Origin of the sequence: Micromonospora sp. WMMA1996, assembly GCF_002573675.1 — a bacterium.
Lineage (GTDB): Bacteria > Actinomycetota > Actinomycetes > Mycobacteriales > Micromonosporaceae > Micromonospora > Micromonospora sediminicola.
The window spans coordinates 677,145-903,706 of sequence record NZ_PDHU01000003.1 but is presented as its reverse complement, the minus strand read 5'-3'; the positions used below and the strand labels follow the sequence as shown (position 1 = coordinate 903,706).

The following is a 226,562-nucleotide window of genomic DNA, read 5'->3' as shown; positions in this document are numbered from 1 at the left end:
GGCCGTCGTCGTCGCCGCGGTGCTCCGCCACCGGGAGTCCGGCCGCCCCGTCGGCACGGCCAACGCCGATCCCACCGGCCCGCCTACCGGCGAGCCCGGCCGACGGTCGGCCGGACGGGCCCCGATCGGGGCCGTCGTGGCCACCGCCGTCGCGGCCGTGCTCACCCTGGCCGGGCTGATGACACGTTGGTGGGTGGTCGACGTGTTCCGGCTCAGCCCGGACGGTCTGGTCGGTCCCCGCCGGGCGCGGTTCGTCGAGTCGGTGGCGTACTTCTCCCCGGTGGCCGTCGCGGTGGTCGCCGGGTTGGTCCTGCTCGGCTACGCGTGGCGCACCGGCCGGGCGACCGCCGCGCGGTGGGTGGTGCTCGGGTTCGCCACCGGACCGCTGCTCCTGCTCGGGCTGCGGCTCGGTTTCGTCGGGGAACGGGCGCAGGCGTACCTGGTCCTGCTGGCCGGAGTGGCCGCGGTCGTGGCCGGCGCCACGCTGGCCCGGCTGCGACCGGGCCTGCTGCCCTGGGACGCGGTCGGCCTGCTCCTGGCCGCGTTGGCGGTGCCGTTCGCCGTCCCGACGGTCCAGGCCGAGCTGCCCGGCACCGGCACGCTCGTGGTGTCGCTGCCCTCGGCGCTCGGGCTCGGCCTGGCGCTCGGCTTCGGCCTGGTGCTCGTCGTCACCGCCCCCGGGGCAGACGCCGACCGGGACCCGGGCCGCGCCGCGGGCGTCCTGGCACTCGGCGCCGCCGCGATCGCTCTGTCCGCACTGGCGTTGGCGCCGACGGTGATCCGGGGCCTGGGACTCGGCTCGTCCGAGGGCGTCGCCCTGACCGTGCCGATGCTTGTCGCGGTGTCCGCCCTGGTCCTGGTGCTGCTCTTCGGCTTCGGTCGGGCGGTCGACCGGATCCGGCGCGACCTGCGGGCCGAGGCCACCACCGAGGGGCCGCGTCCCTAGAGCAGCGAGTCGCGCCACTGGCGGTGCAGGGCGGCGTACCGGCCGCCGGCGGCGGCGAGCCGGGCCGGTGAACCGTCCTCCACGATCCGGCCGCCGTCGAGCACCAGCACCCGGTCGGCGGTCTCGACGGTGGAGAGCCGGTGGGCGATCACCAGCGCGGTGCGGTCGCGCAGGACGCTGTGCAACGCGCGCTGCACCAGGCGTTCCGTCGGCACGTCCAGCGACGAGGTGGCCTCGTCGAGGATCAGCACCCGGGGGTCGGCCAGGAACGCCCGGGCGAACGCGACGAGCTGCCGCTGCCCGGCCGAGAGCCGGCCGCCCCGCCGGTGCACGTCGGTGGCGTACCCGTCGGGCAGGGCGGAGATGAACTCGTGCGCGCCGATCGCGCGGGCGGCGGCGACCACGGCGTCGTCGTCGGCGTCCGGCCGGCCGAACCTGATGTTCTCGGCGACGGAACCGCTGAACAGGTGGGTCTCCTGGGTGACCAGCACCACCGCCCGGCGCAGCTCGGCGTCGGCCAGGTCACGCAGGTCCACCCCGTCCAGGCGGATCGAGCCGGCCGCCGGGTCGTGGAAGCGGGCCAGCAGTTTGGCCACCGTGGACTTGCCGGCGCCGGTCGGGCCGATCAGGGCGACGGTCTGCCCGGCCGGCACGGTCAGGTCCAGGTCGCCCAGGATCGGCGTCTCCGGCCGGTAGCCGAAGGAGACCGCCTCGAAGACCACGCCGCCGCGCGGCGGGCCGGCGGGCAGCGGCAGCGGGCGCGCCGGTTCGGCCACCGCCGGCCGTTCGTCCAGCACGCCGGCCAGCTTCTCCAGTGCCGCGGTCGCCGACTGGAGCGCGTTGTAGAACTGGCTCAGCTCCTCCATCGGCTCGAAGAACCGCCGCAGATAGAGCAGGAACGCGGCGAGCACGCCGACCTCGGTCCGGCCGCCCAGCACCCGCCAGCCGCCGTACCCGAGCACCACCGCGGCGGTGAGGTTGCCGATCAGCCGGATGCCCGGCGAGTAGACCGCGATCAGCCGGAACGCGCGCAGGCTCGCCCACCGGTAGTCGTCGTTGACCGCGGCGAAGATGCGCTGGTTGCGCGGCTCCCGGCGGAACGCCTGCACCGCCCGGATCCCGCGCAGCGACTCGACGAAGTGCACGATGACCAGCGCCACCGCCTCCCGGGTGCGCCGGTACGCCCCGGCCGAGGCGCGGGCGAACCAGCGGGACAGCCAGAACAGGAACGGGAAGGCGAGCAGGGTGACCGCCGCCAGCGGGAGGTCCAGCCAGAGCAGGATGCCCGCCACCGACAGCACCGACAGCACCGCCATGACCAGCTTGTCGATGCCGCCGTCGACCAGCTCGCCGATCGACTCCAGGTCGCTGGTCAGCCGGGACACCATCCGGCCGGACGTGTAGCGCTCGTGGAAACCGACGTCGAGGCGGAGGAAGTGCGCGTACACCCGGCGGCGGAGGTCGAGCAGGACGGCCTGGCCGATCCGGGCGGCCAGGGCGAGGAACGCGCGCCGGGTCGCGTACTCGGTGACGGTGGCGACGACGAACGCGGCGGCCACCGCGACCAGCGGCCCGGCATCGCCGGCCCGCAGCGGCCCGATGCCCCGGTCGATGCCGAGCATGACCAGGTACGGCCCGGCCATCGCGGCCGCGTTCTGCGCCAGCAGCAGCGACACGGCCAGCCCGAGCCGGCGCCGGTGCGGGCGGAGCAGGTGACGCAGCAGGAGCCGGCTGCGGGCGCGCAGGCGGGTCACCGCCGCCGGGGACGAGTCCTCGGCCCGGCTGCGGTCGGCGTCCGGGTCGGTGGCCCGGCCCCGCCACCGTGACAGGTCGGCGTCCGGATCGACGCGGACGCCGTTCGTCGGGCCGCCCCGGGGCCGGGGGACCCGCGGGGCGCGGCCGGTCACGACCGCACCAGGCCGACGCCGGGTCGTCGATCCGGCTCCGCGGAGAGCACCGCCCGGTAGGCCGGCACCCGGGCCAGCAGCTCGGAGTGGGTGCCGACGGCGACGATCCGGCCGGCCTCCAGCAGCGCCACCCGGTCGGCCAGCGCCACCGTGGACGGCCGGTGCACCACCAGCAGCGCCGTGGTGTCGCGCAGCACCCGACGCAGTGCCGCCTCGACCAGCGCCTCGGTGTGCACGTCGAGCGCGGACAGCGGGTCGTCGAGGATCAGCAGGGCGGGCCGGCCGAGCACCGCCCGGGCGAGCGCCAGCCGTTGCCGCTGCCCGCCGGAGAGCGACAGGCCCTGCTCGCCGACCCGGGTGGCCAGCCCCCACGGCAGCTCGTACGCGAACTCCGCCTGGGCCAGCGCCAGCGCGGCCCGGACCTCCTCCTCACCGGCGTCGGGTCGGCCCAGGGTCAGGTTCTCCCAGACCGACATGGAGAACAGGGTCGGCTCCTCGAAGGCCACCCCGACCAGCCGGCGCAGCGCGCCGAGTCGCAGGTCGCGCAGGTCGTGGCCGTCGAGGGTGATCCGGCCGTCGGTCACCTCGTGCAGGCGGGGGACCAGCGACAGCAGGGTGCTCTTGCCGCAGCCGGTCGCGCCGACCAGCGCGAGTGTCTCGCCCGGCTCGACGGTCAGGTCCAGCTCGTGCAGCACCGGCGCGGGTGTGCCCGGGTAGTGGAAGCTCACCCGCTCGAAGCGGAGCCGGCCGCGCACGTCGGCCCGGTCCAGCGCGCGGGCGTGCGGCCGGTCCACGATGGTCGGCGGGGTGTCGAGGACCTCCTGGATCCGGTCGGCGGCGGTAGCGGCCTCCTGCCCGTTGGCGATGATCCAGCCCAGCGACTGCACCGGCCAGATCAGCATGAGCTGGAGGCTGACGAAGGCGACCAGCTCACCGATGGTGAGCGCGCCGTCGGCGACGGCGGCGGCGCCGGCCACCAGGACCGCGCCCAGCGTCAGGTTGGGCACCAGGTCGAACAACGCGGAGGTGCGGGCCAGCAGGCGGGCCTTGCCGATGCCGGTGTCGTGCAGTCGGCGGGCGCCGACGGCGAAGCGCGCGGCCAGCTCCGGCCCCCGCCCGTACGCCCGCATGGTGCGCAGCCCCTGCGCGGTCTCCTCGACCAGGGTGGCGACGTCGCCCTGCTGGTCCTGCATCCGCCGGGACGCGGCGTGGTAGTGCCGGGCGAACCGGCGGCTGATCAGGAACAGCGGGACGGCGCTGGCCGCGACCAGCAGCCCCAGCCAGGGGTGCAGCCGGATCAGCAGCACCACCACGGCGGCGTAGGTGATCAGGTTGAGCACCAGGAAGAGCAGGCCGAAGGAGAGGAACCGGCGGATCACCGAGAGGTCGCTGGTGATCCGGGAGAGCAGCTGGCCGGACTGCCAGCGGTCGTGGAAGCTGGTCGGCAGCCGTTGCAGGTGCGCGTAGATGTCGGCCCGGATGGCCGCCTCCATGCCCACCGAGGAGGACGACTGGGTCCACCGCCGGATGAAGATCAGCACCGCTTCGGCGAGCCCGAGCAGCAACGCGAGGCCGCCCAGGCGGAGCAGCCCGGCCTCGTCGTGCCGGGCCACCGGCCCGTCGACCACGCGCTGCACCACCAGCGGGACGGCCAGGCTCGCCGCCGTCGCGGCCAGCGCCGCGACCAGCAGCCAGGCGAACTCCGGCGCATATGGGCGCAGGTAGGGCCGCAGCCGCCAGAGGTTGCGCAGCGGCTGGGACCGGGCGTCGGGATGCGCCGCGGGGCTGCCGTCGCTGGGCGCGGGCACTACCCGACGGTAGCGGCCGGGGGCGACGGTTCGGCTGTCAGCTAGCCGTCACCCGTCCCTCATGCCCGAGAAGCCACTTCTTCACGTCGAGCCCCCAGCGGTAGCCGCCGAGCGTGCCGTCGGTGCGCAGCACCCGGTGGCAGGGCACGAAGAGCGCGGCGGCGTTGCGCGCGCAGGCCGCCGCGGCGGCCCGGACGGCGGCCGGTCGCCCGGCCAGCGCGGCGAAGCCGGTGTAGGTCACCGGGTCGCCCGGCTTCACGTCGCGCAGCACCCGCCAGGCGTGCGTCAGGAAGAGGCCGTCGGTGTGCTGCTCCACCGGGATCGCGTCGATCGCGGTGAGGTCACCGTCGAGGTAGGCGCGCACGGCGGCGGTCACCGGGCCGAGGTCGCCCCGCTCCCGCAGGTCACCGCGCAGGCTCGGATGCGTCAACGGCACCAGGGCCGCCGGGTCGGCGGTGAAGCCGGCCGCGCGTACCGACCCGTCGGGGCCGGCGAGCACGCTCAGCGGGCCGGCGGGGGTGTCGATGACGGTGCTGTCCACAGTGCTCATGCCGCTCTCCAGAGTCGGATCGTCGCGTACGACCGCCAGGGGCGCCAGCGGTCGGCGTAGGCGTGCAGGGTCTTCGGGTCGTCGGGCAGGCCGAGCGCGGCCGCGCCCCGGCGGACGCCCAGGTCGGTGGCGAGCACGACGTCGGGGTCGCCGAGCGCCCGCATGGCCAGGTAGCCGGCCGTCCACGGCCCGACACCGGGCACCGCGGCAAGCTGCCGCGACGCCTCCTCGCGGTCGCCTCCGGGCTCCAGGTCCAGCTCGCCGTCGGCGACGGCCCGGGCCAGCGCCCGGATCGTCTCCCGTCGGGCCCCGGGCATCCGGAACGCCGTGTCCGGCGCGGCCAGCACCTCGGCCGGGGTCGGAAAGGCCCGCAGGCCGCCCGCCGGTTCCTCGGCCACGCCCGGGTCGGCGGGCGGGACGGCGGCGAGGAGGCGGGTGAGGGTGGTGCGGGCGGACCGGAGCGAGACCTGCTGGGTGGTGACGGCGCGCACGGCCAGCTCGAAGCCGTCGACCGCGTGCGGGAGCCGGACGCCGGGCTCGGCGGCGACCGCCGGGGCCAGGGCCGGGTCCTCGGCAAGGGTGGCGTCGACCGCGACCGGGTCCGCGTCCAGGTCGAGCAGGCGTCGGCAGCGGGCCACCGCGGGCGCCAGGTCCCGCATGTCGGCCAGCCGCAGCGTGGCGGCCACGTGGCCGTCGACCGGGGCCAGCGTCACCGTGGCGGAGCCGTGCGGCAGCCGCAGCGCGCGGTGGTAGGCGCCGTCCCGGACCTCCTCGACGCCGGGCAGCGCGCGCAGCGCGAGGAAGTCGAGCAGCGCTCCGGCGTGCAGGGGCGGCCGGTGGGCCAGCCGCAGCGTGACCGTGCCCGCCCCGCCGGCCGCGCGCCGCCCGCTCCGGCCGGCCCGCAGCTCGGACGGGGTGACGCCGTACACCTCGCGGACCGTGTCGTTGAACTGCCGGACGCTGCCGAACCCGGCGGCGAACGCCACCTCGGCGAGGCCGAGGCCGGTGGTCTCGACGAGGATCCGCGCGGTCTGGGCGCGTTGCGCCCGGGCCAGCGCGAGTGGACCGGCGCCCAGCTCGGCCCGGAGCATCCGGTGCAGGTGCCGCTCGGTGTAGCCGAGCCGGGTGGCCAGGCCGGGCACCCCGTCGCGGTCGACCACGCCGTCGGCGATCAGCCGCATCGCCCGGCCGACCACGTCGGCCCGAACGTCCCACTGCGGGGAACCCGGCGCGGCGTCCGGCCGGCACCGGCGGCAGGCCCGCAGACCGGCGCCCTGTGCCGCGGCGGCGGACGGGAAGAACCGGACGTTCTGCCGCTTCGGGGTCATCGCCGGGCAGGACGGCCGGCAGTAGATCCCGGTCGAGGTCACACCGGTGTAGAACCAGCCGTCGAACCGCGGGTCGCGGCTGTCGACGGCCCGGTAGCACCGCTCGAAGTCCAACTCCATGCACCGATCCTGCCTCGCAGGTCCGACGCTCGGCTGGCGGGTTTCGGACGTGAGTGCCGGCGGTCGCGCCAGTTCGGCGAGGTGGCGGGGTCCCCGCTTCCCGGATGCCGCCACCCCGGCGAGGTGGCGTGGATCTTGGCGATCGATGCGAGAAACTGTCGTAAGTGGTCGGTACGGTCCTCGCCACCAACTCAAGAAAAGGTGCGGGGCATGGCGAGCGTGGCCGGGCGGGGTGTCCGCTGATGCGATCGGGGCGAGCACGGCTGGACGCCGCGGTGGTGCAGGGCTTCTACGACCGGATGCGGGCGGTGGCGCCGGCCGCCTACGGTGCGATCGAACGGGACCGGGCCGACGACCCGGGGCGGCCGTTCGCCGACACCGCCTGTGGTCGGCTGGCCGGCTCGCTCGACCCGGCCGGGCTGCGCGCGCTCGGCATGTGGGCGCACCACTGGTGCATGCGTTTCTACGACGACGACACCCGGGTCGGCCTGCGTCTGGTCCGGGAGATCGCGGCCCGGCCGGGCCTGGGCTGGTCCGCCGACGAGGTGCGCTGGCTGCTCGACCGGTCGCACGCGGCCGGGCCCGCCGCCGCGCACCGTTTCACGCTGCCGTTCGCCGCGGCGGCGGAGCTGCCGCCGGGCGCCCTGCCCGAGGGGGTGGCGACCGACGACTGGCGCCGGTTGCTGGCCGGCTGACGGTGCCGCCGTCCGCCGCCGGCGCGCCCCGGGAGCTGACCGAGCACCATGGCGGCGACCGCCACCGCGAACCCGGCGAGCTGGGCCGGGCCCAGCGCCTCCCCGAGCACCAGCCAGCCGAGCGTCGCGGCGGTCAGCGGGCTCAGCGCGCCGAGCACCGACACCCGGGTGGCCGGCAACCGCGCCGCCCCCCGGAACCACAACGCGTAGGCCAGCGCGGTGCCGACCAGCCCGAGCCAGGCGTACCCGAGCAGGGCCGGGCCGTCCGGCGCGGGCGGGGCGCCCTCCACGGCGGCCGCGACCGGCAGGATCAGCAGGCCGCCGGCGACGAGCTGCCAGCTGGTCACCGTCAGCGTGCCTACCCCGGACGGCCGGCCCCAGCGGCGGGTGAGCACCAGCCCGGCCGCCATGGCCGCGGTGCCGGCCAGGCCGGCGGCGAGGCCGAGCGGGTCGAGGCCGGCGTCCGGCCGCAGCACCACGAGTCCCACGCCGGCCGGGGCGGCGACCGCCGCGAGCAGCGCCGGTCGGCCGGGCCGGTCCCGGAGCAGGGCGACGGTGAGCGCGACGACCAGCAGCGGCTGCACGGCCCCGAGCACGGCCGCGGTGCCGCCGGGCAGCCGGTACGCGGCCACGAAGAGCAGCGGGAAGAACGCCCCGATGTTGAGCGCGCCGAGCAGGGCGGCCCGGCCCCACCACACGCCGTGCGGCCGTCGGCGGGTGAGCGCCAGCAGGAGCAGGCCGGCCGGCAGGGCGCGGACGGCGCCGGACCACAGCGGCCGGTCGGCGGGCAGCAGCTCGGCGGTGACCAGGTAGGTGGTGCCCCAGGTGATCGGCGCCAGGGCGGTGAGCGCGACGTCGCTGCGCCGGTGGGTCATGGGAACTCCTTACCTCGCCACTAATTTGCTTAGCCCTAAGATAGTTAGGGCCGAGGAAAAGGGGAAGTGCGAGGTGCGGCACAATCGGCAACCGTGGCAACGGACGAGGTGGACCTGATCGTCGAGCAGTGGCGCCGGGAACGCGCCGGCATGCGACCCGAGCCGATGGCCGTCTTCGGTCGCATCTACCGGCTCGCCCGGCTGGTCGGCGACCGCCAGGAGAAGGTGTACGCCGGCTGGGGCATCGGCCGCGGCGAGTTCGACGTGCTCGCCGCGCTGCGCCGCTCCGGACCGCCGTACACCCTGGCGCCGAAGGCGCTCGCCGGCTCGCTGATGCTGACCTCCGGCGGGATGACCGGCCGGCTCGACCGGCTGGAACGGGCCGGGCTGGTCCGGCGCGCGCCCGACCCGGCGGACCGGCGGGCCCTGCGGGTCAGCCTCACCGAGACCGGTCGCCGGGTGGTCGAGGAGGCGGCCGAGGCCGGGCTGGAGGTGCAGCGGCGGATCCTCGACACGCTGCCCCCCGCCGACCGGGAGCGGCTGGCCGACCTGCTGCGTGCCCTGCTGGCAGGGGCCGAGGCGGAGCCGCCGGATCGGGCAGGATGATCTCGGACGCCAACGACCGGAAGGACGGGCATGCCTGCCACCGAACCGACCATCGTCGCCACCAGCATGGGTTTCTTCAGCCGCCGCCGCGGGCCGTGGGACGCCCGGCCGAGCCAGCTCTTCCCGCTGATGGCCGAGCTGGCCCGGGCCGGTGACGCCCCCCGGATCTGCTACCTGGGTCAGGCCGTCGGCGACCAGCCGACCGGTTACACGGTGTTCTACGGCGCGTTCGCCAACACCCCGTTCCGCCCGTCCCACCTGGCGCTCTACCCGATGCCGAACGTCGAGGACATCCGCGCCCACCTGCTCGCGCAGGACGTCGTCTGGGTGGGGGGCGGAAGCGTCGCCAACCTGTGCGCGGTGTGGCGGGTGCACGGCCTGCCGGAGATCCTGCACGAGTGCTGGCAGGCCGGTGTGGTGCTGGCCGGGGTCTCCGCCGGCTCGATCTGCTGGCACGTGGGCGGCGCCACCGACAGCTACGGACCGACCCTGCGGGCCTTCACCGAGGGGCTGGGCTGGCTCCCGTACGGCAACGGCGTGCACTACGACAGCGAGGAGCAGCGCCGGCCGCTGATGCACCGACTGGTCGCCGACGGCACGCTGCCGACCAGCCACTGCACGGACGACGGCGTCGGGCTGATCTACCGGGGCACCCGGCTGGCCGAGGCGGTGGCCGACCGTGAGGGCGTGGCGGCGTACGAGGTGAGCCGCGCCGAGGACGGCACCGCGCGGGAGACCCGGATCGAGCCGCGCCTGCTGCCCGCCGTGCCGGTCTGAGCGGGCCGCCGGACCTGCCTGCCGGTCACCGGCCGCGAGGCGCGTAAGCTGGTTCGTCGTGAGTCTCACCATCGGCATCGTCGGCCTGCCCAACGTGGGCAAGAGCACCCTGTTCAACGCGCTGACCAAGAACGACGTGCTCGCCGCGAACTACCCGTTCGCCACGATCGAGCCGAACGTCGGCGTGGTCGGGCTGCCCGACGAGCGGCTGGCCACGCTGGCCGAAATCTTCTCCTCGCAGAAGGTGCTGCCGGCGCCGGTCTCGTTCGTCGACATCGCCGGCCTGGTGCGGGGCGCCTCGAAGGGGCAGGGCCGGGGCAACGCGTTCCTGGCCAACATCCGCGACGCCTCGGCGATCTGCCAGGTGGTGCGCGCCTTCTCCGACCCGAACGTGGTGCACGTCGACGGCAAGGTCTCCCCGGCCGACGACATCGAGACGATCAACACCGAGCTGATCCTGGCCGACCTCCAGACGCTGGAGAAGGCGCTGCCCCGGTTGGAGAAGGAGGCCAAGCTCCGCAAGGACCGGGCCGCCGCCGTCGAGTCCGCCAAGAAGGCCGCCGAGGTCCTGGACAACGGCGTCACGCTGTACGCCGGCGCCGCCGCCGCCAAGGTCGAGCTGGAGCACCTGCGTGAGCTGCACCTGCTCACCACCAAGCCGTTCCTCTACGTCTTCAACGTCGACGAGGCGGAGCTGGGCAACGCCGAGTTCCTCGACGAACTGCGCGGGCTGGTCGCCCCGGCCGAGGCGGTCTTCATGGACGCCAAGATCGAGTCCGAGCTGGTGGACCTGCCCGAGGAGGAGGCCCGCGAGCTGCTGGAGTCGATCGGGCAGTCCGAGCCGGGCCTGAACCAGCTGGTCCGGGTGGGCTTCCGGACGCTCGGGCTCCAGACGTACCTGACCGCCGGCCCCAAGGAGGCGCGGGCCTGGACCGTCCCGGTCGGCGCGACCGCGCCGGAGGCCGCCGGGGTGATCCACAGCGACTTCCAGCGCGGCTTCATCAAGGCCGAGGTGGTCTCCTACGACGACCTGGTCGCGGCCGGATCGATGGCGGCGGCGAAGGCCGCCGGCAAGGTCCGGATCGAGGGCAAGGAGTACGTCATGCAGGACGGCGACGTGGTGGAGTTCCGCTTCAACGTCTGAGTCCCGCGGGGCGAACCGCCGCGACCCGGCGTAAAAGTGGATCGCTTGCAGCACATGCGCATATTGGCTGCCAAACCGATCGATTCCATCACGCAAATTCTCGTGTGGTCCTTCTTGATTCCGTCCGCCTTTCCGGCTTAAGGTTTTGACGCCGGGCAATGTATTTGAACGGCCCGGCGTCACTTCCACGGGGGAAGGAATCGCCATGCGACACGGAATCGCCATCGCCATGTCCGCCGCCTTGATCGTCGGTGCCGCGACGCCGGCGTCCGCCGCTCCGATCGGGACCGCCGCCCTGTCGACGTGCAACAACTGGCGGTCGTACAACGGAGCCGACGTGCCGTCCTACGGCACCAACATCAGCTGTGTGATGCGCCGGGGCAACACGGGCAAGGGCGTCTTCCAGCTCCAGGTCACCATGAACGTCTGCTACGACTACGTCCTCGCCATCCAGGGCGTCTACCCGCTGACCGCGGACAGCCAGTTCGGCCCGAGCACGGAGAAGGCCCTGCGGGCGGTCCAGCGGGCGGTGAGCGAGACCGACGACGGCATCTACGGCCCGGCGACGCGCAACGCGATGCTCCACCAGGGCTCGAATGGCGCCGGCTGCAAGTTCATCTGAGTTTCTCCGATGATGCGCCGTCGTCTTCTCCGGGCGGCGGCGCAGATTCGCGCCCGTGCTTTTTGCGCTCGCTCGATCCCACCGGAAGAACCGATTACCGCAATGTGGTCCGCTGTTCCTGCCAGCGACCAGAATTGACCCCCACCCGGGTTGCGCTCGACGGGTTGGGGTCGGGATGCGGCCCGACCGTGGACGTGAACTCCTCGGCCGAGCGAGCGGGTGCGGGTCCGGAGCGTCGGTGGCCCGCGGGGCGGATGACGAGGTGCCAACGGGGCGACGGCGGGTATACCCGACGATGCGGATCGACATAGACGAGCCGAGGGCCGCCGAGCAGTTCTGGGAGGGCATGCGGGAGGTGGCTGCCAGTGCCGCCCGACACCAGGACCGCGATCTCTACCGGTCTCTCGTCAAGATCGGTCGGGCGGCGCTGGCCCAGGGCGCGGAACTCGTCCCGTCCTGCGGCCTGTTCCTACCGTGTCCGGTCTGCGACTCCCTGCCCGGCGAACGGTGCATCAACGTGCCCGGTCAGCCGCTGCACGACGCCACCCTCCACCCCCAGCGCGTCCAGATGGCGGAGCGGGCGCTGCGGGGAGAGGTGCCACTGCCCTCGCCCCTCGCCTGACCGGGCGGCCCCACGCGCGCTGACCGGCTGCCGCGTCGGCTTCATGGACGGGTCCACAGTGTAGAGACTCGGCCCGTCGGGGGATGGGAGGGCGAGCCCCGGGTGCACTAGCCTGCGGCGCATGCGGACCGAGCGCGGGGTACGTCGATCTCTGCTGGCCGCCCTCGTCCTCACGGTGACCAGCATCGTCGTGAACTACTCGACGTCCCAGGTGCCCGCCTTCCTGGCCGGGAACCTGTGGATCGCGTGGACGCTGACCGTCCTGTGCGTCGTCGGCTACCTGGTGCTGGAGTTCCGGCCCGCCGCCGATCCGGCGGAACTGGGACACGTCAGCCCGCGGGTGCGGCGACGTCACCTGCGTCCCGCTCTCGAACTGGACGCGATTCCTGTCGCGTCCAACGTCCGGATCAGCGCGGTCGAATACGGCGAGGGCCCGCAGAAACGGGTACTGGTCCCGGGCCGGGACCTGTGCGTCCTACCGGCCGACTGGTCGCTGGCCGCCGCGGGGGCGGCGAACGCGGGCCGGCTCGACATGCACACCGCCCTGACCGGGACGGACCTCGCCCGCGCCACGCCGCTGCCACACCGGTTCGTGGTGCGCGGCACGTGTCGCGCGGCAGCCACCGTCGTCCTGCACATCATCACCGACCTCGCCTACCTGCAAGCTGTGTCCGGGCGGCCCCCGCAGCGACGCTTCGCCGCGGTCGGCCTGCTCGACCGCGGCGGCATACTGCCCTACGTCGACGGAGTGGCCCTGCACACCGGGCACGTCGAGGTGGCGCGATCGACAGGTACACCGGGACTGGTCGTCGCGGTGGAGTGCGTCGGTGGCCGGCCGGTGTCACGCACGCCCTACCTTCTCGTCGTCCGTGCCGGAATCCGCTACCCCGAGGACGTCTGGCTGTCACCGGCGACCGGTCGCCCGCTCCTGTCGGATCGGGACCCGGATCGCGCCCGGGTGGCGTTCGAGTCGCCGCAGCCGAACGGGCTGGCGACCGACATGTTCGCCTGCGACCTCGACGGCCGACGGATGAACAACCTGACCCGCAAGAGCGTCGACAGCTACGACGGTTTCGGGGACGGCACCCAGGTGACGTGGGTGGACCAGAAGCACCTGCGGGTGTTCTCGGAGCTGACTCCCGATCAGAGCACGCGCATCGTCCAGGACCGGGTCGAGGGGCGGAGTCGCCACGGCGACGAGGTGCGGTAGCGGTCGGGTGCGGTCAGGAGCATCACGGCCCACGGGAGTCGTCCCGCTGATCTAGCTTGGTCCGGTGGCTTCGAAACCCGTGACGACCGTCCTGTTCGACTTCGCGTGGACCCTGTTCGCCAGAGACCCGGACCGCTGGGTCGGCAGCGCCGCGGCACTGATCGGCCGGGAGGTGGCCGCCGGTGACGCTCAGCGCATCACCGCGGATTTCGCCGAGATGTTGCGGGCAACGGCTGCGGACCCCGCTCATGTTGCCCGCGACCTGGACCCGCAGGTGTGGGACCGGGCGATTCTGGCTGTCCTGCAACAGATCCGTGGGGTGGACCTGCCGTTCGCGCGAGCCCTGCACGAAACGCACGCCGAAGCACTCGAGCCGTACCCGGACACGTCCTCCACTCTCGCTGCCCTCAGCGCCCGCGGTATTCGTCTTGGCGTGGTGAGCAACACCGGCTGGGACATTCGCGAATGCTTTGCCCGGCACGGACTGGACCGCTACATCGACGCATACGTGCTTTCCTACGAGGTCGGCTTCATCAAGCCCGACGTGCAGATCTGGCGCACCGCACTCGACGCCCTGGGGGCACAGCCGGATCGGACGCTGATGGTCGGCGACCATCCCAGCGGCGACGGTGGTTCCGTGGCCGCCGGCATACCGGCCCTGGTGCTACCGATGACGAGTTCGCCGGCCCAGCTTCGCGGATTCCACCACGTGCTGACGTTGGCCGGCAGGTGAGATCGATGCGGCTCCTGATTGTCGACGTTGCCCCGCGTACTACCCGGCGGCCACCGAGTTCCGCGTCGCCTGACGCCCCGGTCAGTCGATCCGCGGGCTGCGCCGTTCGATGAGCGTGACGTCCCGCCACACGCCGTGGTGCCGGCCGATCCGCTGCCGGGTGCCGACCACCCGGAACCCGCAGCGCTCGTGCAGGGCGAGGCTCGCGGTGTTCTCCGGGAACACACCGGACTGGATGGTCCAGATGCCGGCCGCCTCGGTGGAGGCCGCCAACGCGTCCAGCAGGGCCCGGCCGACGCCCCGCCCCCGCGCCCCGGGGTGCACGTAGACGGAGTGCTCGACCACGCCGGCGTAGACGCAGCGGTCCGAGACCGCCGAGCAGGCCACCCAGCCGAGCACCTGCCCGGCCGGGTCGAGCGCCACCCACCGGTGCCCGGGCAGCCGGGTGGCGGTGAACCGGGACCAGTCGGGCGGCTCGGTCTCGAACGTGGCGTCCCCCTCGGCGATGCCGAGGCGGTAGATCTCCAGCACGGCGTCGGCGTGCGTGTCGTCCATCGCGGCGACGGTGACGGTCATCGACCCCTCCTGACCCTGTGGCGGCCGAGGCCCGGCCGCGCCAGCGTAACCGGCACGACCGAGGGCCGGGAGGAACGGTCCCGGCCCTCGGCGCGACCGCTACCGGGTCCGGTAGACCGAGATGTGCGCCCGGCTGTCGGCGTCGAACGGGGTCCGGTCCCAGTCCGCGTACCGCTCGGCGAGGCGCAGCCCGGCGCGTTCCGCCATCTCGTCGATCTGCTCCGGCCAGGCGTAGCGCATGGCGAACGGCCTGAGGTGCACACCGTCGGCGTCGAACGTGACGGTCTGCCGCACGAACGTCTGCGCCGCCCGGTCGTACCGGTGCAGTCGGATGGTGGCCGAGTCCTCGGTCACCTCCCGGACCTGGACCTGCTCGTCCCGGTCGAAGTCGGCGGGGTCGGGCACGTAGGTCTCGACCACGAACGCCCCGCCGGGGGTCAGCACCCGGGCGACGTTGCGGAAGCAGGCCGCCTGGCGCTCGGCGTCGACCAGGTTGAACAGCGTGTTGAACACCAGGAAGACCAGGCGGTACGGCCCGGCGACCGGGACGTCCGCCATGTCGCCGATGGTGACCGGCATGTGCTCGCCGCCCGGCTTGGCGCGCAGCTGCGCCACCATCTCCGGGGACGCCTCGACGCCCTCCACGGTGAGGCCGCGGGCGGCCAGCGGCAGCGCCACCCGGCCGGTGCCGACGGCCAGTTCGAGCACCGGGCCGCCGTCGGCCAGCGGGGCGAGGAAGTCGACAGCGGGAGCGGGGTCGGGATTGCCCGGGCCGTCGTAGGTGGCGGCCCAGAGCCGGCCGAACAGGCCGGGATCGTCGAAGACGGACATCACGGCAGCAGACCAGCCCTCCGCCACCCGCGACAACCGGATTACCGCGCCTCAGCCGGCCCGCAGGGCGTCGTCGACAGCGGTCTCCCGGCGACCCAGGTGCACCGGGTCGCGGCCGGAGAGCACGTCCGCCGCGGCCTTCACGGCGGCGCCGTACTCCCGGGTCGTGCTGATCCGCCACTGGTCGGCGTACCGGCGGGCGGTGTCGTCGCCGACGCCGTTGGTGTCGATGCCGAGGCGCCGGCAGAGCGTCACCGCGCGGGGCAGGTGGAACGACTGGGTGACCACGGTGGCCTGCCGCACCCCGAAGACGCGTCGGGCCCGGGCGCACGAGTCGTAGGTGTCGAACCCGGCGTGGTCCAGCACCACCCTGTCCGCCGGCACACCGCGCTCGACCAGCCAGCGCCGCATCGCGTCCGGCTCGTCGTAGTCCCAGTTCATGTGGTCGCCGGAGACCAGCACCACCCGGACCTTGCCGGCCGCGAAGAGTTGCCGCGCGATCTCCAACCGGCCGGCCAGGAACGGCGACGGCGTCCCGTCGGGCTCGACCTTCGCGCCGAGCACCAGCGCCACCGGCGCCTCCGGCACGTCGGCGGCGGTGAACACGTGGCCCTCGGCGCCGTCGCGGACCCAGACCACGCTGCCGGCGGTCACGGCGGTCGACAGCACCGCGCCGGCGGCGCCGACCAGGAGGAGCCGGCGGATCAGGCGTACGGCCCGCCGGTCGGTGGCCCACCAGGCGCGCCACCGCGCGACTCGTCCCCCCATGGCGGCGATTGTGTCACCGTCCGATCAGGAGATGTGGTGCAGGATCACGTTGTGTACGTGGTGGCTCTTCTCCGAGCCACGGAACTCGACCTCGTAGGTGTGCGTGCCGACGTGCACGGCGATCGCGCCGGTGGAGAAGAACGAGCCGCCCCAGTGCTTGTTGCTCACCACGCTCACGCTGGTGATCTTCGAGTAGGGGATGCTGGTGATGGCGTACCGCTTGCCGACGAAGGAGCGGTCCTGGATGATCACCCGCCGGTCGGTCAGGCCGATGAAGCCGGTGCCGGTGCCGATCGCGTCGTAGACGGCGATGATCTGCTCACCGGGCAGCAGGCCGCTCTGGATCTGCTGGAACTGTTCCTTGCGGTCGTACGTCGGGCCAGACATGTCCTCGACGGTAGGGCAGGCGCGCCAGCGCTCAGCGCTCGGTGACCGCCCGGACGGCGTCCTCGATGCGTGCGGCCAGCAGGACCTCACCCTCGGTGAGTGGTTCGTCGTCGCCGTGCCCCACCTTGATCTGGGTGCGGTCGGCCCGGCGGCTGATCTCGGGGCGCAGCCGCAACGCGTCGGCCACCACTGCCACCCGCTCGGTGAGCGCGGCGTGCTGGGTGTCGTCGAGGACGAGCGTGCGGCGGATCTGCTCGCCCTCCCGGGTCCATCCGGACAGCAGGGCGAGCGCGTCGCTGAGGTAGTCGTGCTTCGCCCGGCCGCTGAACAGCACGCGCATCACCGCACCTCCCAGGCGTCGTTGCCGGCTTGTGGCCAAATCGTCGCCATCCCGTGTCCCAGTCGACGCCCTCTAGTTTGTCGCCGCACAGATGGTGTGTCCACGCCCACACTTCCGTGTTCTGTTGGCCTGACGGTCGACTCAGCTACCCAAACCGCCGATTGATCTGGCACGCTGGTGGCTCGTGCGGACCGAACGGGTTACCGGGAACGGGCAGGCCGACCGGCGGGAGCCGAGGGTGGTCGTCGGGGCGGCGATCATCGTGGCCGGCCGGGTCCTCGCCTGCGAGCGTTCCGCGCCCCCCGAGGTGGCGGGGCGGTGGGAGTTCCCCGGCGGCAAGGTCGAGCCGGGGGAGACCGAGACCGAGGCGTTGGCCCGGGAGTGCGCCGAGGAACTGGGCGTCCGGGTCGCGGTCGGCGCGCGGGTGGGACGGGACGTGCGGATGGCCCACGGTCGCTCCGTCCTGCGCGTCTACGCCGCCCGTCTGCTCCACGGCGACCAGCCGGAGGCGCTGGAGCACGCCGAGCTGCGCTGGCTCTCGGCCGCCGAGCTGGACAGCGTCGACTGGCTGCCGGCCGACGTGCCGATCGTGCCCGCGCTGCGCCCGCTGCTCGCCGCGTCCGCCTGAGACCACGAACCGGACAACGGGTCGGAAACGAGACGGGGACCGGCGGCGTGTGCCGCTGGCCCCCGTCATCGTCGCGCTGCTCAGTGCTTCGGCTCGTCCTGCTGCGGGTGGGCGAAGTTGAGGTGCTCCGGCGGCAGCGGGAACTCCACGTCGTCGCCGAACGGCGACGGCGCGGCGGCCCGGTCGAAGGTCAACTCGGTCAGCGGCAGCTTGCCGCTCGAGTCGACGGCCGGGGCGGTCGGGTGCGGCACCTCGCGCTGCCAGTTGACACCCTGCTGGGCCTGGCGCTCGGCGCCGCTGTCGTGCGAGCCGCCGGCGTGGGAGTGCACCCCGCCGTGTGCCGCGCCGGCGGTCACCGCACCGCTGACATGCCCGCTGGTCGCGCTGGTCTGAGGCACCTGACCCCTCCGGAAGATCTTGTTACCGAGCCACACAAGGGGATCGTACCTGCGGTCGACGACGCGTTCCTTCATGGGGATGATCCCGTTGTCGGTGATCTTGATGTGCTCGGGGCAGACCTCGGTGCAGCACTTGGTGATGTTGCAGAAACCGAGCCCCATCTCGGACTGCGCGTACTCCTTGCGGTCGGTCTTCGCGTCAAGCGGGTGCATGTCCAGCTCGGAGGCCCGGATGAAGAACCGGGGCCCGGAGAAGGCCTGCTTGTTCTCGTCGTGGTCGCGGATCACGTGGCAGACGTTCTGGCACAGGAAGCACTCGATGCACTTGCGGAACTCCTGCGAGCGCTCGACGTCGACCTGCTGCATCCGGTAGTCACCGGGCGCCACGTCGGCCGGCGGCGCGAACGCCGGCGTCTCCCGGGCCTTCTCGTAGTTGAACGAGACGTCCGTGACCAGGTCCCGGATCACCGGGAACGTGCGCAGCGGGGTGACCGTGACGGTCTCGGTCTCCTCGAACGTCGACATCCGCGTCATGCAGCCCAGCCGCGGCTTGCCGTTGATCTCCATCGAGCAGGAGCCGCACTTGCCGGCCTTGCAGTTCCACCGGCACGCCAGGTCCGGCGCCTCGGTCGCCTGGAGCCGGTGGATCACGTCGAGGACGACCTCACCCTCGTTGACCTCGACCGAGTAGTCCTTCAGGTCGCCGCCGGTCTCGTCGCCCCGCCAGATGCGGAACTGGCGCTTACTTCCCATCAGTGTTCGCCTCCTCGGTGAGGGCGTCGAACTCGGCGAGTTCGGAGTCGGTCAGGTACTTGGACAGCTCCGCCCGGTCGAACAGCCCGATCAGCTCCGGCCGCATCTTCGGCAGCGGCTTGTGGGTCAGCCGGACCGTGTCGCCGTCGAGCGAGCAGACCAGGTTGACCCGCCGCCACTTCGGGTCCATCGCCGGGTAGTCCTCCCGGGTGTGCCCGCCGCGCGACTCCTGCCGCTCCAGCGCCGCCTTCGCGGTGCACTCCGAGACCACGAGCATGTTGCGCAGGTCGAGCGCCAGGTGCCAGCCCGGGTTGTAGCGCCGGCCGCCGACCGCGCTCACCTTCGCGACCCGCTCCCGCAGCTCGGACAGCCGGCCCAGCGCGTCGGCCAGCTCGCCCTCCCGCCGGATGATGCCGACCAGGTCGCCCATGACCACCTGGAGGTCCTGCTGGAGCTGGTACGGGCTCTCGCCGGTGTCCCGCTGCAACGGCGCCAGCGCCGTCTCCACCGCGGCCTCCACCGCCGCCACCGACACCGCCGGGCGCGCGGTGAGCTGGTCGGTGTACGTGGCGGCGTGGCCGCCCGCCCGCTTGCCGAAGACCAGCAGGTCGGACAGGGAGTTGCCGCCCAGCCGGTTGGAGCCGTGCATCCCGCCGGAGACCTCGCCGGCGGCGAAGAGCCCGCGTACGGTGCCCGCCGCCGCGCCGGAGTCGGGGTCCACCTCGACGCCGCCCATCACGTAGTGACAGGTCGGTCCGACCTCCATCGGCTCCTTGGTGATGTCGACGTCGGCCAGCTCCTTGAACTGGTGGTACATCGAGGGCAGCCGGCGACGGATCTCCTCCGCCGACTTGCGCGAGGCGATGTCCAGGTAGACGCCGCCGGCTGGCGTACCCCGACCGGCCTTGACCTCGCTGTTGATCGCGCGGGCGACCTCGTCGCGGGGGAGCAGCTCCGGCGGACGCCGGTTGTTGTCCGGGTCGGTGTACCAGCGGTCCGCCTCCTCCTCCGTCTCCGCGTACTGCTTGCGGAAGACGTCGGGGACGTAGTCGAACATGAACCGCTTGCCGTCGGAGTTCTTCAGCACGCCGCCGTCGCCGCGCACCGACTCGGTGACCAGGATGCCCTTCACCGAGGGAGGCCAGACCATGCCGGTCGGGTGGAACTGGAGGAACTCCATGTTGATCAGCGTGGCCCCGGCGCGCAGCGCGAGCGCGTGACCGTCCCCGGTGTACTCCCAGGAGTTCGAGGTGACCTTGTAGGACCGCCCGACCCCGCCGGTCGCCAGCACCACGGCCGGCGCCTCGAAGAGGACGAACTCACCGGACTCGCGGTAGTAGCCGAACGCGCCGGCCACCCGGTCGCCGTCGAGCAGAAGCTCGGTGACCGTGGTCTCGGCGAACACCCGGATCCGGGCGTCGTAGCTGCCGAACTCCCGCTTGTCCTCCTGCTGGAGCGACACGATCTTCTGCTGGAGCGTGCGGATCAGCTCCAGGCCGGTCCGGTCGCCGACGTGCGCCAGGCGCGGGTACTCGTGGCCGCCGAAGTTGCGCTGCGAGATCTTGCCGTCGGAGGTGCGGTCGAAGAGCGCGCCGTACGTCTCCAGCTCCCAGATCCGCTGCGGCGACTCCTTGGCGTGCAGCTCGGCCATCCGGAAGTTGTTGAGGAACTTGCCGCCGCGCATGGTGTCCCGGAAGTGCACCTGCCAGTTGTCGCGCGAGTTGACGTTGCCCATCGCGGCCGCCGCGCCGCCCTCGGCCATCACCGTGTGCGCCTTGCCGAACAGCGACTTCGAGATGATCGCGGTCTTCTTGCCGGCCAGCCGGGCCTCGATCGCCGCGCGCAGGCCGGCGCCGCCGGCCCCGATCACGACGACGTCGTAGTGGTGTCGTTCGATTCGCGTCTCAGTCATCTCAGGGGCCCTCAGTTGATGAACCGGAGGTCGGTGATCCACTTGGCGGCCACCGCCATCACGTAGAAGTCGGTCAGCGCCAGCGTGCCCAGGGTGATCCAGGCGAGCTGCATGTGCCGGACGTTCAACCAGGACACGCCGGTCCACGCCTTGTAGCGCACCGGGTGCTTCGAGAAGTGCTTGAGCCGGCCGCCGATGATGTGCCGGCAGGAGTGGCAGGAGATCGTGTACGCCCAGAGCATCACCACGTTGATCAGCAGGATGACGTTGCCCAGGCCGAAGCCGAAGCCCTCGGGGGAGTGGAAGGCGTAGATCGCGTCCCAGGTGTTGATCAGCGAGATGATCGCGGCGGCGTAGAAGAAGTAGCGGTGCAGGTTCTGACCGAGCAGCGGGAACCGGGTCTCACCGCTGTAGGACTGGTGCCCGTCCGGCACCGCGCACGCCGGCGGTGACAGCCAGAACGACCGGTAGTAGGCCTTGCGGTAGTAGTAGCAGGTGAGCCGGAACAGCAGCAGGAACGGCAGGGTCAGCGCCGCGTCCGGGATGATCCACCAGCCGGGCAGGAAGCTGCCGAAGTGCGAGGAACCCTCGACGCAGCGCTCGGTCACGCAGGGGGAGTAGAACGGCGTCAGGTAGTGGTACTGGTCCACCCAGTACCACTTGTGCATGAAGACCCGGACGGTCGCGTAGATGACCCACGCGCTCAGCCCGACGACGGTGATCAATGGCGCGAACCACCAGCGGTCGGTCCGCAACGTCTTCGCCGCGATGGCGGCACGTGCCCGCGCTCCCCGCGGTCTCGTTGCCGTTGATGTCATTCGAGTCATCTCCCTGACGTCACTGTCACGTCCTGCGCACGCGCGGGACCACGCCGGTGAACCGGCGCGGCTAAGTGACACACGTTACGCCGATCTTCACGGCCCGGCCGCGCAACGCAGTGTCCCGTGTGTCCCGCTGGTTGGAAAGACCCGGATCATGATCAATATCCGGACGGCGTGGCCGCGTCGGTGTTCCGGATCAGCCGGACGCGCCGCCGGTGAAGTTCCACGACGACAGCCGCAGGGCGGGTCCCTCCCACCAGGACCCGTCCATCCGGTCCGGCTGGCGGAGCGGCGACCGGCCCAGGCCGAGCACCCGGCCCGGCCCCAACGCCCGTGGGTACGACTCGGTGAACCGGAGGTCCCGCACCGCCCGCACCGGCACGCCGTCCTCGACCAGCCAGACCCCGTTGCGGGTCAGCCCGGTGACGACCAGCTGCTTCGGGTCCAGCACCCGGGTGTACCAGAAGTCGCTGACCAGCAGTCCGCGCCGCACGCCGGCCACCAGGGCCGCGGTGTCCGGGTCGCCCACCGCCCCCGTCACCCCGGCGCTCACCGGTCCGGCCGCGACCCCGGCGTCGACCGTGTCCGGCGCGCCCGCCAGCAGGCGGAGGTTGTGCGGGATCGGCCCGAACGTCGACCCGCCGGCCATGCCGTGCCCGGTGGACGCGACGCCCGCCTCCGCGCCGCTGCGCCTGTCGTACGCCACCGTCCGGGTGGTGCCGGCCTCCACCAGCGGCAGCGCCCGCCGGGGCGTGCCCTCCAGGTCGAACGGCAGCGTCGAGGCGTGCAGCGGGTCGTCCACCAGCGTCACCGCCGGGTCGAACTGGGCGGCGCCCGGCTCGGCGAAGGACTGCCGTTCGGCGTACCGCTTGCCGTTGAAGCCGAACCAGGCGAGGTTCTGCAACAGGTCGGCCACCGCCGCCGGTTCGAGCACCACCTCGTAGCGCCCGGGCGGCAGTTCCACCGGGTCGGCCGCGGCCCGTGCCTTGGCCGCCGCGCGAGCGCCGAGCGCTGCGCCGTCGAGGTCGGCGAGGCGGTCGGCGCAGTGCCGGGCCACGCCGTCGGCGCTCCCGGTGCGGGCGATGCCGTCCATGGCCGCCTCCGCCGCCCGCCCCTGCGCCGAGTGCCCGGCGGAGTTGGCGAACGCGCCGGACCGGTACGCCGTGCGGCAGTAGCCCGCCGCCTCCAGCCCTTCGACAGCGTCCACGAAGGCGCGTACCCGGGCGGCCCGCTCGTCGGGTGAGGCGTACGCGGTGGCCTCGTCGACGCCCGGGCCGGACGGCGTGGGCGTCGGCGCGGTGAGCCCGGGCCAGGCCGGGTCGGCCGGGGCGAGCCGGGCCGCGGCCCGGGTCCGCTCGACCAGCGCGGCCAGCCCGTCGGCGTCGACCCGGTTGCCGCCACCCGCGGCGGTCCGCCCGTCGACGTGCAGCCGCAGCTGGATCGCGGTGCCCGTCTCGGCGACGTTCTGGTGGATCGAGGAGTTGGCGAAGCGGGTGAGCGCGAGGTCGGTGCGGGTCACCAGCACCTCGGCCTCCGCGCCCGGCCCGGCCACGCGCCGGACCAGCTCCACCACCCGGGCGGCGAGATCCTGTTCGGCGCTCACGCGCGCACCCCCACCCGGACGCCGCGGAAGCGGGCCGGGGCGGCCGGATGGCCGGTGTGCCCGACCTGGCCGGGCTGCCCCTTGCCGCAGTTGGGCGTGCCCCACGGGACGATCTCCGAGGAGAGCATGTCCATCGACCGCCAGAAGACCGGCCCGATGCCGGTGTAGGTGGGATTGCGCAGCATCCGCCCCCGGCGGCCCTTCTTCACCTCCCAGCCGACCTCGCAGCCGAACTGGAAGTTGAGCCGCTTGTCGTCGATAGACCAGGACCGGTTGATGTCCATCAACACCCCGTCGTCGGTGGCCGCGACGATCTCGTCGAGCGTGTGCGGGCCGGGTTCCAGGCCCACGTTCGTCATCCGCACCATCGGCAGCCGGGCCCAGCCGTCAGCGCGTACGCTGCCGCCGTAGCCCAGACCGGCGACGGCGGCCGAGTCCCGGCCGGCGAGCACCCCGACCCACCGCCCCTCGCGGACCGCGTCCCGCGACACCGCCGGGGAGCCCTCGTCGTCGAAGCCGAAGCTGCCCAGCGCGCCCGGGATGGTCGGGTCGATGGTCACGTTCATCAGCTCGGAGCCGTAGCGCAGCGAGCCGAGGCGGGCCAGGTCGAGCCAGGAGGTGCCGGCGAAGGCGGCCTCCCAGCCGAGGATGCGGTCCAGCTCGATGGCGTGCCCGACCGACTCGTGGATCTGCAACGCGAGCTGCTCGCCGCCGAGGATCAGGTCGGTCTCGCCCGCCGGGCACTCCGGGGCGGTGAGCAGCTCGCGGGACTCCTCGGCGATCCGGGCGGCGTGCGCGGCCAGGTCGAGTGAGGTGACCAGCTCCCACCCCGTGGTGCCGTACTGCCCCCGGTAGCTCGGATAGGACCGGCGCTGGGTCTCGCCGTCGCCGATCGAGGTGGCCGAGATGCCCCCGCCGCACTCCCGGATGTGCTGGTCGATCCGGTGGCCCTCGCTGGAGACGAACCACTTTGTGGTGTCCCAGATCTGGTAGAGCCCCTCGGCCAGGTCGGCCCCGTGCTCCCGCATGGTCGCGGTGGCGCCGACCAGCAGGTCGCCCTTGTCGGAGAGCGGCACCCCGAGCGGATCGACCGCGCAGGTCGAGGCCCAGCTCGCCACCGCCGCCCCGACCGGCACGAGGTCGATCGGCGGGCCGGAGACCCGCGCGCTCGCGGTGGCGATCGCCGCGGCGCGCCGGCCGGCGTCGCGGGCCGAGGCGTCGGACAGCTCGGGTACGGCCTGGAAACCCCACCCGGAGCCGACGAGGGCGCGCACCCCCAGGCCGATGCTCTCGTGCTGGGTCAGCTCCTCGACGTCACCGTTGCGCGCCGACATCGACTCGTAGCGGCGGTGCATCACCCGGGCGTCGGCATAGCGGGCCCCGGCGTCGAGGGCGGCCTGCACGGCGGCGGTGGCCGCGGCGAACTCGCTCATGACGGCACTCCGCTTCGCTCCGCGCCGCCAGGAGGCACGGCCGCACTGCGGTGACGATTCGCTCGCTGGCGCTCGCTCATGGGCCGACCCTAGGCGAGCGCACCGACATCCGTCAGGGGACGAGATCCTCCGGGCGGATCGTCGCCCGGACGGGGTCCGTCAGCTCCAGCACGTCGGCGGGCTTGGTCACCGACACCTCCCGGTAGTGCCGGCCCTGGCGGCGGTAGAGGTGCAACGTGCCGGTCTCCTGCTCGACCAGCAGGTACCACTCGATGCCGGCGGCGGCGTAGTAGTGCATCTTGAGCACCTTGTCCGTCGCCGCGTTGCTCGGTGAGATGACCTCGCAGACGAGCCGGACGTCCCGCGCCTCGATCATCGGTTCGTCGAAGTCGATCGGCTCGGTGACGACCAGGTCGGGAATCGGTATCCGGCCCGGCTTGAGCCGGACGTTGACCGTCTCCAGCAGCTCCAGGCCCACGCGCCGCGCCGCGGTTTCGAGCAGGTTGCCGAGGTTCCGCTGGATCCGCTGGTGCCGCGGGGTGGGCGCTGGGGTCACGTGGAGGCTCCCGTCGAAGAGTTCGACGCGTTGCTGCGTCTCACTGAGGGCGAGGTACTCCTCTTCGGTCCACGGGCCGTCGTGGCCGAACACCGCCGCGGTCATGGTCACCTCCACCTCGTGTCGCGGGAATCTTCCCTTCGTCGCCGGGACCATGGTCGCACCTCAGGTGCGCCGACGAGACGACGATGCCCACTCGCGTCGGTGAATGTCCCTGGTGAGGGCTGTTCAGGTCGGAAACCGAGTCGTTACGCTCTGACCGCTGACAGCCCGGCCTTTGTAGCTTATTTTCGCCTCCAGAGGTTTCCTGTAGGTTCTCTTCATCAGGAGGGGGAGGCGGTCATGGGCAGGTCGGAGGCGGTGCCGTCCGGGGAGCCGGACCGCCCGGAGGTGCCGGAGCAGCGCTCCGGCGAGGGCCCCTATCTCCAGGTTCGGGACCTGCGGGTGCGGTTCGACACCGAGGACGGTGTGGTCCGGGCTGTGGACGGGGTGTCGTTCGCCGTGGAGCGGGGTCGCACGCTCGGGATCGTGGGCGAGTCCGGTTCCGGTAAGAGCGTCACGTCGTTGGCGATTCTGGGTCTGCACAACTCGAAGCGGGCGTCCATCACCGGGGAGATCTCGGTGGGTGGGCGTCAGTTGGTGGGTCTGCCGGAGGAGGAGGTGCGGCGGCTGCGGGGTCGGGACATGGCGATGATCTTCCAGGATCCGTTGTCGGCGTTGCACCCCTACTACACGGTCGGGAAGCAGATCGCCGAGGCGTACCGGGTGCACCACCCGAAGGCCGGTAGGCGGGAGGCGCGTGCGCGGGCGGTGGACATGTTGGGCCGGGTGGGGATTCCGCAGCCGGCGCGGCGGTTCGAGCAGTATCCGCACGAGTTCTCCGGTGGTATGCGGCAGCGGGCGATGATCGCGATGGCGTTGGTCAACGACCCGGATCTGGTGATCGCCGACGAGCCGACGACGGCGTTGGATGTGACGGTGCAGGCGCAGATCCTGGACCTGCTCAATGATCTTCAGGAGGAGTTCCGCTCGGCGATCATCCTGATCACCCACGACCTGGGTGTGGTCGGTCAGGTGGCCGACGACGTGCTTGTCATGTACGGCGGTCGGGCGGTGGAGCACGGCAGTGTGGAGCAGGTGTTGCGGCGGCCGCAGCACCCGTACACGTGGGGGTTGTTGTCGAGCGTGCCGTCGTTGCACGGTGACGCGGACGCGGACCTGGTGCCGATCCCCGGCAACCCGCCGTCGTTGATCAACCTGCCGCCGGGGTGCGCTTTCCATCCCCGCTGCCGCTATGCCGACGTCAACGGCGACCGCTCCCGCACCGAGGTCCCCGAACTGCGGGCGGCCGGCGAGACGGGGCACCTGGTGGCCTGTCATCTGTCGGCGGCGGAGCGGACCCGGATCTATCAGCAGGACATCGCCCAGGTGGGAGTGGCCCGATGAGCGTCGAGAGCGAGCCGCTGCTGCGGGTGCGGGGGTTGACCAAGCACTTCCCGGTGCGCGAGGGCTTCCGCGCCCGGGGCGCCGTGCGGGCGGTCGACGGTGTGGACTTCGACGTCCGCCCGGGCGAGACGTTGGGTCTGGTCGGGGAGTCGGGGTGTGGGAAGACCACGACCGGGCGGATGCTGGTGCGGCTGCTGGAACCCACCGCCGGCAGCATCACCTTCGCCGGGCGGGACATCACCCACGCCCGCCGGGGCGCGTTGCGGCCGCTGCGGCAGGACCTGCAGATCATCTTCCAGGACCCGTACGCGTCGTTGAACCCCCGCCACACCGTCGGGCGGATCGTGGCCATGCCCCTGCAGGTCAACAACATCACCCCACCCGGCGGCGTCAAGAAACGCGTGCAGGAACTGCTGGAACTGGTCGGACTCAACCCCGAGCACTACAACCGCTACCCGCACGAGTTCTCCGGCGGACAACGCCAACGCATCGGCATCGCCCGCGCCCTGGCCCTCAAACCCAAACTCATCGTCGCCGACGAACCCGTGAGCGCCCTCGACGTGTCCATCCAGGCCCAGGTCATCAACCTCCTGCGCGACCTGCAACGCGACCTCGACCTGGCGTTCGTGTTCATCGCCCACGACCTGGCCGTGGTCCGGCACTTCTGCCACCGCGTCGCCGTCATGTACCTCGGCACCATCGTCGAGATCGGCGACCGCGACACCATCTACACCCGCCCCCAACACCCCTACACCCGCGCCCTGCTCTCGGCCATCCCCGACGTCACCACCCTCGGCCCCGCCGGCCGCATCCGCCTCACCGGCGACGTCCCCACCCCCCTGGACCCACCCAGCGGCTGCCGCTTCCGCACCCGCTGCTGGAAAGCCACCGACCGCTGCGCCACCGAAACACCCGCCCTGACCACCCGCGACGGCGGCACCCAGCTCACCGCCTGCCACTACCCGGAGAGCGGACCGGTGGACGCCACCGAGCCGGCGACGGTCGGCGGCGGCACTGGCACTGCCGGACCGGCGGCGGTCGGCGGTGGCACTGTCGCGCCCGCGGCGGTCGGCGGCGGCGACGCCCCGGAACTGAAGGAGGTGGCGGAATGAGCCTGTCCCCGGTCGAGGGCGTGGCGCTCGCGGAGATCGAGTCGCCCGGTGACGGCGACGAGCGCCGGGACAAGGAGTTCGTCGGCCGCTCACCCGGCCAACTCGCGCTGGCGCGGCTCCGGCGGGACCGCACCGCCCTGGTCAGCGGCTCCCTGCTCGTCTTCTTCGTCCTGGTCGCGCTGGCCGTGCCGCTGATCGAGGCGCTGTACGGGGTGGGGCCGAAGGAGCAGTTCCAGAGCCGTCTCGACGGCTACGGCATGCCGCTGGGTTACGCCGGCGGCGTCACCGGCGACCACTGGTTCGGGCTGGAGCCCGGCCTGGGTCGGGACATCTTCATCCGCATGGTGCACGGGCTGCGGACGTCGCTGTTCATCGCGTTCGCCGCCGCCGTGCTGACCGCCGTCATCGGCGTGACGCTGGGTACGCTCGCCGGCTACCTCGGCGGCTGGCTGGACTCGGTGATCAACTGGATCACCGACCTGACCCTGGCGATGCCGTTCCTGATCATCGCGCTGGCGCTGATGCCGACCGTCGCGCTGCGCTTCTACGGCCAGCGGGAGGCCGTCCCGGCGTCCTTCCAGATCGGCGTGCTCATCTCGATCTTCGCGTTGTTCGGCTGGACCAGCACCGCCCGCCTGGTCCGGGGCCAGATCATCGCGCTGCGCGAGCGCGAGTTCGTGGAGGCGGCCCGGGCCAGCGGGGCCGGGCTCGGGCACATGCTGTTCCGCCAGCTGCTGCCGAACGTGTGGGCACCGATCCTGGTCGCCTTCTCGCTGGCGGTGCCGCAGTACATCACCAGCGAGGCGGCGCTGTCGTTCATCGGCGTCGGCCTCACCGACGCGACGCCGAGCTTCGGCCGGATGATCTACCGCAGTCTCGACTACCTGCAGACCGACCCGGCGTACGTCTTCTTCCCCGGCATCACGATCTTCGCGCTCGTGTTCGCCTTCAACCTCTTCGGCGACGCGCTGCGCGACGCGCTCGACCCGAAGTCGTCCCGGTAGGAGGCCGACCCATGACGCGTTTCCTCGTCCGCCGGCTGCTCTCGGCCGCGCTCACGCTCTTCGCGGTCAGCGTGCTGAGCTTCCTGATGTTCTTCGCGCTGCCGCGCGACCCGGTCAGCGGCATGTGCCCGAAGAACTGCAACCCCGAGCGGCTGGAACGGGTCCGCCAGGAGCTGGGCCTGAACGACCCGCTGATCAGCCAGTACGCCGGCTACATGAAGGGCATCGTCACCGGGCGGGACCTGGGCAGCGCCCAGGGCGGCCAGTGCGACGCGCCCTGCCTCGGCTGGTCGTACGTCTCCAACGAGGCGGTCTCGGACACCATCGCCCGGGTGCTGCCGGTGACGCTGAGCATCGTCATCCCGGCGGCCATCCTGTGGCTGCTGCTCGGGGTCGGCCTGGGCATGCTGTCCGCGCTGCGCCGGGGGAGCTGGCTGGACCGGGCGGCGATCGGTTTCTCGCTGACCGGCGCCTCGCTGCAGCTGTACTTCGTCGGCGCGGTGCTGCTCATCGTGTTCGTCTACAACCTGCGCCTGCTTCCGGTGCCCAGCTACACCTCGTTCTTCGACGACCCCCTGAAATGGAGCAGCGGGCTGGTGCTGGCCTGGTTGGCGCTGGCCTTCCTCTTCTCCGCCATCTATGCCCGGCTGTCCCGGGCACAGATGTTGGAGACGCTGTCGGAGGACTTCGTCCGCACCGCCCGCGCCAAGGGCCTGGCCAAACGCAAGGTGTACGGCCGACATGCGCTGCGGGCCGCGATCACGCCGGTGGTGACCATCGCCGGCCTGGACGTGGGCGGGGCGCTCGGCGGCACCGTGATCACCGAGACGACATTCGGCCTGAACGGGATGGGTCGGACCGCGGTGGACGCGGTCCGCTCCGGTGACCTGCCGACCATCATGGCGACCGTGCTGATCGCGGCGGTCTTCGTGGTGCTCGCCAACGTGGTGGTGGACCTGCTCTACGCGGTGATCGACCCCCGGGTCCGGCTCGGCTGACCAGCCGGTCCGACGAAATTTATCGAAAACTGTTACACAACTCGTAGTTTTTCTTCTTTACGATCCTCGGGACGTCGGCGGATGCGCCCGGCGTACGGGTGGAGGAGGTAGGACATGCGACCACGCGCAGCGGCCGCCGTCGGCGGCGCCATCGCACTGGTTGTGGGGCTGGGCGCCTGCTCGGAGAACACGGGCGAGGGCACCAAGGTGGACGGCAACCGGCAGCAGACCGGGGTCATCGCGACCGACCCCAAGGACTCGCAGGGGCCGGCGGCCGAGGTGGAGGGCGCGGCCAAGGGCGGCACGTTCACCATCATCCGGGAGACCCCCATCTCCCACCTGGACCCGCAGCGGACGTACTCGTTCGCCGGTCTGATGGCCAACCCGCTCTTCAGCCGCTACCTGACCACGTGGAAGGACGACGGCAAGGGCGGCCTGGTCCTGGTGGGCGACCTGGCCGAGACCCCGGGCAAGAACGTCAACAACGACTGCAAGGTCTGGGAATTCACGATCAAGGACGGGGTGAAGTTCGAGGACGGCAGCCCGATCACCTCGAAGGAGATCGCGTACGGCATCGCCCGGTCCTTCGACCCGGACCTCACCGGCGGCCCCACCTACATCCAGGAGTGGCTGGCCGACACCCCGCAGTACGACACCAAGTGGGACTTCAAGAAGAACAAGACGTCGCTGCCGCCCGGCCTGACCACGCCGGACGACAAGACGCTGCGCTTCGAGTTCGCCAAGCCCCGCTGCGACCTGCCGTTCGCGGTTTCGCTGCCCACCACGGCGCCGCTGAAGCCGGAGAAGGACACCGGGGTCAACCTGGACCAGAAGCCGTTCTCGTCCGGCCCGTACAAGATCGCCAAGAACCAGGTGGGCGTCCAGCTCACGCTGGACCGCAACCCGAACTGGGACGCGAAGACCGACCCGGTGCGCCACCAGTACCCGGACCAGTTCGTGTGGAGCTTCGGCCCGACCGCGGACGCCGCCAACAACCGGGTGATCGCCGACAACGGCGCCGACCAGAGCGCGATCGCCTTCAACGCCGTGCCGGCCTCGCTGGTCGCCAAGGTGGCCGGTGACCCGGCCCTGAAGGCCCGCACCCTGCTGTCCCCGACCCCGAGCGCCAACCAGCTCGTGATCAACACCCAGCGGGTCAAGGACCTGAAGGTCCGCCAGGCGCTCAACTACGCGATCGACCGCGAGGGCCTGGTCAAGGCGCTCGGCGGCCAGACCGTGGCCCAGCCGATCACCACCCTGATGCCGCCGTCGACCATCGGTTACAAGGCGTACGACGCCTACCCGGCGGGCGCCAACGGCAACCCGGAGAAGGCGAAGGAGCTGCTCGGCGGCCAGACCGTGGAGCTGGTCCTCGGCGTCGCGGACAACACGACCGAGCAGCAGGAGGCGGTCCAGCTCAAGGGCAACCTGGAGCGCGCCGGCTTCAAGATCACCGTCCGGAACATCCCGGACGACGCGAAGCTGGACGAGGTCAAGAAGAAGGACAACCCGTGGGACCTGTACATCGGTAACTGGGCCGCGGACTGGCCGAGCGGTGCCTCGATCCTGCCGGTGCTCTACGACGGCCGCACCATCAAGGCCGAGGGCAACAGCAACCAGTCGTACTTCAACGACGACGCGATCAACGCCGAGATGGACCGGATCCTGGCGCTGCCCCCGGCCGACCAGGGCCCGGAGTGGGGCAAGCTGGACGAGCGGATCATGAAGGAGCACGCGCCGGTGGTGCCGCTCTACGTGGACGTGGCCTACAACGTGCACGGCTCCAAGGCCGGCGGGGTCTTCATCTCCTCCGTGTTCGGCTACCCGAACTTCGTCAACGCCTTCGTCAAGCAGTAGCCGTACCTGTGGTTGAAGGAAGGGCCCCTTCTTAACGCGCGACGTTAAGAAGGGGCCCTTCCTCTACCGCAGGCGTTAACAAGGGGCCCTTCCTTACGCCAGGTAGCGGCGGAGGAAGTCCAGTTCCAGGCGGAGCAGGCGCTCGGACACCCCGCCGGCGGCCAGGTGGCTCGCGCCGGTGAGCGGCAGCACCGCGTGCGGGCGGCCGGTGGCCAGCAGCGCGGCGGAGAGCCGCAGCGTGTGCGCGGCCAGCACGTTGTCGTCCACCAGCCCGTGCACCAGCAGCATCGGCCGGGCCTGCGCCGGGTCGCCGAGCGGCTCGGCGGCCAGCTCGACCAGCGAGTGGTGCGCGTAGACGTCCATCCCGTCGTCCGGCATGCCGAGGTAGCGCTCGCTGTAGGCGGTGTCGTACAGCGCCCAGTCGGTGACCGGCGCCCCGACGATCGCGCACTTGAACAGTTCGGGGTGGCGCAGCACCGCCAGCCCGGCCAGCCAGCCGCCGAACGACCAGCCGCGCACCGCCACCCGCTCCAGGTCCAGGTCGGGGTGCTTGCCGGCGAGCGCGGTGAGCGCGTCCACCTGGTCGCTCAGGATCACGTCGGCGACCCGGCGGTGGATCGCCTTCTCGAACGACGGCGCGATGCCCGGGGTGCCCCGGTTGTCGATGGTCACCACCGCGAAGCCCTGCTCGGCCCACCACTGCCGTTCCAGCCAGGCGCCGCGGGCCGCGATCACCTCCTGGTGGCCGGGGCCGCCGTAGATGTCCAGCAGCACCGGCAACCGGGTGCCCTTGACGTGCTCGACCGGGTAGAGCACCGCGCTGGGCAGCCGCCGGTCGGTCACCCGGACCATCGTCGGCCGCGGCGCGTACGAGCAGGTGGCGGCCAGTGAGCGCAGCTCGCCCACCTCGCGGTCGCCGTGCCACACCCGCCACCGCACGCCCGGGTGCTCCAGCGAGGCGATGCCCACGACCAGCGTGGCCCCGCCGATCGCGGCGGTGTGCCAGCCCGGGTCGCTGCCCATCCGGCGGGCGTCCATCCCACCGCCGATGGTGGTCCGCACCCGGTAGAGGTGGCGTTGGCTCGGCTCGCCCTCGCTCGCCTCCACCAGCAGGTCGGCCGCCTGGTTGGCGCCGGCCGGCAACCGCCCCACCACCCGCCGCACGTACAGCGAGGGTGGGGTGAGCAGCGTCCCGTCGGCGAAGAGGCAGCGGGCGTCGTACCCGTCGTGGGCCAGCTCGCCGCCGACCAGCACCCGCCCGTCCGGCAGGTGCGCCGGGGTGCCGGGGATCGGCTCCACCCAGCGCGGGTCGGCCAGCTCCGCGTGCACCTGCGTCTCCCCGGTGCGCGGGTCCACCGCGAGCACCAGGCCGTGCTGCTGCGAGCGGCGCAGCACGGTGATCAACGGCCCGCCGTCCGCCCAGTCCACCGAGCTGAGATAGGGGTAGGTCTCGCGGTCCCAGTGCACGTCGACCCAGCCGCCGTCGAGGTCGAGCAGGTGCAGGCTGACCTCCGCGTTCGGGCCGCCGGCGACCGGGTACGCCAGCGACGTCGGCGGGCTCGCCGGCTCGGCCGGGTCGTGCAGGTACCAGCGCTCCAGGCGGGACTCGTCGACCCGCGCGGCCAGCACGCTGCGCCCGTCCGGGGCCCACCAGTAGCCCCGGTAACGGTGGAACTCCTCGGCCGCGATGTGCTCGGCCAGCCCCCAGGTCACCCCGCTGTCCTCACCGGCGAGCAGGTTGTCCGTACCGTCCGGCTCGACGACCCGCAGCTGGCCCCGGCGGACGCCCTCGGCCGCGTCGGTGACGTAGGCCAGCCGTTCGCCGGCCGGGTCGGGTCGCGGGTCGATCACCGGCCCCACGGCGGCGACCTCGACCACGTCACCGTGCACCAGGTCGGCCCGGAACAGCCGCCCGGCCAGCGCGAACGCGGCCACCCGGCCGGTCGCGTCCAGCGCGTACGAGCCGATGCCGCCGGAGCTGAGTCGCAGCCGCTCGCGCAGCGCCCGCTCTCCGGGAGCGAGCCGGGTCGGCTCGGCGTCCGTGCCCAGCAGCACCGCCGGGTCCGCGACCAGGCGTTCCTCACCGCTGTCGACGTCGAGCAGCCAGAGCGCGTCGGCCGGGTCCTCCGGTCCCGCGGACCGCAGGAAGAGCACCCGGGAGCCGTCCCCCGCGACGGAGACGGCGCGCGGCGCCCCGTGGCTGAACCGACGGGTACGGGCGGCCAGCTCGGGAAAGTCCACGCCTGCAGATCGTAGGCGGGTGCCGGGCGTGATGTGGCCGACCTGGGCGGACGCATGAGCGCCGAGCGGGCAGGACCGCCGGTTAGAGTGACGGGCGTGACGACCCTGCCCGACCGACGCCTCCTGCTGGTCCACGCGCATCCCGACGACGAGTCGATCGGCACCGGCGCGACGATGGCGCACTACGCCGCGGCCGGCGCCCACGTCACGCTGGTGACCTGCACGCTGGGCGAGGAGGGCGAGATCCACGTGCCCGAGCTGGCCCAGCTCTGCGCCGCCGAGGCGGACCAGCTCGGCGGCTACCGCATCGGCGAGCTGGCCGCGGCGTGCGCCGCGCTCGGCGTCACCGACCACCGGTTCCTCGGCGGCGCCGGCCGCTACCGCGACTCCGGGATGATGGGGCTGGCCACCAACGACCACCCGCGGGCGTTCTGGCGCGCCGACCTCGACGAGGCCGCCGGGCACCTGCTGGAGGTCATCCGCGAGGTCCGCCCGCAGGTCGTGATCACGTACGACCCGAACGGCTTCTACGGGCACCCCGACCACATCCAGGCGCACCGGGTGGCGATGCGGGGCGTGGAGCTGGCCGCCGCCGAGGGGATCGCCCCGGCCAAGGTCTACTGGACGGCCATGCCGCGCAGCGTGCTGGACGCCGGCCTGGAGGCGTTCACCGAGTCGTCGGACAATCCCTTCGCCGGCATCGACGACGTCGACGAGCTGCCCTTCGGCACGCCGGACGCGCAGATCGCGGCGCGGATCGACGCCACCGAGCAGCACGCCGCGAAGGAGGCGGCGATGCGCGCCCACGCCACCCAGATCCCGGCCAACTCGTGGCTCTACTCGATCGCCGGCAACTTCGGCGCCGAGTTCATGGGGGTCGAATACTTCACGCTCGCGGTCGGCGGCAGGGGCCCGGGCGTCGGCCCGTACGGCTGGGAGGACGACCTCTTCGCCGGGTTGGGCCTGGACGGGCCGGACCGCACCCCGGTCGCGGCGGCCGGTCTCCGGTGACGCTGCCCGCCGCACCCGTGTCGATCCTTCCCGAGCCGCAGCCACCCGCGTCGCCGTCGCGCGCCGAGCGGGCGCTCGACCGCGTGGTACGCGTGGCCGGTGGCGTGGTGACGGTCTGGGCCGGTGTCCTGGCCGCGCTGCTCGACCTGATCTTCGCGACTTGGGCGTGGGAGACGGTGCAGGGCCGCTCCGGCGGCGCCCAGGCGCTGGTCGGGATCGGTCTGGTGCTCGCCGGGATCGCGGCCGTGGTCGCGTCGACGGTGCTGCTGGGCTCGTTCGCGCACCGGTCGACCGGCACCCGGTGGGCGGTGGCGCTGGCCGCGTTGCCCTGGTTCCTGGTGATCGTCGTGGGCGGCTTCCGCACCACCGAGGGGGACCTGGCGCTGGCCGGTGACAACGTGCTCGGCCTGGCGCTGATCGTCGCCGGTGCGGTCACCTTCGCGGTGCTCGGCTTCCGGCAGATCGTGGTGCCGCCGCCGGTCTCCCGGTGAGGTGCTGACGCCGCACAGGTGGCGGTGGTAGACATTCCTGCCAGAGGCCCGCCGTGGGGGCGGGTGGTACGGCGGGAGGCGTGCGATGGCTCAGAGGTGGCGTGCGGTCGGCGTGCTGGCGGCCGCGTTGTTCGCGGTGAACGTGGTGGCCCGGCTGGTCATCCGGTTCGCGTTCCCGGACGACGACACCGCCTCCGGCCGGGTCTCCCTGGCGATGTTCCTGGTGATCGGGCTGGTCCTGGCCGTCACCTCGTTCCGCTGGGGCGCCGACCGGCCGCTCGGGCACTGGGCGGGCGACCTGGCCGTCGGCGTGGTCGTGGCGCTGGCGCTGACCGTGTTCGTCGGCCCGCTGCTGGTCGGGGAGAACCCGTTCGGCGGGGGCGCGGGTCTCTTCTTCGCCCAGATCTGGCTCTACCTCGCGGCCACCCTGGCCGGCGTGCTGGTGGGCTACCTGATCCTCACCGCGCTCGGCCGGGACCACCGGTCCCGCCAGCTCAAGCGGTACGCCGAGATGAAGGCGTCCCGGCCCCGCAAGATCGTCCGCCGCTGACCTCAGGGGGCGACCCGGGTCAGGTAGGTGTGGTGGGTGGTGAAGCCGAGCCGACGGTAGAGCGCCACCGCGCCCACGTTGCGCTGCTCCACCTGGAGAAACGCGCGGGACGCTCCCTCCGCCGCGGCCCACCCGGCCAGGGCGCGCACGACCGCCGCGGCGAACCCCTGCCGGCGGGCCTCCGGCAGCACCTCCAGCAGGCTGACGCCGAACCAGCGGCCCTCGCCGGTGACGGTGCCGCGGCCCACCGCGAGCAGCCGCCCGTCGACCCGCAGCTCGGCGAAGCGGACCCGCGCCACGGCGGTGAGCACGTGCCGCGCCTCCGCCGGCAGTCCGCCCTTGCGGTCGGCGGCGACCGCCAGCCAGTCGTCGGCGGGCGCGTCGGCCAGCGTCACCCGCCGCTCCGGCGCGGCGTCGGCGTCCGGTGCGGTCAGGGTGGCCAGCGGGACGGTCTGGACCAGCACCGGCGGGCGGGACGTCCAGCCGCGCGCGTCCAGTTCCGCGCCGACCGGGGCGGCCAGCGGCAGCGGGGTGTTCACCAGCGCCGGTTGGCCCCGGTCGGCGTACCAGCGCTGCACGGCGTCCAGCGCGGCGGGCAGCGGGCGGTCCGGGTCGCCGATCGGCAGCGCGCTGTTCGCCCGGCCGGTCCAGCCGGCGGCCGAGCGCAGGCGCCAGTCGCCGAGCCGTCCGCGTACCGGGGCGGGCCAGGCCTCGTCGGCGGCCACCTCCAGGTCGACCACGGCGGCGGCGGTGGGCCGGCGGGCCGGCGGCACCCGCTTGGCCCGGTGCACCTCGCCGACCGGTACGCGCAGCGGACCGGCGTCGGTGGCGAGCGTGATGTGCGTCTCGCTCAGCTCCACCAGCTCGCCGAGCGCGTCGGAGAACAGCGGCCGGCCTCCCCGAATCCCCACAATCCGGCGGACCACGATCCGGTGTCCCACGTCCTGCTGTCGGAGCACGATCGACCCCCTCCCCGGCGAGATACTAGGCTCTTACCGTTGCGGATGATCGCGACGAGTCTTGCGGAGGAGAAGACCGGTGACCTACATCATCGCCGAGCCGTGCGTGGACGTGCTCGACAAGGCATGCATCGAGGAGTGCCCGGTCGACTGCATCTACGAGGGCAACCGGATGCTCTACATCCACCCCGACGAGTGCGTCGACTGTGGTGCCTGTGAGCCGGTCTGCCCGGTCGAGGCGATCTTCTACGAGGACGACGTGCCGGAGCAGTGGAAGGACTACACCGGCGCGAACTACGAGTTCTTCGAGGACCTGGGCTCGCCCGGGGGCGCCTCCAAGATCGGCAAGGTGGAGAAGGACGCCACCTTCGTCGCCGCGCAGCCGCCGCGCGGCGAGGGCCACTGAGCCGGCCCACGCCGGTCTCGGCACGGCTGCCCGAGTTCACCTGGGACACGCTGGACGCCGCGGCCGCCACGGCCGCGGCGCACCCGGGTGGTCTCGTCAACCTCTCCATGGGCACGCCGGTCGACCCGGTGCCACCGTTGATCCGGCAGGCGCTGGCCGACGCGTCGGACGCGCCGGGCTACCCGTTGACGGCGGGCACGGCCACCCTGCGGGACGCGATCGCGGCCTGGGTGGCCCGGGCCTGCGGCGCGGGCGTCGACGGGCTGGGTGTGCTGCCGACGATCGGCTCCAAGGAGCTGGTGGCCTGGCTGCCCACGCTGCTCGGGCTCGGCCCCGGTGACGTGGTCGTGGTGCCGTCGGTCGCCTACCCGACCTACGAGGACGGGGCGCGGCTGGCCGGCGCGACCACGGTGCGCAGCGACTCGCTGACCGCCCTCGGCCCGGATCCCCGGGTGCGCCTGGTCTGGGTCAACTCGCCCGGCAACCCGACCGGCCGGGTGCTGCCCGCCGCCCACCTGCGCAAGGTGGTCGAGTGGGCGCGGGAGCGCGGGGCGGTGGTCGCCAGCGACGAGTGCTACCTGCCGTTGGGGTGGGACGCGCAGCCCGTCTCGATCCTCTCGCCCGAGGTCTGCGGCGGGTCGTACGCGGGCGTGCTGGCGGTGCACTCGCTCTCCAAGCGCTCCAACCTGGCCGGCTACCGGGCCGGGTTCGTCGCCGGCGACCCGGCGCTGGTGGCCGAGCTGCTCAAGATCCGTAAGCACGCCGGCATGATCGTGCCGGCCCCGGTGCAGGCCGCCATGGTGGCCGCGCTCGGCGACCAGGCCCACGCCGACGCCCAACGGGAGCGCTACCGGGCCCGGCGGGAGAAGCTGCGGGCCGCGTTCACCGGCGCCGGCTTCACCGTCGAGCACTCCGAGGCCGGGCTCTACCTGTGGCTGACCCGCGACGAGGACTGCTGGGACACGGTCGACTGGCTGGCCCGGCGGGGCATCCTGGTCGCCGCCGGGGTCTTCTACGGCCCGGCCGGTGCCCGGCACGTCCGGGTGGCGCTGACCGAGTCCGACGAGCGCGTCGACGCGGTGGCCGGCCGGCTGGCCGAGTCCTGACCACCCGGCCGCCGGCCCCGACCGGGGCCGGCGGCCGGAACGGCTCAGCCGTTGATCCGTCGGAACACCGTCAGCAGCGTGTCCCGGCTGCGCTTCTCCAGGAACTCGCTGGCCATCAGCTCCTGCATCTGCACGGTGCGGCCGTCGAACAGGGTCAGCGTGGCCTTCAACGGCACCTCCCGCCGCACCTCCACCGAGGTGATCTCCTCGTACGGCAGGTACGGGTGCCGGCCGGCCAGCTCGGCGACCGGCACCGAGCCGACCAGCGCGGTCAGCCGCTTCTCGCCCTCGCCGGCCTTGCCCGGGTCGGGGATCAGCACCAGGCCGTTGTCGAGCACCAGCACGTCGTGCTCCCGGCCGTCGATCTTGATGTTGGCCAGCCCGCCGATCAGGTCGGCGTCCCGGGCCGACGCGCGGGCCTGCACCACCGTGGCGGCGCCGACGTCGATCCCCAGCGCGGCCAGCCGGGCCAGCGCCTCGTCCAGGCTCTCCGGCGCGACCGCCAGCTTGGCCACCTCGGCCAGGTCCCACGGCTCACCCGCCGGACCGACCAGCTGCGCCGGCCCGGACCAGGAGAGCTGCCACCGGGCCCGCCCGGCGCGGACCGCCGCGTTGTCCAGCAGGGTCTCCATCGGGCCGGCGAAGGCGGCGGCGGCCTCCTCGCGGGTGGCGCCGCCGAAGAACCGCTCGGCGAACTCGCCGAGCCGACCGGCGCGGACCAGTTCCAGCACGGTCGGCAGTCCCGGCCCGGCGTTGCCGGTGAACCGGCCGGCCGCCCGGTAGATGCCGTCCGCCTGCCGCTGCACGCCGGCAGCCACCGACTCGGCGACGAACTGCGGCCAGGGCAGCAGCCGCCGGGAGCCGTGCTCGACCACCAGTGACTGGAGCGCGCGGCCGGCCCCGGCCACGTCGGCGAGCAGGATCCAGGCCGGTCGGTCGTCCGCACCCGCCGCCGTCGGCGGCACGGACGTCATCGCGGCGACGCGGACGCCGATCGGCGGGTGGGTGTCCCACCGGGACGGAGTGCCCTCCGGGGCGTTCTCCCGCAGCTCGTCGATCTCGTCACGGCGCGCCTGGAGCAGGTGCGCGAAGCCGCCGAAGAGGTCGTCCGGCGCGAGCCCGGCCGACCAGCCCGGCTCGACGTAGCGGCGCATGTAGAAGCCCCAGGCGGCGTCCAGCGCCGGCAGCGTGCGCAGCGCCGAGGTGGCCGCCTCGGTGCCGGCGAGCGCGACGGAGGCGCGGTCCGCCTCCAGCTCCTGACGGCGCGACGCGGCGTTGTCGACCATCAGGTAGAGCATCGCGTAACCCTTGAACACCCAGCCGATCGGGTTGCGCGGGCTGATCCGCTCGATGGTCTCCCCGATCGCCACCCGGCCCCGGTAGGCGACGCCGCCCAACCGGGTGTGCCGGCCGGAGTAGTGGCCCAGCTCGTGCGCCAGGACCGACCGGAGCTGGTCGATCCGCATGGCCTGGAGAAGCGGCAACCCGAGGTAGAGGGTGCGCCGTCCGGCGATCAGGCCGAGCAGCCTGCTCTGCTCGCCGACCGCCGCGTTCACCTCCGGCACCAGCCGGATCTCGTCCGGCGCCCGGGTGCCGACCGCCGTCGCCAGCTCACGCACGGTGGCCCAGAGCTGGGGCGCCGCGCGCTCGTCCAGGATCAGGCCGGGCGCCGGCTCGTTCTTCGTACGGATCGCCTTCCACATCCCCACGCCGACCGCGCCGAGCGCGACCACCAGCGGCAGCAGCAGCTTGCCGGTGATCACGCCGCTGGTGTGGCCGAACAGCCAGACCCCGAGCGCGACCACGGCGGCGAGCTGGAGCAGCGCGACGACGTAGAAACCGATCAACATGACCACCGAGGCGAGCGCCCGGTACGTCGCGGACATGCGTCTTCCTTCCCCCGTTGACGAGGGCCCGACCGGTCGATCCGGTCGAGCCGCCGGGGGACCGTACGACGCGGGTCCGACGGGGACAACCCCCGTCCGTCCGAATCGATCTCCCCCGAGGACCCGACCGTGATCCCGGGCGGGGCGGCGGGCGATATCCTCGGCGGGACTTCCCCGCGGGGCCGCCCGGCTCCGGGACGACGCGGACGCCGAGGTGGGCCGATGGTGGGCGAGGCCGGCGGGCTGGCGCGCGCGGCGGTGGTCGGCACCGGGTTGATCGGCGGCTCGGTGCTGCTCCGGCTGCGCGACGCGGGCCTCGACGTGGCCGGCTGGGATCCGGAGCCGGCGGTCCGGCGTCGGCTGCGGGATCGGGGCGTCGCGGTGTCCGACACGGTCGAGCAGGCGGTCGCCGGCCGGGACGTGGTGTTCGTCTGCGGGCCGCTGCCCACTTTGCCCGCCATGCTGGCCCGGGTGGCCGCCGCCACCGACGACCGGTGCGTGCTCACCGACGTGGGCAGCACCAAGGCGGAGGTGGCCACGGCGGCCACCGCGCAGGGGCTCGGGCGCCGGTTCGTGCCCGGGCACCCGATGGCCGGCGCCGACCGGGCCGGTCTCGGTGCGGCCGGCGCGGACCTGCTCGACGGCGCCGCCTGGGTGCTCTGCCCGGGGCCGACCGGCCTGGACGCGTTCCGTCGGCTCACCGCGCTGCTCGTCGACGTCTTCCACGCGCGGGTGGTGCCGATGTCGGCGCCGGAGCACGACGCCGCCGCCGCGCTCGCCTCGCACGTGCCGCACGTGCTGGCCGGCGCGTTGGCCGGCACGGTGCAGCGCTCGGCGCTGCGGGACGCGGTGCTGGCGCTGGCCGCCGGCAGTTTCGCCGACGGCACCCGGGTCGCCGGTGGCCCGCCCGAGCGGACCGCGAACATGCTGCTCGCCAACCGGGACCGGGTACTGGTCGAGCTGACCGCCGTCGGCGCGTTCCTGGACGAGGTGGCCGCGGCGTTGCGGGCCGGCGACGCCGACGCGCTGACCGGCCGGCTGGCCGAGGCGCGGGCGGCCCGGGCCACGCTGTGCGCGCGGGGGTTCACCGCGCACCGGCGGGAGTTCCCGGCCGGCGCGGACCACGCCGGCGAGCTGGCCTACCTGCGTGAGCTGGGCGCGGCGGGCGGTCACCTGACCGGGTGCCGGGTGACGGCCGGCGCGGTCGGCTACACGGCGCACCTGCCGGCCACCCCGCCGTTAGGCTGAGCGGCATGGCGGACGCACCGGTCGTGGCGGTACGCGGCGAGGCGTACCGGGAGGTGGCCCCCGAGCTGGCCCGGTTCACGGTGACCGCGGTCGCGCGGGACCGCGACCGGGAGACCACGCTGACCCGTCTCGCCGAACGGGCCGCCGCGGTGCGCGCGCTGCTCGACGCCGCCGGGCCGACCGTGGAACGGCGGGAGACCGGCCAGGTCCGGGTCTGGCCGGTGACGAAGCGCTCCGGCGAGCGGGTGGTGGCCTACCAGGGCAGCGTGAGCACCACGGTCACGGTCACCGACTTCACCGCGCTGGGCGAGCTGATGCTGCGCCTGGCCGACCAGGAGCAGGTCGAGGTGGCCGGTCCGGTGTGGTCCCTGCGGCCGGACAGCCCGGCCCACCGGGAGGCGCGGCACGCCGCGATCGCCGACGCGCTGGTCCGCGCCCGGGAGTACGCGGAGGCGCTCGGCGCCCGGGTGACCGCCCTGCGGGAGCTGGCCGACACCGGTCTGACCGCCGCGCCGCCGATGCTGGCGAAGGCCGCGTTCGCCCGGTCCGGCGACTCCGCTCCGGAGCTGGAGCTGGACCCGGCCCCACAGCCGGTGCAGGCGGCGGTCGAGGCGCGGTTCACCATCAGCGAGCCGGTGCTCGACTGATGCCGCCGGCCCAGGTGCTCCCGCTCCGCGAGCTGGTCGCCCGCGCCCGGGCGCTGGCCGAGGACGGCCCCCGGCAGTTGCTCGGCATCGCCGGCGCGCCCGGGGTAGGGAAGTCCACGCTGGCGGAACGGATCGTGGCCGAGGTCGGTCCGACCGCCCGACTGGTGCCGATGGACGGCTTCCACCTGGCCGGGTCGGCACTGGCCCGGCTCGGGCGCGCGGCGCGCAAGGGCGCGCCGGACACGTTCGACGTCAACGGTTTCGTGGCCACGCTGCGCCGGTTGCGCCGGCTGGAGCCGACGTCGGTGTGGGCGCCGGAGTTCCGCCGCGACCTGGAGGAGCCGGTCGCCGGTGCGATCGAGGTGCCGCCCGAGGTGCGCCTGGTGGTCACCGAGGGCAACTATCTGCTGCTGCGCGACGACCCGTGGGAGGAGGTGCGTTCGCTGCTGCACCAGGCGTGGTTCCTCGACCTGGACGCCGAGCTGCGGCTGCGCCGGCTCACCGCCCGCCACGAGGCGTACGGGAAGTCGCCGGAGCAGGCACGCGCCTGGGCGCTCGGCAGCGACGAGGAGAACGCCCGGCTGGTGGCCGGCACGGCGGGGCAGGCCGACCTGGTGGTCCGGCTAGCCGATCCGTTGCCGGGGTGACGGCACGGTCCGGCGCAGCAGCCGGGCCACCACGGCCCGCTCGCGGGCGAACTCGACCGCCTCGGGATATCCGCTGTGGCTGCGGATCGGCGGGTCGGCCACCTCGCCGCCGGAGGGGTGCAGCGCTTCCGGGTCGGTCACCGGCACGTCCCGCTGTCCGGCACTCACCGGCCAGCCGAGCGGGTCGGTGTTCCGCCAGAAGTTCGTCCAGGCGACGTGCCCGCCGGGCCAGGTGACCGCCCGGGCCAGCGTGCGCAGGCGCTCGGGCCCGAAGTAGGCCGGGAAGACACGACCGTAGAGCCGGGTGAGCTGGCAGCCGTAGGAGAAGAACCAGGTTCGTCGCCGCCACCGGCGGGGCAGTTGGAGCAGCACCGCGGCGCAGATGACGGTGCCCTGGCTGTGACCGGAGAGGATCACGCCGTCCATCCGGTCGGGGTGGTGCGGCGGCAGTGCCAGCAGCCCGGCCACCCGGGTCTGGAGTTCCGGCACGGCGCGCTCGGCGTAGCTCGGCGGGGCGAGCGGGTGCGCGGCCCGGGGCCAGAACGTGCACACGTCCCAGACCACGCCGACCGAGCGGCGCACCGAGTCGGTGCGGTAGACCAGCAGCCCGAGCGCGCCCGTGATCACCGGCAGCCAGCCGAGCAGGGCGTCGCCCCGCTCGGCGGCCCAGTGGATCGCGGTCTGCCAGCCGGCGGGGGAGAGCGGGCTGGGCCGGTGGCCGGAGAGCGCCGCGGCGCAGCAGAGGGTGACCAGCACCGCGGAGACGGTGGCGTAGCAGCCCACCAGCCGGACCGCGTGCTCGCCGACGAGCCGGTGCAGCGCCCGGTAGGTGCTGACGTCACGGCACCGGCGCAGGTCGTGGGCGGAGAGGCCGCCGGCGGCGGTCAGCCGGGCGTACTCGGCGCGGCGCAGGCGGTGCAGCAGGACCGCGACCCGCACCAGCAGCGCGAGCAGTGCGAGCAGGCCGATCACGCAGGCCAGCCCGGCCCAGAAGACGGCGAGCGGGGGCACCACCCGGCTCGGCCCGCTCGGCTCGGCCCGCCCGTCGAGCCGGTCGCTGACCCAGTAGAGCAGCCCGGCGCAGTACGCCACGGCCATCATCCAGCCGAAACCCGCGATGACCGCCGGCGCGCAGCCGCGCCAGGCGAGATCGGTGTACGCCCCGAGCGGCTGGGTCGGCACGGCGGGCCGGAGGCGGGGCAGCACCAGGCCGGCGACGGCCAGCGCGACCACCGGGCCGACGAGCATCCAGGTGCGCGCTCCGTACGGCGCGGCGGGCAGACCGGGCAGGCCGCGCTCGATCCAGGCCGTCCCGACGGGCAGCAGCACGGCGCCGAGCACCGGTCCGAGCAGCGCGCGCCGACCGGAACGGTTCGTCGCGGCGATGGCCACCAGCAGCAGCACCTGGTAGGTGACGAGCCAGGCGACCGCGGTGTCGTACCCGGGCAGCGACCGATCGGTGCGGCACCCGGTCAGGTCGGGTTGCGCGACGCACCCGAGCGGCGGGCGGTAGGTCGACAGCGGCTGACCGGCCGGACCGTCCGGGAGCAACAGCAGGGCGAACGTGCCGGCCAGACCGAGCAGGGTGAGCCCGGCCACCGCCGCGCTCCACCGGCCGAGCGGGGTCGCGCCCTGGCGTCGGCTGAGCCAGGGGCGACCCACCGCGACCACCGCGATCGCCACCACGGCGACCAGCAGCGCCACCGTCGACCAGGCGACCGCGGCCCGTACGCCGCGCGGCGGGTCCATGATCATTACGGCGGCCACCGGTACGGCGGCGGCCACCACCGCCCCGGTGCACAGGTGCAGCACGGCGGCCCGGCGCAGCTGGCCCTCCCCGTTCCAGAACGTCGGGTCCTGCAACGGGTTCTCCGGGAGTTCCGGCGGTTCCGGTCGCTCGACCGGCTGACCGCCGTCCTCCGGCGCGACCGGGCGGTGGCGGGGCTCCGCCGGCATCTGCGCCTCGTACTGGTAGGTGCGCCAGGCGACCAGCCCGATCGCGCCGACCACGAGCAGCGGCAGCAACAGCCCGAGGGCGAGCGCCCGGGTGCCCTGGCGCCACCACGGGTCGCCGAGGAACTCCCACGGCCCGGGGATCTGGCCGAGGCAGTCCCGTCCCACGCACTGCCAGCCGATGAGGTCCACCCCGACCCCGGTCACCGCGATCACCAGGGTGCAGGTCAGGCTCAGGCAGAACAGCCGGATGAGCCAGGCGGTGATGCCGGAGCGGCTGGCCCAGCGTTCCTGGTCCGGGTCCGGCGGGATGCCGGCGCGGGCGTGCAGGGCGACGTTGGCCAGCGCGAACGGCAGCAGGAGCGTCCACAGGGCCCGCTCGACGTCCCGCCGGGTCCGCGCGCCCGAGGTCAGCCGCCCCCAGCTGTACGCCTCGACCGTGACCGGGTCGTCCCGCTGGGCGGCGCTGGACCGGAAGAAGCCGGTCACCGGCCCGCCGGCGACCTGTTCCGGTTGCGGACCGTCACCGCCTGGCGTGGCCCGGAGGCCGAGCAGCTGATCGGGCGGGGTGTTGGACACCCCGTGCACCCGCAGCTCCAGCACCCGTTCCATCGCGCCTCCCCGGAGTGAACTCCTCACTACCCAGGGTGCATGCTCATTCCGGAATCCGCATCCGCAGGAGCGATTGTTTTTGCAGCTCAGGACGTTTTGTTGACGCTCCTGATCGGACGAGCGGGGTTACCTACCGCCACCACGTTCGCCGGCAGGTCCCGGGTCACCACCGCGCCGGCGCCCACCACGGTGTTCTCGCCGACGGTCACCCCGGCCAACACGATCACCCCGCCGCCTAGCCAGACGTTGTCACCGATGGTGATGGGTTCGGCGGCTTCCCACTTGGCCCGCCGGGCCTCCGGCTCCACCGGGTGGGTGGCGGTGAGCAGTTGCACGTTCGGTCCGATCTGGACGTCGGCGCCGATGGTGATCCGGGCGACGTCGAGGAAGACCGCGTTGAAGTTGACGAAGCTGCGCGGCCCGATGTGGGTCTGGAAGCCGTAGTCGCAGTGGAACGGCGGTCGCACCCAGGCGTCCTCGCCCAGCGAGCCGAGCAGGTCGCGCAGGGCGGCGAGTCGGCCCTCCGGGTCCTCCGCGGAGCTGCGGTTGAAGCGTTCGGTGAGGCGTGCGGCGCGGTCCAGGTCGGCGATGATCGCGGGGTCGTCGGCGACGTACGGCTCGCCGGCGAGCATCCGGTCCCTCATGGCGGTCATCGGTGGATCATGCCCGGTCCGCCCGGCGGTGCGGTACCGGTTCGGCCGGATTGCCGACATCGGTGCATACCCGGTATGCGGTGGGCCGGACCGTCCGGGTCCGCGGCGGTGCCGTCGCGGACCCGGACGGGGACCTCAGTCGTTGGCGTGCAGGGCGGCGTTCAGTTCGATGCCCCGGCCGGTGCGCGGCTTCGCCTCCAGCGCACCGGTCACCGAGTTGCGCCAGAACAGCAGCCCGTCGACGCCGGACAGCTCGCGGGCCTTGACCACCCGCCCGTCCGGCAGGGTGATCTTCGAGGCGGCGGTGATGTAGCAACCCGCCTCCACCACGCAGTCGTCGCCGAGCGTGATGCCGACGCCGGCGTTCGCGCCGACCAGGCTGCGCTCGCCGATGCGCACCTTCTCCGTGCCGCCGCCGGAGAGCGTCCCCATGATCGAGGCGCCACCGCCGATGTCCGAGCCGTCGCCGACCACGACGCCCTGCACGATCCGACCCTCCACCATCGAGGTGCCCAGCGTGCCGGCGTTGAAGTTGACGAAGCCCTCGTGCATGACGGTGGTGCCGGCGGCCAGGTGCGCGCCGAGCCGGACCCGGTCCGCGTCGGCGATCCGCACCCCGGCGGGCACCACGTAGTCGGTCATCCGGGGGAACTTGTCGACCCCGTGGACGGCCAGGTGGCGGCCGGCGGCGCGCTCGATCACGCGCAGCTCGTCCACCCGCTCCGGCGGGCACGGCCCCGCCGAGGTCCAGGCCACGTTGGCCAGCTTGCCGAAGATGCCGTCGAGGTTCAGCTCGTTGGGCCGCACCAGGCGGTGGGAGAGCAGGTGCAACCGCAGGTACGCGTCGGCGGCGTCCTTGATCGGGTCGTCCAGCGAGCCGATCACCGTGGTCACCTCGACCGTGCGCAGCCCGGGGAGCGCCCGCTCGCCGATCGCGCCCGGAGGCAGGTCGAGCACGTCGGCCTGGTCCTCCCCGGGCACCAGCGGAAGCTCGCCGAGGCCCAGCTTGCCGGTCGGGTACCAGGTGTCGAGCACCTGGTCGTCGGCGGTCACGGTGGCCAGGCCGATGCCCCACGCGGATGGTGCGGACGTCACGATGTCACCCTCTCGTCAAGGCGGCGGCGTCCGCCGCTGCTCGCGGCCGCGGGCGCGGAACGTGTGCCTCGCGCCCACCGAGGATGACGGTACCGTGCGAGACATGCAGAACCCGTTGACCCCCGAGGTCCTGGCCGATCCGGTGGCGCTCACCCGTGCCCTGGTCGACATCGAGTCGGTCTCCCTCAACGAGAAGGCGATCGCCGACTGCGTCGAGGAGGTGCTGCGGGGCGTACCGCACCTGACCACCTACCGGCACTCGAACACCGTCATGGCCCGCACCGACCTGGGCCGGGCCCAGCGCGTGGTGCTCGCCGGCCACCTGGACACCGTCCCGCTCAACGGCAACTTCCCGTCGACCATGCGCGGCGACCTGATGTACGGCTGCGGCACCTCCGACATGAAGTCCGGGGTGGCGTTCGCGCTGCACCTGGCGGTGACGCTGCCCGACCCGCGCTACGACGTCACCTACTTCTTCTACGAGGCCGAGGAGATCGAGTCGCGCTACAACGGCCTCACCCTGGTCGGGCAGACCCACCCCGAGTGGCTGCAGGCCGACTTCGCGGTGCTGCTGGAGCCCACGTACGGCATCGTCGAGGCGGGCTGCCAGGGCACGATGCGGGCGATCGTCACCACGCACGGCGAGCGGGCCCACGCGGCACGGTCCTGGCACGGGGTGAACGCCATCCACGGCGCCGGGGAGGTGCTGCGCCGGCTGACCGCGTACGAGGGGCGCCGGGTGACCATCGAGGGCTGCGACTACCGCGAGGGGCTCAACGCGGTGCGGATCACCGGTGGCGTGGCCGGCAACGTCATCCCCGACCACTGCGAGATCGAGATCAACTACCGGTACGCGCCGGACCGCGACCCGGCGGCGGCCGAGGCGCACCTGCGCGAGGTCTTCGTCGGCTTCGACCTGGCGGTCACCGACGCGGCGGCCGGAGCCGCCCCCGGGCTGGAGAGCCCGGCGGCGCAGGAGTTCCTGGCGGCGGTCGGCGCCGCGCCGATCGGCAAGCTGGGCTGGACGGACGTGGCCCGCTTCGCGGCCATGGGCATCCCGGCGCTGAACTTCGGTCCCGGCGACCCCAACCTGGCCCACCACAAGGACGAGCACGTCGAGCTGACCAAGATCCGGGACGGCGCGGCCACCCTGCACCGCTGGCTCGCCCCGGCCTGACGTACGCGATCCGGGGCCCGCGCGTGGGCGCGGGCCCCGGACCGTCAGACGGTCGTGGTCAGCGGCGCGTCCGCCTCGCCGGCGTCACCGGCGAGATCGGAGCGGTGGGCCTCCATCATCCGGGTGCGGCGGCGCTCGGCCACCACGTCCCGGATCCGTCGCTGCATCTGTCGGCGGATCCGGATCATCTCGCTGTTGCTGATCAACGCTGGCTCCTCCCCCGAAGTCGCGTCGCCCGGGCATACCGGGTATGTGAATAGTAAGACGTACGGGCGACCGAATTAGTTGCCCGTGATCGCAAAGAATTTCTCGGGCTCGCCGGCCTCCGCGCCGCGTCGGCGGCGCTCCACTACGGTGGCCCCATGAGCGAGAGCAGCGGGAGGCCGGCTGAGCGGGGGCCGCGAGGGGAGCGGCACCGGGGAGCGGTCACGTTGCGCAACCGGGCGATCCCGACCAGCACCGCGGACCAGCGGCTGCTCGACTCCCGGGGGCGCAGCGACTGGAAGACCAAGGACGCCTGGCGGGCGCTGCGGATCCTGTCCGAGTTCGTCGAGGGGTTCGACACCCTCGCCGACCTGCCGCCCGCGGTCAGCGTCTTCGGCTCGGCGCGGAGCAAGCCGGACAGCCCGGAGTGCCGGCTGGCCGAGGAGCTGGGCGGTGCGCTGGCCCGGGCCGGCTACGCGGTGATCACCGGCGGCGGTCCGGGCGTGATGGAGGCCGCCAACCGGGGCGCCGGCGAGGCCGGCGGTCTCTCCGTCGGGCTCGGCATCGAGCTGCCGTTCGAACAGGGCCTCAACGACTGGGTCGACCTGGCCATCGACTTCCGCTACTTCTTCGCCCGCAAGACCATGTTCGTCAAGTACGCCCAGGCGTTCGTGGTGCTGCCCGGCGGCTTCGGCACGATGGACGAGCTGTTCGAGGCGCTGACCCTGGTGCAGACCGGCAAGGTGACCCGGTTCCCGGTCGTGCTGATGGGCGCCGACTACTGGCGCGGCCTGCTCGACTGGCTGCGCGACAGCATGGCCGCCGAGGGCAAGATCGGCCCGAACGACCTGGACCTGATCTGCGTCACCGACGACGTCAACGAGGCGGTCCGACACATCGTCGAGGCCGAGGCGGTGCTCTCGGCCGAGCAGGAGGCGGTCCGCGAGGAGGCCGTGGCCCGGGTGGCCGCCGACCAGCGCGCCGCCGCCGACGCCGCCCCCGAGGGTCCGGCGGGGCAGCCCTGACATGGCCAACGTCTGCGTGTTCTGCGCGTCCTCCCGTACCCTCGACGACCGCTGGCTGGCGCTGGCCACCGAGACCGGCGCGGAGCTGGCCCGGCGGGGCCACACGCTGGTCAGTGGCGGCGGCTGCGTCGGCATGATGGGCGCCGTGACGGACGGCGCGCGCGCCGCCGGCGGTCGCACGGTCGGCGTCATCCCGCAGTCCCTGGTCGACCTGGAGGTCGCCGACCTGGCCGCCGACGAGCTGCTGGTCACCGACGGGATGGCCAGCCGCAAGACGCTGATGGTCGACAAGTCGGACGCGTTCGTCACGCTGCCCGGCGGCCTGGGCACGCTCGACGAGTTGTTCGAGGTCTGGACCACCGCCACCCTCGCCCTGCACGCCAAGCCGATGGTGCTGGTCGACGCCGACGGGTTCTACCGGCCGCTGCTCGACTGGCTCGGTTCGCTGGCCGACCGCCACTTCCTCAAGCCGGCCGGCATGGACCTGCTGATGGTCGCGGACAGCGTGCCCGCCGCCCTCGACCTGATCGACGCCCGCCTCACCTAGCGCCCTTCCCCGCGCCGTCGTGGGTGTGCGTGCCCGGCTCGCGCCGGCCTGCTCTACGCCGTCCCCGGCTCGTGCCCGTCCCGCCCTACGCCGTCCCGGGCTCGTGCCCGCACCGCCTCGTCCTCGGCGCGTGCCCCTGCCCCGCCCACGCCGCGCCGTCGCGCCCGCGCCGCCCCGCTGACACCCATACCGTTCCACTCACCTGCAGCGAAGCGGGCCGGTGGAACGTCATGGGTGTCTGCGAGCCCGTTTGACACCCATGCCGTTCCACTCGTGGCGTGCGGGCCGGGCGGGTGGAACGTCATGGGTGTCTGCGGCGGGCGGGATCCCGCTGCGGGCGGGCTTCGCGCGGGGTTCGAGGGACTGTTCGGGGTGCGGGAGGCCGGGAGCGACCGGCGCCCGGGGCACGCCGCGTCCACTGCCGGCCCGTGTGCCAACCGTTTCCGATGCCCGGGTGAGCTGCGGCGCGTGGGGTGGCGTCGGTTTCCGGGTGTCGTACCGGCGTGGTGGGATGTCGGGTGATGCAGGCGTACCGGTTGGTGCGCCGGCCCGGCGACGCGGGGGCGGGGGTCACCCACGACGCCGGGGCGGGGCAGGGGGTGAGCCGGTCCGACGGGCCGGCCGTGACGCAGCCGCGATCCGGGGGGTCGACGGGCGATGCCGCGCACCCCGCGCACGCCCGGGCCGGGGCCGACGCCGAGGTGGGGTCGGCCGGAGGTGTTCGCCGGCGGGTGGATCCGGTGCAGGCCGAGGTCGTCGCGCACACCGGCGGGCCGATGCTGGTCGTGGGCGGTCCCGGCACCGGGAAGACCGCCACCCTGGTCGAGGCGGTGGCCGCGCGGGTGGCCGAGGGCGTCGATCCGGAACGCGTCCTGGTGCTCACGTTCGGCCGGCGCGCCGCCACCGAGCTGCGCCACCGGATCGAGGCGCGGATCGCCAGCGACGGGCACCGGGTCCTGCGCGAGCCGCTGGTCCGGACCTTCCCGGCGTACGCCTTCGGGCTGCTCCGCCGGGCCGCCGCCGAGCGCGGTGAACCTTCGCCCCGGCTGCTCACCGGCCCGGAGCAGGATCTGATCATCCGGGAGCTGCTCGACGTGGTCGGCGAGGAGCCGGACGACGACCCGGTCGGCTGGCCGGAGGACCTGCGCCCGGCGCTGCGGACCCGGGCGTTCGCCCAGCAGCTCCGCGACCTGCTGATGCGGGCCGCGGAACGGGGCGTCGGCCCGGTCGAGCTGGCCCGGCTGGGCGAGAAGCTGGGCCGCGCCGACTGGCCGGCCGCCGCGCGCTTCCTGCGGGAGTACGTCGCCGTCCTCGCGCTGCGCGACGTGAGCAACCGGGGCTCGGTCGCGTACGACCCGGCGGAGCTGGTGCGGGCGGCCACCGGCATGCTGCTCGACGACCCGGAACTGCTCGCCGCCGAACGCCGCCGGCTGACCCACGTCTACGTGGACGAGCTGGCCGACACCGACCCGGCCCAGCTCGACCTGCTCGCCGTGGTGGCCGGCGGCGGCGCGCCCCTGGTCGCCTTCGCCGACCCCGACTCGTCCACCTACGCGTTCCGAGGCGCGGACCCGGCCGGGATCACCACGTTCCCGCACCGCTTCCGGACCGCCTCCGGCGCGCCGGCCGCCCAGGTCACGCTGACCACCTCCTACCGGGCCGGGCCGGAGCTGCTGGCGGCCACCGCCCGGCTGGCCCGCCGGCTGCGCGGGCCGGCGGCGCACCGGCGGCTGCGCCCGCTCCCGGACGCCCCGCCCGGCGCGGTCGAGGTACGCACGTTCCGCTCGGCCACCAGCGAGTCGGCCTGGCTGGCCCACGCGTTGCGCGAGGCGCACCTGCTCGACGGCGTGCCCTGGTCGCGGATGGCGGTGCTGGTCCGGTCGACCGGCCGGCAACTGCCGTCGCTGCGCCGGGCCCTGCACACCGCCGGCGTGCCCACCGTCGTGCACGGCGAGGACCTGCCGCTGCACCTCCAGCCGGCGGTGGCCCCGCTGCTGCTCCTGCTGCGGTGCGCGCTCGAACCCGACCGGCTGGACGAGGAGGCGGCGGTCGCGTTGCTGCACTCGCCGCTGGGCGGGGCCGACCCGTTGGCCGAGCGGCGGCTGCGCCAGGGGTTGCGGGCGCTGGCGCTGGCCGGGGGCGACCGCCGTCCCTCGGGCGAGCTGCTGGTGGAGGCGCTGCGCGACCTGGCCGAGCTGGCCGCGATCGAGCGGCGCTGGGCGGCGCCCGCGCAGGCCGTGGCCCATCTGCTGGCGACCGCCCGGGAGGCCGCCGGCACCCCCGGCGCCACCGCCGAGGACGTGCTCTGGGCGGTGTGGCGGGAGAGCGGGCTGGCCGAGCGCTGGGCCGGGCAGATCACCCGGGGGCGGGCGGCCACCGGTGAGCACGAGACCGCCCAGCGCTGGCGGGCCGAGGCGGCCGACCGCGACCTGGACGCGGTGCTGGTGCTCTTCGACGCGGCGGCCCGGTTCACCGACCGCCTGCCCGGCGCGCGCACCGAGGTCTTCCTCGACCACGTGCTCGGGCAGGAGCTGCCGGCGGACACGCTGGCCGCCTCGGCCGACCGGGGCGAGGCGGTACGCCTGCTCACCGCGCACGCCGCGAAGGGCCTGGAGTGGGACCTGGTGGCCGTCGCCGGGGTGCAGGAGGGCGTCTGGCCGGACCTGCGGCTGCGCGGCAGCCTGCTCGGCTCGGAGCGTCTGGTCGACGTGCTCGCCGGCCGCGCCGACGGGGCCGGCCTGCGGGCCAGCCTGGTCGGGCAGACGTCGGCGTTGCTGGACGAGGAGCGGCGGCTGTTCCACGTGGCGGTCAGCCGGGCCCGGCGCCGGCTGCTGGTCACCGCGGTCGCCTCCGCGGCGGTCGGCGGCGACGACCACGAGGAGCAGCCCAGCCGGTTCATGCACGAGCTGGCCGCGACCGACCCGCCCGCCACCGGCGCGGGCGGCACCACCCCGCCGGCCCCGAACACCGACGGCCCGAACGATGACGGCCCGAATGGTGACGGCCCGAACGGTGCGCGACCGGACGGCGGCCGGCCGAACGGCGACGGCCCGGACGGCGCGCGACCGGACGGTGACGGCCCGAACGGCGACGGGCCGAGGGGCGCCGGCGGGCGCGGCAGGGGACAGCAGCCGGACGGGCCGGTGCCGCACGGCGACGAGCAGCCGCAGGACGCGACGCCCGGCGTGCTCCCGGTGACGTTGCCGCCGCGCGGGCTCACCCTGTCCGCGTTGGTGGCGGAGCTGCGTACCGCGGTCACCGACCCGGCGGCGCCGATCAGCCGGCGGCACGCGGCGGCGGGCGAGCTGGCCCGGCTGGCCGCCGCCGGGGTGCCCGGCGCGCACCCGGAGGACTGGTGGGGGCTGCGCGGGCTCTCCGACGACCGGCCGCTGGTCGACGAGGGCGAGCCGGTGCGGGTCACGCCGTCGGCCATGGAGAGCGCGTTGCGGTGCAGCCTGCGCTGGCTGCTGGAGCGGCACGGCGGCAGCGGGCCGGCCAGCGCCGCGCAGGGCGTCGGCAACCTGGTCCACGCCGCCGCGATGCTGGCCGAGGACGCCAGCGTCGACCGGGAGGCTCTGCTGGAGTACGTGGCCGCCCGGTTCGACGCGATCGAGCTGGCCGCCCGGTGGATGGCCGGGCCGGAACGGCAGCGCGCCGAGGCGATGGTCGACAAGTTGCTGCGCTGGCTGGCCGGCAACCCGCGCCGGCTGCTCGCCATCGAGCACGAGTTCGCGGTCCGCCTCGACGACCCGTCCCGCCCGGTCGAGCTGACCGGCCGGGTGGACCGGCTGGAGGTCGACGCCGAGGGGCGGCTCGTGGTGATCGACCTGAAGACCGGCAAGTCGACGGCGGTCACCGAGCGGGAGGTCGCCGAGCATCCGCAGCTCGGGGCCTACCAGGCGGCCGTGGAGGCGGGCGGGTTCGCGGAGTTCGGCGGGGAGTCCGGCGGAGCCGCGCTGGTGCAGCTCGGCACCGGCGCCCGGGACGCCAAGGAGCAGGCCCAGGCCGCGGCCGGCGAAGGCCCCGAGGCCGGTTGGGCGACCGCGTTGGTCCGCCGCACCGCCGACACGATGGCCGCCTCGACATTCGCCGCCGTGGCCAACTCGAAGTGCCGGGTCTGCCCGGTACGCACCAGCTGCCCGGTCTCCGGCCAGGGCCGCCAGGTGGTCGAGCCGCCCCCGGAGAGCTCATGACGATCCAGCCGACGCTGTTCGGCGCCACCGCCACCCCGACGCCGCGCGCCGCCGACGCCGGGCCCCGCTACACACCTGTCGAGCTGGCCCGGCTGCTCCGGCTGCCGGCGCCCACCCGGGAGCAGGCGGCGATCATCGCGGCGCCGGTGGAACCGCTGCTGGTGGTCGCCGGCGCCGGTTCGGGCAAGACCGAGACGATGGCCGCCCGGGTGGTCTGGCTGGTCGCCAACTCCTACGTCCGCCCCGAGCACATCCTCGGGCTCACCTTCACCCGCAAGGCGGCCGGCGAGCTGGCGCACCGGGTGCGGACCCGGCTCGACCAGCTCGTCCGCCGGCTGGGCCGGCAGGGGCGGGACCCGCAGGACGACCCGCTCGCGGGCGAGCCGACCGTCTCCACCTACCACTCGTACGCCGGGCGGATCGTCACCGAGCACGGGCTGCGGGCCGGGTACGAGCCGACCACCCGGCTGCTCACCGAGGCGTCCCGCTGGCAGCTGGTCGACCTGCTGGTCCGCAACTACGACGGCGACATGTCCGAGGTGGACCGGATGCCGTCCACCATCACCGACGCGGTGCTCGCCCTCGCCGGCGAGCTGGACGAGCACCTGGTCGACCCGGACGAGCTGGCGGCCTGGACCGGCCGGTTCTTCGCCGAGGTGCAGTCGCGTCCCGGGCGGGTCTACGCCGACGTGCGCAGGGCGCTCCAGCTCCAGCAGACCCGGCTGAAGCTGCTGCCGCTGGTGCGCGCGTACGCCCGGCGCAAGGACGACTTCGAGGCGATGGACTTCGCCGACCAGCTCGCCCGGGCGGCCCGGGTGGCCCGCGACCACCCCGGCGTCGGCGTGATCGAGCGGGACCGGTTCCGGGTGGTGCTGCTCGACGAGTACCAGGACACCAGCCACGCCCAGGTGGTGCTGCTCAACGCGCTGTTCGGCGGCGGCCACCCGGTGACCGCGGTGGGCGACCCCTGCCAGTCCATCTACGGCTGGCGCGGGGCCAGCGCCGGCACGCTCGACCGGTTCCCCGGCGAGTTCGCCCGCGCCGACGGCACGCCCGCCGCCGTGCTCGGCCTCACCACGAGCTGGCGCAACCGGCCGGAGATCCTCGCGGTCGCCAACGCGCTCTCGGTGCCGTTGCGGGCCGCCGGCGCGCGGGTGCCGGAACTGCACGCCGCGCTCAGCGTCCGCGACCCGATCCCGCACCGCACGCCGGGCGGGCAGGCCGCCGGCACCGTGCACTGCGCGCTCCTGGAGACGTACGCCGACGAGGCCGACTGGATCGCGGACAGCGTGCTGGCGGCCTGGCGGGGCGCGGCCGCGATGCCGGGCGCGCTGCCGGAGCACATCCCGGCCGACCGCCGGCCGACCACGGCGGTGCTGGTGCGGCTGCGCAGCCAGATCCCGGCGATCGAGGCGGCGCTGCGGGCCCGTGGGCTGCCGGTCGACGTGGTTGGCCTCGGCGGCCTGCTGGACACCCCGGAGGTACGGGACGTGGTCTGCACCCTGCGGGTGCTCGCCGACCCGACCGACGGGGCGGCGCTGCTGCGCCTGCTCACCGGCGCGCGCTGGCGGATCGGCCCGCGTGACCTGGTGGCCCTGCACCGGCGCGCCCGCGCGATCGCCCGGGGTCGCCGGGAGCTGACCGGCGACGACGGGCCGGAGATCACCGTGGACGCGCTGGACGAGGCGACGCTGGTCGAGGCGCTGGCCGACCTGGGGCCCGCGCAGGCGTACTCGGCGGAGGGCTTCGCCCGGCTGCGGTCGTACGGGATGGAGCTGGCGCTGCTGCGCTACCGGCTGGACCAGTCGCTGCCGGAGCTGATCGCGGACATCGAGCGCACGATCGGGCTGGACGTCGAGGTGGCGGTCCGGGCCGGCCGGGACGGCGCCGGCGACGCCGGGCTGGCCCGGGCCCACCTGGACGCGCTGGGCGACGTCGCGGCCCGGTTCAGCGGTGAGACGCCCGGTGCCACGCTCGCCGGTTTCCTCGCCTACCTGACCGCCGCCGAGGACGAGGAGCGCGGGCTGGCGCCGGGCGAGGTCGAGGTGGTGGCGGGCGCCGTGCAGGTGCTCACCGCGCACGCGGCGAAGGGCCTGGAGTGGGACGTGGTGGCGGTCGCCGGTCTGACCCGGGGCGTCTGGCCGGGGCCGGTCCGCAACTCCGACCACTGGCTGGGCGGCCTCGGCGTGCTGCCCTTCCCGCTGCGCGGCGACGCGGACGGGCTGCCCGAGCTGGGCCTGCCGGATGCGGCGGACCAGCGCGGCGTGGCCCGGGCGGTGACCGACTTCACCGACGCCTGGCGGGCGCACGACGAGCGGGAGGAGCGCCGGCTGGCGTACGTGGCGGTGACCCGACCCCGTCGGCTGCTGCTCTGTTCCGGCTACTGGTGGGGTGAGGGGACGAAGCGGTTCCGTGGCCCGTCGGTGTTCCTCCGCGAGATCTACGACGTCGGCCTGGCCGGCGTCGACGGGCACGTGGTCGACGCCTGGGCGCCGGAGCCGGCCGGGGACGCGGTCAACCCGACCACGGAGACGGTGCTGCGCGCCGAGTGGCCGGCCGACCCGCTCGGCGCCCGGCGGCCCGCGCTCACCGACGCGGCGGCGCTGGTCCGCCGTCACCTCGCCGATCCGGAGGCGGCCCGCCGCGAGGCGGCCCTGCTGGCCACGGTCGGTCCGGTCGCGACCCCGGTGGCCCCGCCCGACCCGGCGTCGCCCCCCGCCGACCCGGCGGGCGACGATCCGGAGGTGGCCCGCTGGCGGCGCGAGGCCGACCTGCTGCTCGCCGAGCGGGCCGAGCTGGCCCGCCGGGCCGAGGCGGTCGAGGTCGAGCTGCCCGGCCAGCTCTCGGTGACCCAGCTGGTGGCGTTGCGCCGCGACCCGGAGGCGCTGGCCCGTACGCTGCGCCGGCCGATGCCGAGCGAGCCCAACCCGTACGCCCGGCGTGGCACCGCCTTCCACGCCTGGCTGGAGCAGCGCTTCGGTGCCGACCGCCTGCTGGACGTCGACGAGCTGCCCGGCGCGGCCGACGACGACGCCGCCCCGGACGAGGCGCTCGCCGAGCTGCAGGAACGCTTCCTGGCCAGCGAGTGGGCCGACCGGGTGCCGCTGGAGGTCGAGGTGCCGTTCGCCACGGTGATCGCCGGTGTGGTGGTCCGGGGTCGGATGGACGCCGTCTTCGCCCGCCCGGGCGGGCGCTACGACGTGGTCGACTGGAAGACCGGCCGGCAGCCCGTCGGCCGGGAGGCGGACGCCGCGGCGGTGCAGCTGGCGGTCTACCGGCTGGCCTGGGCCGAACTGGCCGGGGTGCCGGTCGACCGGGTCGGCGCCGCCTTCCACTACGTCCGGGACTCCGCCACGGTCCGCCCGACCGACCTGCTCGACGCCGCCGGTCTGACCGCGCTGGTCGCCGACGTCCCGGAATTTTCCCGGTGATCTCCCCACCGGCCGAGATCCGTGATACGTTGTCCGGGTTGCAGTTTTGGTTTCCAGAGACTCTGTGTGCGCCTGGCGGATTGTGGCCCCAGGCGCTCTTTGTTGTGTCCGGAGTTCTCCGGGCGGGGCGACCAGCAGCGACAGGCACGCCGTGCGACCATCGCGCGGTGGGCTCCTCTCCGGCCCGCAACACGTGCGGGCCGACCGTTCCGTCAAGGAGACGAAACACATGGCAATTGGCACCGTCAAGTGGTTCAACGCTGACAAGGGCTTCGGCTTCATCACCCCGGACGACGGCGGCGCCGACGTCTTCGCCCACTTCTCGGCGATCCAGACCTCCGGCTACCGGAGCCTGGACGAGAACCAGCGGGTCGAGTTCGAGGTGACCCAGGGCCAGAAGGGCCCGCAGGCGGAGAACATCCGTCCGCTCTGATCTTCGGATCAACCGGCACCACCACCGCGCCCCGTCGGGCGTGGTGCACGGGCCGGCCCGCCGCGCCGCCCTCCCGTACGCGGGACGTGGCGCGCCGAGGCGGGCCGGCCCGTACCCTTTTCGGTTCGTGCTTGTGACCACCGGTGACGCCGGTGACGCGCCGGCTTCCGGCGCCCTTCCTCGACACGTGCCGCCTCGAGGAAGGCTTTCCGCATGACCGTGAGCACCACTGCGCCCACCTTCGCCGACACCGGCCTGGCCCCGGCGCTCGTCGCCGAGCTGACCCGGCAGGGCATCACCGCGCCGTTCCCGATCCAGTCCGCCACGCTGCCCGACTCGCTGGCCGGCCGGGACGTGCTCGGTCGCGGTCGCACCGGCTCCGGCAAGACGCTGGCGTTCGGGCTCCCGCTGCTGCACCGCACGGCCGGTCACCGGGCCCGCCCCGGCCGCCCGCTCGCCCTGGTCCTGGTACCCACCCGGGAACTGGCCCAGCAGGTGACCGCCGCGCTCACCCCGTACGCGGGCGCGCTCAAGCTGCGGTGCGCCACCGTGGTCGGCGGGCTGTCCCTGACCCGCCAGGCGGACGCGTTGCGCGCCGGCGCCGAGGTGCTGGTGGCGACGCCCGGCCGGCTGCACGACCTGATCGACCGCGGTGACGCCCGGCTGGACCAGGTGGCCGTCACCGTGCTGGACGAGGCCGACCAGATGGCCGACATGGGCTTCCTGCCGCAGGTGACGAAGCTGCTGGAGCAGGTCGCTCCGGGCGGGCAGCGGATGCTGTTCTCGGCCACCCTGGACCGGGGCGTGGACCGGCTGGTCCGGCGCTTCCTGACCGATCCGGTGACGCACTCGGTCGACCCGGGCACCGCCACGGTGACCGCGATGACCCACCACGTGCTGCACCTGGAGGCCGAGGACAAGCAGACCGCGCTGGCGCACATCGCCGCCCGCGAGGGCCGCACCATCGTGTTCATCGCCACCAAGCACCGCGCCGACCGGGTGGCCCGGCAGTTGCTCTCCAAGGGCGTACGCGCGGCGGCGCTGCACGGCGGCAAGTCGCAGCCGCAGCGCACCCGGATCCTGGAGCAGTTCCGCACCGGACTGGTCACCGCGCTGGTGGCCACCGACGTGGCCGCCCGGGGCATCCACGTGGACGGGCTGGACCTGGTGGTCAACGCCGACCCGCCGACCGAGGCGAAGGACTACCTGCACCGGGGCGGCCGGACCGCCCGCGCGGGGGAGTCGGGCACGGTGGTCACCCTGGTCCTGCCGGAGCAGCGTCGGGACGTCGCCCGACTGATGAGCACCGCCGGGATCAACCCGCAGACCACCCGGGTACGCGCCGGGGACGCGGAGCTGGGCCGGCTGACCGGGGCGCGGGAGCCCTCCGGCGTGCCGGTGACCATCACGCCGCCCGCCGCCGCGCACCCCGCCCCGGCGACCCGGCCCCGCCGCCGCCCGCGTCGCCGCTGACCGGCCGTTTTCCGGTGGCCCTCCTCGGCGTCGCCGACCGGTAGTTCGCCGGCGTCCCGGACCGGTCGCTCCGCGCTGACCCGCTGAGTCGGGGATCAGCGGATGTTCAGTCGGGTGGCCGACTGTCCGATGCCGGCCGGGCGACGATGCTGGGTCCCGGGGCGGTCCGGGGGGACCAGCCGGATGTGGAGGGGCGGCCATGGCGGGTGACGCCGGCCCGGGCGGTGCCCGGGAGGTGCTGCTGGTGCTCGCGGTCGCGGGCGCCGGTCTGGCGCTCGCCGTGGTGGCCGCGTTCGGCCCGTGGCACCCGGCCGTGGACGGTCCCCAGGACCGTGGCGCGGCCCGCACGTTCAACCCAGGGTGATCCGCAGCGGCCAGCCAGGTCGTGGCATTGTTACGCAGTGTCACGTCCGCCGGCGACTGTTCGGTACAAACGGATATACCGCTGAGGCATAAATATGCCTCAGCGGTATATCGCCTCGGAGGGATGCCTTCTTCTGTGGGGCACTGACCACCGTCGAGCATCCCGGCCGGGCCGATCCGCGCCTGTCGACGAGATAGCGCGGCCACCGGCCACCGGTGCACCCGACCCGACCGCCCGGGGGCGTGAGCAGCCGGGCGGGGCCCCGGCACCGGGCCCCGCCCGGCGTCAGGGCGCCGGCGCGCGGTCCGCCAGCAGGTCCGCGAGCGTGGTCCGGTCCACCACCAGCGCGATCGCCCCGTCCACCGCCAGCCAGACGTCCCGCAGGCCGGTGGCCACGCCGTGGTAGCCGGTCCGGTCGGCCGGCATCCCCCGGACGCTGGTGAGCGCGCCCCCGACCGCGCGGAGCACGTCACCGACGCTGATCTCCGCCGGCGGCCGGGTCAGCGCGTATCCGCCCTCGGTGCCGCGATGGCTGTGCAGCAGCCCGGCCCGCCGCAGGTCGAGCAGGATCCCCTGGAGGAAGCTGAGCGGAATGTCCTGGCTGTCGGCCAGGCTCGCCGCCTTGACCAGCTCACCGCCGCCGGAACCCCCGTCGCCGGAACCCCCGCCGCCGGAACCCCCGTCGCCGGTGGACCCGGCGTCGGCGACGGCGAGCATGGCCCGGAGCGCGTAGTCGGCGCGCGCGGAGATGTACACGGCGTCAGTTGCCGGCCTGGTCCAGCACGCCCCAGCGGCGGCGGATCGCCTTGTCGGCCGCGCCGAACGCGGTGTCCACCAGCAGGCCCACCACCAGGATGACGATCATGATGGCCATCAGCCGGGGCGCCTCGCTCAGCTCACGGGCGTAGGTGAGCTGCGCGCCGATCGAGGTGCGGGTGGCGATGACGACCAGCAGCTCGCCGGCCATCAGGCTGCGCCAGGCGAACGCCCAACCCTGCTTGAGCCCGGCCACGATGGCGGGCAGCGCGGCCGGCGCGATCACGTACCGGTAGAGGTTGAGCCCCCGGGCGCCGAGGTTGCGACCGGCCCGGACCAGCAGCGGCGGCACGTAGTCCACGCCGTGGATGACGCCGTTGGCGACCGACGGCGCGGCGCCCAGCACCACCACGAAGAAGATCGCCTGCTCGCTGAGCTGGAACAACAGGATGGCCAAGGGGAACCAGGCGATCGACGGCATGGTCTGCAACGCGGTGATCATCGAGCCGAGCGCGGCGCGGAGCACCTTGACCCGGGCCACCCCGAGACCGAGCAGCAGACCGACCGCGACCGCCGCGGCGAACCCGACCGCCGCGCGCCGGGCGGTGGTGGCCAAGCCCTCCCAGAGCGCCGAGCTGAGCAGGTAGTCCCCGAGGTCGCCGAAGACCACCGCCGGGCCCGGTAGCGCCCACGGCTCCTTCCAGCCGCTCCAGACCACGGCCTGCCAGATGGCGATCGCCAGGGCCAGCGCGGCGAACTTGGGCCAGGTGGCCGACCACAGGCGGCGGACCCGGGACGGGCCCTTCTCCCGGCCGGCGATCTCCAGCGCGTCCAGACCGGAGATCTCCGCGTCGGTACGCGCCGAGGCGGCGAGGGTGTCACTGGCCATGGCGGCCCACCTCCTTGCGCAGCCGGTCGGTGACCTCGGCGGCGATGGCCGATACCTCCGGCGAGTCGATCCGCCGGGGCCGTGGCACGTCGACCCGGGTGGAGTAGATGATCCGGCCGGGCCGGCTGGACAGCAGCACGATCCGGTCGGCGAGCCGGGCCGCCTCGCGCACGTTGTGCGTGACGAACAGGACGGTGAGCTTGCGCTCGCCCCAGATCCGCTCCAGCTCGTCGTGCAGGATGTCCCGGGTCATCGCGTCGAGCGCGCCGAACGGCTCGTCCATCAGCAGCACCGGCGTGTCCAGCGCGAGCGTGCGGGCCAGCGCGACCCGCTGCCGCATGCCGCCGGAGAGCTGGTGCGGACGCTTGCGGCCGAAGTCGGACAGGTGGACCGTGCGCAGCAGCTCGGCCACCCGCGCCCTGCGCTGGTCGCGGGGGAGCCCGCGCAGCTTCAGCGGCACCTCGACGTTGCCCTCGACGGTCGACCACGGGAACAGCGCCGGCTCCTGGAACATCAGGCCCGGGTTGACGCCCTCGCCCAGCTCGATCGTGCCGCCGCTGATCCGGTCCAGGCCGGCGACCAGGTTGAGCAGCGTGCTCTTGCCGCAGCCGGACGCGCCGACCAGACAGACGAACTCGCCGGGCGCCACGTCCAGCGACAGCCCGTCCAGCGCCAGGACGGCCTGCTCGCCCTGGCCGTACACCTTGGTCACGCCGCGCAGCGCGACCGAGCCGGTCGCGCTGCGCGGGGTCGTCGTGGTCGACGTCACGGCTGGGTGACCTCGGGCTTGCCCTGCGCCTTGAGCACCTCGTTGAGGTACGTCAGGTCGTAGAGGCCGTTCAGGTCGACCGGCTGGGTCAGCCCGACCGCGACGGCGTGGTCCAGGCCGGCCTTCAGCGAGGACGCGATCGGGTCGTTGGTGAACTCCAGCGTCGGCCAGGCCTGCTTGATCAGCTTGGTGTCCAGCGGCTTGCCGGTGATCTTGCCGATGTGGTCGGAGATCGCCTGCTGCGCCTCGTCCGGCTTGGTGTTGACGAACTCGTTCGCCGCGACCTGTCCCTCGACCAGCTTCTTCACCACGTCCGGGTGCGCCTTGAGGAACTTCGTGCTGACCAGCAGGTTGGTGATGACGAACTTCTTGTCCGGCCAGAGGTCGCGCTCGTCGACCAGCACCTTGCCGCCGGCGTTGACCAGGCGGGAGACGAACGGCTCCGGCACCCAGGCGCCGTCGATCGCGCCGCTGCCGAACGTCTCGACGGTCTGCGCGTTCTCCTGCGGGACGACCTTGACGTCGCCGCCGCCCTCCTTGGTGGTCTCCAGGCCCTTCTCCTTGAGCCAGTAGCGCAGCGCGACGTCCTGGGTGTTGCCGAGTTGCGGGGTGGCGATCTTCTTGCCGCGCAGCTGCTCCACCGAGGTGATGCCGGGCTTGACCACCAGCGCCACGCCGCCGGACGCGGCGCCGGAAACCACCCGGACCGCCTCGCCCTTGGACTTGGAGAAGGCGTTCACGGTCGGGTTCGGACCGATGTACGTGGCGTCGAGCGCGCCGGAGAAGACCGCCTCGATGGCCGCCGGGCCGGCGTTGAACGTCTTCGTCTCCAGCGTGACGTCGCCGCCCAGCTTCTCCTTGAAGATCCCCTTCTCCACGCCGACCACGGCGGGCGCGTGGGTGATGTTGGGGAAGTAGCCCAGGCGCAGCGTCACCGGGCCGGAGTCGCCCGCGGCGTCGCTGTCGTCGCCGCAGGCGGCGGTGGCGCCGAGCGTGGCCGCGCCGACCACGGCCAGGGTGGCCAGGGTGGCCAGGCGGCGCAGGGGGAGCCGTCTCATCACATGTCCAATCCGCAGTATTCCTATTTAGTTGGTAGGAAGAGTGGGGCAAGCGGCCGCCGCCGTCAAGACCCGTCCCGCGACAGTCCACCGTTCGGCCGGGGCACACCGCCGGTGCGGTCGGTACGGAGGCGCTAGTGTCGATCTCGTGCCGACGCGCAGAGCGAAGATCCCAGCGACGAAGTACCCGGTCGAGCGGTTCGTCCTCGACAACGGCCTGCGGGTGGTGCTCACGCCGGACCGCAGCGCCCCGGTGATCGGGGTGGCGGTGGTCTACGACGTCGGCATCCGCTCCGAGCCGGAGGGGCGCACCGGCTTCGCCCACCTCTTCGAACACCTGATGTTCCAGGGCTCGGAGAACCTGGAGAAGCTGGCCCACTTCCGGCACGTGCAGGGCGCCGGCGGCACGTTCAACGGCTCCACCCACCTCGACTACACCGACTACTTCGAGACGCTGCCGAGCAACGCCCTGGAACGGGCGCTGTTCCTGGAGGCCGACCGGATGCGCGGCCCCCGGCTGACCGAGGAGAACCTGCGCAACCAGGTCGACGTGGTCAAGGAGGAGATCCGGGTCAACGTGCTCAACCGGCCGTACGGCGGCTTTCCCTGGCTCACGCTGCCCCCGGTGATGTTCGACACCTTCCCCAACGCGCACGACGGCTACGGGTCCTTCGACGACCTGGAGTCCGCCACGGTGGCCGACGCGGCCGACTTCTTCCGCCGCTACTACGCCAGCGGCAACGCCGTGCTCGCGGTCAGCGGCGACATCGACGTGGCCGAGGCGACCACCCTGATCGAGCGGCACTTCGGCGACGTGCCGGCCCGGCCCGCCCCGGAGCGACCCGACTTCGCCGAGCCGGACCTGACCGCCGAGCGGCGCAGCACGTACACCGACGCGCTGGCCCCGCTCCCGGCCGTGGCGGGCGCCTGGCGGGTGCCCGACCCGATCAGCGACTTCACCGGCTACCTGCCCTACGTGGTGCTGGCCGAGGTGCTCACCGACGGCGACGCGTCCCGGCTGGTCGAGCGGATGGTGCAGCGGGACCGCTCGGTCACCGGGCTGGGCGGCTACCTCGGCTTCATGGGCGACCCGTTCGACGTCCGCGACCCCACCGCGCTGCTGCTCCAGGCGCACCTGCCGCCCGGTGGCGACGTGGACAAGGTGCTGCGCACCGTCGACGAGGAGTTGGACCGGCTGGCCACCGACGGGCTGACCGAGGGAGAGCTGGCCCGGACCCAGGCCCGGATGGCCACCCACCTGCTGCGCGACACCGACGCGGTGCTCGGCCGGGCACTGCGGATGGCCGTCCTGGAGCAACAGCGCGGCGAGCCGGGCCTGCTCAACGAGCTGCCCCGGCTGGTCGGCGAGGTGACCGAGGAACAGGTCCGCGCCGCCGCCGCCACCCTGCGGCCCGAGCGCCGCGCGTCCGTCGAGGTCGTCGCCGGAGGTCTGAAATGAGTACGCCGACCACCGTCCGGCCGCTGCCGGCGCTCGGACCCAACCGTCGCCTGAAGGTGCCGAAGCAGGCCGAGCGCACGCTCGGCAACGGCCTCACCGTGATCGCGGTACGGCGGCCCGCCGTACCGCTCGTGGAACTGCGCCTCTGGATGCCGTTCGGGCGCGCCCACCTGGCCCGCGGCGCCATGCTGGCGCAGACCGTGCTCGCCGGCACCGAGGCGCACAGCGCCACCGAGATCGCCGCCGAGCTGCAGAAGGTCGGCGGCGGGCTTTCCGCCGGCGTGGACCCGGACCGGCTGATGCTCTCCGGCGCGGCCCTGGTCACCGGGCTGGACCGGGTGCTGGAGCTGCTCGCCGAGGTGCTCACCGGGGCCACCTACCCGGGTGACTGGGTCCAGACCGAACGGGACCGCCTGGTCGACCGGATCCAGGTCGCCCAGAGCCAGCCGTCCCACCTGGCCCGGACCGCGTTGCTCAAGCGGGTCTACGGCCGCCACCCGTACGCGGTGCAGACCCCGGAGCCCGACCAGGTCCGGGCGGTCCGCCCGGCCGCGTTGCGCCGGCTGCACGCCGAGCGGGTCCACCCGGCGGGCGCGGTGCTGGTGCTGGTCGGCGACGTCCAGCCGGAACGGGCGCTGGACGCCGCCGAGCGGGCGCTCGCCGGTTGGCGGGGGGACGGGCACACCGCCGACCTGCCGCCCGCGCCGCCGCTCGAACCCGGTCCGCTGGTGCTGGTCGACCGGCCCGGCTCCGTCCAGTCCTCGCTGCGCCTCGCGCTGCCCGCGGTGCCCCGCACCCACCCCGACCACGCCGCGTTGCAGCTGGCGAACCTGATCTTCGGCGGCTACTTCTCCTCCCGCTGGGTGGAGAACATCCGCGAGGACAAGGGCTACACCTACGGGCCGCACTCGCTGGTCGAGCACTCGGTGGCCGGGTCGGTACTGGTCGCCGGCGCCGACGTGGCCACCGAGGTGACCGCGCCGGCACTGGTGGAGACGCTGTACGAACTGGGCCGGCTGGCCACCGTGCCGCCGAAACCGGAGGAGCTGGAGCAGGCCCGCCAGTACGCGCTCGGCACACTCCAGCTCGGCATGTCCACCCAGGCCGGCCTCGCGTCGCTGACCAGCGCGTACGCCGGCAACGGGCTCCGGCTGGACTTCCTCGCCGAGCACGCCGCCCGGCTGGCCGCCGCGACCGTGGACGACGTGGCCGAGGCGGGGGCCCGTTACCTGGCCCCGGCCCGCGCGGTCACCGTGGTGCTCGGTGACGCCGCCCGGGTGGCGGACTCGCTGGCCGTGCTGGGGCCGGTGCGGACGGAAACCCCGTGACGGGCGGCGGCCGGTGACCGGCGAGTCCGCGCCGCCGCTGGCCCGGTCCACGCTGGACCGGGCCGCCCACCTGCGGACCGACCCGACCTGGCTGGCCGAGGCCTGGGAACGGGCACGGGTGCTGGTACTGGACTCGGCCGACGACGGGCGCGCGCTCGTCCGGGGTGCGGCGGCCCCGCCCGAGCTGGTCCTCGTCGGCCCCGGTGAGCTGCCCGAGGTGCCCCGCTCCGTGCCGATGTTCCTCGGCGTCGAGCCGGACGGGGTGCCGGTCTTCGCGGTGGACGGGCCGCTGCCGGAGCTGCCGGGCACCCGCCGGGCGCACCTGCGCGAGGTCGGCCACCTCATGAGCGACCGGGACGCCGGTGTGTTCACCACCGCGTTGGCCCTGCTCAACTGGCACCTCCGGCACGAATACTCGTCCCGCACCGGGCACCCGACCCGGATCGACGAGGCGGGTTGGTCGCGGATCGATCCCGACGGCGACCGGGCCTGGCCGCGTACCGATCCGGCCATGATCGTGCTGGTGCACGACGGGGTGGACGGCCCGGACGGCCGGTGCCTGCTCGGCAACAACGCGGCCTGGCCGAGCACGCCCGGGCTGCGCCGCTACTCCTGCCTGGCCGGCTACGTCGAGCCCGGCGAGTCGGCCGAGGCCGCCGTCCTGCGCGAGGTCCGCGAGGAGGTCGGCGTCGAGGTCGCGGAGATCGCGTACGTGGCCAGCCAGTCCTGGCCGTTCCCCGGCTCGCTGATGCTCGGCTTTCTCGCCCGGGCCGACGCAAACGCGCCGATCCGGGTCGACCCGGCCGAGATCGCGCACGCCCGCTGGTTCACCCGGCGGGAGATCGGCGCGGCGTTGGCCGACGAGCCGGTGACGGTGGACGGCGGGGACCGCCTGCTCCTGCCCCCGCCGTCGTCGATCGCGCTCTTCCTGGTGCACCGCTGGCTCGACGGCCACTGCTGACCCGCTCGGTCCGAGGTGCACGGTCCGTGACCGGCCCACCCGAAGAGTGGGGTTGAGTGCGATATACCGCTGGGTCATAAATATGACCGAGCGGTATATCGCACTCGTCGAGGGTGACTGGGCGGCGAGCGCGACAGGACGATCCGCCGGCCACGCGTCGCGGGGTCCGGCGCGCGCGTCGCGCAACCTCGGCGTGGTGGAGTGGTCCGCGGCGGGTTGTTGCCGCCAGTTCGGCGAGGTGGCGGGCCAGGCGGATTCCGGCGGGGCGGGGCGGGCCCGATGGTGCCGGGCCGGGCCGGGCCGGGCGGGCCGGGCGGGAGGGCCGGGCGGGCGGGCCGGGCGGGCGGGCCGGGCGGGCGGGCGGGGCGGGGGTGGGCACGGTCCCGGCCCGGACCGTCGTTGCCGCGGCGGTCGCGGGCCGGGAACACGGGCCGTCATGGCCGGGTGAGGCGTGGAGCGCGGCGGGGGAGCCGGTCCGGCCACGACGGACGTCAGCGGCCGCTCATCCGCCGTCCCAGCGGTAGGGGTGGCCGGGTGCGGTCTCCTCGACGGGCAGCACCTTGACCCGGTGCCGGCCGGCGCGTACCGCGCCGACGGCGGACAGGGCGCGGGCGAGCAGGAGGGCGGCGTCCCGGTCCTCCGCGTGTACGACCTGACGGCGGGCCTCCGGCGCGCTCGTCTCGTCCCGCAGGCGGCCCCCGCCCGCCCAGGCGGCGGCGATGTCGGCGTCGGCGGCGCTACGGATCTCGGTGCGGACGATCAGGAACCGCATGGTGTCCCCCGGAGAGCGGACGGATGCGCTGGAACTTCCACGTCACTCCCGCGTCATGTTACGCCCGCATGTCGTCCCAGCAAGTGAAACCGGCCGGCTCGACCGATCGGGGGACCCCAGGTCAGCCCGGTTGTCGGGGATGGACACGCGAGGGGCCGCCGGCGTGACGCCGACGGCCCCCGGGCACTCGCCGGATCAGTTCAGGTCGAACCGGCCGTTCTTCGCCCCGGCGATGAAGCCGAGCCAACCGGCCCGGTTGAACAGCAGCACCGGCCCGCTCGGGTCCTTGCTGTCCCGCAGCGCCACGGTGGCCGGCCCGGTGCCGAGCGGCGCGACCTCCACGCAGTTCGAGGTCTGGCTGCGGGTGCTCTTGCGCCAGGCGGCGCCGGCGAGCTGCCCCGAGAGGGAGGTCGTGCTGGTGCGGATCTCGTTCATGGTCCTGCTCCTGATGTGGTGCTCCGATGGGAACGAGCGACGCCGGAGCGCGGGCGGTGTCCGTGAGGGATCACCGTTCCGTGGTGAGGCGCCCCGAGTCCCGGCGACGCTGGGTCGGCGCCGTTGCCGGCCCGTACGCCACCGTGGACTCGACTGCCGTGCCGGTCAGCCGTCCCGTCGCCTCGATCAACCAGGAGAGGGTGTCCGATGCGGAGAGTGCCGACGCGCATAGCCACTCGAACACCACTTTATAGCGATTTAGGGTGTTTACCTCGGTCGACATGACGTCGGTGAACCCACCTTCGATGGCCAATGTCTCCGGATCGAGGGGATCGGCGAACCGGTAGACCGAGAAGGCGGTCGGCGGAAGGTACCAATCGCCCACCCGCGTGTCGCGCAGCAGCAGCCGCAGCGTCACGTTCGGCAGCAGGGCCAGCTCGCACAGGTGGACGAGCTGCTCGTGCAGCACCTCGGGCGGCCCCGCCCGCCGGCCGAGCGCGGCCTCCTCCAGCACCGCGGTGTAGCGGGGCACGTCGGGGGAGCGGGTCAGCAACGACTGGCGGGACTGCCGGGCGCGTACCTCGGTCTCCGGGTCCTCGGTCTCCGGGTCGCCGGCCTCGGCGGCCACCTGGGCCGCGGACATGATCCGGTGCCGGGCGTAGCCGGGAGTCTGCAACAGCCCCGGCACCAGCACCGGGTTGTACTCCGAGATCTCCGCGCAGCCGGCCTCCAGCTCGGCGAAGGCGCGTTGCTGCTGGGTCATCACCGGGAAGTTGCGCAGCCAGCCCCGCATGTCACCGGCCTCGTGGGTGATCCCGGTCAGCTCCGCCCGCAGCTCCTCGTCGGCGCCGTAGAGCGTCAGCAGGACGTCGACGTCGTCCGGGTCGGGCCGGCTCCGGCCGTTCTCCAGCCGGGACAACTTGGATGCGGAAGCCCAGCCGATCCGCTCGATGACCTGGTCACCGGTGAGACCGGCCTGTTCGCGGAGCCGACGCAGCTCGGTGCCGAGTCGACGACGGCGCAGAATCGGGCCTGGTGCGGCAGGAGGCACGGCGTCCTCTTTCCCGTGGACCGTCGCAGGACGCGACGGTAACTGTATGAAATTCGCCCCCCACGGTCAGTATGGACGGCGCGACCGGTGTCGGAGGTTCCGGCGAGGGCGTGTCACGAGACAAAAAGAGGACCGTGGAGAGCGCCTTCACCGGCGCCCGCCCCCGACGCGCCCGGAGTGGCGCACCCCCGCCGGAGGGAACCGATGCGCACCGTCCTGCGCCGCCCCGACTTCCGCCTCCTGTTCGCCGCGCTGGTGGCGAGCATGGCGGCGGAGTCGATCCTGCTGCTCGCACTGGCCGTCTGGGTGAAGGACCTGACCGGTTCGGACAGCATGGCCGGAGCGACCATCTTCGCCGTCATCGCGCCGATGGCGCTGGCCCCGCTGGTCGGCTGGGTGGTCGACCGCTACCGCCGGCGGCCGTTCTTCATCGCCGCCAACCTGGTCGCCGCCGTGCTGCTCGGCCCGCTGCTCACCGTGCGGGACCGGACCGACGTCTGGGTGATCTACGTGGTCGCGGCGCTCTACGGCCTGTCCTACATCACCCTGACCGCCGTGCTCAACGCGCTGATCCGGCAGCTGGTGCCGGCCGAGTTGCTGCCCGACGCGAACGGCGCGTTGCAGACGGTCCGGCAGGGGCTGCGGTTGATCGGCCCGCTCGCCGGGGCCGGCGTGTACGCCGCCGTCGGCGGCTGGCTGCTGGTCACCCTGGCGATGACCGGGTTCCTGGTCGCCGCGGCGGTGGTCGGCCGGCTTCGGGTGCAGGAGAGCGGGCCGCCGCGACCGGTCCGTCGCGGCCCCGCCGAGCTGGGCGCGGGGCTGCGCCACCTGGCCGGCGAGGCCGCGCTGCGCCGGGCGCTGCTCGGATACGGGCTGGGCTCGCTGGTGATGGGCTTCACCGAATCGCTGATCTTCGCGTACGTCGACCTGGGTCTGGGCCGCGACGCCGCGTTCGTCGGCGTGCTGGTCATGGTGCAGGGCGTGGGCGGCCTGGTCGGCGGCCTGTTCTCGGCCGCGGTGGTGCGCCGCTTCGGCGAGGTCGGCGCGCTGGCCGCCGGGGTGACCTTCTTCGGCCCGGCCGCGCTGGCGCTCGCGTACCCCCGGCTCTGGCTCGGGGTGGTGGCGTTGCTGCTGGCCGGCGTCTCGCTGCCGCTGACCATGGTGGGGTTGCACACGCTGGTCCAGCGGCGGACGCCGCCGGCGCTGCTGGGCCGGGTGACCGCCGCCTCGGAGGCGCTGGTCAGCGGGCCGCAGGCGGCCTCCATCGGCACCGGCGCGCTGCTCGTCGGCGTGTTCGACTACCGGCTGCTGTTCGCCCTGGTGGGGGCGGTCACCACGGCTGCCGGCCTCTACCTGTGGCGGGGCCGCGGCCTCACCCCGCCGGCCGTGGGCTCGGCGCGTGTCCCGACCCCGCGCCGGCCGCTCGACGACGAGATGCTGGCCACCGCCCGCCGACGCCGGGCCCCCTGAACGGCGACGAGCGGCCGTACCCGGAACCGGGTACGGCCGCTCGCGTGGCGCGGGCAGGTCAGCCGGGCAGGCTGGCCAGGTGCTGCTTGACCTGGTTGATCGAGGGGTTGGTCAGGGCGCTGCCGTCGTCGAAGCGCAGGGTCGGCACGGTCTGGTTGCCGCCGTTGACGCCCATCACGAACTCCGCGGCCGCGGTGTCCTGCTCGATGTCGACCACCTCGTACGCGATGCCCTCCCGGTCGAGCTGCGACTTCAGCCGGTGGCAGTAGCCGCACCACGGGGTGGAATACATCGTCAACATGGTCTGGTCCTCCAAGGGATGGCTCGCGCCCGGTCCGATCAGGCCAGGCTAATCGCTGCAACGTCACACGATGCTGGGATGATTCCCTGCTGTGGGCGTTCACTCAGCGGCGGAACGGGTGCTGGCCGGTCTGGATCCGGAGCAGCGGTCCGCGGTGACCGCCCCGGCCGGCCCGGTCTGCATCCTGGCCGGTGCCGGGACCGGCAAGACCCGGGCGGTGACCTCGCGGATCGCCCACCGGGCGCTGACCGGCGACATCGCCGGCCGGCACGTGCTGGCGGTCACGTTCACCGCCCGCGCCGCGGCCGAGATGCGCAGCCGTCTCACCGTGCTCGGGGTGCAGGGCGTGCAGGCGCGCACCTTCCACGCCGCGGCGCTGCGGCAGGTCCGCTACTTCGCGCCCCGGCTGCTCGCCGGCCGGGCCATGCCGGAGCTGCTGGACAGCAAGGTGCGGGTGGTCACCCTGGCCGCCGCCAAGGTGGGCCTGCGCGCCGACCGGGCCGCCGCGCGGGACCTCGCCGGCGAGATCGAGTGGGCGAAGTCGTCCCTGGTCGAGCCCGGGGAGTATGTGGTGGCCGCGGCCAAGGCGCTGCGCGAGACGCCGTACGAGCCGGCCCGGGTGGCCGAGGTGTTCGACGCGTACGAGCGGCTCAAGCGCGGCAACGGGGTGATCGACTTCGAGGACATGCTGCGCGCCGCGGTGTGGGGCATCGAGGAGCACCCGGACGTGGCCGAGCAGGTGCGCAACCAGTACCGGCACTTCGTCGTCGACGAGTACCAGGACGTCAACCCGCTCCAGCAGCGGCTGCTGGAGTCCTGGCTCGGCGGTCGCGACGACCTGACCGTGGTCGGCGACGCCAGCCAGACCATCTACTCGTTCACCGGCGCGACCTCGTCGTACCTGGTCGACTTCCCGCGCCACCACCGGGGCGCGACGGTGGTCCGGCTGGTCCGCGACTACCGCTCGACCCCGCAGGTGGTGGGGCTGGCCAACGCGGTCATCGCGCAGGCCCGGGGCGCCGAGGCGCGGCTGCGGCTGGAGCTGCACGGCCAGCGCCCGCCCGGCCCGGAACCGGAGCTGCGGATCTTCACCGACGAGCCGGCCGAGGCCAACGCGGTGGCGGCCCGCTGCCGGGCGCTCGTCGCCGGCGGCACCCCGGCCCGGGAGATCGCGGTGCTGTTCCGCACCAACGCGCAGTCCGAGGCGTACGAGAAGGCGCTCACCGAGGCCGAGGTGCCCTACGTGCTCCAGGGCGCGGAGCGGTTCTTCGAGCGGCCCGAGGTGCGCCAGGCGATGATCGCGCTGCGCGCCGCCACCCGGTCGGTCCCCGGCGAGACGCCGCTGCGGGCGGCCGTCGTGGAGGGGCTCGCCGCGGTCGGCTGGGCGCCGGACGCGCCCCCGGCCGGCGGCGCGGCGCGCGAGCGCTGGGAGGCGCTCGCCGCGCTGGTCCAGCTCGCCGAGGAGTTCGCGGCCACGCCCGACCTGCTGCCGATCGGCGAGGCCGCGGCGGTGGAACGGCAGCGTGGCCTGGCCGACTTCACCGAGGAACTCGCCCGGCGGGCCGCCCAGCAGCACGTGCCCACCGTGGAGGGGGTCACGCTGGCCTCGCTGCACTCGGCCAAGGGCCTGGAGTGGGACGCGGTGTTCCTGGTCGGGCTCGCCGAGGGCACGCTGCCCACCACCTACGCGAAGACCCCGGAGCAGGTCGAGGAGGAGCGGCGGCTGCTCTACGTGGGGATCACCCGAGCCCGGGAGTGGCTCTGGCTGTCGTACGCGACGGCGCGCTCGCCCGGCGGCCGGGCGCGGCGCCCGTCCCGCTTCCTGCCCCAGCTGGACCGCTCGGGCGGCGGCGAGCGGGCCGGCGCCGGGCCGGCCCGGCGCCCCGAACGGCGCCGGCCCCAGGTGGTCTCGTGCCGGATCTGCGGCGCCACGCTGCTCGCTGGCGCGGACCGGAAGCTGGGCCGCTGCCCCACCTGCCCGTCCGACCTGGACGAGGAGCTGTACGAGCGGTTGCGCGAGTGGCGGCAGCGGGTGGCCGGCGCGCAGAAGGTGCCGGCGTACGTGGTGTTCACCGACGCCACGCTCACCGCGTTGGCGGAGCGGAAGCCGGCCCGCACCGAGGACCTGGTCGCGATCGCCGGGATCGGGCCCCGAAAAGTGGGGCTTTACGGGGATACGGTGCTGGCCCTGGTGGCCGGCGCGGCGGTCGACGACGTCTGCCCGCAGAAAACTTTCGAAATCTAGCCGTAAATCGTTTGCCCTCGCCCGCGGGCGAGGAATAGCCTCAGGACACACCTCGCGAGCAGCGCCGTTCTGGCTGCTCAAGGGGGATGAGTCCATGGTCGGCACGAGGAAAGTCAGGGAGGTGGCACCAATGGAGATCTACACCTACGAGCGTCCGGCGGCGATGCCAGCTGCCGGCGTTCCGCTGTCGGCCGTGCGGGTGGCCCTCGCCGCCCGACCGTCGGCTCCGCAGGTGCACCAGGTCCGGGTTCAGGCCGAGCTGAACCTGACCGTCGCGCCGATCACCGGAGTCGAGGGGACCAGTGGCTTCACGGGCATGGGCATCGATGGCGGCAAGAAGCGCACGGATGTCCGCGGCGTTCCACCTCGAGGTAGACCGGTCTGATCCACAGACCACCGGCTCACCTCGAGGCCGCGGAACCCGCATACCGGGATCCGCGGCCTCAGTTTTTTGCCCGTCGAAGTACGTCGGAAATGCGATCCACGAGATCGAAGTGAGAGAGAGGTGACCGGAGGATGAGTCTGGCGTTGGCCCCACTCGACGTGAGCGTCGAGGTGGAGGCGAACCTGCCCTGCCGGAAGTTCGACCCCGACCTGTGGTTCTCCGACTCGCCCGCCGAGCTCGAGCTGGCCAAGTCGCTCTGCGGGGACTGCCCGCTGCGCGTCGAGTGCCTGGCCGGGGCGGTGGAGCGGGCCGAGCCCTGGGGCGTCTGGGGCGGCGAGATCTTCGAGCGTGGCGCGGTCGTCCCGCGCAAGCGGCCCCGTGGCCGGCCGCGCAAGGAGGACCTCGCCCGTGACGCCCAGCTCCGGGTCGAGGCGGAGGCGCGACTGGCGGCCAGTGGGCTGTCCGAGTCGCGCAGCGCCGTCCGACTGGCAGCCTGACACACCTGCGTTCCGAAACCGACCGATGCCGGTGTCCCTCCACCGGCCGACCTGAGAGAGAAAACCGATGCTGCACCTGCCGAACGGAACCGAGATGCAACTACTCCACGAAGCGTTGTCCCGGGCTCGAATGCGCCGGCCTCAGGCCGGTCGCACCACCACGAGCACTGAGGCAGCCCGTTCCGCCCGTACCGTCGCCATGCGGGGTCGTAGCCAGTCGGCACGCGACCTGGGCGTTCTCTAGTACCACCACGATGACGAAAGGGGCGGTGACCACATGGTCACCGCCCCTTCGGCGTATCCGCGTCAGGCCACCGGGGCGAAGCCGGGCAGCCAACGCTCCAGGATCGCCCGGTAGGACGCCTTCGCCTCCAACTGGCACAGCACCCCGATCGAGCCCAGCGTGACCCGGTGGATCATCAGGTACGACGGCGGCAGGTTGAGCTGCCGACTGAGCTGGTAGGCGGGGGAGCGGGGGCTGGCCAGCCGGGTCGCCTCACCGCGCAGCCAGGCGCGGGTGAAGCGGAACTCGTCGGCGGCGATCGGCTCCAGCATCGGACGGAGGAAGTCGAGCACCCCCTGGGCGTCGATCGGCTCGGTCCGACTGACGAAGCCCTCGGCGCGCAGCCCGTCCACCACGCCGTCGGCGTCGCCGCGCAGCGCGAGCGCGGCGATCCGGCCGATCGGCTCGGGCGTGCCCTCCGGCATCCGCGCCACCGCGCCGAAGTCGATCACACCGAGCCGGCCGTCCGGCAGCAGCCGGAAGTTGCCCGGGTGCGGGTCGGCGTGCAGCAGCCCGGCCCGCTCCGGCGCGGAGAGGTGCAGCTCGGCCATCAGCCGCCCGGCCTCGTCGCGCTGCTCCTCGGTGCCCTCCCGGATGATGTGGGACAGCGGGATGCCCTCGACCCACTCGGTGATCAGCACCCGGGGCGCGGCGTCGAGCACCTCCGGGATGTAGATGTCCGGGTCGTCCGCGTACGCGGCGGCGAAGGCGCGCTGCGACTCGGCCTCCAGCTCGTAGTCCAGCTCCTCGGTGATCCGCTCGCGCAGCTCGGCCAGGAGCGGCTTGACGTCCAGCCCCGGCTGGATCGCCCGGAACATCCCGCCCAGTCGGGAGAGCTGCTTGAGGTCGGCGAGCAGGGCCTCACCGGCACCCGGGTACTGGATCTTCACGGCCACGTCCCGGTGCCGGGGGCCGCCGTTCGGCCCGTACCCCGGGTCGCGCCAGACCGCGCGGTGCACCTGGCCGATGCTGGCCGCGGCGGCCGGGGTGTCGTCGAAGGAGACGAACCGGTCCCGCCAGTCCGGCCCGAGCTGCTCGGCGAGCACCTTGTGCACGGTCGCCACGGGCAGCGGCGGGGCGGCCTCCTGGAGCTTGGTGAGCGCCTGCCGGTAGGGGGCGGCGACCTCCTCGGGCAGTGCGGCCTCGAAGACCGACAGGGCCTGGCCGAACTTCATCGCCCCGCCCTTGAGCTGCCCGAGGACGCTGAACAACTGCTCGGCCGTGCGCTGCTGGATCTCGGCGGAGATGACGTCGGACGCGAGCCCGGTGACCCGCTTGCCCATGCCCAGGACGGTTCGACCGGCGAATCCGAGCGGCAGGGCGGCGAGTTTGGCGGTGCGGGACACGGCCCGGCGCGGGATGTCGGTCACCCGGCCATTGTTACCGACGCGAGGGGCTCGCTGCTGCCGTGCGGCCGGGAGCGGACGCGGCCGACCGGATCGGGCGACGCCCGGAGCAGCCGCAGGAGGGGTGCGGCGACCACCGGCGGTGTCGGAGGCGGCCGGCGGCCCGGACCTCCACCGCGCCGCCGAGCGTCTCCGGTGTGCCCCCGTCGAGCTGGGTCAGCGCCTCGGCCGCCGCCACGGCCGCCGCGGCGAGCCGGGTGGTCGCCGCGCAGGCCCGCTCGTCCCGGTCGGCCGCGAGCTGGGCGGCGAGCGCCGGCCAGTCCGGGTCGCGGTCGGCGCGGTGCAGGTCCAGGCAGCGCAGGCAGGGGCCGGCGGGCGGCCGGACCAGGGGCCCGACGACGGGTACGCCGCCGCGCAGGTCGAGCAGGAGGTGGGGTTGGCGACGGCGGGCGTACCCGGTGGCGAGCGCGTCGGCCGGGCGGTCGACTCCGAGCTGCACCACCAGGTCGGCCCGGGCCGAGCGCAACGGGTGGCAGCTGGTGCCCGGCGCGCAGCGCCCCAGCGCCGCGCGCAGCGCCGGGGCCAGCGGCCGACCCAGCTCCTCGGCGGTCAGGCCGGTCCCGACCAGGTCACCGGCGCGTACCGGGCCGGTCAGATCGGGTACGACGTGCCCGATCCCGGCCTGGGCCAGCGCGACGGCGACCGCCGCGCCGAGCCGGCCGGCGCCGGTGACCAGCACCCGGGCGGCGCGACGCCGGCGCAGCAGCGCGGCCGGCGTGCCGGGCAGGTCGGGTGTGGCCAGGGCGAGGGCGTCGGCCTCCGTGCCGAGCCGGGCCCGGACCGGCCCGGAGAGGCCCCGGGGGAGCAGGCTCTGCGCCGGTACGACGAGCCCGGCGGCCCGCAGCGCGTCGAGCAGGGCGCGCGCCTCGCCGGCCGGCACCCGGGCGGCGGTGGCCGCGACCAGCACCGCCCGCTCGCTGCGGGTGCCGTCGAGCAGGTCGAGCAGGTGCACGGTGGCCGGGGTGGTCACCTCCAGCAGCACCGCCGGGCCGGGCTCCACGCCGAGCTGGAGCGTGTGCCGGTCCCGCCAGAGGCGGGTCAGACCGGGCAGCAGGGTCGGGCGGGTGATCGGATTCGGTTCGGTCACGCCACGAACAGTGACCGCATCCACGCGCTCCGTCGCTCGTTGTCCACAGGTGCGGCGCGCCGTGGCCAGCGTTGTCCACAAGACATCGCCGTTTTTCCACAACTGGCCGGTAACCGTGTCGGATAGGCGACGGGGGAGGGGCGGCCCGACGGCCGCCCCTCCCCCGTGCGACCCGGACGGGTCAGACCTTGGCCTTGCCCAGGATGCGGTTCACTGTTGTGCCGCACACCGGGCACTTGCCCTTGGCCATGTTCATGCCGGTCTTCGAGACCTCCACGTGCCCCTCGAAGTCCCGCTTCTCCTTGCACTTCACGCAGTAACCGTTGTAGGTCTGGGCCTGGTCGGCCACGGTAGCCTCCTCGTCTCGTCCGCCGGAGGTGCCCGGCGGGTCTCCCTGCGGCGGGGCCACCTGTGGCTCCGGCGCCGGGGGTTCTCCGCGGTCAGTCACCTGACCGCTGGTTGGCGGACCCTACCCAGGTCTGGGCAGTTCCATGTCAGCTGCACGCCGACTCTGTGAGCAAGTCGACGGCAAGAGTGTGCACGCCGGGTAACGTCTGATAAGTCAGTTTCGCGGGGACACGCCGGTTAAATACGCTCAGATCCCCTTCGCGTGGCCCCACCGCCGACGACCCGTGGTAGATCACCTAACGTGGTGGACGGCCGCCAGGTGATGGTCAACTTCCCCCGCAAAGAATTTTTTCAGGACTCCTGACAATCAACCGCCATTTTCCGGGCGCGTGTCGTCGTGTTGACTCTTGCGGAGTCCTGGTCAGTACGCATTAGCTTTCCCTCGTGACAGTCAACCGAGGCTGCGCGGGTCGGTAATGGCCGGGACGCGGAAGCCCGTCGTCGAGGTGCGGCGCAGCCAGCGTCGGCGGCGCACGGTGTCCGCGTACCGGGACGGGGAGCGCGTCGTCGTGCTCATCCCGGACCAGTTCTCCCGGGCCGAGGAGAGCGAGTGGGTCGACCGGATGCTGGCCCGGCTCGCCGCCCGCGAGGGCCGGCTGGCCCGCTCGGACGCCGAACTGCTCGCCCGCGCCACCCGCCTGATCGGGCTCTACCTGCCGGAGCACATGTCGGCCGCCGCGCCGGCGAGCGTGCGGTGGGTGACCAACCAGAACGGCCGATGGGGCTCCTGCACCCCCGCCGACCGCACCATCCGGATCTCCCACCGCATCCAGGACATGCCCGACTGGGTTATCGACTACGTGCTTCTGCACGAGTTGGCGCACCTGATCGTGCCGAGCCACAACGCCGAGTTCTGGTCGCTGGTCGCCCGCTATCCGCGCTCCGAGCGCGCCCGCGGCTACCTGGAGGGCGTAGCCGCCACCGCCGCCGTCCCCTGACCCATCCCACCGCCTTTCGCGGTCGATCATGAAGTTGGCGGCACCAATCGGTCCGATTTGTCGCGGCTAACTTCATGATCGACGCTGCCGGTCGGGGGGTGGGCGGCGGGGGTGGGGGTGGGGGTGGGCGGCGGGGCGCGGGGCGGGGTGGGGTGGGGGTGGGCGCTAGGGTCGGCGGATGGTGCGACGTGTGGTGGTGGCGTTGCTCGGCCCGGTGAGCTGGTCGCCGCCGGGGATCGAGCCGGCGCGGTGGCGGACCGCCCTGGCCGAGGACGTGGTGGACCTGCTGGCCACGCTCAACGAGGTGGAGACCGCGGTGGCGGTGACCCCGGAGGACCGCTGGCTGGCCGACGCCGTGGTGTGGCCCGGCACCCCGGTGTACGAGGTGCCCGAACCGACGCCGAACGCGGTGTTCGCGGCCCTCACCGGCCACCACGACCGACCGGCCTTCGACCAGGTGGCCGTGGTGGCCGCCGACGCCCCGGACGTGCCCGGCCTGACGCTGGGCAAGCTGCTGCGGCCGCTCTCCTCCCGGCCGGTGGCGGTGGCCCCGGTGGACGGGGGTGGGCCGGGGCTGCTGGGGGTGGCGGCGCGGCTGCCCGTACCGGCGTGGTTGCCGGCGGTGCACCTCGACACGACCGCCCCGGCCGAGGTGCGGCGGGCGGCCCCGAGCCCGGGGGAGGTGGCGGTCGGTGCCGGTTGGCGCCGGCTGCGCGGACCGGCGGACCTGGCCGCGCTCGACCCGGCCGTCGAGGGCTGGGAGGCCACCCGCGCCCTGTTGTCCGCCCGCCCGGCCTGACCCACCGCCTGTGCCGTCCCGCCCGCCGAAAACGTCGATCTTGGACTTGTGGCACCTAACAAAAGGCGCCACCCGGGCATCTTGGGCGCCACAACTCCAAGATCGATAGGCCGGGGCCGGGGCGGGCTGGGCTGGGCGGCGGGGTGGGGACGCGGACGGGGCCCGCACGGTGATCCGTGCGGGCCCCGTCGCGTACGTGTCAGTGCTTGTCGTCGTCCTCGCCGGGGGGCTTCTCCTCGGGCGCGCCCGGCGCGGTGAAGTCGAAGTTTGCCAGCTCGTCGTCGAGATCGGTGCTCGTCCTGGCGAACGCCTCCGGGGCGGCGAAGTCGTCGTCCGAGGGAAGCAGGTCGGGGTGGCCCCAGACCGCGTCCCGGCCGGCGATGCCGCGGTGCTCGGTCAGCGCCGCCCAGAGCACCGTCGCCTCGCGCAGCCGGCGCGGCCGCAGTTCGAGGCCGACCAGCGCGGCGAACGTCTGCTCGGCCGGGCCACCGGCGGCGCGGCGGCGGCGGAACGCTTCGCCGAGGCGTACGACGTTGGGCAGGCGGTCACCGGCGGCGCTGTCCACGACGTGGCACACCCAACCCTCGACCAGGGCGAGCACGGTCTCCAGCCGGGCCAGCGACGCCTTCTGCGCCGGGGTGTCCTCCGGAGTGAAGATGCCCTCCAGCGCGATCGCCTGCATCGACTCCGGGTCGGTCGGGTCGACCCGGCCCATCGCCTCCTCGATCGCCTCCCGGTTGACCCGGATGCCGGCGGCGTAGTTCTCCACCGCCGTCAGCACGTGCCCGCGCAGCCACGGCACGTGCTGGAAGAGGCGCTGGTGGGCGGCCTCGCGCAGGGCCACGTAGAGGCGTACCTCGTCCTCGGGCAGCTCCAGGCCCTCGCCGTACGCCTTGATGTTGGCCGGGACGAGCGCGGCGGTGCCGGCGGGGCCCAGCGGCAGGCCGATGTCACCGGCGGAGAGCACCTCGGCGGCGAGCGAGCCGAGCGCCTGGCCGAGCTGACCGCCGAAGAGGGCGCCGCCGAGCGTGGCGACCATCGACTGCATCGGGCCGAGCTGCGCCCGCGCCTCCGGCGGCACCAGGTCGCCCATCGCGCCGACCATCCGGCTGGCCACCGGGTCGCAGAGCTTGCGCCACACGTCGAGCGTCTTGAAGATCCACTCGTTGCGGTTCCAGGCGACCGAGGTGCGGATGCCGGAGGGCCACGAGGTCGCCGGTTCCAGCCAGAGGTCGGCGATGCGCAGCGCCTCCTCCACCGCGTTGCGCTCGAACGGCGAGACCGCCGGGTCGCCGGCGGCGGCGAGCTGGCTGGCGGCCACCTGCCGGGCCAGGTCCCAGTTGACCGGCCCGCTGCCCGGCGCGGACAGCAGGTGCTGCAACTGCGACATGAACTGCTGCATCTGCGCGGGATCGTTGGGGTCTGGTGGTTGACCACCCGGGAGCGCGAAACCGAACGGAATATCAGGCACGACGTCTACGGTACGCGGGCCGCGCCGCAGGTCGTGCCCGTCGGCGTTGCGCTGAGGGCGAAGTCCACCGGTCACCGCGCCGGACGGCGCGGGACGGATCGGTACGCTCTGGCGCATGAGACGTCGCGGCGTGACCGTCCTGCTCGGTGCCCTGCTCACCGCCCTGCTCAGCGTCGGCGTGCTGAGCGTCCCCCTGCCGTACGTGGTGCTCGGCCCCGGTCCGACGGTCAACACGCTCGGCAGTGAGAACGGCAAGGAGATCATCCAGGTCAGCGGCCGCGCGACGTCGACCTCCGCCGGCCAGCTCCGGCTCACCACGGTCGGCGTGCAGCCCACCGTGCGGCTCCGGTCGGCGCTGGCCGGCTGGTTCTCCTCGGACGAGGCGGTGGTGCCGCGCGAGCTGGTCTACCCGCCGGGCGAGTCGCAGGAGGAGGTCGAGAAGCGCAACGCGGAGGACTTCCAGAACTCGCAGACCAGCGCCGAGACGGCGGCCCTGCGGGAGCTGGGCTACCCGATCAAGGTGCTGGTCAAGGCGGTCACCCCGGGCGGGCCGTCGGTCGACGTGCTCCGGCCGGACGACGTGCTGACCTCGGTCGACGGCGCGCCGGTGACCAGCGCGGCCAAGCTCACCGAGCTGATCCGGGCCAAGCCGGCCGGCACCGCGCTGACGATCGGCTACACCCGGGACGGCGCCCCGGGGACGGCCAGGGTGACCAGTCGCGAGCAGGACGGCCGCCCGCGCATCGGGGTGGAGATCGACCAGCAGCAGCCGCACCCGTTCACCCTCAAGATCGACCTCGGGGACATCGGCGGCCCGAGCGCCGGGCTGATGTTCACCCTGGGCATCATCGACAAGCTGGAGCCGGCCGACCTGACCGGCGGCCAGGTCATCGCGGGCACCGGCACCATCGACGACGAGGGCCGGGTCGGCCCGATCGGTGGCATCGCCCAGAAGCTGGTCGGCGCCAAGGACGCCGGCGCGAAGGTCTTCCTGGTGCCCGCCGACAACTGCGCCGAGGCGGTCCGCAACCCGCAGCCCGACCTGCCGCTGCTGAAGGTGGCGACGGTGGACGACGCGCTGACGGCACTGGAGAAACTGCGCGCCGGGGGTCAGCCGACCCGCTGCTGAACCGGGCCGCCGACGGCCCCGGGCGATCGTGACGTGACCTTGACCCGACGTGTACAGGAACACCCCGTACTCTGGGGTGCCTGGTCGGAGCCGATCACATCGAGCGTGCGGAGCCAACAGTGGTCATGCGTAGCAGTCCCCTGCCGAGGATGAGCCGGCGCGGACGCGTCACCATCGGGGTCCTGGTCGGGGTGTTCGTGCTGTTCACCCTGCTCGGTTGGGGGGTCAACGCCTGGACCGACTGGCTGTGGTTCGACGAGGTCCGCTACACCCAGGTCTTCACCGGCGTGCTCGCCACCCGGCTGCTGTTGTTCCTGGTGGTCGGCGTCGGCATGGCGCTGATCGTCGCCGGCAACCTCTGGTTGGCCTACCGGCTGCGGCCCCGGATGCGCCCGCACTCGGCCGAGCAGGCCACGCTGGAGCGCTACCGGATGCTGCTGAGCCCTCGGCTGGGCACCTGGATCGCGCTGGCCTCCGCCGTGATCGGGCTCTTCGCCGGGCTCTCCGCGCAGAGCCGGTGGACCCAGTGGCTGCTGTTCCGCAACGGTGGCGACTTCGGCGTGAAGGACCCGGAGTTCGGCGTCGACGTCGGCTTCTACGTCTTCCAGCTCCCGTTCTGGCGCTACCTGCTCGGCGTCGGCTTCACCGCGGTGGTGCTGGCCCTGCTCGGCGCGCTGGCCGTGCACTACGTGTTCGGCGGGGTGCGCCTGCAGGGTGTCGGCGACCGGATGACCAACGCCGCCCGCGCCCACCTCAGCTCGCTGGTCGCCGTCTTCGTCCTGCTCAAGGCCGTCGCGTACGTGCTGGACCGGCGCGCGATGCTGCTGGAGTACAACGAGGGCGCGAAGCTCTACGGCGCCGGCTACGCCGACGTGAACGCGTTGCTGCCGGCGAAGGAGATCCTCGCCTGGATCTCCGTCCTGGTGGCCGTCGCGATCATCGTGTTCTCCAACGCGGTGATGCGGAACCTGGTCTGGCCGGGCATCTCGCTGGCCCTGCTCGGGGTCTCCGCGGTGGCGATCGGCGGCATCTACCCGTGGGCGGTGCAGACGTTCGAGGTGAAGCCGAGCGCCCGTGACAAGGAGGCGCCGTACATCGAACGCAGCATCAAGGCGACCCGGTCCGCGTTCGGTCTCGAGGTCACGAAGACGACGCCGTACGCGGCGAGCAACCTCGTGCCACCCGCCAGCCTGGCCACCGACACCTCGGTCGTGCCGAACGTCCGGCTGCTCGACCCGCAGCTGGTCTCCGAGACCTACACCCAGCTCCAGCAGGTCCGCGGCTTCTACGACTTCGGCTCGAAGCTGGACATCGACCGCTACGCGGTGAAGGACAAGACCTCCGACTACGTGGTCGGCGTCCGTGAGATCAACTACGGCGAGCTGACCGACCAGCAGAACAACTGGATCAACCGGCACACCGTCTACACCCACGGGTACGGCCTGGTGGCCGCCCCGGCGAACCAGGTGGTCTGCGGCGGCCAGCCGTACTTCGTCTCCGGCTTCCTCGGGGAGAAGGCGCAGGAGGCGTGTTCCTCGCCGACCGAGGAGATCCCGGCCCAGCAGCCGCGGATCTACTACGGCGAGCGGATGGAGGGCGACGACTACGCGATCGTCGGGCAGACCGGTGACCGCAACGTCGAGTTCGACCGGCCCACCTCCACCGGTGGCGAGCAGTACTACACCTACACCGGCGAGGGCGGCGTCAAGATCGGCTCGTTCCCCCGGCGGCTGCTCTACGCGATCAAGGAGCAGGAGTCGAACTTCCTGCTCTCCGAGGCGGTCAACGAGAACTCGAAGCTGCTCTACGTGCGCAACCCGCGCGACCGGGTGGAGAAGGTCGCGCCGTTCCTCACCCTCGACGGCGACCCGTACCCGGCGGTGGTGAACGGTCGCGTCCTGTGGATCGTCGACGGCTACACCACGGCGGCGACCTACCCGTACGCCGAGCGGGTCAACCTCCAGGCGGAGACCGCCGACGAGCTGACCGGCCGGGGCACGTTCCAGCTCGCCCGGGAGAACGTCAACTACATCCGCAACTCGGTGAAGGCGACGGTCGACGCGTACGACGGCACGGTCAAGCTCTACTCGTACGACGACACCGACCCGGTGCTGAAGGCGTGGAACAAGGCGTTCGGCGGTGACCTCGTGCTGCCCAAGGGTGACATCCCGCCGGAGCTGGCCGAGCACTTCCGCTACCCGGCCGACCTGTTCAAGGTGCAGCGCAACCTGCTCACCAAGTTCCACGTCACCGACCCCGGCGACTTCTACTCCGGCCAGGACTTCTGGCAGGTGCCGAACGTGCCGGACGCGCCGGACAGCGGGCAGAAGCAGCCGCCCTACTACCTGTTCACCCAGTTCCCCGGGCAGGACGGGCCCCGCTTCCAGTTGACCTCCGCGGTCACGCCGAACGGGCGGCAGAACCTCGCCGCGCTGGTCTCCGGCTCGTACGTCGACGGCAAGCCCCAGCTGGAGGTGCTGGAGTTGCCGGACCAGACCCGGGTCTCCGGGCCGACCCAGGTGCATCAGCAGATGACCAACAACGGCGACATCCGCCAGCAGCTCAACCTGCTCTCCTCCAACCAGGCCCAGGTGCAGTACGGCAACCTGCTGTCGCTGCCGTTCGCCGACGGGATGCTCTACGTCGAGCCGGTCTATGTGAAGAGCAGCAGCCAGGACGCGTACCCGCTGTTGCAGAAGGTGCTGCTCTCCTACGGCGACGGCGGCTCGTACGTGGTGCTCGCCAACAACCTCAGCGACGGCATCAAACAGCTCGTCGAACAGGGCAAACGCGCCCAGAACGGCACCCCGCCGCCGCCGAGCGACGACGAGAACACGCCGCCGCCGACCGGGGGCACGAACACCCCGCCGCCGCTCACCGGTGAGCTGGCCCAGGCCGCCGGCCAGGTGCAGGCCGCGATCGCCGAGGTCAAGGCCGCGCAGACGTCCGGCGACTTCGAGCGGTACGGGCGGGCGCTCAAGGCGCTCGACGAGGCGATGGCCGCCTTCCAGCAGGCCCAGGCGGCGGCCAACGGGTCGGCCGGCCCGGCGCCCTCGGGCAGCGCCTCGCCGTCGGCGCCAGCCTCACCCTCACCCTCACCGAACGGCTGACGCCGAGCGACACCACGAGCCCGTGCTCCGGGACCCGCAGCGGTCACCGGAGCACGGGCTCGTGTCGTGTACCGGACTTCCCGGCCGCAACCCGGCACCCCGCTCCACCGTCAACAGAGCAGGTGGACGTGAGGGGAGGCGGGAGGGCAGATGCGTGACGCGAACAGCTTCGACGACTTCTACCGCAGCACGTCGGGGCGGGCGCTCCGGTACGGCCACGCGGTGGCCGACGACCCCGCCGAGGCCCAGGACCTGGTGCAGGAGGCGTACGCCCGGGCCTGGCGGCAGTGGGCGAAGCTCGCCGGCCATCCCGCGCCGGAGGCGTGGCTGCGGCTGGTGATCAGCCGGCTCGCGACCGACCGGTTCCGGCGGCTGCGCGGTTGGCGACTGGCGGTCAGCCGCACCGGCCCGCCCGACGACGTCGGACCACCGGGCGAGGACACCGTCCTGCTGGTGGCGGCGCTGCGGCGGCTGCCCGCCCGGCACCGGCAGGCGCTCGCCCTGCACTACCTGTTCGACCTGCCGGTGGAGGAGATCGCCCGGGAGGCGGGCGTCCCCGCCGGCACCGTGAAGTCCTGGCTGTCCCGCGGACGGGCCCGGCTGGCCGAGTTGCTGCCCGATGTCGCCGCCGAGGAGCTGGAGGTCAACGATGTCGCGTGAACTGCACCGCTACTACCACGCCCTGGCCGACGACACCGACGAGCGGGTGCTGCCGTCGCCGGACCGGCTGCGTCACGGCGCGGACCGTCGGGCCCGGCACCGGGCCGCGCTCGCGTCGCTGGCGGTCGCCGGTCTGGTCGCCGCCACGGTGGCCGGCAGCCAACTGGTACTCGCCGCCGGGCCGGAACCGGTCGCGCCGCCGCCCGCGGGTACGCCGGCGCCCGCCCCGCCGCCCACCACCGCCGGGTTGGCCGAGAAGCCCTCGCCCGCCCCGTCCACACCCTCCGGCACCCGTACCCCGGGGGGCCGGAGCCCGGCCGCGCCGTCGAGTGCCGGACGTCCGACGGCGGGGGCTCCGACCGCGATCCCGGACCGGGCGTTCTTCGCCCTGCCCGCCGCCAACGACGCCGGTACGGGCAACCAGTTCGGCCCGGGAGCGGTGCTGCCGGTGCTCTGCGGATCGCGCCCCGGCACCGAGTCGATCGTCGCGTCGCGGGCCCGGACGCTGCCGTACCGGCGGGCCGGCGCGCCGGCCGACGCGGTGCCCTCCGGCAGCTACCGGCACAGCATCACGATCTACCGGGCCGGGCGCGCCGGCGAGGCGCTGGCCGAGCTGCGGATGGCCGTCCGGGCCTGCCCCGCGCAGCCGGTCCCCGAGGCACCGTCGACGATCGTGCGTCAGCGCCTGCTGCCCGACTCCGGGTACGGCGACGAGTCGGTGCTGTTCGAGACGCGCAGGCCCTACCTGGACGCCAACGGCGAGCCGAGCGGCGGCGACGAGGTGCACCTGGTGCGCGCGGTGCGATCCGGTGACGTGGTGACGGTGCTGTGGGAGCAGGGCTGGGAGAGCACCTCGACCGAGCGCGCCCAGTTCGACGCGGACAGCCGGCGGGCGGTCGACGCGCTCCGGCGGTGGCTGGACTGAGCACCCGTTTTGCGCCTCCCCGGGTCGGTGCGCTACGGTTGTCGAGCCGACGCGGGGTGGAGCAGCTCGGTAGCTCGCTGGGCTCATAACCCAGAGGTCGCAGGTTCAAATCCTGTCCCCGCTACTCGTGACGAAGGGCCCCGGAATCCGTTCCGGGGCCCTTCGCCGTTCCCCCCGTCGGGCCTCTTCGGCGGGATCGGGGACCCGGCTGATCTCCACGATTCCAGTGCGATAAGCTGTACGAGCCGACGCGGGGTGGAGCAGCTCGGTAGCTCGCTGGGCTCATAACCCAGAGGTCGCAGGTTCAAATCCTGTCCCCGCTACTCGTGACGAAGGGCCCCGGAGTTCGCTCCGGGGCCCTTCGCCGTTTCCGGATTCCTCCGCCGCGTCCGGCGTGCCCCGGTTGCGCACCTCGGCAAGGATGGGGGCATGGCTGGATGGAACAGATGGTGGGGCCGCCTGGGCGCGGTCCTCGGAACGGTCGCGCTCTCGGTCTTCGTACCGGTCGCGGCCTGGGCGTCGACCGGCACCGGTGAGCTCGTGGTGGAGGCCGCACGACGGCGGTCCCGGGGCGGCTTCGGCTTCCTCGGCCTGCTCTGCTGCCTCGTGGTGGTCGGCGGGATCGTGCTGCTGGTGGTGCTGTTGACGCGGAACCGGCGGAACCGCCCGCCGCGCTGACGACCACCCGGGGCTCCGCCCGCCGCGCCCACGCGTGGCGGGCGGCGGTCACTCGGCCAGGGCGGCGTTCGCCCGGGCCATGAACCGGGAGGTCGCGGATCGGGCGCCGGCCCGCTTGCCCCGGATGCTCTCGGCCGCCTCGATGAGCAACGTCCGCACCTTGGCGTGCCCCTTCGGCGGCGGCGCGGGCGCCGGGCCGGCCAGCTCGTCCAGCTCCACGCCCAGGCTCGTCACCCGCTTCTCGGCCCGGTCGGTCACGCCCGCGGCCACGTACGTGCGGACCTGGGTGCTGGGGTTCACGCCCCGCTCCACGCCGAGGATCCGGCCGGCCGCCACGTTGCTGGTGAGGAAGTTGAGCACGTCCACCACCACACCCGGGTGCCGGGTGCCGCGGAAACCGGCCCAGTACATCGACGCCCGGGGCCACTGCGCGGCCGGCGTGCCGGGGAAGGCGACCGCGCCCAGCTCGTCCTCGGTGAGGCGTTGCAACTCCGGCAGCTGGTGGGACCAGGCGAAGGAGGCCGCGGTGTGGCCGGTGACCACGAGCTGGCGGTTCAGTTCGCCGGTGTCCGCCTGCTCCACGAGCGCGGCGCTCGGGGTGACCCGGTCGAAGCGGGCGACCTCCCAGAACTCGAACCAGGAGAGCAGCTCCGCCGAGCTGAAGCCGAGCTGCCGCCCCTGGTACAGCTCGCTGCCCTGGCCGCGCAGCCAGAGCCAGAGCGCCCGGTAGTCGCCGGAGGCGTCCATGGAGCCGGCCACCCGGTTACCGGACGACCGGGTGACCCGGGCGGCCCAGCGGGCGTACTCCTTCCAGGACATGCCGGTGCGCGGCTCGGGCTGGTCCAGCGAGCGCAGCAGGTCGCGGTTGTAGACCAGCGCCGCGTTGGTCTGGGCGGCGGGCACCGCCACGGTCCGCTCGTCCACCCGGCCGTAGCGGGCCAACTGCTCCGGCAGGTCGCGCAGGTCGAGCCGGCCGTCGTCGGCGTACGCGGTGAGGTCGAGCAGGATGTCGCGGCGGGTGTACTCGGTGAGCAGCGTGTCGTCGATCTGGAACAGGTCCGGCACGTTGCCGCCGGTGCCCTGGGTGGCGAGCCGGTCGTAGTAGCCGGCCAGCCCCTGCCAGGTGATCCGGAAGCTGACCCGGGGGTTCTGCTGGGTGTAGAGGCGCAGCGCCTGCTCGGTGGCCTGGGCCCGGCGGCTGCCGCCCCACCAGAACACCGACAGCTCGATCGGGCCGTCCTCGGCGGCCGCCTCCTCCTCCGGGGCGCAGCCGGCCAGTCCGCCGGCGAGCAGCGGCAGCCCGGTGAGCGCGCCGAGGAACCGTCGCCGGTCGAGGCCGGGACGGGGGACGGACCGTTCAGCGCGCACGGTTCTCTCCGAAACTGGGGTGGACGGATCATTCCACCGGCCCCGGGCCGGGGTGTCAACGCCGGGCGGGACGGCCGGTGGGCGCGCCGGGCGGGCGGTCGCGCCCATGGTGTACTAGCGCCGTGGAACTTCTGCACTCGGGCAAGGTCCGGGACGTCTACGCCGACGGCGCGGACCTGATCCTGGTCGCCTCCGACCGCATCTCCATCTACGACGTGGCGCTGCCGACCCCGGTGCCGGACAAGGGCAGACTGCTCACCGCGCTCTCGCTGTGGTGGTTCGAGCAGTTGTCGGACCTGGTGCCGAACCACGTCATCTCCGCCACCGACGTGCCGGCGGAGTTCGCCGGCCGGGCGATCCGGTGCCGCCGGCTGGAGATGGTGCCGGTCGAGTGCGTGGCCCGGGGCTTCCTGACCGGCGGTGGCTTCGCCGAGTACCAGCGCACCGGCTCGGTCTCCGGCGTGGCGCTGCCCCGAGGGCTGGTGGAGGCGTCGATCCTGCCCGAGCCGATCTTCACCCCGTCGACCAAGGCGCCCAAGGGTGAGCACGACGAGCCGATCACCTACGACCAGGTGGTCGACAAGGTGGGGCCGGAGACCGCCGAGCGGCTGCGGCAGATCACCCTGGACGTCTACCGGCGGGGTGCCGAGATCGCCGCGGACCGGGGCATCCTGATCGCCGACACCAAGCTGGAGCTGGGCTGGGCGCCGGACGGCACGCTGATGCTCGCCGACGAGCTGCTCACCTCCGACTCGTCCCGGTTCTGGCCGGCCGAGTCCTACCAGCCGGGCCGGGCGCAGTTCTCCTTCGACAAGCAGTACGTGCGGGACTGGGCCACCGGCAGCGGCTGGGACAAGCAGCCGCCGGCGCCGGAGGTGCCGGCGGAGGTCGTCGAGGCGACCCGGGCCCGCTACGTCGAGGTGTACGAGAAGCTCACCGGAAACCGTTGGGACTGACATGACGACGCGGCTTGTCCAGATCAACTTCAAGGCCGGCGACGAGGTCGCGCTGGGCGCGTTCTGGGCGAGGGTCCTTGGCTGGGAGACCTCCAGCGAGGCGCCCGGGGTGATCAACCTCGAACCGCCGGGCGTCCCGTATCCCGATCCCTCCGCCCTCTTCATCGACCTCGTGGTCTCCGCGGAACCCAAGACGGCGAAGAACCGGGTGCACGTCGACCTCGCCACCACCTCGCCGGAGCACCAGGCGGAGCTGGTCGCGCGGCTGACGGGCCTCGGCGCGACAGCCGTCGACATCGGCCAGGGTGACGTCCCGTGGACGGTCATGGCCGACCCGGAGGGCAACGAGTTCTGCGTGCTGGAGCCGCGCGAGGTCTACCGGGACACCGGGCCGATCGCCGCGGTGGTGGTCGACTGCGCGGACCCGCGGGAGATGGCGCGGTTCTGGGGCGAGGCGACGGACTGGACCCGGCACGAGGTCACCGACCGGTACGCGTCACTGCGTTCCGCCGCCGGCGTCGGCCCCTACCTGGAGTTCGTCCGCAGCACCGACGCGAAGCCCGGGTGGAACCGCGTCCACCTCGACGTCCGCCCCTATGCCGGGGACGACCTGGCGGCCGAGGTGGCCCGGTTGCGCACGCTCGGCGCCACCGCCATCGACCTGGGCGACCCCGAGATGCACTGGCGGGTCATGGCCGACCCCGAGGGCAACGAGTTCTGCGTCCTCACCCCGAGCTGAGCCCTGCCCCCGCCCCGCCGCTCACGATCTTGCACTTTCGGCCCGTGATCCGTCCGGAACGCCCCGGATGTCGGGGCAGCAAGTGCAAGATCGCGAAGGTCGGGGGAGGGGTCAGTCTTCCCAGTTCAGGGTGCGTTGGACGGCCTTGTGCCACTGGTGCAGCTCGCGGTCGCGGTGCGCAGGGTCCATGGCCGGCTCCCACTGGGCGTCGGAGCGCCACTTGTCCCGCAGCGTGGGCAGGTCGGGCCAGAAGCCGACCGCCAGGCCGGCGGCGTACGCGGCGCCGAGGCAGGTGGTCTCGGTGATCCGGGACCGCACCACCGGCACGTCGAGCACGTCGGCGAGGAACTGCATGAGCAGCGCGTTGCCGGTCATCCCGCCGTCCACCCGCAGCCGGCGCAGCGCCACGTCGGAGTCGGCGTTCATCGCGTCGACCACCTCGCGGGTCTGGAACGCGGACGCCTCCAGCACCGCGCGGGCCAGGTGCCCCTTGGTGATGTAGCCGGTCAGGCCGGCGATCACGCCCCGGGCGTCGCTGCGCCAGTGCGGGGCGAACAGGCCGGAGAACGCCGGCACCACGTAGCAGCCGCCGTTGTCGTCGACGGTGCGGGCCAGCTCCTCGACCTGCGGGGCGGTGGAGATCAGGCCGAGGTTGTCGCGCAGCCACTGCACCAGCGAGCCGGTGACCGCGATCGCGCCCTCCAGCGCGTACACGGCCGGCTGGCCCTCGATCCGGTAGGCCACGGTGGTGAGCAGGCCGTGCCGGGAGGGCACCGGGCTGGCGCCGGTGTTGAGCAGCAGGAAACTGCCGGTGCCGTAGGTGCACTTGGCCTCGCCGGGCTGGAAGCAGGTCTGCCCGAACAGCGCGGCCTGCTGGTCGCCGAGCGCGCTGGCCACCGGCACCCCGGCGAGGACTCCGTCGGCGGTGCCGTAGACCTCGGCCGAGCTGCGGATCTCGGGCAGCATCGCGGCCGGGATGCGGAGCGCGTCGAGCAGCTCCGGGGCCCAGTCGAGGGTCTCCAGGTCCATCAGCAGGGTGCGGCTGGCGTTGGTGACGTCGGTGACGTGCCGCCCGGTCAGCTTCCAGATGAGCCAGCTGTCCATCGTGCCGAACAGCACCTCGCCCCGCTCGGCCCGCTCACGCAGCCCGTCGACGTGGTCCAGCAGCCACCGCAGCTTCGGGCCGGCGAAGTAGGTCGCCAGGGTCAGGCCGGTGCGGGCGCGCAGCCGCTCCTCGTCGTACGCCTCGGCCAGCTCGCGCAGCAGCGGGCCGGTGCGGGTGTCCTGCCAGACGATCGCGTTGGCCACCGGCCGACCGGTGGCCCGGTCCCAGACCACTGTGGTCTCGCGCTGGTTGGTGATGCCCGCCGCGGCCAGCTGCTCCGGACCGATGTCGGCGCTCGCCAGCGCCTCGCGCACCACGTGCTCGACGCATGCCCAGATCTCGTCCGCGTCGTGCTCGACCCAGCCGGGCCGCGGGAAGATCTGCCGGTGTTCGCGTTGGGCCACCGCGACGATCTCGCCGTCGGCGTCGAAGACGATGCACCGCGAGGAGGTGGTGCCCTGGTCGATGGCGGCGACGAACTCTCCGGTCACCGCAGCACCGTACCCGCCGGGAGCGTCCACCGTCTCCCCTCGATCGACCCGTACGATCACCAGACGTGCGTGACATTGCCGTGTTCAGCGGGACCGCCCACCCGGACCTCGCCGCCGAGATCTGTGCCCACCTCGACGTTCCGCTGCACCCGGTGCGGGTGTCCCGGTTCGCCAACGACTGCCTCGAGGTGCAGTTGCAGGCCAACTGCCGGGAGCGCGACGTCTTCCTCATCCAGCCACTGGTGCCGCCGGTGCAGGAGCACCTGGTCGAGCTGCTGCTCATGATCGACGCCGCCCGGGGCGCGTCGGCCGGCCGGATCACCGTGGTGCTGCCGCACTACGCGTACGCCCGGTCGGACAAGAAGGACGCCCCGCGCATCTCCATCGGCGGGCGGCTCGTGGCCGACCTGCTCACCTCGGCCGGGGCGCACCGGGTGCTGGCCATGACGCTGCACTCGCCCCAGGTGCACGGTTTCTTCAGCGTCCCGGTGGACCACCTGCACGCGCTGCGCGAGCTGGCCGCCCACTTCAAGGGGTACGACCTGAGCAACGCGGTGGTCGTCTCGCCCGACCTCGGCAACGCCAAGGAGGCCGCCGCGTTCGCCCGGATGCTGGGCACCCCGGTCGCGGCCGGCGCCAAGCAGCGCTTCAGCGACGACCGGGTGCAGATCAGCACGATCATCGGTGACGTGGCGGACCGGGACGTGATCGTGCTCGACGACGAGATCGCCAAGGGCAGCACGGTGATCGAGTTGATCTCGCACCTGCGCGAGCGGCAGGTCCGGTCGATCCGGCTGGCCTGCACGCACGGTCTGTTCTCCAGCGGGGCGCTGGAGCGGCTGAGCGCCCAGGACGGTGTGCTGGAGATCGTCTGCACCAACACGGTGCCGATCCCCGTGGAGAAGCGGGTGCCGAAGCTGGAGGTGCTCTCCGTGGCGCCGGCCCTGGCCGAGGCGATGCGTCGGATCCACAACGGCGAGTCGGTGAGCGCCCTCTTCGGCTGAGCGGGCGGCCCGGTGGCCGGTCAGCCGTCCAGCGGATGGTCGGCGGGCCGCCGGGCGCCCAGGGCCGCGGTGATCCGGACGACGGTGCCGGCGTCGCCGGTCTCCACCTCCATCGAGTCACTCAGCTCCCGGGCCAGCCAGAGCCCCCAACCGCCGGCGGTATCCGGCGCCGGCCGGTCGCGGTCGCGCAAGCGTCGCTCGCTGATCCCCTGGCCGTGGTCGGCCACCTCGCAGACCAGGTCGCCGCCCCGGCGCCAGAGCCGCAGCCGGCCCTGCCCGCCGCCGTGCCGAACCGCGTTGGTGATCAGCTCGTTGACCGCCAGCACGAAGTCGTCGAGTCGCTGGCCGGCCAGCCCCGTCGCGTGCGCGCAGGAGGTGACCGAGTGCCGAAGCTCGGTCACCTGGGCCTGGTCGAAGGCCTCGGCGATGAGGAGGGAAGGTTCGATGGGCACAACCGTACGCTGTGCGGGGGATTCTCCGTCCGTCATGACCCCGTCCCAGCGCTGCTTCTCGACGACTTTCGCGGCATTTCCACCGTACGTCAGGGTTTATCGGCCCGCACCAGGCGGCCCGCCGGTGACGGGCTGTGGCATGGTGACGCCCATGCCGTCGTCCTCCGGCCTGGAAGGCCCGTTCTGGCGGTCCATCGCGGTGTTCCGCTTCGCCTCGCTGGCGTACGTCGGCCTGCTCGTGCTGCGCGACGCCACCCGGTACGCGCACCCGGTCGCCGCGGGCGCCGTCCTGCTGGCGATGCTGGCCTGGACCGGTGTCACGGCGGCCGGCTACGGACGCCCGGACGGACGGCGCTGGCCGCTGCTCCTGGCCGACCTCGGCGTGGTGCTCGCGATCATCCTGGCCACGCCCTGGGTGGTGGGCCGCGCGGCGCTCGCCGCCGGCGTGCCCACGCTGACCGTCGCCTGGCTGGCCGGGCCGGTGCTGGCCTGGGCGGTCTCCGGCGGTCGGCGGCGCGGCGCGGTGGCCGCGCTGGTGCTCGGCGGCGCCGACCTGGCCACTCGGGACCGGATCAGCCCGTCCGCGCTGACCGGCGCGATCCTGATGCTGCTGGCCGGCGTCGTGGTCGGGCACGTGGCCCGGCTGGCCGTCGAGGCGGAGGCCCGGTTGCAGCGGGCGGTGGAGCTGGAGGCGGCGACCCGCGAGCGGGAACGGCTGGCCCGGGACATTCACGACTCGGTGCTCCAGGTGCTCGCGCTGGTCCGGCGGCGCGGCGCGGACCTGGACGGCGAGGCGGCGGAGCTGGCCCGGCTGGCCGGTGAGCAGGAGGCCGCGTTGCGGGCGCTGATCGGCCGGGCGGGCGTCGCGCCGGACCGGGACACCGACGAGCGGGACCTGCGGGACCTGCTCGACCGGTACGCCTCGGCCACGGTCCAGGTGGCCGCCCCGGCGACCCCGGTGCCGCTGCCGGCGCGGACGGCCGGGGAGCTGGCCGCGGCGGTCGGCGCGGCGCTGGACAACGTGGCCCGGCACGCCGGTGGGCGGGCCTGGGTGCTGATCGAGGACGAGGAGGAGACGGTGACCGTCTCGGTACGCGACGAGGGGCCGGGCATTCCGGAGGGGCGGCTGGCGGAGGCCGCCACGCAGGGGCGCCTCGGGGTGGCCCAGTCCATCCGGGGCCGGGTGGTCGATCTGGGCGGTGAGGTGCGGATCGTCTCCACGCCGGGCGCCGGGACCGAGTTCGAGCTGATCGTGCCGAGGAGCCGGCGGTGAGCATCCGGGTGATGGTGGTCGACGACCACCCGATGTGGCGGGAAGGGGTGGCCCGCGACCTCACCGAGGCCGGCCACCAGGTGGTGGCGACCAGCGGTGAGGGACGGCAGGCGGTCCGGGTGGCCGCGGCGGCCCGGCCCGACCTGGTCGTGCTCGACCTGCAACTGCCGGACGTCTCCGGTGTGGAGGTGATCCACGGGCTGCGCGCCGCCCTGCCCGACGTGCGGGTGCTCATGCTGTCGGCCAGCGGCGAGCCGCAGAGCGTGCTGGACGCGGTCAAGGCCGGGGCCACCGGCTACCTGGTGAAGTCGGCCGCCCCGGCCGAGTTCCTCGACGCGGTTCGCCGCACCGCGGCCGGGGAGCCGGTGTTCACGCCCGGCCTGGCCGGGCTGGTGCTGGGGGAGTACCGGCGGCTCGCGGCCGCGCCGCCGACCCCGCACGACGACGCACCCCGGCTCACCGAACGGGAGACCGAGGTGCTGCGTCTGGTCGCCAAGGGGCTGTCCTACAAGCAGATCGCCGAGCGGCTCGGGGTGTCCCACCGGACGGTGCAGAACCACGTGCAGAACACCCTGGGCAAGCTCCAGCTGCACAACCGGGTCGAGCTGACCCGGTACGCCATCGAGCGGGGCCTGGACGGCTGAGAGCTCAGCGCGCCTCGGGCGGCCGGGTCTCGTGGATCGCCAGCTCCTCCGCGGTGGCGCCGCCGCCGGCCGCGCCGGCGTCGTAGGCGACGTTGTCGGTCTCCTGGTCGGTGCGCGCGCCCTCGTCCGGCTCGACCAGCCGGCCCACCTGGTGGTCGGCGACGGTGCCGAGCTGGCCGTGGTCGTAGATCGAGACCGGGGAGTTCGGGTCGGAGACCGGCCCCGGGTCGATCACGTCCGCGTCGAGCTGGGCCTGCGCCGCGGCCTCCTCGCTGTCCGCCTCGGCGGCGATGTCCGGGTCGACCGGGCCGGCGAGCGGGTCGTCGGCGGGCCGCTCGTACTGCTCGCGGTCGAGCTTGTAGTCCAGCGACTCGCCGTCGAGCTGCTCCTCCGCCGTGGTGCCGAACCGGTCCACCGCGACCGGCGTGCGGTCACCCGGGATCTGGGCCGGCTCGGGACCGTCCGCCTCGCGCCCGGTCAGGACGTCGTCGTTGGCGGTCGAGTCGTCGTCGGCGGTGTCGGGCAGGCCCTCCGCCTCGGGGTCGGACACGGGGGTGGGGTACTCGTCGTCGCGCATGGGGGTGAACTACCCACTGCGTTGACCGCATTAACCGCGACCGAGCGGGTGGATCGGGAGCAAGAGGGCGAAAACCCCGCCTCAGTTGCGGAAGGCCGCCTCGTCCTCGGCGTGGAGCACGCACCACACCACCTTGCCGTCGGGCAGCGCGGTGCTGCCCCAGCGCCGGGCCACCACGTCGATGAGCAGCAGCCCCCGGCCGCCCACCGAGTCGACCGGGGCCGGCCCCGCGTACGTCGGACGCCCGGCGGCGTGGTCCCGTACCGCCACGTGCAGGGCGCCGCCCCGGGGCGCCAGCCGGAGCGTCATCGGCGTCGCGGCGTGCGCCACCACGTTGTTGACCATCTCGGTGACCGCGATGCAGGCCGGCTCGGCCAGCTCCGGCAGTCCCCAGCGGGCACAGCCGTCGGTGACCAGCGCGCGGGCCTCGCGCGCGGCCTCCACCACCGGGAGCAGCTCGACGTCGAGCAGCTCGGGCGGCGCGTCCGCCGGTCGGGGGACCGGCCGGTCGCCGGAAACGAACAGCAGGTCGGTGGCGGGCCAGTCGGCGACCGCGCGGCCGACCTCGTCAAGCGCCTCGCGCGCCTGCGGGTCGGGGATCCGGACCCCGGACAGGTCGACCACCATCGGCCCCGGCCGGGCCCAGAGCCGGCCGAGCAGCGCGCCCCGCACGGCGTCGACCCCGGCCCGGTCGAGCACACCGGTCAGCCGGACCGTCGCGGAGGATTCGGCGGTCTCGACCAGGCAACGTGCGTCCGTCGGCATGATCGTCCCATTGTGCACGTCGGCCTCCCCCCGCGCATCGGTCCGGTCGACGGGACTCATGAGCGACCGGCCCGGGACCGTCGGCCGATCGCCGCGACGGTGCCGACCGCCGTGCCGGCCGCCGCCAGCCCGAACGCCGCGGTCAGCCGCAGGAGTTGGCCGCGCCGACCCGACCAGCCGTCGGTCCGCTCGGCGGCCGCGTCGGGGGTGAACACGTTGCCGGTGGCGTCCAGGCGTACGCCGGGACCGAACTGGGTGCGCGCGGTGTACCAGCCGAGCACCCGCTCGGCCACCGCCGGGGCGAGCCGCCACTGGAGCCCGATCAGCCGGGCCGCGCCCCCCGCGTACGCCTCCCGGCGGGGACGGCGCAGCAGCCGGACGATCGTCTCCGCCACCATCTCCGGCGGGTAGACCGGCGGCGGCGGGGTCAGCTCCCGGCCGGTGTGGTTCGCCGCGTGCCGGAAGAACGGCGTGTCGATGGTGGCCGGCAGCACGGTGCAGATCGAGATGGCGCCCCGGCCGGTCACCCGCAGCTCCTGCCGGACCGTGTCGGCCAGTCCCCGGATGGCGTGCTTGGCGGCGTTGTACGCCGACTGGTACGGCATGGCCACCTCGGCCAGCACGGACGCGTTGTTGACCAGCACGCCGCCCCCGGCCGCCCCGAGCCAGGGCAGCGCGGCCCGCATCCCGTGCACGGTGCCGAGCAGGTTCACCTCGACCACCCGGCGGAACTCGGCCACCGGGATCTCGTCGAACAGCCCCACCGTGCCGACGGCCGCGTTGTTGACCCAGGCGTCGATCCGGCCGAACTCGGCCGCCGCGCGCGCCGCCAGCCGCTCCACCGCATCCGGATCGGTCACGTCCGTGGGCACCACCAGCGCGCGCCCGCCCAGCTCCCGGCAGTGCGCGGCGACCCGCTCCAACGCCGCCTCGGTCCGGGCGGCCAGCACCACGGCGGCGCCACGACGGGCCAGCGCGTAGGCGGTGGCCGCGCCTATCCCGCTGGAGGCGCCGGTGATGACGACGGTGGCGTCGGCGAGGGTGCGGGTGAGCGGCATCCTTCGCCGGTACCCCCGCGCCGGCCGGTCATGCCGCCCGGGTCGGCCTGATCGGGACCGGTCGGCACGGTGTCCCGCCCGCGCGACGCTCCGTCGCCACCGGCGATCTGCCAGGTTTGGGCGCACCGGACCCGGGTTAATGGGACGCTCTGACCGGGAGACCCCGCTCGCGAGAACGCATGGAGGTGCACCATGCGCGTCGGCCTTGTATGCGCGCACGCCGGCTCGTCCACCGACGGTCCCACCGTCGGGACCCAGGAGCACATTGCGCGTGTGGCGGCGGAACTCGCCGCCCGGGGCCACGAGGTCCGGGTGTACGAACGCCGCGACGCGGCGGCCCAGCCCGCGCTCACCGAGCTGGACGGCTACCGCCTGGAACGGGTGCCGGTCGGCCCGGCCGACCCGCTGCCCACCGCCGAACTGGTGCCGTACGTGTCCGAGTTCGGCCGCTGGCTGGCGCAGGAGTGGGCCGGTGAGTGGGCCCCCGAGGTCGTGCACGGTCACTACTGGGTGGGCGGTCTCGCCGCCGCCCACGCGGTCCGGGCCACCGACATCCCGGTGGTGCAGACCTTCCACTCGCTCGGCGTCGAGCAGCTGCGTCACCTCGGCCGGAGCTACGGCGGGCCGGGCGAGCGCATCCCGCTGGAGCGGGCGCTGACCCGGGCCGTGGACGTGGCGGTCGCCCAGTGCAACGACGAGGTCGACGAGCTGACCCGGATGGGCCTCCAGCGCACCTCGGTGGCGATGGTGCCGACCGGCGTGGACCTCGGCCAGTTCCACCCGGACGGCGAGGCCGCCCCCCGGGACCAGCGCGCCCGGATCCTCTCCGTGGGCGGGCTCTCCGCCGGCCACGGCCAGGACGACCTGATCCGGGCGATGCGACTGGTCGGCGACGCCGAGCTGGTGATCGCCGGCGGACCGCCGGCCGAACGGCTGGCCGGCCACGCCGAGGCGCGCCGGCTGCGCGAGCTGGCCGAGCGGGCCGGGGTGGCCGAACAGGTGAAGCTGGTCGGCGCGGTCCCGCACGACCAGATGGCCACCTGGTACCGCTCCGCCGACGTGGTGGCCTGCACGCCGCACTACTCGTCCGCCGGCCGCGTCTCGCTGGAGGCGATGGCCTGCGGGGTGCCGGTGGTCGGCTACGCCATGGGCGGCATCGCCGACGCCGTGGTGGACGAGGTGACCGGCAAGCTGGTGCCCCCGGGCGACGTCCGCACCCTCGGGGTGACGCTGCGCCGGATGCTCACCGACAACGCCGGGCGGTTCGCGTACGGCCACGCCGCGGTGGACCGGGTGCGGTGCAGCTACACCTGGGAACGGACGGCGGCGGCGCTGGAGCGTCTCTACGAGCGGGTGATCGGGCGCCGTCGTCCGGCCACCCCGGTGGAGCCGACCCCGCCGGTCGAGGTGGTCGTCGAGGCCCGGGGACCGGTCGAGGCGGCCTGAGCGGGCACCACTCCGGCGCCGATCATCGCCGGCCCCCGGTCACGGGCGGTCGCGTGGTGGTGCTGCGGCTCGGCGTACCGGGTCAGGCCCACCACGGCCGCCAGCGTGACCAGGAAGCCGAGCCCGGCCAGCCACTCCCGCCCCGGCCAGATCTTGTCGTTGAGCAGCAGCAGGCCGACGATCGCCGCGGGCACCGCGCCGGCGGCGTCCATCGCGGCCACCGCGGCCGTGGTCGAGCCGCGCTGCATCGCCAGGCCGAGCAGCAGCTGGCCGACCACCGAGTGGGCGATGAGCAGGTAGAGCAGGGGGTCGCGGACGAACGCCTCCGCCGAGTCGGCCGAGGCGAGCGGCCGGGCCGCCACCGCGGCGGCGGAGAACGCCATCCCGGCCAGCGAGCCGAGCACCACCGACCCGGGCGCGCCGTGCAGCCGGGCGGCGAAGAAGCCGGACACGGCGATCGCGCCGAGCGCCACCACCAGACTGATCAACCCGGCGGTGCCCAGCTGCCGCGACGGCGCCGGCTCGGCGGAGAGCACCAGCGCGGTGATCCCACCGAAGAGCAGCACCAGCAGGGCCACCTCGGCGGCCGGCAGACGCCACTTCAGCACCAGCACACCGAGCACGGCGGTCACCCCGAGCCCGGCCGCCACACTCGCCTGGACCAGGAACAGCGGAAGGTCGCGGCGGGCCAGGAAGGCCAGCACGAAGCCGACGACCTGGCAGGTCAGCCCGATCAGGTACGTCCGGTGGCCGGCCAGCCGCAGCAGCAGCCCCGGGTCGAACGTGTGGTGCACGGTGGTCCGCGCGGCGGCGACCGACTGGAGGAGGTTGGCGAAGCCGTACGCGACGATCATCGCCGCGAGGAAGCACCAGCCGGAGGAGACCACCTGGCGAGGATAGAGCTCCCGCCGGGTCAGCGCTCGGCCGGCCGGCCGAGCCGGCGCAGGATGTCGTCGTGCAGCGCGCCGTTGCTGGCGATCGCGCTGATGTCGCCGGAGTCCGCGCCGGCCGGCGCGGGCCGCCCGGCCAGGTCGGTGAACGTGCCGCCGGCCTCGGTGACGATCGGGACCAGCGCGGCGATGTCCCACAGCGACAGCTCCGGCTCCACCATCACCTCCAGCGCGCCCTCGGCCAGCAGCATGTAGCCGTAGAAGTCGCCGTACGCTCGGCTGCGCCAGGTGTCCCGCATGAGCTGGAGCATCGCGTCCAGCCGACCGGCCTGCTCCCATCCGGTGAGCGAGGAGTAGCAGACGCTGGCGTCGGCCAGCGCCGTGACGCCGGAGACCCGGATCGGCGTCGCCTCGGTCGGACCGGGCCCGGCGAACGCCCCCGCGCCGACCGCGCCCCACCAGCGCCGCCCGAGCGCCGGCGCGGAGACCAGGCCGAGCACCGGCCGGTCGTGCTCCAGCAACGCGATCAGGGTGGCCCAGACGGGTACGCCCCGGACGAAGTTCTTCGTCCCGTCGATCGGGTCGACCACCCAGCGCCGCCCGTCCGGGCCGGCGGCGGGCTGCTCCCCGTACTCCTCGCCGAGCAGGCCGTCGTCCGGTCGGTGCGTGGCCAGCAGGGCCCGGATCTCCCGTTCCACGGCGGTGTCCGCGTCGGAGACCGGGGTCAGGTCCGGCTTCGACTCGACCCGCAGGTCGAGGGCGCGGAACCGGGCCGTGGAGACGGCGTCGGCGGCGTCGGCGAGCAGGTGGGCGAGGGCGAGGTCGTCGGCGTACCCGGTCATGGTCGACACGCTAGCGCCGGCCGCGCCGGCGGCACCGGCGGGTGGGGCGTCCGTCCGCCGGTCAGGACCCGGCGAGCGGGTCGCCCGGGTTGCGCTCGGGCTCGCGCGGGTCGCCCTCGCCGCTGCGCGAGGCCAGCAACCGCCGGTACGAGGCCAGCCGGCGCGGGTCCGCCTTGCCGGCGGCCACCCAGGCGTCCAACGCGCAGTCCGCCTCGTCGGCGGTGTGCGGGCAGTTGGCCGGGCAGTCGACGGTCGCCTCCACCAGGTCGGGGAAGCCGTGCAGCAGGCTCTCCGCCGAGACGTGCGCCAGCCCGAAGCTGCGGACGCCGGGGGTGTCGACGATCCAACCCGGGTCACCGGCCGGATCGGGCGGCGGCGGCAGGCGCAACGCCACCGCGCTGGTCGAGGTGTGCCGGCCGCGGCCGATCGCGCTGACCGTGCCCACCGCCCGCTCCGCATCCGGGCACAGACGGTTGACCAGCGTCGACTTGCCCACCCCGGAGTGGCCCACCAGCACCGAGATCCGGCCGGCGAGCAGCGCCCGCAGCTCGGCGAGGTCGGACTCCGGGCGGATCAGCACGTACGGCAGCTCCAGCTCGGTGTAGTAGCCGAGCACCGCCTCCGGGCCGGCCAGGTCGGCCTTGGTGAGGCAGAGCAGCGGCTCGATGTCGGCGTCGTACGCGGCCACCAGGCAGCGGTCGATGAACCCGGTGCGCGGCGGCGGGTCGGCCAGCGCGCTGACGATCACCAACTGGTCGGCGTTCGCCACCACCACCCGCTCCAGCCGGCCCTCGGCGGTGGTCTCGTCGTCGTCGGCGGTGCGCCGCAGCACGGAGCGGCGCTCGGCGATGCGGACGATGCGGGCCAGCGCGCCGGACGCGCCGGAGGTGTCGCCGACCAGCCCCACCCGGTCGCCCACCACCACCGACTTGCGTCCCAGCTCGCGGGCGCGCATGGCGGTGACGACCGGGGTTTCGGGACCGGCGTCGGGCAGCACGCAGGTGTAGCGCCCCCGGTCCACGGCGATCACGAACCCGTCGACGGCGTCGGCGTGCCGGGGCCGGGTGCGCGTACGGGGCCGCGACGACCTGCCGGGGCGTACCCGGACGTCGTCCTCGTCGTACTCCCGCCGCTTGGTCGCCAGGACGTCCCCCCGCTGTCAGTTCTTGCCGGTCACCATCCCCGACCATAGTGCCGGGAACTCCGGCATGGTCTTCGAGGTGCACGTCACGTCGTCGACCTCGATGCCGGGGACGGCCAGGCCGGCCACGGCCGCGGCGTGCGCCATCCGGTGGTCGGCGTACGTCCGGAACGTGCCGCCGCGCAGCGGTCGGGGCCGGATCTCCAGGCCGTCGTGGGTCTCGGTGACGTCCGCGCCCAGCCCGGCGAACTCCTTGGCCAGCGCGGTGACCCGGTCGCTCTCGTGGCCCCGGATGTGACCGATCCCGGTCAGCCGGGACGGGCCGTCGGCCAGCAGGGTGAGCGCGGTCAGCACCGGGGTCAGCTCACCCACGTCGGAGAGGTCGGCGTCCAGCCCCCGGACCGTGCCGGTGCCCCGCACGGTCAGCCCGTCGGTGCCGAGCGTGACCTCGCCGCCCATCCGGTGCAGCAGCTCGCGCAGCTGCTCGACCGGCTGGAGGCTGCTGCGCGGCCAGCCCTGGAGCGTGACCTCACCGCCGGTGACCAGCGCGGCGGCGAAGAACGGCGCGGCGCCGGAGAGATCGGGCTCGATCTCCCAGCCGCGCCCGGTGAGCGGGCCGGGCTCGACCACCCAGACGTCGGGCGTGGTGTCGTCCACCGCCGCCCCGGCGGCCCGCAGCATCTGCACGGTCATCCGCAGGTGCGGCGCGGACGGCACCGGCGGGCCCTGGTGCCGGACCACCACGCCCCGGTCGAAGCGGGGGGCGGCCAGCAGCAGCCCGGAGACCAGCTGACTGGACGCGGAGGCGTCGATGACGACCTCGCCGCCGGTCACCCGGCCGGCGCCGAGGACCACCAGGGGCAGGCTGCCGGTCGGTGGGGTGTCGATGCGGACGCCGAGCGTGCGCAGCGCGCCGATCAGCGGGCCGAGTGGACGGGTGCGCGCGTGCGGGTCGCCGTCGAACGTGACCCGCCCGGCGGCCAGCCCGGCCACCGGGGGCAGGAAGCGCATCACGGTGCCGGCCAGCCCGACGTCGACGTGCGCCGGACCGACCAGCGGGTGCGGCCGGACCAGCCAGCGGTCGTCGTCGGAGGCCGACATGTGGGCCCCCAGCTCGCGCAGGCCGCCGGCCATCAGCTCGGTGTCGCGGGCGCGCAGCGGCCGGGCGAGCGTCGACGGCCCGCTGGCCAGCGCGCCGAGCACCAGGGCCCGGGCGGTCATGGACTTGGAGCCGGGCAGGCGCAGCGTCGCGGCGACCGGGTCGCTCGCGGTCGGCGCGGTCCACGGCTGCGGCGGACGCGTCGCGGTCAGATTCCCCACGCCTCCATTCTGCCAACCCGACGGCCCGGTGGAACCGTCCCCGCGCCCTGCTCCCGGTGAGCGGGACAGCCGAAACCCCGGGGTGGGGCTAGCGTGGGCGCCATGTGCGGGAGGTATGCGACGACCCGGAGCGCGGGGGACCTGAGCGCGCTGTTCGAGTCGGTCGACTCCACCGGCGGCGTCGGGCCCGACTTCAACGTCGCCCCGACCGATCCGGTGCCGCTGGTCCGGCTCGCGCCCGAGGGGCACCGGCTGCTCTCCCTCGGGCGTTGGGGCCTGCTCCCGCCCTGGTCCCGCAGTGCCGCCGGCGCCGCCCGCATGATCAACGCGCGGGTCGAGACGGTCGCCACCAGCCGCGCGTACGCCCCGTCCTTCGCCCGCCGGCGCTGCCTGGTCCCGGCCGACGGGTGGTACGAGTGGGTCCGTCGTCCCGACGGCGGTCGGCAGCCCTACTTCATGACCCCACGGGACGGCTCGGTGCTGGCGTTCGCGGGCATCTGGTCGCTCTGGGAGTCGGCCGGCCAGGCCCGGCTGACGTTCAGCGTGTTGACCACCGCGGCGCTCGGCGAGCTGGCCGAGGTGCACGACCGGATGCCGCTGCTGCTGTCCCCGGACCGCTGGGCGGCGTGGCTCGGCCCGACCGACGAGCCCGCCGCGCTGCTCGCCCCGCCCGACGACGCGCAGCTCGCCGGGTTGGAGATCCGGCCGGTCTCACCGGCCGTCGGCGACGTCCGCAACGACGGGCCGGAGCTGATCCGACGGGTCGGCCGGGCGGGGGCGGAGGCGGATTCCGAACTGACGCTGTTCTGATCACGCTCGGCACATTGTCGTGTGCTGATTTGCCGGGGTTACGCCTGAAACGTCGCCCGGACGTTCAGCCAGGTTTACCGGAGACCCTTGTCCCCGCGTGCGCGAGTGCGATAGAACACAGCGCCGGTGGTGGGTGTCCGTTCGCACGGGGCGGATGACACCCATCGATCTCTTCGAAGATCCTCGCCGGTCCCACGGGGGAGGTGGGTGTATTGACACGGGCACGCATGCCCCGCCCGCACGAGGTGGCCGCCGCGCGGCGCGATCCACGACTGCTACGGGCTCTGCGCGAACGGCGACAGGACGACGCCTGGCGCACCAGAGGCACCTGCCAGAGCGTCGATCCGGAGACGTTCTTCCCGGCGCCCAACGAGCCGGCCGACGCGGCGGTGGCACTCTGCCGCACCTGCGACGTCCAGGGCTCCTGCCTGGCCTGGGCGCTGGAGGTCGGCGACTGTCACGGCGTCTGGGGCGGCACCACGCCGCGTGAGCGGCGGGCCATGCTCGTCGCCTGGCGCAGCGAGGTGCAGCCGGATCCGGACGCGATCGACGAGGCCGGCCCGCCGGTCCGGGACCGTCTGCTCACGCTGGTGCCGTTGAGCTGATCGCGCCGTTACCCGCGGTCCGGTTCGCCGGCCCGCGGGTAACGGCACTGCCGATCTCGCAGCGATCATTGGTGCCGTCCGCGGGCGCCGGAATACCGATCGCGCACCGATCGGTGCCGGCGGGGTTGTCCGGTCGCGCTGATCAAGCGTCGGCGACGATGCCGATCTGACGCGGTGTCGACGGGCGTCGTCGTGCGCGGCCGGCCCGGGGTGCCTGGCGCGCCTCGGTCCGGTCCCGGCCGCGTTCCCCGTGCTTGGCTCAGCCGTGGCCGTGGCCGTGGCCGTGGCCGTGGCCGTGGCCGTGGCCGTGGCCTCTTCGGTCGGTGACTTGCCACTGGGCGGGATTCCGCTTCCAAGGAATGAGACCGGCGGAGATCTTGGTAGGAAAGGGCCCCTATAGGGGCCATTCCGTACCAAGATCTCGCGTGCGGCGTGCGGCGTGCGGCGTGCGGCGTGCGGCGTGCGGCGTGCGGCGTGCGGCGTGCGGCGTGCGGCGTGCCGCGCCGCGAGCTGTCAGCCGTGAGCCGTGTGCTGTGCGCCGCCAGCGGGGGCCGTGCGCCGTGAGCGACGAGCCGTGGGCCGCAGGCGGCTGAGGCCGTGGCTGGGTGGGATGTCCCTCCCTTCCGCGTCGTGCGTCGCGTCGCGTGACGTCGCGCGCAGAATGAGGCGGTGCGGCACGACGACGAGATCCGCGCAGAATGAAGCGGTGCGGCACGACGACGAGATCGACACTCCGCGGGGGCCGGCCCGGATCCGGCTCGACCCGCCGGCGGCGGCCGGTTCCACGGTCCTGGTGCTGGGCCATGGGGCGGGCGGGAGCGTGGACGCGCCGGACCTGGTCGCGGTCCGCGACGCGGTGTGCGACGCCGGGGCGGGAGTGGTGCTGGTGACCCAGCCCTACCGGGTCGCCGGCCGGCGCGCGCCGGCACCGGCCGGGCACCTCGACGAGGCCTGGACGGCGGTGCTGGCCGAGCTGCGCCGACGCCTGCCCGACGCCGGCCGCTGGGTGGTGGGCGGCCGGTCCAGCGGCGCCCGGGTGGCCTGCCGGACCGCCGGGACGGTCGGGGCGTCGGGGGTGGTGGCGCTGGCGTTCCCCCTGCACCCGCCGGGGCGGCCGGAACGCTCGCGGGCGGCGGAACTGGACACCGGCCTGCCGACGCTGGTGGTCAACGGCGACCGGGACCCGTTCGGTGTACCCGCCGCGGGGCCGGGAGTCGAGGTGGTGGTCCGGCCGGGGGAGCGCCACGACCTGCGGGTCGATCCGACGGGTACGGCGGCGGCGGTCCGCGACTGGCTCGCCGCTCGCGGTTGGTTGAGCTGAACCACGGTCCGGGAGGCGTGACCCTCCCCGGCGGTGGTCGTTGCACCGGGTGGCGCCGGCCGCCCGGTTCGGGCGCGCCGGGGTCACCTCCCAGGCCCTTCCTGGTCCCAGCGTCGGTCGCGGCCGAGGCTGGGGCCGGGAACGGGTGGACGGGTGGTCGAGCCGGTGCGATGGAATGCGACGGCCCGCGCTTCGCGTTGAAGCCCCTTGGATGACATTGTCAGCGCGAGGGGGGTGACCGGTGCCGATCGAGACACGGAACCGGGAGCGGGACGAACGGGACGAACGGCGGCTCCGGCGGCTGCTCGACGCGCCGGAGTGGCCCGCGTCGGGGTCGGCCGTGAGCACCGGCACACACTCGGGAACTGAATCTGCCGGCTCCCGGCTACGCGTATCCTCGGCGGGAAAGCATCCGACGCGAGGGGATGTGCGGTTGACCACCGAGAAGACGGACGAGCGCAGGGCCCGCTTCGAGCGGGACGCGATGCCCTTCGTCGATCAGCTCTACGCTGCCGGGCTGCGGATGACCCGCAACCCGGCGGATGCCGAGGACCTGGTCCAGGAGACCTACCTGAAGGCGTACGCCGCCTTCCACCAGTTCGAGCAGGGCACGAACCTGAAGGCCTGGCTCTACCGGATCCTGACCAACACCTACATCAACTCCTACCGGAAGCGGCAACGCCAGCCGATCCAGGCGCCGACCGACGAGATCACCGACTGGCAGCTCGCCGAGGCGGAGTCGCACACGTCCAGCGGTCTGCGTTCGGCCGAGACCGAGGCGCTCGACCGGCTGCCGGACAGCGACGTCAAGGAGGCCCTCCAGCAGTTGCCGGAGGAGTTCCGCCTGGCCGTCTACCTGACCGACGTGGAGGGCTTCTCCTACAAGGAGGTCGCCGACATCATGGGCACGCCGATCGGCACCGTGATGTCCCGCCTGCACCGGGGGCGGCGCAACCTGCGCAAGCTGCTCGAGGGGTACGCGGCCGAGCGCGGTTTCAGCGCCGCGTCGTCGAAGGGCTCGACCGCCACCGCCGGCCGGGAGGTGTGACCGTGAGTTGTGGAGAACCGCACGAGACGGACTGCCGCGAGGTGCTCGCCGAGGTCTACCTCTACCTCGACCTGGAGTGTGCCGAGGAGCGCCGGGTGCTGATCCGGCACCACCTCGACGAGTGCGGCCCGTGCCTGCGCGAGTACGGCATCGAGCAGGAGGTCAAGGCGCTGGTCGCCCGGTGCTGCGGCAACGAGGCCGCGCCGGAGAAGCTGCGCGAGCGGCTGCGGCTGCGGCTGACCGAGCTGGTGGTCTTCGAGACGACCGAGTCGCGCGAGCTGGCTGACTGACTGGGCACGTACACCGGTGGCCCGGGTCCGCACGGACCCGGGCCACCGGTGTGTCCGGCCCCGGGCCGGCGCGCTGATCGCGGACGATCAGGAGTTGGGGCGCTTGCCGTGGTTCGCGCCGCTCTTCTTCCGGGCCTTCTTCTTCCGGGCCTTCTTCGCCATGCTCTGCCTCCTTGTGCTGGTCACGGTCCGTCCGCGGCGAAGCGCGGCGGAGGTCGCGTGTGGTCCCCGGGCGCGCCGGGAGCCGACCCGCACGATGCTAGTGCCGCCCGGTCCGTCCCGTGGGCGGCGGGGCGGGTCCGCGCCCGGGTGGTCCGAGGGTCGGCGTGACCGGCGTCATGATTGGATACCGTCGCAGGACTGTCGGACAGAGGGAGGGCCGGACATGGCCGAGGAGATCCGCGCCGAGATGGTGGCGAACGTCTGGAAGGTCGTCGCGTCGGCCGGGGACACCGTGTCCGAGGGCGACACGCTGGTGATCCTGGAGTCGATGAAGATGGAGATCCCGGTGGTCGCCGAGTCCGACGGCGTGGTGCAGCAGCTCGCGGTCAACGAGGGCGACGTGGTGCAGGACGGTGACCTGATCGCGGTGATCGGTTGAGCGGCCTGCTCGTCCGCCGCGCGGAACCGGCGGACTTCCCGGCGGTGGCCCGCCTGACGGTGGCCGCGTACGAGGCGGACGGCCAGCTCAAGGGCGAGAACGGGTACGCCGTGGTGCTCGCCGACGTGGCCGGCCGGGCGGAGACCGGTGAGGTGCTGGTGGCCGTGGACCAGCCGACCGGCTCGGTACTCGGCGCGGTCACGTTCGTGCTGCCCGGGACGCCGTACGCGGAACTCGCCGGGCCGGGCGAGGCGGAGTTCCGGATGCTCGCGGTGGACCCGGCGGCGCAGGGGCGGGGCGCCGGCGCGGCGTTGGCGCGGGCGTGCGTGGCGCGCGCCGTCGAGCTGGGCTGCACGGCGGTGGTGATCTGCGTACGCGACGGCATGGCGGCGAGCGCGCGGCGCCTCTACGACGGGCTCGGGTTCGTCCGGCTGCCGGAGAAGGACTGGTCGCCGCTGCCCGGCGTCGAGCTGCTCGGCCTGCGTCTGGCGCTGACCGCCGAGGGCTGAGCCGGCTCAGCCGCCGATCTTCGCCAGCAGCTCGTCGGCCACCTCCAGGGCGATCTTCTTCCGCTCGTCGTCGGAGATGCCCGGCGCGCGCACCGCGAACCAGCTGGTGTGCACCGCGAACAGGGTGAGCGCGGCCCGCAGCTGGGCGGCCGGTGACTCGTCGCCCCGGCACAGCTCGCCGGCCAGCCGCATCATCCGCTCGCGCATCTGCTGGCCGGCGGCGAGGCTCTTGAGCACGGTCTGGTTCTGCTCGAAGAAGCGCATCACCTTGGGCAGCTCGCCGGCGAACATGGCGTCGGCGTACCGGCCGATCAGCGCGCGCCGGGTCTCCAGCGTGGCGGGCTGCTCGGCGGCCCAGGCGATCAGTTCGTCCATCCGGCGGAGCCGGTCGTCGACGAAGCTGGTGACGATCTCGTCCTTGCTCTTGAAGTGGTAGTAGAGCGCGGCCTTGGTCACGTTGAGGCGCTCGGCGATCTCCCGGAGCGAGGTCTTCTCGTAGCCCTGCTCGGTGAACAGCTCCAGCGCGACCGCCTGGATCCGCTGGCGCGTGCCGCCTGTGCCCTCGCTCACCGACCGACACCTTCCAATCCGCTTGACGCTCGTCCGTACCCCAGCTTACCGTGCGGCTAGTAAGCTAACTAGCCGGGCGGCAAGTAAGTCGATCACCGATCTGCGGGGGAGCCTACCCATGAGTCAACCAGCCGAGGTCACCGCGAGACCCAATGTCCGCGTCGTCCTCTTCGGCCTGATGATCGCGATGATGCTCGCGATGCTCGACAACATGATCGTCAGCACCGCGCTGCCACGCATCGTGTTCGAGTTCGGCGGCGCCGACCACTTCACCTGGGTGGTCACCGCGTACGTGCTCGGAACGACGGTCTCCACCCCGATCTGGGGCAAGCTCGGCGACCTCTACGGCCGCAAGGCCGTCTTCCTCACCGCGGTGGTCGTCTTCCTGGTCGGCTCCGCGCTCTGCGGCATGTCCGGCTCCGGCGTCTTCGGCGGCACCGACAACGGCATGGTCGAGCTGATCGCGTTCCGGGCGGTCCAGGGTCTCGGCGCCGGCGGTCTGATGGTCGGCGTCATGGCGATCATCGGTGACCTGGTCCCGCCCCGGGAGCGGGGCCGCTACCAGGGCATGATCGCCGGCATCATGGCCATCGCCATGGTGGCCGGCCCGCTGGTCGGCGGTTTCATCACCGACAACCTGTCCTGGCGTTGGGCGTTCTACGTCAACCTGCCGCTGGGCGGCGTGGCGCTGCTGGTCCTCGCCACCACCATGCACCTGCCGAAGTACCGCACCGAACACAAGATCGACTGGCTGGGCGCGGCGCTGCTCTCGGTCGGCATCACGGCGCTGGTGCTGGTCACCACGTGGGGCGGCAACGAGTACGACTGGGGTTCGCCGCAGATCCTCGGCCTCGCCGCGCTGGCCGTGGTCGCGCTCGGCGCCTTCGCCCTGGTCGAGCGGCGCGCGCCGGAGCCGATCCTGCCGCTGGGCCTGTTCGCCAACCGCAACTTCGCGCTCATCTCGGTGATCGGGTTCCTGCTCGGCTTCGCCATGTTCGGCGCGATGAACTTCCTCCCGCTCTACCAGCAGACCGTCCAGGGCGCCTCCGCAACGAACAGCGGGCTGCTGCTGCTCCCGCTGATGTTCGGCATGCTCGTGGTCTCGCTGGTGGTGGGTCGGACGATCACGAAGACCGGGCGCTACCGCGCCTTCCCGATCATCGGCGGCGTGGTGATGGCGCTCGGCATGGGGCTGCTCAGCCTGCTCGACCTCGACACCAGCAAGACGCAGTCCTCGATCTACATGGTCGTGCTCGGCGTCGGCATGGGCTTCCTCATGCAGACCTCGATGCTGATCGCCCAGAACAGCGTCGAGCAGAAGGACCTGGGCGCGGCGAGCGGCGCGGCGACCTTCTTCCGGTCCATCGGCGGCTCGTTCGGCGTCTCGCTCTTCGGCGCCGTCTTCGCCAACCGGCTGGCCGACTCGGCGGCCGGCCCGGCGTTCGCCGGCAAGGGCGGCGGCGAGGGCGGAGCGCTGGACCTGGAGAAGCTCAAGCAGCTCACCGGCGCGACCCGGGAGGTGGTGCTGGGCGCGCTCGCCGACGCCATCTCGCACGTCTTCCTGTGGGCCGTCTTCTTCACCGTGGCGGTCCCGGTGCTCGCCTGGTTCATCAAGGAGGTGCCGCTACGGGCGACGAACGACGCCCCGCCGGCCGGCGCCACGCCGGAGGACGAGGCCGAGATCGCGCTCGGCAAGGCTCCGGTCTGACCCACCGGCCGCGGCCCCGCCGACCCCACCCCGGGGTACGGCGGGGCCGTCTCGCATCCGGGACGGGGGCGGTCAGGCGCGGCGGAACAGCGCGGTGAGGCGGTGCCACAGGCGGCGGAGCGGACCGGCGCCGGCGGCCGTGACCAGCGCCTCGGCGGTGGCGCGGGTGGCCGGGTCCAGGGCCGGGGTGGCCCGGGCCAGGTGCGCCAGCGACACCGCCGCCGGGGTCCGGCGGGCCCGCCCGCCCGCCACCTCGGCGAGCCGCCCGGCCACCAGGCCGGCCACGTCGGTGCGTACCCCGGGTTCCACCCAGGCGGCGGTGACCAGCGCGAACAGCGCCGCCTCGGCGACCGGGCCGGGACCGCCGGCGGCCAGTGCCCCCAGCACCCGGCGGCGGGTGGACTCCGCCCACGGCTCGTCGGTGCGGTGGTGCAGCAGGCCGAGGCAGGCCCAGACCTGGGCGCACCGCACCCAGAGCGCGGGATCCTGGCCGGCGAGCACCCGCCCCAGCGCGGTGGGCGGCGTCTCCGGCGGATGCGCCAGCAGGCCGAGCAGGTCGTCGAGGTCGACGGTGGCGAGGCCGACCGCGGCGTCGTACGCCGCCGGGGGATGGGCCCAGGCCGGCTGGGCGAGCTGCTGGAGCCGTCGTACCGCGCCGGCCGACGGGAGCGTGCTGTCGGCGAGGCTCTCCGGCACCAGCGGGTCGTCCGCGCCCACCGGGGTCACCTGACCCAGCCAGGGGCGGCCCCGGCAGCACTCGGCGAGGTCGCCGTGCTCGTGCGAGTCGTCCGGGTGGTCGCGGACGAAGTCGGCCAGCGCCACCAGGTGGTCGACGTTCCCGTCGCGCTGGAAGCGCAGCCGGTGCGCGGTGTGTACGGCGCAGTCGAAGGACGGGTCCTTCGCCAGCGCGCGGTCCACCCAGTCCAGCGCGGCGTCCAGCCGGCCGTGGTCGGCCAGCGTGCCGGCGATGTCCGCGTAGACCGCCAGGTCGTCCGGGTCGAGCGCGACGGCGCGCTCCAGCGCGGCCAGCGCGTCGGCGGTCCGGCCCGCGCTGCGGTACGCGTACCCGAGCCAGACCTCGCCGAGCTTGGTCTGCTTCGCGCGTACCCCCCGGGTGGCCCAGGCGACCGCCAGGGCGACCTCGCCCAGGCGTCGGGCCAGCGCGGACGCCGCGCCCAGCAGCAGCGGGTGCTCGGGGTGCACGGTGATCGCGTTGCGGGCCAGCGCCAGGTAGGGCTGGAGCGGTTCGCGCAGCCGGCGCGGCACCGGGTCCGGCACGGCCGCGCAGACCTGCATGAGGATCCGCGCGGTGCGCTCCGGGTCGAGGCGTTCCGGCAGGTCGGCGGCGGTCACCCAGGGCACGGCGGCCCACGGCGCGCCGGGCGCGTAGCCGGTGGCGGCGGCCAGCAGGTCGAGCCCTTCGGCGGGACGGCCGGCGGCGGCGAGCAGGTGTGCCCGGGCCACCACGGCGCCGACGAACGCGTGCTGTCCCAGCGGGAAGAGGTCCAGGTCGCCGCCGCTGGCGGCGGCGAGCCGGGCGAGCGTCTCGTGCGCCTCGGGCAGGGTGGGGGAGCGGACCAGCGCCGCGGCCACGTGGTCGGCCGCGTGCCGCAGGTCGCCCTCGCCCAGCGCCAGGCGGGCCAGCGCGAGTTCCTCCTCCGCGGAGAGCGCGGCGTCGTCCTCGGGCACGTCGTCCTCTCGCCGGTCGGGTCGTCAGCCGGGCAAGCGTAGGGGATCTTGTCCAGCATTGGTGATCCACTGCGCACTACTGTTCGTTGCGTTGCCTGAGGCGGCTCAAACGTGCAAGACTGAGCATCGATCGCGCGGCAATCGCGCAGAAGGGGGTGCGGGGTGACCCGTCCAGGGGTCGGCATGGCCGCCGACATCGACGAGCAGCCGGCCGGCTACGAGCGCCTGCTCTCCACCGAGCACGCCACCGCGATCGCCGAGGTCGCGGCCGTCGTCGCGGACCGGCGGCCCCGGCACGTGGTCTTCACCGCCCGGGGCACCTCCGACCACGCCGCGCTCTACGCCGCCTACCTCACCGAGATCCGCCTCGGGCTGCCCGCCGGGCTCGCCTCGCCGAGCGCGATCACCGTCTTCGGCGCCCGGCCCGACCTCTCCGACGCGCTGGTCGTCGGCGTCAGCCAGAGCGGCGGCTCGCCCGACCTGGCCGAGGTGCTGCGGGTCGCCCGGGCCTCCGGCGCGCTCACCCTCGCCGTCACCAACAACCCCGACTCGCCGCTGGTCGAGACCGCCGAGCTGAGCGTCGACATCGCCGCCGGCCACGAGCGGGCCGTCGCCGCCACCAAGACCTACACCGCCGAGCTGCTCGCGCTGCTCATGCTGGTCGAGGGGGTACGCGCCGGCGACGGCGTGCTGCCCGCCGAGGAACGGGACGCGCTGGCCCGCCTGCCCGAGCTGGCCGCGCGCACCCTCGCCGACGACACCCCGGCCCGGCTCGCCCCGCGCTACCGGTTCGCCGCCCAGCTCGTCACCACCGGCCGGGGCTACGCGTACCCGACCGCCCGGGAGGCGGCGCTGAAGCTGATGGAGACGTCCTACCTGCCGGCGCTCGCCTTCTCCGGCGCCGACCTGCTGCACGGCCCGCTCGCCATGACCGACCCGGACGTGCCGGTGCTGGCCGTGGTCGGCTCCGGCCCCGGCGGCACGTCGATGCGCGAGGTGCTGCCCCGGCTCGGCGAGCGCCGCGCCGACGTGGTGGTGGTCGGCTCCGCCGACGTCGGGGAGACCCGGATGGCGGTGCCCGAGGTCGACGAGCGGTACGCGCCGCTGCTCGACATCCTGCCGCTGCAACGGCTCGCGCTGGCCCTGGCGCTGGCCCGCGGGGAGGACCCGGACGCACCACGCGGGTTGAAGAAGGTCACCGCGACGATGTGAGGCCCGGCGTGGCACGCTGTGGAGCGTGTCCACCCTCCGTGACCTCGCCGAGGAGCACACCGCGCTCCGTCCGGCGGACATCGACCACCTGCACCGGATCGCCGGCGACTGGCAGCTGCTGTCCGACCTCTCCTTCGCCGACCTGCTGCTCTGGGTGCCGGTGGACGGTGACGGCACCTTCCTCTGCGTGGCCCAGGTCCGCCCGACCACCGCGCCGACCGCCTACCTGGACGACCAGGTCGGCCGGATCGTCGGCGGGCCCGAGGTGGCGCACCTGGAGGTGGCCCACCGGCAGGGTCGGATCTGGCGCGAGGGCGACCCGGTCTGGTACGGCGACGTGCCCGCCCGGCACGAGGCCATCCCGGTGCGGCTGCGCACCGGCGACGGCGAGAACGGCGAGGTGATCGCCGTGGTGGGGCGCGACACCAACCTCTCCACCGCGCGCACCCCGAGCCAGCTCGAACTGAACTACCTGACCACCGCCGACGACCTGGCCCAGATGATCGCCGACGGCACGTTCCCGCCGCCCCGGCACCCGGGTGAGACCACCTCGGCGCCCCGCGTCGGCGACGGGCTGGTGCGGCTCGACGCCAACGGCAAGGTCACCTACGCGAGCCCGAACGCGCAGTCCGCGTACCGCCGGCTCGGCTTCGCCTCCCACCTGGTGGGGGAGGACCTGGCGAAGCTGCACCGCCGGCTGGCCGGCGACCCCCTCGAAGGCACCGACGCGGGCAACGCGGTGCTCGCCGCGTTGCGCGGCGAGGCGCCGCCCCGGCGGGAGATCGACGCCCGGGGCGCCACCATGCTGACCCGGGCGTTGCCGCTGATGCCCGCCGGCGTGCCGATCGGCGCGCTGGTGCTGGTCCGCGACATCACCGAGGTGCGCCGCCGCGACCGCGCCCTGATCACCAAGGACGCCACCATCCGGGAGATCCACCACCGGGTGAAGAACAACCTGCAGACCGTCGCCGCGCTGCTGCGCCTCCAGGCCCGCCGGGTGGCCATGCCCGAGGCCCGGGTCGCGCTGGAGGAGTCGGTACGCCGGGTCGCCTCGATCGCGCTGGTCCACGAGACGCTCTCCATGTCCAGCGACGAGGCGGTGGAGTTCGACGGCATCGTCGACCGGGTCGCCAGCGCCGCGACCGAGGTGGCCGCCACCGAGGTGACCGTCGGCATGCGCCGCAGGGGCACCTTCGGCGTGCTGCCCGCCGAGATCGCCACCTCGCTGGTGATGGTCCTCAACGAGCTGCTGCTCAACGCCGTGGAGCACGGCTTCCCGCCGGCCGACGAGGACGGCGCTCCCGCTGCGCCGGACGGGCCGAAGCCGGAGGTGGTGGTGTCGGTGCACCGGCTCCGCAAGGAGTTGCACGTCTCGGTCACCGACAACGGGCGCGGCCTGCCCGGGCAGTTCGACGCCGAGCGGGGCGGCAACCTCGGCCTCCAGATCGTCCGGGCGCTGGTCACCGGTGAGCTGCGCGGCACCATCGAGCTGCGCAACGGCGCCGGCGGCGGCACCGAGGCGGCGCTCGTCGTCCCGCTGGCCCGGGGCACCACCGACCGCCTCACCGGGCGAGCAGGGCCACCGTGAGGCCCGGGCGCGGCCAGACCTGACGCACCGTGAAGCCGTCGCGCAGCGCCGCGCCCTTCGCGCCGGGCACCGCCGCCAGCGGGTCCGCCCGACGCCCGGTGACCACCAGCCAGACCCGGTCCACCCCGGCCAGGCACCGCGCCGGGGCGTCGCACTCGGTGGCCCAGAGGTCCGCCCCCTGCCGCTGGTCGCGGACCACCAGCACGTCACGCGGCAGCCGCGACCCCAGGTGGTACGCCATGCCCAGATCCGGGAACAGCCAACTGTCCCGGGGCGAGTAGACGATCGCGTCACCCGGCCGTTCGCCGGCGGCGATCACCCGGGCCGCGCCCGCGTAGTCGACGGGCGCGCCGCGCGGCCACTCGTGGGTCCGGCGCAACGCCGCCTGGTCGGGCAGCCCGAGCAGCCCGGCGAGCGCCACCAGGGCCAGCGCCGCCCCGAGCCCTGCTCCGGCCGGAGCGGTCCCCGTCGGCTTCGTCCCGTTGACCGCTGCGCGGGCGGGCGAGGCCCGGGTGGGCGAGGTCCCGGCCGGCGTGGCCCCGGTGGGCGTGGCCGCGGCCGGCGTGGCCCTGGTGGGCGTGGTCCCTGGCGGTGTGGCTCCGTTCGGTGTGGTCCCGGCCAGGGCCGCGCCGGCGAGCAGGCAGGCGAACGGCACGGTGAAGACCAGGTAGCGGGTCACCCAGAGCGGCACCACCGTGCCGGCCGCCAAGAGCAGCAGCACCGGCAGCAGCACGGCGGTGGCGGGCAGCAGCGCCCGCCGGCCCAGCCGGACCGCGCCGAGCGCCGCGAGGGCCAGCAGGAACCCGCCCACCACGCCGCTCTGCGCCAGCCCACCGGGCAGCGCCGCCAGGTCGGACAGGCGGGCCGGGTCGACCCAGTCGAGCTGCCGACCGCGCTGGCCCCGGGCGACCAGCGCCAGTGGGGTGACGAGCACGACGGCCGGCACCAGCGCCAGCAGCCACCGCGCCAGCACCCGCCGGCCGGACACCGGCGCCCCTCGGGCGTCGCGGGCCGCGCCGGCCCCGTCCCACGGCTTCGCTCCCGGCTCGCCGGGTGCCTCCGTGCCGTGCGCGGGGTGCGGTGACACCGGTGGCGTTCCACTCCCGGTCGGTATCGACGGTGGGTGGAACGCTGTGGGTGTCTCCGGAGCGCTGTGAGACCCGTGCCGTTCCACCCGTGCCCGATCTCGGGGGTGGGTGGAACGCTGTGGGTGTGTGCGGCTCGGCCACGGTGCGTCGAGCCTCTCGGGTCGGGACCGGTCGGGCGGGTCGACGACCGTCGCCGGACCGCGTGCGGCGGCCAGCAGCACCACCACGGCGTGCGCGGCGAGCAGGGTGAGCGCGATCAGGTGGACCAGGGCGAGCGCGGCGACGGCGAGCGCGTACCCGGCCCAACGCCTCCAGGTCGGCCGGCGCAGCGCGTCGACCAGCAGCAGCGTGGCGAGCACGGCGAGCAGCGTCGCGAGGGCGTACGGGCGGGCCTCCTGGCCGTAGCGCGAGGTGGCCGGCAGCACCGCGAACAGCAGCCCGGCCAGCAGCCCGGCCCGGTCGCCGACGAGGCGCGCGCCGAGCCGGGCGGTCAGCGCGGCGGCGGCGGCCATGGCCAGCGCGGAGGGCAGCCGCAACGCGGTCGGCGAGGTGCCGACCAGCGCCGTCCACCCGTGCATGAGCGCGTAGTACGGCCCGGTGGCGGCGTCGATGACGCGGGTCAGCCGGAGCAGGTCGGGCAGCGGGCGGGTGGCGGCGCTCCAGGTGGCCAGCTCGTCGCGCCACAGCTGCGCGTGTCCGATCCCGACCAGCGTGATCCCCAGCGTGAGCAGCCCCGGTACGACCCACACCGGCCAACCGAGGCGGGCTCGGGACGGCGCAGGCTCGGCGAACGCGCTCACATCCCGCAGCGTCACACGCCCACCCACCCCCGCCACCCCGCTCCGCCGATTCCACCCCCACGGGCCCCCCACCCCCCCGGCCCCCAGGCGGGTCGATCATGAGGTTGGCGGCACCCGCCGTGCCCTTTGTCGCCGCCAACTTCATGATCGACGATCCCGGGGTGGGGTGATGCTGGTCACGGGGGGTGGGGGGTGGACGGGTGTCGATCTGGGCGGGGGCGCCCGTGATGTGGGATCACCGGGGCGGGCGGTGGTCGGTGGGGCGGTGGTGTGGCAGCATGAGGCCCATGACCGCCGCTGTCGTCCGCCGCTTCGTGGCCCGTCGCCACGTCGACTACGGCCGCGTGCGCAGCGCGATCTGTCCGGCCCACTGACGACGCCCGACCCTTCCGTCTCGGGCGCGTACTCGCGCCGGCCGTCACCGACATCGCCGTCCACGGCCCTTCTCAGGGCCGGCCGCCGCGTCCGCGCTCCAGGCACCGCAGCAGACCATGGAGGACGCCGCGATGGCGGTCAGCAGCACCCCGACCCGTCCCGACACCCCGGCGCCTGCCGCCCGTGCGCCCCGCCGGCCACGCGGCGAGGGGCAGTGGGCGCTCGGACACCGTGAGCCGCTCAACCCCAACGAGCGGATCAAGAAGGACGACGACCCGCTCAACGTGCGGGACCGGATCGAGAACATCTACGCCCACCGCGGTTTCGCCTCGATCGACCCGCAGGACCTGCGTGGCCGGTTCCGCTGGTGGGGGCTCTACACCCAGCGCAAGGCCGGCATCGACGGCGGGCGCACCGCCGTGCTGGAGCCGCACGAGCTGGAGGACGAGTTCTTCATGCTCCGGGTCCGGGTGGACGGTGGCCAGCTCAACCTGGCCCAGCTGCGCGTGGTCGCGGACATCTCCCGCGAGTTCGCCCGGGACACCGCCGACATCACCGACCGGCAGAACATCCAGTACCACTGGATCCGGGTCGAGGACATGCCGGAGATCTGGCGCCGGCTGGAGTCGGTCGGCCTGCAGACCACCGAGGCGTGCGGCGACTGCCCCCGGATCGTGCTCGGCAGCCCGGTCGCCGGGGTGGCCCGCGACGAGCTGCTCGACCCCACGCCGGCCATCGACGAGATCGTCCGCCGGTACGTCGGCGACAAGGCGTTCTCCAACCTGCCCCGCAAGTTCAAGACCTCGATCTCCTGGCTGGTCGACACCCCGTACGAGGCGAACGACATCGCGCTCCTCGGCGTCGACCACCCCGAGCACGGCCCCGGCTTCGACGTCTGGGTCGGCGGCGGGCTCTCCACCAACCCGATGCTGGCCAAGCGGCTCGGCGTCTGGGTGCCGCTGCACGAGGTGCCGGACGTGTGGGCGGGCGTGGTCGGCATCTTCCGCGACTACGGCTACCGGCGGCTGCGCAACCGGGCCCGACTGAAGTTCCTGGTCGCCGACTGGGGCGTGGAGCGCTTCCGCGAGGTGCTGGAGAAGGAATACCTGGGCCGCGCGCTGCTCGACGGCCCGGCCGCGGAGCTGCCGGCGAAGCCGGTCGACCACATCGGCGTGCACCCGCAGCGCGACGGCGCCAACTACGTGGGCGCGGCCCCGGTGGTGGGCCGGGTCTCCGGCACCCAGCTGGCGCAGCTCGCCGACGTGGTCGAGGCGCACGGCAGCGACCGGGTACGGCTCACCCCGTACCAGAAGTTGCTGGTGCTGGACGTGGCGCCGGAGCGGACCGAGTCCCTGGTGACGGCGCTGCGCGGGATCGGCCTGGAGGCCCGGCCGTCGGCCTGGCGGCGCGGCACCATGGCCTGCACCGGCATCGAGTTCTGCAAGCTGGCCATCGTGGAGACCAAGCGGCGCGGCGAGGAGCTGGTGGCGCGGCTGGAGGAGCGGCTGCGCGACTTCGACGCGGACATCTCCATCCACCTCAACGGCTGCCCGAACGCCTGCGCCCGCACCCAGGTCGCGGACATCGGGCTCAAGGGCCAGCTGGTGGTCGGCCCGGACGGCCGGCAGGTCGAGGGCTTCCAGGTGCACCTCGGCGGCGGCCTCGGCATGGCCGCCGGCCAGACCGCCGGTTTCGGCCGCAAGCTGCGCGGCCTGAAGACCACCGCCGACGACCTTCCGGAGTACGTGGAACGGCTGGCCCGCCGCTACCTGGCCGGCCGGACCGAGGGCGAGACCTTCGCCCGCTGGGTGATCAGAGTCGACGAGGAGGAGCTCCGATGAGTGATGCCCGATCCGCGCCTCTCTACTGCCCCTACTGCGGGGAGGAGGACCTGCGACCGCACGAGGCCGGGCACGGCGCCTGGGAGTGCCACGCCTGCGCGCGGGTCTTCTCGGTGAGGTTCACCGGTCTGCTGGGCCGGGCGGTGACCCGGTGAGCGGCCTGGTCTCCGCCGCGGGCCTGGGCCTGGTCGGCGCGGGTGGGGCGGCCGACCCGGCCCGGCGCGACCCGGAGGAGCTGCGTCTGCTGGCCGAGGAGGCCGGGCGGGAGCTGGCGGACGCGCCCGCGCTGGAGATCGCCCGCTGGGCGGTGGAGACGTTCGGCGAGCGGTTCTGCGTGACCAGCTCGATGGCCGACGGTGTGCTGGCGCACCTGGTCTCGCGGGTCGCCCCCGGCGTGGACGTGGTGTTCCTGGACACCGGGCTGCACTTCCCGGAGACGCTGCGGGTCCGCGACGAGGTGGCCCGGCGGATGCCGGTGCGGGTCCGCTCGATCCGGCCCCGGATGACCGTCGGGCAGCAGGACGGCCAGTACGGCCCACGCCTGTTCAACCGGTCCCCGGACGACTGCTGCCAGTTGCGCAAGGTGGAACCGCTGGAGCGGGCGCTCGCCGGGTACGACGCCTGGGCCGCCGGGCTGCGCCGGGACGAGTCGCCGACCCGCGCGAACACGCCGGTGGTCGGCTTCGACCCGCGTCGCGGCAAGGTCAAGGTGAACCCGATCGCCGCCTGGACGCAGCGCGAGGTGGACGCGTACGTGGCCCGCCACGACATCCCGGTCAACGAGCTGTTCGCCCGGGGCTACGGCTCGATCGGCTGCTGGCCGTGCACCCGCCGGACCAGGGCGGGGGAGGACCCCCGGGCCGGCCGGTGGGCGATGTTCGAGAAGACCGAGTGCGGGCTGCACACCTGACGGCCGCGCCACCGGTGGTGCTGGTGGCGCACGGCAGCCGCGATCCCCGGGCGGCCGAGGCCACCCGGGCGTTGGCCCGGGCGGTGGCGGTCGCGTGTCCCGGCCGCCCGGTGCTGCCGAGCTGGCTCGACCACACCGACCCCGGGCCGACCGAGGTGCTGCGGCGCCTGGCCGCCGACGGGCACTCCCGGGTGGTGCTGGTGCCGCTGCTGCTCACCGCCGCGTACCACCGGAAGGTGGACATCCCGGCGGCGGTGGCGGCGGCCGGCGCGGACCTCGACGTGCGGGTGACCGACGTGCTGGGACCGACCGGCGGCACGGTGGACGGCCGGCTGCTGGCCGGGCTGCGACGCCGGCTGGCCGAGGCCGCCGGGGACGACCCGGGCGACCTGGACGCGGTGGTGCTGGCCGCGGCCGGGACCCGGGACCCGGCCGCGCGGGGGTCGGTGGGTCGGGTCGCCGCGGCGCTCGGCGCCGGCCTGGGCGTGCCCTGCCGTGTCTCCTACGCCTCGGCGGCGCCCCCGGAGGTCGGCGACGCGGTGGCACGGCTGCGCGCGGCGGGGGCCGGTCGGGTCGCGGTGGCGGCCTACTTCCTCGCCCCGGGCCGGTTCCACGACGGGGTACGCGCGGCGGCCCGCTCGGCCGGGGCGGTGGCGGTCGCCGACCCGCTCACCGATCTGCCGGAACTCGCCGACCTGGTGCGCCGGCGGGTGGACGCGGCGGCGCGTTGAGCGTCCCGGGACAGCAGAACGCCCCGGCCGGAATCCCGGCCGGGGCGTCTCGCGTGTGCGGGTCAGGCGGAGTGAGCGCGCAGCACCCGGAGACCGCCGCGGCGCTTCACCGCGCGGCGCTCCTCCTCGCTCATCCCGCCCCAGACGCCGGCGTCCTGACCGGACTCCAGCGCCCACTGCAGGCACTGGTCGGTCACGGGGCAGCGCCGGCAGACGGCCTTCGCCTGCTCCACCTGCAGGAGAGCCGGACCGGACGTCCCGATCGGGAAGAACAGCTCCGGGTCCTCGTCGCGGCAGACCGAATCGTGGCGCCAGTCCATGGCGGCAACACTCCTCATTCTTAGTGGGTGGCCAGATAACGCTTCGTTGCTATTCCTATATGCATCCGCATTGCCGATAGGTGACGGTCAGCATCCATCAATTCGGCGCTGCGTGAGCAGGCTGCGGGCCCCTGGACCTGCTGGAACAGCTCAACCTGCCGAGCATATCCAGGCAATGTCCCGGTAACACGAGTTCGCTTGTGAATACTTTCACGAACTACAGCGATGTCAAGGGTGACGCTCGGAAAAACTCCGAACAGTGAGCGGGCTCACCACCCATTTGTCCGGGTTTCCGAAGTCTCTCGTTACCCGGCGTGCCACAGTCGAGGATCAATATAGTACGGTCTGCGTGACGTTGCTGACATTTCCGGCACCCTTCCTCGGCGTGGCGGCCACCGCGCCCGCGCGGCGGGGGGTCCGCGTCAACCGACTGGGATACCCGAGACCTAGCAGATTACTCTGAGTGCGGCCGGCACGGAGGTAAATCTGACTTTTTCCCGCTCGCCGAGGTAGTCGCCGTCCAGCTGGAACGGCAGCGGACGCGCCGCGAGCAGGGTGAACTCCGCCACGTCGTGCAGCCGGAGCACCTGCTTGCCGTGCGGGTCGGGCTTCCGGGAGAAGAACTGGGTCACTGTCCGTGCGGTGCTGGCCACCCTGAGCTGCCGGATGGCGAGCACGTCCAGCCCGAGGTCGAACGACGCCTCCGGATTCGGGTTGATCTCCCGGTCGCCGAGGTACGTCCACGGCGCGGTGTTCTGGATGATGGCGGTGGCCAACTCCGTCGCCGGCGCCTCACCCGGCCGCTCCAGCGTGATCGGCGGGTGCCGGCGGTCCGAGCCGACGAAGTACTGGCTCGCGGTGGACCGGAAGTAGAGCGCCGGGGTGGAGACCCGACCCCGCTTGCGGGCCTGCTCCACCCGGCGGATGACCGCCGCGTCGAGGCCGAAGCCGGCGCAGAACGTGAAGTAGCGGTCGTCCGCCCGACCCAGCCCGATGGTGCGGGATCGGCCCAGCCGCAACCCCTCCAGGATCATGCTGGTGCCGTCCGGCCACTCGCGGGGCAACCCGAGGGCGCGGGCGAAGACGTTGGTCGAGCCGCCGGGCACGGTCGCCAGCGCCGGCAACCGCTCGGCCGAGGTCTGCCCGGTGCGGAACGTCGGCGGCTCGGCCGCCATCAACCCGTTGACCACCTCGTTGACCGTGCCGTCGCCACCGAGCGTGACCACCAGGTCGACGCCCTCCTGGGCGGCCTCCCGGGCCAGATCCATGGCGTGGCCCCGTCGGCGGGTGTACCGCACCGACAGGTCGACTTCACTGCGCAGCGCCCGGACGAGCACGTCCCGGCTGCGTTCGCTGGTGGTGGTGGCCTTCGGATTGACCACCAGGACGGCCCGCATGGGCGGCACTGTACCGCGACTACCCACCGGTATCGTGGCGCCCGTGACGATCGACTCCGACCCGACCCCCGGTCCGCTCCGCGCGGCGGTGCTCCTGCTGCGCGCCGAGGCGGTGGCGCTCGGGCTGGTCGCGGTGTGGCTGATCTGGTCCGACCTCACCGCACGGACCACCGATCTGGCCTCGGCGCTGCTGGTGACCGCGTTCGCCGTCGGCGGCGCGGTCGCGCTCTGGGCTCTCGGCGGCGCGCTGTCCCGTCGGCGGGCCGGTGCCCGCGCGCCGGCCATCGTGCTCCAGCTCATGCTGCTGCCGGTCGGCTGGTTCATGATCGAGGGCGGCCTGGGCTGGCTCGGGCTGCCGTTGATCGCGCTCGGGCTCGGCATGGTGGGCCTGCTGGTCAGCGGCCCGACCAACCGGGCGCTCGGTTTCGGCGACCCGACCCCCTGACGGCCGCCCCCTGCGGCAGCTCCCGGTGGGTCAGTAGCCGCGGGCGCGACGGGTCAGCAGCGAGATGGTGGCCCGGCCGTCGGCAGCGTGGGCGCCGGCCGAGGTGGTCAACGCGGTGAGCACCTTCCAGGCGAAGGACGACTCGGACGGGAGCGTGGCCCCGCGCACGGTCGGCACGGTCACCTCGACGGTGAGCGCGTCCTCGGTGACCGCGAAGCGGCACTCCAGCTCGGCATCGCGGGTCGCGATGGCGAGCAGCATGGCGCACGCCTCGTCGACGGCGATGCGCAGATCCTCGATCTCGTCGAGGGCGAACTGGAGCCGGGCCGCGAGGCCGGCCGTCGCGGTGCGGAGCACGCCGAGGTAACCACCGTCGGCGGGCACGGTGAGGTGCACGACGTCGTCGTCCGTCGTCGGCTGCCCGGTCAGTTGAGTCACGCCTCATCCCCCCGGTGCGGGACTCTACCCGGTCAGGCGGCCGGGTGGGTGGGTGCGGGCGTCGTCCGCGCGGCGAGCGCGCGCAACGCCGGTCCGGTGAGCCGGTACGGGGTCCACTCGTCCATCGGCGTGGCCCCGATCGAGGCGTAGAAGCGGGCCGCCGGGTTCCAGTGCAGCATCCACCAGTCGAGGCGCTCGTAGCCGCGCTCGACGCAGATCCCGGCGAGGGTGGCCAGCAGCATCCGGCCCGCGCCGGTGCCCCGGGCCACCGGCCGGACGTAGAGGTCCTCCAGGTAGATGCCGTGCACGCCGGCCCAGGTGGAGAAGTTGAGGAACCAGAGGGCGAAGCCCACCGGCTCGTCGGCCGCGTCCACCGCGACGTGGCCGAAGAGCGCCGGAGCGGCCGGGAAGAGCGCCGCGTGGAGCTGTTCGGCGGTGAGGTGGCACTGCTCCGGGGCGCGCTCGTACTCGGCGAGTTCGTGCACCATGGCGACGACGGCCGGTACGTCCTCGGGACGTACCGGCCGGATCGTCGGTGCCGCGACGGGCGACGTCACGCCTGCTTGGTCTCCCAGAAGATCTTCGAGATCTCGTCGATCTTCGAGAGCAGCTCGTCGGCCTTGGCCGGGTCGGTGCCACCCTTGGCGCCGGCCGCGCCGGCCAGCTTGGTGGCCTCGTTGAAGAGCTGGTGCAGGTGCGGGTACTTCTCGAAGTGCTGCGGCTTGAAGTAGTCGGTCCAGAGCACCCACAGGTGGTGCTTGACCAGGTCCGCCCGCTGCTCCTTGATCAGGATGGCGCGGGTGCGGAACTCCGGGTCGGTGTTGGCCTGGTACTTCTCGCAGATCATTTTGACCGACTCGGCCTCGATCCGGGCCTGCGCCGGGTCGTAGACGCCGCACGGCAGGTCACAGTGGGCACTGGCGGTCACACGGGGCGTGAGGATGCGGGGAAGGCGCATCAGGGTCCTCCATGGGATGTTTGCGATGATCCAAGACGACACTACTCCTGGAGATGCTTTCCAGCGGGCGGGAGGTGAAACCCGGTGCCAGGTGTGAACGAACACGCCGTGCCCGCGCTGCGCGGGCCGCTGGTGCCGGTCCTGGTCACCGGCCCGTCCATGTCGCCCACGCTGCGCCACGGCGACGCGGTGCTGGTCCGCACCGGTGGCCGGCCGGTCCGCCCCGGCGACGTGGTGGTCGCCGTCTTCCGCACCCGCCCCGACCTGCTGGTGGTCAAGCGCGCGGTCGAACCGCGCGCCGGCGGCTGGTGGCTGCGCGGCGACAACGACCTGGTCGCCGACGACTCCCGGGCCTACGGCGTGGCCGACGTCCGCGGGCGGGTGGTGGCCCGCTGGTGGCCGCGTCCGGCCCGGATCAGGGGCCGGCAGGGGTAGCGGCGGATATGACCCCGCTCACATCCTGGGAGCCGGTGCGTGACTATGCTCGGAAAGTGCCCGGGTGACCCCCGCACCGCCGCCCCGCCGGTCGCTGACCACCGCTGACCACGCCGGCCGGTCCGTCTGCATCGACAGATCCTGGAGTCACCATGTCTTCGTCCACCCCGGACCCCGCTGATCCCGTCTTCCGGCTGCACGTCGGCGGCAAGATGGCCGTCACCTCGACGGTGCCGCTGACCAGTCGGGAGGACCTCTCCCTCGCGTACACCCCGGGGGTGGCCCGGGTGTGTGAGGCGATCGCCGCCGACCCCGACCTCGCCGACACCTACACCTGGGTGTCGCACACCGTCGCGGTGGTCACCGACGGCTCCGCCGTGCTCGGTCTGGGCAACATCGGCCCGCGCGCCGCGCTGCCCGTGATGGAGGGCAAGGCGGTGCTGTTCAAGCAGTTCGCCGGCGTGGACGCGGTGCCGGTCTGCCTGGACACCCAGGACGTGGACGAGATCGTCGCGGCGGTCCGGGCGATCGCGCCCTCGTTCGGCGGGATCAACCTGGAGGACATCAGCGCCCCCCGTTGCTTCGAGGTGGAGCGCCGGCTGGACGAGGCGCTGGACATCCCCGTCTTCCACGACGACCAGCACGGCACCGCGATCGTCGTGCTGGCCGCGCTGCGCAACGCGGCGACGCTGCTCAACCGCAAGCTCGGCGACCTGCGGGTCGCGGTCAGCGGCGCCGGGGCGGCCGGGGTGGCGGTGACGAAGATGCTGATCGCCGGCGGCGTCGACCCGGCGCGGGTGGTGGTCTGCGACTCCCGGGGCATCATCGGCCGGCACCGCGAGCTGACCGGCACCAAGGCCGAGCTGGCCGAACTCACCAACGCCGAGGGCCGCCAGGGTGACGTCACCGAGGCGCTGCGCGGCGCGGACGTGCTGGTCGGCGTCTCCGGCGGCCAGATCCCCGAGGCGGCGGTGGCCGGCATGGCCCCCGGCGGCATCGTCTTCGCGCTGGCCAACCCCACCCCGGAGGTGCACCCCGAGGTGGCCGCCCGGCACGTGGCGGTGGTCGCCACCGGGCGCAGCGACTACCCGAACCAGATCAACAACGTGCTCGCCTTCCCGGGCGTGTTCCGGGGCGCGCTGGACGCCGGCGCCACCCGGATCACCGACGCGATGAAGGTGGCCGCCGCCGACGCCATCGCGGGCGTGGTCGCCGAGTCGCTGACCCCGGACGCGATCGTGCCGTCCCCGCTCGACCCGCGGGTCGCCCCGGCGGTCGCCGACGCGGTGGCCGAGGCCGCCCGGCGCGACGGCGTCGCCCGCCGCTGAGGGTGTAAGGAGGGGCACCTTCTTAACGCCTCCGGTAGAGGAAGGGCCCCTTCTTAACGGCCGCTCAGCTTGTTACCGTGCCGATCATGCGTGCCGCCTATGCCTCGGCCTTCGACGCCGACAACCCGCTCGCCGCGCTCACCGTCGGCGACCGTCCCGAGCCGACCCACCCGCAGGACGACTGGGTCACCGTGCGGGTGCGGGCCAGCTCGCTCAACCACCACGACCTCTGGTCGCTGCGCGGCGTGGGGCTGACCGCCGACCAGCTCCCGATGATCCTCGGCTGTGACGCGGTCGGCACCGACCCGGACGGCAACGAGGTGGTCATCTACCCGGTGGTGCCCACCCCGGGCGACCCGCGCGGGGTCTCCATCCTCTCCGAGCACTACCAGGGCACCTTCGCCGAGCTGGTCGCCGTACCCCGGATGAACCTGCTGCCGCTGCCCGACGGCCTGTCGGCGACCGACGCGGCGTGCCTGCCCACGGCCTGGCTCACCGCCTGGCGGATGCTCACCACCAAGGGCCGGGTCGCCGACGGCGAGTCGGTGCTGGTCCAGGGCGCCGGCGGCGGCGTGGCCACCGCGGCGGTCGCGCTCGGCGTCGCGCTCGGCAAGCGGGTGTACGCGACCAGCCGCGACGCCGCCAAGCGGGAGCGCATCACCGAGCTGGGGGCGACCGCGCTGGAGCCCGGCGCCCGCCTGCCCGAGCGGGTCGACGTGGTGATCGAGACGGTCGGCGCGGCCACCTTCGACCACTCGCTGAAGTCGGCCGCCCCGATGGCCCGGATCGTGGTCTCCGGCGCCACCGCCGGCCACGAGCCCGCCGTCAACCTGCGCCGGGTCTTCGCCATGCAGCTGGAGATCCTCGGCACCTCCATGGGCACCCCGGACGAGCTGGCCGAACTGCTCGCGTTCTGCGCCGAGCACGAGGTCCGCCCGGTGGTGGACCGGGTGGTGCCGTTCAGCGGGATCGCCGAGGCGTTCGCCCGCCTGCACTCCGGCGAGGTCTTCGGCAAGGTCGTCATCGACCACATCGCCTGAGACGGATGGCGTGTTAAGAGGGGGCCCCTTCTCTACCGGAGGCGTTAAGAAGGGGCCCTTCCTTACAGGCGGTCGTCGAGGGTGGCCAGGCCGCCCCTGGCGGCGTCGGCGGGGAGACGCTTCTTCGCCGCCGGGTCGCCGTAGAGCGTCCAGCGCAGGAACTCGACGGTGGTGTCGGCGACCACGCCCAGCGCCCTGCCGTCACCCAGCAGCGCCCGACCGTGGTCGCCCTTCGGCAGGCTGAGCATCGCCTTGGGCCACGGCACCGCGTCGTAGACGGCCCTCCCGGCCGCGTACGACACCACCTCGTCCACCTCGCCGTGCACGAACAGCTGCGGCGCGGCGGCCCCGGCGAACGCGGTGCCGACGCCGAGCGCCGTGCCGGCGAAGACGATGCCGGCGTCGAGCCGCTCGTCCCGCCCCGCGGTGAACAACCCGATGGTGGTCACCCCGCCGGCGCTGTGCCCGGTCGCGGCGACCCGCTCCGGATCCAGCCGGCCGCGCAGCGGGTCGCCCGCCTTCTCGCCGAGGGCGAGCACCCGGGTCAGCACGTACGACACGTCGGCCGGCTGGTTGAGCACGTCCAGCGGGTTGCCGTCGCCACCCCGGCCGGTGTGCGGGAAGCGCGGCGCGGCGACCACGAAACCGGCCGCCGCCCAGCGCGTGAGCAGCACCTGGTAGTCCTCCGGCCGGGCGCCGAGGCCGTGACTGAACAGCACCACCGGGAACCGCCCGTCCGCCGCCGGCGCGGACCGCTCGGCCGCGCCACCGGCCGCGCCCTCCGCCGGGTACCAGAGCGTCACCGGCAACGGCCGGTCGCCGTCGCGGTTCAGCTTCACCTGGCGTACGCCGACCGCGAAGCTCTTCGTGGGCGCCTTCCCGGCGGGTACGCGCGGCGTGGGCGCCGTGGTCGTCGGCGGGGTGTCGGGTGCGGGCCGCCCGGTCGGGGCGGTCGGCTCGGAACAGCCGGTCAGGCCGGCGCCGAACAGGGCGGCGGCGGTGGCCAGGGCGACGGGACGACGGCGCATGAACTCGATTGTGCCTCGCGATCGGGGGCGACCCGGGCGGGTCAGCGCAGCGGGGGCCCGCCGGTCGACGCCCGGAGACGGGCCAGGTCGGCGGCGTCCTTGGCGCGGCGCGGCCGGTCGGGCATCCAGACCGGGAACATCTCCTTGAACTCGATCTGCGCGGCCACGCTGATCACCGGCGCGGTGAGTGGGCCGATCCGGCCGGCCGGGCCGTCCAGCATCCCCTCCGGCAGGGGGGTGCCCGCCCACGGGCCGGCCCCGACCACCACCCGTCCCGCCTCGTCCCGGTCCAGGTACGCGAAGCTCAGCTCGACGTCGCCCCGGAGCACGTCGAGCTGCGTCTCCGCCGGCATCCGCGGGTCGGGCCGCCAGCCGAGCGCGCCCAGCCGGGCGGACAGTCCCTCGGCGTCCCGGCGCCAGCAGTACCAGTCGACGTCGACGTGCGGGCGGCTCACCGTGCCGAGGTGGAAGTCCATCGCCCAGCCGCCCCGCAGCCACACCTCGATCCCGGCCGCCCCGGCCAGCTCGACCACCTCCCGGATCGCGCCAAGTTGCCGCCCGGTCACCCCGTCCACGCCCGCACCCTAACCGTCGATCATGAAGTTGGCGGCGTCCGGTGTCCGGTTTGTCACTGTCAACTTCATGATCGTCAGGTGGGGAGGGAGCGGGTGGTGAAGGTGGTCAGGGCGGGGGCGGTGGCGTCGGCGGGGAGGCGGCGCAGCGCGGCCCGGTCGGCGTAGAGCGTCCAGCGCAGGAAGTCCGTGGTGGTGGCGAGCACCTGGGGGAAGCCAGGTCGGCTGGGGTTCAGGTACTCGCCGTGGCCCTGACCGGGCAGGCTCAGGAACGCGGCCGGCCCGAGACAGCGGGCGTACGCGGCCCGGCCGATCGACTCCGGCACGACGCGGTCGGCGCCGCCGTGCACGAACAGCATCGGCGCGAGCGGCCGGGCGACGCCGGCGACCGGCCGGCCACCGGCGATCACGATCCCGGCCCGTACCGGGAACGGCTGTCCGGCGGCGAACATGCCGAGCGTGGTGTGACCGCCGGCGGAGTGCCCGGCGGCGGCGAACCGGTCCACGGCCAGGTGCGCGCCGAGCGGGTCACCGGGGCGGGCGCCCAGGCGGACCAGGTGACGGACCAGCCGCCAGGCGTCGGCCGGCTGGTTGCGGACGTCGTCGCGGGTGAAGCTCCGGGCCCGCAGGTTGGTACGGGGGTAGGTGGGCGCCGCCACCACGAAACCGGCGGCGGCCCAGCGGGTGGTCAACTGCGCGTGCAGCGCGGGCAGGCTGCGCAGGCCGTGACTGAAGACGACCACCGGGAACCGCCCGACGGCCACCCGGGCCCCCGCCCGGACATCCGGCGCGGCGGGAGGGGCGGTGACCGGGCCGGGAGAGGCGGACGGGTCCACCGGGTACCAGACGGTGACCGGCAGGGGGCGGATGCCGTCCGGGTCGACAGTGAACTGCCGCATCCCCACCGCGTACGGGCGCTCCGGCGCGGCCCGGACGCCGGCCGGGACCGGGCCGGTGGTGGCGACGGCCGGCCCGCAGCCGGCCAGCAGCGCCGTCATCAGCACGGCCACCAGCCGCTGCCCCGTCATGCCTGCACCGTAGGCAGCCGAGCGGCCCGGCCGCGCCCGCCGTCCGGGCCGGCTGCCTCCGCCACCCGGCCGGGCCGTGCCTCCACCGCCCGGGCGGGTTTGCGCGCGCCGGCCGCCCCGGTCCGTCGACGCCGGCACGGCGGGGCACGCGGGGACGGCGGGCTTCGCTAGGGTCACCCGCATGGCTGAGAACTACACCGACCCGAGCGGCAACACCGCGCAGTTCCGCGCCTTCGTGGACGCGCCCGAGCCGGCCGCGACCGCGACCGCGCCGTCCCGGCTGCCGTTGATCGCCGGCCTCGCCGTCGCCGCCGTGGTGGTCGTCGGCCTCGTCGCCTGGCTCGCCCTGGGCTGACCGGGCGGGCCGGGTCAGGCGGCCAGCACCTCGCGGGTCTCGCGGGCGATCTCCCGCTCCTCGTCGGTGCCCACCACGAGCACGGTGACCTCGGCGCCGGCCGGGGAGATCACCCGGTCGCCCGTGCCGTCGTTGCGGCCCGGCTCGACGGCGACGCCGAGCCGTTCCAGCCCGGCCAGCGACGCCGCCCGGACCGGCGCGGCGTGCTCACCGACGCCGGCGGTGAACGCGATCGCGTCGACCCGCCCGAGCAACGCGTAGTACGCCCCCACGTAGCCGGTGATCCGGCGGCAGTAGACGTCGAACGCCAGCGCCGCGTGCGGGTCGCCGGCGTCCCGGCGGGCCAGCACCTCCCGCATGTCGTTGACGCCGGTCAGCCCGAGCAGGCCGCTGCGGTGGTTGAGCAGGTCGTCGATCTCGTCCACGCCCATCCCGCCCTCGCGGCGCAGGTGGAAGATGACGGTCGGGTCGAGGTCGCCGCTGCGGGTGCCCATCACCAGGCCCTCCAGCGGCGACATGCCCATCGACGTGGCCACGCTCCGGCCGCCCTCCACCGCGCACGCGCTCGCCCCGTTGCCCAGGTGCAGCGTGATCGTGTTCAGCTCGGCGTACGGCCGGTCGAGCAGCTCCGCCGCGCGCCGCGAGACGTACGCGTGCGAGGTGCCGTGGAAGCCGTACCGGCGCACGTCGTAGCGCTCGGCGGTCTCCCGGTCGATCGCGTACGTGGCGGCGGCCTCCGGCAGCGTGTGGTGGAACGCGGTGTCGAAGACGGCCACCTGCGGGGTGTCCGGCAGCGCCTCCCGGGCCACCCGGATGCCGGCCAGGTTGGCCGGGTTGTGCAGCGGGGCGAGCGGGACGAGTTCCTCGATCCCGGTGACGACCGCGTCGTCGATCAGCACCGGCGAGCTGAACCGCCGTCCGCCGTGCACCACCCGGTGCCCGACGCCGGCCAGGCCGGTCAGGTCGAGCCGTTCGATGATCTCCCGCACCGCGCTCTCGTGGTCGGCCGGCCCGCCGCCGGGTTCGCCGATCCGCTCCACGGTGCCCTTGTCGCGGACCTCGTCGCCGTCGTACAGCCGGTACTTGACCGACGAGGAGCCGCTGTTGAGGACCAGGATGCGGCTCATTCCGACGCCTCCGCGGCGGCCTGGATGGCGGTGATCGCCACCGTGTTGACGATGTCCGGGACGGTGGCGCCCCGGGAGAGGTCGTTGACCGGCCGGCGCAGGCCCTGCATGACCGGGCCGACCGCGACCGCGCCGGCCGAGCGCTGCACCGCCTTGTACGTGTTGTTGCCGGTGTTCAGGTCCGGGAAGATGAACACCGTGGCGCGTCCCGCCACCGGGCTGTCCGGCAGCTTGGTCGCGGCGACCTGCGGGTCGATCGCCGCGTCGTACTGGATCGGGCCGTCGACCAGCAGTTCCGGCCGCCGCTCGCGGACCAGCTCGGTGGCCGCCGCAACCTTCTCCACGTCCGCCCCGGCGCCGGAGCTGCCGGTGGAGTACGACAGCATCGCCACCCGCGGCTCGATGCCGAACCGGGCCGCGGTGTCGGCGGAGGAGATGGCGATGTCGGCGAGCTGGGCGGCGTCCGGGTCCGGGTTGACCGCGCAGTCGCCGTAGACCAGCACCCGATCGGCGAGCAGCATGAAGAAGACGCTGGACGCGACCGAGACGCCGGGCACGGTCCGGATGATCTCGAACGCCGGCCGGATGGTCGCGGCCGTGGTGTGCGTCGCCCCGGAGACCATCCCGTCGGCGTGGCCGGTCTGCACCATCATCGTGCCGAAGTAGTTCGGCTGCGCCACGATGTCGTGCGCCAGCTCCGGCGTCACGCCCCGGTGCGCGCGCAGCTTCGCGTACGTGGCGGCGAACTCGTCCCGCCACTCGCTGGTCGCCGGGTCGACGATCTGCGCGTCGCCGACGTCGACGCCCAGTTCCCGGGTCCGTCGGGCGATCTCGTCCGGGCGGCCGAGCAGGGTCAGCTCGGCGACACCCCGGCGCAGCAGCACCTCCGCCGCGCGCAGGATCCGCTCCTCGGCGCCCTCGGGCAGCACCAGCCGGCGGCGGCGGGCCCGGGCCCGGTCGATCAGGTCGTTCTCGAACATCAGCGGGGTGACCCGGGCGGAGCGGGTGACCCGCAGCCGGCGGGCCAGGTCGTCGGTGTCCACGCAGCGCTCGAACGCGCCCAGCGCCGCGTCGACCTTGCGCGGGTTGGCCGTGCTGGGGCGGCCCTCGATCCGGCTGGACGCCTCGACCGTGTCGTAGCTGTCGGTGGGCACCGACAGCACAGCCAGCCCGGTGTTCATCCGCTCGACCAGTCGCATCGCCCGGGGGTCGGGTTGCTCGCCCAGCGTGAGCACCAGCCCGGCCAGCGACACCTGCCCCGCCACGTGCGCGGCGCCGGCCGCCACCAGCAGGTCGGCCCGGTCCCCCGGGGTGATCACCAACGCGCCGTCGGTGAGGTGGTCCAGCAGCGTCGGCACGTGTGCGGCGCCCACCACGTAGTCGAGCACGTCGCGGTCCAGCGCGGCCTGGTCGCCGGCGAGCAGGGTGGCGCCGAGCGCCGCCGCCACCTCGGCCACCGTCGGCGCCGACACGGCCGGCACCTCCGGGATCGCGTACACGGGGACCGGCAGCTCGGGCAGCGTCATCGGCCCGGGCACGCGGTTGGCGACCACCGCGACCACCGTCGCGCCCAGGTCGGCCAGATCGTGGTACGCGCCCCGCAGCGCCGCCGCGATCGCCTCGGGCGGCTGCCCGAAGCCGTCCACCACGGGCACCACGACGCTGCCGAACTCGGTCGCCAGCCGGGCGTTGAAGGCCAGCTCGCGCGGGCCGGCGCCGTCCCCGTCGGCGAAGTCGCTGCCCACCACCACGACGGCGGGGCAGCGTCGTTCCACCTCCCGGTAGCGGGCCACGATCGCCGAAATCAGCTCCTCCCGGCGGCCGTTCGCGACCAGCTGGGTGGCCTCGGCGTAGGTGGCGCCGTGCAGCTCGCCGACCGGCAGCTCGACCCGGTAGCGCTCGGTGAGCAGGGCCAGGATCGGGTCGGCGCCGTCGCCGGCGACCAGCGGCCGGAACGCGCCGATCCGCCCGACCTGTCGGGACAGCAGCTCGGCCAGCCCGAGCGCCACTGTCGACTTGCCCCCGCCCGACCCCACACTGGTCAGGTACACGCTGCGCGCCACGACCTCACGCTACAAGATCGCGCGAACCCGCGCCCGGGTCCTTCGCCCCCCGCGCCAGCCCTCGTCGATCTTGCACTTACGGCCCGGACAAAAGCCGCTGTCCGGGCATCTGCCGGGCCGCAACCGCACGATCGCGGGGGAGACGGGAGGGAGGGGACTAGTCCTCGTCCTCGTCGTCGAGGCGGGCCAGCCAGGTGGCGAAGCGTTCGATCGGGGTCTCGAACTCGGGGTTCAGGTCGACGAAGTCCCGCAGGCGCTCGCCGAGCCACTCCAGGCTGACCTGCTCGTCGCCCCGGCGCTCGACCAGCTCCTCGATGCCACGGTCGGTGAAGTACACGGTGTTCCTCTCGTCGTACGGCAGCGGCCCGCCCCGATGTCGGGGCGGGCCGCTGCGGGTGATGTCACGGGCGGGGGAGAGCCGCCTCGATCAGCGCGTTCTGCTCGACCTCGTGCATCTTCGCCGAGCCCACCGCCGGGGCGGCGGCGGACGGGCGGGAGATGCGGCGCAGCCGGACCTCGGGCAGGTGCTCCAGCAGGTTGAGCGCGACGAACGACCAGCCGCCCTGGTTCGCCGGCTCCTCCTGGACCCAGGCGAAGTCCTCGGCGTTCGGGTACTGCGCCAGCGCGGCCCGGACCTCCTCGACGGGCAGCGGGTAGAGCTGCTCCATCCGGAGGATCGCGGTGTCGGTGACGCCCCGCTCCTGCCGGGCCTGGAACAGGTCGTAGTAGACCTTGCCCGAGCAGAGCAGCACCCGCTTCACCTGCTCCGGCGCCGGGGCGGCGGTGTCGGCCAGCACCGGCTGGAAGGTGCCCGTGGTGAAGTCCTCCACCGGCGACACGCAGAGCTTGTGCCGCAGCAGCGACTTCGGCGTGAACACCACCAGCGGCTTGCGCTTGGGCGACAGGGCCTGGCGACGCAGCAGGTGGAAGTAGTTCGCCGGGGTGGTCGGGATGGCCACCCGCATGTTGTCCTCGGCGCAGAGCTGGAGGAAGCGCTCCGGGCGGCCGGAGGTGTGGTCCGGTCCCTGCCCCTCGTGGCCGTGCGGCAGCAGCAGGGTGACCGCGGAGCGCTGGCCCCACTTCACCTCGCCGGAGGAGATGAACTCGTCGATCACCGACTGGGCGCCGTTGACGAAGTCACCGAACTGGGCCTCCCAGGCCACCAGCGCGTTGACGTTCTCCACCGAGTAGCCGTACTCGAAGCCCATGGCGGCGTATTCGGAGAGCAGCGAGTCGTGGACGAAGAAGCGGGACCGCTCGCCGTCGGCGGTGAGCGACTTCAGCGGCAGGTAGTCGTCGCCGGTCTTCGAGTCGACCACCGAGGCGTGCCGCTGGACGAACGTGCCCCGGCGCGAGTCCTGCCCGGCGAGCCGGACCGTCACGCCGTCGTGCAGCAGCGAGCCGAACGCGATGATCTCGCCGAAGCCCCAGTCGATGCCGCCCTCGACGGACATCTTCCGGCGCCGCTCCAGCAGCTGCTGGATCCGCTTGTGCGGGGTGAAGCCCTCCGGCAGGTTGACGTGCGCCTCGCCGATCGCCTTGACCACGGCGGCGTCGGTGGCGGTGTCGACCTGCGGCTCCGGCTCGTCCTCCCGCTTCGGGCGGCTGAGCTGGCGCGGGCTGGTGGCGGCGTCCCGAGTGGCCTTGAAGACCCGCTCCAGCTGCCCCTGGTAGTCGCGCAGCAGCTCCTCGGCGTCCTCCACGGTGATGTCACCGCGCCCGATCAGCTCCTCGGTGTAGAGCTTCCGGACCGACCGCTTCGAGTCGATGATCTTGTACATCTCCGGGTTGGACATCGACGGGTCGTCGCCCTCGTTGTGCCCGCGCCGGCGGTAGCAGACCATGTCGATCACGACGTCCTTGTTGAACGCCTGCCGGTACTCGAAGGCGAGCCGGGCCACCCGGACCACGGCCTCCGGGTCGTCGCCGTTCACGTGGAAGATCGGCGCCTGGATCATCCGGGCCACGTCGGTGCTGTAGAGGCTGGACCGGCTGTACTCCGGGGCGGTGGTGAAACCGACCTGGTTGTTGACCACCACGTGCACGGTGCCGCCGGTGCGGTAGCCGCGCAGCTGGGACAGGTTGAGCGTCTCGGCGACCACGCCCTGGCCGGCGAAGGCGGCGTCGCCGTGCACCGCCAGCGGCAGCACGGTGTAGCCCTCCAGCTTGAGGTCGATCCGGTCCTGCTTGGCCCGGACGATGCCCTCCAGCACCGGGTCGACGGCCTCCAGGTGCGACGGGTTCGCCACCACCGACACCTTGACCGCGTGCTCGCCGTCCGGGGTGGTGAACTTGCCGTTCTGGCCGAGGTGGTACTTCACGTCGCCCGAGCCCTGCGTGGAGCGCGGGTCGAGGTGCCCCTCGAACTCGGAGAAGATCTTCTCGTACGGCTTGCCGACGATGTTGGCCAGCACGTTGAGCCGGCCCCGGTGGGCCATGCCGATGACGACCTCGTCCAGCCCCGCCTCGGCGGAGGACTCCAGCACCTCGCCGAGCAGCGGGATCAGCGACTCGCCGCCCTCCAGCGAGAAGCGCTTCTGGCCGACGTACTTGGTCTGCAGGAAGGTCTCGAACGCCTCGGCGGCGTTGAGCCGGTTGAGCACGTGCTTCTGCTCGTCGGTGCTGGGCTTCTCGTACTTGCGCTCGACCCGCTCCTGGATCCAGCGCCGCTCCTCCGGGTCCTGGATGTGCATGTACTCGATGCCGACCCGGCGGCAGTAGGAGTCACGCAGCACGCCGAGAATCGAGCGCAGCTTCATCCGCTGCTGGCCGGCGAAGCCGTTGACCGGGAAGACCCGGTCGAGGTCCCACAGCGTCAGCCCGTGCTGGAGCACGTCCAGGTCGGGGTGCTTGCGGATCTTGAACTCGAGCGGGTCGGTGTCGGCCATCAGGTGGCCGCGCACCCGGTACGCGTGGATCAGCTCGTGCACCCGCGCGGTCTTGTTGATCTGGCCCTCGCTGTCGACGGCCACGTCGCGCATCCAGCGCACCGGCTCGTACGGGATCCGCAGCGAGGTGAAGATCTCGTCGTAGAAGCCGCGCTCGCCGAGCATCAGCTCGTGCATCACCTTGAGGAACTCGCCGGACTGCGCGCCCTGGATGATCCGGTGGTCGTAGGTGCTGGTCAGCGTGATGACCTTGCTGACCGCGTTCTCGGCCAGGGTGGCCTCGCTCATGCCCTGGTAGGGCGCCGGGTATTCCATCGCGCCGACGCCGATGATGGCGCTCTGGCCCTGCATCAGGCGCGGGATCGAGTGCACCGTGCCGATGCCGCCCGGGTTGGTCAGCGAGATGGTGGTGCCGGAGTAGTCCTCCATGGTCAGCTCGTTGCGGCGGGCGCGCCGGACCACGTCCTCGTACGCCTGCCAGAACTGCCGGAAGTCCATCTGCTCGCAGGCCTTGATGGACGGCACGACCAGGTTGCGGGAGCCGTCCGGCTTGACCAGGTCGATGGCGATGCCCAGGTTGACGTGCTCCGGGCGGACCATCGCCGGCTTGCCGTCGACCTCGGCGAAGGAGTTGTTCATCTCCGGATGCTCGACCAGCGCCCGGACCATCGCGTACCCGATCAGGTGGGTGAAGCTGACCTTGCCGCCGCGGCCGCGGGCCAGGTGGTTGTTGATCACGATGCGGTTGTCGACCAGCAGCTTGGCCGGGACGGAGCGCACGCTGGTGGCGGTGGGGACGGAGAGCGAGGCGTCCATGTTCTGGACGATCTTGGCGGCCACGCCGCGCAGCGGGGTGGTGCCGGCGGCGCTCGCGGCCGGCGCCTTCGCGGCCGGCTTGGCCGGAGCGGCCTTCTTCGCCGGGGCCGGCTCGGGCGCCTTCGCCGCCGGCTTGGCGGCGGGCCTGGCGGCCGGCTTGGCCGGAGCGGCGGGGGCGGCCTTAACGGGGGCGGGCTGCTCGGTGACCGTGGCGACGGCCTCCTGCTGCTCCGCGGGCTCGGGCTTGGCGGCCGGCTTGGCCGGCGCCTCCGCGCGCGGTGTGGCGGCGCCCGGCGCCGGCCGGTAGTCGGCGAAGAAGTCGTGCCAGGCCGAATCGACGCTCGAGGGGTCGGCGAGGTAGCGCTGGTACATCTCCTCGACGATCCACTCGTTCGGGCCGAAACCCGCCAGTGGGTTCTCCTGCGATGTCTGCTGGGTCGACACGGCCGCTAATCGCCTCTTTCACGCGGTTGTGAATGTCTCGCGGTGGCTCCCGTGCCCGCTTCGCCGGGGCACGGAAGACGGATCCCAGGCTACGCCGTGCGATTGCCGCAGGCATTCTCGCCTCCGGCTGGTGGCCCGTTTCACAGAAGATGCCAGAAGTTCGGCAAACGCTGCGTGATCCGGCGACTCCTGCTAGACGACGGCGGCCCCGGCCGGTGACACGGGGTCACCGGCCGGGGCCAGGGTGCGCGGCGACTCAGGAGATGTCGCGCCGGCGGATCGTCAGCACGCCGATCGCGCCGGTCACCACCGCGTACCCGATGAGCACCGCGGCGCCCGCCCACCGGGGCGGGTTGCCGGGGATCTCGGCGCCGCTGACCATCAGGCCGGAGGCCAGCGACGGCACCAGCAACTGGAGCTGGTTGATCCAGTCGCCGAACCGCTGCGCGAGCAGGCCGATGGCGATGGCCGCGCCGATGGTGCCACCCAGGTAGAGCAGGATGCCGGTCACGGTGGCGCCGATCTGGCTGCGGATCAGCACGCCGAGCCCGACGCCGAGCACCGACCAGAGCAGGTAGGCCAGCCCGTTGAGGGCCACCGCGCGCCAGACCGCCCCGCTGCCGAACTGCGCGCCGACGTCCGTGGCGTTCAGGATCAGCGGTGCGAAGATCAGGTTGAGCACCGTGGTGCCGATCCAGAACAGCAGCGCCAGCACGCCGGCGGCGGCCAGCTTGGCCAGCATCACCGCGGTGCGGTGCGGCGCGGTGAGGAACGTGGTGGTCACCGTCTGGTGGAAGAACTCGCTGGTCACCACCACGATGCCGAGCAGCATCACGATGAGCAGCCCGAAGAACTGCCCGTTGGTGTAGAGGTTGGCCGCGATGCTGTCGGCGCTGGAGACCGCCTGCACCTGGTCGGCCTGGTCGGCCGGCACGTCGCCGACGTTCCCGCTGGTCAGCGCGTCGGTCTGCAGCCAGTTGAAGAGCAGCGAGAGCCCCCACAGCGGCACGCTGATCAGCGCGAAGATCCACCAGGTGCTGGTGGTGCGGATCTTGAGCAGTTCGGATCGGACCAGCGTCATCGGATCTCCGCCTTTCCGGCCGTCAGCTCCAGGAAGACCCCTTCGAGGTCGGGGCGCTCGGTGGTCAGCTCGTGCAGCTCCACCTTGGCCGCCAGCGCGACGCGGCCCACGGTCGGCGCGTCCACGCCACCGACCAGGAGCGCGCCGTGCGGGTCGGCGTCGACCGTGGCGGACTGCTCGCGCAGCGCCGCGGCCAGCTCGTCCGCCTGCGGGGTGCGCACCCGCACCCGGGCGCCGTGCGTCATCGAGCCCATCACCTGCTCGACCGGACCCTGCCGGACCAGCTTGCCGGCCGCGATGATCACCACGTCGTCGGCGAGCAGCTGCATCTCGGAGAGCAGGTGGCTGGAGACCAGCACGGTACGACCCTCGGCGGCCAGTCCCTTGAGGAAGCCGCGCATCCAGCGGATGCCCTCCGGGTCGAGGCCGTTGGCCGGCTCGTCCAGGATCAGCACCTGCGGGTTGCCGAGCATCGCGGCGGCGATCCCGAGCCGCTGCTTCATGCCCAGCGAGTAGCCCTTGAACTTGCGCTTCGCCGCCGGGGAGAGCCCGACCAGGGCGAGCGCCTCGTCCGCCCGCTCCTTCGGCAGCCCGGCCGCCGCGCAGATCACCCGCAGGTGGTTGATGCCGGTGCGGCCCTTGTGCGCGCTGGACGCCTCCAGCACCGCGCCCACCGTGCGCAGCGGGTCGGTCAGGTCGGCGTACCGGTGGCCGCCGATGGTGGCCGTGCCGGCGGTCGGCGTGACCAGGTTGAGCAACATGCGCAGGGTGGTCGTCTTACCCGCGCCGTTCGGGCCGAGGAAGCCGGTGACCCGGCCCGGCTCGACGGTGAACGACAGGTTGTCGACCGCCCGGACGTTCTTGTATTGCTTGGTCAGGCCGGACACGATGATCTGGCCGGTCGCGGCACTGGGGCGTGGCTGCCCGTCGGACATCATTCTCCTCTCCTGCCCCGGCGCGCTGGACGCACGCCGGTGGGGGCGCCGTTGCGGGGGCGCCCCGCACAGCCTTCCAACCCGGCGCAAGGGGGTCAATCAGGCGGGATGCGTACGCGCCGTCCTCCTCAGGGAGGAGATCAGCTCGCCGGCACCGCGACCCAGGTGGCACGGGCCCGGCCGAGCAGGGCGCCGTCCGGCCCGTACAGGCTGGTGTGCACCTCGGCCTTCCGCCCCTCGCCGCCCACCGCGAGGCCGGTCACCACGCACTCGTCGCCGGGCCGCGGCAGCGCGGTGACCTGCGCGGCGATCCGCCCCAACACGTACGGCCGGCCGGCGGAGAGCACCGCCCAGCCGCCTGGGCAGTCGAGCGCCGCCCAGACCGTCGCCGGCACCACCTCGGCCGGCGCGCGGAACGGCGCGGCGGTCCGCCCGTCGGGCAGCCGGCCGGGGAAGATCCGCAGCCCGTCCGGGCGCGTCGGCCCGCAGACGTAGCAGCCGGGGAACGGGTGGTCCACCAGACCGGGGTACGCCCGCGCGGCCTGCTCGGCCGTCGCCCGGTCCACCGGCGGCACGACCGCGTCGACCGGCTCGACCCGGCGTACCTGGGCGACCAGCCGGCCCTCCGGGTCGCGCACCTCGCCGTCGCCGGCGGTCAGTGGGGTGTCCAGCGGCGGCGGCCGGCGCAGGGTGACCTCCACCGGCCCCCGGTCGTCGATCAGCGCGGCGAAGATCCCGGCGCTCCAGCCGCCGTTGCCCGAGCCGTCCGGTCCGTGGAAGCGGGCCTCGACGAGCATGTGCACCTCCGGGTTCCGTGCGCCGCCGGCGCCGTCGTCGGCGGTCGCCCGGCAGCCTCGCACACCCGCCGTCACCGGTTCGCGCACGCCGCCGCCGACGGGCGTTCACCGGATCGACATCCCTCACCCCGGGGGCGGCAACCCGGGGCCCTTACACAGGACCCATGGCCGTTCTGCACGCCGCTGGCGCACCGCTCACGACCAGCGGTTACACCCTGCTGATCGCCGACGACCCGACCCTGGTCGCGGCCGCGCAACGCTTGCGCCACGAGGTGTTCGCCGGCGAACTCGGCGCCACCCTGCCGCCGGGGTCCGCCGGGCTCGACGCCGACGAGTTCGACGCCCACTGCGACCACCTGGTGGTGCTCCGCGAGGGCACCGGGGAGGTGGTCGGCACCTACCGGCTGCTGCCGCCCGGACGCACCGACCGGCGGTACGCCGACGGCGAGTTCGACCTGGCCCCGCTGGCCCCGCTCCGCGACGACCTGGTCGAGGCGGGGCGCTCCTGCGTGCACCCGGACCACCGCACCGGGGCGGTGATCAACCTGATGTGGGCCGGGATCTGCCGCTACCTGCACCTGCGTGGCTCGCGCTGGCTCGGCGGCTGCGCCTCGGTGCCGGTCGCCGACGGCGGGACCGCCGCCGCCGAGGTGTGGGCGCGGGTGCGGGCGCGGCACCTCGCCCCGCCGCCGCTGCGGGTCACCCCGCGCCGGCCCTGGCTCGCCGAGGCGCCGGCGGCGGTCGACCCCGCCACGCTCACCCCCGCCGAACGCCGCGCGCTCGTGCCGCCGCTGCTCCGCGGCTACCTGCGGCTCGGCGCGTGGGTCGGTGGCGAGCCCGCGTACGACCCGGACTTCGGCTGCGCCGACTTCTACGTGCTCTTCTCGCTGGACCGGATGAATCCGCGCTACCTGAAGCACTTCCTCGGCGAGGTCGGCTCGTGACCGGCGAGGGGCTCTGGCGGCCCGCCTCGGGCTGCGGGCCGGACTGCCTGCCGCCGCCCGCCGCGCCGGACGTGTCCTGGGCGTGCCGGGTCGGGCGGCTGCTCGGCGTACTCGGGATGGTGCTGGCCGGGGCCGGCCTGGCGGCGGTGCTGCCGTTGCTGCCGGCGGCCGACCGGCAGGCGGCGCTGCGACGCTGGGCCCGGGGAACGCTGCGCGCCCTCGGCGTCCGGCTGACGGTCCGGGGCCGGCCGCCGCGCCGCCGCGCGCTGCTGGTCGCCAACCACGTCTCCTGGCTGGACATCCTCGCGGTGCTCGCCGTCGCGCCGGCCCGGATGCTGGCCAAGCGCGAGGTCCGGGGCTGGCCGCTGGTCGGCGCGCTGGCCGCCGCGGCGGGCACGGTCTTCGTGGACCGGTCCCGACCGCGCGAGCTGCCGGCCACGGTCGCCCGGGTGGCCGGGGCGCTGCGCGCCGGGCACCCGGTGGCGGTGTTCCCGGAGGGCACGACCTGGTGCGGCACGGCGACGGACTGCCGCCCCGCCCGGGGCTTCCGACCGGCGATGTTCGAGGCCGCGGTCGCCGCCGGGGCGCCCGTGGTGCCGCTCGGCCTCGCCTACCGGCACGCCGGCGACCCGAGCACGCTGCCCGCGTTCCTGGGCGAGGAGACGCTCTGGGCGTCGGTGCGCCGGGTGCTGGCGGCCCGGGACCTGACCGTGGCGGTGACGGTGACGGCCGCCCTGCACCCGGCCGACGGGGCGGACCGGCGGTTGCTGGCCCGAGCCGCCGAGGCCGCCGTCCACCCGGCGCCGACCACCCGGACCCGGGTGACCCGTCCCGCCCCCGTGCTCGGTGGCCCGACCGGGTATCCGCTCTTGTCGGCACCCCGGTCCCGCTCCCTCATCGATGTCGTGTCCCGGGCCGACGTTTCGTCCTCCCCGGGCGTCGTGCCGTCGCCGTCGCCGTCGGGCGTGGCCGGGCCGGACCTCGACCTGGTCGCCTGACCACCCCGCCGCCGCGTCACCGCACCGCACCGCACCGCCCCGCCCCGCCCCGCGCCCGCCCTCCCGCCGACAGCGGTTCGGGCTTCACCCCCCCGGAACCCTTCCACCCAAAGGGATCGATCTTCCACCTCTCAGAACGTCCGCAGATCTTGGTACGAAACGGCCCCTATGAGGGCCCTCTCGTACCAAGATCTCGGCGTCCTCAGCGTGAGCGGAGCCTCGCGGCCCCGGACGGTGGACGGCTGGGGCCGGCCTCGGGCTGACGCTCCGGGCCTCCCGGTGCGGGGACTCGTCCCGTTGATCAAGGAGTTTGCGTCGGCGGTCCTGCCGGACGTCGACGCGAACTCCTTGGTCAACGGGGGAAGGGTGAGGGGAGACGCGATACGGTCGCGATAGGGACTTGTTCAGTCGCGATGTATCGCGTTATGGTTCTGTCGTCATCGGGCGTGCCGGGGCGGCGCGCGACGAGGGGAGGAACCATGGCCAGCTGGACGGTCGACAGCCCGCAGCGGCTCACCCTGGACGAGCCGGTCACCCGGCTCGAGGTCCGGCTGGTCAGCGGCCGGCTCAACGTGGTGGCCACCGACGGCCCGGCCCGGGTCGACGTCACCCGGATCAGCCGCCGCCCACTCGTGGTCGAGCTGCGCGACGGCCGGTTGACCGTCCGGCACGAGCGGACCACCCGCTGGCCGGGCGTGCTCTGGTGGCTGGGGCAGCTCCGCCGCCGCTACCGCGCCGAGGTGTCCGTGGCGGTGCCGGCCGAGGCGCTTGCCGACCTGCACCTGGTCGACGGCGCGCTGGTCGCCTCCGGACTGCGTCGCGACACCCGGGTCGACGTCACCTCCGGCCAGGTCACCCTGATGGGGCTGCGCGGCCGCACCACCGCCAAGGTCGTCTCCGGCCCCGTCGAGGCGCTCGGCATCGGCGGTGACCTCGACCTGGAGACGGTCTCCGGCGAGCTGATCCTGGCCGACAGCGCACCCGAGCGGGTCCGCGCCCACGCGGTGTCCGGCTCGATCACCTGCGACCTGGACAACCCGCGCGGCAGTGAGATCCGGCTCAGCGCCATCTCCGGCAGCATCACCGTGCGGGTCCGCGAGGACAGCGACCTCAGCGTGCACCTGCACACCACCTCCGGCCGGATCACCAGCGGCTTCCCGCAGATCTGCGGCGGCCAGCACGGCTTCGGCGCGGTCAAGGACAGCCACGGGGTGCTCGGCGGGGGCGCCGGTAAGCTCTGGGCGTCCGCGACGTCCGGCAGCATCGCGCTGCTGGCCCGCCCGGTCGCGGACGCCGACGACGTGGAGGACCTGCCGTGACCGCCGTGTTCAGTCACGGGCGGCTCCGGCTCTACCTGCTCAAGCTCCTCGACGACGGGCCCAAGCACGGCTACGAGCTGATCCGCCTGCTGGAGGAGCGCTTCCTCGGCCTCTACGCGCCCAGCGCCGGCACCATCTATCCCCGGCTCCAGCGGCTGGAGGTGGAGGGTCTGGTGACCCACACCGCCGTGGGTGGGCGCAAGGTCTACGAGATCACCGACGCGGGCCGGGCCGAGCTGCGGCAGCGGGCCGACGAGCTGGCCACGCTGGAGGCCGACATCAGCGCCTCCGTCGAGGACCTCTCGGCGCTCGCCGGCGAGATCCGCACCGAGGTACGCGGTTCGGTGCGCGACCTGAAGCGGGAGCTGCGCGAGGTGGCCCGGCAGACCCGGCAGGGCCGCTGGACACCGCCGCCCCCGCCCCCGCGCCCGGGCGGCAGCGGGAGCCCACCCGGCCCGGCCGAGTCGCCGTTGCTCGCCGAGTTCGACAGGCGGCTGGCCGCGTTCACGGTCGAGGTGGGCGCCCTGGTCCGGGCCGGGCGGCTCAGCGACAACCAGCTCCGCACCGCGATCCGGGTGCTCGACGGCGCGCTCGACGGGCTGCGACGACTGCTCCGCTGAGCTCACAGGTTGTTTCCAGGTGGCGCCCAGCGCGACCGCAGCCGGAGCACGGATGATGGGAGCCATGGCGGCTACCCAGACCGAGGCCCGACTGCTCGTCGTCGAGGACGATCCCAACATCCTCGAACTGCTCTCCGCGAGCCTGCGCTTCGCCGGCTTCGACGTGGCGACGGCGACCAGCGGCAGCGCCGCGCTGCACGCCGCCAAGGACCACCGGCCCGACCTGGTCGTACTCGACGTGATGCTGCCCGACCTGGACGGCTTCGAGGTCATCCGGATGCTCCGCGAGGGCGGCACGCGTACCCCGGTGGTGTTCCTGACCGCGCGCGACGCCACCGACGACAAGATCCGTGGGCTGACCCTGGGCGGCGACGACTACGTCACCAAGCCGTTCAGCCTGGAGGAGTTGACCGCCCGGATCCGGGCCGTGCTGCGGCGCACCGCGACCGGCGAGCACGCGCCGTCCCGGCTCACCTTCGCCGACCTGGAGCTGGACGAGGAGACGCACGAGGTGCACCGGGCCGGCCAGCGGGTGCAGCTGTCGCCGACCGAGTTCAAGCTGCTGCGCTACCTGATGCTCAACGCCAACCGGGTGCTCAGCAAGGCGCAGATCCTCGACCACGTCTGGAACTACGACTTCCGCGGTGACGACAACATCGTCGAGTCCTACATCTCGTACCTGCGGCGCAAGGTCGACAACACCCAGCCCCGGCTGATCCACACCCTGCGCGGGGTGGGTTACGTGCTCCGCAAGCCGGCGGCGTGAGCGCCGTCCACGACGCGAAGGGCTGGCTGCGCGGGATCCCGCTCCGGCTCAAGCTGGTCACCGCCGTGCTGGCACTGGTCGGCGGGGCACTGCTGGTCATCAGCGTCTCCACCGCGTACTTCCTGCACGACTATCTGGTGGGCCGGATCGACGGCGAGTTGGACGACCAGCTCGACCGCGGTGTGACGGTCAGCCAGGAGAACCTGAGCACGCTTCCGACCGACTACCTGGTCGCGCAGTGGAACAGCACCGTCCGGCAGGGCAAGGTGGCACGCGACCGCGCGCTCGACGACCAGGACCTGCCGGCGGGCATCGGCCAGCAGAGCTGGTACGACGAGCACGCCAACGGGGAAGCGTTCACCGACGACGGCGCCGACAAGCGGGTCCGGTGGCGGTTGATGGTGCGGCAGGACGGCGAGGACTCGTACCGGGTGGTCGGCCAGAACCTCGACGACGTCGATCTCTCCGTCCGGCAGCTGCTCTGGATAGACCTGCTGGTCGGTGGAGCGGTGATGATCATCCTGGCGTCGGTGGGCGCGGGCATCGTGCGGACCAGCCTGAAGCCGCTGGTGGAGATCGAGCGGACCGCGGCGGCCATCGCCGGCGGCGACCTGACCCGGCGGGTGCCCGACCCGGAGGAGGGGCGGGCCTGCCCGACCTCCGAGCTGGGCCGGCTCTCCCGGGCATTGAACGCGATGCTGGCCCAGATCGAGGCCGCGTTCACCGCGCGGGCCGCCTCCGAGGCGGCGGCGCGCAGCGCCGAGATGGGCGCCCGGGACGCGGCCGCCTCGGCGCAGGCGTCGGAGGGGCGGGCCCGCCGCTCCGAGGAGCGGATGCGGCAGTTCATCGCCGACGCCTCGCACGAGCTGCGTACCCCGCTGACCACCATCCGGGGCTTCGCCGAGCTGTACCGGCAGGGCGCGGCGCGGGAGCCGGAGCAGACCGCGGACCTGCTGCGCCGGATCGAGGACGAGGCGTCCCGGATGGGGTTGCTGGTCGAGGACCTGCTGCTGCTGGCCCGGATGGACCGGGAGCGGCCGATCGCGCTGGCCCCGGTGGAGCTGCCGGTGCTGGCCTCGGACGCGGTGGAGGCGGCCCGGGTGGTGGACCCGGACCGGCGCATCGAGCTGGAGCGGGAACCGGGTTCCGGCCCGCTGGTGGTGCTCGGCGACGACGCCCGGCTGCGTCAGGTGATCGGCAACCTGATGACCAACGCGCTCACCCACACGCCGTCGGACGCCGCGGTGACGCTGCGGCTGCGGGCGGAAACCGGCAACGTCGCCGTGGTGGAGGTCGCGGACACCGGGCCCGGCCTGACCCCGGAGCAGGCCGAACGGGTCTTCGAGCGGTTCTACCGGGTGGACGCCGCCCGGACCCGGCGGGCCGGCGGGCCGACCAGCACCGGGCTCGGCCTGGCGATCGTCGCCGCGCTGGTGGCGGCGCACCACGGCACGGTCGAGGCGGCCGAGACGCCGGGCGGGGGCGCCACGTTCCGGGTGAAGCTGCCGCTGCTGCCGGAGTCGCCGGAGCCGGGCGAGTGACTTACAGAAAACATTCAGGCGGATTCCAGGCTGGTGACAGTGCCACGGGGAAAGCTGGTGTCATGACCGAGCACGAGACCGATCCGCAGCGGTCGCCGGCCCCCGCCGACGCCGAGCCGTCGCACCACACCGCCGAGCTGCCCCGCGTCGAGAGCGGGACGTCGGACTCCACCACCACTACCCCGGCCGCCGCGCCGGTTCCGGCCGACTCCCCGGCCGCCGGAACCGTCGCCCACGCCGGCTCTCCCGACACGCCGACTCCGTCGGGGTGGGCGACCCGGCCCGGCCCGGACGCGCCGGTCGCCTCCGGTGTCCAGGCCGACCCGGCCGCCCACGGCGGGCAGCCTGCCCACGCCGGCTCGCCGGGCCACCCGTACGGGCCGTCCACCGCGACGCCGTCCGCCCCGCCGTACCCGGTCTCCGGGCAGTCGCAGCAGACCTACCCGTGGTACGGGGGCCAGCACCAGGGCGGTTGGGCGCAGCAGGGCGGCGCCGGCTACCCGTCGTCGCCGCACTCCGCCGGCCCGGTGCCGACCTACCAGGCCCAGCCGCACCAGCAGTACCCGCACCAGGCCGGGCAGCCGGTCCCGCCGTGGGGCCCGCAGCAGCCGGCGCGGCCGAGCCGGGCCGGCAAGTTCGTCGGCGCGGGCGCGCTGGCGCTGGCCCTGATGCTCGGTTCGGGCGTGGCCGGCGGCGCGCTGGCCCTCGCGCTCGACGACGGCGGCGGCGTCACCCGCACCTACTCCGCCGCCCCGGTGATCAACAGCGCCGACCTGCCCAAGATCGCGGCTGCGGTCCAGGACAGCATCGTCACGATCATGACGAACAGCGGTGAGGGCTCCGGGGTGATCCTCAGCGCCGACGGGTACGTGCTGACCAACAACCACGTGGTCGCCTCCGCCGGCGGGGACACCGTCAAGGTGGTCTTCGCCGACGGCAAGACCGCCTCGGCGAAGATCGTCGGGACCGACCCGAAGACCGACCTCGCGGTGGTCCAGGCCAGCGGCGTGAGCAACCTGAAGGCGGCGAAGTTCGGCGACAGCGACGCCATGCAGGTCGGCGACCAGGTGCTCGCCCTGGGCAGCCCGCTCGGCCTCCAGGGCTCGGTGACCGCCGGCATCCTGAGCGCCCGCGACCGCACCATCGCCGCAGGTGAGGGCGGCCAGCAGCAGAACCCGCAGCAGGGCGCCAGCTCGATCTCCGGGCTGCTGCAGACCGACGCGCCGATCAACCCGGGCAACTCCGGCGGCGCGCTGGTCAACACCCGGGGCGAGGTGATCGGGATCAACACCGCGATCGCCACCGCCGGGCAGGGCAGCAACGGCAACATCGGCGTCGGCTTCGCCATCCCGAGCAACAAGGCCAAGGACGTGGCCGAGAAGCTCCAGCGGGGCGAGAAGGTCAGCCACCCCTCGCTCGGGGTCAGCGTGAACGCCGCCGAGGACGGCGGCGCCCTGGTCGCCGCCGTCACGCCCGGCAGCGCCGCCGAGAAGGCGGGGCTCCAGCGGGGCGACGTGATCACCAAGTTCGGCGACACGGTGGTCAACGACTCCAACGATCTGGTCGGCGCCGTGCAGGCCGGCAAGGTCGGTGACCGGGTCGAGGTCCAGTACAAGCGAAACGGATCGGCCGAGACGGCAACCGTGACGCTCGCCGAGACGTCATAGTCCGTAACACCTGCCTCCCTCCCGGGCGGCGGGTGACGGAGCCAAGGGGGTTGGCTCCGTCACCCGCCGCCCTTTTTCGTGCCTCACCCGGTCCGGGTGACCCGGGCTCACCCCCACCGGCGGCACCCTCGGGGCATGACCACCACCGTCGCCGCGCGCACCGACCAGGAGATCCAGCGGGACGTCCTCGCCGAGCTGGACTGGGACGCGCAGACCCGGCCCACCGAGATCGGCGTGACCGTCGCCGAGGGCGTGGTCACGCTCACCGGCCAGGTGGACAGCTACGCCCGGCGCTGGGCGGCCGAGCGCTGCGCGCACCGGGTACGCGGGGTGCGTGCCGTCGCCAGCGAGCTCGACGTCGACCTGCCCGTGGCGGACCGGCGTACCGACGCCGACATCGCGATCGCGGCCAGCCGGGCGCTGGAGTGGGACAGCTTCGTGCCGGCCGAGCGGCTGGACGTGACCGTCGCCGACGGCTGGGTCATGCTCCGCGGCGAGGTGGAGTACGGCTTCCAGCGTCGGACCGCCGAACGCGAGCTGCGCCGGCTGCGGGGCGTACGCGGGGTGACCAACCTGGTCGAGGTGCGCCCGCCGACTCCGCCCAGCGACGAGCAGAACCGCCGTGACCTGCGCCGCCTGCTCGTCCGGCGCACCGGGACCGAACGCGTCGACGCCCGGGTCGAGGGCGACACCGTGGTGCTCGCCGGCGTGGTGCGCGCCTGGTGGCAGCGGGAGGAGGCGGAACGGGCGGCCTGGGCCCTGCCCGGCGTACGGGAGGTGCACGTCGGGATCGTGGTGACCGACTGAACGTCGACCGCCCGCCGTCGACGTCGGCCGATGGCCGGCCGCGCCGCCGTTTAGCGCCGGTCGGGTCGGGAACCCGCCGCCGATCGGGTACGCCGGGGACCAACGGGGAGGGCTCGTGGCCGTGAACCAGCCGGACCGCGCGTGGACCGGACCTCTCCGGATCGCGATGGTGGTGCCGCCGTGGCTCTCGGTGCCGCCGCCCGGGTACGGCGGGCTGGAGACGCTGGTGGCCGGGCTGGTCGACGCGCTGATCGACCGGGGGCACGCGGTGACGTTGTTCGGCGCGGGCACGGAGCACGGCACGAACGCCCGTTTCGTCTCCACCTGCGCGGAGTTGCAGTACGACCGGCTCGGCGAGTCGCTGCCCGAGCTGGCCCACCTGGCCCACGTCGACCGCCTGGTGGACCCGGCCGACTTCGACCTGGTGCACGACCACACCACCATCGGCCCGATGGTGGCCGGCCGCCGCCGCGTCCCCACCGTGGCCACGGTGCACGGCAACCCGGTCGGCGAGTACGGCACGGTGCTCAGCAACACCGACCGGGGCGTGGGCCTGATCGCGATCTCGCACGCCCAGCGTCGGGCCAACCCGGGCCTGCCGTGGGTCGGCACGGTGCACAACGCGATGCCGCTGCGGGACATCCCGCGCAAGCGGTCGCCGGGGGCCGGGCCGGTGCTCTGGCTCGCCCGGTTCAGCCCGGACAAGGGCCCGGACGTGGCGATCCGGGCCTGCCGCGCGGCCGGGCTGCCGCTCACCCTGGCCGGCAAGTGCCACGAGCCGGCCGAGCGTCGCTACCTGGAACAGGTGGTCGAGCCGATGCTGGACTCCGACGTCACGCTGGTGGTGAACGCGGAGCGCGAGGCCACGCTCCGGCTGCTGCTCGACGCCCGCTGCCTGATCATGCCGATCCAGTGGGCGGAGCCGTTCGGCATGGTGATGGTGGAGGCGATGGCGACCGGTACGCCGGTGGTCGCGCTGGGCCGGGGCGCGGTGCCGGAACTGGTCCGACCGGGTGTCACCGGGCTGGTCTGCGACCACGCCGACGAGCTGCCGGCGGCCCTGCGGGCGGCGGCCGACCTGGACCCGGCCGACTGCATCGCGCACGTCGCGGAGAACTTCTCGGTGGAACGGATGGCCGCCGACCACGAGGCGGTGTACCGGGGCTTCCTGGCCGCCCGGGCCACCGCTGACCGCCCGCGCGCGGTCACCCCGGTCGTCGCCGGCTGACCGGTCAGGTCGGCCCGGCCAGCAGCCGCGCGGCGGCGGCGTCGAGCTGCCGCGCGTACCCGGGACTGATGCTGCCCTCGCGTCGACGCTCGGCGATCTTGCCGCGGAGCCGGTCCACGGCGGCGGTCACCTCGCCCTCGTCGGCGGCGATCGCGTTGCGCAGCAGGTTGCGCAGGTCGACGCCGACGTCGTCGCGGATCTGCCCCTCCGCCAGCCCGGCCGCGATCAGCCCGTCGACCCGTTCGGCCGCGTCGGCCGGGTCGCCGGCCGCAGCGGTCGGCCCGACGGTGGCGGCCGGCGGCGTCGGCTCGATGGACGGGGTGCCGGCCGTCTCCTCCGGCGCGGTGGGCGGCACCCGCACCGGCGCGGTGGTCGGCAGCACCCGGGGGTGGCTCGGCCGGTCCGGGGTGAGCGCGGGCACCAGCAGCGCGGCGGCGGCGACCACCGCCACGCCGGCCCCCGCCCACGCGAGCGCGCGTCGCCGGTCCGGCGCGGGACCCGGCGTCGCCGCGGTCGCCGTCGTCGCGTGCGGGGGAGCGGGCAGCGCGGGCAGCGCGGGCAGGGTCATCGTCGGCGCCAGCATGGTGGCGGCCTGCGGGTCGGCGGGCAGCAGCTGGTCGCGGAGCACGGCCGCCACCCGGTGCGCGGTCGGCCGGCGGCGCGGGTCCCGGTCCAGGCAGCGCAGGCAGATCTCCGCGACCGGCCGGGGCAGCCCCGGTACGCCGTCCAGGGTGGGCGCCGGGCTGTCCGCCAGCGCGGCGCTCAGCTGCTCCCAGGTCTCCGCCGCGTACGGCGGCTGGCCGGTCAGCGTCTCGAACAGCAGCACGCCCAGCGAGTAGACGTCGGTGGCCGGCTGGGCCGGGGCGCCGTCCAGCCGCTCCGGCGCCACGTACGCCGGGGTGCCGAACGTGCCGCCGTCCTCGTCCTCGTCCGGCGCGCCGACCCGGGTGGCGATGCCGAAGTCGAGCACCTTGGCGCCGTTGCCGGTCATCATCACGTTCGCCGGGGTGACGTCCCGGTGCACGATGCCGAGCCGGTGCGCCGCGGCGAGCGCCTCGGCCACCTGGGCGCCCGTCTCCACCGCCGTCGGCCAGGGCAACGGCCCCTCGGTCAGCCGGTGCTCCAGCTCCTCGCCGCTGAGCAGCTCCATCACCACGAACGAGGTGATCGAGCCGTCCGGGGCCACCGTCTCGCCGTAGTCGTGCACGGCGGTGACGTGCGGGTGGTCGAGCTGGGCGGCGGAGCGGGCCTCCTCGCGCACCATGTCCCGGAACCGGGCGTCCGCGGCGAGCGAGGGGGCGAGGACCTTGACCGCGACCACCCGGTCGAGCACCTCGTCGCGGGCGCGCCAGATCACCGACATGCCGCCGGCGCCGATCCGGTCGATGAGCCGGTACCGCCGGGCCAGCAGACGGCCGGCCTGCAGTGTCGCCATCACCTCGCACCTGCCTGGGCTCGGGAGCGCTACCAGGTTGCGGGAATGTGTCCGACCTGTCAACGGCCGTCCGATCCCGGATCGCGGCCCGCGCGCCGCCGCTGACCGTCCGTGACGGCCGTGGTCGGCCCCGCCGCCACCGACGGGCCGGGCTGTGGGCCGCGTGCCAGGATGAACGGCATGGCAGGTGGTCCGGTGGCGTTCGTGCTCGGCGGCGGGGGAGTGCTCGGCGCCGTCGAGGTGGGCATGCTGCGGGCCCTGTTCCGCCACCGGATCCGACCCGACCTGGTGCTCGGCACCTCGATCGGCGCGGTCAACGGCGCGCTGGTGGCCGCCGACCCGACCGAGGCGGTGACCGACCGGCTGGTCCGCCTCTGGGCATCCCCGGAGGCCAGCGAGGTGTACGGCGACTCGGTCGCCCGGCAGCTGCGCCGCTTCGCCGCGCGCACCCACCTGCACTCGCCCCGCCCGCTGCGCCGCCTGCTGGAGAGCGAGCTGGGCGAGGGCACCACGTTCGCCGACCTGGCCGTGCCGTTCCGCTGCTGCGCCGCGAACATCGAGCGCGCCGCCGAGCACTGGTTCAGTGAGGGCCCGCTGGTGCCGGCCGTGCTCGCGTCCGCCTCGGTGCCGGGGCTGCTGCCACCCACCCAGATCGCCGGGCAGCACTACATCGACGGTGGGGTGGTCAACTCGATCCCGGTCGGCGAGGCGGTGGCCGCCGGCGCGACGCAGATCTTCGTGCTCCAGGTGGGCCGGATCGACCGCGAGCTGAGCCCGCCGCGCCGGCCCTGGGAGATCGCCCAGGTCGCGTTCGAGATCGCCCGCCGGCACCGGTTCGCCCGCGAGATGGCGGCGCTGCCCGACGGCGTCGCGGTGCACGTGCTGCCGACCGGCGGTCTGGACCCGCGCGACGACAGCCCGTGGGCGTACCGGGACATGGCGGCCGTGGGGCGGCGGATCAGCCGGGCGTACACCGCCTCGCGCCGCTACCTGGACACCGCGCTGGAGCGTTGATGCCGCTGCCACCCCGCTGGCTACGCCGGTTGCTGCTCGCACCCGGCGTGGTGCTGCTCGCCGTCGCCGTGGTGACCACGCTCCCGGTCTGGGCGCTGCTGGCGCTGGCCGCGTCGCCGCTGGTGCCGGGGCGGCTGCGCCCGCTGCGGCTGCTCTGGATCGGCGCCGTCTACCTGGTCTGGGACGCCGCCGCGCTGCTCGCCCTCTTCCTGCTCTGGGTGGCCTCCGGCTTCGGCGCGTACAAGCGGTCGCCGGCCTTCCAACGGGCCCACTACGTGGTCGCCGGCCGCTTCCTCCGGGTGCTGTTCTGGCAGGCCCGGTGGACGCTGCGGCTGAGCATCGACGTGGTCGGCACCGACCCGGACACCGCGCTGCCCGGCCGGCCCGAGCTGGTGCTCTGCCGGCACGCCGGGCCCGGCGACTCGTTCATCCTGATCCACGCGCTGGTGAACTGGTTCCACCGGGAACCCCGGATCGTGCTCAAGGAGAGCCTCCAGTGGGACCCGGCCATCGACGTGCTGCTCAACCGGCTGCCCAACCGCTTCATCGCGCCCGGCGCGGACGGCCGGGACTCGGCGGTCCAGCAGATCGGCCACCTGGCCACCGGCCTGGACGACGACGACGCCTTCGTCATCTTTCCCGAGGGCGGCAACTTCACCCCGTCGCGCCGGCTGCGCGCCATCGCCCGGCTGCGGTCGCTCGGCCTGGAGCGGATGGCGCTGCGCGCCGAGCGCATGCAGCACGTGCTCGCGCCGCAGCCGGGCGGGCTGCTCGCCGCGCTCGACGCCGCGCCGGACGCCGGGGTGATCTTCGTGGCGCACACCGGGCTCGACCAGATGCTCACGGTCGCGGACGTGTGGCGTGAGCTGCCGATGGACAAGCGGATCGTGATGCGGTTCTGGTCCGTCCCACCGGAGGAGATCCCGGCCGGCAAGCAGGAACGCATCGACTGGCTGTTCGACTGGTGGGGTCGGATCGACCGGTGGGTCGCGGCCAACCGGGACGACACGGCCGACGCCTGACCGGATTCCCGCGCGGTTCGCGGCGGCGGCGCGGTCGTCCGCGTAGGGTGCGCTGGTGGAGCAGATCTGCGTGGTGACGACGGTGGTGGACGCCCGCGGGGTGGCGGACGTCCTGGCGGCTGCCGCCGTCGCCGGCCGGCTGGCGGCGTGTGCCCAGGTCGGCGGGCCGGTGGACAGCACCTACTGGTGGCAGTCGGCGATCCAGACCACCGCCGAGTGGTCGGTGCGGTTCAAGACCGCGCCGGACCGGGTGGACGCGCTGGTCGACCAGCTCCGCGCCAACCACCCGTACGAGGTGCCGGAGATCCTGGTCAGCCGCGAGGACAGCGGCAACCCCGACTACACCGCCTGGGTGCGCGAGCAGACCCGTCCCTAGGTACGCCTACTCTGTCCGCCCGCCCCGGGGACGACGAAGCTGGCCGGGTGGAGAACACCGGCTACCCCTGTCCCGGTTGCGGCGCCCCGGCCGACCTCGTCGCCGGATGCCGCGGCTGCGGCCGTCCGCCCTACCCGCCCGCCGCCGAGGTGGTCCGGCTGGACCGGGAGATCGCCGCGCTGACCCCGCGGGTCGAGGCGGCCCGGGCCGCGTACCAGGATCTCGCCGGCCGGCTCTCCACGGTCCGTCAGACCAGGGCGGCGCTGGCCGCCCGGATCCGCCTGGAGATCCCCGCGCCGCGTCCGGTCGCCGCGCCGGCGCCGGCCGTCGCCGGACCGCCGCCGGTACGACCGCTGCCGCCCGTCGCGCCGGCCCGCCCCGGCGGCGCGGAGACCTCCACCCGGGCCGTGCAGAGCCTGCTCTTCGTCCTGGGTGGACTGTTGCTCGGCACCGCCGCGGTGGTCTTCACCGCGGTCGCGTGGGCCGCGTTCGGGGTGGCGGGTCGGGCGCTGATCCTGCTCGCGGTCACCGTGGTCGCCCTCGCCGCGCCGCTGGTGGCCCGGGCGCACGGGCTGCGCGGCACCGCCGAGACGATCGCCGCGGTGGGTCTGCTCCTGGTGGTCCTGGACGGGTACGCCGCCTGGTCGGTGAACCTGTTCGGGGTGGCCGGCTGGCCGGGCAGCCGGTACGCCGCGCTGGTGGCGGCGGCCGGTGCGCTGGTGGCCGCCGGGTACGGGCGGCTCAGCCGCCTGACCGGGCCGTGGTTCGCGGCGTGGCTGGCCGCGCAGCCGGTGCTGCCGCTGGCCGTGGCGGCGGCCCGGCCGGGCGCGGCGGGTTGGGCGCTGGTGCTGACCGCGCTGGCGCTGGGCGACCTCGTGGTGGTGGTCGCCCTGCGTCGCCGGGCCCGCGCCGGTGGGGGGCCGGCCGCCGGGGCGGTGCCGGCCGGCGAGGTGCTCGGCTGGGTCGGGCACGGCGCGGCGTTGGCCCTGGCGGCCGGCTGCGCGCTGGTGCCGCTGGCCCTCGGCCGGGCGGCCGGCACGCCGCTGCTGGCCGGCGGCCCGCTGCTGGTGGTCGCGCTGGCCCTGCTCGCCGGTGCGGTCGCGGCCGGCGGGCGGCTCTGGCGGGCGGTGGCCGCCGGCCTGCTGGTGCCGGTGCTCGCGGCCGCGCTGCTGCGGCCGGTGGCCGAGCTGCGTCCCGGGATGCTGCTGCTCGCGGCCGGGCTCGCGGTGGCGGTACTGGCCGGAGCGGTCCGGGCGTTGCCGGCGGGACTGCGGACCGGCCCCCGGGTGGGCGCGCTCGCGGTGACCGCCGGGCTGGGCCAGGTCACCGTCGTGCTCACCGGGCTGGTGGCCGCCGCGAGCGCGGCCGTCGCCCTCCCGGCCTGGCAGGGCGGCCGGACCGCGCCGGCCCCGTCCTGGGGCTGGCAGCTGCCGCCGGCCTTGCTGCTCACCGCCGGCGCGGTCGCGCTGCTGACGCCCCGGGCCGCCCGGCCGCTGGTGGGGGCGGTCGCCGCCGGGCTGACCGCGCTGGCCGTGCCGGCCGTGGCCGCGACGCCGTGGCCGCTGGTGCTGGTGGTCGACCTGGTGGCGGCCGCCGCGCTGCTGCTGGCCGCCGTGGCCCGCCCGCGCCCGGGCCGGGTCGTCGTCCCCGTCGCCGCGTCGACCGGCGCGGTGCTGCTCGGGCACGCGCTGCTGGTGGGCTGCGCCGCGCCGGCCGGGGCGGGCGCGGTGCTCGCCGTCTCGGCCGCGCTCGGCGTGACGGTGGCCGCGCTCGGCCGGCGCGGGCGGGGCGCGCAGCCGGTCGTCGCCGGCGTCGCGTTGGCCGTGGCGCTGGTCGCCGTACCGGCCGGGGTGGTCGTCGGGCTGCTCGGCCTGGGCGCGCCGCCCTGGTGGCAGCTGCGGGGCGGGACCGCCGCCGTCGTGGTGCCGGTGCTCGCCGTCCTGGCGGCCCGCCGCACCTGGCCCGACCTGAGCGGGTACGCCTCGGCGGGGCTGGCCGTGACGCTCGCCGCAGTCGGTCTCGGGCCGCTGGTCGGGGCGGGCGCGGAGCCGGTGGGGCTCCACGCCGTGGCGGGTGCGCTGCTGGCGCTGGCCGCCGGTGGCGGGGCCCGGCCGGCACCCGCCCCCCGCACGGTGGGCTTCGCGCTGGCCGGGCTCGCGCTGCTGGTCGCCGCGCCGGTGGCGCTGGCCGTGCTGGTGGACCTGCCGGTCCGGCCCTGGTCCGGGGTGCCCGCCGCCACGGCGGCGCCGGCGCAGGCGGCCCGGGCCGGGCTGGCGCTGCTGCTCCTGGGTGTCGCCGCGGCGGGGTACACCCGGGTCGCGTCGCCGGGCGGACGCCGGCGGCTGCCGGCGCTGGCCGCGTCGCCGTTCGGCGCGGTGGCCCTGCCGGTGCTGCTGTCGGCGGCGGGGGCGCCATGGCCGGTGGTGCCGGCGCTGGCGTTCGGGACCGGGCTCGGCGCGCTGCTGGTCGCCGCGTCGACCGGCCCGCGTCCGGCGCTGCCGGCGGTGCTGACGCCACTGGGGACGGTCCTGGTGGCGACCGGCTTCGGTGGCCTGCTGGCCACCCGCGCCGGGACGCTCGCCGGGCTGGGCGCGCTGGTGGTGTCCGGCGCCGTGGTCGGGGTGACGGGACGCCCGGTCGCGGTCCGGCTCGCCGGCTGGCTGGGCGCGGTCGCCTCGGCCACCGGCTTCGCGCTCACCGCGTCGCTCGCGGCCGGGCTGCCGCCGCGTACCGCCGGGTTCGCGGTCCTGGCCGTCGCGGCGGTGACCCTGCACGCGGTGCCATCGCTGCGCGGCGGCGCGTTCGGGGTGCCTGCGGGCGGTGCGGGTGGCCGGCCGGGGGAGCGGGCCGCCTCGCCCGGCGGGGTGGCCCGGGCCGGTGCGCCGGCGATGGAGGCGGCGGCCCAGGCGGTGGCGCTGCTCGCGCTGCTGCTCACCGTCGGCACGCTGCGCCACGCGGCGGCGGTGTGCGTGCTGTGGGGGGCGGTCGTCGGGCTGCGGGTGCTGCGTGGGGGCGAGACGCCGGCCGGGCGGCGGGCGCTGGCGGGCGGCGCGGCCGCAAGTGAACTGTTCGGCGGCTGGCTGCTGCTCGGCGCCGGCGGGGTGACGGTGCTGGAGGCGTACACCGTGCCGGCGGCGGTGCTCGCGCTCGCCGCCGGCCTGGTGGCGCTGCGGCACCGGCCGGGGCTGACCAGTTGGCTGGCGCTCGGCCCGGGGCTCGGCGCGGCGTTGCTGCCCAGCCTCGTCTCGGTGCTGGCGTCCGGGGAGCCGCAGCCGTGGCGACGCCTGGCGCTCGGGGTGGTGGCGCTCGGTGTCGTGCTCGGCGGGGCGGTCCGGCGCTGGCAGGCCCCGGTCGTGCTGGGCGCGGCCACGCTGGTGCCGTTGGCGCTGCACGAGCTGGCCCGGGGCTGGGATCTGCTGCCCCGCTGGATCTTCCTCGGCCTGGGTGGCGTGCTGCTGATCGCCCTGGCCGCCACCTACGAGCGCCGCCGCCGCGACCTGGCCCGCCTGCGCACCCTGGTCGGCCGCCTGACCTGACCTGACCCCTCCGTCGATCTTGCACTTGTGGCCCAGGCCAAAGGGGCATTCCCGACTTAGGGCGGGCCGGAAGTGCACGATCGGCGGGACGGGTGGGGGTAGCACCACCGGGAATCCGGGGGTGTGCGGGATTAACTCTGGGTGTTCGGGTCGGGAGGATCGGTGACGGAGAGTCGCGCGGCGTGCGCGGCTCGCGGCACCGGGGGGCGACACCGCATGAGCACTTCCACGTTGGCGGCGCCGGGGGCGCGGCGGGGCAGCGACTACGCGCGCCTGTCCCGCCGGGTCGCCGAGGCGGGTCTGTTCCACCGGCGGCCCGGCCGGTACGCCGTCCGCATCGTCCTCACCCTGGGCGCCTTCCTGGCCGGCTGGGCGCTGGTGGCGGCGGTCGGGGACTCCTGGTGGCAGCCGGCGCTGGCGGTCGGGATGGCGGTGGCCACCACCCAGGTGGCGTTCCTCGGCCACGACGCGGGGCACCGGCAGATGTTCCGCCGGCGCGGCCCGAGCGAGGTGGCCGGCCTGGTCGCCGGCAACCTGGCGGTCGGGCTCAGCTACGGCTGGTGGGTGGACAAGCACAACCGGCACCACGCCAACCCGAACCACACCGACGAGGACCCGGACGTGGGCGCCGGCGCGCTGGTCTGGACGCACGAGCAGGCGCGGGCCACCCGGGGCCTGGGCCGGTGGATGGCCCGCCGGCAGGCGTGGCTGTTCTTCCCGCTGCTGCTGCTGGAAGGGTTGGCGCTGCACGTGGCGAGCGTCCGGGCGCTGACCGGCCGGGAGCCGGACGGCCGGTGGCGCGTCCCGGTGCGGCACCGGGCGGTGGAGGGGCTGCTGCTGGCGGCGCACGGCGTCGGTTACGTCGGCCTGCTCCTGGCGGTGATGTCCCCGGGCAAGGCGCTGGTCTTCGCCGCCGTGCACCAGGGGCTGTGGGGCCTCTACATGGGGTGCGCGTTCGCCCCCAACCACAAGGGCATGCCGATGCCGACCGCCGAGGACGACCTCGACTACCTGCGCAAGCAGGTGCTCACGTCCCGCAACGTGCGCGGTGGCCGCGTCGTCGACCTGGCGCTGGGCGGCCTGAACTACCAGATCGAGCACCACCTGTTCCCGAACATGCCCCGCGCCAACCTGCGCCGGGCCCGGCCGCTCGTCCGGGCGTACTGCGCCGAGCAGGGCATCCCCTACGCGGAGACCGGGCTGATCGAGTCGTACCGGCAGGCGTTGGCGCACCTGCACGACGCGGGCCGCCCACTGCGGGCGGGCTGAGTCGGGGGGAGACACGGCAGGGGGCGTCGGGGGGACGTCCCCTGCCGTGGCGCGCGCCCCTTCCGGGCGGGCGGCACCGGGCCGCCGTCGGGAGCGGCCGGTAGGGTCGTCGCCAGGTGGAGGGCGCGCCCCGGTGGTGGCGCGCGGCCCAACGGGGCGGATCGCCCCGGGCGGGTCAGGCGACGACATCGTGCGGAGCGCGGCATGAGATTCGAGATCAGCAAGGTGCTGGACGCCATCGAGGGGCGGGTCTGCACCGACCCCTCGCTGGCCCGGGCCGTGGTCGACCTGGCCGAGGTCATCCGCTGGCAGAACCTGGACGGTGGCCGGCCGGCCAGCCTGCTGCGGCTCGGCATGGTGATCGACGCCCTGTCCCGGCAGATCGGCGAGGACAGCGTCCCGGTCTACGCGATCGTGCACCGGGCGCTGCTGTCCGACGCGGACCTGACCTCCAACGAGCGGATGGTGGTCCGCCGCTGGGCCGACGACGGCCTGGTGGAGGTGCTCGACCAGCCCGGTGACCGGATGTTGGAGGTGGCCGACCTGCTCGGCCTGCCGGTGCTCACCCGGGCCCGGTTGGACGGGCTCGTCGGCCGCTACCCGTGGCTCGGCCAGGCCGGCCGGGTGCTCGCCCCGGTGCCCGGCGCCGGTGGCCCGGTCTTCATCGCGCACGTCGGCGGCGGCCAGGACCCGACCACGGGCAGCCGCTCGCCGGCCGGGGTCAAGGTGCTCTCCCGGCAGTGGCGCTGCCCCGAGCCGGGGTGCGCCCTGTTCGGCGGCGGCGGGGGTGGCGGCGCGTTCGCCGACCTGGCCGCGGTGGACCGTGCCCCGGCCGAGCAGCCGCCGCCCACGCTGCGCACCGGCGTACCGACGTGTCCGCGGCACGGCGCCCGGCTCTCCGACGGCGGACCGCGTCCGCGCAGCGAGGTGCTGGCGGTGCGGATCGGCGGGCTGGTGCGGCGGCGCTTCGCGCTCACCGAGACCGAGCCGGTGGCGGTCGGGCGGGCGCCGGACGGACCGGGCGGGGTGACGCTCGGCCAGTGGCTCAACGACGAGGCCCGGCGCTGGATCAGCCGCAGCCACGTCCAGTTCGCGCTGGGTCGGGGCGGCGAGGTGGTGGTCACCGACACCAGCACGAACGGCTCCGGCGTACGACCGGGCGGATCCATGGTCGAGACGGAGCGGATCCCGCTGCCGCCGCAGCAGTCCCGGGTGCTGGGCGAGGGCGACCTGATCGAGCTCTACCCGGGCGTGCAGGTCGGCCGCGCCGGCGAGATGGCCAGCGACGCGACCTACACCCCGAACTCGGTGATGGCCGAGGCGCCGACCATGGCGATGCGGCTGCCACGCCCCTGACCGGCGAAAACGCGAGGGCGCCGGGACCATCGTGGTCCCGGCGCCCTGTCGCGTACGGGTCAGCCGGCCAGCACGGCGGCGAGCTGCGCCACCGCGTGGTCGATCTCCTCGGCGGTGATCACCAGCGGCGGGGCGAGCCGGATGGTCGAGCCGTGGGTGTCCTTCGCCAGCACCCCCCGCTCCATCAGCCGCTCGCAGGCCTCCCGGCCGCTCATCAGCGCCGGGTCGATGTCGACGCCGGCCCAGAGGCCGCGGACGCGCACGGCGACGAGGCCCTTGCCGAGCAGCGCCTCCAGACCGGTCCGCAGCCGCTCGCCCAGCTCGGCCGAGCGCCGCTGGAACTCGCCGGTGGCGAGCAGGCGGACCACCTCGGTGGCGACCGCGCAGGCCAGCGGGTTGCCGCCGAACGTGGAGCCGTGCTGGCCCGGCTTGAGCACGCCGAGCACGTCGGCGTTCGCGGCCACCGCGGAGACCGGCACGATGCCGCCGCCGAGCGCCTTGCCCAGCAGGTACATGTCCGGGACGACGCCCTCGTGCTCGCAGGCGAAGGTGTGGCCGGTGCGGCCCAGGCCGGACTGGATCTCGTCGGCGATGAAGAGCACGTTCCGGTCGGTGCAGAGCTGGCGCACACCCGGCAGGTAACCCTCCGGCGGCACCACGACGCCCTGCTCGCCCTGGATCGGCTCCAGCAGCACGGCCACCGTGTTCTCGTCGATCGCCGCGGTGAGCGCGTCCAGGTCGCCGTAGGGGACCACGGTGAAGCCCGGCGTGTACGGCCCGAAGTCGGCCCGCGCGTCCTCGTCGGTGGAGAAGCTGACGATGGTGGTGGTGCGGCCGTGGAAGTTGCCCTCCGCCACCACGATGTTGGCCTGGCCCGGGGCCACGCCCTTGACCTGGTAGCCCCACTTGCGGGCGACCTTGATGCCGGTCTCCACCGCCTCGGCGCCGGTGTTCATCGGCAGCACCAGATCCTTGCCGCAGAGCGCGGCGAGTTCCCGGCAGAAGTCGGCGAACTGGTCGTGGATGAACGCCCGGCTGGTCAGCGTGAGCCGGTCGAGCTGCGCGTGCGCGGCCTCGATCAGCTTCGGGTGCCGGTGGCCGAAGTTCAGCGCGGAGTAGCCGGCCAGGCAGTCCAGGTAGCGGCGGCCGTCCACGTCGGTCAGCCAGGCGCCCTCGGCCGACGAGATCACCACGGGCAGCGGGTGGTAGTTGTGCGCCGTGTGACGCTCCGCGTCCCGGACCGCGGACGGAGTCCGCAGCATGTCGTCGATGATCACTTGCTCGCCTTTCCCTGACGGAGTCGCAACGTGCAGCACTTCGGTCCGCCGCCGGCCTTGCGCAGCTCGGACAGGTCGATCCCGATGGTCTCGTAGCCCCGGTCGCGCAGCTTCGCGGCCAGGTCGGTGGCCTGCGCGGGCAGCACCACGTGCCGGCCGTCGCTGACCGCGTTCAGGCCCAGCACCTCGGCGTCGGCCATGGTGGCGTGGATCGCGTCCGGGAAGAGCCGGCGCAGCACCGCCCGGCTGCCCGGGGAGAACGCCTCCGGCAGGTACGCCACGGTCCGCTCGTCGAGCACGGTGAGGGCGGTGTCCAGGTGGTAGAAGCGCGGGTCCACCAGCTGCATGGTGATCACCGGATAGCCGAAGACCTCCTGGAGCTGCGCGTGCGAGGCGTGCGCGGTGCGGAACCCGGTGCCGGCGAGCAGGTGGTCGCCGACCAGCAGGACGTCGCCCTCGCCCTCGTTGACGTGCTTCGGGTCGTACATCTCGAAGCCGGCGGCCTCGAACCAGGCGCGGTAGGCGGGCGCCTCGTCGGCGCGCTGCGGGTCGCGGAACTGCACCGCCATCGCCCTGTCGTCGATCACGGTGCCGCCGTTGGCGGCGAAGACCATGTCCGGCAGCCCGGCGACCGGGTCGATCAGCTCGACGTCGTGACCCAGGTCGAGGTAGGTCCGGCGGAGCTGCTCCCACTGCCGGATCGCCAGGTCGGCGTCGACCGGGGCGGTCGGGTCCATCCACGGGTTGATCGCGTAGTCGACGGCGAAGTACGTCGGCCGGCACATGAGGAAGCGCTGGCGGGTGGCGTCCATCGTCATGTCGTGCTCCCAGGGTCGGGCGCGCCCGGCCACGGTCGGCCCACGGGCTGGCGCCGTGGTCCAACGTTATGCGCCCCGGTACGACGACATCCACCGCGATAACGTGCGTCGAGCAGCGGATTGTTGCGTCTGGACCGCTCGGCACGACGGAACGTTGCGTCGACAGCTCACGCTGGCCGCTCGTACCCCGGACACAACTTCGGGGGCGGCGAACCGCCGCCCCCGAAAGAGGTTGTGCCCGGCCGGTGAACCACCGGAGCTGGTCGGGCTGCCGGCGCCGCCGGCGATCGGAAATGTGCCCGTCAGAACCGATCGGCAAACTGTGAGTCGAGCCACTCGCGCAGCCGGCCCACCCACTCGCCATCGGTGGTCGGCCAGTCGAACTGGCCGGTCATCGCCACCACGCCGAGCACCACGGCGGCGATGCCGACCGCCACGCCGATCAGCGCGTCGGTCTTCCCGGCCACGTGCCGGCGCCGGGTGGCGATCAGCCCCAGGACGGCCAGCACCGCGCCGACCGCGCCCAGCCCGATGCCGTAGCCGGCGAGCGTGCCGGAGAGCACGAACAGCGCGCCGACCACGGAGACGATCAGGCCGAGCGTGGCGAGGAGGCTGGCCCGCGGCTTCTTCGTCAGCGCCGGGTCGGGCTCGCGGTCGGGACGGCCGTCGCCGTCGGTGTCCACCGGACGGTCGGGACGGCCGTCGCCGTCGGTGTCGACGGGGCGGGCCACGGGGCCGGCCACGGTGGGGTCGACGGGGCGGTCGGGACGCCCGTCACCGTCCAGGTCGACGGTGCGGTCCCTGGTGGGGTCCGGGTCGACGGGCGTCGCGGTCGGGCCCGACGGGCGTCGGGTCACCGCGCGCGCCGCGGCGGCCCGCTGCGCCGCCCGCCGCTCCGGCTCGCCGGTCCGCTCCGCGACCTCGACCCGGTCGGCGTCCGCGACCCGGTCGGCCTCGGCGGCCCGCTCCGCCTCGGTGGCGGTCGCGCCGCTGCGGTACGTGGTCTGCGTGGCGTCCCGGTCGGTCACCACCGGCCGGTCGGTCGGCGTGTCCGCGGCGGTGTTCCCGTCGCGGGCGTCCACCACGCCGTCGCCGTTCACATCGGTATTCGACGCCGGAGAGTTCCGGCGGGACAGGATCTTCACGATGGCACCTCCTGATCCAGGCGCGGAGGCCGCGCATGACAGGGAAGAGGTACCCAGGCGCGCGGAAATCGACACCCGTCGCCCGCTCCGCGCGCCCCGGGTCACCCGCGGCAGTCCGGCGTGATGGCGCCGGGCGCCGCGCTGGTCGCCACGAGCAGGCCGAACGTCGTCGAGCCGCCCGGGGGCAGCGTCCCGTTCCAGGAGGCGTTGCGGACCGTGACGTCCGGGCCGACGCCCTCCGCGACTCCGCCCCAGACCGACTGGACGCGTTCGTCACCGGACCACCGCCAGGAGGTGAGCCAGCCCGACATCGGCGCGGTCCCGTTGTTGCGCACGGTGACCGTGGCGACGAAGCCGCCGCCCCAGCTGCTGTCGACCGTGGCCGTCGCGGCGCAGAACGACAGGGTCCGCGCCGGCCCGCCGATCACGTACGGATCCCGCACGCCCTTGGTGTCGCCGAACCGGAACCAGTAGGCGGTGCCCGGTGTCAACCCGCCGACGGTCACCGACCCCGAGCGGTCCAGGCCCGTGACGGCCTCGGCCACCGGATCGCGCCACTGCGTGGCGTCCTCGCGGCTGGCGAAGAGGCTGACGAGCAGCGGGGGGTCGTAGCCGCAGGGTGGGCTGAGCACCATCCAGTAGGTGATGGTGAGACTGCTGGTGGTGGCCCCGGTGACCTGGCCGCTGACCGGCAGCGCGGGTGGGCAGGTCAGCGTCGGGGCGGGCGTGGGCGTCGCCGCCGTGGGGGCGGGCGAGCGGAGGGTGCCGGCCGGTGCGGCCAGGCCGGTCAGGGCGAGCGCGGCGGCCAGGGCCGCGCCGAACGTACGAACCATGGGGTTCTCCTGGGACTGCGGGCGCCGGGCCGGGCCGGCGCCGGACGGGAGACGGTCACGGCCCGCGGCGCGATCTCCTCGGCGCGGCCCTGCACCGTGGCGCGACCAGCGGGACGGGTGGGGGAGAGGCTGCCCGGCGCCGGGTGGCGCACCACCCCGCGCGTCCCTCCCCGGATCGAGCGGCTCGCACCGGCTCCCGGGCGCTAACTTGACCAGTCTGGCATTCGACAGTCGTCGATTCAATGACGTCCCGTGGCCGGGTCCGACCCGGCTGGCTAACCTTGGCGGTCGTGCCAGAGGGACACACCATCCACCGCCTCGCCACCCGGCACGCCGAGCTGTTCGCCGGCGACAAGGTGCACGTCGACAGCCCGCAGGGGCGCTTCGCCGAGGGCGCCGCCCGCCTCAGCGGCACCGTCCTCGACGGCACCGAGGCGTACGGCAAGCACCTGCTGCACCACTACGCCGGCGAGCTGACGCTGCACGTGCACCTCGGGCTGTACGGGAAGTTCGCCGACGGGTCGGGGGCGCCACCGCCGGCGGTCGGGCAGGTGCGGCTGCGCCTGCGCAGCGACCGGCACTGGCTGGAACTGCGCGGACCCACCGCCTGCGAGCTGCTCACCCCGCCCGAGGTGGCGGCGCTGCGCGGGCGGCTCGGCCCCGACCCGCTGCGCGCCGACGCCGACCCGGACCGGGCGTACGCGCGGATCCGGCGCAGCCCCACCCCGCTGGCCGCGCTGCTGCTGGACCAGTCCGTGGTGGCCGGCACCGGCCTGATCTTCGTGACCGAGGCGCTGTTCCGCGCCGGCCTGCCGCCGCTGCTGCCCGGACGGGACCTGACGCCGGCCGGTTGGGCGGACCTCTGGGTGGACCTGGTGACCCTGATGACCCGCGCGGTCGAGCGGGGCCGGATCGACACCGTGCGCGACGCGCACCTGCCGGAGGCGACGGGCCGGGCGCCCCGCGTCGACCGGCACGGTGGCGAGGTCTACGTCTACCGCCGTCCCGGCGCGCCCTGCCACGTCTGCGGCGCCGAGGTGCGCCGGGGCACGCTGGCGGGTCGCAACCTCTACTGGTGCCCCACCTGCCAGGCGGGCTGAGTCACCCCTCGTCCAGCAGCCAGCGGACCGTCTCGACCTGGCCGGGGAAGACCTGGTCGCCGCCGATGCTCCAGGCCAACGTCTGGCCGACCGCCCACCCGCGCACCCGCTCCCGGTCCAGGCCCAGTTCGGCGCTGAGCCGGTCGAGCCGGTGCCGCACCAGTGCCGGGGAGTGACCCAGCTCCGCGCCGCGCACCAGCGGCACCACCGCGAACTCCCGCTCGCCGACCAGCGGCTTCGGGTCGATGACCAGCCACGGCTCACGACCGGCGGCCAGCACGTTGCCGGCGTGCAGGTCCTGGTTGACCAGCACCTGCTCGCCCTGGTCCGGCGCCAGCTCGGCCAACAGCCCGAGCGCGGCGTCCAGCAGCCGCCGCTCGTACGGGCGGTTGGCCCGCCGCCAGTTCCCCGGCATCCGCTCCGCCCAGCCGGCCGCCTCCTCGGCGAGCGAGGTGAACGGCGGCCCGGCCGGCACCCCGAGCCGGGGCAGCAGGCCGACCGCGACGTCGAGCGCGGCGTCGACCGGCAGCGTGTGCAGCGGCGTGCCCGGGTCGCACCGCTCGACCAGCAGCGCCCGTCGACCGGCGTCGTGGGCGAGCAGCCGGATCGCGCCCTGACCGGCCCAGTGCGCCAGCGCGGTGGCCTCGTGGACGCTGTCGTCGTCCGGGTACTGGAGCTTCAGCACCGCCCGCGTGCCGTCCGGCAGCTCGGCCGGCAGGGCCAGTGACGCGAACGCGTACGCGAACGGCGGGCCGAGCGTCAGCTCCCACCGCGCGACGCAGTCCGCCAGCCGACCGGGCAGCTCCGCCAGCCAGGCCCGGCCGACCTCGGTCCGCTCGACCCAGCGCAGCCCGTCCGGGATCTCCCACCGCATCCGGCCATCCTGGTCGTGTCCGCCCTCGCGGACAACCCGGGCGACCGCCCGCCGGTGTCAGCCGGCCCCGGCGCCGGGCCGTTCCACCTGGCCGGCGCGTAGCCGCAGGTGAGCGCCGGCGAACCGGGCCCGCGTCCGGCGGTCGTGGGTGACCACGACCACCGCGCCCGGGTAGTCGACGAGCGTCTGCTCCAACTCCTCGACCAGGGCCGGGCTGAGATGGTTCGTCGGTTCGTCCAGCAGCAGCAGGTCGACCGGCCGGCTGACCAGCCGGGCCAGTTCGAGCCGACGGAGCTGTCCGTAGGACAGCTCGCGCACCCGCAACCCCAGGTCGGTCGACCTGAACAGGCCCAGCGACAGCAACTCGTCCGGGTCACCGGCCGCCCCGCCGGCGAACGCCTCGAGCACTGTCAGGTCCGGCGGCCACGGCGTCGTCTCCTGCCGCAGGTGACCGACCCGGCCCCGGGTGCGTACCGTGCCGTCGTCCGGTCGCAGTTCCCCGGCCAGGAGCCGGAGGAGGGTGGACTTGCCCGCGCCGTTGGGTCCGGTGACCAGCAGTCGGTCGGCACCCCCGATCCGCAGCGACGGCACGTACAACCGGCCGGTGACGTGGACCTCGGTGAGCTCGGCAACCGTGTCCGCGGCGTCGTTGTCGGCGCCGGTGATGCCGGCCGCGAACACGAGCGGGTCGGGCGGCGGCGCGACCGGGTCACCGGTGAGACGCGCGATGCGCTCCTTGGCGTTGCGGATGCGGCCCATCGCACCGTGGTCACGACCGCGGGCCCGGAAGGCGCCGTGCCCGAACTTGGCCATCGGCGCCCGACGCGGGATCGCGGCGAGACGGAACGCGTTGGCGGCGGCGAGCCTGCGGCTACGGGCCAGCTCGTCGCGCCAGGCTTCGTACTCCTGCAACCGACGCCGGCGTTCGGCGGCCTTGGCGACGAGGTACCCGTCGTAACCGTCGCCGTGCCGTGTCACCCCGCCCGCGCCGACCTCCAGGATCGTGTCGGCCACGCGGCTGAGGAACTCCCGGTCGTGGGTGACCGCGAGCACCGTGCCGCGGTGCTGGCGCAGGTGCTCCTCCAACCACCTGACGGCCTGGTCGTCCAGGTCGTTGGTCGGCTCGTCGAGCAGCAGCAGTTCCGGCTGGGAAGCTAGCGTGGCGGCCAGCGCCAGGCGGGAACGCTCCCCGCCGGACAGCGTGCCGAGCGCCCGCGTACGGTCCAGATCCGGCAGGCCGAGCCGGTGCATCGCCTTGTCGACGCGGGTGTCCGCGCCGTAGCCGCCCCGTGCCTCGTAGCGGGAGAGCAGCCCGGCGTAGCGCTCCAGGCCGGCGGGGAGCGCGGCCCTCGGCAGGCGACCCAGACCCGCCTCGACATGCGTGATCAGCGACTCCAGCTCACGAAGATCGGCCAGCGCGAGGTCGATCGCGTCCTGGACCGAGGCCTGTGGTGGCAGCGCCAGCGACTGGGCCAGGTAGCCGACACCGCCCGGGGTGACCACGGTGACGTCGCCGTTGTCCGGGCGGTCCACGCCGGCGATCAGGCGCAACAGGGTCGACTTGCCGGCGCCGTTGTCGCCGATGACGCCGACCTTCTCGCCCGGTCGGACGCTGAAGGACACCGCGTCCAGCACGACGCGCTCGTCGTAGCGGCGGGTGATGTGGTGCAGCGAAAGTTGCGACGTGTGCACAACGCTCCTGTCTCGCACGTCGGTCTCGATCCGGCGGTGACCCGACGTCCGCGGCGGCGCCCCGGCGGGCCCGGGGCGCCGCCGCGAACAACTCCACCGGCGGAGGTCACGCTCGCTTGCGGAAGGTCGAGCGCGCCCACAGGTAGCCGACGAGCGCGATGGCCACGCACCAGGCGACCGCGAGGGACGCGTCGGTGGTGTCGGGCGCGCCGTCGAGCAGCCCGCGCACGGTCTCGATGATCGGCGTGAAGGGCTGGTACTCGGCGAACTGCCGCAGGCCGGGGCCCATCTTCTCGGCCGGGACGATGGCGCTGCTGAAGAACGGAAGCATGACCAGCGGAACGGCGGCCATGCCCGCCGTCTCCGGCGACTTCGCGGACAGCCCCAGCGCGACGGTGAACCAGCCCGCCGCGAACGCGAGCAGCACCGTGACGCCGCCCACCGCGAGCCAGTCGACCAGGCCGGCCTTCGGGCTGAACCCCAGCAGGAAGGCCACCCCGACGAGCGCCGCGACGGCGATCAGGTTGGTCAGCAGGCTGGCGATGACGTGGCCCGCCAGGATCGCGCCGCGGGAGACGTCCATGACCTTGAACCGGTTGATGATGCCCTTGGTCATGTCGGAGTTCACCGCCGTGGCGGTGCCGCCCAGCCCGTAGCAGACGGCCAGCAGGATCAGGCCCGGCGTCGCGTAGTCGATGTAGTCGACGCCGACGTCGAAGGCGTCGCCGAACATGTAGACGAACATCAGCATGATGATGATCGGCATCAGGACGGCGTTGAACACCGACGTCGGGTTCCGGCCCAGGTGTTTGACGTTGCGGCGCAGCATGACGAATGAGTTGGCGCTCATTTCGCGTCCACCTCCGTGGGGTGGCCCGTCAGGGCGAGGAAGACATCGTCGAGGTCGGGGGTGTGCACGGAGCACCCCTCGGCGCTGAGGGAGTGCTCGTCCAGTCGGTCCAGCACGGCCCGCAGCGACTTCGTGCCGCCGTCGGCGGGCACCCGCAGGGCCAGCGCGTCGTCGTCGCGGGCCGCCTCGGGGAAGACCCCCGCGGCGGCGTCGAGGTCGGCGGCGGTGGCGAACCGCAGGCGTACGTGGGTCCCGGGAACGAGGCGTTTGAGCTCCTCGGGCGTGCCCTGCGCGACCAGGCGACCCCGGTCGAGCACCGCGATGCGGTCGGCCAACTGGTCGGCCTCCTCCAGGTACTGCGTGGTGAGGAAGACGGTCACACCGTCGGCGACCAGGTCCCGCACGATCGACCACATGGTGCGGCGACTGCGGGGGTCCAGGCCCGTCGTCGGCTCGTCCAGGAAGATGATCTTTGGGTCGCCGACCAGCGTCATCGCCAGGTCGAGCTTGCGCCGCATGCCGCCGGAGTAGGTGGAGGCCGGCTTGTCCGCCGAGGCGGTCAGCTCGAACCGGTCCAACAGACCCGCGACGATCCGCCTGCCGTCGCCGGTCACCCGCCGGTTGAGGTCGACCATCAGCTGGAGGTTCTCCCGGCCGGTCAGCAGCTCGTCGACGGCCGCGAACTGGCCGGTGACGCCGATCGCGGCGCGGACCGCGCGGGCGTCGGTGGCGAGGTCGTGGCCGGCGACACGGACCGTGCCTCCGTCGGCGTCCAGCAGCGTGGTCAACACGTTGACCGTGGTCGTCTTGCCCGCGCCGTTGGGGCCGAGCAGGGAGAAGATGGTGCCGGCGGGAACCTCGAAGTCGATGCCGTCCAGGACGGACCTGTCCTTGTACGCCTTGCGCAGCCCCGAGACCGAGATCGCCGGGGCCGTCACGCGGTCACCTCGGCTGCGTCGAGGGCCGCGACGATCTTGTCGATCATGTCGGTGACGGCGGGGCCGGGCCCGCCCTGCCGACTCCGCGCGCCCGCGTCGAGGGCGACGACGACGGTACGGCGGAAGTTGTCGGCCTCGCTCGGGTCCTGCCGGGCGAGCAGGCGCATCGCCTCGGTCAGCGCGGGCAGCACCCGGTCGGCGATCGCGGCAACCGACCTGCCGCTGAGGTCCACGCCCGTCGACTTCTCGGCGAGCACGTGCCCGACCAGGCCGGTTGCCGAGGCCAGGGCGATGGATCCGTCGGTGGCGATCCGGTGGGGTGAGCCGCCGGCGGCGCCGGCGGCGGACAGCAACCTGACGGCGCCGTAGGCGGCTGTTCGGAGCGTGAGTTTGTCGTGGGCGGAAAGGGTGACGGACATGGTGACGGACTCCTGAGTGGGTGACGTCGGTCGGATTCGGGGGGCGGCGGAGCCGCGATCGTGCGGCGGGTCCCTGCCTCCGGCCGGGGCGACGCAGTCTCTCGGGCCTACTGCACCTTTCATGACAAACCTCTCCTCGATGGCGCGCGTGGGCTCCGCGTGCCGCTGTCGTGGTGGTCGGGGCCGCCGGTTACGGCAGGGTGACCTCGTAGCGGACACTCCGCCCGAGAGGGCGGAAGCCCAGGTGCCGGCGCAGGGCCAGCTGAGCCGGGTCGTCGTGGGCGGTACGGGTCTCGACCTCCTCGACGTGCGGGTGGATCTCCCGTAACCGCTTGATCAGGGCGGCGTTGACCCACAGGCCCAGTCGCCGTTCGCGATGGTCGCCCCGCACCGCCGGCCCGTACTGGCGGGCGCGCCGCCGCCGCGGTCCGTCGCTCCGTGCCAGGGCGTACGCGACCAGGTCGCCGTCCGCCTCCGCCGCGCTCACCACCGCGTCACCGGGGCGGCTCGGGCGCCGGAGCAACTGCTCGACGCTCGTCGCGCCGCCCGGGTCCCCGGCCCAGTGCCGCAGGCGGTAGCCGGTGTGCTCGACGTCGACCAACTCGCCCAGCCAGGCGTGGTGGACATCGCAGTAGGTGAGCAGGTCGTGATCCCAGGACCCGGTGCGTCGGAAGCCGCGCCGGACACAGAACGACTCCCCGGCCGAACCCACCGCGACCTCGGCGACCAGCCGCCGGCCCGCGGCGTGCGCACCGGCGGCGGCCAGCAGCCGCGAGCCGATCCCCCGTCGGCGCCACGGCGGCTGCACGTGCAGGCTCAGTTCGAGAGCGCCGGGAGGCGCGGCCGTCGGCGGCGGCCACCCGCACTCGAACGGCTCGACCGGGCGCAGACCGGCGAACCCCGCCACCCGGCCGGGGGAAGCCACGGCGTGCCACCGCGCGACGCCGAGGTGATCCGGCTCCGCCACGATGTCGATCCGGCCTTCGCTCATGCGTCCACCCTCGTCCGGCCGCACTCGCCGAACAACGCAGAAGATCGCATCGCCGCATGAGCCACGGGTAATCGATCGACGCCGGCCCTCACGCGTGGCCCGGATCGCGCCGGGCGACGCGTCTCCGCCGCGGCCTAGACTCTGCGGTCGAGCGTGACGATGGGAGACAGGGCCGCCCGGTGGAACTACGTGACATCGAGATCTTCCTGACGCTGACCGAGGAGCTCCACTTCGGCCGCACGGCGGAACGCCTGCACGTGTCGCAGTCGCGGGTCAGTCAGTCGATCAAGCAGCAGGAGCGTCGGATCGGCGGGGGCCTGTTCGAGCGTACGAGCCGCGCCGTCCGGCTCACCCCACTCGGCGAGCGGCTGCGCGACCGTCTCCGCGCCGGCTACGACGAGATCATGTCCGGCATCGAGGAGGCCACCGCCACCGCCCGCGGCCAGGCCGGCACGCTGACCGTCGGCACCATGGCCACCCAGTACCTGTCGGTCGAGGCCGCTGTCGACCTGTTCCGGCAGCGACACCCGCAGTGCGACATGCGCCTGCGCGAGATCCTGCCCACCGACCCCCTCGGGCCGCTGCGGGCCGGCGCGATCGACATCGGGATCCTCTGGCTACCCATCCGTGAGCCCGACCTCACGGTCGGGCCGGTCCTGCACCACGAGGATCTGGTGCTGGCGGTCGCCGCCGATCATCCGCTGGCCAGCCGGGGCAGCGTCGAACTGGAGGATCTCGGCGACCATCCGGTGGTCTACCCCGAGGGACCCATTCCCGACTACGTGTGGGAGGCGCACACCCCGTCCACCACCCCGGCCGGGCGACCCGTCCGGCGCGGACTGGGCGTGCACACCCTCGAGGAGGCCTTCCGGGGGATCGCCGGCGGCACGGTGGTGTCTCCGGTCGGATCGGACGTGGCATCCACCCGGCAGCGAGGCGACATCACCTTCCTGCCCATCACCGACGGGCCGGTGTTGCACTACGCGCCGGTCTGGCGCACCGGCGGGGAGACCGCCCTGGTCCGCGCCTTCGTCCAGGCCGCCACGGAGTCGCGGCAGACGACATAGCCGGCCCCGGGTCAGCGACCCGTGCCGGCCAGGGCGTCGACGGCCTTGCGGGCGGCGATCAGCACCGGGTCCCAGACCGGGGCGTACGGCGGGGCGTAGCCCAGGTCGAGCGCGGTCATCTCGTCCACCGTCATGCCGTTCCAGAGCGCCACGGCGAGCGCGTCGATCCGCTTGGCCGCCTCGGACCGGCCGACGATCTGCGCTCCGAGCAGCCGCCCGCTGGGTCGCTCGGCGATCAGCTTCACGGTCATCTTCTCCGCGCCCGGGTAGTAGCCGGCCCGGTTCGTCGACTCGGCCAGCACGGTGACGAACTCGAAGCCGGCCTTGACCGCGTCCTGCTCGCGCAGCCCGGTGCGCCCGACCTCCAGGTCGCACACCTTCGTCACGGCGGTGCCGATCACGCCGGGGAAGGTGGCGTACCCGCCGCCGATGTTGATCCCGACCACCCGGCCCTGCTTGTTGGCGTGGGTGCCGAGAGGGACGTGCACCGGCATGCCGCTGACCCGGTGCAGGCTCTCCACGCAGTCGCCGGCCGCCCAGACGCCGGGCACGCCGGGCACCCGCATCCGGCGGTCCACCCGGATCGCGCCGGACGGGCCGAGCGGCAGGCCGGCGGCCTCGGCGAGCGCGGTGTTCGGGCGTACGCCCAGACCCAGCACCACGACGTCGGCCGGGATCGGTCCCTCGGTGGTGACCACCGCGGCGATCCGACCGTCCCGCTCCCGCAGGCCGGTGACCGTGAGCCCGGTGCGGATGCCGATGCCGGTGCCCCGCATCGCCTCGGCCACCAGCTCGCCCATGTCCGGGTCGACCGTCGACATCGGCTGCGCGGCCTGCTCGACCAGCTGCACCGAGAGCCCGCGCTGCACCAGCGCCTCGGCCATCTCCACGCCGACGTAGCCGCCGCCGACCACCACCGCGTGCCGGGGCCGGGGCTGGCGTTCGAGCCAGTCGAGCAGTGCGGCGCCGTCGTCGAGCGTCTGCACGCCGAACACCCCGGCCACGTCGTCGCGCGCCCACTCCGGCTGCACCGGTCGGGCGCCGGTGGCGTATACCAGGGTGTCGAAACCGACGCGGACCTCGCGGTCGCCGTCCAGGTCGCGCGCGACCACCTCGCGACGGTCGAGATCGATGGCGGTGACCTCGTGCCGCGTCCGGACGTCGATGTCGAAGTCGTCGCGGAAGGCCTCCGGGGCGCGGGCCACGAGCTGGTCGCGTTCCGGCACCAGGCCGCTGATCCAGTAGGGGATGCCGCAGGCCGAGTAGGACGTGAAGTGACCCCGCTCGAAGGCGACGATCTCCAGGTCCGTGCGGTCACGCCGGCGTCGCGCCTGAGAGGCCGCCGACATGCCGGCGGCGTCCCCGCCGACGACGATCATCCGCTCCGCCACGCCGCTCATCCTGTCACGCCGGGGCCCGGCCGGCGGGCAGCTCAGCCACGGGTCTGCCGGGCCACGTCCGCGACCACGTCGACCATCTTGCCGGTACGCGTGAACACCGCCCGCTGCCGCGCCGCGCCGCTGCCGTGCCGGCGCAGTCCGCCGAGCAGGTCGGTCACCCGATCGAGGTCGCCGTGCCGCTCCAGCTCCGGGCGGAGCCGGTCGACCAGCCGGTCCAGCAGCTCCCAGGCCGGGCGCAGCTCGCCGTCGGTCAGGTCGACGCCCTCGCCCTCCAGCCCGTCGTGGGCGGCCCGCCAGTGCGCCGCGACCAGCAGGTGGTGGTCGGTGTTGACGGCCGGCCGGCCGGCCGCGATGTCGGTCAGCGCGGTCGCCACGAGCGCCCGGACCAGCGCCGCGACCAGCACCGCGTCGTCCACGGAGGGGCAGACGTCGCCGATCCTGATCTCCACGGTCGGGTACTTCGCCGAGAGCCGGGCGTACCAGTAGAGCATCCCCTCGTCCAGCATCACGCCGCTGGCGATGAGCTGGCGGATCAGGCGCTCGTAGTGCTCGTGCGACTCCAGGAAGGGGGTGGGCGCCACCGACGGCCAGCGTTCCCACTCGACCGAGCGCCAGCTCGCGTAGCCGGTGTCCGCACCCCGGGAGAACGGGGAGTTGGCGGTGACCGCGTGCAGGATCGGCAGCCAGGGGCGGACGTGGTTGAGCACGTGCACGCCGGTGTCCGGGTCCGGGATGCCGACGTGCACGTGCATGCCGTTGTTGCCGGGGCCGGGCACCAGCAGCCGGAACCGTTCGATCATCCGGTCGAAGCGGGGCTTGTCCACCACCGGCGGCACCGGGCCGTCGACCGGGCCGGTGCCGATGGCCAGCAGCCGTACGCCGGCCCGCTCGGCGGCGTCGGCCAGCTCGGTGCGGAGCATCGCCAGCGAGTGCCGGATCGAGGACAGCTCCAGCCCGGGCGGGCTGCCGATCTCGATCTGGCTGGTCTGGAACTCGCGCTCCACCTGCCCCCGCAGCTCGGCCGGCACCTGCTCCATGACCAGGTCGACGGCGGGTACGGCGGCGCCGGTGTGCGGGTCGGCGAGCAGGAACTCCTCCTCGACACCGACCGTCAGCAGGTCCGTTCCGCCCGACGCGGCGTTCCGTTCCCGCTCCGCCACTGAGCCGCTCATCGTCACCACCGCTTTCTCCCGACCCGCCACGGCACCGTGCCGCGTGGTCGAGGCCCTGTTACCCACCGTGTCCACGCCCGGAAACGCCCCGCGCGGCGTGTCGATGCCGGTTCGCCCGTTCGGGTGCGGGCCGCGGCGGGCCTCCTCGCCGAGCGGGCCGCCGGGCGTGACACGACCGGCTACGGTGGTCGCGTGGCGGGGATGCCGGCGGTGCTGACGGGGGCGTGGGCCTATGCCCTCACCCTGGTCGCGGACCGGCCGGTCGGGCTGCTCGCCGGCGCGGCGGTGGTCGCCGCGCTGCTGCTGGCCACCCTGCTCGCGCTGCGCGTCCGCGCGCTGCCCGCGCCGCCCGGCACGCGCTGGGCCGCCGCCCTGCGGGCCCGCGCCCGCCGCCGCGGAGTGCCTCGGCAGGTCGACCCGGACGCGCCGGGCCGTCCGCGCCCGCGCGCACCCGGGCTCCGCCCCTCGGCCGCGTAGCCAGACCCGGGCGCCGCCGGTGTCCCGGTGGGCCCGCCGGGCGGGCAGCCACTCGCGTGACGTCCACCGGTTCCTCCGTCTCGGCCTTTCGCGGCCGATTCCGTCGTCATCCGTCCCGGCGCGGCACGTCGCCGCCCCGGGACACCCGGAATCGCCACCGAGGGGTCCTCCCATGCTCGCCTTCGCACCGTTGCACGCCGCGGCCTCGGCCGCCGCGGTCGTCGTCACCTGGCTCGCCGACACGCTCGCCCCGCTCGCCGGCGGCGCCGCGACGGCCGCCGCCATCGTCCTGTTCACCGCCGGGATCCGGCTGCTGATCTCGCCGCTCACCGTGGCCCAGGTCCGCGGGGAGCGGCGTCGCGCGGCGCTCGCGCCCGAGGTCCGCGATCTCCAGCGCCGGTACGCCGACGACCCCACCCGCCTGCAGAGCGAACTGTTCGCGCTCTACCGGCGGGCCGGCGCCAGCCCGGTCGCCGGTTGCCTGCCGGCGCTGTTGCAGGCGCCCTTCTTCCTGGTCATGTACCGCCTCTTCGCCACCGGTGACGGCGCGCCGGAACTGCTGGGGGAGCGGTTGGCCGGCGTACCGCTGGGGTGGCACCTCGGCGACGGACTGGCCGGGCCGGTGCCGGTCGTGTTCGGGGTGCTGCTGGCGGTCCTGCTGGCGTTGGCCTGGTGGTCCTCCCGGCGGCCGCGCCGGGCGGCCGCCGCCACCGGCACGGTGGCCGGCGCGCCGGCCGAGGGTCCCGGCGCGGCGGTGCTCGGCCGGCTGGTGCCGCTGCTGCCGTTCGGGACCGTGCTGGTGGCGCTGGTGGTGCCGCTCGCGGCCGTGCTCTACCTGGTCACCACCACCGCGTGGACCGTTGTGGAGCAGGCGGTGCTGCGTCGCCCGGTTCCGGAACCCATCGACAAGCGTTGACAAGTGCGGGGACGGGCGCGTAGAAATCGCTCTCAGAGAGCGCTCTCCGCCCCGTCCCCGCAGAGAGGCACCCCGACATGGACCCGATCCCGGCGGCCCCGGCCGCCCCCACCACCGTGCCCCGGCCACGCCGCCGGCTCGCCCTGGCCGCCGCCGTGCTCGCCGCCACCACCGCGCTCGCCGGCATCTCGATGACCGCGCAGGCGGCCGTGCCGGCCCCACCCTCCGGATGGAGCCTGGTCTGGAGCGACGACTTCACCGGCGCCGCCAACACGCTGCCCTCGTCCGCCAACTGGATCGTCGACACCGGCACCAGCTATCCGGGCGGGCCGGCCAACTGGGGTACCGGCGAGATCCAGACCTACACCTCCAGCACCGCCAACCTGGCCCACGACGGGTCGGGCAACCTGCGCATCACGCCGCTGCGGGACGCCGCCGGCCGCTGGACCTCGGCCCGGATCGAGACGGTACGGGCCAACTTCAAGCCGCCGTCCGGCGGCGTGCTGGCCCTGGAGGGCCGGATCCAGATGCCCAACGTCACCGGCGCGGCGGCGGCCGGCTACTGGCCGGCGTTCTGGGCGCTCGGTTCCCCCTACCGGGGCAATTACCAGAACTGGCCGGGCATCGGCGAGTTCGACGTGATGGAGAACGTCAACGGGATCAACTCGGTCTGGGGCGTGCTGCACTGCGGGGTCGCGCCGGGCGGCCCGTGCGGCGAGTTCAACGGCATCGGCGCGTCCCGGGCCTGCCCCGGCAGCACCTGCCAGTCGGCGTTCCACACCTACCGGTTCGAGTGGGACGCCTCGGTGAGCCCGCAGCAACTGCGCTGGTACGTCGACGGCCAGCTCTTCCACACCGTCGGGCAGAACCAGGTCGGCGAGCCGTACTGGGGGCAGATGACCAACCACGCCGGCTACTTCCTGCTGCTCAACGTGGCCATGGGTGGCGGCTTCCCGGACGGGGTGGCCGGCTCGGCCACGCCGACCGCGGCCACCGTGTCCGGCCGGTCCATGCTCGTCGACTACGTGGCGGTCTACACCCGCGGCGGCGGGGGCAACCCGTCGCCGACCCCGACCACCCCGCCGCCCGGCGGGGTGCGGGACGCCTACGCCACCATCCAGGCCGAGTCGTTCAACGCGCAGAACGGCGTGCAGGTGGAGACGTGCGCCGAGGGCGGCCAGGACATCGGCTGGCTGGCCAACGGTGACTGGGCCCGCTACGACAACGTCGACTTCGGCTCGACCCCGCCGCGCGACTTCGTGGCCCGGGTCGCGTCCGGCGCGGCGGCCGGCGTGAGCGGCCTGGTCGAGGTCCGGGTGGACAGCCCGACCGCGCCGCCGATCGGCAGCTTCGCGGTCGGGAGCACCGGTGGCTGGCAGACCTGGCGCTCGGTGCCCGGCAACGTGGGCGCGGTGACCGGGCGGCACACGGTCTACCTGACGTTCAGCAGTGGCCAGCCGTCCGACTTCGTCAACGTCAACTGGTTCACGTTCCGTCGCTGAGGCGGGCGGTCAGCGCCCGGCGGTCACCGACTGCCGCCGGGCGCGCCGCCGGCGTACCTTCTTCACCGCCCAGCTCACGATCATGACGCCGAACACGGCGAAGATCGCGTAGTTGAACCACTGGCTGTACCGGTCGACGTCCTCCCACCGCGAACCCAGGGCGAAGCCGGCGCCGACGATCAACGCGTTCCACACCCCACTGCCCAGCGTGGTGAGCAGGACGAACTCGCCCAACGGCATGCGGTTCGCGCCGGCCGGGATCGAGACCAGGCTGCGGACCACCGGCACCACCCGGCCGATCAGCACCGCCCAGCGGCCGTGCCGCTCGAACCACCGGTCGGCCTTCTCCAGGTCCTCCAGGTCGACCAGCGGGATGTGGTCCAGCCACCGCTTCAGGCGGTCCTCGCCGAGCGCCGCGCCGAGCCAGTAGAGCACCAGCGCGCCGAGCAGCGAGCCGACCGTCGCGGCGAACACGATCAGCAGAACGTTGAACCGGCCCTCGGCGGAGAGATAGCCGGCCATCGCCAACACGATCTCGCTCGGGATCGGTGGGATGATGCTCTCCAACGCCACCAGCAGGGCCACGCCGACCGCGCCGAACGAGTCGATCACGCTGGCCACCCAGCCGGTCAGCCCGGTGAACTGGTTCGGGTCGACGTCTTGGGCCAGGGCCATGGTGGTCCTTCCACAGGGTTGCCGGAGATCCGGGGGTAGTACCCGGCCCGGCCCCGCTCACACCTGTGGCTCAGCTCTCCGGATGCAGTGCCGCGTCCGCCGGTCCGCGCCGCCAGCCGGTGAAGCGGACCACCAGGCCGCCCCGGCTGGGGGAGCAGCAGTACGGCCCGGCCGACGCCTCGGCAGCCGGGTCGAGCGGCGCGACCCGGACCAGTCGCCACGGCTCGTCCGCCACCCGGGCCCGTACGGTCAGCGCGTCCCCGGCCCGGCTCACCCGCACCGTCACGTCGCGCCCCGACCAGTCCGGCACCGGCGCCACCGACCAGTCGGAGAACTCGTCCGTGACCACGGCGCCGACCTGCGGGGCGCCGTCGCTCACCTCGACGCCGGCCTTGGTCCACCGCCGCTCGTCCACCCGCACCAGCACGCCGGCCTGGTCGAACTGCGCGCCGTAGTCCAGCCGGAAGGAGACCTCGACGGCGCTGTCCAGCGGGAACGGCGCGAGCAGCGCCGAGCCGTCGTCGTGCACGAAGCCGTAGCTGGTGCGCCGCCAGAAGTCGCTGCCGCCGCGCGGCTCCACCAGCAGGCCACCGTCGACCGGCTCGGCGCGCTCCGGCGGGTTCAGCCAGACGCCGGCGGACCAGTCGGAGGCATCCTCGCTCATGGGGGCACCGTACCGGGTTTGCCGGATCGGGCGTTCGGAGAAGTAGTTGCCGCATGGGTGACAGGTGGTATCAGGAGGCGGTCGTCTACTGCCTCGACGTGGACACGTACGCGGACTCCGACGGCGACGGGGTGGGTGACTTCCAGGGCCTGATCGGGCGACTGGACTACCTGGCCCGGCTGGGAGTGACCTGCCTCTGGCTGAACCCGATCCACCCCTCGCCGAACAAGGACGACGGGTACGACGCGACCGACTTCTACAACGTCGACCCGCGCCTCGGCACCCTGGGCGACTTCGCCGAGCTGCTGCACCAGGCGCAGAACCACGGCATCCGGGTGATCATCGACCTGGTGGTCAACCACACCTCGGACCAGCACCCCTGGTTCCAGTCCGCCCGGTCCTCACCGGACTCGCCCTACCGCGACTGGTACGTCTGGTCCGACCACGAGCCGGACGACCGGCACCAGGGCATGGTGTTCCCGGGCGAGCAGCACGAGACGTGGACCTACGACCGCACCGCCAAGGCCTGGTACTACCACCGCTTCTACAAGTTCCAGCCGGACCTCAACATCGAGAACCCGAAGGTCCGCGCGGAGATCAAGAAGATCACCTCGTTCTGGCTCCAGCTCGGCGTCTCCGGCTTCCGGATGGACGCCGTGCCGTTCATCATCGAGAAGACCGAGCCGGGCAACCCGAACGCGCCCAAGGACTTCGACTTCCTCACCGACCTGCGCCAGCACGTGCAGTGGCGCCGGGGTGACGCGGTCCTGCTGGCCGAGGCGAACGTCGAGCCGGACCAGTTGCCGGTCTACTTCGGCGACGGCAGCGGCTCGGGCAACCGGATCCACATGCTCTTCGACTTCATGCTCAACGGCCGGCTGATGCTCGCCCTCGCCCGGGAGGACCCGGAGGCGATCATCGACGCGCTGCGCGACACCCCGAAGCTGCCCACCGGCGGCCAGTGGGCGACGTTCCTGCGCAACCACGACGAGATCGACCTGTCCCGCCTCACCGCCGACCAGCGCAAGGACGTGCTGGCGAAGTTCGGGCCGGACGAGAACATGCAGCTCTACGGCCGGGGCATCCGCCGCCGCCTCGCCCCGATGCTCGGCAACGACCGGCGGCACATCGAACTGGCGTACGCGCTCCAGTTCTCGCTGCGCGGCACGCCGGTGCTGCGCTACGGCGAGGAGATCGGAATGGGGGAGGACCTGGCGCTGGACGGCCGGGACGCGATCCGCACCCCGATGCAGTGGTCGTACAAGGAGAACGCCGGCTTCTCCACCGCCGAGCCGGAGAAGCTGGTCCGACCGGTGATCGACAAGGGGGACTTCGGCTACCAGCAGGTCAACGTCACCGTCCAGCGCAAGGACCCGCGTTCGCTGCTGGGCTGGTTCGAGCGGATGATCCGCACGCTGCGGGAGGCGCCGGAGATCGGCTCCGGCAGCACCGCCCACATCGACGTGCCGATGCCGCCCGGCGTGCTCGCGCACCGCGCCGACGGGCGTACCGGGACCATGGTCTTCCTGCACAACCTCGGCACCGAGGACGTGGAGATCGACCTGAGCACGCTGGCCCCGGAGGCGGACCTGCCGATCGACGTGCTGACCGACCGCAACTACGAGGACGTCGGCAAGCTCGACCGACTCAAGCTCGCCGGCCACGGCTACCGCTGGATCCGGCTCTGTCGGGGCCGGGACCTCTGATCGCGGCGCGCGCGGGTTAGGCTCCTTCGATCGACCCCAAGTTACCGGGAGGTAATCATGTCGGAGGAGCCCCGCGTCGCCATCGTGACCGGAGCCGCGCGCGGTATCGGCGCGGCCACCGCCCGCCGGCTGGCGGCCGACGGCATGGCCGTCGCCGTGGTCGACATCGACGAGTCCGCCACCAAGGAGACCGTTGACGCCATCGGCTCGGCCGGTGGCCGGGCCCTCGGCGTCGGCGCCGACGTCTCCGACCGGGCCCAGGTCGAGGCCGCCGTGGAACGGATCGCCGCCGAACTGGGCGCCCCGACCGTGCTCGTCAACAACGCCGGCGTGCTCCGGGACAACCTGCTGTTCAAGATGACCGACGTCGACTGGGACACGGTCATGGGCGTGCACCTGCGCGGCGCCTTCCTGTTCAGCCAGGCCGCGCAGAAGCACATGGTCGAGCGCAAGTGGGGTCGGATCGTCAACCTCTCCAGCACCTCGGCGCTGGGCAACCGGGGGCAGGCGAACTACTCGGCCGCCAAGGCCGGCCTCCAGGGCTTCACCAAGACGCTGGCGATCGAGCTGGGTCCGTTCGGGGTGACCGTCAACGCCGTCGCGCCGGGCTTCATCGTCACCGACATGACCGCGGCCACGGCAGCACGGATGAAGGTCGACTTCGAGGCGCTCCAGCAGCACGCCGCCGCCGAGATCCCGGTACGCCGCCCCGGCCGTCCGGAGGACGTCGCGCACACCATCTCGTTCCTGGCCAGCGAGGGCGCGTCGTTCGTCTCCGGCCAGGTCATCTACGTCGCCGGCGGCCCGAAGGACTGACCGCTGCCCGGCGCGGCCCCGCTCAGGCCGGGTCGCGCCGGGTGCGCCAGAGCCAGAACAGGCCGAGCGCCGGCAGCACCAGCGGGATGTAGCCGTAGCCGCTGCCGAAGTCCGACCACACCGTCTCGTCCGGGAACAGCTCGGGGTCGGCGATGCTCAGCACGCCGACCGCGAGGACCCCGACCAGCTCGACCGAGCAGCAGGCCAGCGCCACCCGGCGGCCGGCGTGCCCGGCGCGGGCCAGCCCGACCGCCGCCACGATGTAGATCAGCGCGGCCAGCGCGGAGAGCAGGTACGCCACCGGCGCCTCGTCGAACTTCGTGGCGATCTGCAGCCCGGCCCGTGAGGTCGCGGCGATGGCGAACAGGATGTAGACCGCGATCAGCAGCCGGCCCGGCCCCCGGTTGGTGGCGCGTTCCGGCGCCCGGGTCTCAGCCACCGACGACCTCCCAGGTCTGCTGCAGCCGGACCACGACGACCGGCGTCACCAGGCAGATCGCGCAGACGATCGCGGAGCCCCACCGGGTCGGCTCCATCCGGGCCAGCACCCAGGCCAGCGGCGGCAGGCAGACCAGCGTCACCAGATAGCCGAAGAACGCGCCCGGCTCGCCCGGCCGGTCGCCCCCGCCGAGCGCGACGAGCGCCACCACGGTCAGCGCGAGCAGCGCCACCTCCAGCACGGCCAGGCCGATGAACTGGAGCCGGTCCGGCGGCTGTCGGCGCACGGCGGCCACCAGGGCCCAGACCGCGACCACCAGCGAGAGCACGATCGGGATCGTGGCGAGGATCCCGTCCACCGGCGAGGCGGAGGCCGCGGCGCTGGTCATCGACGCTGTGTCGTTCACCGGCCCAGTCTACTAATCCGTGTAGTAGCGGCTCTCCCGCCGGGTCGGGGCGCGCCGGGCGGGTCGGGCGACTAGCGTGGATCACGGCCCCGGGCGTACGCCGGGGGCCGACGACGACGGCAGGGGGTCGGGGTGCGGTTCGGGTTGTTCGGCACCGGTCACTGGGCGGCGGAGACGCACGCCGCGGCCATCGACGCGCATCCGCGGGCGCGACTGGCCGGCGTGTGGGGGCGCAACCCGGCGAAGGCGGAGGAGCTGGCCACCCGGCACGGCGTGCCGGCCTTCACCGAGGTCGACGCGTTGCTCGACGCCTGCGACGCGGTCGCCGTGGCGCTCCCGCCCGACGTGCAGGCCGACATCGCCGTCCGGGCCGCCACCGCCGGGCGGCACCTGCTGCTGGACAAGCCGCTCGCGCTCGGCCTGGCCGACGCCGACCGGGTGGTCGCCGCCGCCCAGGCGTCGGGGGTGGCCTCGGTGGTCTTCTTCACCCAGCGCTTCCACCCGAACGTCACCGGCTTCCTCGCCTCGACCGCCGCCGCCGGCGGCTGGCAGCACGCGCGGGCCACCATGTTCGCCTCGATCTACCAGCCCGGGAACCCGTACGGCGACTCGCAGTGGCGGCGGGACCGGGGTGCGCTCTGGGACATCGGCCCGCACGCGCTGTCGCTGATCCTGCCGGTGCTCGGTCGGGTCACCCGGGTCGCCGCGATGGACGGGCCGAGTGGTCTGGTGCACCTGCTGCTCACCCACGACGGCGGCGCGACCAGCTCGCTCTCGCTCACCCTGGACGCGCCGGCCGAGGCGGTCGCCCGGGACTTCGTCTTCTTCGGCGAGAACGGCACCGAGACCGTCCCGCCCGGTGACGGCAGCGTGCTCCAGGCGTTCGGCACCGCGCTGGACCAGCTGCTGGAGGAGGTCGACGCGGGCACCCGGGACCACCGCTGCGACGTGCGCTTCGGTCGCGAGGTGGTGGCGGTGCTCGACGCGGCGGAGACCGCCCGGGCCCAGGGCCGCACGGTCGACCTCTGAAAATCCCGTCGCGGGCGGGACGACCCGCCGTTAGCCTGGCCGGCATGTTCACGCATGCCCTGATCGACGTGGCCGCCGCGCCGGCCGCGTGGGGGCTCCTCCTGGTCGCCCGCCCGCGGGTCCGGCGCCCGGCCCTGGCCGGCCGGGACGCCCACCGCCGCGCCTGACCCCACCACCGGCCCCCCGAGCCCTCCCCGGCTCGGGCACCTGCCGGTCGCGCCACCTCGGCGAGGTGGCGGCGTCAGGCCCGTCCGATCGCGCCACCTCGCCGAGGTGACGGCGTCAGGCCCGTCCGATCGCGCCACCTCGCCGAGGTGACGGCGTCAGGCGGTCACGGACCACCCCACCTCGCCGAGGTGGCGTGGTGGTCCGGCCGGTCCGCGTCCCGACCACTCTCCAGGGTCGTCCGAGTCCCGATCCGCTCGGACCGCCCGACCGATCCACGCCGGCTCGACCTGAGCCGACGGCCTCCGGCACGTCCGCGAGGCCCGCCAGCTCCGACGTGGACACCCGCGCAGCGGTCCGTACCCGTCGCCGTCCGGCGACAGACAGGACGAACCCGTGGCGCCCCGCCGACCCACCGCACGCGACCGGTCCCGTCGCGTACTGTCCCAGAACTTCCTCGCCGACCCGGCCGCCGTCGCGCGGATGGTCCGGGCGGTCCGGCCCGAACCGGACGACCTGCTGCTGGAGGTGGGCGCCGGACGTGGACAGCTGACCCGGCCGCTCGCCGCGCGCTGCGGCCGGCTGGTCGCCTACGAGGTCGACCCGACCGTGCTGCCGGAACTGGCGGCGACCTGCGCGCCGCTGCCGCACGTCGAGATCCGGGCGGCCGACTTCCTGGCCGCGTCGCCGCCCGACCAGCCGTTCTCGGTCGCCGGCAACATCCCCTGGTCACTGACCGCGGCGGTGGTCCGGTGGTGTCTCGACGCGCCCGGACTGCGGGCCGCGACCCTGCTCACCCAGCTCGACTACGCCCGCAAGCGCGCCGGTGACCACGGCCGGTGGAGCCGGCTGACGGTGTCCACCTGGCCGGAGCACCACTGGCGGCTGGCCGGGCGGGTACCTCGGAACGCGTTCCGGCCGGTGCCGGCCGTGGACGGTGGCATCCTGCGCCTGGAGCGCCGCACCGTGCCGCTGCTCGCGCCGGACGCGCTGCCCGCGTACCGGCGGATGGTGGAGCTGGGGTTCGGCGGCGTCGGCGGCTCGCTCGCGGCGTCGCTGCGCACCGCTCATCCCGGCCGTCGGGTGGACGGGGCGCTGCGCGCCGCCCGGGTCGCGCCGGACACCCCGGTCGGGCTGGTCTGGCCCGAGCAGTGGCTGGTGCTGTTCCGGCTGCTGCACGCGAGCGACAGCGGCCGGAGCGGGAAACCCCGCCCATCCGGGACGGCCCCGGCTCCGAATGCCTACCGTGCTGGCAGACGGAGCGGACGGAAGGCGGGACCGGATGACCCACGGCGACAGCGCCGGTGACGTGCCGGGGCGGTCGAGGCTGCACGCGCTGTCCCCGGCCGCCCCGGACCCGGGGGTCGAGGCCGACGACCTGTTGCGGGCGGTGGCGCGCGGCGACGAGGCCGCGTTCGAACGGCTCTACGGCATCGTCTCGCCCCGGGTCTACGGCCTGGCCCGGCGGGTGCTGCGGGATCCGGCCCAGGCCGAGGAGGTGGCCCAGGAGGTGCTGGTGGAGGTGTGGCGCACCGCCGCGCGCTTCGACCCGGCCCGGGGCTCGGCGACCGCCTGGGTCCTCACCATCGCCCACCGCCGCGCGGTGGACCGGGTGCGGTCGGAACAGGCGGGTGCCGAACGCGCCCGTCGGGTCGCCGCCGGTTCCCGGGAGACGCCGTACGACGAGGTGGCCGAGGAGGCGGCGGCGCGGCTGGAGCGGCAGCAGGTGCGGCGCTGCCTGGACGTGCTGACCGAGGTGCAGCGCGAGGCGATCACGCTGGCCTACTACGGCGGACACAGCTACCGCGAGGTGGCCGGCCTGCTGGATGCCGCGCTGCCGACCGTCAAGACCCGCATGCGGGACGGGCTGATCCGTCTCCGCGACTGCCTGGGAGTGGAGCTGAGCCGATGACCGACATCCACGCGCTCGCCGGGGCGTACGTGCTCGACGCGGTGGACGACGTCGAGCGGGCCGCGTTCACCCGGCACCTGGAGAACTGCGAGAGCTGCGCGCTGGAACTGGCCGAACTGCGCGAGACGGTCGCGCGGCTGGCCGACCCGACCTGGTCGGTGCCGCCGCCCACGTTGCGCGCGGCGGTGCTGGCGGAGATCCGGCGCACCCCGCAGGAGCGGCCCGGCCGGGCGGGTCGCGCGGAGCCGCCCCGGGCCGGGGCCTGGCGGCGCCGGGTGGCTGTCGCGGCCGCCGCCGTGCTGCTGGCCGGCGGCGCGGGCGCGGCCACCTGGGCGGCCCAGGAGCAGCGGGTACGCGACGCTCGCACCGAGGCCGGCGCGGCCCGGGACGAGGTGGGCCGGATCCGGGCGGTGCTGGCCGCCCCGGACGCGGTCGTCCGCGGCGCCACCGCGCCGGCCGGTGGCCGGGTGACAGTGGTCGCGTCGGCGAGCCGGGACGAGGGGGTGGCGTTGCTGGAGGGGCTGGCCGCGCCGGCGCCGGGGCGGGCCTACCAGCTCTGGCTGATCGAGGGCGCCACGGCCACCTCGGCCGGGGTGCTGCCGTCCGGGCAGGGCGCCGGCACCCGGCTGCTGGTGGGCGTACGCGGCAAGGGGTCCTTCGGGGTGACCGAGGAGCCGGCGGGCGGGTCGACGCGGCCGAGCACGACGCCGCTGGTGGCGTTCGCGCTCACCTGATCTTTTCCGTACCGGACCCATCCGCGCGGCGATCCGCGCCGAATCCCTTCCAGACCGACAGTTCACCACTTGAAGGGATTCACCCGATGCGCCCTGTGAAGCTCACCGCCGTCGCCCTCGCCGCCACGCTCGGCCTCGGACTCGCCGCCTGCGGCGGGGACGGCGAGGACAGCGGCGCCGCCGCGCCGGCCGGCAGCGCCCCGATGAGTTCCGCGCCGGCCAGCAGCGCCCCGGCGATGGCCGACGGTCAGTTCGGACCCGGCTGTGCCGCGGTGCCGACCGACGCGTCGAACCCCGGCAGTTTCGCGGCCATGGCCAAGGTGCCGGTGGCGACCGCGGCGTCCGGCAACCCGGTGCTGAGCACGCTGGTCACCGCCGTCAAGCAGGCCGGACTGGTCGACTCGCTGAACAGCGCCCCCGGGGTGACGGTCTTCGCGCCGACCAACGACGCCTTCGGCAAGCTGCCCAAGGCCGATCTGGACAAGGTCCTCGCCGACAAGAAGATGCTCACCGACGTGCTGACCTACCACGTGGTGGAGGGGCGACTCAGCCCGGACCAGCTCGCCGGCACGCACAAGACGCTCCAGGGCGGCGAGGTGACGGTCGCCGGCAGCGGTACCGAGTTCACCGTGAACGGCGCCTCGACGGTCGTCTGCGGCAACGTGCAGACCGCCAACGCCACCGTCTACATCGTCGACTCCGTGCTGATGCCGAAGTCCTGACCCGGACCGGCCGGTGAGGGGAGGAACCGATGATCCGCCGCACCTCGGCGGCCGCCGGGACGGGGCTGCTCGCGGCGGCCGCCGGGGTGGCGGTCGCGGAACTGCTCGCCACCGCCGTCCGGCCACAGGCGGCACCCCTGGTCGCGGTCGGCGGCGCCGTCGTGGACGGCGCGCCGACCCCGGTCAAGGAGTGGGCGGTGCGCACCCTCGGCACCTACGACAAGCCGCTGCTCCTGGGCGGGATCGCGGTGGCGGTGATCGTGCTGGCCGCGCTGACCGGCGTCGCCGCCCGCCGTCGCCCGACGCTGGGCCTGCTCGGTCCGGCGGTGCTCGGGATCGCCGGCGCCGCCGCCGCCCTGAGCCGCCCCGACGCCCGCCCGGCCGACGCCCTGCCGGCCCTGGCCGGCGCCGCCGTGGCCGCCGCCCTCCTGCGCTGGCTGCCGCTGCCCGGCCTGCCGGCCGCCCCGGGCGCCGCACCCGACCCCGTGGGGGTGGGCCGGGCGGCGTCCGGGGCCGACGCGTCCGGTGCGGGCGCGTCCGGGGCCGACGCGTCCGGGGCCGACGCGGCCGGTTCGGGCGCGGCCGGTTCGGACCCGACCGGTGCGGGCGCGGTCCGTTCCCGCCGCCGGGCGGCGACGCGGCGGGCGGTGCTGCGCAACTCCGCGCTGGTGGCGGTCGGGACCGCCCTGGCCGGGGCCGGCACGGTCGCGCTGCGCCGGTGGAACCTGGCCGACGCCACCCGCGCCCGGGACGCCGTCCGGCTGCCCGCCCCGGCCTCGCCGGCCCGTCCGCTGCCCGCCGGGGTGGGGCCGGGGTTCCGCACGCCGACCACGGACTTCTACCGGGTGGACACCGCGCTGACCGTGCCGCGGCTGGACGTGGACGCCTGGCGACTGCGGCTGCACGGGATGGTGGAGCGGCCGGTCGAGCTGACCTTCGCCGACCTGCTCGACCGAGGGCTGATCGAGCGCGACGTCACGCTGAGCTGTGTGTCCAACGAGGTCGGTGGCCCGTACGTGGGGACCACCCGGTGGCTCGGCGCGCCGCTGGCCCCGCTGCTGCGCGCCGCCGGCATCCGGGCCGGCGCCGACCAGCTGGTGGCCCGCTCCGACGAGGGGATGACCATCGGTACGCCGATCGCCACCCTCCTCGACGGACGGGACGCCATGCTCGCGGTGGGCATGGACGGCGCACCGCTGCCGTTCGCGCACGGCTTCCCGGTCCGGATGCTCACCCCCGGCCTGTACGGCTACGCCGGGGCGTGCAAATGGGTCACCGAGCTGGAGGTGACCACCTTCGACGCGTTCGACGCGTACTGGGTGCGGCGGGGCTGGGCCCGGGAGGCGCCGGTGAAGACGGCGTCGCGGATCGACCGGCCCGCGCCGTTCGCCCGACTTCCCGCCGGTCCGGTGACCGTGGCCGGCGTGGCGTGGGCCCAGCACCGGGGCATCGCGGCGGTGGAGGTCTCGGTGGACGACGGCCCGTGGCGGACGGCGGAGCTGCTGCCCACCGCCTCCTCCGACACCTGGGTCCAGTGGCGGTTCGCCTGGTCCGCCCCGGACGGCCCGCACCGCCTGCGGGTACGCGCCACCGACGGCACCGGCGCGCCGCAGCCCGAGGACCGCCGCCCACCGTTCCCCGACGGCGCCACCGGCCACCACACCGTCGCGGTCACGGTGCGGTGAGAGGCGGGCTCCCGCTCAACGGGTCACGACGACGAGCGCCTCGCCCAGCTCCGCCGGCGTGCCGAACTCCTCGGCCGGCAGCGTCCGCAGCGTCTGGAGCGTCTCGGTGCTGGCGCCGTTCTCCTGGGCCCACCGGACCAGGTCCTCCCGGGAGACCGGGTAGTCGAGCCCGGCCAGGAACTCCTGCAACTGCGCGCCGCTGACGGTCATGCCGCGCGGCTACCCGCTGGGCGGGTCGGCATGCCCCGGGGCGCCGGTTTGCCCCGACCGGTCCCGGGTAGCCGCGGGCATGCTGGTACAGCGGCTCGGCGCGCCGAGCGACTTCGACCCGTTGCTGGAACGCGTCCGGGACGCCCGCATCGTGATGATCGGCGAGGCGACGCACGGCACCTACGACTACTACCGGTTGCGGGAGCAGGTGACCCGGCGCCTCATCGCCGAGCAGGGGTTCGACTTCGTGGCGGTCGAGGGGGACTGGCCGGACTGCGACCGGGTGCACCGGTCCGTGGTGGGTGCGCCGGGCGGACTGGCCGACCCGCTGGTCGCGCTGGAACGGTTCGAACGCTGGCCCACCTGGATGTGGGCGAACGCCGAGGTGGCCCGCTTCTGCCGCTGGCTGCGGGCCTGGAACCTGGAGCGGTCGGAGGGGGAACGGGCGGGATTCCACGGCCTCGACGTCTACTCCCTCTGGGAGTCGATGCAGGCCATCTTCGACTACCTGGGCGAGGAGGACCCGGCGTCGCTGGAGGCGGCCCAGGAGGCCTACCGCTGCTTCGAGCCCTACGGCAAGCAGGTCGAGGAGTACGGGATGGCCAGCCGGTTCGTCTCCGCACGCTGCGAGGAGGAGGTGGTCCGGCTGCTGGCGCGTACCCGGGAACAGGCCGCCGCGGACGGCCCGGACCGCTTCTCGGCCTGGCAGAACGCGGAGGTGGTGGCCGGCGCGGAGCGCTACTACCGGGCCATGGTCGGCGGCGGGCCGGAGTCGTGGAACGTCCGGGACATCCACATGGCGGACACGCTGGACCGGCTGCTCGACCGCTACGGCCCGGACGCGCGCGGCGTCGTCTGGGCCCACAACACGCACGTCGGGGACGCCCGGGCCACCGAGATGGCGGCGGACGGCATGGTGAACATCGGTCAGCTCGCGCGGGAACGGCACGGCCGGGACGCGGTGGCGCTGATCGGTTTCGGCAGTTATAGGGGCACCGTGGTCGCCGCGCCGCGCTGGGGCTCGCCGGCCGAGACGATGGTGGTGCCGCCGGCCCGCGAGGGGTCGGTCGAGCGCCGGCTGCACGAGCTGATGCCGGACCGGGCGGTGCTGGTCTTCGGCGGGGAGGACCAGCCGGAGTGGGTGACCGGCGAGGTCGACCACCGGGCCATCGGCGTGGTGTACGACCCGAGCTTCGAGTCCTGGGGCAACTACGTGCCGACCCGGCTCGGTGAGCGGTACGACGCGTTCGTCTGGTGCGACGAGACGACCGCGCTGCACCCGCTGCCGGCGCTGGTGACGCCGGGCGAGATGGAGACGTACCCGGCCGGTGTGTGAGGTGGGGCGTTAGGAGGGGCCCCCTGTTATGCGCCAGGCGTTAACAGGGGGCCCCTCCTTTCACCTCACCTCGGCGGGCTCGCGCTCGGCGAGGTGGGCGCGCAGGCCCTCGCCCTCGACGTCCACGTTGGGCAGGATCCGGTTCAGCCAGCGCGGCAGCCACCAGGCGGCGTTGTTCAGCAGCGACATGACCGCCGGGACGATGGTCATCCGGACCACGAACGCGTCGATGGCGACGCCGATCGCGAGCGCGAAGCCCATCGACTTGATGATCGGGTCCTCCAGGAAGACGAAGCCGCCGAACACCGAGATCATGATCAGCGCTGCGGCGGTGACCACCCGGGCGCCGTGGCCCATCCCGTTGATGGTGGCCTGACGCGCGGTGTCCCCGTGCACGTAGTCCTCGCGCATCCGCGAGACCAGGAAGACCTCGTAGTCCATGGCCAGGCCGAACAGGATGCCGATGAGCAGGATCGGCAGGAAGCTGACCAGCGGGGCCGGGGTGTCCAGACCGACCAGGTCGGCCAGGTGGCCCTGCTGGAACACCGCGACCGTGATGCCGAACGTGGCCGCCACGGTGAGCAGGAAGCCCAGCGCCGCCTTCACCGGCACCAGGATCGACCGGAACACCAGCATCAGCAGCAGCACGGACAGGCCCACCACCAGCAGCAGATAGACCGGCAGCGCGTCGGAGAGCTTCTCCGACACGTCGATGCCGATCGCGGTGACGCCGGTGAGCAGCACCTCCGCGTTCTGGATGCCGCCGACCTGCTCGCGGATGTCGTGCACGACCGTCTCGGTCGCCTCGTCGGTCGGCCCGGTCTTCGGGATCACGCCCAGCAGCGCGGTACGGCCGGACGGGTCGAGCTGCGGCGGGGCCACCGCCAGCACCCCGTCGGTCTTCTGGATCAGCGCGGTGACCTGCGGCACGGCCGCCTGGGTGGCCTGCGGGGAGTCGGCCGTCACGACGACCGCGAGCCGGCCGGTGAAGCCGGGGCCGAAGCCCTCCTGGATCAGGTCGTTGCTGACCCGGGCCGGGGTGCCCTCGGCGGCGGCGGACGCGTCCGGCAGGGCCAGGCGCATGTCCTGGGCGGGGATCGCGAGCAGCCCGAGGCCGAGCAGGCCGACCAGGATCACCGGGATGCGGAACCGGGTCACCCAGTGCGCCCAGCGGAACCCGAAGCCGGACCGGTCCTCCGAGCCGGTGCCCGGATCCGCGACCGCCTCCCGGTTGCGCAGCTTGCGCGGCAGCACCTTGCGGCCGGCGAAGCCGAGCAGCGCCGGGGCCAGGGTGATCGCCACCAGCACGGCCACGGTGACGGTGCCGGCGGCGGCCAGGCCCATCACGGTGAGGAACGGAATGCCCACCACGGCCAGGCCGGCCAGGGCCACCACGACGGTCGCGCCGGCGAAGACCACGGCGGAGCCGGCGGTGCCGACCGCCCGGCCGACGGCCTCCTCGGGGGAGAGCCCGTCGAGCAGGTTCTGCCGGTGCCGGGAGGTGATGAAGAGCGAGTAGTCGATGCCCACCGCGAGGCCGAGCATCAACGCCAGGATCGGGGCGGTGCTGGTCAGCTCGACCGCGCCACTGAGCGCGAACAGGCCGGCCATGCCGACGCCGACGCCGATCAGTGCGTTCAGCATGGTCATCCCGGCCGCGACCAGCGAGCCGAACGTGATGATCAGAACGACCGCCGCGACCAGCACGCCGATGGCCTCGGTCGAGCCGACCTCCGGCTCGGCGTTGAGCACCTCGCCACCGGGGGCGACCTGCCAGCCCTGCGCCTCGGCCTGCGCGCCGACCTTCTCGTACGCGTCGCGCTGCTCGGTCGTGACGTCGTCCGCCCGGCCGGCGAACTGCACCTGGATCAGCGCGTACCGGCCGTCGGGGGTGAGCGCCCGGGCCTGGTACGGGTCGACCGCGCCGACCACGCCGGGCAGCGTGGCCGCCTCCTGGGTGAGCTGCCCGACCACCGCCTGGCCGGCCGGGGTGGTGAGCGCACCGTCCTGAGGTGCCTTGACCGCGATGGTGCCGGTCGCGCCGCTCGCCGCCGGGAAGCGGTCGGCGAGCAGGTCGATCGCCTTCTGCGACTCGGTGCCCGGCATGGTGAAGTTGCTCGCCGTCGGGCCCTTCAGCGTGGCCGCGGCCAGGCCGAGACCGACGAGTACGACGAGCCAGACGACGGCGACGAGTCGCCGCCGGCGCAGGGATGCCCGGCCGAGCCGGTACAGCAGGGTCGCCATGGACCTTCCTTCGTCCTCGGGTTGGACAGTGCAATCAGGTGGTGGGTTCGAGCGCGCGGTGCGCCACGGCGAGCAGCGCGGGTCGCAGCTCCTCGTCGCGGATGTCCAGGAACTCGCCGCAGGTCTCGGCGATGCCGGCGAGGACGACCAGCGCGGCGACCCGGGCCGCCGGCCGGTCGGAGAAGCCGGCGAAGGCGGCGACCAGCCGTTCGGAGATCTGCTGGATGTGCGCGAACGCCGGCTGCTGGAGCAGGTCCGGGAACTCGCCCCGGAGCAGCGCGATCTCCCGGCGGAAGCGGACCGCCAGGTCGACGAAGCCCTCCGCGGCGACCCGCTGGGCGTCCGCCCCGGTGCGTCCGGCGAGGCGGGTGTCGAGTTCCTCCAGCACCGCGATGGCCGGGGCCATCAGCTCGCAGAGCAGGGCGTCCTTGCTGGCGAAGTGATAGAGCACGGTGGCCTTGGAGCAGCCCACCTCGCGGGCGATGTCCTGCAACGAGGTGCCCTTGTAGCCGGTGACGGCGAACCGACGGGCCGCCGCGGTGAGCAGCTCGTCGTGGGTGGCCGGGGTCGCGCGTGCCATGTCCTCCAGCATGCCTGACCGATCGGTCAGTACCTGACCGATCGGTCAGACGGAAGACGTGGTCTTCGCCACAGCGCCGCGTCGTCGCAGGTCAGGTGGCCGGCGCTCCGGTCCAATCGGCGAGCCAGTCGCCCGACCAGGTGAGCGCGCCCGACCGCAGGTCGGCCACCAGGCCGCGTACCCAGTCCAGTTCGGTGCGGAGCAGGGCGAGCTGGTACTCGTCCTCGACCAGGAAGAGTCGGGGCAGGTCGACCGCGCCCAGCGCCGCCTCGCGTTCGCGCAGGCGCGCCTCGATCGCGTCGGCCCGCTGGTCGAGCCGCCGGGCCGCCTCCTCCGGCGGCAGGATGGGCAGGAAGGACAGCGCGGCGGGGAACTCGGGGAACTCCCGCGCGGGGGTGGCGAGCGCCTCGGCGAGCCAGGCGTCGAGGGCGCGGCGACCGGCCGGGGTGAGCGCGTACACGGTCCGTTCCGGCCGGCCCTCCGCGCGCGTCGTCTCCGCCACCCGGATCAGCTCGTCCCGGCGCAGCCGCTCGATGGCCTGGTAGATGCTGTTGCGCTGCGCGACGTTGACCACGTCCTGCTTCTCCCGCTCCCGGACGAGCTGCTGCATCCGGTACGCGTGCATCGGCTCCTCGACCAGGAGGGCCAGCACCATCATCGCCAGCGGCGAGCGACGAGCCGTCATGTGCCCACCCTAGGTGACCCTGTTCTCCTTTAGTCATTCTATGTATAGTCATCACATGACTAAAGCGCTCGTCGTCGGCGCGGGACTGGCCGGTCCCGTCGCCGCCATGGCACTCCTGCGCGCGGGGATCGACGCGGTCGTCCACGAGGCGTACGAGCGGGACGCGGTCGGGGTGGGCGCGTTCCTCACGCTCTCGGTCAACGGGCTGGACGCGCTGCGCGCCGTCGGGCTCGACGACCTGGTCGCCGGGCTCGGGCATCCCACGCCGCGGATGGTCATGCACAACCACCGGGGGCGCCGGCTCGCCGCGTTCGACGCGGCGGGCAGCCGCACGGTCGGCCGCTCCGACCTCTACCGCGCGCTGCGGGACGAGGCGCTGAGCCGGGGCGTCGAGTTCGTCCACGGATCCCGGCTGACCGGTGCCACGCCGACCGGGGGCGGGGTGACCGCCCGGTTCGCCGACGGTCGTACCGACCACGGCGACCTGCTGGTCGGCGCCGACGGACTGCGGTCCCGGGTCCGCACGCTCATCGACCCGGCCGCCCCCGCGCCGCGCCGGGTGCCACTGCTCAACGCCGGCGGGTTCGCCCGCGGGCTGCGCCTGCCCGACGAGCGCGGCACCATGCAGATGATGTTCGGCCGACGCTGCTTCTTCTGCTGGATCGTGGTGGGGGAGGACGAGGTGTGGTGGTTCGCCAACCCGCCCCAGCCGGTCGAGCAGAGCCGGGAGCAGCTCGCCGCGGTCGGCCCGGCGGAGGCCCGGTCCCGGCTGCACGCGCTGCTCGCCGACGACCCCGGGCCGGCGGCGGCGATCCTCGACCACACCTCGCGGATCGAGTACGGCTGGCCCACGTACGACCTGCCCTCGGTGCCGGTCTGGCACCGGGACCGCATGGTCGTGATCGGCGACGCCGCGCACACCGCCGCGCCCTCCTCGGGGCAGGGTGCGGCGATGGCCTTCGAGGACGCCGTCCAGCTCGCCCGCTGCCTGCGCGACCTGCCGGACGTGCCGGCCGCGTTCGCGGCGTACGAGCGGCTGCGCCGCGCTCGGGTGGAGCGGGTGGTCGCGCAGGGGCGGCGGACCAGCACCGCCAAGGTGGCCGGCCCGGTCGGACGCCTGGTCCGGGACCTGGGCATGCCGGTGTTCGCCCGTCTCCTGGCGCGCAACGGGGGCGCCGCGCAGGCCTGGCTCTTCGACCACCACATCGAGTGGGCCGAGCGGGTCCGGGCCTGACTCAGCCCGCCGGCGTGCCGTGCTCCCGGTCGTACGCCGTCCGGGCCGCGCTGATCGCCTCCCGGTGCCGCTCGGCCCAGCGGGTGAGGGCGACCAGCGACTCGTACAGCTCCCGGGCCATCGGGGTGGCGGTGTACTCGACCTTCGGCGGCACGGTGGGGTGCACGTGCCGGACGAGCAGGCCGTCGCGCTCCAGGTTGCGCAGGGTCAGCGTGAGCATCCGCCGGCTGATCCCCTCCACCCGCCGCTCCAGCTCGGTGAAGCGGACCGGACCGGTCGAGGCGGCGATCAGGATGCCGATGCTCCACTTGCCGCCGACCCGGTCCAACGCCTCCCGCACGGTGCAGGCCCGGGCCTGGTCCGCCGCGCCGGGCCCACACCGGTTCGCCTGTTCCTCACGCACGCCCTCATCGTCACAGGCCGGAGGCCCGGTGACAAAGCGCGCGGGACGGGGCGGCGGCCCGAGGGAAACGGACGTACGGTCGGGATTCCACCGGCAGAGGAGGGACCGTGACGTATCCACCGCCGCGTTACACCGGGGACCGGGGCGAGACGACCGCGACGTTCCGAACGGCCGGGCACCCGCCGGAACTGGTCCACACCGGCGGCGGCTCGGCCGGCTACCTCGCCACCGGGGCGACCACCAACGGCCAGTTCGGGCTCTACCGCTGGGAGATGGGTCCGCAACCGTCGGGCCCGGCCCCGCACTTCCACCGGTCCATCTCGGAGTCCTTCTTCATCCTCGCCGGCACCGTGCGCATCTACGACGGCCGCCGCTGGATCGACGCGGAGCCCGGCGACTTCGTGCACGTCCCCGAGGGCGGGGTGCACGCGTTCCGCAACGAGTCCGGCGAGCCCGCGTCGATGCTGCTGCACTTCGCCCCCGGCGCGCCCCGGGAAGGCTACTTCGAAGGGCTGCGCGACCTCGCCGACCGCAGCGAGGAGGAACGGGCCGAGTTCTTCCTGCGACACGACACGTTCTGGGTCTGACCGCCGGCGACCGTGTCGGGGTTGCCGAGACGGGCCCGGCCCGGGAAGGTGGGCGGATGGCCGCCGCTGACGAGACCCGGGCCGGGGTGTCGCTGACCAACCTGGACCAGCCGCTGTTCGACGGGGCGGGCGCGACCAAGCGTGACCTGGTCGACTACCTCGACGCGGTGCACGGGCGGATCCTGCCGGAGCTGCGGGACCGGCCGCTGTCGGTGCTGCGGGTGCGGCCCGGGCAGGAGCCGTTCATGCAGAAGAACCTGCCGAAGTACACGCCGGACTGGGTGCGCCGCACCGACGTCTGGGCGGAGGCGTCGCACCGGCGCATCGCGTACGCCCTCTGTGACGATCGGCGGACGCTGCTCTGGTTCGCCAACCAGCGGGCGGTGGAATACCACCCGACACTGGCCCACGCCGGTCAGCCCGAACACCCCACCCATCTGGTGCTCGACCTGGACCCGCCGGAGGGCGACTCCTACCCGGCGGCGGTCCGGGTCGCGCTGCTGGTGCGGCAGGCGCTCACCGACGCCGGCCTGGCCGGCGCGGTGAAGACCAGCGGGGCCAAGGGCCTGCACGTGATCGTGCCGGTGGATCCGGCCACCACGGCCGAGGAGGCCGCCGCCGCGACCCGGGCGCTCGCGGCCCGTACCGAACGGCTCGACCCGGCGCTGGCCACCACCGCGTTCATCGTGGCCGACCGCGGCGGCCGCGTCTTCGTCGACTCCACCCGGGCGTACGGGGCGACGGTGGTGGCCGCCTACAGCCCTCGGATCCGGCCCGGCACGCCGGTGTCGTACCCGGTCGGTTGGGCCGACCTGGAGTCGGCGACGCCGGCCGACTTCACCGTGCGGACCGTGCCCGGCCTGCTGGGGGAGCGGGACCCGTGGGCGGAGGCGCTGCCCGCCCCGCAGCGGCTGCCGGCCGACCTGGTCGCCGAGGGGCGCACCATCCCGGTGGCCCGGGTCCAGGCGATGCACGAGGGCAAGCGGCGGGCGAAGGCGCGGCGCGAGGCGGGCTGACCACACGCGAAAGCCCGGGCACTCTGGCCCGGGCCTCGACGTGTCTGGTGCCCCCGGCAGGATTCGAACCTGCGCCCCCGCCTCCGGAGGGCGGTGCTCTATCCCCTGAGCTACGGGGGCTCAGCGACCCGAGAAGAGTAGCAAACCCCTCCCCGGATCACCGAATCGGTATCCCGCGAGTCGATCTTCGCCGGTCAGGCGGCGGCGACGGCGCGACCGCAGCTCGGCAGCGGGTGCAGCACGATCCGACGGGGCAGCCGCCGGGGCCACTCGTTGCGCGGCCAGGAGCCGTCCACGATGAGGTGCACCGTACGCTCCTCGGCCCCGCTCAACCGCAGGACGAAGTCCCGGGGCAGCGGCGGGTCCACCGAGGGCGTGGTGACCATGAACCGTACCCGTCCCCGGGACGACACCGCCGACACCACGTCCGCGGCCGGCATGGTGCCCCGCAGGCGCACCCGGCCGATCCAGTAGACCTCCGCGGCGTGCTCCTGGGCCGCCCGGGTGATCGCCGGGTACTCGCTGCGTACCCAGCGTTCGACCGCGCCGACGCAGAGACCGCAGGCGCGCTCGCGCGGTTCGCGCGGCCCCAGACCCCAGGCCCGCAGGTACGCCCCGACGAGGCCGGTGTCCATGCTCAGCCCGAACCGACGCTCGACGAGAGTGGTCAGGCTCTGGCGCGTCCAGAGCTCCTCGTCGATGCCGAACTCGTCGGGGTGGACCCCCCGCAGTACGTCGATCAGTTCGAGTTCCTGTTCGCGGCTGAGCGTTCCCGGCTCGCCCTGCCGCAGTCCGCGACGGACGGCTGCCACCGCCCCGTCACCGCCGATGGTGTGGCGTCGGCACCAGCTGGTCACCGACCGCCCTGCGTCTCTGAGTGCAACCCCCACGTCCTGCGCAACGAGCCCGAATCGCAACTGGTCACGATATGTATGGAGAAACTTCTCAGAGCACCGCAATGACCCGTTAACCCCAAAACGTTACAAAGCGGCATATCCGACATACCGCGCGCGTCGTTCCCGGTGATCAAGGGGTTTGTGTCGGCGCCGAGGGCCTCAGCCGACCCAACTTCCTTGGTCACCCCGCTGCCCGGCATGCACGGCGGGCAGCGGGCAGCCGGTTGGTGGGCGGCCGCAATGCACCTGGGTTGTTCCACCGGCGAGGTTGGCGGTCGGTGGTGAAGCGGGGCTGGTGTCTCCCGGCCGGGACACACCCGTGGCGTTCCACTCGTGGGGCTGCCGTGCGCTGGGTGAAACGGGATGGGTGTCTCCCGGGCCGGGATGCACCCATGGCGTTCCACTGGCCGGGTTGGCATTCGCTGGGTGGCGCGTCATGGGTGTCTCCCGGACCGGGATGCACCCATGACGTTCCACCGACGGGGCTGGCGGGCGCTGGGTGGAACGTCATGGGTGTCTCCATGGCCGGGATACACCCACGGCGTTCCACCGACGGGGTTGGCGGCCGCTGGGTGGATCGTCATGGGTGTCTCCATGGCCGGGATACACCCACGGCGTTCCACCGACGGGGTTGGCGGCCGCTGGGTGGAACGCCCATGGGTGTCTCCGCGGCCGGGATGCCCCCATGGTGTTCCACCGACGGGGTTGGCGGGCGCTGGGTGGAACGTCATGGGTGTCTCCGCGGCCGGGATGCCCCCATGGTGTTCCACTGGCCGGGTTGGCGGCCGCTGGGTGGAACGTCACGGGTGTCTGCGGGTGTCCGGATGCACCCGTGGGCTTTCACCCGGGCGCCTGGGATGCGAGTGGGGTGTCCGGTTCGGTGGTGGTGGGCGGCACCCCGGGCGCGGAATCGGCGGCGGGTCGGCGGCGTTGTAGACGGGTGAACGACCGAGCAGGCGAACACCCCCCGAGCCGCCCCCGCCCCCGGCGGAATGACGGCAGGCCGCCGGTCGTTACACATCATCCCGGCGCCGCGTGCAGGCCCCCCGCCCCGCGAGCCAGCCGGACACCCCGGCCCCCGTGAGCCGGCCCCCAGCCCTCACGAGCCAGCCGGATCCCCCTTCAAGACTTCTCGCGCGCCTGACGGTGCCCACACCCCCCCGGGTGTGTTGACCCCCGAATGGAGCCCTCCTCATGAACACGATCCTGCGCAAGAGCATCCTCGGTATCGCTGGCCTGGCCTTCACCGGTGGCGTGTTCGCCGGTCCGATCGCCGCCCACACCGACACCCCCGCCCACGCCGCCGCCAAGCCCGTCGCGGTCGCCACCGTGCAGGGCGAGCAGTCGACCATCACCCTGAACGACGAGCAGACCGCCAACGCCAAGGCGATCATCGCCGCCACGAAGAAGGCCGGCCTGCCCGAGCGGGCCGCGGTCATCTCGATCGCCACCGCCCTGCAGGAGTCGAAGCTGGAGAACCTCGGCCACCTCGGCGACAAGAATGACCATGACTCGCTGGGCCTGTTCCAGCAGCGCCCCTCCTCCGGTTGGGGCACGCCGGAGCAGATCACCGACCCCGAGTACTCCACCCTGGCGTTCCTCAAGGGCCTGAAGCAGGTCGACGGCTGGGACAAGATGCCCCTGACCGACGCCGCCCAGACCGTCCAGGTCTCCGCCTACCCCGACGCCTACGCCCAGTGGGAGAAGCAGGCCACCGACATCGTGAACCAGCACTGGACCAAGTAAGACCAACGCGAAAGGCCGGCATCCCGAACCCGGGGTGCCGGCCTTTCGCGTCTGTTACGGGGTGCCGCCCAGGCGCTTCAGCGCGGCGCTGAGGTTGGTCAGGTCGTTCTGCTGCGTGTTCTTCATGGTCTGGGCGACCGCGAGCACGTCGTCGTCGTGCCCCTCGGCCAGGATGCCGTCGATCATGTGCACGCCGCCGATGTGGTGCCGGATCATCATGTTCAGGAAGAGCAGGTCGAACTCGCGTCCGGTCGCCGCCTTCAGCTTCGCCATCTCCTCGGGGGTGGCCATGCCGGGCATCAGCCCGTTCTTCACCAGCCCGGCCCCGTCCGGCATCCACGCCATCGCCGGCTGGTCACCGGTCGGGTCCAGCTTCCAGGAGCGCAGCCACGTCTGCATGGTGCCGATCTCGCCCTGCTGGCCGGTGGCGATGTCGACGCCGACCTGGCGGACCTCCGCGTCCTGCCCCTGGCGGAACGCCAGCAGGCCCATGGCCACCGCCTGGTTGTGGTGCGCGGTCATGTCCCGGGCGAAACCGGCCTCGGCCGAGTTGTCCCCCGGGCGGGTGAGCGTCGGCGTGAGCAGGCCGCCGGCGTACCCGAGCAGGAGCCCGACCACGATGGCGGCGGCCACGGCCAGCAGGCCGTAGCGGCGTACCGCCGGCCGGCCGCCCTCGTCGGTGGCCGGTGCCTCGTCGAGCTCGCTGTCGGTGGTCACCGGAGCGGTCATCGCGGCGTCCTTACTGGGTCGGCTGCTCGGGCATGTTGTTCTGCAGGTTGTCCCGCGGGGTGGTGCCGGTGGCGGTGACGCCCTGGTCGCAGAGGGCGTTCGGGCCCTCGATCGAGGCGTTCACCCGCAGCGTCTTGATGAAGTCGTCGATCCGGCTGTCGTCGGCGTTGTCGACCTTGAGCTGGAAGCCCCAGGCCTGCAACGAGATCGGCTTGTCCAGCCCCTCGTACGGGCTGAGCATCAGCTTCTCCTTGCCCTGCACCTTGCTCTTGAGCTTCTCCACCTGGTCGGCGGGCAGGTCCGGGCGGTAGGTGATCCAGACGGTGCCGTGCTCCAGGCTGTGCACCGCGTGCTCGTTGGCGATCGGGGCGTCGTAGACGTCACCCATGCAGTTCTGCCAGGCCTGGTTGTGCGGGCCGGCGACCGGCGGGGAGACGTCGTACTTGATCGCGCCGGGCTGGTGGTTGCCGCCCTTGACCAGGTCCTTGTCCTTCTTGCGGAAGTCGACCATGCCGTTGATGGCGTCCGCCCGCTTCTGCCACGGCTGGGCGCCCTGGTAGACGGCCCAGGCGCCGATGCCGATGATGCCGACGGCCAGCACGCCGACCGCGACGAACAGGGCGATCGGACCCCACGAGCGACCCTGGCTCACCTTCACCGGGGTGACCGGCTTGCGGCCCTTGCCCCCGGCGCCCGGCCGTGGCGTGCCCTTGCCGCCCCCGGCCTTGCCCGCGCCGGCCTTCGCGGCGGGCTTGTCGCCGGCCGCCGGACGGCCTGCGGCCGGCTTCTTGCCGGTGCTGACCACGGTGGGACGGCGCTCCGGGCCGCCCGGGGTGCTGATGCTCATCGTGCCTCGTCAGGTCGGTCGGTCAGGGGGACCGCGGGGCCGGTTCACATGCTGGGTCGCCTCCGCGGTGCCCGAGTCTACCCCCGATAACATGGTTCGGTGACTCCCGCAGAACTCGCCGAGGTCGTCCTCGCCGCAGCCCACGCCGTCTTCGACGAGCGGGGCCTGGACCGTGCCGCGCTGCCCGCGCAGACCACCGTCGAGCGACCCCGTAACCCCGATCACGGCGACTACGCCTCGACGCTGGCGTTGCAGCTCAGCAAGAAGGTGGGCGTCCCCCCGCGGGAGCTGGCGTCGGCCCTGGCCGACCAGCTGGGCCGGGCGCCGGGGGTCAAGTCGGTGGAGATCGCCGGCCCGGGTTTCCTGAACATCCGGCTCGACGCGGGCGCCGCCGGCCAGCTGGCCAAGGTGATCGTCGAGGCCGGCCCGGCGTACGGGCGTTCCGACACCCTGGCCGGGCAGCGGATCAACCTGGAGTTCGTCTCGGCCAACCCGACCGGCCCGGTGCACATCGGCGGGGTCCGCTGGGCGGCCGTCGGTGACGCGCTCAGCCGCCTGCTCCGGGCCACCGGGGCCGACGTCGGCACCGAATACTATTTCAACGACGCCGGCTCGCAGATCGACCGGTTCGCCCGCTCGCTGCTGGCCGCGGCCAAGGGCGAGCCGGCGCCGGAGGACGGCTACGGCGGCGCGTACATCGCCGAGATCGCGGCGGAGGTCGTCAAGCGCCGGCCTGACGTGCTGGACCTGCCCGAGGACGCCGCCCAGGAGGTGTTCCGGGTCGAGGGCGTCCAGCTGATGTTCAGCGAGATCAAGTCCTCGCTGCGCGACTTCGGGGTGGAGTTCGACACCTACTTCAACGAGAAGGACCTGCACGACCGGGGCGAGCTGGAGAAGGCGCTGCTCCGGCTGCGTGAGCAGGGGCACGTCTTCGAGTCCGAGGGCGCCACCTGGCTGCGCACCACCGACTTCGGTGACGACAAGGACCGGGTGCTGCGCAAGTCCAACGGTGAGTGGACCTACTTCGCCGCCGACTGCGCCTACTACCTGGACAAGCGGGAGCGCGGCTTCGAGCGGGTCGTGATCATGCTGGGCGCCGACCACCACGGCTACATCGGCCGGATGAAGGCGATGGCCGCCTGCTTCGGCGACGACCCGGCGCGCAATCTGGAGATCCTCATCGGCCAGCTGGTCAACCTGCTCCGCGACGGCGCACCGGTGCGGATGAGCAAGCGGGCCGGCACCGTGGTCACCCTGGAGGACCTGGTCGACGCGATCGGCGTGGACGCCTCCCGCTACGCGTTGGCCCGTTACTCCAGCGACTCGCCGATCGACATCGACGTGGAACTGTGGACCCGGGCCACCCGCGACAACCCGGTCTACTACGTCCAGTACGTGGCCGCCCGGACCGCCAGCGTCGGCCGCAACGCGGCCGAGGCGGGGCTGACCCGGGGTGACGCCGCCGACTTCCGGGCCGAGCTGCTCGTGCACGAGAAGGAGAACGACCTGCTCAAGGCGCTCGCCGAGTTTCCGGCCGTGGTCGCCTCGGCGGCCGAGCTGCGCGGGCCGCACCTGGTGGCCCGCTACCTGGAGCGGCTCGCCGGGGCCTACCACCGGTTCTACGACAACTGCCGGATCCTGCCGCGCGGCGACGAGGAGGTCACCGACCTGCACCGGGCCCGGCTCTGGCTCAACGACGCCACCCGGACGGTCATCGCCAACGGCCTCCACCTGCTCGGCGTCTCCGCCCCGGAGAGGATGTAACCCCGCATGCGAGCGCACGAAGCCGGTGCCCTGCACGGCGACATCGGCAACCGCAGTCCGGCCTGGTTGCGTACCCCGGTCGACGTCAACGCCCTGGTGCCGCAGCTCTGGCCGCGTCACGTGGCGCGCGGCCCGGCCGGCGCGCTGACCGTCGCGGGCCTGGACGTCCGCGACCTCGCCGCCGAGTTCGGCACCCCGGCGTACGTGCTGGACGAGGACGACCTGCGCGAGCGCTGCCGCGAGTTCCGCGCCGCCTTCCCGGACGCGGACGTCTACTACGCCGGCAAGGCGTTCCTCTGCCGCGCCGTGGTCCGGATGATCGCCGAGGAGGGCATGTTCCTCGACGTGTGCACCGGCGGGGAGCTGGCCACCGCGCTCTCGGCCGGGATGCCGGCGGAGCGGATCGGCTTCCACGGCAACAACAAGTCGGTGGCCGAGCTGACCCGGGCGGTGGACGCCGGGGTCGGCCGGATCATCGTCGACTCGTTCGCCGAGATCGACCGGCTCTCCGAGCTGGCCCGCGAGCGCGGGGTACGCCCGCGGGTGCTGGTCCGGGTCACGGTCGGCGTGGAGGCGCACACCCACGAGTTCATCGCCACCGCGCACGAGGACCAGAAGTTCGGCTTCTCCCTCGGCGGCGGCGCGGCGGCCGCGGCCGCCTTCAAGATCCTCGACGAGGACGTGCTGGAGCTGCGGGGGCTGCACTCGCACATCGGCTCGCAGATCTTCGACGCCAGCGGCTTCGAGGTCTCCGCCCGCCGCGTGCTCGCGCTGCAGGCGCAGATCCGCGACGCCCGCGGCGTGGAGCTGCCGGAGCTGGACCTGGGCGGCGGCTTCGGTATCGCGTACACCACGCAGGACGACCCGGCGTCGCCGCACGACCTGGCGAAGCGGCTGCGCAAGATCGTCGACGGCGAGTGCGCGGCGGAGAACCTGGCCGTGCCGCACCTGTCGGTCGAGCCGGGCCGCGCCATCGTCGGGCCGGCCGTGTTCACGCTCTACCAGGTGGGCACGGTCAAGGACGTCGACGGCATCCGCACCTACGTGAGCGTCGACGGGGGGATGAGCGACAACATCCGGACCGCGCTCTACGACGCCTCCTACTCGGCCACGGTGGCGAACCGCACGTCGGCGGCGGAGCCGATGCTCGCCCGCGTGGTGGGAAAGCACTGTGAGTCCGGGGACATCGTGGTGAAGGATGAATTCCTGCCCGCCGACGTGCAGCCCGGAGATCTTGTCGCGGTGCCCGGCACCGGGGCCTACTGCCGGAGCATGGCCAGCAACTACAACCATGTCCCGCGGCCCCCGGTCGTCGCGGTCCGCGACGGTCGGGCCCGGCTGATCGTCCGCCGGGAGACCGAAGACGACCTGCTCGCATTGGATGTGGGATGACCTCACCGGTTCGCTTGGCGCTGCTCGGCTGCGGCACGGTCGGCAGCGACGTCGTGCGGCTGCTGCACGAGCAGTCCGCCGATCTCGCCGCCCGGATCGGCGCCCCGCTGGAGATCGCCGGCATCGCCGTACGCCGGCTCGGCCGGGACCGGGGTGACCTGCCGGTCGACCCGGCGCTGTTCACCACCGACCCGCTCGGGCTGGTCAAGCGGGACGACGTGGACGTGGTGGTCGAGGTCGTCGGCGGCATCGAGCCGGCCCGGGGCTGGCTGGTCGAGGCGCTGCGCGCGGGCAAGAGCGTGGTGACCGCCAACAAGGCGCTGCTCGCCGAGGACGGCGCCACGCTGCACGACGCCGCCGCCGAGGGCGGCGCGGACCTCTACTACGAGGCCAGCGTCGCGGGGGCGATCCCGCTGCTGCGCCCGTTGCGCGAGTCGCTGCACGGCGACCGGATCACCCGGGTCACCGGCATCGTGAACGGCACCACCAACTTCATCCTCTCCGCCATGGACGCCACCGGCGCCGGCTTCGCCGAGGCGTTGGAGGAGGCCACCGAGCTGGGGTACGCGGAAGCCGACCCGACGGCCGACGTGGAGGGCTTCGACGCCGCCGCCAAGGCCGCCATCCTCGCCTCGCTGGCGTTCCACACCCGGGTCACCGCCGCCGACGTGCACCGCGAGGGCATCACCGAGGTGACCGCCGCGGACGTGGCCAGCGCGAAGGCCATGGGCTGCACGATCAAGCTGCTCTGCATCGCCGCCCGGGGCGTCGACGAGGCAGGCCGGGAGACGGTGAACGTCCGGGTGCACCCGGCGATGATCCCGCTGACCCACCCGCTGGCCGGCGTCGGCGACGCCTTCAACGCGGTCTTCGTCGAGGCGGACGCGGCCGGTCAGCTCATGTTCTACGGTCGGGGGGCGGGCGGCGCGCCGACCGCCAGCGCGGTGCTCGGCGACGTGGTCGCGGTGGCCCGCAACCGTCTCGCCGGGGTGCACGCGGCCAGCGAGTCGGCGTACGCGGACCTGTCGGTGCGGCCGATGGGCGAGGCGCTCACCCGCTACCACATCAGCCTCGACGTGGCCGACCGGCCGGGTGTGCTGGCGGCGGTGGCCGGGGTGTTCGCCCGGCACGAGGTCTCCATCGCGACCGTGCGGCAGGGGCCCGCCGGGGGCGACGCCGAGCTGGTGATCGTCACCCACGTGGCGCCGGACGCGGCGCTCGCCGCCACCGTCCGCGAGCTGCGCGGGTTGGACATCGTCCGCTCGGTGGCCAGCGTGCTGCGGGTCGAGGGCGGCGCGTAACCCGGGCGTCCCGCCTGATGGTTAGGACGGGGTGTGCCGGTGACCGGTCGGGGAGGCTGGTCCACGCTGTTGGCGGGTCCCGGTCGGCCGGGGTCGGAGAGGCGAGGAGCGCGACATGTGGCGGGGACTCATCGAGGCGTACCGGGACCGTCTGCCGGTCACCGACGCCACTCCCGTCGTCACCCTGCACGAGGGGAACACGCCGCTGCTGCCGGCGCCGGTGCTCTCCGCCCGGGTCGGCGCGGACGTGTGGCTCAAGGTCGAGGGGGCGAACCCGACCGGCTCGTTCAAGGACCGTGGCATGACCCTCGCCGTCTCCAAGGCCGTCGAGGCGGGGGACAAGGCGATCATCTGCGCCTCCACCGGCAACACCAGCGCCTCGGCCGCCGCGTACGCGGCCCGGGCCGGGATCACCTGCGCGGTGCTGGTGCCCCAGGGCAAGATCGCGCTGGGCAAGCTGGCCCAGGCGCTGGTGCACGGCGCCAAGCTGCTCCAGGTGCAGGGCAACTTCGACGACTGCCTGGGCCTGGCCGGCAAGCTCGCCCAGGACTTCCCGGTCGCGCTGGTCAACTCCGTCAACATCGACCGGCTGCACGGGCAGAAGACGGCCGCCTTCGAGATCGTCGAGGCGCTCGGCGACGCGCCGGACATCCACTGCCTGCCGGTGGGCAACGCCGGCAACATCTCCGCCTACTGGATGGGCTACTCGGAGGACCTGCGCGACGGCAACGCCACGAAGGCACCCAGGATGTACGGGTTCCAGGCGGCCGGCGCGGCCCCGATCGTCACCGGCCAGGTGGTGCCCGAGCCGTCGACCATCGCCACCGCCATCCGGATCGGCAACCCGGCGAGCTGGACCAAGGCCATCGACGCGCGGGACGCCTCGGACGGTCTGATCTCGGCGGTCACCGACCGGGAGATCCTGTCGGCCTACCGGCTGCTGGCCCGTGAGGTCGGGGTCTTCGTCGAGCTGGGCAGCGCGGCCAGCGTGGCCGGCCTGCTCCAGCAGGCCGCCGCCGGCCGGGTGCCGGCCGGGTCGCGGGTGGTCTGCACGGTCACCGGCCACGGCCTGAAGGACCCGGAGTGGGCCATCTCGACGGCTCCCGCCCCGGTCACCATCGCCAACGACGCCCTCGCCGCCGCCCGCTCCCTCGACCTCGCCTGAGTCGTCCGTAGACCGGCCGGCGGCGGCGTCGACCGGCGGCGTCGAGCGCGGCGCCGGGTCCCTCCGGCGCCCCGGGCCGGCTGCTGGGAGCGTGATCGCGTACGGCAGACTCAGGGCACCCCGTAGACCCCTCTTCAGGAGTGAGTAACGCCCATGTCGCTGCTCGCCAGATTCAGTCTCGCCAACCGGGGCCTGATCGCCCTCATCGCGTTGGTGACCACGGCGTTCGGGGCGTTCGCCGTGCCGTCGCTGAAGCAGCAGCTGCTGCCGTCGCTGGAGTTCCCCGCCGCGTTCATCGTGGCCCCCTACCCGGGCGCCGCCCCGGAGATCGTCGAGTCCCAGGTCGCCGAGCCGATCGAGAACAGCCTGCAGGGCATCCCGGGGCTGGAGAAGGTCACCTCGACCTCCCGGGAGGGCGCGGCCACGGTCCAGGTGCAGTACGAGTTCGGCACCGACCTGGACGACGTGGTCAACAAGATGGAGACCGCGCTCAACCGGATCGACGCCCAGCTCCCGGAGGGCGTCGACCCGCAGGTGATCGCCGGCAGCACGGACGACCTGCCCGCCGTGGTGGTCGCGGCGACCGGCGACGGGGACGAGCGGGCGCTGGCCGAGAAGCTGCGCGCCACCGTCGTACCGGAGCTGGAGGGGCTGGACGGGGTGCGCGCGGTGGACGTCACCGGCGCCCGCGACCAGGTGGTGACCGTCACGCCGGATCCGGTGAAGCTGGCCGCCGCCAAGGTGGCGCCGACCGCGATCGCGCAGGCGCTGAAGACCAACGGGGTGGCCGTGCCGGCCGGGGCGCTGGCCGACGGTGACCGATCGCTGCCGGTGCAGGTCGGCACGCCGATCCGCACCGTGGACGACCTGCGGGGCATCGTGCTCACCACGGCGCCGGCGGCGCCGGTGCGCCTCGGCGACGTGGCCCGGGTGGAGCAGCAGCTCGCCCCGGCGACGTCCTTCACCCGCACCAACGGCAAGCCGAGCCTCGGGATCGCGGTCACCGCCAGCCCGGACGGCAACGCGGTCGGCATCTCGCACGACATCCGGGACCGGCTGGACGAGTTGGAGGCCGCCTCCGGCGCCGAGCTGACCGTGGTGTTCGACCAGGCCCCGTTCGTCGAGCGGTCCATCGAGAGCCTCACCACCGAGGGGCTGCTGGGCCTGCTGATGGCCGTCGTGGTGATCCTGGTCTTCCTGCTCTCGGTGCGGTCCACGGTGGTCACCGCGGTCTCCATCCCGCTCTCGGTGCTGGTCGCGCTGATCGTGCTCTGGGCCGGCGACTACTCGCTCAACCTGCTGACCCTCGGCGCGCTGACCATCGCGGTCGGCCGGGTGGTGGACGACTCGATCGTGGTGCTGGAGAACATCAAACGGCACCTGGAGTACGGCGAGGAGAAGCGGGCGGCGATCCTGACCGCGGTCCGCGAGGTGGCCGGCGCGGTGACCGCGTCCACGCTCACCACGGTCGCGGTGTTCGCGCCGATCGCCCTGGTCGGCGGCTTCGTCGGGCAGCTGTTCGCGCCGTTCGCGATCACCGTGACGGTGGCCCTGCTCGCCTCGCTGCTGGTGTCGCTGACCGTCATCCCGGTGCTGGCCTACTGGTTCCTGCGCCCGCGGCGCGGGGCCGACGACGCCGCCCGCGCGGCCGCCGAGGAGAAGGAGCTGCGCAGCCCGTTGCAGCGGGCGTACCTGCCGGTGATCGGCTTCGCCACCCGCTCCCGCAAGAGCCGGTGGGCCACCGTGGCGGTCGGCCTGCTGGTGCTGCTGGGCACGTTCGGTCTGGCGCAGAAGCTGGAGACCAACTTCCTGGACGACTCCGGCCAGGACACGCTGGCGATCCGGCAGGAGATGCCGGCCGGCACCGGACTCGCCGGCACCGACCGGGCCGCCGCCCGGGTCGAGGAGGTGCTGAAGCGTACGTCGGGGGTGGAGACCTACCAGGTCAGCGCCGGCGGCGGGGACAACCCGTGGGCGGGGGGCGGCAGCGACAGCGCCTCCTGGTCGTTGGCGCTCTCCGACGACACCGACGCCACGGCCGTGCGGCAGGTGCTGCGCAAGGAGTTCGACGCGCTCGGCCCGGAGGTCGGCGAGCTGACCTTCGGCGGTGGCCAGAACGCCTCCGCCAACCAGGTCGAGGTGGTGGTGCAGGCCGCCGACCAGGAGACGCTGACCCGGGCGGCGGAGGAGGTCCGCGCCGCGATGGCCGACACCCCCGGCGTGGAGGACGTCACCAGCGGCCTGGCCACCCGGGTGCCCCGGGTGGAGGTGACAGTGGACCGGGCCGCCGCGGCCCGCGCCGGTCTCACCGAGGCGGCCGTGGGGCAGCTCGTCGCGCAGACGTACCGGGGCGCGCCGCTCGGCCAGGTCACGCTGGGCGGCGCCGCGCAGGACGTGGTGCTGAGCACCGGGGCCCGGCCGCCGGTGAACGTGGCCGAGCTGCGGGCGCTGCGGGTGGGCCCGGTGACGCTGGACGCGATCGCCGACGTCAACCAGGTCGACGGCCCGCAGCAGGTCACCCGGATCGACGGTGAGCGCAGCGTCTCGGTCACCGGCACCGCCACCGGCTCGAACCTCGGCGCGACCACCCAGGAGCTGCAGAAGCGACTGGACGCGCTGGACGTGCCGGGCGCCACGTACGTGATCGGCGGGGTGAGCGCCGACCAGGCGGACGCGTTCGCGGACCTCGGCCTGGCCGTGCTGGCCGCCATCGCGATCGTCTTCCTGATCATGGTGGCGACGTTCCGGAGCCTGACCCAGGCGCTGATCCTGCTGATCTCGGTGCCGTTCGCGGCGACCGGGGCGATCGCGCTGCTGCTGGCCACCGGGACGCCGCTGGGCGTGCCGGCACTGATCGGCGTGCTCATGCTGGTCGGCATCGTGGTGACCAACGCGATCGTGCTGCTCGACCTGATCAACCAGTACCGGGCGCAGGGCATGGGCGTCACCGAGGCCGTGGTCGAGGGCGGCCGGCGTCGGCTGCGACCGATCCTGATGACCGCGGTGGCCACCATCTTCGCGCTGCTGCCGATGGCGTTCGGGCTGACCGGCGAGGGTGGCTTCATCTCGAAGCCGCTGGCCGTCGTGGTGATCGGCGGCCTGCTCAGCTCGACGCTGCTGACGCTGGTCCTGGTGCCGACGCTCTACACCATGGTGGAGCGGACCAAGGGTTCGCTGCGGGCCCGCCGGGACCGCCGCCGGGGTGCTCCGGAGCAGGTCGAGGCGGCCGAGCCGGCCGAGGCGCCCGCCCCGGAGCCGGTCCCGGTGGGCGTCGGCGGCGGGGAGCGCCCGGCCGAGGTGGCCGCGCCGCCGGCCCGGCCGTCGGGCGCCCTGATCGACGGTACGGACCAGTTCGAGGTGCTCCGCCTGCCCAAGAGCCGGCAGTCCCCGCTGCCCCCGACCGAGTGAGAGGAGGGGCCCCCGCTCGACACCTTCCGGATGAGCGGGGGCCCCATCCACGCGTGTCCGCCGCCGCGCGGGGCACATGGTGAGCCACCTCGGACGGTACGCTCAGTGAGCTGGTGCCTACTCGGGGTGCGGGGGCGTGATGGTCGACGGCGGGGGCCGGTGGGGTCGGCGCACGCTGCTGCGCCGGTCCGCGCTGCTGCTCGGCGGAGCCGCGCTCGGCTCCGCCGCGACGCTGGAGAGCGCCCGGGTGGCCGACCGCCGACTGCCGCTCGCGGGCGGCCCGGCCAGTGCCACCCTGGGCAACCGCCGGCAGGACGTCGGCTCGGGCGGGGTGCAGGTCGTCTGGGGCGTCCGCACCGACACGTCCCTGGTCGCGCTGACGTTCGACGACGGGCCGCGACCACAGTGGACGCCGATGGTGCTGGACACGTTGGCCGAGCACCGGGTGCCGGCCACGTTCTTCCTGGTCGGCGAGCGGGCCCGGCGGCACGCCGCGCTGGTGCGGGGGCGGATGGGCGGGCACGAGGTGGGCAACCACAGCTGGGCCCACCACGACCTCGCCCGGATGGACGCCACCAGGGCCCACGACGACCTGAGCCGCAGTCACGACGCGATCACGGCGGCCACCGGGGTGGCTCCCCGGCTGCTCCGTCCGCCCTGGGGACACCTGGGCGGGTCGGTGCTGCACGCGGCCGCGCGGCTGGACTACCGGCTGGTGCTCTGGACGCTCCAGATGGTCGAGAGCGAGTTCCCGCACGACCCGGCCGGGCACGCCCGGCGGATCGTCGCCGACGTCCGGCCCGGCACCATCCTGCTCGGCCACGACGTCGGTGACGAGCGGCGGTTGGTCGCCCTCCGCGGCCTGCCCGACATGATCACCGGGCTGAAGGCCCGGGGCTACACCTTCGTCACCGTCTCCGACCTGCTGCGTCGCGCTGCCGCTCCGGGGGCGGCCCGATAGGGTGCCGGCGTGTCGCCCACCCTCTCGGTCCTCGTCCGCAACCGCGACTTCCGCAACCTGTTCCTCGCCGAGCTGGTGGTGTTCGGCGCGGACTGGTTCGTCATGGTGCCGCTGCTGGTGCTGCTGCCGCAGCTGACCGGCAGCGGCGTCTGGGGCGCGCTGGTGCTGGCGGTGGACACCGGCACCACCGCGCTGCTGCTCCCGTACGCCGGCACCGTGGCCGACCGGTTCGACCGCCGCAAGGTCATGATGGTGGCCAACCTGGCCGCGCTCGCCGGCATCCTGCTGCTGCTCGGCGTCCGCGACGCCGGGACGGCCTGGCTGGCGCTGGTGTCGATCGCGATCGTGGCGGTGGCCAAGGCGTTCTACTCGCCCGCCGCCCAGGCGGCCCTGCCCAACGTGCTCGATCCGGCGGACCTGGCCGCCGGCAACGCGGTCGCCGGCTCGGCCTGGGGCACGATGACCGTGGTCGGCGCCTCGCTCGGCGGCATCCTGAGCGCCGCCGCCGGCCCGTACGCCAGTTTCTGGGTGGCCGCCGCGGCGCTGGCCGGGGCGGCGGGCCTGGCGGCGCTGATCCGTCGGCCGCTCCAGGCGCCCCGCGACCCGGCGGCGACAGTGCCGCGCACCTGGGCGGCGATCCGCGAGGCGCTGGGCTACATCGCGCACCGGCCGCGCGTGCTCGCGCTGGTCACGGTGAAGTCGGCGGTCGGTCTGGGCAACGGCGTGCTGACCGTCTTCCCGCTGCTGGCCGGCGTCTACGGGGTCGGGGCGGTCGGCGCGGGCCTGCTCTTCGCCGCCCGGGGCGCCGGCGCGCTGGTCGGCCCGATCCTGATGCGCCGGGTGCTCAGCAACCGGGCCTGGCTGCTCACCGGCCTGGCGCTGTCGATGTCGCTGTACGGCCTGGCCTACCTGGGCGCCTCGGCGGTGTCCTGGTTCCCGCTGGTCCTGGTCCTGGTCTTCCTCGCCCACCTCGGCGGCGGCAGCAACTGGGTGCTGTCCAACTACGCCCTGCAGGGCGAGGTGCCGGACCAGCTGCGGGGCCGGGTCTTCGCCACCGACATGATGCTGGCGACGCTGGCCATCGCGGTCAGCCAGCTGGTGGTGGCGCTGGTCGTGGACCGGGTGGACGAGCGGACCGTGCTGGCCGGCTGCGGCCTGGTGACCGTCGTCTACGCGATCGGCTGGCGGTTCGCGACGCGTCGCCTCTCGCTCGCCGACCCGGTGCCGGCGCAGGCGCCGGGCGGCGCCGGGTGACCCGCGGGTCCCACGCTGCGGGCGATCCGGCCGGCTGTCGGTGGCACGCCCTAGCATGAGCCGGTGCCGACCACTCTCACCTCCGGCCCGGTCCGGGTCCGGGTGCCCGCGACCAGCGCCAATCTCGGCCCCGGTTTCGACGCGCTCGGGCTGGCGCTCGGTCGCTACGACGACGTCACCGCCGAGGTGACCGACGGCGGCGTGCGGGTGGCGGTCACCGGCGAGGGCGCCGGGGAGTTGCCGGCGGACGAGCGGCACCTGGTGGTGACCGCCATGCGGGCCGCCTTCGACGTGCTCGGCGCGCAGCCGGCCGGCCTGGCGCTGGAGTGCGTCAACCGGATCCCGCAGGCCCGTGGCCTCGGCTCGTCCTCGGCCGCCATCGTGGCCGGGGTGCTGGCGGCCCGTGCGCTGGTGGCCGACGGTGGGCAGCGGCTCGGTGACGACGCGGCGCTGCGGCTGGCGGCGGAGCTGGAGGGGCACCCCGACAACGTCGCGCCGTGCCTGCTCGGTGGCTTCACCATCGCCTGGACGGAGCCGTCCGGCGCCCGGGCGGTCTCGCTGCCGGTGGCGTCGGCCGTCCGCCCGACCGTCTTCGTGCCCGCCGAGCGGGGCCTGACCGCGGAGGCCCGGGCCGCGCTGCCGACCACCGTGCCGCACGCCGACGCGGCGTCCAACGCGGGTCGGGCGGCCCTGCTGGTGCACGCGTTGACCGCCGACCCGGCCCTGCTGCTGCCGGCCACCGTCGACCGCCTGCACCAGGACCAGCGGGCGCCGGGGATGCCGGCCACCGCCGCGCTGGTGAGCGCGTTGCGTGGGGCCGGTGTGGCGGCCGTGGTCAGTGGGGCCGGTCCGACCGTGCTGGCGTTGTCCGAGGTCCCGGCGGGATTCGACCCGGGAACACAATGGCGCCGCTGGGAGTTGCCGATAGATGTCAGCGGGGCCCGGGTTTCCCGGGGTAGACTTTGACACGCCGAGCGGGACCCTGTTGCCGCAGGTCGGAAGAGTTGATTACGCTCTAGACCGAGCACAGCCGCGAAGCATGCGATCTTCCTGCGGTTCGGCGCACCCCCGAAGCTCTCGGCGGTCAGCCCGTCACCCCTGCCCAAGGCCCACGCCGCACCGCAGTTTCCACAGGTCGCCGCAGACGGCGAGACCTGCTCACCGATGTTTGGTGAGTCGGGAAACCGACCGGCTGCTGTGTTACAGACTCCCGCGACGCGTCCTTGCGAGGCGGGTGCACCGAGGCCGCCCGGCCACCTGGTTCCACGACTCCGGGCAGCCCCGGCCTATCGAGGGAAGGAATCCATTGAGCGACACCACCGACGTGACGTCGGATGTTTCCAACGTCGCTGGCGATGCCACCACCGCCGCCCCCACGCGCCGTCGGCGCAGCGGCACCGGCCTGTCGGCGATGCTGCTGCCGGAGCTCCAGAGCCTGGCCGCGTCGCTCGGCATCTCCGGTACGGCTCGCATGCGCAAGGGCGAGCTGATCAGTGCCATCACCGAGCGGCAGGGCGGCGCCGCCGCCGGAACCCCTCGACCGCGGGCCGAGGTCGCGGCCGCGGCCGCTCCCGCCCGCGAGGAGGTGCACGCCGAGGTCCGTGAGGAGCGGGCCGAGGCGCGTCCCACCGAGCAGGCGCCCACCGCCGAGGCGACCGAGGGTCGTACCCGTGGCCGTCGCAGCCGGGCCACCGCCGCCACCGCCGAGACGCGGCCGGCCGAGACGCGCGCCGAGGAGGCTCCCCCCGCCGAGACCGGCGAGCGGGCCGAGCGCGGCGAGCGTGGTGACCGGGCCGAGCGTGGCGAGCGCAGCGACGGCCGGGGCCGCGAGCGCAACGGCGAGCGGGCCGACCGCACCGAGCGGACCGACCGCACCGAGCGGACCGACCGCACCGACCGCACCGAGCGGGGCGACCGCAACGACCGGGGCGAGCGGGCCGAGCGGGGCGAGCGCAACGACCGGGGCGAGCGGGCCGAGCGGGGCGAGCGCAACGACCGGGGCGAGCGCGGCGAGCGCAACGACCGGGGCGACCGCAACGATCGGGGCGACCGCGCCGAGCGCAACGACCGTGACCGCAACGACCGTGACCGCAACGACCGTGACCGCAACGACCGGGGTCAGCGCGCCGAGCGGGGCGACGACGGTGACGACGACGGCGAGGGCGGCGGCCGGCGGGGCCGGCGCAGCCGGTTCCGGGACCGTCGACGCGGCCGTGGCGAGCGGGGCGAGGTCGGCGACAACGGCGGCGGCCGCGAGCCGCAGGTCGGCGAGGACGACGTGCTCGTCCCGGTCGCCGGCATCATCGACGTGCTCGACAACTACGCCTTCGTCCGGACCACCGGCTACCTGGCCGGCCCGAACGACGTGTACGTCTCGATGTCCCAGATCAAGAAGTACGGCCTGCGCCGCGGTGACGCCATCACCGGCGCCGTGCGGGCCGCGCGGGACGGCGAGCAGCGGCGCGACAAGTACAACCCGCTGGTCCGGCTGGACACCATCAACGGCATGGAGCCGGACGAGGCGAAGCGCCGGCCGGAGTTCTACAAGCTCACCCCGCTCTACCCGCAGGAGCGACTGCGGCTGGAGACCGAGCCGCACATCCTGACCACCCGGGTGATCGACCTGGTCATGCCGATCGGCAAGGGCCAGCGGGCGCTGATCGTGTCGCCGCCGAAGGCCGGTAAGACGATGGTGCTGCAGGCGATCGCGAACGCGATCACCCGCAACAACCCGGAGTGCCACCTGATGGTGGTGCTGGTCGACGAGCGGCCGGAAGAGGTCACCGACATGCAGCGGTCGGTGAAGGGCGAGGTCATCGCGGCCACGTTCGACCGTCCGCCGCAGGACCACACCACGGTGGCGGAGCTGGCGATCGAGCGGGCGAAGCGTCTGGTCGAGCTGGGGCACGACGTGGTCGTGCTGCTCGACTCGGTGACCCGGCTCGGTCGGTCGTACAACCTGGCGGCGCCGGCCAGCGGCCGGATCATGTCGGGTGGTATCGACTCCACCGCGCTCTACCCGCCGAAGCGCTTCCTCGGCGCCGCCCGCAACATCGAGAACGGCGGCTCGCTGACCATCCTCGCCACCGCGCTGGTGGAGACCGGGTCCATGGCGGACACGGTCATCTTCGAGGAGTTCAAGGGCACCGGCAACGCCGAGCTGAAGCTGGACCGGAAGATCGCCGACAAGCGGGTCTTCCCGGCGATCGACATCAACCCCTCCGGTACGCGCAAGGAGGAGGTCCTGCTCGCGCCGGAGGAGCTGGCGATCATCCACAAGCTCCGCAAGGTGCTGCACTCGCTGGACTCGCAGGCGGCGCTCGACCTCCTGCTGGACCGGCTCAAGCAGTCCCGCACCAACATCGAGTTCCTGATGCAGATCGCGAAGTCCACTCCGGGCGAGTGACCTGACGGATCCGACGACGAGGGGCACGGCCGACGGCCGTGCCCCTCGTTCGCGTACCGGCTCCGACGGCGTGAAGTTTTTCTACGGTTAAGCCGTGAGGTATTGAAACTTCTGTTCACGGTCGGGTTGACTGTCGTCCATGCGAATCCGCAGACGATCCGCCCGTTTCGCCGGCGTCCTGCTGCTGACGTCCCTGCTCACGCTCACCGCGCCGGTGTCACCGCCCGCCGCCGTGGCCGCGCCGCCGGTGTCCACTTCGGCCGAGGACGCGCCTGCCGCGTCGTCCCGATCCGATTCCGCCATCGCGTTGGCCGGCGTGGAACCGGCCGGCGGCCTGGAGACCACCAAGACCACCCGGCCGGTCGCGCCCGGCCTCGACCTGACCTCCTTCGACCGGTACGACGCGGCCGGCTGGCTACGCGCCGACGCGCTCACCGCGGACCTGTCCGGCGGGCTGACCGTCGACTACGTGAACTCCGGCGCGGTGACCCGGGACGAGCCGCTGCGCGCCGCGGTGGACCGCTCCCGGGCGGTGGCGGCGGTGAACGGCGACTTCTTCGACATCAACAACTCGGGCGCGGCGCAGGGCGTCGGCATCCGCTCCGGTGAGCTGGTGCAGTCGCCGATCGCCGGGCACCCGAACGCCGTGGGGATCAGCGCCCAGGGCATCGGCCGGGTCGTCCAGGTCGGCTTCGAGGGCACCGCCGCGCTGCCCGCCGGCCCGGTGTCGCTGACCCAGTTCAACAACATGGTGCAGCGCGACGGCGTGGGCGCCTTCACCCCGCTCTGGGGCTCGTACCCCCGGCAGCGCGCGGTGGACGGCGCGGCGCGGGTGGTCGAGGTGACGCTGACCGGCGGCCGGGTGGCCGCCGTGGCCACCGCGGCGGGGGAGGGCCCGATCCCGGCCGGCAGCACCGTGCTGCTCGGGCGGGAGGCCGGCGCCGACGCGCTCGCCGCGCTGCGCCCCGGCGACGCGGTGGACCTGTCCTGGCGCCCGCGCTCCTCCGACGGCGGCGACCTGCGGGCCGCCGTGGGCGGCGGCAGCGTGCTGGTCCGCGACGGCGTGGTGCAGACCGTCGCCGACCAGTCGCTGGCCCCGCGTACCTCGGTGGGCTTCTCCGCCGACGGCCGAAAGATGATCATGTTGACCGTGGACGGGCGGCAGGTGGACAGCCGCGGCGTCACCCAGACCGAGATGGGCCGGATGATGGCCGAGCTGGGCGCGGCGAACGCGCTCAACCTCGACGGCGGCGGCTCCTCCACCCTGCTGGCCCGCGAGCCGGGCGCGCCGGCGGTCCAGGTGGAGAACAGCCCGTCCGACGGCAGCGAGCGCCCGGTGCCGAACGGCCTGGCCGTCTACGCACCGAAGGGCAGCGGCCGGCTCACCGGCTACTGGCTGGAGACCGCCAGCGACCCGACCGCCGCGCCGGGCGTCGCCCCGGTGCGGGGTGGGCGGCCGGACCGCGTCTTCCCCGGCCTCACCCGCCGCCTCACCGCCGCCGGCTACGACGAGACGTACGGCCCGGCCGCCGGCGAGCCGCGCTGGCGCGCCACCCACGGCCGGGTCGACGGCGACGGCGTGTTCCGGGCCACCGTCCCCGGCCGGAGCACCGTCACCGCCTCCCGGGGCCGGGCCCGGGGCACGATCGAGCTGACCGTGCTCGGCCCGCTGGAGCGGATCGACGGCACCGTCGACCGGGTGGGCCTCGACCGGGCCGGCGACACCGGCCTGTTCGGCGTGGTCGGCTACGACGCGGAGGGGAACACCGCGCCGATCGAGCCCGACGACCTGACGTTGGAGTACGACCACGCCCTGCTCTCGATCACCCCCACGAGCGACGGCAACCTGGCCGTGAAGGCGCTCGGCGGGTCCGGCTCGGCGCTGGTCACCGCCCGCGTCGGCGCGCGCAGCACGGTGCTGCCGGTGACCGTCGGGCTGACCGACGTGCCGGTGGCCGGCTTCGACGACGCCGCGTCCTGGACGTTCAGCCAGGCCCGCGCCTCCGGGTCGGTCGCCCCGGCCGAGGGGCACACCGGCGCCGGCCTGCGGATGTCGTACGACTTCAGCCAGTCGACCGGCACCCGGGCCGCGTACGCCGACCCGCCGGCCTGGATCGACGTGCCCGGCCAGCCGCAGGCGTTCGGAATGTGGATCAAGGCCAACGGCACCGGCGAGTGGCCGAGCCTGCACCTGCACGACGCGCAGGACACCCAGTTCGTGCTCCGCGGCCCCTACCTGGACTGGACCGGCTGGAAGTACGTCGAGTTCGCGGTGCCGCCCGGGGTGCAGTACCCGGTGCGGGTGCGCCGGTTCTACGTGGCCGAGACCGACCCGGCCAAGCAGTACCGCAGCGAGGTGGTCATCGACGACCTGGTGGCCCGGGTGCCGCCGGACGTGCAGGCGCCGCCGGAGCCGAACCGGACCGACCGGGTGGTGCTGCGCGACGGCACGGTGGACGGCGCGCCCTGGCGCTTCGCGGTGCTCTCCGACGCCCAGTTCGTCGCCGCCGACCCGGACAGCGAGCTGGTCGCCCAGGCCCGCCGCACGCTGCGCGAGGTCCGCGCCGCCCGACCGGACTTCCTGATCATCGACGGCGACTTCGTGGACACCGCGTACCCGGCGGACTTCGCGTTGGCCAAGCGGATCCTGGACGAGGAGCTGGGCGGCCAGGTGCCCTACTACTACGTGCCGGGCAACCACGAGATCATGGGCGCGCCGATCGACAACTTCCGGAGCGTGTTCGGGGACACCTCGCGCGTCTTCGACCACGCCGGGACCCGTTTCGTCACCCTGTCCACGGCCACCGGGTCGCTGCGCGGGGGCGGGTTCGACCAGGTGGAGCTGCTGCGCCGGACGCTCGACGCGGCGGCCGCCGACCGGTCGGTCGGCTCGGTCGCGGTGTTCTTCCACCACCCGCCGCGTGATCCCAGCCCGGCCAAGGCCAGCCAGCTCGGCGACCGGAAGGAGGCCGCTCTGGTCGAGCAGTGGCTGGCCGACTTCCAGCACCGCACCGGCAAGGGCGCGCTGGTGGTGAACGGGCACGTCGGCACGTTCCACGCCGACCGGGTGGACGGGGTGCCGTACGTGATCAACGGCAACGCGGGCAAGGATCCCTCCACCCCGGCCGGGCTCGGCGGGTTCACCGGCTGGACCGAGTTCGGGGTGGACCCGGTGACGCCCCGGGAGGCCGAGCGGGCCCGCCGGGACCCGCTGGCGGAGGGGCCGCGCTGGGTGGCGGCGGAGACGCACGCCCACGTCGACCGGCTCGACCTGACCGCGCCGGCCGAGGTGCGGGTGGGGACCCCGGTGGCCGTCGCCGCCACGCTCACCCAGCCCGGCGGCCGGCAGGTGCCGGTGGCCGCGCCGGTCAGCGCGGACTGGTCCGGCTCGCCGAACCTGCACATCGGCAGCGCGGTGGGCGTCCGTCCCTGGCACGCCGCCCGCTTCGACCCGGTGACCGGCAAGCTGACCGCGCTGCGCCCCGGCGTCCAGGTCCAGCTGACGGTGACGGTGAACGGAGTGAAGGCCGAGGCGCAGGTGACCACCGTCGCCCCAGCCCGGCCCCCCGCGGCCTGACCCCAGGGCCGGGGCTCCTCGACCTGGGGGAGGAGCCCCGGCACCGGCTCGTCGATCATGAAGTTGGCCGGGACAAAAGCGACAGGAAATGCGGCCAACTTCATGATCGACCGGCTCGGCGCGGGTGGGCGCGGCTCGGCGCGGGTGGGCGCGGGTGGGTCGGGGAGGGTCGGGGGGCTTGGGTGGTGTGGGGGTGGGAATGCGGTGGGGCGGGCGGGCGTTGTGGCAGCCGGACCTGCTGTGTCGAGTGGGCGACGCCCATGGCACACTGGTCAATCGGCCACCGGTTCCGGTTCACGCCCGAGCCCGTCGCGGACGACGGGGAGCACCGACGGCGACCCGGCGACCACCGACGAAAGGACCGAGGCGACATGAAGCCCAACATCCACCCGGAGTACGTGACCACCGAGGTCCGCTGCTCCTGCGGCAACACGTTCACGACCCGCAGCACCGCCAAGGGCGGCGCCATCAGCGTCGAGACCTGCAGCGCCTGCCACCCGTTCTACACCGGTAAGCAGCGCGTGCTGGACACCGCCGGTCGGGTCGCGAAGTTCCAGCAGAAGTACGCCAAGGTTCAGGCCAAGAAGGCCAAGTAGCTCCGTCGACGACGCCCGTGTCCGGCTCCGTGCCGGGCACGGGCGTTCGTCCGTTTTCCGCCCGGCGTCTTCCGAAGGAGCATCCGCAGCATGAGCAGTGAGCGCCTGGCCGCCCTCCTCGACGAGTACGCCGAGCTGGAGAAGCGGCTCGCCGACCCGGCCATCCACGCCGACCAGGGCGCCGCCCGGCGGGTCGGCCGCCGGTACGCCGAGCTGGTGCCGCTGCACAAGGCGGCCGGCGAGCTGGAGCAGGCCCGGGCCGACCTGGCCGCGGCCCGTGAGCTGGCCGCCGAGGACGCGACGTTCGCCGCCGAGGCGGAGACCATCGCGGCCTCGCTGCCGGCGCTGGAGGAGCGGTTGGCGGAGCTGCTCATCCCGCGCGACCCGCACGACGCCAAGGACGTGATCGTCGAGATCAAGGCCGGCGAGGGCGGCGAGGAGTCCGCGCTGTTCGCCGGCGACCTGCTGCGGATGTACACCCGCTACGCCGAGCGGCGCGGCTGGGTCACCGAGGTGATCGACGCCCAGGACTCCGACCTCGGCGGCGTCAAGGACGTCTCGCTGGCGATCAAGACCAAGGGTGTGCCGGACGGCGGCAACGGCGTCTGGTCCCGGCTCAAGTGGGAGGGCGGCGTGCACCGGGTGCAGCGGGTCCCGGTCACCGAGTCGCAGGGCCGGATCCACACCAGCGCCGCCGGTGTGCTGGTGCTGCCCGAGGCGGAGGACGTCGACGTCACCATCGACCCGAACGAGCTGCGGATCGACGTGTTCCGCTCGTCCGGCCCCGGCGGCCAGTCGGTCAACACCACCGACTCGGCGGTCCGGATCACCCACGTGCCGACCGGCATCGTGGTGTCCTGCCAGAACGAGAAGTCGCAGTTGCAGAACCGGGAGCAGGCCATGCGGATCCTGCGCGCCCGGCTGCTCGCCGCGGCCCAGGAGCAGGCCGACGCGGCGGCCTCCGACGCGCGCAAGGCGCAGGTCCGCACCGTGGACCGGTCGGAGCGGATCCGCACCTACAACTTCCCGCAGAACCGGATCACCGACCACCGGATCGGCTACACCGCGTACAACCTCGACCTGGCGTTGGCCGGCGAGCTGGACGGGGTGCTCGACGCGCTGGCCGAGGCGGACCGCGCGGCCCGGCTGGCCGGAGAGACCGAGCTGTCCCGCCGCTGACCAGGCCCGCTGGAGTTCGTCAACAAGGGGCCCCGCCTCTACCGGAGGCGTTGACAGGGGGCCCCGCCTTGCGCCTCAGCTGGCGCGGAGCCGGTCCTTGGCGCGCAGCATCGCCCGGTCGGCCAGCTCGAACGCGGTGCCGAGCGCCTCGCGGACGCTGACCGTGGTGCTGCCGTCGACCTCGGCGAAGCCGATCGTCACGCCGACCGGGGTGCCCGGGACCAGCGACTCCCAGTCCTCGGTGCGGACGGCCGCCTCGATCCGCCGCGCCACCTCGACCGCCTCCGCCATGCCGGTGTCCGGGAGCACCACGACGAACTCGTCCCCGCCGTAGCGGGCGACGAAGTCGCCCCGCCGCATCACCCGGTTGATCACGCCGGCGATCCGTTGCAGCACCAGGTCGCCGGAGTGGTGGCCGTGCCGGGTGTTGACCGCCTTGAACCCGTCGAGGTCGCACACGCCGATCACCACCCGCTCGCCCCGGGACACCACCGCGCCGAGGTAGCGCTCCAACCGCCGCCGGTTGGGCAGGCCGGTGAGCGGGTCGGTGAGCGCCTCGCCCTCGTACCGGGCCGCCTCGCGGCGCATCTCCTCGTGGTCGATCCGGGCGGCGATGCCGTCGATGTAGACGTCCCGCAGGCGGTCGCTGCGCCGCGCGGCCAGCCGGAACGCGTGCCGGTCGGCCCGGTGTGCGCCGGCGTGGTCGCCGGCCCGGGCCAGCGCGACGCTGCGCAGCCGGGGCGCCTCGGCCGCGCCCAGCGTCTCGTCGGAGACCCGCAGCGCGTCCAGCCGGGTGACCGCCTCGATCGGCCGGCCGGCGGCGACCGCCAGGCAGACCTGTCCGAGCTGGCGCAGGTCGCGCGCGCGGGCGCTGTCGCCGCCGTGGCCGAGCAGGCGGTTCGGGTCGGCGTCCCCGGCCGACTCCACCCGGTCGCCGAGCGCGGCCCGCCGGGCGGCGGCGTAGCCGTAGGCGGCGAGGCTGCTGGGGCGCAGGTTGCCGGCCCGCCCGCCGCGCAGGAACCGGGCCAGGTCGCCGGCCACGTCGCGGAGCACCCGCAGGCATCCGTCGCTGTCGCCGTTGTGGTCCAGGGCCACCGCGTTGCGCAGCCGGATCCCCGGCGCGGCAAACGTCTCCTCCGGGATGCCCGCGCTCAGCCCGACCTCGCGGGCCCGCTCGATCGCGCCGAGGGCGTGGCCGTGGAAGCTGAGGTACGAGTACGCCATCGCCAGGTCGTGCCAGCCCCAGGCGGTGTCCCGGTCCGGGGTGTCGTCGGCGCCCAGCGCCCGGGCGGCCCGGACCAGGTGCATGACGCACCGGTCGAGCGCGCCCTGGTGGTGGGCGGCGAGCGCGGCGAGGGCGTTGAGGTGCCCGTGCAGGTAGGGCTCGGCGAGGTCCCGCACGGCGGCGGAGGCGTCCTCGATGGCCCTGGTGAACTCGGCCGTCCGACCGAGATTGATCAGCGCGGAGAGGCGTTGCACCAACGCGTCGGCGCGCGCGTACGGGTCGTCGGTGGTGCGGATCACCCGGTCGAGCAGGACGCAGGCCTCCGCCGAGCGGCTGACCTCCTGCAACGCCCGGGCACGTCGGAGGGCGTCAACCTGGTCCTCGACCTGGTCGAGCCAGCCCACTCGCGACCTCCCTGCCGTGTGCGCCCGGACGCACCCGTTCGTGAGGTGACCCGCGACGCTTCATGATTATTGCGTGAGCACACTCCCGCAACACCCGTCCGAAGGGACAGAACGCGAACGGGCCTCGCTGGTGGTGGCCCGGGTCGCCCGGGCGCTGGCCGCGGCCGGGGTCGAGGCGCCCCGCGCGGAGGCCGAGCAGTTGGCCGCGTACGTGCTGGCGGTGCCGCGCGGCCGGCTGGCGCTGGCCGACGGGTTCGGCCCGGCCCAGCGCGACCGCCTGGACGCGCTGGTCGCCCGGCGGGTGGCCCGGGAGCCGTTGCAGCACCTGGTCGGCGCGGCCGGGTTCCGGCACCTGGAGCTGGCGGTCGGGCCGGGGGTGTTCGTGCCCCGGCCGGAGACCGAACTGCTCGCCGGTTGGGGGATCGACCGCGCCCGCCGGCTCGCCGCGCCGCTCGTGGTGGACCTGTGCAGCGGCTCCGGCGCGATCGCCCTCGCGGTGGCGCAGGAGGTGCCGGCGGCCCGGGTGGTGGCGGTGGAACGGTCCCCGGCCGCGCTGGCCTGGCTGCGTCGTAACGCCGCCGCCCGCGCCGGGGCGGGGGACCGGCCGGTCGAGGTGGTGGTCGCCGACGTCACCGACCCGGAGTTGCTGGCCGACCTGGAGGGCCGGGTCGACGTGCTGCTCTGCAACCCGCCGTACGTGCCCCGGTCGGTGGTGGTGCCGCCGGAGGTGGCCGGTCACGACCCGGACGAGGCGGTGTTCGGCGGCGCGGACGGGCTGGACGTGATCCGCCCGGTGGTGGCCCGGGCCGCCGCGCTGCTGCGCCCGGGCGGCGGGATCGGCGTCGAGCACGACGACACGCACGCCGCGGCGGTGCCGGCGCTGCTCGCCGGCGACGGCCGCTACGAGCGCGTGGCGGAGCACCGGGACCTGGCCGGGCGGCCCCGCTGGGCGACGGCGTCCCGCCGGGCGGACGGCCGACACGCCGACCCCGGGGCGGCGTGGCAGACTGACTCCTCGTGATGCTCTACGACTGTCGGTCGCCCGCCGACCGGGACCGCGGCATCGCCGCTGCCATCGAGGCGGTCAAGAACGGGGAACTGGTCGTCCTGCCGACCGACACGGTCTACGGGATCGGGGCGGACGCCTTCACCCCGTACGCGGTGAAGGCCCTGGCGGACACCAAGGGCGGCGCCCGGCAGGCGCCGCCGGTGCTGATCGGCTCCCGGCACACGCTCGACGGCCTGGTGTTCTCGCTGCCGCAGGCGGCCCGCGACCTGGTCGAGGCGTTCTGGCCGGGCGCGCTGACGATCGTGGTGGAGCACTCGCCGAGCCTGGCCTGGGACCTGGGCGACACCAGCGGCACGGTGGCGGTGCGGATGCCGCTGCACCCGGTCGCGCTGGAGGTGCTGCGGGAGACCGGGCCGATGGCGGTGGCCTCGGCCAACAAGATCGGCCAGCCCGCCGCGCTCACCGCGGAGGAGGCCCGCGACCAGCTCGGCTACGGCGTGCGGGCCTATCTGGAGGCCGGGCCGGCGGTGGACCCGGTGCCGAGCACCATCGTCGACCTCACCGGCGAGGTGCCGCGGGTGCTGCGGCAGGGCGCGGTGACGCTGCCCAAGCTGCGCGACGTGGTGCCGGACATCCTCGACGAGCGGGGGATCTGAGTGCCGCCCTTCACCGTCCTGCACGTCTGCATGGGCAACATCTGCCGTTCCCCGATGGCCGAGCGGCTGCTGCTGCTCGCGGTCCGGGAGCGGCTGGGCCGCCTCGATGTCGACCCGGCCGGTTCGGACGCGCTGGTGCACAGCCACAGCGCCGGCACCGGTGGCTGGCACGCGGGCGAGGAGATGAACCCGCCCGCCGCCCGGCAGGTGACCGCGCGCGGCGGTGACGTGGCCGGGTTCGCCGCGCGCCGGCTCCGCTCGGACCTCATCGACGCCGCCGACCTGGTGCTCACCGCCACCGCCGACCAGCAGGAGTACGTGGTGGCGCTGCGCCCGGACGCCGCCGGGCGCACGTTCGTGCTGGGCGAGTTCGGCCGGCTGCTCGGCGGCCTCGACCGGTCCGCCCTGCCGCCCGCCGAGCCGACCCCGGACGCCGTGCACGCCCGTGGGGTGGCGCTGGTGGCGGCGGTCGACGCGCTCCGCCGGGGCGCCGCCGCGCTGCCCACCGACGATCTGGACGACCCGTGGGGTCGGGGCGACCAGTGCTTCAGCCGGGTGGCCGACGAGATCGAGGAGACGGTCCAACCGCTGGCCGCCGAGCTGCTGCCCTGACGTTCATCCTTTCTCGCGAACTTCCTGCGCATTTCGCCGAAGATGGCGGTGAAAGCGGCGATTCCGGTCATTCTTGACGGGTCCGTACGGCCGGCTCCTGCGGGGAGAGCTGATGAACCGGGCCCATCTCGACAAGCTGTTCACCGTTCTGCTCGCCGGCGTGCTCGCCGGACTGGCCCTGGCCGCCGCGGCGCTGCCGGCCGCGCTGGTCCTCGGGTTGGGCGTGAAGAACCTGATGCCGTACACCACGCTGCCGGAGGCGCTCAGGGCGCCGCAGCCGGCGCAGCGATCCAACCTCTACGCCAACGACGGCCAGACGCTGATCACCTCGTTCTACGTCGAGGACCGGGTGGACGTGCCGGTCGCCGAGGTGGCGCCGGTGATGCGGGACGCCATCGTGGCCGCCGAGGACGTGCGCTTCTACGAGCACCACGGCGTCGACGTGCGCGGCGTGGTGCGGGCGTTCACGGCCAACCGCCGGGAGGGCACCCGGCAGGGCGCCTCCACGCTGACCATGCAGTACGTGCGCAACGCGCTGGCCGGTGACCCCCGGCTGACCGAGGAGCAGCGGGCCGCGGCCACCGAGATCACCGTCGGCCGCAAGATCCGCGAGATGCGGTACGCGCTGACGCTGGAACGGCAGGTCGGCAAGGACGAGATCCTCGGGCGGTACCTGAACATCGCGTACTTCGGCGCGGGCGCGTACGGCATCGCCGCCGCCAGCAAGCGCTACTTCTCCACCACCCCGGACCGGCTCACGCTGGCGCAGGCCGCGCTGCTCGCCGGGCTGGTCCGCTCGCCGGCGAGCGACGACCCGATCAACGGCGACGCCGACGCGGCGGTGGCCCGCCGGGCGTACGTGCTGGACCGGATGGTGGAGACCGGCCGGGTGAGCGCGGCGGACGCCGCCGCGGCGAAGGCCACGGAACTGGCCCTCGACCCCAAGAGCACCCCGAACGACTGCGCCGCCGTGCCGGCCGCCCACAACGACTGGGGCTTCTTCTGCGACTGGTTCACCCAGTGGTGGAACGCCCAGCCGGCATTCGGCAAGACCGTGGACGAGCGCCAGCGCACGCTGCGCCGGGGCGGGTGGTCCATCGTGTCCTCGCTCGACCCGGACGTGCAGGGCAAGACCAGCGAGCAGGTGCGCGCGATCTACCCGGAGACGATCCAGCGCGCCGCGCCCACCGCGGTGGTGCAGCCGGGCACCGGGCGGGTCCTGGCCATGGCGGTCAACCGCTCCTACGGCGTGGCCGAGAACCCGGCCGGGCAGCAGAACTACCCGAACACGGTCAACCAGCTGGTGGCCGGCGGCGGTGGCATCACCGGCTACCAGGCCGGCTCGACGTTCAAGCTGTTCGCGCTGCTGGCCGCGCTGGAGTCCGGGCTGCCGCTGGACACCGAGTTCGACGCCCCCCGGGTCTACGTCACGAAGTACCCGATCGACGGCGGCCCGGCCAGCTGTGGCGGCCGGTGGTGCCCGGAGAACGCCAACACCTACTGGATGGACGGCGACCGGGACATGTGGGACGCCTTCGGTCGCTCGGTGAACACCTACTTCGCCTGGC

208 protein-coding genes, 3 tRNA genes and 2 pseudogenes (2 of these 213 cut by a window edge) are annotated in these 226,562 nt (G+C 74.0%); 122 read left to right on the top strand and 91 right to left on the bottom strand.

Going from position 1 to position 226,562, the window contains the following annotated elements; translation table 11 throughout:
• A protein-coding gene (locus tag COO58_RS23880) for a hypothetical protein (RefSeq protein ID WP_098747256.1) crosses the window boundary here: on the top strand, positions 1–946 show its 3' portion. Its footprint begins 575 nt before the window's first position; 946 of the gene's 1,521 nt are visible here — the last part of the coding sequence; the start codon falls outside the window, past its left edge; it ends in the stop codon at positions 944–946.
• On the opposite strand, the gene COO58_RS23875 is transcribed toward COO58_RS23880, so the two are convergent.
• Genes COO58_RS23875 through COO58_RS23860 form a run of 4 tightly spaced genes read right to left on the bottom strand, consistent with a single transcriptional unit; the run spans position 943 to position 6,659 of the window.
• On the bottom strand, positions 943–2,853 hold the full coding sequence (locus tag COO58_RS23875; RefSeq protein WP_098747254.1) for an ABC transporter ATP-binding protein: 1,911 nt from the start codon (positions 2,851–2,853) through the stop codon (positions 943–945). The two genes, COO58_RS23880 and COO58_RS23875, sit on opposite strands and share 4 nt — an antisense overlap.
• A complete protein-coding gene (locus COO58_RS23870) occupies positions 2,850–4,661 on the bottom strand; it encodes an ABC transporter ATP-binding protein (RefSeq protein ID WP_098747252.1) in 1,812 nt (603 codons plus the stop codon). The genes COO58_RS23875 and COO58_RS23870 overlap by 4 nt, the downstream gene beginning before the upstream one ends.
• Positions 4,662–4,698: 37 nt before the next feature.
• Positions 4,699–5,211, bottom strand: coding sequence for a methylated-DNA--[protein]-cysteine S-methyltransferase (locus COO58_RS23865; RefSeq protein ID WP_091570569.1), 513 nt, complete (start codon positions 5,209–5,211; stop codon positions 4,699–4,701).
• Positions 5,208–6,659: a DNA-3-methyladenine glycosylase 2 family protein gene (locus tag COO58_RS23860; RefSeq protein ID WP_098747250.1), complete on the bottom strand. Its 1,452-nt coding sequence runs from the start codon at positions 6,657–6,659 to the stop codon at positions 5,208–5,210. The genes COO58_RS23865 and COO58_RS23860 overlap by 4 nt, the downstream gene beginning before the upstream one ends.
• Positions 6,660–6,901: 242 nt before the next feature.
• Between COO58_RS23860 and COO58_RS30975 the strand changes: the two genes are divergently transcribed.
• Entirely contained in the window at positions 6,902–7,354 is a 453-nt protein-coding gene (locus COO58_RS30975; protein ID WP_245666138.1) for a hypothetical protein, read from the top strand.
• Positions 7,355–7,407: 53 nt separating this feature from the next.
• Here COO58_RS30975 and COO58_RS23855 read toward each other — a convergent pair.
• Positions 7,408–8,229 (bottom strand): annotated as a pseudogene (locus COO58_RS23855) (EamA family transporter); the annotation flags it as partial.
• Between the two features lie 93 nt (positions 8,230–8,322).
• Between COO58_RS23855 and COO58_RS23850 the strand changes: the two are divergent.
• The 7 genes from COO58_RS23850 (at position 8,323) to COO58_RS23820 (ending at position 13,943) form a co-directional block, all read left to right on the top strand.
• Positions 8,323–8,835: a MarR family winged helix-turn-helix transcriptional regulator gene (locus tag COO58_RS23850; protein ID WP_091570581.1), complete on the top strand. Its 513-nt coding sequence runs from the start codon at positions 8,323–8,325 to the stop codon at positions 8,833–8,835.
• 30 nt (positions 8,836–8,865) lie between these two features.
• The gene (locus COO58_RS23845; RefSeq protein ID WP_091570585.1) at positions 8,866–9,612 is read left to right on the top strand and encodes a peptidase E; all 747 of its coding nucleotides are present in this window, start codon (positions 8,866–8,868) and stop codon (positions 9,610–9,612) included.
• A gap of 58 nt (positions 9,613–9,670) precedes the next feature.
• Positions 9,671–10,756, top strand: coding sequence for a redox-regulated ATPase YchF (ychF, locus tag COO58_RS23840; RefSeq protein WP_098747248.1), 1,086 nt, complete (start codon positions 9,671–9,673; stop codon positions 10,754–10,756).
• A 205-nt stretch (positions 10,757–10,961) separates the two neighbouring features.
• Positions 10,962–11,378: a peptidoglycan-binding protein gene (locus COO58_RS23835; protein WP_098747247.1), complete on the top strand. Its 417-nt coding sequence runs from the start codon at positions 10,962–10,964 to the stop codon at positions 11,376–11,378.
• 295 nt (positions 11,379–11,673) lie between these two features.
• Positions 11,674–12,000, top strand: coding sequence for a hypothetical protein (locus tag COO58_RS23830; protein ID WP_098747245.1), 327 nt, complete (start codon positions 11,674–11,676; stop codon positions 11,998–12,000).
• A 121-nt stretch (positions 12,001–12,121) separates the two neighbouring features.
• A complete protein-coding gene (locus COO58_RS23825; protein WP_141561947.1) occupies positions 12,122–13,210 on the top strand; it encodes a hypothetical protein in 1,089 nt (362 codons plus the stop codon).
• Positions 13,211–13,274: 64 nt separating this feature from the next.
• Entirely contained in the window at positions 13,275–13,943 is a 669-nt protein-coding gene (locus COO58_RS23820; protein ID WP_255292754.1) for an HAD family hydrolase, read from the top strand.
• 81 nt (positions 13,944–14,024) lie between these two features.
• Here the strand turns inward: COO58_RS23820 and COO58_RS23815 are convergent, their stop codons facing one another.
• The 5 genes from COO58_RS23815 to COO58_RS23795 form a co-directional block, all read right to left on the bottom strand.
• Positions 14,025–14,519 (bottom strand): GNAT family N-acetyltransferase, encoded by a 495-nt coding sequence (locus tag COO58_RS23815; protein ID WP_091570604.1) that lies wholly within the window; start codon positions 14,517–14,519, stop codon positions 14,025–14,027.
• Between the two features lie 99 nt (positions 14,520–14,618).
• Positions 14,619–15,350, bottom strand: a complete 732-nt coding sequence (locus COO58_RS23810; protein ID WP_098747241.1) for a class I SAM-dependent methyltransferase — start codon at positions 15,348–15,350, stop codon at positions 14,619–14,621.
• Between the two features lie 51 nt (positions 15,351–15,401).
• Positions 15,402–16,118: a vancomycin high temperature exclusion protein gene (locus tag COO58_RS23805; protein WP_098747240.1), complete on the bottom strand. Its 717-nt coding sequence runs from the start codon at positions 16,116–16,118 to the stop codon at positions 15,402–15,404.
• Between the two features lie 24 nt (positions 16,119–16,142).
• Positions 16,143–16,505 carry a PH domain-containing protein gene (locus tag COO58_RS23800; protein ID WP_091570616.1) on the bottom strand — a complete coding sequence of 121 codons (363 nt, stop codon included), beginning with the start codon at positions 16,503–16,505 and terminating at the stop codon, positions 16,143–16,145.
• Between the two features lie 31 nt (positions 16,506–16,536).
• Complete coding sequence (locus COO58_RS23795; protein WP_091570621.1) at positions 16,537–16,845, bottom strand: 4a-hydroxytetrahydrobiopterin dehydratase; 309 nt, start codon at positions 16,843–16,845, stop codon at positions 16,537–16,539.
• Positions 16,846–17,083: 238 nt separating this feature from the next.
• Here COO58_RS23795 and COO58_RS23790 point away from each other — a divergent pair, with 238 nt between their 5' ends.
• Positions 17,084–17,473, top strand: a complete 390-nt coding sequence (locus COO58_RS23790) for a (deoxy)nucleoside triphosphate pyrophosphohydrolase (protein ID WP_091576964.1) — start codon at positions 17,084–17,086, stop codon at positions 17,471–17,473.
• Positions 17,474–17,553: 80 nt separating this feature from the next.
• Here the strand turns inward: COO58_RS23790 and COO58_RS23785 are convergent, their stop codons facing one another.
• The 6 genes from COO58_RS23785 to COO58_RS23760 all read right to left on the bottom strand — a co-directional run bounded on the left by COO58_RS23785 (position 17,554) and on the right by COO58_RS23760 (position 25,054).
• Complete coding sequence (locus COO58_RS23785) at positions 17,554–18,624, bottom strand: succinate dehydrogenase/fumarate reductase iron-sulfur subunit (protein ID WP_091570626.1); 1,071 nt, start codon at positions 18,622–18,624, stop codon at positions 17,554–17,556.
• The gene (locus COO58_RS23780) at positions 18,614–20,536 is read right to left on the bottom strand and encodes a fumarate reductase/succinate dehydrogenase flavoprotein subunit (RefSeq protein WP_091570630.1); all 1,923 of its coding nucleotides are present in this window, start codon (positions 20,534–20,536) and stop codon (positions 18,614–18,616) included. The genes COO58_RS23785 and COO58_RS23780 overlap by 11 nt, the downstream gene beginning before the upstream one ends.
• Positions 20,537–20,547: 11 nt before the next feature.
• A complete protein-coding gene (locus tag COO58_RS23775; RefSeq protein ID WP_091570634.1) occupies positions 20,548–21,354 on the bottom strand; it encodes a hypothetical protein in 807 nt (268 codons plus the stop codon).
• Between the two features lie 199 nt (positions 21,355–21,553).
• Positions 21,554–22,960, bottom strand: coding sequence for a TldD/PmbA family protein (locus tag COO58_RS23770; RefSeq protein ID WP_098747239.1), 1,407 nt, complete (start codon positions 22,958–22,960; stop codon positions 21,554–21,556).
• On the bottom strand, positions 22,957–24,393 hold the full coding sequence (locus tag COO58_RS23765; protein WP_091570641.1) for a TldD/PmbA family protein: 1,437 nt from the start codon (positions 24,391–24,393) through the stop codon (positions 22,957–22,959). Before COO58_RS23765 ends, COO58_RS23770 begins: the two co-directional genes overlap by 4 nt.
• A gap of 112 nt (positions 24,394–24,505) precedes the next feature.
• On the bottom strand, positions 24,506–25,054 hold the full coding sequence (locus COO58_RS23760) for a Uma2 family endonuclease (RefSeq protein ID WP_098747402.1): 549 nt from the start codon (positions 25,052–25,054) through the stop codon (positions 24,506–24,508).
• 237 nt (positions 25,055–25,291) lie between these two features.
• Here COO58_RS23760 and COO58_RS23755 point away from each other — a divergent pair, with 237 nt between their 5' ends.
• The 5 genes from COO58_RS23755 (at position 25,292) to COO58_RS23735 (ending at position 31,366) form a co-directional block, all read left to right on the top strand.
• Positions 25,292–26,395: an ABC transporter ATP-binding protein gene (locus COO58_RS23755; RefSeq protein WP_098747238.1), complete on the top strand. Its 1,104-nt coding sequence runs from the start codon at positions 25,292–25,294 to the stop codon at positions 26,393–26,395.
• The gene (locus COO58_RS23750) at positions 26,392–27,507 is read left to right on the top strand and encodes an ABC transporter ATP-binding protein (RefSeq protein ID WP_255292753.1); all 1,116 of its coding nucleotides are present in this window, start codon (positions 26,392–26,394) and stop codon (positions 27,505–27,507) included. Before COO58_RS23755 ends, COO58_RS23750 begins: the two co-directional genes overlap by 4 nt.
• Positions 27,504–28,511 carry an ABC transporter permease gene (locus COO58_RS23745; RefSeq protein ID WP_091570649.1) on the top strand — a complete coding sequence of 336 codons (1,008 nt, stop codon included), beginning with the start codon at positions 27,504–27,506 and terminating at the stop codon, positions 28,509–28,511. Before COO58_RS23750 ends, COO58_RS23745 begins: the two co-directional genes overlap by 4 nt.
• 11 nt (positions 28,512–28,522) lie before the next feature.
• Positions 28,523–29,509: an ABC transporter permease gene (locus tag COO58_RS23740; RefSeq protein WP_091570654.1), complete on the top strand. Its 987-nt coding sequence runs from the start codon at positions 28,523–28,525 to the stop codon at positions 29,507–29,509.
• Between the two features lie 114 nt (positions 29,510–29,623).
• Positions 29,624–31,366 carry an ABC transporter substrate-binding protein gene (locus COO58_RS23735; protein ID WP_098747237.1) on the top strand — a complete coding sequence of 581 codons (1,743 nt, stop codon included), beginning with the start codon at positions 29,624–29,626 and terminating at the stop codon, positions 31,364–31,366.
• Positions 31,367–31,459: 93 nt separating this feature from the next.
• Here the strand turns inward: COO58_RS23735 and COO58_RS23730 are convergent, their stop codons facing one another.
• Entirely contained in the window at positions 31,460–33,607 is a 2,148-nt protein-coding gene (locus tag COO58_RS23730; RefSeq protein WP_091570663.1) for a prolyl oligopeptidase family serine peptidase, read from the bottom strand.
• An 87-nt stretch (positions 33,608–33,694) separates the two neighbouring features.
• On the opposite strand from COO58_RS23730, the gene mshB reads away from it, so the two are divergent.
• The 3 genes from mshB (at position 33,695) to COO58_RS23715 (ending at position 35,659) form a co-directional block, all read left to right on the top strand.
• A complete protein-coding gene (mshB, locus tag COO58_RS23725) occupies positions 33,695–34,618 on the top strand; it encodes an N-acetyl-1-D-myo-inositol-2-amino-2-deoxy-alpha-D-glucopyranoside deacetylase (protein ID WP_091570667.1) in 924 nt (307 codons plus the stop codon).
• Positions 34,615–35,109, top strand: coding sequence for a hypothetical protein (locus tag COO58_RS23720; protein WP_091570671.1), 495 nt, complete (start codon positions 34,615–34,617; stop codon positions 35,107–35,109). The genes mshB and COO58_RS23720 overlap by 4 nt, the downstream gene beginning before the upstream one ends.
• A gap of 85 nt (positions 35,110–35,194) precedes the next feature.
• Positions 35,195–35,659 (top strand): hypothetical protein, encoded by a 465-nt coding sequence (locus COO58_RS23715; RefSeq protein ID WP_098747236.1) that lies wholly within the window; start codon positions 35,195–35,197, stop codon positions 35,657–35,659.
• 2 nt (positions 35,660–35,661) lie between these two features.
• Here the strand turns inward: COO58_RS23715 and COO58_RS23710 are convergent, their stop codons facing one another.
• Complete coding sequence (locus COO58_RS23710; RefSeq protein ID WP_091570679.1) at positions 35,662–36,618, bottom strand: GNAT family N-acetyltransferase; 957 nt, start codon at positions 36,616–36,618, stop codon at positions 35,662–35,664.
• Positions 36,619–36,697: 79 nt separating this feature from the next.
• Here COO58_RS23710 and fdxA point away from each other — a divergent pair, with 79 nt between their 5' ends.
• Positions 36,698–37,024, top strand: coding sequence for a ferredoxin (gene fdxA / locus COO58_RS23705; RefSeq protein WP_007464872.1), 327 nt, complete (start codon positions 36,698–36,700; stop codon positions 37,022–37,024).
• Complete coding sequence (gene dapC / locus COO58_RS23700) at positions 37,021–38,130, top strand: succinyldiaminopimelate transaminase (protein ID WP_098747401.1); 1,110 nt, start codon at positions 37,021–37,023, stop codon at positions 38,128–38,130. The genes fdxA and dapC overlap by 4 nt, the downstream gene beginning before the upstream one ends.
• A 44-nt stretch (positions 38,131–38,174) precedes the next feature.
• Here the strand turns inward: dapC and COO58_RS23695 are convergent, their stop codons facing one another.
• Positions 38,175–40,016 carry a M48 family metallopeptidase gene (locus COO58_RS23695; protein ID WP_091570686.1) on the bottom strand — a complete coding sequence of 614 codons (1,842 nt, stop codon included), beginning with the start codon at positions 40,014–40,016 and terminating at the stop codon, positions 38,175–38,177.
• A gap of 222 nt (positions 40,017–40,238) precedes the next feature.
• Between COO58_RS23695 and COO58_RS23690 the strand changes: the two genes are divergently transcribed.
• The 3 genes from COO58_RS23690 to COO58_RS23680 are packed head-to-tail and all read left to right on the top strand — an operon-like array spanning position 40,239 to position 42,558.
• Positions 40,239–41,264: a prephenate dehydrogenase/arogenate dehydrogenase family protein gene (locus COO58_RS23690; protein WP_098747232.1), complete on the top strand. Its 1,026-nt coding sequence runs from the start codon at positions 40,239–40,241 to the stop codon at positions 41,262–41,264.
• A 5-nt stretch (positions 41,265–41,269) separates the two neighbouring features.
• The gene (locus COO58_RS23685) at positions 41,270–41,911 is read left to right on the top strand and encodes an SIMPL domain-containing protein (RefSeq protein WP_091570694.1); all 642 of its coding nucleotides are present in this window, start codon (positions 41,270–41,272) and stop codon (positions 41,909–41,911) included.
• Positions 41,911–42,558, top strand: a complete 648-nt coding sequence (locus tag COO58_RS23680; protein ID WP_091570699.1) for a nucleoside/nucleotide kinase family protein — start codon at positions 41,911–41,913, stop codon at positions 42,556–42,558. The genes COO58_RS23685 and COO58_RS23680 overlap by 1 nt, the downstream gene beginning before the upstream one ends.
• On the opposite strand, the gene COO58_RS23675 is transcribed toward COO58_RS23680, so the two are convergent.
• From COO58_RS23675 to dapD, 3 genes are all read right to left on the bottom strand, one after another.
• Positions 42,535–45,123: a hypothetical protein gene (locus COO58_RS23675; RefSeq protein WP_098747229.1), complete on the bottom strand. Its 2,589-nt coding sequence runs from the start codon at positions 45,121–45,123 to the stop codon at positions 42,535–42,537. The two genes, COO58_RS23680 and COO58_RS23675, sit on opposite strands and share 24 nt — an antisense overlap.
• A gap of 86 nt (positions 45,124–45,209) precedes the next feature.
• Positions 45,210–45,776, bottom strand: coding sequence for a sugar O-acetyltransferase (locus tag COO58_RS23670; RefSeq protein ID WP_098747227.1), 567 nt, complete (start codon positions 45,774–45,776; stop codon positions 45,210–45,212).
• 135 nt (positions 45,777–45,911) lie between these two features.
• Positions 45,912–46,871: a 2,3,4,5-tetrahydropyridine-2,6-dicarboxylate N-succinyltransferase gene (gene dapD, locus COO58_RS23665; protein ID WP_098747225.1), complete on the bottom strand. Its 960-nt coding sequence runs from the start codon at positions 46,869–46,871 to the stop codon at positions 45,912–45,914.
• Positions 46,872–46,974: 103 nt separating this feature from the next.
• Here dapD and dapE point away from each other — a divergent pair, with 103 nt between their 5' ends.
• Positions 46,975–48,048 carry a succinyl-diaminopimelate desuccinylase gene (gene dapE / locus COO58_RS23660; protein ID WP_098747223.1) on the top strand — a complete coding sequence of 358 codons (1,074 nt, stop codon included), beginning with the start codon at positions 46,975–46,977 and terminating at the stop codon, positions 48,046–48,048.
• A gap of 44 nt (positions 48,049–48,092) precedes the next feature.
• Here the strand turns inward: dapE and COO58_RS30370 are convergent, their stop codons facing one another.
• Positions 48,093–48,254, bottom strand: a complete 162-nt coding sequence (locus tag COO58_RS30370; protein ID WP_172967923.1) for a hypothetical protein — start codon at positions 48,252–48,254, stop codon at positions 48,093–48,095.
• 156 nt (positions 48,255–48,410) lie between these two features.
• Between COO58_RS30370 and COO58_RS23655 the strand changes: the two genes are divergently transcribed.
• The 7 genes from COO58_RS23655 (at position 48,411) to COO58_RS30365 (ending at position 59,718) form a co-directional block, all read left to right on the top strand.
• Positions 48,411–49,277: a TIGR00730 family Rossman fold protein gene (locus tag COO58_RS23655; RefSeq protein ID WP_091570715.1), complete on the top strand. Its 867-nt coding sequence runs from the start codon at positions 48,411–48,413 to the stop codon at positions 49,275–49,277.
• Between the two features lies 1 nt (position 49,278).
• The gene (locus COO58_RS23650; protein WP_091570718.1) at positions 49,279–49,824 is read left to right on the top strand and encodes a TIGR00730 family Rossman fold protein; all 546 of its coding nucleotides are present in this window, start codon (positions 49,279–49,281) and stop codon (positions 49,822–49,824) included.
• A gap of 521 nt (positions 49,825–50,345) precedes the next feature.
• Positions 50,346–54,017 carry an ATP-dependent DNA helicase gene (locus COO58_RS23645; RefSeq protein WP_098747216.1) on the top strand — a complete coding sequence of 1,224 codons (3,672 nt, stop codon included), beginning with the start codon at positions 50,346–50,348 and terminating at the stop codon, positions 54,015–54,017.
• Positions 54,014–57,448 (top strand): ATP-dependent helicase, encoded by a 3,435-nt coding sequence (locus COO58_RS23640; protein ID WP_098747214.1) that lies wholly within the window; start codon positions 54,014–54,016, stop codon positions 57,446–57,448. The genes COO58_RS23645 and COO58_RS23640 overlap by 4 nt, the downstream gene beginning before the upstream one ends.
• Before the next feature lie 229 nt (positions 57,449–57,677).
• Complete coding sequence (locus COO58_RS23635) at positions 57,678–57,881, top strand: cold-shock protein (protein ID WP_013288421.1); 204 nt, start codon at positions 57,678–57,680, stop codon at positions 57,879–57,881.
• Positions 57,882–58,094: 213 nt separating this feature from the next.
• On the top strand, positions 58,095–59,354 hold the full coding sequence (locus tag COO58_RS23630) for a DEAD/DEAH box helicase (RefSeq protein ID WP_245666141.1): 1,260 nt from the start codon (positions 58,095–58,097) through the stop codon (positions 59,352–59,354).
• Positions 59,355–59,553: 199 nt separating this feature from the next.
• Entirely contained in the window at positions 59,554–59,718 is a 165-nt protein-coding gene (locus COO58_RS30365; RefSeq protein WP_172967924.1) for a hypothetical protein, read from the top strand.
• A 285-nt stretch (positions 59,719–60,003) separates the two neighbouring features.
• On the opposite strand, the gene COO58_RS23625 is transcribed toward COO58_RS30365, so the two are convergent.
• From COO58_RS23625 to COO58_RS23610, 4 genes are read right to left on the bottom strand one after another with little or no spacing between them, the layout of a single operon-like run.
• Complete coding sequence (locus COO58_RS23625) at positions 60,004–60,474, bottom strand: Rrf2 family transcriptional regulator (RefSeq protein ID WP_098747212.1); 471 nt, start codon at positions 60,472–60,474, stop codon at positions 60,004–60,006.
• Positions 60,475–60,478: 4 nt separating this feature from the next.
• On the bottom strand, positions 60,479–61,363 hold the full coding sequence (locus tag COO58_RS23620; RefSeq protein WP_091570736.1) for an ABC transporter permease: 885 nt from the start codon (positions 61,361–61,363) through the stop codon (positions 60,479–60,481).
• Positions 61,353–62,132: an ABC transporter ATP-binding protein gene (locus tag COO58_RS23615; RefSeq protein WP_091570741.1), complete on the bottom strand. Its 780-nt coding sequence runs from the start codon at positions 62,130–62,132 to the stop codon at positions 61,353–61,355. The genes COO58_RS23620 and COO58_RS23615 overlap by 11 nt, the downstream gene beginning before the upstream one ends.
• Positions 62,129–63,190, bottom strand: coding sequence for an ABC transporter substrate-binding protein (locus tag COO58_RS23610; RefSeq protein WP_091570745.1), 1,062 nt, complete (start codon positions 63,188–63,190; stop codon positions 62,129–62,131). Before COO58_RS23610 ends, COO58_RS23615 begins: the two co-directional genes overlap by 4 nt.
• A 148-nt stretch (positions 63,191–63,338) precedes the next feature.
• Here COO58_RS23610 and COO58_RS23605 point away from each other — a divergent pair, with 148 nt between their 5' ends.
• Genes COO58_RS23605 through nudC form a run of 3 tightly spaced genes read left to right on the top strand, consistent with a single transcriptional unit; the run spans position 63,339 to position 66,938 of the window.
• On the top strand, positions 63,339–64,649 hold the full coding sequence (locus COO58_RS23605; protein ID WP_091570749.1) for a pitrilysin family protein: 1,311 nt from the start codon (positions 63,339–63,341) through the stop codon (positions 64,647–64,649).
• Complete coding sequence (locus COO58_RS23600) at positions 64,646–65,977, top strand: pitrilysin family protein (protein ID WP_091570753.1); 1,332 nt, start codon at positions 64,646–64,648, stop codon at positions 65,975–65,977. The genes COO58_RS23605 and COO58_RS23600 overlap by 4 nt, the downstream gene beginning before the upstream one ends.
• A gap of 13 nt (positions 65,978–65,990) precedes the next feature.
• The gene (nudC, locus tag COO58_RS23595) at positions 65,991–66,938 is read left to right on the top strand and encodes an NAD(+) diphosphatase (protein WP_091570756.1); all 948 of its coding nucleotides are present in this window, start codon (positions 65,991–65,993) and stop codon (positions 66,936–66,938) included.
• Positions 66,939–67,440: 502 nt separating this feature from the next.
• Here nudC and COO58_RS23585 read toward each other — a convergent pair.
• The 3 genes from COO58_RS23585 to COO58_RS23575 form a co-directional block, all read right to left on the bottom strand.
• Entirely contained in the window at positions 67,441–67,710 is a 270-nt protein-coding gene (locus tag COO58_RS23585; RefSeq protein ID WP_091570759.1) for a hypothetical protein, read from the bottom strand.
• 195 nt (positions 67,711–67,905) lie between these two features.
• Positions 67,906–68,145, bottom strand: a complete 240-nt coding sequence (locus COO58_RS23580) for a DUF397 domain-containing protein (RefSeq protein WP_091570763.1) — start codon at positions 68,143–68,145, stop codon at positions 67,906–67,908.
• A gap of 70 nt (positions 68,146–68,215) precedes the next feature.
• The gene (locus COO58_RS23575) at positions 68,216–69,196 is read right to left on the bottom strand and encodes a helix-turn-helix transcriptional regulator (protein WP_091570767.1); all 981 of its coding nucleotides are present in this window, start codon (positions 69,194–69,196) and stop codon (positions 68,216–68,218) included.
• Positions 69,197–69,400: 204 nt separating this feature from the next.
• On the opposite strand from COO58_RS23575, the gene COO58_RS23570 reads away from it, so the two are divergent.
• Positions 69,401–70,666: an MFS transporter gene (locus COO58_RS23570; RefSeq protein ID WP_091570772.1), complete on the top strand. Its 1,266-nt coding sequence runs from the start codon at positions 69,401–69,403 to the stop codon at positions 70,664–70,666.
• A gap of 58 nt (positions 70,667–70,724) precedes the next feature.
• Here COO58_RS23570 and COO58_RS23565 read toward each other — a convergent pair whose 3' ends face one another.
• Entirely contained in the window at positions 70,725–70,967 is a 243-nt protein-coding gene (locus tag COO58_RS23565) for a mycoredoxin (RefSeq protein ID WP_091570776.1), read from the bottom strand.
• A 91-nt stretch (positions 70,968–71,058) separates the two neighbouring features.
• Between COO58_RS23565 and COO58_RS23560 the strand changes: the two genes are divergently transcribed.
• The 3 genes from COO58_RS23560 to COO58_RS23550 all read left to right on the top strand — a co-directional run bounded on the left by COO58_RS23560 (position 71,059) and on the right by COO58_RS23550 (position 74,094).
• Positions 71,059–73,212, top strand: coding sequence for an ATP-dependent DNA helicase UvrD2 (locus tag COO58_RS23560; protein ID WP_091570780.1), 2,154 nt, complete (start codon positions 71,059–71,061; stop codon positions 73,210–73,212).
• Positions 73,213–73,342: 130 nt separating this feature from the next.
• Positions 73,343–73,597 carry a hypothetical protein gene (locus COO58_RS23555; RefSeq protein ID WP_091570783.1) on the top strand — a complete coding sequence of 85 codons (255 nt, stop codon included), beginning with the start codon at positions 73,343–73,345 and terminating at the stop codon, positions 73,595–73,597.
• A gap of 131 nt (positions 73,598–73,728) precedes the next feature.
• Positions 73,729–74,094: a WhiB family transcriptional regulator gene (locus COO58_RS23550; protein WP_073828771.1), complete on the top strand. Its 366-nt coding sequence runs from the start codon at positions 73,729–73,731 to the stop codon at positions 74,092–74,094.
• A gap of 306 nt (positions 74,095–74,400) precedes the next feature.
• Here the strand turns inward: COO58_RS23550 and COO58_RS23545 are convergent, their stop codons facing one another.
• The 3 genes from COO58_RS23545 to COO58_RS29990 form a co-directional block, all read right to left on the bottom strand.
• Positions 74,401–75,747, bottom strand: coding sequence for an AarF/ABC1/UbiB kinase family protein (locus COO58_RS23545; protein ID WP_091570788.1), 1,347 nt, complete (start codon positions 75,745–75,747; stop codon positions 74,401–74,403).
• A 10-nt stretch (positions 75,748–75,757) separates the two neighbouring features.
• Positions 75,758–76,870 (bottom strand): TOMM precursor leader peptide-binding protein, encoded by a 1,113-nt coding sequence (locus COO58_RS23540; RefSeq protein WP_141561945.1) that lies wholly within the window; start codon positions 76,868–76,870, stop codon positions 75,758–75,760.
• A 181-nt stretch (positions 76,871–77,051) separates the two neighbouring features.
• Positions 77,052–77,219, bottom strand: a complete 168-nt coding sequence (locus COO58_RS29990; protein WP_007464795.1) for a DUF5679 domain-containing protein — start codon at positions 77,217–77,219, stop codon at positions 77,052–77,054.
• A 475-nt stretch (positions 77,220–77,694) separates the two neighbouring features.
• Between COO58_RS29990 and COO58_RS23535 the strand changes: the two genes are divergently transcribed.
• Both COO58_RS23535 and COO58_RS23530 read left to right on the top strand, forming a co-directional pair.
• On the top strand, positions 77,695–78,216 hold the full coding sequence (locus COO58_RS23535; RefSeq protein ID WP_091570795.1) for a M48 family metallopeptidase: 522 nt from the start codon (positions 77,695–77,697) through the stop codon (positions 78,214–78,216).
• A gap of 178 nt (positions 78,217–78,394) precedes the next feature.
• Positions 78,395–79,015, top strand: coding sequence for a hypothetical protein (locus COO58_RS23530; RefSeq protein WP_091570798.1), 621 nt, complete (start codon positions 78,395–78,397; stop codon positions 79,013–79,015).
• A gap of 199 nt (positions 79,016–79,214) precedes the next feature.
• Here the strand turns inward: COO58_RS23530 and COO58_RS23525 are convergent, their stop codons facing one another.
• On the bottom strand, positions 79,215–80,486 hold the full coding sequence (locus COO58_RS23525; RefSeq protein ID WP_091576975.1) for a zinc-dependent metalloprotease: 1,272 nt from the start codon (positions 80,484–80,486) through the stop codon (positions 79,215–79,217).
• Positions 80,487–80,601: 115 nt separating this feature from the next.
• Here COO58_RS23525 and COO58_RS23520 point away from each other — a divergent pair, with 115 nt between their 5' ends.
• The 7 genes from COO58_RS23520 to COO58_RS23490 all read left to right on the top strand — a co-directional run bounded on the left by COO58_RS23520 (position 80,602) and on the right by COO58_RS23490 (position 86,988).
• Positions 80,602–81,615 carry a PDZ domain-containing protein gene (locus tag COO58_RS23520; protein ID WP_172967925.1) on the top strand — a complete coding sequence of 338 codons (1,014 nt, stop codon included), beginning with the start codon at positions 80,602–80,604 and terminating at the stop codon, positions 81,613–81,615.
• 125 nt (positions 81,616–81,740) lie between these two features.
• Positions 81,741–84,725 carry a UPF0182 family protein gene (locus COO58_RS23515; protein WP_245666142.1) on the top strand — a complete coding sequence of 995 codons (2,985 nt, stop codon included), beginning with the start codon at positions 81,741–81,743 and terminating at the stop codon, positions 84,723–84,725.
• 150 nt (positions 84,726–84,875) lie between these two features.
• The gene (locus COO58_RS23510; protein ID WP_091570811.1) at positions 84,876–85,385 is read left to right on the top strand and encodes a SigE family RNA polymerase sigma factor; all 510 of its coding nucleotides are present in this window, start codon (positions 84,876–84,878) and stop codon (positions 85,383–85,385) included.
• Positions 85,375–86,310, top strand: a complete 936-nt coding sequence (locus tag COO58_RS23505) for a hypothetical protein (RefSeq protein ID WP_098747206.1) — start codon at positions 85,375–85,377, stop codon at positions 86,308–86,310. The genes COO58_RS23510 and COO58_RS23505 overlap by 11 nt, the downstream gene beginning before the upstream one ends.
• A 50-nt stretch (positions 86,311–86,360) precedes the next feature.
• A tRNA-Met gene (locus COO58_RS23500) sits at positions 86,361–86,434 on the top strand.
• 125 nt (positions 86,435–86,559) lie between these two features.
• A tRNA-Met gene (locus COO58_RS23495) sits at positions 86,560–86,633 on the top strand.
• Positions 86,634–86,739: 106 nt separating this feature from the next.
• Positions 86,740–86,988 carry a hypothetical protein gene (locus tag COO58_RS23490; protein ID WP_091570819.1) on the top strand — a complete coding sequence of 83 codons (249 nt, stop codon included), beginning with the start codon at positions 86,740–86,742 and terminating at the stop codon, positions 86,986–86,988.
• A gap of 48 nt (positions 86,989–87,036) precedes the next feature.
• Here COO58_RS23490 and COO58_RS23485 read toward each other — a convergent pair whose 3' ends face one another.
• Entirely contained in the window at positions 87,037–88,356 is a 1,320-nt protein-coding gene (locus tag COO58_RS23485) for an ABC transporter substrate-binding protein (protein WP_098747205.1), read from the bottom strand.
• Positions 88,357–88,478: 122 nt separating this feature from the next.
• Here COO58_RS23485 and COO58_RS23480 point away from each other — a divergent pair, with 122 nt between their 5' ends.
• On the top strand, positions 88,479–89,312 hold the full coding sequence (locus tag COO58_RS23480; RefSeq protein ID WP_091570827.1) for a phosphoribosylaminoimidazolesuccinocarboxamide synthase: 834 nt from the start codon (positions 88,479–88,481) through the stop codon (positions 89,310–89,312).
• Position 89,313: 1 nt separating this feature from the next.
• Positions 89,314–90,051, top strand: a complete 738-nt coding sequence (locus COO58_RS23475) for a VOC family protein (protein WP_098747204.1) — start codon at positions 89,314–89,316, stop codon at positions 90,049–90,051.
• 111 nt (positions 90,052–90,162) lie between these two features.
• On the opposite strand, the gene glpK is transcribed toward COO58_RS23475, so the two are convergent.
• On the bottom strand, positions 90,163–91,647 hold the full coding sequence (gene glpK, locus COO58_RS23470; RefSeq protein ID WP_218012414.1) for a glycerol kinase GlpK: 1,485 nt from the start codon (positions 91,645–91,647) through the stop codon (positions 90,163–90,165).
• A 65-nt stretch (positions 91,648–91,712) separates the two neighbouring features.
• Between glpK and COO58_RS23465 the strand changes: the two genes are divergently transcribed.
• Complete coding sequence (locus COO58_RS23465) at positions 91,713–92,651, top strand: ribose-phosphate pyrophosphokinase (protein ID WP_091570839.1); 939 nt, start codon at positions 91,713–91,715, stop codon at positions 92,649–92,651.
• A 20-nt stretch (positions 92,652–92,671) separates the two neighbouring features.
• Here COO58_RS23465 and COO58_RS23460 read toward each other — a convergent pair whose 3' ends face one another.
• Positions 92,672–93,139: an ATP-binding protein gene (locus tag COO58_RS23460; protein WP_091570843.1), complete on the bottom strand. Its 468-nt coding sequence runs from the start codon at positions 93,137–93,139 to the stop codon at positions 92,672–92,674.
• 115 nt (positions 93,140–93,254) lie between these two features.
• Here COO58_RS23460 and macS point away from each other — a divergent pair, with 115 nt between their 5' ends.
• Both macS and COO58_RS23450 read left to right on the top strand, forming a co-directional pair.
• Complete coding sequence (gene macS / locus COO58_RS23455) at positions 93,255–94,376, top strand: MacS family sensor histidine kinase (RefSeq protein WP_098747397.1); 1,122 nt, start codon at positions 93,255–93,257, stop codon at positions 94,374–94,376.
• An 11-nt stretch (positions 94,377–94,387) separates the two neighbouring features.
• Positions 94,388–95,020 (top strand): response regulator transcription factor, encoded by a 633-nt coding sequence (locus COO58_RS23450; protein ID WP_172968067.1) that lies wholly within the window; start codon positions 94,388–94,390, stop codon positions 95,018–95,020.
• Positions 95,021–95,024: 4 nt separating this feature from the next.
• Here the strand turns inward: COO58_RS23450 and COO58_RS23445 are convergent, their stop codons facing one another.
• The 3 genes from COO58_RS23445 to COO58_RS23435 all read right to left on the bottom strand — a co-directional run bounded on the left by COO58_RS23445 (position 95,025) and on the right by COO58_RS23435 (position 97,420).
• Positions 95,025–95,597 (bottom strand): DUF5709 domain-containing protein, encoded by a 573-nt coding sequence (locus COO58_RS23445; RefSeq protein ID WP_091570855.1) that lies wholly within the window; start codon positions 95,595–95,597, stop codon positions 95,025–95,027.
• An 81-nt stretch (positions 95,598–95,678) separates the two neighbouring features.
• On the bottom strand, positions 95,679–96,362 hold the full coding sequence (locus tag COO58_RS23440) for an ATP-binding protein (protein ID WP_255292752.1): 684 nt from the start codon (positions 96,360–96,362) through the stop codon (positions 95,679–95,681).
• 56 nt (positions 96,363–96,418) lie between these two features.
• A complete protein-coding gene (locus COO58_RS23435) occupies positions 96,419–97,420 on the bottom strand; it encodes an SDR family oxidoreductase (RefSeq protein WP_091570862.1) in 1,002 nt (333 codons plus the stop codon).
• Positions 97,421–97,612: 192 nt separating this feature from the next.
• On the opposite strand from COO58_RS23435, the gene COO58_RS23430 reads away from it, so the two are divergent.
• Entirely contained in the window at positions 97,613–98,866 is a 1,254-nt protein-coding gene (locus tag COO58_RS23430) for a glycosyltransferase (protein WP_091570865.1), read from the top strand.
• Here the strand turns inward: COO58_RS23430 and COO58_RS23425 are convergent.
• The 4 genes from COO58_RS23425 to aroA form a co-directional block, all read right to left on the bottom strand.
• Entirely contained in the window at positions 98,764–99,720 is a 957-nt protein-coding gene (locus COO58_RS23425) for a hypothetical protein (RefSeq protein WP_176558958.1), read from the bottom strand. The genes COO58_RS23430 and COO58_RS23425 overlap by 103 nt on opposite strands.
• 59 nt (positions 99,721–99,779) lie before the next feature.
• Positions 99,780–100,598, bottom strand: a complete 819-nt coding sequence (gene hisN, locus COO58_RS23420; protein ID WP_098747200.1) for a histidinol-phosphatase — start codon at positions 100,596–100,598, stop codon at positions 99,780–99,782.
• Between the two features lie 61 nt (positions 100,599–100,659).
• Positions 100,660–101,595, bottom strand: coding sequence for a ribosome small subunit-dependent GTPase A (rsgA, locus tag COO58_RS23415; protein WP_091576977.1), 936 nt, complete (start codon positions 101,593–101,595; stop codon positions 100,660–100,662).
• A 162-nt stretch (positions 101,596–101,757) separates the two neighbouring features.
• Complete coding sequence (aroA, locus tag COO58_RS23410) at positions 101,758–103,059, bottom strand: 3-phosphoshikimate 1-carboxyvinyltransferase (protein WP_098747198.1); 1,302 nt, start codon at positions 103,057–103,059, stop codon at positions 101,758–101,760.
• Positions 103,060–103,161: 102 nt separating this feature from the next.
• On the opposite strand from aroA, the gene COO58_RS23405 reads away from it, so the two are divergent.
• The 5 genes from COO58_RS23405 (at position 103,162) to rsrA (ending at position 107,133) form a co-directional block, all read left to right on the top strand.
• On the top strand, positions 103,162–103,869 hold the full coding sequence (locus tag COO58_RS23405) for an SOS response-associated peptidase (protein ID WP_098747196.1): 708 nt from the start codon (positions 103,162–103,164) through the stop codon (positions 103,867–103,869).
• Between the two features lie 212 nt (positions 103,870–104,081).
• A complete protein-coding gene (locus tag COO58_RS23400; protein ID WP_091570883.1) occupies positions 104,082–104,474 on the top strand; it encodes a WhiB family transcriptional regulator in 393 nt (130 codons plus the stop codon).
• A gap of 661 nt (positions 104,475–105,135) precedes the next feature.
• On the top strand, positions 105,136–105,795 hold the full coding sequence (locus COO58_RS23390) for an alpha/beta family hydrolase (RefSeq protein ID WP_369700215.1): 660 nt from the start codon (positions 105,136–105,138) through the stop codon (positions 105,793–105,795).
• Between the two features lie 241 nt (positions 105,796–106,036).
• A complete protein-coding gene (locus tag COO58_RS23385) occupies positions 106,037–106,843 on the top strand; it encodes a sigma-70 family RNA polymerase sigma factor (protein WP_091570891.1) in 807 nt (268 codons plus the stop codon).
• A 2-nt stretch (positions 106,844–106,845) separates the two neighbouring features.
• Positions 106,846–107,133, top strand: coding sequence for a mycothiol system anti-sigma-R factor (rsrA, locus tag COO58_RS23380; RefSeq protein ID WP_091576980.1), 288 nt, complete (start codon positions 106,846–106,848; stop codon positions 107,131–107,133).
• Between the two features lie 87 nt (positions 107,134–107,220).
• Here rsrA and COO58_RS31270 read toward each other — a convergent pair whose 3' ends face one another.
• Complete coding sequence (locus tag COO58_RS31270; protein WP_369700219.1) at positions 107,221–107,295, bottom strand: 50S ribosomal protein bL37; 75 nt, start codon at positions 107,293–107,295, stop codon at positions 107,221–107,223.
• Positions 107,296–107,518: 223 nt separating this feature from the next.
• Between COO58_RS31270 and COO58_RS23375 the strand changes: the two genes are divergently transcribed.
• The gene (locus COO58_RS23375) at positions 107,519–107,734 is read left to right on the top strand and encodes a biotin/lipoyl-binding carrier protein (RefSeq protein ID WP_091068708.1); all 216 of its coding nucleotides are present in this window, start codon (positions 107,519–107,521) and stop codon (positions 107,732–107,734) included.
• Positions 107,731–108,243, top strand: coding sequence for a GNAT family N-acetyltransferase (locus COO58_RS23370; protein ID WP_091570895.1), 513 nt, complete (start codon positions 107,731–107,733; stop codon positions 108,241–108,243). Before COO58_RS23375 ends, COO58_RS23370 begins: the two co-directional genes overlap by 4 nt.
• Positions 108,244–108,249: 6 nt before the next feature.
• On the opposite strand, the gene COO58_RS23365 is transcribed toward COO58_RS23370, so the two are convergent.
• Positions 108,250–108,813, bottom strand: coding sequence for a TetR/AcrR family transcriptional regulator (locus COO58_RS23365; RefSeq protein WP_091570899.1), 564 nt, complete (start codon positions 108,811–108,813; stop codon positions 108,250–108,252).
• 118 nt (positions 108,814–108,931) lie between these two features.
• On the opposite strand from COO58_RS23365, the gene COO58_RS23360 reads away from it, so the two are divergent.
• A complete protein-coding gene (locus COO58_RS23360) occupies positions 108,932–110,521 on the top strand; it encodes an MDR family MFS transporter (RefSeq protein WP_091570904.1) in 1,590 nt (529 codons plus the stop codon).
• Positions 110,522–110,593: 72 nt separating this feature from the next.
• Here COO58_RS23360 and COO58_RS23355 read toward each other — a convergent pair whose 3' ends face one another.
• On the bottom strand, positions 110,594–112,210 hold the full coding sequence (locus COO58_RS23355; protein WP_091570908.1) for a tetratricopeptide repeat protein: 1,617 nt from the start codon (positions 112,208–112,210) through the stop codon (positions 110,594–110,596).
• Between the two features lie 183 nt (positions 112,211–112,393).
• On the opposite strand from COO58_RS23355, the gene COO58_RS23350 reads away from it, so the two are divergent.
• A complete protein-coding gene (locus tag COO58_RS23350) occupies positions 112,394–113,422 on the top strand; it encodes an SIS domain-containing protein (protein ID WP_091570911.1) in 1,029 nt (342 codons plus the stop codon).
• A 25-nt stretch (positions 113,423–113,447) separates the two neighbouring features.
• Complete coding sequence (locus COO58_RS23345) at positions 113,448–115,010, top strand: PAS domain-containing sensor histidine kinase (RefSeq protein WP_091570916.1); 1,563 nt, start codon at positions 113,448–113,450, stop codon at positions 115,008–115,010.
• Here the strand turns inward: COO58_RS23345 and COO58_RS23340 are convergent.
• A complete protein-coding gene (locus COO58_RS23340) occupies positions 114,985–116,913 on the bottom strand; it encodes a glycosyltransferase family 39 protein (RefSeq protein ID WP_255292751.1) in 1,929 nt (642 codons plus the stop codon). The genes COO58_RS23345 and COO58_RS23340 overlap by 26 nt on opposite strands.
• A gap of 491 nt (positions 116,914–117,404) precedes the next feature.
• Between COO58_RS23340 and COO58_RS23335 the strand changes: the two genes are divergently transcribed.
• Genes COO58_RS23335 through COO58_RS23325 form a run of 4 tightly spaced genes read left to right on the top strand, consistent with a single transcriptional unit; the run spans position 117,405 to position 120,755 of the window.
• Positions 117,405–119,114, top strand: a complete 1,710-nt coding sequence (locus tag COO58_RS23335; protein WP_091570923.1) for a nitrite/sulfite reductase — start codon at positions 117,405–117,407, stop codon at positions 119,112–119,114.
• Positions 119,111–119,269, top strand: coding sequence for a hypothetical protein (locus COO58_RS30360; protein ID WP_172967928.1), 159 nt, complete (start codon positions 119,111–119,113; stop codon positions 119,267–119,269). The genes COO58_RS23335 and COO58_RS30360 overlap by 4 nt, the downstream gene beginning before the upstream one ends.
• Positions 119,266–120,024, top strand: a complete 759-nt coding sequence (locus COO58_RS23330) for a phosphoadenylyl-sulfate reductase (RefSeq protein ID WP_098747191.1) — start codon at positions 119,266–119,268, stop codon at positions 120,022–120,024. Before COO58_RS30360 ends, COO58_RS23330 begins: the two co-directional genes overlap by 4 nt.
• Entirely contained in the window at positions 120,006–120,755 is a 750-nt protein-coding gene (locus COO58_RS23325) for a sirohydrochlorin chelatase (RefSeq protein WP_369700214.1), read from the top strand. Before COO58_RS23330 ends, COO58_RS23325 begins: the two co-directional genes overlap by 19 nt.
• A gap of 62 nt (positions 120,756–120,817) precedes the next feature.
• Here COO58_RS23325 and COO58_RS23320 read toward each other — a convergent pair whose 3' ends face one another.
• Together COO58_RS23320 and COO58_RS23315 are read right to left on the bottom strand one after the other, a co-directional pair.
• Complete coding sequence (locus COO58_RS23320) at positions 120,818–121,075, bottom strand: WhiB family transcriptional regulator (protein ID WP_013288358.1); 258 nt, start codon at positions 121,073–121,075, stop codon at positions 120,818–120,820.
• A 446-nt stretch (positions 121,076–121,521) separates the two neighbouring features.
• Positions 121,522–122,472: a diacylglycerol kinase family protein gene (locus COO58_RS23315; RefSeq protein ID WP_091570934.1), complete on the bottom strand. Its 951-nt coding sequence runs from the start codon at positions 122,470–122,472 to the stop codon at positions 121,522–121,524.
• 43 nt (positions 122,473–122,515) lie between these two features.
• Here COO58_RS23315 and COO58_RS23310 point away from each other — a divergent pair, with 43 nt between their 5' ends.
• The gene (locus COO58_RS23310; RefSeq protein ID WP_091570938.1) at positions 122,516–122,917 is read left to right on the top strand and encodes a hypothetical protein; all 402 of its coding nucleotides are present in this window, start codon (positions 122,516–122,518) and stop codon (positions 122,915–122,917) included.
• Between the two features lie 30 nt (positions 122,918–122,947).
• On the opposite strand, the gene COO58_RS23305 is transcribed toward COO58_RS23310, so the two are convergent.
• The 3 genes from COO58_RS23305 to sodN are packed head-to-tail and all read right to left on the bottom strand — an operon-like array spanning position 122,948 to position 124,313.
• Positions 122,948–123,355, bottom strand: a complete 408-nt coding sequence (locus tag COO58_RS23305) for an ATP-binding protein (protein WP_091570942.1) — start codon at positions 123,353–123,355, stop codon at positions 122,948–122,950.
• A gap of 32 nt (positions 123,356–123,387) precedes the next feature.
• The gene (locus COO58_RS23300; RefSeq protein WP_098747189.1) at positions 123,388–123,912 is read right to left on the bottom strand and encodes a GNAT family N-acetyltransferase; all 525 of its coding nucleotides are present in this window, start codon (positions 123,910–123,912) and stop codon (positions 123,388–123,390) included.
• The gene (gene sodN / locus COO58_RS23295; protein WP_089155059.1) at positions 123,909–124,313 is read right to left on the bottom strand and encodes a superoxide dismutase, Ni; all 405 of its coding nucleotides are present in this window, start codon (positions 124,311–124,313) and stop codon (positions 123,909–123,911) included. The genes COO58_RS23300 and sodN overlap by 4 nt, the downstream gene beginning before the upstream one ends.
• A gap of 84 nt (positions 124,314–124,397) precedes the next feature.
• Here sodN and COO58_RS23290 point away from each other — a divergent pair, with 84 nt between their 5' ends.
• The 3 genes from COO58_RS23290 to COO58_RS23280 all read left to right on the top strand — a co-directional run bounded on the left by COO58_RS23290 (position 124,398) and on the right by COO58_RS23280 (position 127,116).
• Positions 124,398–124,748, top strand: coding sequence for a S26 family signal peptidase (locus COO58_RS23290; RefSeq protein ID WP_245666145.1), 351 nt, complete (start codon positions 124,398–124,400; stop codon positions 124,746–124,748).
• A gap of 152 nt (positions 124,749–124,900) precedes the next feature.
• Positions 124,901–126,076 (top strand): NADP-dependent malic enzyme, encoded by a 1,176-nt coding sequence (locus COO58_RS23285; RefSeq protein WP_091570954.1) that lies wholly within the window; start codon positions 124,901–124,903, stop codon positions 126,074–126,076.
• Between the two features lie 77 nt (positions 126,077–126,153).
• The gene (locus COO58_RS23280; protein WP_176558944.1) at positions 126,154–127,116 is read left to right on the top strand and encodes a zinc-binding dehydrogenase; all 963 of its coding nucleotides are present in this window, start codon (positions 126,154–126,156) and stop codon (positions 127,114–127,116) included.
• 62 nt (positions 127,117–127,178) lie between these two features.
• Here COO58_RS23280 and COO58_RS23275 read toward each other — a convergent pair whose 3' ends face one another.
• The 3 genes from COO58_RS23275 to COO58_RS23265 all read right to left on the bottom strand — a co-directional run bounded on the left by COO58_RS23275 (position 127,179) and on the right by COO58_RS23265 (position 129,744).
• A complete protein-coding gene (locus COO58_RS23275) occupies positions 127,179–128,144 on the bottom strand; it encodes a chlorophyllase (RefSeq protein ID WP_091570957.1) in 966 nt (321 codons plus the stop codon).
• A gap of 41 nt (positions 128,145–128,185) precedes the next feature.
• Positions 128,186–128,719, bottom strand: a complete 534-nt coding sequence (locus COO58_RS23270; RefSeq protein ID WP_098747187.1) for a nucleotidyltransferase domain-containing protein — start codon at positions 128,717–128,719, stop codon at positions 128,186–128,188.
• A gap of 74 nt (positions 128,720–128,793) precedes the next feature.
• Positions 128,794–129,744 carry an alpha/beta hydrolase gene (locus COO58_RS23265; RefSeq protein WP_098747185.1) on the bottom strand — a complete coding sequence of 317 codons (951 nt, stop codon included), beginning with the start codon at positions 129,742–129,744 and terminating at the stop codon, positions 128,794–128,796.
• 181 nt (positions 129,745–129,925) lie between these two features.
• On the opposite strand from COO58_RS23265, the gene COO58_RS30355 reads away from it, so the two are divergent.
• On the top strand, positions 129,926–130,099 hold the full coding sequence (locus COO58_RS30355; RefSeq protein ID WP_176558943.1) for a hypothetical protein: 174 nt from the start codon (positions 129,926–129,928) through the stop codon (positions 130,097–130,099).
• Positions 130,100–130,113: 14 nt separating this feature from the next.
• On the opposite strand, the gene COO58_RS23260 is transcribed toward COO58_RS30355, so the two are convergent.
• The 7 genes from COO58_RS23260 to COO58_RS23230 form a co-directional block, all read right to left on the bottom strand.
• Positions 130,114–131,226: an acetate/propionate family kinase gene (locus COO58_RS23260; protein ID WP_091570969.1), complete on the bottom strand. Its 1,113-nt coding sequence runs from the start codon at positions 131,224–131,226 to the stop codon at positions 130,114–130,116.
• Positions 131,223–133,289, bottom strand: a complete 2,067-nt coding sequence (pta, locus tag COO58_RS23255; RefSeq protein WP_098747184.1) for a phosphate acetyltransferase — start codon at positions 133,287–133,289, stop codon at positions 131,223–131,225. Before pta ends, COO58_RS23260 begins: the two co-directional genes overlap by 4 nt.
• Positions 133,290–133,446: 157 nt before the next feature.
• Positions 133,447–133,626 carry a DUF6104 family protein gene (locus COO58_RS23250; protein WP_091570976.1) on the bottom strand — a complete coding sequence of 60 codons (180 nt, stop codon included), beginning with the start codon at positions 133,624–133,626 and terminating at the stop codon, positions 133,447–133,449.
• 64 nt (positions 133,627–133,690) lie between these two features.
• Entirely contained in the window at positions 133,691–137,437 is a 3,747-nt protein-coding gene (locus tag COO58_RS23245; RefSeq protein WP_098747182.1) for a multifunctional oxoglutarate decarboxylase/oxoglutarate dehydrogenase thiamine pyrophosphate-binding subunit/dihydrolipoyllysine-residue succinyltransferase subunit, read from the bottom strand.
• A 256-nt stretch (positions 137,438–137,693) separates the two neighbouring features.
• Complete coding sequence (locus COO58_RS23240) at positions 137,694–138,518, bottom strand: ABC transporter permease (protein WP_091570985.1); 825 nt, start codon at positions 138,516–138,518, stop codon at positions 137,694–137,696.
• Positions 138,515–139,456: an ABC transporter ATP-binding protein gene (locus COO58_RS23235; RefSeq protein WP_369700213.1), complete on the bottom strand. Its 942-nt coding sequence runs from the start codon at positions 139,454–139,456 to the stop codon at positions 138,515–138,517. The genes COO58_RS23240 and COO58_RS23235 overlap by 4 nt, the downstream gene beginning before the upstream one ends.
• Positions 139,457–139,593: 137 nt before the next feature.
• On the bottom strand, positions 139,594–140,250 hold the full coding sequence (locus COO58_RS23230; protein ID WP_098747396.1) for a hypothetical protein: 657 nt from the start codon (positions 140,248–140,250) through the stop codon (positions 139,594–139,596).
• A gap of 164 nt (positions 140,251–140,414) precedes the next feature.
• On the opposite strand from COO58_RS23230, the gene COO58_RS23225 reads away from it, so the two are divergent.
• The 9 genes from COO58_RS23225 to COO58_RS23185 all read left to right on the top strand — a co-directional run bounded on the left by COO58_RS23225 (position 140,415) and on the right by COO58_RS23185 (position 150,140).
• Positions 140,415–141,194 carry a GNAT family N-acetyltransferase gene (locus tag COO58_RS23225; protein WP_091570988.1) on the top strand — a complete coding sequence of 260 codons (780 nt, stop codon included), beginning with the start codon at positions 140,415–140,417 and terminating at the stop codon, positions 141,192–141,194.
• The gene (locus tag COO58_RS23220) at positions 141,191–142,192 is read left to right on the top strand and encodes a 1-acyl-sn-glycerol-3-phosphate acyltransferase (protein ID WP_245666146.1); all 1,002 of its coding nucleotides are present in this window, start codon (positions 141,191–141,193) and stop codon (positions 142,190–142,192) included. The genes COO58_RS23225 and COO58_RS23220 overlap by 4 nt, the downstream gene beginning before the upstream one ends.
• Before the next feature lie 479 nt (positions 142,193–142,671).
• The gene (locus COO58_RS23215; RefSeq protein ID WP_091570996.1) at positions 142,672–143,511 is read left to right on the top strand and encodes a DUF4097 family beta strand repeat-containing protein; all 840 of its coding nucleotides are present in this window, start codon (positions 142,672–142,674) and stop codon (positions 143,509–143,511) included.
• Positions 143,508–144,131 (top strand): PadR family transcriptional regulator, encoded by a 624-nt coding sequence (locus COO58_RS23210; protein WP_091570999.1) that lies wholly within the window; start codon positions 143,508–143,510, stop codon positions 144,129–144,131. Before COO58_RS23215 ends, COO58_RS23210 begins: the two co-directional genes overlap by 4 nt.
• 64 nt (positions 144,132–144,195) lie before the next feature.
• Positions 144,196–144,897 carry a response regulator transcription factor gene (locus tag COO58_RS23205; protein WP_088646020.1) on the top strand — a complete coding sequence of 234 codons (702 nt, stop codon included), beginning with the start codon at positions 144,196–144,198 and terminating at the stop codon, positions 144,895–144,897.
• The gene (locus COO58_RS23200; RefSeq protein ID WP_091571002.1) at positions 144,894–146,438 is read left to right on the top strand and encodes a HAMP domain-containing sensor histidine kinase; all 1,545 of its coding nucleotides are present in this window, start codon (positions 144,894–144,896) and stop codon (positions 146,436–146,438) included. Before COO58_RS23205 ends, COO58_RS23200 begins: the two co-directional genes overlap by 4 nt.
• A gap of 62 nt (positions 146,439–146,500) precedes the next feature.
• A complete protein-coding gene (locus tag COO58_RS23195; RefSeq protein WP_091571005.1) occupies positions 146,501–148,105 on the top strand; it encodes a S1C family serine protease in 1,605 nt (534 codons plus the stop codon).
• Between the two features lie 135 nt (positions 148,106–148,240).
• Positions 148,241–148,912, top strand: coding sequence for a BON domain-containing protein (locus COO58_RS23190; RefSeq protein ID WP_091571008.1), 672 nt, complete (start codon positions 148,241–148,243; stop codon positions 148,910–148,912).
• Positions 148,913–149,078: 166 nt separating this feature from the next.
• On the top strand, positions 149,079–150,140 hold the full coding sequence (locus COO58_RS23185) for a glycosyltransferase family 4 protein (protein ID WP_255292759.1): 1,062 nt from the start codon (positions 149,079–149,081) through the stop codon (positions 150,138–150,140).
• 4 nt (positions 150,141–150,144) lie between these two features.
• On the opposite strand, the gene COO58_RS23180 is transcribed toward COO58_RS23185, so the two are convergent.
• Positions 150,145–151,575 carry a serine/threonine-protein kinase gene (locus COO58_RS23180; protein ID WP_098747180.1) on the bottom strand — a complete coding sequence of 477 codons (1,431 nt, stop codon included), beginning with the start codon at positions 151,573–151,575 and terminating at the stop codon, positions 150,145–150,147.
• 180 nt (positions 151,576–151,755) lie between these two features.
• On the opposite strand from COO58_RS23180, the gene COO58_RS23175 reads away from it, so the two are divergent.
• The 6 genes from COO58_RS23175 (at position 151,756) to COO58_RS23150 (ending at position 160,148) form a co-directional block, all read left to right on the top strand.
• A complete protein-coding gene (locus COO58_RS23175; protein WP_091571019.1) occupies positions 151,756–152,589 on the top strand; it encodes a patatin-like phospholipase family protein in 834 nt (277 codons plus the stop codon).
• The gene (locus COO58_RS23170; protein WP_098747179.1) at positions 152,589–153,611 is read left to right on the top strand and encodes a 1-acyl-sn-glycerol-3-phosphate acyltransferase; all 1,023 of its coding nucleotides are present in this window, start codon (positions 152,589–152,591) and stop codon (positions 153,609–153,611) included. The genes COO58_RS23175 and COO58_RS23170 overlap by 1 nt, the downstream gene beginning before the upstream one ends.
• Before the next feature lie 55 nt (positions 153,612–153,666).
• Positions 153,667–153,987, top strand: a complete 321-nt coding sequence (cutA, locus tag COO58_RS23165) for a divalent-cation tolerance protein CutA (protein ID WP_091571025.1) — start codon at positions 153,667–153,669, stop codon at positions 153,985–153,987.
• Positions 153,988–154,034: 47 nt separating this feature from the next.
• Entirely contained in the window at positions 154,035–157,523 is a 3,489-nt protein-coding gene (locus tag COO58_RS23160; RefSeq protein ID WP_098747178.1) for an SCO7613 C-terminal domain-containing membrane protein, read from the top strand.
• Between the two features lie 216 nt (positions 157,524–157,739).
• A complete protein-coding gene (locus COO58_RS23155) occupies positions 157,740–158,792 on the top strand; it encodes an acyl-CoA desaturase (RefSeq protein WP_098747177.1) in 1,053 nt (350 codons plus the stop codon).
• Between the two features lie 204 nt (positions 158,793–158,996).
• Complete coding sequence (locus COO58_RS23150; RefSeq protein ID WP_091571044.1) at positions 158,997–160,148, top strand: FHA domain-containing protein; 1,152 nt, start codon at positions 158,997–158,999, stop codon at positions 160,146–160,148.
• 59 nt (positions 160,149–160,207) lie between these two features.
• On the opposite strand, the gene rocD is transcribed toward COO58_RS23150, so the two are convergent.
• From rocD to COO58_RS23130, 4 genes are all read right to left on the bottom strand, one after another.
• Positions 160,208–161,422, bottom strand: a complete 1,215-nt coding sequence (gene rocD / locus COO58_RS23145; RefSeq protein WP_176558956.1) for an ornithine--oxo-acid transaminase — start codon at positions 161,420–161,422, stop codon at positions 160,208–160,210.
• Positions 161,422–162,237, bottom strand: a complete 816-nt coding sequence (gene ddaH / locus COO58_RS23140) for a dimethylargininase (protein ID WP_172968071.1) — start codon at positions 162,235–162,237, stop codon at positions 161,422–161,424. The genes rocD and ddaH overlap by 1 nt, the downstream gene beginning before the upstream one ends.
• Before the next feature lie 308 nt (positions 162,238–162,545).
• Positions 162,546–163,343, bottom strand: a complete 798-nt coding sequence (locus COO58_RS23135; RefSeq protein ID WP_255292750.1) for a DMT family transporter — start codon at positions 163,341–163,343, stop codon at positions 162,546–162,548.
• Between the two features lie 146 nt (positions 163,344–163,489).
• A complete protein-coding gene (locus tag COO58_RS23130) occupies positions 163,490–164,221 on the bottom strand; it encodes a cellulose binding domain-containing protein (RefSeq protein WP_098747173.1) in 732 nt (243 codons plus the stop codon).
• 290 nt (positions 164,222–164,511) lie between these two features.
• Here COO58_RS23130 and COO58_RS23125 point away from each other — a divergent pair, with 290 nt between their 5' ends.
• The gene (locus COO58_RS23125) at positions 164,512–165,321 is read left to right on the top strand and encodes an Fpg/Nei family DNA glycosylase (protein WP_098747392.1); all 810 of its coding nucleotides are present in this window, start codon (positions 164,512–164,514) and stop codon (positions 165,319–165,321) included.
• A gap of 1 nt (position 165,322) precedes the next feature.
• Here COO58_RS23125 and COO58_RS23120 read toward each other — a convergent pair whose 3' ends face one another.
• From COO58_RS23120 to COO58_RS23095, 6 genes are all read right to left on the bottom strand, one after another.
• Positions 165,323–166,195 carry an aminoglycoside phosphotransferase family protein gene (locus tag COO58_RS23120; protein WP_098747171.1) on the bottom strand — a complete coding sequence of 291 codons (873 nt, stop codon included), beginning with the start codon at positions 166,193–166,195 and terminating at the stop codon, positions 165,323–165,325.
• A gap of 57 nt (positions 166,196–166,252) precedes the next feature.
• Positions 166,253–167,887, bottom strand: a complete 1,635-nt coding sequence (locus COO58_RS23115) for a TlrC/CarA/OleB/SrmB family ABC-F type ribosomal protection protein (RefSeq protein WP_098747169.1) — start codon at positions 167,885–167,887, stop codon at positions 166,253–166,255.
• A 106-nt stretch (positions 167,888–167,993) separates the two neighbouring features.
• On the bottom strand, positions 167,994–168,737 hold the full coding sequence (locus tag COO58_RS23110) for an ABC transporter permease (protein ID WP_098747167.1): 744 nt from the start codon (positions 168,735–168,737) through the stop codon (positions 167,994–167,996).
• Positions 168,734–169,675, bottom strand: coding sequence for an ATP-binding cassette domain-containing protein (locus tag COO58_RS23105; protein WP_098747166.1), 942 nt, complete (start codon positions 169,673–169,675; stop codon positions 168,734–168,736). The genes COO58_RS23110 and COO58_RS23105 overlap by 4 nt, the downstream gene beginning before the upstream one ends.
• On the bottom strand, positions 169,672–170,094 hold the full coding sequence (locus tag COO58_RS23100; protein WP_098747164.1) for a hypothetical protein: 423 nt from the start codon (positions 170,092–170,094) through the stop codon (positions 169,672–169,674). Before COO58_RS23100 ends, COO58_RS23105 begins: the two co-directional genes overlap by 4 nt.
• Before the next feature lie 190 nt (positions 170,095–170,284).
• Complete coding sequence (locus COO58_RS23095) at positions 170,285–171,085, bottom strand: GNAT family N-acetyltransferase (RefSeq protein ID WP_098747163.1); 801 nt, start codon at positions 171,083–171,085, stop codon at positions 170,285–170,287.
• Between the two features lie 179 nt (positions 171,086–171,264).
• Between COO58_RS23095 and COO58_RS23090 the strand changes: the two genes are divergently transcribed.
• On the top strand, positions 171,265–172,152 hold the full coding sequence (locus tag COO58_RS23090; protein WP_098747161.1) for a LysR family transcriptional regulator: 888 nt from the start codon (positions 171,265–171,267) through the stop codon (positions 172,150–172,152).
• Positions 172,153–172,163: 11 nt separating this feature from the next.
• Here COO58_RS23090 and COO58_RS23085 read toward each other — a convergent pair whose 3' ends face one another.
• Together COO58_RS23085 and COO58_RS23080 are read right to left on the bottom strand one after the other, a co-directional pair.
• Positions 172,164–173,543, bottom strand: a complete 1,380-nt coding sequence (locus tag COO58_RS23085; RefSeq protein ID WP_098747160.1) for an FAD-dependent oxidoreductase — start codon at positions 173,541–173,543, stop codon at positions 172,164–172,166.
• Positions 173,544–173,584: 41 nt separating this feature from the next.
• The gene (locus COO58_RS23080; protein ID WP_098747390.1) at positions 173,585–174,733 is read right to left on the bottom strand and encodes a glutamate--cysteine ligase; all 1,149 of its coding nucleotides are present in this window, start codon (positions 174,731–174,733) and stop codon (positions 173,585–173,587) included.
• Between the two features lie 192 nt (positions 174,734–174,925).
• Between COO58_RS23080 and COO58_RS23075 the strand changes: the two genes are divergently transcribed.
• From COO58_RS23075 to COO58_RS23065, 3 genes are all read left to right on the top strand, one after another.
• A complete protein-coding gene (locus COO58_RS23075; protein ID WP_098747389.1) occupies positions 174,926–175,201 on the top strand; it encodes a DUF6412 domain-containing protein in 276 nt (91 codons plus the stop codon).
• Between the two features lie 172 nt (positions 175,202–175,373).
• Positions 175,374–176,117, top strand: coding sequence for a membrane protein insertase YidC (locus COO58_RS23070; RefSeq protein ID WP_098747158.1), 744 nt, complete (start codon positions 175,374–175,376; stop codon positions 176,115–176,117).
• Positions 176,118–176,194: 77 nt separating this feature from the next.
• Positions 176,195–177,619, top strand: coding sequence for a carbohydrate-binding protein (locus tag COO58_RS23065; protein ID WP_098747157.1), 1,425 nt, complete (start codon positions 176,195–176,197; stop codon positions 177,617–177,619).
• A 9-nt stretch (positions 177,620–177,628) separates the two neighbouring features.
• On the opposite strand, the gene COO58_RS23060 is transcribed toward COO58_RS23065, so the two are convergent.
• Both COO58_RS23060 and COO58_RS23055 read right to left on the bottom strand, forming a co-directional pair.
• Positions 177,629–178,294 carry a DedA family protein gene (locus tag COO58_RS23060; RefSeq protein ID WP_098747155.1) on the bottom strand — a complete coding sequence of 222 codons (666 nt, stop codon included), beginning with the start codon at positions 178,292–178,294 and terminating at the stop codon, positions 177,629–177,631.
• Between the two features lie 70 nt (positions 178,295–178,364).
• Positions 178,365–178,958, bottom strand: a complete 594-nt coding sequence (locus tag COO58_RS23055) for a DUF1349 domain-containing protein (RefSeq protein WP_091571072.1) — start codon at positions 178,956–178,958, stop codon at positions 178,365–178,367.
• Positions 178,959–179,011: 53 nt separating this feature from the next.
• Between COO58_RS23055 and COO58_RS23050 the strand changes: the two genes are divergently transcribed.
• Both COO58_RS23050 and fabG read left to right on the top strand, forming a co-directional pair.
• On the top strand, positions 179,012–180,664 hold the full coding sequence (locus COO58_RS23050) for an alpha-amylase family protein (protein ID WP_098747153.1): 1,653 nt from the start codon (positions 179,012–179,014) through the stop codon (positions 180,662–180,664).
• 57 nt (positions 180,665–180,721) lie between these two features.
• A complete protein-coding gene (gene fabG / locus COO58_RS23045) occupies positions 180,722–181,480 on the top strand; it encodes a 3-oxoacyl-ACP reductase FabG (protein ID WP_091571079.1) in 759 nt (252 codons plus the stop codon).
• Positions 181,481–181,502: 22 nt separating this feature from the next.
• Here the strand turns inward: fabG and COO58_RS23040 are convergent, their stop codons facing one another.
• Both COO58_RS23040 and COO58_RS23035 read right to left on the bottom strand, forming a co-directional pair.
• The gene (locus tag COO58_RS23040; protein ID WP_091571083.1) at positions 181,503–181,919 is read right to left on the bottom strand and encodes a hypothetical protein; all 417 of its coding nucleotides are present in this window, start codon (positions 181,917–181,919) and stop codon (positions 181,503–181,505) included.
• The gene (locus COO58_RS23035; RefSeq protein ID WP_091571086.1) at positions 181,912–182,307 is read right to left on the bottom strand and encodes a hypothetical protein; all 396 of its coding nucleotides are present in this window, start codon (positions 182,305–182,307) and stop codon (positions 181,912–181,914) included. The genes COO58_RS23040 and COO58_RS23035 overlap by 8 nt, the downstream gene beginning before the upstream one ends.
• A gap of 150 nt (positions 182,308–182,457) precedes the next feature.
• Between COO58_RS23035 and COO58_RS23030 the strand changes: the two genes are divergently transcribed.
• From COO58_RS23030 to COO58_RS23005, 7 genes and pseudogenes are all read left to right on the top strand, one after another.
• On the top strand, positions 182,458–183,354 hold the full coding sequence (locus tag COO58_RS23030; protein WP_091571089.1) for a Gfo/Idh/MocA family protein: 897 nt from the start codon (positions 182,458–182,460) through the stop codon (positions 183,352–183,354).
• A 44-nt stretch (positions 183,355–183,398) separates the two neighbouring features.
• The gene (locus tag COO58_RS30970; RefSeq protein ID WP_255292749.1) at positions 183,399–183,521 is read left to right on the top strand and encodes a hypothetical protein; all 123 of its coding nucleotides are present in this window, start codon (positions 183,399–183,401) and stop codon (positions 183,519–183,521) included.
• Positions 183,522–183,915: 394 nt separating this feature from the next.
• A pseudogene (gene erm / locus COO58_RS23025) lies at positions 183,916–184,701 on the top strand (ErmE/ErmH/ErmO/ErmR family 23S rRNA (adenine(2058)-N(6))-methyltransferase); the annotation flags it as partial.
• Positions 184,702–184,801: 100 nt separating this feature from the next.
• Positions 184,802–185,431, top strand: coding sequence for an ECF RNA polymerase sigma factor SigK (gene sigK / locus COO58_RS23020; protein WP_091571097.1), 630 nt, complete (start codon positions 184,802–184,804; stop codon positions 185,429–185,431).
• Positions 185,428–186,165, top strand: coding sequence for an anti-sigma factor domain-containing protein (locus tag COO58_RS23015; protein WP_098747150.1), 738 nt, complete (start codon positions 185,428–185,430; stop codon positions 186,163–186,165). The genes sigK and COO58_RS23015 overlap by 4 nt, the downstream gene beginning before the upstream one ends.
• Positions 186,166–186,251: 86 nt before the next feature.
• Positions 186,252–186,887, top strand: coding sequence for a fasciclin domain-containing protein (locus COO58_RS23010; protein WP_098747148.1), 636 nt, complete (start codon positions 186,252–186,254; stop codon positions 186,885–186,887).
• A 29-nt stretch (positions 186,888–186,916) separates the two neighbouring features.
• Positions 186,917–188,572 carry a molybdopterin-dependent oxidoreductase gene (locus tag COO58_RS23005; RefSeq protein WP_098747146.1) on the top strand — a complete coding sequence of 552 codons (1,656 nt, stop codon included), beginning with the start codon at positions 186,917–186,919 and terminating at the stop codon, positions 188,570–188,572.
• Between the two features lie 15 nt (positions 188,573–188,587).
• On the opposite strand, the gene COO58_RS23000 is transcribed toward COO58_RS23005, so the two are convergent.
• Entirely contained in the window at positions 188,588–188,782 is a 195-nt protein-coding gene (locus COO58_RS23000) for a DUF2795 domain-containing protein (RefSeq protein WP_091571113.1), read from the bottom strand.
• Positions 188,783–188,861: 79 nt separating this feature from the next.
• Here COO58_RS23000 and COO58_RS22995 point away from each other — a divergent pair, with 79 nt between their 5' ends.
• Positions 188,862–190,118, top strand: coding sequence for an erythromycin esterase family protein (locus tag COO58_RS22995; protein ID WP_091571117.1), 1,257 nt, complete (start codon positions 188,862–188,864; stop codon positions 190,116–190,118).
• A gap of 60 nt (positions 190,119–190,178) precedes the next feature.
• Here the strand turns inward: COO58_RS22995 and COO58_RS22990 are convergent, their stop codons facing one another.
• The 3 genes from COO58_RS22990 to COO58_RS22980 all read right to left on the bottom strand — a co-directional run bounded on the left by COO58_RS22990 (position 190,179) and on the right by COO58_RS22980 (position 193,627).
• Positions 190,179–192,362 (bottom strand): MMPL family transporter, encoded by a 2,184-nt coding sequence (locus tag COO58_RS22990; protein WP_098747144.1) that lies wholly within the window; start codon positions 192,360–192,362, stop codon positions 190,179–190,181.
• A gap of 34 nt (positions 192,363–192,396) precedes the next feature.
• On the bottom strand, positions 192,397–192,942 hold the full coding sequence (locus COO58_RS22985; protein ID WP_098747387.1) for a TetR/AcrR family transcriptional regulator: 546 nt from the start codon (positions 192,940–192,942) through the stop codon (positions 192,397–192,399).
• A 91-nt stretch (positions 192,943–193,033) separates the two neighbouring features.
• Positions 193,034–193,627, bottom strand: coding sequence for a PadR family transcriptional regulator (locus COO58_RS22980; protein ID WP_218012413.1), 594 nt, complete (start codon positions 193,625–193,627; stop codon positions 193,034–193,036).
• 55 nt (positions 193,628–193,682) lie between these two features.
• On the opposite strand from COO58_RS22980, the gene COO58_RS22975 reads away from it, so the two are divergent.
• Entirely contained in the window at positions 193,683–194,861 is a 1,179-nt protein-coding gene (locus COO58_RS22975; RefSeq protein ID WP_098747141.1) for an NAD(P)/FAD-dependent oxidoreductase, read from the top strand.
• Between the two features lies 1 nt (position 194,862).
• Here COO58_RS22975 and COO58_RS22970 read toward each other — a convergent pair whose 3' ends face one another.
• Positions 194,863–195,264 (bottom strand): helix-turn-helix domain-containing protein, encoded by a 402-nt coding sequence (locus COO58_RS22970; RefSeq protein WP_091571130.1) that lies wholly within the window; start codon positions 195,262–195,264, stop codon positions 194,863–194,865.
• A 107-nt stretch (positions 195,265–195,371) separates the two neighbouring features.
• Between COO58_RS22970 and COO58_RS22965 the strand changes: the two genes are divergently transcribed.
• Both COO58_RS22965 and ligD read left to right on the top strand, forming a co-directional pair.
• Entirely contained in the window at positions 195,372–195,851 is a 480-nt protein-coding gene (locus COO58_RS22965) for a cupin domain-containing protein (RefSeq protein ID WP_091571134.1), read from the top strand.
• Positions 195,852–195,907: 56 nt separating this feature from the next.
• Positions 195,908–196,867, top strand: a complete 960-nt coding sequence (ligD, locus tag COO58_RS22960) for a non-homologous end-joining DNA ligase (protein WP_098747139.1) — start codon at positions 195,908–195,910, stop codon at positions 196,865–196,867.
• Between the two features lie 45 nt (positions 196,868–196,912).
• Here the strand turns inward: ligD and COO58_RS22955 are convergent.
• Together COO58_RS22955 and COO58_RS22950 are read right to left on the bottom strand one after the other, a co-directional pair.
• A tRNA-Arg gene (locus COO58_RS22955) sits at positions 196,913–196,987 on the bottom strand.
• A gap of 74 nt (positions 196,988–197,061) precedes the next feature.
• Entirely contained in the window at positions 197,062–197,757 is a 696-nt protein-coding gene (locus tag COO58_RS22950) for a winged helix-turn-helix domain-containing protein (RefSeq protein WP_091571142.1), read from the bottom strand.
• A gap of 1,200 nt (positions 197,758–198,957) precedes the next feature.
• Here COO58_RS22950 and COO58_RS22945 point away from each other — a divergent pair.
• Entirely contained in the window at positions 198,958–199,509 is a 552-nt protein-coding gene (locus COO58_RS22945; protein ID WP_098747137.1) for a hypothetical protein, read from the top strand.
• Between the two features lie 54 nt (positions 199,510–199,563).
• On the opposite strand, the gene COO58_RS22940 is transcribed toward COO58_RS22945, so the two are convergent.
• Positions 199,564–200,238, bottom strand: coding sequence for a DUF305 domain-containing protein (locus COO58_RS22940; RefSeq protein ID WP_091571150.1), 675 nt, complete (start codon positions 200,236–200,238; stop codon positions 199,564–199,566).
• A gap of 10 nt (positions 200,239–200,248) precedes the next feature.
• On the bottom strand, positions 200,249–201,085 hold the full coding sequence (locus COO58_RS22935) for a DUF3105 domain-containing protein (RefSeq protein ID WP_091571154.1): 837 nt from the start codon (positions 201,083–201,085) through the stop codon (positions 200,249–200,251).
• Positions 201,086–201,184: 99 nt separating this feature from the next.
• On the opposite strand from COO58_RS22935, the gene argS reads away from it, so the two are divergent.
• The 12 genes from argS (at position 201,185) to prfA (ending at position 221,088) form a co-directional block, all read left to right on the top strand.
• Positions 201,185–202,849: an arginine--tRNA ligase gene (gene argS / locus COO58_RS22925; protein ID WP_091571157.1), complete on the top strand. Its 1,665-nt coding sequence runs from the start codon at positions 201,185–201,187 to the stop codon at positions 202,847–202,849.
• Between the two features lie 6 nt (positions 202,850–202,855).
• On the top strand, positions 202,856–204,241 hold the full coding sequence (lysA, locus tag COO58_RS22920) for a diaminopimelate decarboxylase (protein ID WP_098747136.1): 1,386 nt from the start codon (positions 202,856–202,858) through the stop codon (positions 204,239–204,241).
• On the top strand, positions 204,238–205,542 hold the full coding sequence (locus tag COO58_RS22915; RefSeq protein WP_091571166.1) for a homoserine dehydrogenase: 1,305 nt from the start codon (positions 204,238–204,240) through the stop codon (positions 205,540–205,542). Before lysA ends, COO58_RS22915 begins: the two co-directional genes overlap by 4 nt.
• A 115-nt stretch (positions 205,543–205,657) precedes the next feature.
• Positions 205,658–206,707, top strand: coding sequence for a threonine synthase (gene thrC / locus COO58_RS22910; protein WP_091571171.1), 1,050 nt, complete (start codon positions 205,658–205,660; stop codon positions 206,705–206,707).
• Positions 206,708–206,860: 153 nt separating this feature from the next.
• Positions 206,861–210,115 (top strand): efflux RND transporter permease subunit, encoded by a 3,255-nt coding sequence (locus COO58_RS22905; protein ID WP_098747134.1) that lies wholly within the window; start codon positions 206,861–206,863, stop codon positions 210,113–210,115.
• Between the two features lie 139 nt (positions 210,116–210,254).
• Positions 210,255–211,076, top strand: a complete 822-nt coding sequence (locus COO58_RS22900) for a polysaccharide deacetylase family protein (protein WP_098747132.1) — start codon at positions 210,255–210,257, stop codon at positions 211,074–211,076.
• A gap of 9 nt (positions 211,077–211,085) precedes the next feature.
• Positions 211,086–212,330 carry an MFS transporter gene (locus COO58_RS22895; RefSeq protein ID WP_098747130.1) on the top strand — a complete coding sequence of 415 codons (1,245 nt, stop codon included), beginning with the start codon at positions 211,086–211,088 and terminating at the stop codon, positions 212,328–212,330.
• Positions 212,331–212,393: 63 nt separating this feature from the next.
• Positions 212,394–213,296, top strand: a complete 903-nt coding sequence (gene thrB / locus COO58_RS22890) for a homoserine kinase (RefSeq protein WP_098747128.1) — start codon at positions 212,394–212,396, stop codon at positions 213,294–213,296.
• A 340-nt stretch (positions 213,297–213,636) separates the two neighbouring features.
• The gene (gene rho, locus COO58_RS22885) at positions 213,637–215,736 is read left to right on the top strand and encodes a transcription termination factor Rho (RefSeq protein WP_098747126.1); all 2,100 of its coding nucleotides are present in this window, start codon (positions 213,637–213,639) and stop codon (positions 215,734–215,736) included.
• Positions 215,737–215,875: 139 nt separating this feature from the next.
• On the top strand, positions 215,876–219,313 hold the full coding sequence (locus COO58_RS22880) for a phosphodiester glycosidase family protein (protein WP_098747124.1): 3,438 nt from the start codon (positions 215,876–215,878) through the stop codon (positions 219,311–219,313).
• A gap of 371 nt (positions 219,314–219,684) precedes the next feature.
• Positions 219,685–219,909 carry a 50S ribosomal protein L31 gene (gene rpmE / locus COO58_RS22875; protein ID WP_013288272.1) on the top strand — a complete coding sequence of 75 codons (225 nt, stop codon included), beginning with the start codon at positions 219,685–219,687 and terminating at the stop codon, positions 219,907–219,909.
• A gap of 90 nt (positions 219,910–219,999) precedes the next feature.
• On the top strand, positions 220,000–221,088 hold the full coding sequence (prfA, locus tag COO58_RS22870; RefSeq protein ID WP_098747122.1) for a peptide chain release factor 1: 1,089 nt from the start codon (positions 220,000–220,002) through the stop codon (positions 221,086–221,088).
• 75 nt (positions 221,089–221,163) lie between these two features.
• On the opposite strand, the gene COO58_RS22865 is transcribed toward prfA, so the two are convergent.
• Positions 221,164–222,717 carry a diguanylate cyclase gene (locus tag COO58_RS22865; protein WP_091571201.1) on the bottom strand — a complete coding sequence of 518 codons (1,554 nt, stop codon included), beginning with the start codon at positions 222,715–222,717 and terminating at the stop codon, positions 221,164–221,166.
• Between the two features lie 73 nt (positions 222,718–222,790).
• Between COO58_RS22865 and prmC the strand changes: the two genes are divergently transcribed.
• From prmC to COO58_RS22845, 4 genes are all read left to right on the top strand, one after another.
• Positions 222,791–223,738 (top strand): peptide chain release factor N(5)-glutamine methyltransferase, encoded by a 948-nt coding sequence (gene prmC / locus COO58_RS22860; protein WP_176558942.1) that lies wholly within the window; start codon positions 222,791–222,793, stop codon positions 223,736–223,738.
• Positions 223,738–224,382: an L-threonylcarbamoyladenylate synthase gene (locus COO58_RS22855; protein ID WP_098747118.1), complete on the top strand. Its 645-nt coding sequence runs from the start codon at positions 223,738–223,740 to the stop codon at positions 224,380–224,382. The genes prmC and COO58_RS22855 overlap by 1 nt, the downstream gene beginning before the upstream one ends.
• Entirely contained in the window at positions 224,383–224,994 is a 612-nt protein-coding gene (locus COO58_RS22850; RefSeq protein ID WP_098747117.1) for a phosphotyrosine protein phosphatase, read from the top strand.
• A 112-nt stretch (positions 224,995–225,106) separates the two neighbouring features.
• Positions 225,107–226,562: the 5' portion of a transglycosylase domain-containing protein gene (locus COO58_RS22845; protein ID WP_091571214.1), read on the top strand. It continues 656 nt past the right edge of the window; only the first 1,456 of its 2,112 coding nucleotides appear in the window; the start codon lies at positions 225,107–225,109; the stop codon falls past the right edge of the window.

What these genes read in the sequence shown, in the direction of transcription:
- COO58_RS23110 (WP_098747167.1), bottom strand. Translation starts at nt 168,737, where the DNA reads ATGAGCGCCAACTCATTCGTCATGCTGCGCCGCAACGTCAAACACCTG.
- sodN (WP_089155059.1), bottom strand. Translation starts at nt 124,313, where the DNA reads ATGCGCCTTCCCCGCATCCTCACGCCCCGTGTGACCGCCAGTGCCCAC.
- COO58_RS23405 (WP_098747196.1), top strand. Translation starts at nt 103,162, where the DNA reads ATGTGCGGGAGGTATGCGACGACCCGGAGCGCGGGGGACCTGAGCGCG.
- COO58_RS23205 (WP_088646020.1), top strand. Translation starts at nt 144,196, where the DNA reads ATGGCGGCTACCCAGACCGAGGCCCGACTGCTCGTCGTCGAGGACGAT.
- COO58_RS23215 (WP_091570996.1), top strand. Translation starts at nt 142,672, where the DNA reads ATGGCCAGCTGGACGGTCGACAGCCCGCAGCGGCTCACCCTGGACGAG.
- COO58_RS23860 (WP_098747250.1), bottom strand. Translation starts at nt 6,659, where the DNA reads ATGGAGTTGGACTTCGAGCGGTGCTACCGGGCCGTCGACAGCCGCGAC.
- COO58_RS23195 (WP_091571005.1), top strand. Translation starts at nt 146,501, where the DNA reads ATGACCGAGCACGAGACCGATCCGCAGCGGTCGCCGGCCCCCGCCGAC.
- COO58_RS23490 (WP_091570819.1), top strand. Translation starts at nt 86,740, where the DNA reads ATGGCTGGATGGAACAGATGGTGGGGCCGCCTGGGCGCGGTCCTCGGA.
- COO58_RS22915 (WP_091571166.1), top strand. Translation starts at nt 204,238, where the DNA reads ATGACCTCACCGGTTCGCTTGGCGCTGCTCGGCTGCGGCACGGTCGGC.
- COO58_RS23320 (WP_013288358.1), bottom strand. Translation starts at nt 121,075, where the DNA reads ATGGACTGGCGCCACGATTCGGTCTGCCGCGACGAGGACCCGGAGCTG.
- COO58_RS23845 (WP_091570585.1), top strand. Translation starts at nt 8,866, where the DNA reads ATGCCTGCCACCGAACCGACCATCGTCGCCACCAGCATGGGTTTCTTC.
- COO58_RS22980 (WP_218012413.1), bottom strand. Translation starts at nt 193,627, where the DNA reads ATGACGGCTCGTCGCTCGCCGCTGGCGATGATGGTGCTGGCCCTCCTG.
- COO58_RS23715 (WP_098747236.1), top strand. Translation starts at nt 35,195, where the DNA reads ATGGCTCAGAGGTGGCGTGCGGTCGGCGTGCTGGCGGCCGCGTTGTTC.
- COO58_RS23190 (WP_091571008.1), top strand. Translation starts at nt 148,241, where the DNA reads ATGACCACCACCGTCGCCGCGCGCACCGACCAGGAGATCCAGCGGGAC.
- COO58_RS23655 (WP_091570715.1), top strand. Translation starts at nt 48,411, where the DNA reads ATGAGCGAGAGCAGCGGGAGGCCGGCTGAGCGGGGGCCGCGAGGGGAG.
- COO58_RS22945 (WP_098747137.1), top strand. Translation starts at nt 198,958, where the DNA reads ATGAACACGATCCTGCGCAAGAGCATCCTCGGTATCGCTGGCCTGGCC.
- COO58_RS23260 (WP_091570969.1), bottom strand. Translation starts at nt 131,226, where the DNA reads ATGAGCCGCATCCTGGTCCTCAACAGCGGCTCCTCGTCGGTCAAGTAC.
- COO58_RS23225 (WP_091570988.1), top strand. Translation starts at nt 140,415, where the DNA reads ATGGCCGTTCTGCACGCCGCTGGCGCACCGCTCACGACCAGCGGTTAC.
- COO58_RS23015 (WP_098747150.1), top strand. Translation starts at nt 185,428, where the DNA reads ATGACCGACATCCACGCGCTCGCCGGGGCGTACGTGCTCGACGCGGTG.
- COO58_RS23835 (WP_098747247.1), top strand. Translation starts at nt 10,962, where the DNA reads ATGCGACACGGAATCGCCATCGCCATGTCCGCCGCCTTGATCGTCGGT.
- COO58_RS22975 (WP_098747141.1), top strand. Translation starts at nt 193,683, where the DNA reads ATGACTAAAGCGCTCGTCGTCGGCGCGGGACTGGCCGGTCCCGTCGCC.
- COO58_RS23050 (WP_098747153.1), top strand. Translation starts at nt 179,012, where the DNA reads ATGGGTGACAGGTGGTATCAGGAGGCGGTCGTCTACTGCCTCGACGTG.
- COO58_RS23430 (WP_091570865.1), top strand. Translation starts at nt 97,613, where the DNA reads ATGCGCGTCGGCCTTGTATGCGCGCACGCCGGCTCGTCCACCGACGGT.
- COO58_RS23640 (WP_098747214.1), top strand. Translation starts at nt 54,014, where the DNA reads ATGACGATCCAGCCGACGCTGTTCGGCGCCACCGCCACCCCGACGCCG.
- COO58_RS23185 (WP_255292759.1), top strand. Translation starts at nt 149,079, where the DNA reads ATGGTGGTGCCGCCGTGGCTCTCGGTGCCGCCGCCCGGGTACGGCGGG.
- fabG (WP_091571079.1), top strand. Translation starts at nt 180,722, where the DNA reads ATGTCGGAGGAGCCCCGCGTCGCCATCGTGACCGGAGCCGCGCGCGGT.
- COO58_RS23235 (WP_369700213.1), bottom strand. Translation starts at nt 139,456, where the DNA reads ATGATGTCCGACGGGCAGCCACGCCCCAGTGCCGCGACCGGCCAGATC.
- COO58_RS23010 (WP_098747148.1), top strand. Translation starts at nt 186,252, where the DNA reads ATGCGCCCTGTGAAGCTCACCGCCGTCGCCCTCGCCGCCACGCTCGGC.
- prfA (WP_098747122.1), top strand. Translation starts at nt 220,000, where the DNA reads ATGAGCAGTGAGCGCCTGGCCGCCCTCCTCGACGAGTACGCCGAGCTG.
- COO58_RS23800 (WP_091570616.1), bottom strand. Translation starts at nt 16,505, where the DNA reads ATGTCTGGCCCGACGTACGACCGCAAGGAACAGTTCCAGCAGATCCAG.
- COO58_RS23585 (WP_091570759.1), bottom strand. Translation starts at nt 67,710, where the DNA reads ATGCGGTTCCTGATCGTCCGCACCGAGATCCGTAGCGCCGCCGACGCC.
- COO58_RS23825 (WP_141561947.1), top strand. Translation starts at nt 12,122, where the DNA reads ATGCGGACCGAGCGCGGGGTACGTCGATCTCTGCTGGCCGCCCTCGTC.
- COO58_RS30975 (WP_245666138.1), top strand. Translation starts at nt 6,902, where the DNA reads ATGCGATCGGGGCGAGCACGGCTGGACGCCGCGGTGGTGCAGGGCTTC.
- COO58_RS23755 (WP_098747238.1), top strand. Translation starts at nt 25,292, where the DNA reads ATGGGCAGGTCGGAGGCGGTGCCGTCCGGGGAGCCGGACCGCCCGGAG.
- COO58_RS23055 (WP_091571072.1), bottom strand. Translation starts at nt 178,958, where the DNA reads ATGAGCGAGGATGCCTCCGACTGGTCCGCCGGCGTCTGGCTGAACCCG.
- dapE (WP_098747223.1), top strand. Translation starts at nt 46,975, where the DNA reads ATGCAGAACCCGTTGACCCCCGAGGTCCTGGCCGATCCGGTGGCGCTC.
- COO58_RS23000 (WP_091571113.1), bottom strand. Translation starts at nt 188,782, where the DNA reads ATGACCGTCAGCGGCGCGCAGTTGCAGGAGTTCCTGGCCGGGCTCGAC.
- COO58_RS23565 (WP_091570776.1), bottom strand. Translation starts at nt 70,967, where the DNA reads ATGTTGACGATGTATTCCACCCCGTGGTGCGGCTACTGCCACCGGCTG.
- COO58_RS23130 (WP_098747173.1), bottom strand. Translation starts at nt 164,221, where the DNA reads ATGGTTCGTACGTTCGGCGCGGCCCTGGCCGCCGCGCTCGCCCTGACC.
- COO58_RS23645 (WP_098747216.1), top strand. Translation starts at nt 50,346, where the DNA reads ATGCAGGCGTACCGGTTGGTGCGCCGGCCCGGCGACGCGGGGGCGGGG.
- COO58_RS23180 (WP_098747180.1), bottom strand. Translation starts at nt 151,575, where the DNA reads ATGGCGACACTGCAGGCCGGCCGTCTGCTGGCCCGGCGGTACCGGCTC.
- COO58_RS23810 (WP_098747241.1), bottom strand. Translation starts at nt 15,350, where the DNA reads ATGTCCGTCTTCGACGATCCCGGCCTGTTCGGCCGGCTCTGGGCCGCC.
- COO58_RS23065 (WP_098747157.1), top strand. Translation starts at nt 176,195, where the DNA reads ATGGACCCGATCCCGGCGGCCCCGGCCGCCCCCACCACCGTGCCCCGG.
- COO58_RS23685 (WP_091570694.1), top strand. Translation starts at nt 41,270, where the DNA reads ATGGCGGACGCACCGGTCGTGGCGGTACGCGGCGAGGCGTACCGGGAG.
- COO58_RS23530 (WP_091570798.1), top strand. Translation starts at nt 78,395, where the DNA reads ATGGTGCGACGTGTGGTGGTGGCGTTGCTCGGCCCGGTGAGCTGGTCG.
- COO58_RS30365 (WP_172967924.1), top strand. Translation starts at nt 59,554, where the DNA reads ATGGCGGGTGACGCCGGCCCGGGCGGTGCCCGGGAGGTGCTGCTGGTG.
- COO58_RS23535 (WP_091570795.1), top strand. Translation starts at nt 77,695, where the DNA reads ATGGCCGGGACGCGGAAGCCCGTCGTCGAGGTGCGGCGCAGCCAGCGT.
- COO58_RS23505 (WP_098747206.1), top strand. Translation starts at nt 85,375, where the DNA reads ATGTCGCGTGAACTGCACCGCTACTACCACGCCCTGGCCGACGACACC.
- COO58_RS22990 (WP_098747144.1), bottom strand. Translation starts at nt 192,362, where the DNA reads ATGGCGACCCTGCTGTACCGGCTCGGCCGGGCATCCCTGCGCCGGCGG.
- COO58_RS22940 (WP_091571150.1), bottom strand. Translation starts at nt 200,238, where the DNA reads ATGACCGCTCCGGTGACCACCGACAGCGAGCTCGACGAGGCACCGGCC.
- COO58_RS23765 (WP_091570641.1), bottom strand. Translation starts at nt 24,393, where the DNA reads ATGAGCGAGTTCGCCGCGGCCACCGCCGCCGTGCAGGCCGCCCTCGAC.
- COO58_RS23815 (WP_091570604.1), bottom strand. Translation starts at nt 14,519, where the DNA reads ATGACCGTCACCGTCGCCGCGATGGACGACACGCACGCCGACGCCGTG.
- COO58_RS23375 (WP_091068708.1), top strand. Translation starts at nt 107,519, where the DNA reads ATGGCCGAGGAGATCCGCGCCGAGATGGTGGCGAACGTCTGGAAGGTC.
- COO58_RS23035 (WP_091571086.1), bottom strand. Translation starts at nt 182,307, where the DNA reads ATGACCAGCGCCGCGGCCTCCGCCTCGCCGGTGGACGGGATCCTCGCC.
- COO58_RS23435 (WP_091570862.1), bottom strand. Translation starts at nt 97,420, where the DNA reads ATGCCGCTCACCCGCACCCTCGCCGACGCCACCGTCGTCATCACCGGC.
- COO58_RS23750 (WP_255292753.1), top strand. Translation starts at nt 26,392, where the DNA reads ATGAGCGTCGAGAGCGAGCCGCTGCTGCGGGTGCGGGGGTTGACCAAG.
- COO58_RS23830 (WP_098747245.1), top strand. Translation starts at nt 11,674, where the DNA reads ATGCGGATCGACATAGACGAGCCGAGGGCCGCCGAGCAGTTCTGGGAG.
- COO58_RS23150 (WP_091571044.1), top strand. Translation starts at nt 158,997, where the DNA reads ATGAGATTCGAGATCAGCAAGGTGCTGGACGCCATCGAGGGGCGGGTC.
- COO58_RS23265 (WP_098747185.1), bottom strand. Translation starts at nt 129,744, where the DNA reads ATGACGGGGCAGCGGCTGGTGGCCGTGCTGATGACGGCGCTGCTGGCC.
- COO58_RS23095 (WP_098747163.1), bottom strand. Translation starts at nt 171,085, where the DNA reads ATGAGCGAAGGCCGGATCGACATCGTGGCGGAGCCGGATCACCTCGGC.
- COO58_RS23275 (WP_091570957.1), bottom strand. Translation starts at nt 128,144, where the DNA reads ATGCGCCGTCGTCCCGTCGCCCTGGCCACCGCCGCCGCCCTGTTCGGC.
- COO58_RS23785 (WP_091570626.1), bottom strand. Translation starts at nt 18,624, where the DNA reads ATGGGAAGTAAGCGCCAGTTCCGCATCTGGCGGGGCGACGAGACCGGC.
- COO58_RS30355 (WP_176558943.1), top strand. Translation starts at nt 129,926, where the DNA reads ATGGCTGAGAACTACACCGACCCGAGCGGCAACACCGCGCAGTTCCGC.
- COO58_RS23650 (WP_091570718.1), top strand. Translation starts at nt 49,279, where the DNA reads ATGGCCAACGTCTGCGTGTTCTGCGCGTCCTCCCGTACCCTCGACGAC.
- COO58_RS23610 (WP_091570745.1), bottom strand. Translation starts at nt 63,190, where the DNA reads ATGAGACGGCTCCCCCTGCGCCGCCTGGCCACCCTGGCCACCCTGGCC.
- COO58_RS23635 (WP_013288421.1), top strand. Translation starts at nt 57,678, where the DNA reads ATGGCAATTGGCACCGTCAAGTGGTTCAACGCTGACAAGGGCTTCGGC.
- COO58_RS23865 (WP_091570569.1), bottom strand. Translation starts at nt 5,211, where the DNA reads ATGAGCACTGTGGACAGCACCGTCATCGACACCCCCGCCGGCCCGCTG.
- COO58_RS23315 (WP_091570934.1), bottom strand. Translation starts at nt 122,472, where the DNA reads ATGCGGGCCGTCCTGGTGGTCAATCCGAAGGCCACCACCACCAGCGAA.
- COO58_RS23670 (WP_098747227.1), bottom strand. Translation starts at nt 45,776, where the DNA reads ATGACCGCCATGAGGGACCGGATGCTCGCCGGCGAGCCGTACGTCGCC.
- COO58_RS23805 (WP_098747240.1), bottom strand. Translation starts at nt 16,118, where the DNA reads ATGGGGGGACGAGTCGCGCGGTGGCGCGCCTGGTGGGCCACCGACCGG.
- COO58_RS23175 (WP_091571019.1), top strand. Translation starts at nt 151,756, where the DNA reads ATGGCAGGTGGTCCGGTGGCGTTCGTGCTCGGCGGCGGGGGAGTGCTC.
- COO58_RS23680 (WP_091570699.1), top strand. Translation starts at nt 41,911, where the DNA reads ATGCCGCCGGCCCAGGTGCTCCCGCTCCGCGAGCTGGTCGCCCGCGCC.
- COO58_RS23460 (WP_091570843.1), bottom strand. Translation starts at nt 93,139, where the DNA reads ATGACGGACGGAGAATCCCCCGCACAGCGTACGGTTGTGCCCATCGAA.
- COO58_RS23100 (WP_098747164.1), bottom strand. Translation starts at nt 170,094, where the DNA reads ATGTCCGTCACCCTTTCCGCCCACGACAAACTCACGCTCCGAACAGCC.
- COO58_RS23425 (WP_176558958.1), bottom strand. Translation starts at nt 99,720, where the DNA reads ATGATCGTCGCGTACGGCTTCGCCAACCTCCTCCAGTCGGTCGCCGCC.
- COO58_RS23350 (WP_091570911.1), top strand. Translation starts at nt 112,394, where the DNA reads ATGGCCGCCGACATCGACGAGCAGCCGGCCGGCTACGAGCGCCTGCTC.
- COO58_RS23440 (WP_255292752.1), bottom strand. Translation starts at nt 96,362, where the DNA reads ATGCCGACGGACGCACGTTGCCTGGTCGAGACCGCCGAATCCTCCGCG.
- COO58_RS22880 (WP_098747124.1), top strand. Translation starts at nt 215,876, where the DNA reads ATGCGAATCCGCAGACGATCCGCCCGTTTCGCCGGCGTCCTGCTGCTG.
- lysA (WP_098747136.1), top strand. Translation starts at nt 202,856, where the DNA reads ATGCGAGCGCACGAAGCCGGTGCCCTGCACGGCGACATCGGCAACCGC.
- COO58_RS23580 (WP_091570763.1), bottom strand. Translation starts at nt 68,145, where the DNA reads ATGAACGAGATCCGCACCAGCACGACCTCCCTCTCGGGGCAGCTCGCC.
- COO58_RS22855 (WP_098747118.1), top strand. Translation starts at nt 223,738, where the DNA reads ATGCTCTACGACTGTCGGTCGCCCGCCGACCGGGACCGCGGCATCGCC.
- sigK (WP_091571097.1), top strand. Translation starts at nt 184,802, where the DNA reads ATGACCCACGGCGACAGCGCCGGTGACGTGCCGGGGCGGTCGAGGCTG.
- COO58_RS23360 (WP_091570904.1), top strand. Translation starts at nt 108,932, where the DNA reads ATGAGTCAACCAGCCGAGGTCACCGCGAGACCCAATGTCCGCGTCGTC.
- COO58_RS23240 (WP_091570985.1), bottom strand. Translation starts at nt 138,518, where the DNA reads ATGACGCTGGTCCGATCCGAACTGCTCAAGATCCGCACCACCAGCACC.
- COO58_RS22985 (WP_098747387.1), bottom strand. Translation starts at nt 192,942, where the DNA reads ATGGCACGCGCGACCCCGGCCACCCACGACGAGCTGCTCACCGCGGCG.
- rpmE (WP_013288272.1), top strand. Translation starts at nt 219,685, where the DNA reads ATGAAGCCCAACATCCACCCGGAGTACGTGACCACCGAGGTCCGCTGC.
- COO58_RS23515 (WP_245666142.1), top strand. Translation starts at nt 81,741, where the DNA reads ATGCGTAGCAGTCCCCTGCCGAGGATGAGCCGGCGCGGACGCGTCACC.
- COO58_RS23675 (WP_098747229.1), bottom strand. Translation starts at nt 45,123, where the DNA reads ATGGAACGGGTGCTGGAGCTGCGGGTGCACGGGGTGTCCAACACCCCG.
- hisN (WP_098747200.1), bottom strand. Translation starts at nt 100,598, where the DNA reads ATGACCGGGTACGCCGACGACCTCGCCCTCGCCCACCTGCTCGCCGAC.
- COO58_RS23555 (WP_091570783.1), top strand. Translation starts at nt 73,343, where the DNA reads ATGGAGATCTACACCTACGAGCGTCCGGCGGCGATGCCAGCTGCCGGC.
- COO58_RS22900 (WP_098747132.1), top strand. Translation starts at nt 210,255, where the DNA reads ATGGTCGACGGCGGGGGCCGGTGGGGTCGGCGCACGCTGCTGCGCCGG.
- COO58_RS23740 (WP_091570654.1), top strand. Translation starts at nt 28,523, where the DNA reads ATGACGCGTTTCCTCGTCCGCCGGCTGCTCTCGGCCGCGCTCACGCTC.
- COO58_RS23690 (WP_098747232.1), top strand. Translation starts at nt 40,239, where the DNA reads ATGGTGGGCGAGGCCGGCGGGCTGGCGCGCGCGGCGGTGGTCGGCACC.
- COO58_RS23060 (WP_098747155.1), bottom strand. Translation starts at nt 178,294, where the DNA reads ATGGCCCTGGCCCAAGACGTCGACCCGAACCAGTTCACCGGGCTGACC.
- COO58_RS23600 (WP_091570753.1), top strand. Translation starts at nt 64,646, where the DNA reads ATGAGTACGCCGACCACCGTCCGGCCGCTGCCGGCGCTCGGACCCAAC.
- COO58_RS23335 (WP_091570923.1), top strand. Translation starts at nt 117,405, where the DNA reads ATGGCGGTCAGCAGCACCCCGACCCGTCCCGACACCCCGGCGCCTGCC.
- COO58_RS23510 (WP_091570811.1), top strand. Translation starts at nt 84,876, where the DNA reads ATGCGTGACGCGAACAGCTTCGACGACTTCTACCGCAGCACGTCGGGG.
- COO58_RS23285 (WP_091570954.1), top strand. Translation starts at nt 124,901, where the DNA reads ATGTCTTCGTCCACCCCGGACCCCGCTGATCCCGTCTTCCGGCTGCAC.
- COO58_RS23170 (WP_098747179.1), top strand. Translation starts at nt 152,589, where the DNA reads ATGCCGCTGCCACCCCGCTGGCTACGCCGGTTGCTGCTCGCACCCGGC.
- COO58_RS30970 (WP_255292749.1), top strand. Translation starts at nt 183,399, where the DNA reads ATGTTCACGCATGCCCTGATCGACGTGGCCGCCGCGCCGGCCGCGTGG.
- COO58_RS23230 (WP_098747396.1), bottom strand. Translation starts at nt 140,250, where the DNA reads ATGCTCGTCGAGGCCCGCTTCCACGGACCGGACGGCTCGGGCAACGGC.
- COO58_RS23550 (WP_073828771.1), top strand. Translation starts at nt 73,729, where the DNA reads ATGAGTCTGGCGTTGGCCCCACTCGACGTGAGCGTCGAGGTGGAGGCG.
- COO58_RS23620 (WP_091570736.1), bottom strand. Translation starts at nt 61,363, where the DNA reads ATGGCCAGTGACACCCTCGCCGCCTCGGCGCGTACCGACGCGGAGATC.
- COO58_RS23075 (WP_098747389.1), top strand. Translation starts at nt 174,926, where the DNA reads ATGCCGGCGGTGCTGACGGGGGCGTGGGCCTATGCCCTCACCCTGGTC.
- COO58_RS23005 (WP_098747146.1), top strand. Translation starts at nt 186,917, where the DNA reads ATGATCCGCCGCACCTCGGCGGCCGCCGGGACGGGGCTGCTCGCGGCG.
- COO58_RS22995 (WP_091571117.1), top strand. Translation starts at nt 188,862, where the DNA reads ATGCTGGTACAGCGGCTCGGCGCGCCGAGCGACTTCGACCCGTTGCTG.
- COO58_RS22935 (WP_091571154.1), bottom strand. Translation starts at nt 201,085, where the DNA reads ATGAGCATCAGCACCCCGGGCGGCCCGGAGCGCCGTCCCACCGTGGTC.
- COO58_RS23445 (WP_091570855.1), bottom strand. Translation starts at nt 95,597, where the DNA reads ATGCGCGACGACGAGTACCCCACCCCCGTGTCCGACCCCGAGGCGGAG.
- thrC (WP_091571171.1), top strand. Translation starts at nt 205,658, where the DNA reads ATGTGGCGGGGACTCATCGAGGCGTACCGGGACCGTCTGCCGGTCACC.
- COO58_RS23520 (WP_172967925.1), top strand. Translation starts at nt 80,602, where the DNA reads ATGAGACGTCGCGGCGTGACCGTCCTGCTCGGTGCCCTGCTCACCGCC.
- COO58_RS30360 (WP_172967928.1), top strand. Translation starts at nt 119,111, where the DNA reads ATGAGTGATGCCCGATCCGCGCCTCTCTACTGCCCCTACTGCGGGGAG.
- COO58_RS23780 (WP_091570630.1), bottom strand. Translation starts at nt 20,536, where the DNA reads ATGACTGAGACGCGAATCGAACGACACCACTACGACGTCGTCGTGATC.
- COO58_RS23570 (WP_091570772.1), top strand. Translation starts at nt 69,401, where the DNA reads ATGCGCACCGTCCTGCGCCGCCCCGACTTCCGCCTCCTGTTCGCCGCG.
- COO58_RS23120 (WP_098747171.1), bottom strand. Translation starts at nt 166,195, where the DNA reads ATGCGGTGGGAGATCCCGGACGGGCTGCGCTGGGTCGAGCGGACCGAG.
- ddaH (WP_172968071.1), bottom strand. Translation starts at nt 162,237, where the DNA reads ATGGACGCCACCCGCCAGCGCTTCCTCATGTGCCGGCCGACGTACTTC.
- COO58_RS23695 (WP_091570686.1), bottom strand. Translation starts at nt 40,016, where the DNA reads ATGTCCGCGACGTACCGGGCGCTCGCCTCGGTGGTCATGTTGATCGGT.
- COO58_RS23795 (WP_091570621.1), bottom strand. Translation starts at nt 16,845, where the DNA reads ATGCGCGTGCTGTTCAGCGGCCGGGCGAAGCACGACTACCTCAGCGAC.
- COO58_RS23760 (WP_098747402.1), bottom strand. Translation starts at nt 25,054, where the DNA reads ATGACCGCGGCGGTGTTCGGCCACGACGGCCCGTGGACCGAAGAGGAG.
- COO58_RS23475 (WP_098747204.1), top strand. Translation starts at nt 89,314, where the DNA reads ATGACGACGCGGCTTGTCCAGATCAACTTCAAGGCCGGCGACGAGGTC.
- COO58_RS23390 (WP_369700215.1), top strand. Translation starts at nt 105,136, where the DNA reads ATGAGGCGGTGCGGCACGACGACGAGATCCGCGCAGAATGAAGCGGTG.
- COO58_RS23775 (WP_091570634.1), bottom strand. Translation starts at nt 21,354, where the DNA reads ATGACATCAACGGCAACGAGACCGCGGGGAGCGCGGGCACGTGCCGCC.
- COO58_RS23630 (WP_245666141.1), top strand. Translation starts at nt 58,095, where the DNA reads ATGACCGTGAGCACCACTGCGCCCACCTTCGCCGACACCGGCCTGGCC.
- COO58_RS23070 (WP_098747158.1), top strand. Translation starts at nt 175,374, where the DNA reads ATGCTCGCCTTCGCACCGTTGCACGCCGCGGCCTCGGCCGCCGCGGTC.
- COO58_RS23735 (WP_098747237.1), top strand. Translation starts at nt 29,624, where the DNA reads ATGCGACCACGCGCAGCGGCCGCCGTCGGCGGCGCCATCGCACTGGTT.
- COO58_RS23745 (WP_091570649.1), top strand. Translation starts at nt 27,504, where the DNA reads ATGAGCCTGTCCCCGGTCGAGGGCGTGGCGCTCGCGGAGATCGAGTCG.
- ligD (WP_098747139.1), top strand. Translation starts at nt 195,908, where the DNA reads ATGGCCGCCGCTGACGAGACCCGGGCCGGGGTGTCGCTGACCAACCTG.
- COO58_RS22905 (WP_098747134.1), top strand. Translation starts at nt 206,861, where the DNA reads ATGTCGCTGCTCGCCAGATTCAGTCTCGCCAACCGGGGCCTGATCGCC.
- COO58_RS23450 (WP_172968067.1), top strand. Translation starts at nt 94,388, where the DNA reads ATGGTGGTCGACGACCACCCGATGTGGCGGGAAGGGGTGGCCCGCGAC.
- macS (WP_098747397.1), top strand. Translation starts at nt 93,255, where the DNA reads ATGCCGTCGTCCTCCGGCCTGGAAGGCCCGTTCTGGCGGTCCATCGCG.
- COO58_RS23155 (WP_098747177.1), top strand. Translation starts at nt 157,740, where the DNA reads ATGAGCACTTCCACGTTGGCGGCGCCGGGGGCGCGGCGGGGCAGCGAC.